222 protein-coding genes, 18 tRNA genes, 2 rRNA genes, 20 pseudogenes and 1 CRISPR repeat array (2 of these 263 only partly in view) are annotated in these 230,686 nt (G+C 43.9%); of the genes and pseudogenes, 70 read left to right on the top strand and 192 right to left on the bottom strand.

The genetic code is table 11. The annotated features are described in order from the left end of the window. The 4 genes from BXP28_RS02510 to BXP28_RS02495 all read right to left on the bottom strand — a co-directional run. Positions 1 to 117: the start of an Fpa/YlaN family protein gene (locus tag BXP28_RS02510; RefSeq protein ID WP_023483028.1), read on the bottom strand. It extends 168 nt beyond the left edge of the window; the window shows 117 of its 285 coding nt (coding positions 1-117); it begins with the start codon at positions 115 to 117; its stop codon lies off the left edge, out of view. A gap of 170 nt (positions 118 to 287) precedes the next feature. Next, the gene (locus tag BXP28_RS02505) at positions 288 to 536 is read right to left on the bottom strand and encodes an HPr family phosphocarrier protein (protein WP_036658780.1); all 249 of its coding nucleotides are present in this window, start codon (positions 534 to 536) and stop codon (positions 288 to 290) included. Between the two features lie 111 nt (positions 537 to 647). Further along, on the bottom strand, positions 648 to 1,343 hold the full coding sequence (locus tag BXP28_RS02500; RefSeq protein WP_023483029.1) for a TVP38/TMEM64 family protein: 696 nt from the start codon (positions 1,341 to 1,343) through the stop codon (positions 648 to 650). A 227-nt stretch (positions 1,344 to 1,570) separates the two neighbouring features. Continuing rightward, on the bottom strand, positions 1,571 to 3,577 hold the full coding sequence (locus tag BXP28_RS02495) for a sensor domain-containing diguanylate cyclase (RefSeq protein WP_051428117.1): 2,007 nt from the start codon (positions 3,575 to 3,577) through the stop codon (positions 1,571 to 1,573). Positions 3,578 to 3,923: 346 nt separating this feature from the next. Here BXP28_RS02495 and rpsD point away from each other — a divergent pair, with 346 nt between their 5' ends. Both rpsD and BXP28_RS02485 read left to right on the top strand, forming a co-directional pair. Next, the gene (gene rpsD, locus BXP28_RS02490) at positions 3,924 to 4,523 is read left to right on the top strand and encodes a 30S ribosomal protein S4 (RefSeq protein ID WP_023483031.1); all 600 of its coding nucleotides are present in this window, start codon (positions 3,924 to 3,926) and stop codon (positions 4,521 to 4,523) included. 350 nt (positions 4,524 to 4,873) lie between these two features. Continuing rightward, positions 4,874 to 7,678 carry a transglycosylase domain-containing protein gene (locus BXP28_RS02485; RefSeq protein ID WP_023483032.1) on the top strand — a complete coding sequence of 935 codons (2,805 nt, stop codon included), beginning with the start codon at positions 4,874 to 4,876 and terminating at the stop codon, positions 7,676 to 7,678. A 152-nt stretch (positions 7,679 to 7,830) separates the two neighbouring features. Here the strand turns inward: BXP28_RS02485 and acsA are convergent, their stop codons facing one another. After that, positions 7,831 to 9,555 carry an acetate--CoA ligase gene (acsA, locus tag BXP28_RS02480; RefSeq protein WP_036658783.1) on the bottom strand — a complete coding sequence of 575 codons (1,725 nt, stop codon included), beginning with the start codon at positions 9,553 to 9,555 and terminating at the stop codon, positions 7,831 to 7,833. Between the two features lie 215 nt (positions 9,556 to 9,770). On the opposite strand from acsA, the gene BXP28_RS02475 reads away from it, so the two are divergent. Further along, positions 9,771 to 10,409 (top strand): GNAT family N-acetyltransferase, encoded by a 639-nt coding sequence (locus tag BXP28_RS02475; RefSeq protein WP_023483034.1) that lies wholly within the window; start codon positions 9,771 to 9,773, stop codon positions 10,407 to 10,409. A gap of 31 nt (positions 10,410 to 10,440) precedes the next feature. Then, positions 10,441 to 11,618 (top strand): annotated as a pseudogene (locus tag BXP28_RS02470) (acetoin utilization protein AcuC). 107 nt (positions 11,619 to 11,725) lie between these two features. Here the strand turns inward: BXP28_RS02470 and BXP28_RS02465 are convergent. From BXP28_RS02465 to BXP28_RS02440, 6 genes and pseudogenes are all read right to left on the bottom strand, one after another. Next, on the bottom strand, positions 11,726 to 12,418 hold the full coding sequence (locus BXP28_RS02465; RefSeq protein WP_023483036.1) for a 5'-methylthioadenosine/adenosylhomocysteine nucleosidase: 693 nt from the start codon (positions 12,416 to 12,418) through the stop codon (positions 11,726 to 11,728). 52 nt (positions 12,419 to 12,470) lie between these two features. Further along, a complete protein-coding gene (ccpA, locus tag BXP28_RS02460; protein ID WP_023483037.1) occupies positions 12,471 to 13,478 on the bottom strand; it encodes a catabolite control protein A in 1,008 nt (335 codons plus the stop codon). 187 nt (positions 13,479 to 13,665) lie between these two features. After that, a complete protein-coding gene (locus tag BXP28_RS02455) occupies positions 13,666 to 14,076 on the bottom strand; it encodes a hypothetical protein (protein ID WP_023483038.1) in 411 nt (136 codons plus the stop codon). 138 nt (positions 14,077 to 14,214) lie between these two features. Next, positions 14,215 to 14,747: pseudogene (locus BXP28_RS02450) on the bottom strand (type 1 glutamine amidotransferase domain-containing protein). Positions 14,748 to 14,790: 43 nt separating this feature from the next. Beyond that, positions 14,791 to 16,494 (bottom strand): phosphoenolpyruvate--protein phosphotransferase, encoded by a 1,704-nt coding sequence (gene ptsP / locus BXP28_RS02445; protein ID WP_023483040.1) that lies wholly within the window; start codon positions 16,492 to 16,494, stop codon positions 14,791 to 14,793. Next, a pseudogene (locus BXP28_RS02440) lies at positions 16,487 to 18,378 on the bottom strand (glucose PTS transporter subunit IIA). The gene ptsP and the pseudogene BXP28_RS02440 overlap by 8 nt, the downstream one beginning before the upstream one ends. 138 nt (positions 18,379 to 18,516) lie before the next feature. Between BXP28_RS02440 and BXP28_RS22395 the strand changes: the two are divergent. Next, on the top strand, positions 18,517 to 19,425 hold the full coding sequence (locus tag BXP28_RS22395; RefSeq protein WP_155116359.1) for a hypothetical protein: 909 nt from the start codon (positions 18,517 to 18,519) through the stop codon (positions 19,423 to 19,425). 198 nt (positions 19,426 to 19,623) lie between these two features. Here the strand turns inward: BXP28_RS22395 and BXP28_RS02430 are convergent, their stop codons facing one another. The 13 genes and pseudogenes from BXP28_RS02430 to BXP28_RS24875 form a co-directional block, all read right to left on the bottom strand. Beyond that, complete coding sequence (locus BXP28_RS02430; RefSeq protein WP_023484131.1) at positions 19,624 to 20,049, bottom strand: CoA-binding protein; 426 nt, start codon at positions 20,047 to 20,049, stop codon at positions 19,624 to 19,626. An 18-nt stretch (positions 20,050 to 20,067) separates the two neighbouring features. Further along, complete coding sequence (locus tag BXP28_RS02425) at positions 20,068 to 20,823, bottom strand: C39 family peptidase (protein WP_257125662.1); 756 nt, start codon at positions 20,821 to 20,823, stop codon at positions 20,068 to 20,070. Between the two features lie 84 nt (positions 20,824 to 20,907). Then, the gene (gene aroA, locus BXP28_RS02420; protein ID WP_023484133.1) at positions 20,908 to 22,200 is read right to left on the bottom strand and encodes a 3-phosphoshikimate 1-carboxyvinyltransferase; all 1,293 of its coding nucleotides are present in this window, start codon (positions 22,198 to 22,200) and stop codon (positions 20,908 to 20,910) included. A gap of 126 nt (positions 22,201 to 22,326) precedes the next feature. Continuing rightward, positions 22,327 to 22,676 (bottom strand): annotated as a pseudogene (gene crcB, locus BXP28_RS02415) (fluoride efflux transporter CrcB). Between the two features lie 4 nt (positions 22,677 to 22,680). Next, a complete protein-coding gene (gene crcB, locus BXP28_RS02410; RefSeq protein WP_023484135.1) occupies positions 22,681 to 23,061 on the bottom strand; it encodes a fluoride efflux transporter CrcB in 381 nt (126 codons plus the stop codon). A 109-nt stretch (positions 23,062 to 23,170) separates the two neighbouring features. After that, positions 23,171 to 23,689 (bottom strand): shikimate kinase, encoded by a 519-nt coding sequence (locus BXP28_RS02405; protein WP_096761131.1) that lies wholly within the window; start codon positions 23,687 to 23,689, stop codon positions 23,171 to 23,173. A 130-nt stretch (positions 23,690 to 23,819) separates the two neighbouring features. Continuing rightward, positions 23,820 to 25,055, bottom strand: coding sequence for an ABC transporter permease (locus BXP28_RS02400; protein WP_042119048.1), 1,236 nt, complete (start codon positions 25,053 to 25,055; stop codon positions 23,820 to 23,822). Positions 25,056 to 25,060: 5 nt separating this feature from the next. Further along, positions 25,061 to 25,765, bottom strand: coding sequence for an ABC transporter ATP-binding protein (locus BXP28_RS02395; protein ID WP_036658354.1), 705 nt, complete (start codon positions 25,763 to 25,765; stop codon positions 25,061 to 25,063). Between the two features lie 337 nt (positions 25,766 to 26,102). Continuing rightward, complete coding sequence (locus tag BXP28_RS02390) at positions 26,103 to 27,746, bottom strand: lantibiotic dehydratase (RefSeq protein ID WP_023485373.1); 1,644 nt, start codon at positions 27,744 to 27,746, stop codon at positions 26,103 to 26,105. After that, positions 27,722 to 27,850 carry a hypothetical protein gene (locus tag BXP28_RS25490; RefSeq protein WP_374049703.1) on the bottom strand — a complete coding sequence of 43 codons (129 nt, stop codon included), beginning with the start codon at positions 27,848 to 27,850 and terminating at the stop codon, positions 27,722 to 27,724. The genes BXP28_RS02390 and BXP28_RS25490 overlap by 25 nt, the downstream gene beginning before the upstream one ends. Continuing rightward, the gene (locus tag BXP28_RS23780) at positions 27,840 to 27,968 is read right to left on the bottom strand and encodes a hypothetical protein (RefSeq protein WP_257125661.1); all 129 of its coding nucleotides are present in this window, start codon (positions 27,966 to 27,968) and stop codon (positions 27,840 to 27,842) included. The genes BXP28_RS25490 and BXP28_RS23780 overlap by 11 nt, the downstream gene beginning before the upstream one ends. A 223-nt stretch (positions 27,969 to 28,191) precedes the next feature. After that, positions 28,192 to 28,332, bottom strand: coding sequence for a hypothetical protein (locus BXP28_RS23155; RefSeq protein WP_162544272.1), 141 nt, complete (start codon positions 28,330 to 28,332; stop codon positions 28,192 to 28,194). Continuing rightward, positions 28,290 to 28,391, bottom strand: a complete 102-nt coding sequence (locus tag BXP28_RS24875) for a transposase family protein (protein WP_077584869.1) — start codon at positions 28,389 to 28,391, stop codon at positions 28,290 to 28,292. Before BXP28_RS24875 ends, BXP28_RS23155 begins: the two co-directional genes overlap by 43 nt. A gap of 432 nt (positions 28,392 to 28,823) precedes the next feature. Here BXP28_RS24875 and BXP28_RS02380 point away from each other — a divergent pair, with 432 nt between their 5' ends. Next, positions 28,824 to 29,132 carry a hypothetical protein gene (locus BXP28_RS02380; protein ID WP_024094400.1) on the top strand — a complete coding sequence of 103 codons (309 nt, stop codon included), beginning with the start codon at positions 28,824 to 28,826 and terminating at the stop codon, positions 29,130 to 29,132. A 1-nt stretch (position 29,133) separates the two neighbouring features. Here the strand turns inward: BXP28_RS02380 and gnd are convergent, their stop codons facing one another. The 3 genes from gnd to BXP28_RS02365 form a co-directional block, all read right to left on the bottom strand. Then, on the bottom strand, positions 29,134 to 30,546 hold the full coding sequence (gnd, locus tag BXP28_RS02375) for an NADP-dependent phosphogluconate dehydrogenase (RefSeq protein WP_023485372.1): 1,413 nt from the start codon (positions 30,544 to 30,546) through the stop codon (positions 29,134 to 29,136). 676 nt (positions 30,547 to 31,222) lie between these two features. Then, a complete protein-coding gene (locus tag BXP28_RS02370; RefSeq protein ID WP_036658350.1) occupies positions 31,223 to 31,570 on the bottom strand; it encodes a hypothetical protein in 348 nt (115 codons plus the stop codon). A 368-nt stretch (positions 31,571 to 31,938) separates the two neighbouring features. Next, positions 31,939 to 33,162, bottom strand: a complete 1,224-nt coding sequence (locus BXP28_RS02365) for an IS256 family transposase (RefSeq protein WP_023483236.1) — start codon at positions 33,160 to 33,162, stop codon at positions 31,939 to 31,941. 361 nt (positions 33,163 to 33,523) lie between these two features. On the opposite strand from BXP28_RS02365, the gene BXP28_RS02360 reads away from it, so the two are divergent. Beyond that, positions 33,524 to 34,783, top strand: a complete 1,260-nt coding sequence (locus BXP28_RS02360) for a glycosyltransferase family 2 protein (RefSeq protein WP_237087271.1) — start codon at positions 33,524 to 33,526, stop codon at positions 34,781 to 34,783. Positions 34,784 to 35,001: 218 nt separating this feature from the next. Here BXP28_RS02360 and BXP28_RS22390 read toward each other — a convergent pair whose 3' ends face one another. Both BXP28_RS22390 and BXP28_RS02355 read right to left on the bottom strand, forming a co-directional pair. Beyond that, positions 35,002 to 35,061, bottom strand: a complete 60-nt coding sequence (locus BXP28_RS22390) for a putative holin-like toxin (protein WP_230460812.1) — start codon at positions 35,059 to 35,061, stop codon at positions 35,002 to 35,004. Between the two features lie 314 nt (positions 35,062 to 35,375). Beyond that, the gene (locus tag BXP28_RS02355; protein ID WP_036658346.1) at positions 35,376 to 36,938 is read right to left on the bottom strand and encodes a M4 family metallopeptidase; all 1,563 of its coding nucleotides are present in this window, start codon (positions 36,936 to 36,938) and stop codon (positions 35,376 to 35,378) included. Positions 36,939 to 37,778: 840 nt separating this feature from the next. Here BXP28_RS02355 and BXP28_RS02350 point away from each other — a divergent pair. Together BXP28_RS02350 and BXP28_RS02345 are read left to right on the top strand one after the other, a co-directional pair. Then, positions 37,779 to 39,348 (top strand): annotated as a pseudogene (locus tag BXP28_RS02350) (spore germination protein). Between the two features lie 88 nt (positions 39,349 to 39,436). Continuing rightward, positions 39,437 to 40,587, top strand: a protein-coding gene (locus BXP28_RS02345; RefSeq protein WP_096761240.1) for an IS3 family transposase whose coding sequence is annotated in 2 segments (ribosomal slippage) — positions 39,437 to 39,698 and positions 39,698 to 40,587 — 1,152 coding nt in all. Because the reading frame shifts where the segments join, the coding sequence is not laid out codon by codon here. Between the two features lie 483 nt (positions 40,588 to 41,070). Here BXP28_RS02345 and BXP28_RS02340 read toward each other — a convergent pair. Both BXP28_RS02340 and BXP28_RS02335 read right to left on the bottom strand, forming a co-directional pair. Further along, a complete protein-coding gene (locus BXP28_RS02340; protein ID WP_104932584.1) occupies positions 41,071 to 41,418 on the bottom strand; it encodes a helix-turn-helix domain-containing protein in 348 nt (115 codons plus the stop codon). Between the two features lie 1,250 nt (positions 41,419 to 42,668). Further along, positions 42,669 to 43,016 (bottom strand): hypothetical protein, encoded by a 348-nt coding sequence (locus BXP28_RS02335; protein ID WP_023483967.1) that lies wholly within the window; start codon positions 43,014 to 43,016, stop codon positions 42,669 to 42,671. Positions 43,017 to 43,555: 539 nt separating this feature from the next. Here BXP28_RS02335 and BXP28_RS02330 point away from each other — a divergent pair. Continuing rightward, entirely contained in the window at positions 43,556 to 43,996 is a 441-nt protein-coding gene (locus BXP28_RS02330) for a hypothetical protein (RefSeq protein ID WP_051428102.1), read from the top strand. Between the two features lie 443 nt (positions 43,997 to 44,439). Here the strand turns inward: BXP28_RS02330 and BXP28_RS02325 are convergent. From BXP28_RS02325 to BXP28_RS02110, 45 genes and pseudogenes are all read right to left on the bottom strand, one after another. Next, positions 44,440 to 44,928: pseudogene (locus BXP28_RS02325) on the bottom strand (peptidoglycan recognition protein family protein); the annotation flags it as partial. Between the two features lie 101 nt (positions 44,929 to 45,029). Continuing rightward, the gene (locus tag BXP28_RS02320) at positions 45,030 to 45,341 is read right to left on the bottom strand and encodes a phage holin family protein (protein WP_313780425.1); all 312 of its coding nucleotides are present in this window, start codon (positions 45,339 to 45,341) and stop codon (positions 45,030 to 45,032) included. Between the two features lie 129 nt (positions 45,342 to 45,470). Further along, on the bottom strand, positions 45,471 to 45,638 hold the full coding sequence (locus BXP28_RS22385; RefSeq protein WP_155116252.1) for a hypothetical protein: 168 nt from the start codon (positions 45,636 to 45,638) through the stop codon (positions 45,471 to 45,473). 125 nt (positions 45,639 to 45,763) lie between these two features. After that, positions 45,764 to 45,964 (bottom strand): hypothetical protein, encoded by a 201-nt coding sequence (locus tag BXP28_RS02315; protein WP_036658339.1) that lies wholly within the window; start codon positions 45,962 to 45,964, stop codon positions 45,764 to 45,766. An 11-nt stretch (positions 45,965 to 45,975) separates the two neighbouring features. After that, complete coding sequence (locus BXP28_RS02310; RefSeq protein ID WP_023484981.1) at positions 45,976 to 46,740, bottom strand: hypothetical protein; 765 nt, start codon at positions 46,738 to 46,740, stop codon at positions 45,976 to 45,978. Then, a complete protein-coding gene (locus BXP28_RS02305; protein ID WP_158673688.1) occupies positions 46,740 to 48,161 on the bottom strand; it encodes a phage tail spike protein in 1,422 nt (473 codons plus the stop codon). Before BXP28_RS02305 ends, BXP28_RS02310 begins: the two co-directional genes overlap by 1 nt. Before the next feature lie 56 nt (positions 48,162 to 48,217). After that, complete coding sequence (locus BXP28_RS02300; protein WP_036658337.1) at positions 48,218 to 48,916, bottom strand: hypothetical protein; 699 nt, start codon at positions 48,914 to 48,916, stop codon at positions 48,218 to 48,220. Positions 48,917 to 48,918: 2 nt separating this feature from the next. Next, positions 48,919 to 52,119: a tape measure protein gene (locus BXP28_RS02295; RefSeq protein WP_023484978.1), complete on the bottom strand. Its 3,201-nt coding sequence runs from the start codon at positions 52,117 to 52,119 to the stop codon at positions 48,919 to 48,921. Further along, positions 52,076 to 52,439 (bottom strand): annotated as a pseudogene (locus BXP28_RS02290) (phenylalanine racemase). The gene BXP28_RS02295 and the pseudogene BXP28_RS02290 overlap by 44 nt, the downstream one beginning before the upstream one ends. Before the next feature lie 125 nt (positions 52,440 to 52,564). After that, complete coding sequence (locus BXP28_RS02285; RefSeq protein WP_036658588.1) at positions 52,565 to 52,867, bottom strand: hypothetical protein; 303 nt, start codon at positions 52,865 to 52,867, stop codon at positions 52,565 to 52,567. 2 nt (positions 52,868 to 52,869) lie between these two features. Further along, entirely contained in the window at positions 52,870 to 53,394 is a 525-nt protein-coding gene (locus BXP28_RS02280) for a phage major tail protein, TP901-1 family (protein ID WP_023484977.1), read from the bottom strand. A gap of 13 nt (positions 53,395 to 53,407) precedes the next feature. Beyond that, a complete protein-coding gene (locus tag BXP28_RS02275) occupies positions 53,408 to 53,818 on the bottom strand; it encodes a DUF5072 family protein (RefSeq protein ID WP_023484976.1) in 411 nt (136 codons plus the stop codon). Between the two features lie 4 nt (positions 53,819 to 53,822). Then, positions 53,823 to 54,158, bottom strand: coding sequence for a hypothetical protein (locus BXP28_RS02270; RefSeq protein ID WP_036658585.1), 336 nt, complete (start codon positions 54,156 to 54,158; stop codon positions 53,823 to 53,825). A 5-nt stretch (positions 54,159 to 54,163) separates the two neighbouring features. Next, the gene (locus BXP28_RS02265; protein WP_023484975.1) at positions 54,164 to 54,469 is read right to left on the bottom strand and encodes a hypothetical protein; all 306 of its coding nucleotides are present in this window, start codon (positions 54,467 to 54,469) and stop codon (positions 54,164 to 54,166) included. After that, positions 54,466 to 54,789: a phage head-tail connector protein gene (locus BXP28_RS02260; RefSeq protein ID WP_023484974.1), complete on the bottom strand. Its 324-nt coding sequence runs from the start codon at positions 54,787 to 54,789 to the stop codon at positions 54,466 to 54,468. The genes BXP28_RS02265 and BXP28_RS02260 overlap by 4 nt, the downstream gene beginning before the upstream one ends. Positions 54,790 to 54,791: 2 nt before the next feature. Next, a complete protein-coding gene (locus BXP28_RS02255) occupies positions 54,792 to 55,688 on the bottom strand; it encodes a hypothetical protein (protein WP_023484973.1) in 897 nt (298 codons plus the stop codon). A gap of 12 nt (positions 55,689 to 55,700) precedes the next feature. Further along, the gene (locus BXP28_RS02250) at positions 55,701 to 56,297 is read right to left on the bottom strand and encodes a DUF4355 domain-containing protein (RefSeq protein WP_023484972.1); all 597 of its coding nucleotides are present in this window, start codon (positions 56,295 to 56,297) and stop codon (positions 55,701 to 55,703) included. Positions 56,298 to 56,377: 80 nt separating this feature from the next. Next, positions 56,378 to 56,623, bottom strand: a complete 246-nt coding sequence (locus BXP28_RS24870; protein WP_313778954.1) for a minor capsid protein — start codon at positions 56,621 to 56,623, stop codon at positions 56,378 to 56,380. A gap of 32 nt (positions 56,624 to 56,655) precedes the next feature. Beyond that, positions 56,656 to 57,270: a hypothetical protein gene (locus BXP28_RS02240; protein ID WP_158529811.1), complete on the bottom strand. Its 615-nt coding sequence runs from the start codon at positions 57,268 to 57,270 to the stop codon at positions 56,656 to 56,658. Then, entirely contained in the window at positions 57,179 to 58,588 is a 1,410-nt protein-coding gene (locus tag BXP28_RS02235; protein ID WP_023484970.1) for a phage portal protein, read from the bottom strand. Before BXP28_RS02235 ends, BXP28_RS02240 begins: the two co-directional genes overlap by 92 nt. Further along, positions 58,589 to 59,884 carry a PBSX family phage terminase large subunit gene (locus BXP28_RS02230; RefSeq protein WP_023484969.1) on the bottom strand — a complete coding sequence of 432 codons (1,296 nt, stop codon included), beginning with the start codon at positions 59,882 to 59,884 and terminating at the stop codon, positions 58,589 to 58,591. Continuing rightward, positions 59,868 to 60,647 carry a phage terminase small subunit gene (terS, locus tag BXP28_RS02225; protein ID WP_023484968.1) on the bottom strand — a complete coding sequence of 260 codons (780 nt, stop codon included), beginning with the start codon at positions 60,645 to 60,647 and terminating at the stop codon, positions 59,868 to 59,870. Before terS ends, BXP28_RS02230 begins: the two co-directional genes overlap by 17 nt. 238 nt (positions 60,648 to 60,885) lie before the next feature. Next, positions 60,886 to 61,239: a hypothetical protein gene (locus BXP28_RS02220; protein ID WP_198963594.1), complete on the bottom strand. Its 354-nt coding sequence runs from the start codon at positions 61,237 to 61,239 to the stop codon at positions 60,886 to 60,888. Continuing rightward, the gene (locus BXP28_RS02215) at positions 61,223 to 61,465 is read right to left on the bottom strand and encodes a Thoeris anti-defense Tad2 family protein (RefSeq protein WP_046655181.1); all 243 of its coding nucleotides are present in this window, start codon (positions 61,463 to 61,465) and stop codon (positions 61,223 to 61,225) included. The genes BXP28_RS02220 and BXP28_RS02215 overlap by 17 nt, the downstream gene beginning before the upstream one ends. Positions 61,466 to 61,520: 55 nt before the next feature. Then, a complete protein-coding gene (locus BXP28_RS02210) occupies positions 61,521 to 61,727 on the bottom strand; it encodes an Acb2/Tad1 domain-containing protein (RefSeq protein WP_036658332.1) in 207 nt (68 codons plus the stop codon). 132 nt (positions 61,728 to 61,859) lie between these two features. Beyond that, positions 61,860 to 62,288, bottom strand: coding sequence for a DUF722 domain-containing protein (locus BXP28_RS02205; protein WP_036658330.1), 429 nt, complete (start codon positions 62,286 to 62,288; stop codon positions 61,860 to 61,862). Continuing rightward, positions 62,285 to 62,479: a DUF6877 family protein gene (locus BXP28_RS02200; protein WP_036658328.1), complete on the bottom strand. Its 195-nt coding sequence runs from the start codon at positions 62,477 to 62,479 to the stop codon at positions 62,285 to 62,287. Before BXP28_RS02200 ends, BXP28_RS02205 begins: the two co-directional genes overlap by 4 nt. 33 nt (positions 62,480 to 62,512) lie before the next feature. Further along, on the bottom strand, positions 62,513 to 63,598 hold the full coding sequence (locus BXP28_RS02195) for a sigma-70 family RNA polymerase sigma factor (protein ID WP_158673680.1): 1,086 nt from the start codon (positions 63,596 to 63,598) through the stop codon (positions 62,513 to 62,515). 16 nt (positions 63,599 to 63,614) lie between these two features. Further along, positions 63,615 to 63,836: a hypothetical protein gene (locus BXP28_RS02190; protein ID WP_036658324.1), complete on the bottom strand. Its 222-nt coding sequence runs from the start codon at positions 63,834 to 63,836 to the stop codon at positions 63,615 to 63,617. Between the two features lie 3 nt (positions 63,837 to 63,839). Beyond that, positions 63,840 to 64,235: a RusA family crossover junction endodeoxyribonuclease gene (locus BXP28_RS02185; protein ID WP_036658322.1), complete on the bottom strand. Its 396-nt coding sequence runs from the start codon at positions 64,233 to 64,235 to the stop codon at positions 63,840 to 63,842. Beyond that, a complete protein-coding gene (locus BXP28_RS02180) occupies positions 64,225 to 64,503 on the bottom strand; it encodes a hypothetical protein (RefSeq protein ID WP_036658320.1) in 279 nt (92 codons plus the stop codon). The genes BXP28_RS02185 and BXP28_RS02180 overlap by 11 nt, the downstream gene beginning before the upstream one ends. A gap of 286 nt (positions 64,504 to 64,789) precedes the next feature. Continuing rightward, entirely contained in the window at positions 64,790 to 67,096 is a 2,307-nt protein-coding gene (locus BXP28_RS02175) for an AAA family ATPase (RefSeq protein ID WP_235430714.1), read from the bottom strand. After that, complete coding sequence (locus BXP28_RS02170) at positions 67,050 to 67,220, bottom strand: DUF3797 domain-containing protein (RefSeq protein WP_077584865.1); 171 nt, start codon at positions 67,218 to 67,220, stop codon at positions 67,050 to 67,052. The genes BXP28_RS02175 and BXP28_RS02170 overlap by 47 nt, the downstream gene beginning before the upstream one ends. 35 nt (positions 67,221 to 67,255) lie before the next feature. Continuing rightward, positions 67,256 to 68,836 (bottom strand): DEAD/DEAH box helicase, encoded by a 1,581-nt coding sequence (locus tag BXP28_RS02165; protein ID WP_036658317.1) that lies wholly within the window; start codon positions 68,834 to 68,836, stop codon positions 67,256 to 67,258. A 9-nt stretch (positions 68,837 to 68,845) separates the two neighbouring features. Beyond that, positions 68,846 to 69,352 (bottom strand): hypothetical protein, encoded by a 507-nt coding sequence (locus BXP28_RS02160; protein WP_036658315.1) that lies wholly within the window; start codon positions 69,350 to 69,352, stop codon positions 68,846 to 68,848. A 24-nt stretch (positions 69,353 to 69,376) separates the two neighbouring features. After that, positions 69,377 to 70,453: an ATP-binding protein gene (locus BXP28_RS02155; protein ID WP_023483362.1), complete on the bottom strand. Its 1,077-nt coding sequence runs from the start codon at positions 70,451 to 70,453 to the stop codon at positions 69,377 to 69,379. Between the two features lie 2 nt (positions 70,454 to 70,455). Then, positions 70,456 to 71,766, bottom strand: coding sequence for an AAA family ATPase (locus BXP28_RS02150; RefSeq protein ID WP_036658314.1), 1,311 nt, complete (start codon positions 71,764 to 71,766; stop codon positions 70,456 to 70,458). A 65-nt stretch (positions 71,767 to 71,831) separates the two neighbouring features. Then, on the bottom strand, positions 71,832 to 72,542 hold the full coding sequence (locus tag BXP28_RS02145; RefSeq protein ID WP_036658312.1) for a hypothetical protein: 711 nt from the start codon (positions 72,540 to 72,542) through the stop codon (positions 71,832 to 71,834). Positions 72,543 to 72,578: 36 nt separating this feature from the next. Next, on the bottom strand, positions 72,579 to 72,950 hold the full coding sequence (locus BXP28_RS02140; RefSeq protein ID WP_036658310.1) for a hypothetical protein: 372 nt from the start codon (positions 72,948 to 72,950) through the stop codon (positions 72,579 to 72,581). 32 nt (positions 72,951 to 72,982) lie between these two features. Next, positions 72,983 to 73,267, bottom strand: coding sequence for an AbrB/MazE/SpoVT family DNA-binding domain-containing protein (locus BXP28_RS02135; RefSeq protein ID WP_036658308.1), 285 nt, complete (start codon positions 73,265 to 73,267; stop codon positions 72,983 to 72,985). Further along, complete coding sequence (locus BXP28_RS02130; protein WP_036658306.1) at positions 73,264 to 73,494, bottom strand: hypothetical protein; 231 nt, start codon at positions 73,492 to 73,494, stop codon at positions 73,264 to 73,266. The genes BXP28_RS02135 and BXP28_RS02130 overlap by 4 nt, the downstream gene beginning before the upstream one ends. Positions 73,495 to 73,509: 15 nt before the next feature. Next, entirely contained in the window at positions 73,510 to 73,761 is a 252-nt protein-coding gene (locus tag BXP28_RS02125; RefSeq protein ID WP_036658305.1) for a DUF7667 family protein, read from the bottom strand. Positions 73,762 to 73,777: 16 nt separating this feature from the next. Continuing rightward, positions 73,778 to 74,026 (bottom strand): hypothetical protein, encoded by a 249-nt coding sequence (locus BXP28_RS02120; RefSeq protein ID WP_046655182.1) that lies wholly within the window; start codon positions 74,024 to 74,026, stop codon positions 73,778 to 73,780. After that, complete coding sequence (locus BXP28_RS02115) at positions 73,996 to 74,142, bottom strand: helix-turn-helix domain-containing protein (RefSeq protein ID WP_235430716.1); 147 nt, start codon at positions 74,140 to 74,142, stop codon at positions 73,996 to 73,998. Before BXP28_RS02115 ends, BXP28_RS02120 begins: the two co-directional genes overlap by 31 nt. 121 nt (positions 74,143 to 74,263) lie before the next feature. Continuing rightward, on the bottom strand, positions 74,264 to 74,422 hold the full coding sequence (locus BXP28_RS02110) for a helix-turn-helix transcriptional regulator (protein ID WP_241466832.1): 159 nt from the start codon (positions 74,420 to 74,422) through the stop codon (positions 74,264 to 74,266). Positions 74,423 to 74,630: 208 nt separating this feature from the next. Between BXP28_RS02110 and BXP28_RS02105 the strand changes: the two genes are divergently transcribed. From BXP28_RS02105 to BXP28_RS02095, 3 genes are all read left to right on the top strand, one after another. Continuing rightward, the gene (locus BXP28_RS02105) at positions 74,631 to 74,963 is read left to right on the top strand and encodes a helix-turn-helix domain-containing protein (RefSeq protein WP_235430715.1); all 333 of its coding nucleotides are present in this window, start codon (positions 74,631 to 74,633) and stop codon (positions 74,961 to 74,963) included. 7 nt (positions 74,964 to 74,970) lie between these two features. Next, the gene (locus BXP28_RS02100) at positions 74,971 to 75,435 is read left to right on the top strand and encodes an ImmA/IrrE family metallo-endopeptidase (RefSeq protein ID WP_036658299.1); all 465 of its coding nucleotides are present in this window, start codon (positions 74,971 to 74,973) and stop codon (positions 75,433 to 75,435) included. Positions 75,436 to 75,514: 79 nt separating this feature from the next. Beyond that, positions 75,515 to 76,654, top strand: coding sequence for a site-specific integrase (locus BXP28_RS02095; protein WP_051428101.1), 1,140 nt, complete (start codon positions 75,515 to 75,517; stop codon positions 76,652 to 76,654). Positions 76,655 to 76,706: 52 nt separating this feature from the next. Here the strand turns inward: BXP28_RS02095 and BXP28_RS02090 are convergent, their stop codons facing one another. Then, the gene (locus BXP28_RS02090; RefSeq protein ID WP_023483248.1) at positions 76,707 to 77,072 is read right to left on the bottom strand and encodes a hypothetical protein; all 366 of its coding nucleotides are present in this window, start codon (positions 77,070 to 77,072) and stop codon (positions 76,707 to 76,709) included. A gap of 577 nt (positions 77,073 to 77,649) precedes the next feature. Next, positions 77,650 to 79,455: a M3 family oligoendopeptidase gene (locus BXP28_RS02085; RefSeq protein WP_036658297.1), complete on the bottom strand. Its 1,806-nt coding sequence runs from the start codon at positions 79,453 to 79,455 to the stop codon at positions 77,650 to 77,652. Positions 79,456 to 79,677: 222 nt separating this feature from the next. Here BXP28_RS02085 and BXP28_RS02080 point away from each other — a divergent pair, with 222 nt between their 5' ends. Together BXP28_RS02080 and BXP28_RS02075 are read left to right on the top strand one after the other, a co-directional pair. Next, positions 79,678 to 79,878 (top strand): YycC family protein, encoded by a 201-nt coding sequence (locus BXP28_RS02080; protein ID WP_077584864.1) that lies wholly within the window; start codon positions 79,678 to 79,680, stop codon positions 79,876 to 79,878. A 1-nt stretch (position 79,879) separates the two neighbouring features. Further along, entirely contained in the window at positions 79,880 to 80,116 is a 237-nt protein-coding gene (locus BXP28_RS02075) for a hypothetical protein (protein ID WP_036658295.1), read from the top strand. A gap of 127 nt (positions 80,117 to 80,243) precedes the next feature. Here BXP28_RS02075 and BXP28_RS02070 read toward each other — a convergent pair whose 3' ends face one another. Then, positions 80,244 to 80,945 carry a DUF2225 domain-containing protein gene (locus BXP28_RS02070; protein ID WP_077584863.1) on the bottom strand — a complete coding sequence of 234 codons (702 nt, stop codon included), beginning with the start codon at positions 80,943 to 80,945 and terminating at the stop codon, positions 80,244 to 80,246. 27 nt (positions 80,946 to 80,972) lie between these two features. Further along, entirely contained in the window at positions 80,973 to 81,356 is a 384-nt protein-coding gene (locus tag BXP28_RS02065) for a globin domain-containing protein (RefSeq protein ID WP_036658291.1), read from the bottom strand. A gap of 311 nt (positions 81,357 to 81,667) precedes the next feature. Here BXP28_RS02065 and ylbJ point away from each other — a divergent pair, with 311 nt between their 5' ends. The 3 genes and pseudogenes from ylbJ to BXP28_RS02050 all read left to right on the top strand — a co-directional run. Beyond that, on the top strand, positions 81,668 to 82,918 hold the full coding sequence (gene ylbJ / locus BXP28_RS02060) for a sporulation integral membrane protein YlbJ (RefSeq protein WP_023483244.1): 1,251 nt from the start codon (positions 81,668 to 81,670) through the stop codon (positions 82,916 to 82,918). 143 nt (positions 82,919 to 83,061) lie between these two features. Further along, positions 83,062 to 83,868, top strand: coding sequence for an NAD kinase (locus BXP28_RS02055; protein ID WP_023483243.1), 807 nt, complete (start codon positions 83,062 to 83,064; stop codon positions 83,866 to 83,868). Positions 83,869 to 84,066: 198 nt separating this feature from the next. Next, positions 84,067 to 85,404: pseudogene (locus tag BXP28_RS02050) on the top strand (IS1182 family transposase); the annotation flags it as partial. Positions 85,405 to 85,544: 140 nt separating this feature from the next. Here BXP28_RS02050 and BXP28_RS02045 read toward each other — a convergent pair. Together BXP28_RS02045 and lipA are read right to left on the bottom strand one after the other, a co-directional pair. Then, a complete protein-coding gene (locus BXP28_RS02045) occupies positions 85,545 to 85,964 on the bottom strand; it encodes a YutD family protein (RefSeq protein ID WP_023482946.1) in 420 nt (139 codons plus the stop codon). Between the two features lie 37 nt (positions 85,965 to 86,001). Further along, the gene (gene lipA / locus BXP28_RS02040) at positions 86,002 to 86,886 is read right to left on the bottom strand and encodes a lipoyl synthase (RefSeq protein ID WP_036658289.1); all 885 of its coding nucleotides are present in this window, start codon (positions 86,884 to 86,886) and stop codon (positions 86,002 to 86,004) included. Between the two features lie 197 nt (positions 86,887 to 87,083). Here lipA and BXP28_RS02035 point away from each other — a divergent pair, with 197 nt between their 5' ends. Then, on the top strand, positions 87,084 to 88,160 hold the full coding sequence (locus tag BXP28_RS02035) for a M23 family metallopeptidase (protein ID WP_042119748.1): 1,077 nt from the start codon (positions 87,084 to 87,086) through the stop codon (positions 88,158 to 88,160). Between the two features lie 54 nt (positions 88,161 to 88,214). On the opposite strand, the gene yunB is transcribed toward BXP28_RS02035, so the two are convergent. The 11 genes and pseudogenes from yunB to BXP28_RS01990 form a co-directional block, all read right to left on the bottom strand. Then, positions 88,215 to 89,033: a sporulation protein YunB gene (yunB, locus tag BXP28_RS02030; protein WP_046655359.1), complete on the bottom strand. Its 819-nt coding sequence runs from the start codon at positions 89,031 to 89,033 to the stop codon at positions 88,215 to 88,217. A gap of 113 nt (positions 89,034 to 89,146) precedes the next feature. After that, the gene (locus BXP28_RS02025; protein ID WP_036658287.1) at positions 89,147 to 89,422 is read right to left on the bottom strand and encodes a hypothetical protein; all 276 of its coding nucleotides are present in this window, start codon (positions 89,420 to 89,422) and stop codon (positions 89,147 to 89,149) included. A 261-nt stretch (positions 89,423 to 89,683) separates the two neighbouring features. Then, complete coding sequence (locus BXP28_RS24865; protein ID WP_250638165.1) at positions 89,684 to 89,926, bottom strand: ROK family protein; 243 nt, start codon at positions 89,924 to 89,926, stop codon at positions 89,684 to 89,686. Beyond that, complete coding sequence (locus BXP28_RS02020; protein WP_313778968.1) at positions 89,911 to 90,588, bottom strand: ROK family protein; 678 nt, start codon at positions 90,586 to 90,588, stop codon at positions 89,911 to 89,913. The genes BXP28_RS24865 and BXP28_RS02020 overlap by 16 nt, the downstream gene beginning before the upstream one ends. A gap of 25 nt (positions 90,589 to 90,613) precedes the next feature. Beyond that, positions 90,614 to 90,760: pseudogene (locus BXP28_RS23770) on the bottom strand (hypothetical protein); the annotation flags it as partial. A 406-nt stretch (positions 90,761 to 91,166) separates the two neighbouring features. Beyond that, positions 91,167 to 91,991 (bottom strand): IS3 family transposase, encoded by an 825-nt coding sequence (locus tag BXP28_RS02010; protein ID WP_237087291.1) that lies wholly within the window; start codon positions 91,989 to 91,991, stop codon positions 91,167 to 91,169. Between the two features lie 65 nt (positions 91,992 to 92,056). After that, positions 92,057 to 92,578, bottom strand: coding sequence for a helix-turn-helix domain-containing protein (locus tag BXP28_RS02005; RefSeq protein ID WP_202973273.1), 522 nt, complete (start codon positions 92,576 to 92,578; stop codon positions 92,057 to 92,059). A gap of 33 nt (positions 92,579 to 92,611) precedes the next feature. Continuing rightward, the gene (locus BXP28_RS23765) at positions 92,612 to 92,740 is read right to left on the bottom strand and encodes a hypothetical protein (RefSeq protein ID WP_257125652.1); all 129 of its coding nucleotides are present in this window, start codon (positions 92,738 to 92,740) and stop codon (positions 92,612 to 92,614) included. Positions 92,741 to 92,828: 88 nt separating this feature from the next. Continuing rightward, a complete protein-coding gene (cysK, locus tag BXP28_RS02000) occupies positions 92,829 to 93,767 on the bottom strand; it encodes a cysteine synthase A (protein ID WP_036658282.1) in 939 nt (312 codons plus the stop codon). Positions 93,768 to 93,790: 23 nt separating this feature from the next. Next, positions 93,791 to 94,608, bottom strand: a pseudogene (locus BXP28_RS01995) (TrmH family RNA methyltransferase). Positions 94,609 to 94,610: 2 nt separating this feature from the next. Next, positions 94,611 to 95,270, bottom strand: a complete 660-nt coding sequence (locus tag BXP28_RS01990) for a potassium channel family protein (RefSeq protein WP_036658557.1) — start codon at positions 95,268 to 95,270, stop codon at positions 94,611 to 94,613. A 156-nt stretch (positions 95,271 to 95,426) separates the two neighbouring features. Here BXP28_RS01990 and sspI point away from each other — a divergent pair, with 156 nt between their 5' ends. After that, positions 95,427 to 95,636, top strand: coding sequence for a small acid-soluble spore protein SspI (sspI, locus tag BXP28_RS01985; RefSeq protein ID WP_023484308.1), 210 nt, complete (start codon positions 95,427 to 95,429; stop codon positions 95,634 to 95,636). A 260-nt stretch (positions 95,637 to 95,896) separates the two neighbouring features. Here sspI and BXP28_RS01980 read toward each other — a convergent pair whose 3' ends face one another. The 13 genes from BXP28_RS01980 to BXP28_RS01915 form a co-directional block, all read right to left on the bottom strand. After that, positions 95,897 to 96,658, bottom strand: a complete 762-nt coding sequence (locus BXP28_RS01980) for a YheC/YheD family protein (RefSeq protein ID WP_023484309.1) — start codon at positions 96,656 to 96,658, stop codon at positions 95,897 to 95,899. Further along, a complete protein-coding gene (locus tag BXP28_RS01975) occupies positions 96,655 to 97,782 on the bottom strand; it encodes a glycosyltransferase family 4 protein (RefSeq protein WP_024094900.1) in 1,128 nt (375 codons plus the stop codon). Before BXP28_RS01975 ends, BXP28_RS01980 begins: the two co-directional genes overlap by 4 nt. A gap of 191 nt (positions 97,783 to 97,973) precedes the next feature. Next, positions 97,974 to 99,560 carry a peptide chain release factor 3 gene (locus BXP28_RS01970; RefSeq protein WP_023484311.1) on the bottom strand — a complete coding sequence of 529 codons (1,587 nt, stop codon included), beginning with the start codon at positions 99,558 to 99,560 and terminating at the stop codon, positions 97,974 to 97,976. Between the two features lie 117 nt (positions 99,561 to 99,677). Continuing rightward, a complete protein-coding gene (locus BXP28_RS01965) occupies positions 99,678 to 100,523 on the bottom strand; it encodes a metallophosphoesterase family protein (RefSeq protein WP_023484312.1) in 846 nt (281 codons plus the stop codon). Then, the gene (locus tag BXP28_RS01960; protein WP_036658279.1) at positions 100,523 to 100,711 is read right to left on the bottom strand and encodes a hypothetical protein; all 189 of its coding nucleotides are present in this window, start codon (positions 100,709 to 100,711) and stop codon (positions 100,523 to 100,525) included. The genes BXP28_RS01965 and BXP28_RS01960 overlap by 1 nt, the downstream gene beginning before the upstream one ends. 123 nt (positions 100,712 to 100,834) lie before the next feature. Then, positions 100,835 to 102,787, bottom strand: coding sequence for an FtsX-like permease family protein (locus BXP28_RS01955; RefSeq protein WP_036658277.1), 1,953 nt, complete (start codon positions 102,785 to 102,787; stop codon positions 100,835 to 100,837). After that, entirely contained in the window at positions 102,762 to 103,544 is a 783-nt protein-coding gene (locus BXP28_RS01950; RefSeq protein ID WP_036658274.1) for an ABC transporter ATP-binding protein, read from the bottom strand. Before BXP28_RS01950 ends, BXP28_RS01955 begins: the two co-directional genes overlap by 26 nt. A 181-nt stretch (positions 103,545 to 103,725) precedes the next feature. Continuing rightward, complete coding sequence (locus tag BXP28_RS01945; RefSeq protein WP_023484315.1) at positions 103,726 to 105,243, bottom strand: ABC transporter substrate-binding protein; 1,518 nt, start codon at positions 105,241 to 105,243, stop codon at positions 103,726 to 103,728. 115 nt (positions 105,244 to 105,358) lie between these two features. Next, on the bottom strand, positions 105,359 to 106,321 hold the full coding sequence (locus BXP28_RS01940; RefSeq protein WP_046655197.1) for a carbohydrate ABC transporter permease: 963 nt from the start codon (positions 106,319 to 106,321) through the stop codon (positions 105,359 to 105,361). Positions 106,322 to 106,338: 17 nt separating this feature from the next. Continuing rightward, complete coding sequence (locus tag BXP28_RS01935; protein WP_023484317.1) at positions 106,339 to 107,268, bottom strand: ABC transporter permease; 930 nt, start codon at positions 107,266 to 107,268, stop codon at positions 106,339 to 106,341. A gap of 337 nt (positions 107,269 to 107,605) precedes the next feature. Beyond that, complete coding sequence (locus BXP28_RS01925) at positions 107,606 to 109,168, bottom strand: response regulator transcription factor (RefSeq protein ID WP_036658268.1); 1,563 nt, start codon at positions 109,166 to 109,168, stop codon at positions 107,606 to 107,608. Beyond that, complete coding sequence (locus tag BXP28_RS01920; protein ID WP_237087297.1) at positions 109,161 to 109,379, bottom strand: sensor histidine kinase; 219 nt, start codon at positions 109,377 to 109,379, stop codon at positions 109,161 to 109,163. Before BXP28_RS01920 ends, BXP28_RS01925 begins: the two co-directional genes overlap by 8 nt. A gap of 23 nt (positions 109,380 to 109,402) precedes the next feature. Continuing rightward, entirely contained in the window at positions 109,403 to 111,022 is a 1,620-nt protein-coding gene (locus BXP28_RS01915; RefSeq protein WP_036658265.1) for a cache domain-containing sensor histidine kinase, read from the bottom strand. Positions 111,023 to 111,344: 322 nt separating this feature from the next. On the opposite strand from BXP28_RS01915, the gene BXP28_RS01910 reads away from it, so the two are divergent. From BXP28_RS01910 to BXP28_RS01900, 3 genes are all read left to right on the top strand, one after another. Further along, complete coding sequence (locus tag BXP28_RS01910; RefSeq protein ID WP_036658263.1) at positions 111,345 to 114,482, top strand: alpha-mannosidase; 3,138 nt, start codon at positions 111,345 to 111,347, stop codon at positions 114,480 to 114,482. A 96-nt stretch (positions 114,483 to 114,578) separates the two neighbouring features. Further along, entirely contained in the window at positions 114,579 to 115,859 is a 1,281-nt protein-coding gene (locus BXP28_RS01905; RefSeq protein WP_036658260.1) for a glycoside hydrolase family 125 protein, read from the top strand. A gap of 131 nt (positions 115,860 to 115,990) precedes the next feature. Beyond that, positions 115,991 to 118,717, top strand: coding sequence for an alpha-mannosidase (locus BXP28_RS01900; RefSeq protein ID WP_036658257.1), 2,727 nt, complete (start codon positions 115,991 to 115,993; stop codon positions 118,715 to 118,717). 176 nt (positions 118,718 to 118,893) lie between these two features. Here BXP28_RS01900 and BXP28_RS01895 read toward each other — a convergent pair whose 3' ends face one another. The 3 genes from BXP28_RS01895 to zwf all read right to left on the bottom strand — a co-directional run bounded on the left by BXP28_RS01895 (position 118,894) and on the right by zwf (position 122,356). After that, complete coding sequence (locus BXP28_RS01895; protein WP_023484324.1) at positions 118,894 to 119,964, bottom strand: sensor histidine kinase; 1,071 nt, start codon at positions 119,962 to 119,964, stop codon at positions 118,894 to 118,896. Between the two features lie 43 nt (positions 119,965 to 120,007). Continuing rightward, positions 120,008 to 120,706 carry a response regulator transcription factor gene (locus tag BXP28_RS01890; RefSeq protein ID WP_023484325.1) on the bottom strand — a complete coding sequence of 233 codons (699 nt, stop codon included), beginning with the start codon at positions 120,704 to 120,706 and terminating at the stop codon, positions 120,008 to 120,010. 114 nt (positions 120,707 to 120,820) lie between these two features. Further along, positions 120,821 to 122,356: a glucose-6-phosphate dehydrogenase gene (gene zwf, locus BXP28_RS01885; RefSeq protein ID WP_023484326.1), complete on the bottom strand. Its 1,536-nt coding sequence runs from the start codon at positions 122,354 to 122,356 to the stop codon at positions 120,821 to 120,823. Positions 122,357 to 122,509: 153 nt separating this feature from the next. Here zwf and BXP28_RS01880 point away from each other — a divergent pair, with 153 nt between their 5' ends. Further along, the gene (locus BXP28_RS01880; RefSeq protein ID WP_023484327.1) at positions 122,510 to 122,824 is read left to right on the top strand and encodes a hypothetical protein; all 315 of its coding nucleotides are present in this window, start codon (positions 122,510 to 122,512) and stop codon (positions 122,822 to 122,824) included. A gap of 298 nt (positions 122,825 to 123,122) precedes the next feature. Here BXP28_RS01880 and BXP28_RS01875 read toward each other — a convergent pair whose 3' ends face one another. The 4 genes and pseudogenes from BXP28_RS01875 to liaF form a co-directional block, all read right to left on the bottom strand. Further along, positions 123,123 to 123,620 carry a GNAT family N-acetyltransferase gene (locus tag BXP28_RS01875; protein ID WP_023484328.1) on the bottom strand — a complete coding sequence of 166 codons (498 nt, stop codon included), beginning with the start codon at positions 123,618 to 123,620 and terminating at the stop codon, positions 123,123 to 123,125. A 541-nt stretch (positions 123,621 to 124,161) separates the two neighbouring features. Beyond that, positions 124,162 to 124,764, bottom strand: a complete 603-nt coding sequence (locus tag BXP28_RS01870; RefSeq protein WP_042119754.1) for a response regulator — start codon at positions 124,762 to 124,764, stop codon at positions 124,162 to 124,164. A 34-nt stretch (positions 124,765 to 124,798) separates the two neighbouring features. Next, a pseudogene (locus BXP28_RS01865) lies at positions 124,799 to 125,860 on the bottom strand (sensor histidine kinase). 18 nt (positions 125,861 to 125,878) lie between these two features. Continuing rightward, positions 125,879 to 126,544, bottom strand: coding sequence for a cell wall-active antibiotics response protein LiaF (liaF, locus tag BXP28_RS01860; protein WP_023484332.1), 666 nt, complete (start codon positions 126,542 to 126,544; stop codon positions 125,879 to 125,881). A 280-nt stretch (positions 126,545 to 126,824) separates the two neighbouring features. Between liaF and BXP28_RS01855 the strand changes: the two genes are divergently transcribed. Further along, positions 126,825 to 127,280 carry a hypothetical protein gene (locus tag BXP28_RS01855; protein ID WP_023484333.1) on the top strand — a complete coding sequence of 152 codons (456 nt, stop codon included), beginning with the start codon at positions 126,825 to 126,827 and terminating at the stop codon, positions 127,278 to 127,280. Positions 127,281 to 127,389: 109 nt separating this feature from the next. Here the strand turns inward: BXP28_RS01855 and moaA are convergent, their stop codons facing one another. From moaA to BXP28_RS01840, 4 genes are all read right to left on the bottom strand, one after another. Further along, positions 127,390 to 128,394 (bottom strand): GTP 3',8-cyclase MoaA, encoded by a 1,005-nt coding sequence (moaA, locus tag BXP28_RS01850; RefSeq protein ID WP_024094917.1) that lies wholly within the window; start codon positions 128,392 to 128,394, stop codon positions 127,390 to 127,392. A gap of 41 nt (positions 128,395 to 128,435) precedes the next feature. Beyond that, positions 128,436 to 128,528, bottom strand: a complete 93-nt coding sequence (locus BXP28_RS23760; protein ID WP_226989755.1) for a 3-alpha domain-containing protein — start codon at positions 128,526 to 128,528, stop codon at positions 128,436 to 128,438. Further along, positions 128,522 to 129,043 (bottom strand): MOSC domain-containing protein, encoded by a 522-nt coding sequence (locus tag BXP28_RS01845; protein WP_023484335.1) that lies wholly within the window; start codon positions 129,041 to 129,043, stop codon positions 128,522 to 128,524. Before BXP28_RS01845 ends, BXP28_RS23760 begins: the two co-directional genes overlap by 7 nt. Positions 129,044 to 129,268: 225 nt before the next feature. Then, on the bottom strand, positions 129,269 to 129,652 hold the full coding sequence (locus BXP28_RS01840; protein WP_042119222.1) for a hypothetical protein: 384 nt from the start codon (positions 129,650 to 129,652) through the stop codon (positions 129,269 to 129,271). A 691-nt stretch (positions 129,653 to 130,343) separates the two neighbouring features. Here BXP28_RS01840 and BXP28_RS01835 point away from each other — a divergent pair. Next, positions 130,344 to 131,138: an alpha/beta fold hydrolase gene (locus BXP28_RS01835; RefSeq protein WP_036658250.1), complete on the top strand. Its 795-nt coding sequence runs from the start codon at positions 130,344 to 130,346 to the stop codon at positions 131,136 to 131,138. A gap of 148 nt (positions 131,139 to 131,286) precedes the next feature. Here the strand turns inward: BXP28_RS01835 and BXP28_RS01830 are convergent. From BXP28_RS01830 to BXP28_RS01730, 21 genes are all read right to left on the bottom strand, one after another. After that, a tRNA-Leu gene (locus tag BXP28_RS01830) sits at positions 131,287 to 131,369 on the bottom strand. 4 nt (positions 131,370 to 131,373) lie between these two features. Further along, positions 131,374 to 131,450 (bottom strand) — tRNA-Arg (locus BXP28_RS01825). A gap of 17 nt (positions 131,451 to 131,467) precedes the next feature. Continuing rightward, positions 131,468 to 131,556: transfer RNA gene (locus BXP28_RS01820), tRNA-Leu, on the bottom strand. 8 nt (positions 131,557 to 131,564) lie between these two features. Continuing rightward, positions 131,565 to 131,638, bottom strand: a tRNA-Cys gene (locus BXP28_RS01815). Positions 131,639 to 131,644: 6 nt separating this feature from the next. Continuing rightward, positions 131,645 to 131,719, bottom strand: a tRNA-Gly gene (locus BXP28_RS01810). 6 nt (positions 131,720 to 131,725) lie between these two features. Further along, positions 131,726 to 131,797, bottom strand: a tRNA-Gln gene (locus BXP28_RS01805). A gap of 11 nt (positions 131,798 to 131,808) precedes the next feature. Next, positions 131,809 to 131,884, bottom strand: a tRNA-His gene (locus tag BXP28_RS01800). 10 nt (positions 131,885 to 131,894) lie between these two features. Continuing rightward, positions 131,895 to 131,968 (bottom strand) — tRNA-Trp (locus BXP28_RS01795). Between the two features lie 6 nt (positions 131,969 to 131,974). After that, positions 131,975 to 132,060: transfer RNA gene (locus tag BXP28_RS01790), tRNA-Tyr, on the bottom strand. 19 nt (positions 132,061 to 132,079) lie between these two features. Beyond that, positions 132,080 to 132,155: transfer RNA gene (locus BXP28_RS01785), tRNA-Thr, on the bottom strand. A 9-nt stretch (positions 132,156 to 132,164) separates the two neighbouring features. Then, positions 132,165 to 132,240: transfer RNA gene (locus BXP28_RS01780), tRNA-Phe, on the bottom strand. 48 nt (positions 132,241 to 132,288) lie between these two features. Further along, positions 132,289 to 132,365, bottom strand: a tRNA-Asp gene (locus tag BXP28_RS01775). A 3-nt stretch (positions 132,366 to 132,368) separates the two neighbouring features. Continuing rightward, positions 132,369 to 132,442: transfer RNA gene (locus tag BXP28_RS01770), tRNA-Met, on the bottom strand. A 63-nt stretch (positions 132,443 to 132,505) separates the two neighbouring features. Continuing rightward, positions 132,506 to 132,581: transfer RNA gene (locus tag BXP28_RS01765), tRNA-Val, on the bottom strand. Positions 132,582 to 132,646: 65 nt separating this feature from the next. Beyond that, positions 132,647 to 132,721: transfer RNA gene (locus BXP28_RS01760), tRNA-Glu, on the bottom strand. A gap of 10 nt (positions 132,722 to 132,731) precedes the next feature. Further along, positions 132,732 to 132,823 (bottom strand) — tRNA-Ser (locus tag BXP28_RS01755). A 2-nt stretch (positions 132,824 to 132,825) separates the two neighbouring features. Then, a tRNA-Asn gene (locus tag BXP28_RS01750) sits at positions 132,826 to 132,901 on the bottom strand. Between the two features lie 140 nt (positions 132,902 to 133,041). After that, positions 133,042 to 136,022 (bottom strand): 23S ribosomal RNA (locus tag BXP28_RS01745). A gap of 198 nt (positions 136,023 to 136,220) precedes the next feature. Next, positions 136,221 to 136,296 (bottom strand) — tRNA-Ala (locus BXP28_RS01740). A gap of 62 nt (positions 136,297 to 136,358) precedes the next feature. Then, a 16S ribosomal RNA gene (locus BXP28_RS01735) occupies positions 136,359 to 137,913 on the bottom strand. The 16S and 23S rRNA genes sit together here with 18 tRNA genes alongside, the layout of an rRNA operon. A 323-nt stretch (positions 137,914 to 138,236) precedes the next feature. Beyond that, positions 138,237 to 139,136 (bottom strand): nucleotidyltransferase-like protein, encoded by a 900-nt coding sequence (locus BXP28_RS01730; protein WP_023484455.1) that lies wholly within the window; start codon positions 139,134 to 139,136, stop codon positions 138,237 to 138,239. Positions 139,137 to 139,254: 118 nt separating this feature from the next. Here BXP28_RS01730 and BXP28_RS01725 point away from each other — a divergent pair, with 118 nt between their 5' ends. Beyond that, a complete protein-coding gene (locus BXP28_RS01725; protein ID WP_023484454.1) occupies positions 139,255 to 139,656 on the top strand; it encodes a DUF2614 family zinc ribbon-containing protein in 402 nt (133 codons plus the stop codon). A 188-nt stretch (positions 139,657 to 139,844) separates the two neighbouring features. Here BXP28_RS01725 and BXP28_RS01720 read toward each other — a convergent pair whose 3' ends face one another. The 9 genes from BXP28_RS01720 to gatC form a co-directional block, all read right to left on the bottom strand. Further along, positions 139,845 to 141,545: a glycosyl hydrolase family 18 protein gene (locus tag BXP28_RS01720; RefSeq protein WP_023484453.1), complete on the bottom strand. Its 1,701-nt coding sequence runs from the start codon at positions 141,543 to 141,545 to the stop codon at positions 139,845 to 139,847. 153 nt (positions 141,546 to 141,698) lie between these two features. Then, entirely contained in the window at positions 141,699 to 142,133 is a 435-nt protein-coding gene (perR, locus tag BXP28_RS01715; RefSeq protein WP_023484452.1) for a peroxide-responsive transcriptional repressor PerR, read from the bottom strand. 124 nt (positions 142,134 to 142,257) lie between these two features. After that, positions 142,258 to 142,857, bottom strand: coding sequence for a hypothetical protein (locus BXP28_RS01710; protein ID WP_024094923.1), 600 nt, complete (start codon positions 142,855 to 142,857; stop codon positions 142,258 to 142,260). Positions 142,858 to 142,898: 41 nt separating this feature from the next. After that, positions 142,899 to 143,228 (bottom strand): hypothetical protein, encoded by a 330-nt coding sequence (locus BXP28_RS01705; protein ID WP_036658247.1) that lies wholly within the window; start codon positions 143,226 to 143,228, stop codon positions 142,899 to 142,901. Beyond that, complete coding sequence (locus tag BXP28_RS01700; protein WP_023484450.1) at positions 143,179 to 143,787, bottom strand: RNA polymerase sigma factor; 609 nt, start codon at positions 143,785 to 143,787, stop codon at positions 143,179 to 143,181. Before BXP28_RS01700 ends, BXP28_RS01705 begins: the two co-directional genes overlap by 50 nt. Before the next feature lie 324 nt (positions 143,788 to 144,111). Then, positions 144,112 to 144,435 (bottom strand): GNAT family N-acetyltransferase, encoded by a 324-nt coding sequence (locus BXP28_RS01695; RefSeq protein ID WP_077584858.1) that lies wholly within the window; start codon positions 144,433 to 144,435, stop codon positions 144,112 to 144,114. 281 nt (positions 144,436 to 144,716) lie between these two features. Next, positions 144,717 to 146,165, bottom strand: a complete 1,449-nt coding sequence (gatB, locus tag BXP28_RS01685) for an Asp-tRNA(Asn)/Glu-tRNA(Gln) amidotransferase subunit GatB (protein ID WP_023484448.1) — start codon at positions 146,163 to 146,165, stop codon at positions 144,717 to 144,719. A gap of 18 nt (positions 146,166 to 146,183) precedes the next feature. After that, positions 146,184 to 147,641 (bottom strand): Asp-tRNA(Asn)/Glu-tRNA(Gln) amidotransferase subunit GatA, encoded by a 1,458-nt coding sequence (gene gatA / locus BXP28_RS01680; RefSeq protein ID WP_040932424.1) that lies wholly within the window; start codon positions 147,639 to 147,641, stop codon positions 146,184 to 146,186. Positions 147,642 to 147,674: 33 nt separating this feature from the next. Further along, complete coding sequence (gene gatC, locus BXP28_RS01675; RefSeq protein WP_023484446.1) at positions 147,675 to 147,962, bottom strand: Asp-tRNA(Asn)/Glu-tRNA(Gln) amidotransferase subunit GatC; 288 nt, start codon at positions 147,960 to 147,962, stop codon at positions 147,675 to 147,677. A 215-nt stretch (positions 147,963 to 148,177) separates the two neighbouring features. On the opposite strand from gatC, the gene BXP28_RS01670 reads away from it, so the two are divergent. Beyond that, positions 148,178 to 149,242 carry an EAL domain-containing protein gene (locus BXP28_RS01670; RefSeq protein WP_023484445.1) on the top strand — a complete coding sequence of 355 codons (1,065 nt, stop codon included), beginning with the start codon at positions 148,178 to 148,180 and terminating at the stop codon, positions 149,240 to 149,242. Positions 149,243 to 149,336: 94 nt separating this feature from the next. On the opposite strand, the gene BXP28_RS01665 is transcribed toward BXP28_RS01670, so the two are convergent. From BXP28_RS01665 to uptA, 5 genes and pseudogenes are all read right to left on the bottom strand, one after another. Continuing rightward, entirely contained in the window at positions 149,337 to 149,717 is a 381-nt protein-coding gene (locus BXP28_RS01665) for a hypothetical protein (protein WP_023484444.1), read from the bottom strand. Between the two features lie 167 nt (positions 149,718 to 149,884). Then, positions 149,885 to 150,307, bottom strand: a pseudogene (locus BXP28_RS01655) (M24 family metallopeptidase); the annotation flags it as partial. Positions 150,308 to 150,367: 60 nt separating this feature from the next. Then, on the bottom strand, positions 150,368 to 150,991 hold the full coding sequence (locus tag BXP28_RS01650; RefSeq protein ID WP_036658239.1) for an MBL fold metallo-hydrolase: 624 nt from the start codon (positions 150,989 to 150,991) through the stop codon (positions 150,368 to 150,370). Positions 150,992 to 151,014: 23 nt separating this feature from the next. Then, the gene (locus tag BXP28_RS01645) at positions 151,015 to 151,581 is read right to left on the bottom strand and encodes a thioredoxin family protein (protein WP_023484441.1); all 567 of its coding nucleotides are present in this window, start codon (positions 151,579 to 151,581) and stop codon (positions 151,015 to 151,017) included. A gap of 115 nt (positions 151,582 to 151,696) precedes the next feature. Next, positions 151,697 to 152,302, bottom strand: a complete 606-nt coding sequence (gene uptA, locus BXP28_RS01640) for an undecaprenyl phosphate transporter UptA (RefSeq protein ID WP_036658236.1) — start codon at positions 152,300 to 152,302, stop codon at positions 151,697 to 151,699. A 193-nt stretch (positions 152,303 to 152,495) separates the two neighbouring features. On the opposite strand from uptA, the gene BXP28_RS01635 reads away from it, so the two are divergent. The 8 genes and pseudogenes from BXP28_RS01635 to BXP28_RS01605 all read left to right on the top strand — a co-directional run bounded on the left by BXP28_RS01635 (position 152,496) and on the right by BXP28_RS01605 (position 158,483). Beyond that, positions 152,496 to 152,948, top strand: a complete 453-nt coding sequence (locus BXP28_RS01635; RefSeq protein WP_024094930.1) for a cupredoxin domain-containing protein — start codon at positions 152,496 to 152,498, stop codon at positions 152,946 to 152,948. Between the two features lie 77 nt (positions 152,949 to 153,025). Further along, positions 153,026 to 153,337, top strand: a complete 312-nt coding sequence (locus BXP28_RS01630; protein WP_024094931.1) for a hypothetical protein — start codon at positions 153,026 to 153,028, stop codon at positions 153,335 to 153,337. 347 nt (positions 153,338 to 153,684) lie between these two features. Beyond that, positions 153,685 to 154,263 (top strand): TetR/AcrR family transcriptional regulator, encoded by a 579-nt coding sequence (locus BXP28_RS01625; RefSeq protein ID WP_036658234.1) that lies wholly within the window; start codon positions 153,685 to 153,687, stop codon positions 154,261 to 154,263. A gap of 137 nt (positions 154,264 to 154,400) precedes the next feature. Continuing rightward, positions 154,401 to 155,216 (top strand): YhgE/Pip domain-containing protein, encoded by an 816-nt coding sequence (locus BXP28_RS23755; RefSeq protein WP_023484437.1) that lies wholly within the window; start codon positions 154,401 to 154,403, stop codon positions 155,214 to 155,216. Positions 155,217 to 155,273: 57 nt separating this feature from the next. Then, positions 155,274 to 156,707: a YhgE/Pip domain-containing protein gene (locus BXP28_RS23750; RefSeq protein ID WP_023484436.1), complete on the top strand. Its 1,434-nt coding sequence runs from the start codon at positions 155,274 to 155,276 to the stop codon at positions 156,705 to 156,707. Between the two features lie 110 nt (positions 156,708 to 156,817). Further along, a pseudogene (locus tag BXP28_RS01615) lies at positions 156,818 to 156,886 on the top strand (QacE family quaternary ammonium compound efflux SMR transporter); the annotation flags it as partial. A gap of 91 nt (positions 156,887 to 156,977) precedes the next feature. Continuing rightward, on the top strand, positions 156,978 to 157,769 hold the full coding sequence (locus BXP28_RS01610) for a polysaccharide deacetylase family protein (protein WP_174567573.1): 792 nt from the start codon (positions 156,978 to 156,980) through the stop codon (positions 157,767 to 157,769). 150 nt (positions 157,770 to 157,919) lie between these two features. Next, positions 157,920 to 158,483 (top strand): L,D-transpeptidase family protein, encoded by a 564-nt coding sequence (locus tag BXP28_RS01605; RefSeq protein ID WP_226989756.1) that lies wholly within the window; start codon positions 157,920 to 157,922, stop codon positions 158,481 to 158,483. 352 nt (positions 158,484 to 158,835) lie between these two features. On the opposite strand, the gene yyaC is transcribed toward BXP28_RS01605, so the two are convergent. Continuing rightward, positions 158,836 to 159,381, bottom strand: a complete 546-nt coding sequence (gene yyaC / locus BXP28_RS01600; RefSeq protein WP_023484433.1) for a spore protease YyaC — start codon at positions 159,379 to 159,381, stop codon at positions 158,836 to 158,838. A gap of 433 nt (positions 159,382 to 159,814) precedes the next feature. Continuing rightward, the gene (locus BXP28_RS01595; protein WP_023484432.1) at positions 159,815 to 160,519 is read right to left on the bottom strand and encodes a copper homeostasis protein CutC; all 705 of its coding nucleotides are present in this window, start codon (positions 160,517 to 160,519) and stop codon (positions 159,815 to 159,817) included. Positions 160,520 to 160,833: 314 nt separating this feature from the next. Here BXP28_RS01595 and BXP28_RS23745 point away from each other — a divergent pair, with 314 nt between their 5' ends. The 4 genes and pseudogenes from BXP28_RS23745 to BXP28_RS01580 all read left to right on the top strand — a co-directional run bounded on the left by BXP28_RS23745 (position 160,834) and on the right by BXP28_RS01580 (position 165,640). After that, positions 160,834 to 160,959: a hypothetical protein gene (locus BXP28_RS23745; RefSeq protein WP_257125660.1), complete on the top strand. Its 126-nt coding sequence runs from the start codon at positions 160,834 to 160,836 to the stop codon at positions 160,957 to 160,959. Positions 160,960 to 161,156: 197 nt separating this feature from the next. Then, positions 161,157 to 163,157 (top strand): annotated as a pseudogene (locus BXP28_RS01590) (lantibiotic dehydratase family protein); the annotation flags it as partial. A 3-nt stretch (positions 163,158 to 163,160) separates the two neighbouring features. Next, on the top strand, positions 163,161 to 165,314 hold the full coding sequence (locus tag BXP28_RS01585) for a thiopeptide-type bacteriocin biosynthesis protein (RefSeq protein WP_367869705.1): 2,154 nt from the start codon (positions 163,161 to 163,163) through the stop codon (positions 165,312 to 165,314). Positions 165,315 to 165,385: 71 nt separating this feature from the next. Further along, positions 165,386 to 165,640, top strand: a complete 255-nt coding sequence (locus BXP28_RS01580; RefSeq protein WP_036658228.1) for a lanthionine synthetase LanC family protein — start codon at positions 165,386 to 165,388, stop codon at positions 165,638 to 165,640. 288 nt (positions 165,641 to 165,928) lie between these two features. On the opposite strand, the gene BXP28_RS01575 is transcribed toward BXP28_RS01580, so the two are convergent. From BXP28_RS01575 to BXP28_RS01555, 4 genes are all read right to left on the bottom strand, one after another. Continuing rightward, positions 165,929 to 167,245 (bottom strand): dicarboxylate/amino acid:cation symporter, encoded by a 1,317-nt coding sequence (locus tag BXP28_RS01575; protein WP_023484429.1) that lies wholly within the window; start codon positions 167,243 to 167,245, stop codon positions 165,929 to 165,931. A gap of 287 nt (positions 167,246 to 167,532) precedes the next feature. Then, positions 167,533 to 168,516 (bottom strand): hypothetical protein, encoded by a 984-nt coding sequence (locus BXP28_RS01570; RefSeq protein ID WP_023484428.1) that lies wholly within the window; start codon positions 168,514 to 168,516, stop codon positions 167,533 to 167,535. A 341-nt stretch (positions 168,517 to 168,857) separates the two neighbouring features. Beyond that, a complete protein-coding gene (locus BXP28_RS01560) occupies positions 168,858 to 170,801 on the bottom strand; it encodes a cation:proton antiporter (RefSeq protein WP_023484427.1) in 1,944 nt (647 codons plus the stop codon). Positions 170,802 to 170,925: 124 nt separating this feature from the next. Beyond that, the gene (locus BXP28_RS01555) at positions 170,926 to 171,204 is read right to left on the bottom strand and encodes a hypothetical protein (RefSeq protein WP_036658223.1); all 279 of its coding nucleotides are present in this window, start codon (positions 171,202 to 171,204) and stop codon (positions 170,926 to 170,928) included. Between the two features lie 87 nt (positions 171,205 to 171,291). Here BXP28_RS01555 and BXP28_RS01550 point away from each other — a divergent pair. Further along, positions 171,292 to 171,859: pseudogene (locus BXP28_RS01550) on the top strand (ATP-binding cassette domain-containing protein); the annotation flags it as partial. Between the two features lie 117 nt (positions 171,860 to 171,976). Here the strand turns inward: BXP28_RS01550 and BXP28_RS01545 are convergent. Continuing rightward, complete coding sequence (locus BXP28_RS01545) at positions 171,977 to 172,774, bottom strand: C39 family peptidase (RefSeq protein WP_051428099.1); 798 nt, start codon at positions 172,772 to 172,774, stop codon at positions 171,977 to 171,979. 217 nt (positions 172,775 to 172,991) lie between these two features. Between BXP28_RS01545 and cls the strand changes: the two genes are divergently transcribed. Beyond that, positions 172,992 to 174,449, top strand: coding sequence for a cardiolipin synthase (gene cls, locus BXP28_RS01540; protein ID WP_023484424.1), 1,458 nt, complete (start codon positions 172,992 to 172,994; stop codon positions 174,447 to 174,449). Between the two features lie 185 nt (positions 174,450 to 174,634). Here the strand turns inward: cls and BXP28_RS01535 are convergent, their stop codons facing one another. Then, positions 174,635 to 175,663, bottom strand: a complete 1,029-nt coding sequence (locus BXP28_RS01535) for a thermonuclease family protein (RefSeq protein WP_158225733.1) — start codon at positions 175,661 to 175,663, stop codon at positions 174,635 to 174,637. 416 nt (positions 175,664 to 176,079) lie between these two features. Between BXP28_RS01535 and BXP28_RS22380 the strand changes: the two genes are divergently transcribed. After that, complete coding sequence (locus BXP28_RS22380; protein ID WP_042119234.1) at positions 176,080 to 176,355, top strand: hypothetical protein; 276 nt, start codon at positions 176,080 to 176,082, stop codon at positions 176,353 to 176,355. Here the strand turns inward: BXP28_RS22380 and BXP28_RS01530 are convergent. The 3 genes from BXP28_RS01530 to malX form a co-directional block, all read right to left on the bottom strand. Beyond that, positions 176,331 to 177,104, bottom strand: coding sequence for a MurR/RpiR family transcriptional regulator (locus BXP28_RS01530; protein WP_036658213.1), 774 nt, complete (start codon positions 177,102 to 177,104; stop codon positions 176,331 to 176,333). The genes BXP28_RS22380 and BXP28_RS01530 overlap by 25 nt on opposite strands. Before the next feature lie 75 nt (positions 177,105 to 177,179). After that, the gene (locus tag BXP28_RS01525; RefSeq protein ID WP_023484421.1) at positions 177,180 to 178,373 is read right to left on the bottom strand and encodes a MalY/PatB family protein; all 1,194 of its coding nucleotides are present in this window, start codon (positions 178,371 to 178,373) and stop codon (positions 177,180 to 177,182) included. A 25-nt stretch (positions 178,374 to 178,398) separates the two neighbouring features. Continuing rightward, on the bottom strand, positions 178,399 to 179,958 hold the full coding sequence (malX, locus tag BXP28_RS01520) for a maltose/glucose-specific PTS transporter subunit IIBC (protein WP_036658210.1): 1,560 nt from the start codon (positions 179,956 to 179,958) through the stop codon (positions 178,399 to 178,401). Between the two features lie 765 nt (positions 179,959 to 180,723). On the opposite strand from malX, the gene BXP28_RS01515 reads away from it, so the two are divergent. Together BXP28_RS01515 and BXP28_RS01510 are read left to right on the top strand one after the other, a co-directional pair. Further along, the gene (locus tag BXP28_RS01515; RefSeq protein ID WP_024094951.1) at positions 180,724 to 180,972 is read left to right on the top strand and encodes a hypothetical protein; all 249 of its coding nucleotides are present in this window, start codon (positions 180,724 to 180,726) and stop codon (positions 180,970 to 180,972) included. A gap of 6 nt (positions 180,973 to 180,978) precedes the next feature. Beyond that, positions 180,979 to 181,242, top strand: a complete 264-nt coding sequence (locus BXP28_RS01510) for a hypothetical protein (protein ID WP_036658206.1) — start codon at positions 180,979 to 180,981, stop codon at positions 181,240 to 181,242. Between the two features lie 183 nt (positions 181,243 to 181,425). Here the strand turns inward: BXP28_RS01510 and BXP28_RS01505 are convergent, their stop codons facing one another. Then, positions 181,426 to 182,445, bottom strand: coding sequence for an alpha/beta hydrolase (locus BXP28_RS01505; RefSeq protein WP_309557451.1), 1,020 nt, complete (start codon positions 182,443 to 182,445; stop codon positions 181,426 to 181,428). A gap of 103 nt (positions 182,446 to 182,548) precedes the next feature. Here BXP28_RS01505 and BXP28_RS01500 point away from each other — a divergent pair, with 103 nt between their 5' ends. Then, on the top strand, positions 182,549 to 183,163 hold the full coding sequence (locus tag BXP28_RS01500) for a DUF3298 and DUF4163 domain-containing protein (protein ID WP_023484418.1): 615 nt from the start codon (positions 182,549 to 182,551) through the stop codon (positions 183,161 to 183,163). A 222-nt stretch (positions 183,164 to 183,385) separates the two neighbouring features. Here the strand turns inward: BXP28_RS01500 and BXP28_RS01495 are convergent, their stop codons facing one another. The 4 genes from BXP28_RS01495 to BXP28_RS22375 form a co-directional block, all read right to left on the bottom strand. Then, on the bottom strand, positions 183,386 to 184,576 hold the full coding sequence (locus tag BXP28_RS01495) for a CynX/NimT family MFS transporter (protein ID WP_036658526.1): 1,191 nt from the start codon (positions 184,574 to 184,576) through the stop codon (positions 183,386 to 183,388). Between the two features lie 35 nt (positions 184,577 to 184,611). Then, a complete protein-coding gene (locus BXP28_RS01490) occupies positions 184,612 to 185,301 on the bottom strand; it encodes a FadR/GntR family transcriptional regulator (protein ID WP_023484416.1) in 690 nt (229 codons plus the stop codon). Positions 185,302 to 185,500: 199 nt separating this feature from the next. Then, positions 185,501 to 185,791 (bottom strand): hypothetical protein, encoded by a 291-nt coding sequence (locus BXP28_RS01485; protein ID WP_024095072.1) that lies wholly within the window; start codon positions 185,789 to 185,791, stop codon positions 185,501 to 185,503. A 15-nt stretch (positions 185,792 to 185,806) separates the two neighbouring features. Then, a complete protein-coding gene (locus BXP28_RS22375) occupies positions 185,807 to 185,950 on the bottom strand; it encodes a hypothetical protein (RefSeq protein WP_155116244.1) in 144 nt (47 codons plus the stop codon). Positions 185,951 to 186,257: 307 nt separating this feature from the next. Between BXP28_RS22375 and BXP28_RS01480 the strand changes: the two genes are divergently transcribed. After that, positions 186,258 to 186,686 (top strand): lysoplasmalogenase family protein, encoded by a 429-nt coding sequence (locus BXP28_RS01480; RefSeq protein ID WP_023484415.1) that lies wholly within the window; start codon positions 186,258 to 186,260, stop codon positions 186,684 to 186,686. Here the strand turns inward: BXP28_RS01480 and BXP28_RS01475 are convergent. The 4 genes from BXP28_RS01475 to BXP28_RS01465 form a co-directional block, all read right to left on the bottom strand. Then, the gene (locus BXP28_RS01475; RefSeq protein ID WP_036658524.1) at positions 186,681 to 187,445 is read right to left on the bottom strand and encodes an HAD family hydrolase; all 765 of its coding nucleotides are present in this window, start codon (positions 187,443 to 187,445) and stop codon (positions 186,681 to 186,683) included. The two genes, BXP28_RS01480 and BXP28_RS01475, sit on opposite strands and share 6 nt — an antisense overlap. A gap of 251 nt (positions 187,446 to 187,696) precedes the next feature. Further along, positions 187,697 to 188,920, bottom strand: coding sequence for an IS256 family transposase (locus tag BXP28_RS01470; RefSeq protein WP_023483236.1), 1,224 nt, complete (start codon positions 188,918 to 188,920; stop codon positions 187,697 to 187,699). 337 nt (positions 188,921 to 189,257) lie between these two features. Further along, positions 189,258 to 189,524, bottom strand: a complete 267-nt coding sequence (locus BXP28_RS24860) for a hypothetical protein (RefSeq protein ID WP_367869689.1) — start codon at positions 189,522 to 189,524, stop codon at positions 189,258 to 189,260. After that, positions 189,425 to 189,997: a hypothetical protein gene (locus BXP28_RS01465; RefSeq protein ID WP_077584853.1), complete on the bottom strand. Its 573-nt coding sequence runs from the start codon at positions 189,995 to 189,997 to the stop codon at positions 189,425 to 189,427. Before BXP28_RS01465 ends, BXP28_RS24860 begins: the two co-directional genes overlap by 100 nt. A gap of 504 nt (positions 189,998 to 190,501) precedes the next feature. Between BXP28_RS01465 and BXP28_RS01455 the strand changes: the two genes are divergently transcribed. Further along, positions 190,502 to 191,116, top strand: a complete 615-nt coding sequence (locus tag BXP28_RS01455; protein ID WP_023484162.1) for a sigma-70 family RNA polymerase sigma factor — start codon at positions 190,502 to 190,504, stop codon at positions 191,114 to 191,116. Between the two features lie 489 nt (positions 191,117 to 191,605). Here BXP28_RS01455 and BXP28_RS01445 read toward each other — a convergent pair whose 3' ends face one another. Then, positions 191,606 to 191,890 carry a hypothetical protein gene (locus BXP28_RS01445; RefSeq protein WP_144029546.1) on the bottom strand — a complete coding sequence of 95 codons (285 nt, stop codon included), beginning with the start codon at positions 191,888 to 191,890 and terminating at the stop codon, positions 191,606 to 191,608. A 452-nt stretch (positions 191,891 to 192,342) separates the two neighbouring features. Beyond that, on the bottom strand, positions 192,343 to 192,678 hold the full coding sequence (locus BXP28_RS01440) for a hypothetical protein (protein ID WP_051428096.1): 336 nt from the start codon (positions 192,676 to 192,678) through the stop codon (positions 192,343 to 192,345). A gap of 636 nt (positions 192,679 to 193,314) precedes the next feature. Here BXP28_RS01440 and BXP28_RS01435 point away from each other — a divergent pair. The 4 genes from BXP28_RS01435 to BXP28_RS01420 all read left to right on the top strand — a co-directional run bounded on the left by BXP28_RS01435 (position 193,315) and on the right by BXP28_RS01420 (position 197,191). Continuing rightward, on the top strand, positions 193,315 to 194,685 hold the full coding sequence (locus BXP28_RS01435) for a radical SAM/SPASM domain-containing protein (RefSeq protein WP_036658199.1): 1,371 nt from the start codon (positions 193,315 to 193,317) through the stop codon (positions 194,683 to 194,685). Beyond that, a complete protein-coding gene (locus BXP28_RS01430) occupies positions 194,663 to 195,250 on the top strand; it encodes a flavoprotein (RefSeq protein WP_051428095.1) in 588 nt (195 codons plus the stop codon). The genes BXP28_RS01435 and BXP28_RS01430 overlap by 23 nt, the downstream gene beginning before the upstream one ends. After that, positions 195,222 to 196,508: an MFS transporter gene (locus BXP28_RS01425; RefSeq protein ID WP_036658196.1), complete on the top strand. Its 1,287-nt coding sequence runs from the start codon at positions 195,222 to 195,224 to the stop codon at positions 196,506 to 196,508. Before BXP28_RS01430 ends, BXP28_RS01425 begins: the two co-directional genes overlap by 29 nt. 233 nt (positions 196,509 to 196,741) lie before the next feature. Next, positions 196,742 to 197,191 (top strand): helix-turn-helix domain-containing protein, encoded by a 450-nt coding sequence (locus BXP28_RS01420; protein ID WP_152532860.1) that lies wholly within the window; start codon positions 196,742 to 196,744, stop codon positions 197,189 to 197,191. A 581-nt stretch (positions 197,192 to 197,772) separates the two neighbouring features. Here BXP28_RS01420 and BXP28_RS01415 read toward each other — a convergent pair. Both BXP28_RS01415 and BXP28_RS01410 read right to left on the bottom strand, forming a co-directional pair. After that, positions 197,773 to 198,891, bottom strand: a pseudogene (locus tag BXP28_RS01415) (IS3 family transposase). A gap of 187 nt (positions 198,892 to 199,078) precedes the next feature. After that, a complete protein-coding gene (locus tag BXP28_RS01410) occupies positions 199,079 to 199,411 on the bottom strand; it encodes a BLB8/JUQZ-1 family protein (protein ID WP_023483434.1) in 333 nt (110 codons plus the stop codon). Positions 199,412 to 199,750: 339 nt separating this feature from the next. Between BXP28_RS01410 and BXP28_RS01405 the strand changes: the two genes are divergently transcribed. The 6 genes from BXP28_RS01405 (at position 199,751) to BXP28_RS01380 (ending at position 205,442) form a co-directional block, all read left to right on the top strand. Next, complete coding sequence (locus BXP28_RS01405; protein ID WP_374049731.1) at positions 199,751 to 199,999, top strand: AbrB/MazE/SpoVT family DNA-binding domain-containing protein; 249 nt, start codon at positions 199,751 to 199,753, stop codon at positions 199,997 to 199,999. 32 nt (positions 200,000 to 200,031) lie between these two features. Beyond that, entirely contained in the window at positions 200,032 to 200,325 is a 294-nt protein-coding gene (locus tag BXP28_RS01400) for a type II toxin-antitoxin system PemK/MazF family toxin (RefSeq protein ID WP_023483433.1), read from the top strand. 251 nt (positions 200,326 to 200,576) lie between these two features. Next, a complete protein-coding gene (locus BXP28_RS01395; RefSeq protein WP_023483432.1) occupies positions 200,577 to 200,867 on the top strand; it encodes an ArsR/SmtB family transcription factor in 291 nt (96 codons plus the stop codon). Next, positions 200,864 to 203,374, top strand: coding sequence for a DsrE/DsrF/DrsH-like family protein (locus BXP28_RS01390; protein WP_023483431.1), 2,511 nt, complete (start codon positions 200,864 to 200,866; stop codon positions 203,372 to 203,374). The genes BXP28_RS01395 and BXP28_RS01390 overlap by 4 nt, the downstream gene beginning before the upstream one ends. 143 nt (positions 203,375 to 203,517) lie before the next feature. Then, on the top strand, positions 203,518 to 203,775 hold the full coding sequence (locus tag BXP28_RS01385) for a hypothetical protein (RefSeq protein WP_077584850.1): 258 nt from the start codon (positions 203,518 to 203,520) through the stop codon (positions 203,773 to 203,775). A 516-nt stretch (positions 203,776 to 204,291) separates the two neighbouring features. Next, a protein-coding gene (locus BXP28_RS01380) for an IS3 family transposase (protein ID WP_202973274.1) occupies positions 204,292 to 205,442 on the top strand; the annotation gives its coding sequence in 2 pieces (ribosomal slippage) (positions 204,292 to 204,547 and positions 204,547 to 205,442; 1,152 coding nt in all). Between the two features lie 71 nt (positions 205,443 to 205,513). After that, positions 205,514 to 205,806: direct repeats of the CRISPR family, unit length 31 nt; unit sequence AGTTTCAATACACCATGTGTTACTGTCAAAC. A 177-nt stretch (positions 205,807 to 205,983) separates the two neighbouring features. Here BXP28_RS01380 and cas2 read toward each other — a convergent pair. The 8 genes from cas2 to BXP28_RS01340 form a co-directional block, all read right to left on the bottom strand. After that, positions 205,984 to 206,265 carry a CRISPR-associated endonuclease Cas2 gene (cas2, locus tag BXP28_RS01375; RefSeq protein WP_023484751.1) on the bottom strand — a complete coding sequence of 94 codons (282 nt, stop codon included), beginning with the start codon at positions 206,263 to 206,265 and terminating at the stop codon, positions 205,984 to 205,986. Between the two features lie 7 nt (positions 206,266 to 206,272). After that, positions 206,273 to 207,283 (bottom strand): type I-B CRISPR-associated endonuclease Cas1b, encoded by a 1,011-nt coding sequence (gene cas1b, locus BXP28_RS01370; RefSeq protein ID WP_023484750.1) that lies wholly within the window; start codon positions 207,281 to 207,283, stop codon positions 206,273 to 206,275. A gap of 19 nt (positions 207,284 to 207,302) precedes the next feature. Then, positions 207,303 to 207,797, bottom strand: a complete 495-nt coding sequence (locus BXP28_RS01365) for a CRISPR-associated protein Cas4 (RefSeq protein WP_023484749.1) — start codon at positions 207,795 to 207,797, stop codon at positions 207,303 to 207,305. Next, complete coding sequence (locus BXP28_RS01360; RefSeq protein ID WP_036658181.1) at positions 207,794 to 210,472, bottom strand: CRISPR-associated helicase/endonuclease Cas3; 2,679 nt, start codon at positions 210,470 to 210,472, stop codon at positions 207,794 to 207,796. The genes BXP28_RS01365 and BXP28_RS01360 overlap by 4 nt, the downstream gene beginning before the upstream one ends. A 113-nt stretch (positions 210,473 to 210,585) precedes the next feature. Next, positions 210,586 to 211,386 carry a type I-B CRISPR-associated protein Cas5b gene (gene cas5b, locus BXP28_RS01355; protein WP_023484747.1) on the bottom strand — a complete coding sequence of 267 codons (801 nt, stop codon included), beginning with the start codon at positions 211,384 to 211,386 and terminating at the stop codon, positions 210,586 to 210,588. Positions 211,387 to 211,422: 36 nt separating this feature from the next. Further along, a complete protein-coding gene (locus BXP28_RS01350) occupies positions 211,423 to 212,385 on the bottom strand; it encodes a type I CRISPR-associated protein Cas7 (RefSeq protein WP_036658179.1) in 963 nt (320 codons plus the stop codon). Further along, positions 212,378 to 214,285: a hypothetical protein gene (locus BXP28_RS01345; RefSeq protein WP_036658176.1), complete on the bottom strand. Its 1,908-nt coding sequence runs from the start codon at positions 214,283 to 214,285 to the stop codon at positions 212,378 to 212,380. The genes BXP28_RS01350 and BXP28_RS01345 overlap by 8 nt, the downstream gene beginning before the upstream one ends. 20 nt (positions 214,286 to 214,305) lie before the next feature. Next, on the bottom strand, positions 214,306 to 215,010 hold the full coding sequence (locus BXP28_RS01340) for a hypothetical protein (protein ID WP_023484744.1): 705 nt from the start codon (positions 215,008 to 215,010) through the stop codon (positions 214,306 to 214,308). 942 nt (positions 215,011 to 215,952) lie between these two features. Between BXP28_RS01340 and BXP28_RS24855 the strand changes: the two genes are divergently transcribed. Next, the gene (locus BXP28_RS24855) at positions 215,953 to 216,075 is read left to right on the top strand and encodes a transposase (protein ID WP_096761161.1); all 123 of its coding nucleotides are present in this window, start codon (positions 215,953 to 215,955) and stop codon (positions 216,073 to 216,075) included. A gap of 110 nt (positions 216,076 to 216,185) precedes the next feature. On the opposite strand, the gene BXP28_RS24850 is transcribed toward BXP28_RS24855, so the two are convergent. The 3 genes from BXP28_RS24850 to BXP28_RS24840 form a co-directional block, all read right to left on the bottom strand. Beyond that, a complete protein-coding gene (locus BXP28_RS24850) occupies positions 216,186 to 216,332 on the bottom strand; it encodes an integrase core domain-containing protein (RefSeq protein WP_096761160.1) in 147 nt (48 codons plus the stop codon). Positions 216,333 to 216,576: 244 nt separating this feature from the next. After that, the gene (locus tag BXP28_RS24845; protein ID WP_144029533.1) at positions 216,577 to 216,777 is read right to left on the bottom strand and encodes a hypothetical protein; all 201 of its coding nucleotides are present in this window, start codon (positions 216,775 to 216,777) and stop codon (positions 216,577 to 216,579) included. 16 nt (positions 216,778 to 216,793) lie between these two features. Continuing rightward, on the bottom strand, positions 216,794 to 217,156 hold the full coding sequence (locus BXP28_RS24840; protein ID WP_023484743.1) for a hypothetical protein: 363 nt from the start codon (positions 217,154 to 217,156) through the stop codon (positions 216,794 to 216,796). A gap of 446 nt (positions 217,157 to 217,602) precedes the next feature. On the opposite strand from BXP28_RS24840, the gene BXP28_RS01315 reads away from it, so the two are divergent. The 3 genes from BXP28_RS01315 (at position 217,603) to BXP28_RS01310 (ending at position 219,179) form a co-directional block, all read left to right on the top strand. Next, positions 217,603 to 217,854, top strand: coding sequence for a hypothetical protein (locus BXP28_RS01315; protein WP_235430743.1), 252 nt, complete (start codon positions 217,603 to 217,605; stop codon positions 217,852 to 217,854). 14 nt (positions 217,855 to 217,868) lie between these two features. Further along, complete coding sequence (locus BXP28_RS24835; protein ID WP_357548401.1) at positions 217,869 to 217,967, top strand: hypothetical protein; 99 nt, start codon at positions 217,869 to 217,871, stop codon at positions 217,965 to 217,967. Positions 217,968 to 218,912: 945 nt separating this feature from the next. Further along, positions 218,913 to 219,179 carry a helix-turn-helix domain-containing protein gene (locus tag BXP28_RS01310; protein WP_051428093.1) on the top strand — a complete coding sequence of 89 codons (267 nt, stop codon included), beginning with the start codon at positions 218,913 to 218,915 and terminating at the stop codon, positions 219,177 to 219,179. A 62-nt stretch (positions 219,180 to 219,241) separates the two neighbouring features. On the opposite strand, the gene BXP28_RS01305 is transcribed toward BXP28_RS01310, so the two are convergent. Next, on the bottom strand, positions 219,242 to 219,493 hold the full coding sequence (locus tag BXP28_RS01305; protein ID WP_036658172.1) for a hypothetical protein: 252 nt from the start codon (positions 219,491 to 219,493) through the stop codon (positions 219,242 to 219,244). 357 nt (positions 219,494 to 219,850) lie between these two features. On the opposite strand from BXP28_RS01305, the gene BXP28_RS01300 reads away from it, so the two are divergent. After that, the gene (locus BXP28_RS01300; protein ID WP_023482939.1) at positions 219,851 to 220,864 is read left to right on the top strand and encodes an AraC family transcriptional regulator; all 1,014 of its coding nucleotides are present in this window, start codon (positions 219,851 to 219,853) and stop codon (positions 220,862 to 220,864) included. A gap of 3 nt (positions 220,865 to 220,867) precedes the next feature. Here BXP28_RS01300 and BXP28_RS01295 read toward each other — a convergent pair. Beyond that, positions 220,868 to 221,913 (bottom strand): IS630 family transposase gene (locus BXP28_RS01295; protein ID WP_104932612.1). Its coding sequence is split into 2 segments (ribosomal slippage): positions 220,868 to 221,407 and positions 221,410 to 221,913, totalling 1,044 coding nucleotides; the frame shifts between segments, so codons are not numbered across the junction. Between the two features lie 138 nt (positions 221,914 to 222,051). Here BXP28_RS01295 and BXP28_RS01290 point away from each other — a divergent pair. The 4 genes and pseudogenes from BXP28_RS01290 to BXP28_RS23145 form a co-directional block, all read left to right on the top strand. Then, positions 222,052 to 223,347: a GH39 family glycosyl hydrolase gene (locus BXP28_RS01290; protein ID WP_158225752.1), complete on the top strand. Its 1,296-nt coding sequence runs from the start codon at positions 222,052 to 222,054 to the stop codon at positions 223,345 to 223,347. A gap of 184 nt (positions 223,348 to 223,531) precedes the next feature. After that, positions 223,532 to 224,698, top strand: a complete 1,167-nt coding sequence (locus tag BXP28_RS01285) for a M20 metallopeptidase family protein (protein ID WP_036658167.1) — start codon at positions 223,532 to 223,534, stop codon at positions 224,696 to 224,698. A 71-nt stretch (positions 224,699 to 224,769) separates the two neighbouring features. Continuing rightward, positions 224,770 to 225,957 (top strand): MFS transporter, encoded by a 1,188-nt coding sequence (locus BXP28_RS01280; protein ID WP_023484372.1) that lies wholly within the window; start codon positions 224,770 to 224,772, stop codon positions 225,955 to 225,957. Positions 225,958 to 226,139: 182 nt separating this feature from the next. Then, a pseudogene (locus tag BXP28_RS23145) lies at positions 226,140 to 226,305 on the top strand (L-serine ammonia-lyase, iron-sulfur-dependent, subunit alpha); the annotation flags it as partial. Between the two features lie 199 nt (positions 226,306 to 226,504). Here the strand turns inward: BXP28_RS23145 and BXP28_RS01270 are convergent. Then, a pseudogene (locus BXP28_RS01270) lies at positions 226,505 to 227,257 on the bottom strand (IS5 family transposase). 147 nt (positions 227,258 to 227,404) lie between these two features. Here BXP28_RS01270 and BXP28_RS01265 point away from each other — a divergent pair. The 3 genes and pseudogenes from BXP28_RS01265 (at position 227,405) to BXP28_RS24825 (ending at position 228,553) form a co-directional block, all read left to right on the top strand. Continuing rightward, complete coding sequence (locus BXP28_RS01265) at positions 227,405 to 227,722, top strand: transposase (protein ID WP_036656001.1); 318 nt, start codon at positions 227,405 to 227,407, stop codon at positions 227,720 to 227,722. Between the two features lie 214 nt (positions 227,723 to 227,936). Beyond that, positions 227,937 to 228,344 (top strand): annotated as a pseudogene (locus BXP28_RS24830) (IS3 family transposase); the annotation flags it as partial. Positions 228,345 to 228,400: 56 nt separating this feature from the next. Further along, entirely contained in the window at positions 228,401 to 228,553 is a 153-nt protein-coding gene (locus BXP28_RS24825; RefSeq protein WP_104932588.1) for an IS3 family transposase, read from the top strand. Between the two features lie 61 nt (positions 228,554 to 228,614). Here BXP28_RS24825 and ltrA read toward each other — a convergent pair. Both ltrA and BXP28_RS01240 read right to left on the bottom strand, forming a co-directional pair. Then, positions 228,615 to 229,872, bottom strand: a pseudogene (gene ltrA, locus BXP28_RS01250) (group II intron reverse transcriptase/maturase). Positions 229,873 to 230,581: 709 nt separating this feature from the next. Continuing rightward, positions 230,582 to 230,686: the final stretch of an amino acid permease gene (locus BXP28_RS01240; protein WP_023483532.1), read on the bottom strand. It continues 1,266 nt past the right edge of the window; 105 of the gene's 1,371 nt are visible here — the last part of the coding sequence; the start codon falls outside the window, past its right edge — the gene reads right to left on this strand; it ends in the stop codon at positions 230,582 to 230,584.

The following is a 230,686-nucleotide window of genomic DNA, read 5'->3' as shown; positions in this document are numbered from 1 at the left end:
TCTCGTCGTTAAGTTTTCCATCTGCACTTCGATCAGTTTTTCGATTTTATCGGCATCTTCCTGAAGAAGTTGTAATGCTCTATGGTTCAAACTGATAATCAAATCAGGTGTTGACATCTTTCACATTCCCCCTGTACGTCTCAATATCTTGTTACCATTGAACAATATCTTCAATCCTCTAACAAATATATTAGACCATATTCCACTAAGATACAAGAGAGGCTGTTGATTCCACATAAAAGAAAAAGGTATTTCCCCAAAACAATGAGGAATACCTTAAAAATGCTTTATCCTTCCGCAATGGTAATGTTCATGCCATGCTTACTAAACACTTCCTGCATGGCTTTACCCTCTGCATCTGTATCGGGACCCATGATATGAAGTTCATAGGACCCTGAACTTAACAGGGTTGTAAAAAGACCCAGGATACTTTTCACATCAATATACTTATTATCATACTGAAGAACAATTGAAGATCTGAATTGATTAGCAGTTTGGGAAATCTCCATGATCGCAGCGTTGTTCGCGCTTGGCATGGATATCATCCTCCTCGGTATCAACATAAACTCATGGAATTGATTTCTACTCTATGATACCTTGGATTCTAAGCCCCTGCAACCCTTTTCATAAGACCACCTCACATACATTCAACTGATTTTGTTTTTCTGGTTCAAACGTTTTTTAAACAGGTTGCCCGCATAAATTAAGACTGCAAAGACAGCGAGCAGGACCAGGAATCTGCCTTTATATTTTTGAAAATGGATAAAATCGTGAGCGATCATTGATTCAAGGATGATAATCGGCAGCTTCCCGATTATCGTAGCCCAGAAAAAATAGCGAAAGCTGATTTGGGTAAGTCCGGCACCGAAGCTGATTGCCGAAGATGGAAGAATTGGGATTAATCTCCCCATAAAAATATAGAAAAAACCGTCTGTACTTAGCCTTTTATTAAAGGACTGGACAAAGGGGAAATGACTGATTTTGCGAACTACCCAATCATGGGCATAATACCGGGCGACATAAAAGGCCAGCACTGCACCAAGACAAGACATGGAATAATTGACAACAAATCCCCATTTCATACCAAATATAGCCACATTCGCACCTGCGACCAAAACAAAAGGTACAAAAGGGAAAAAGGTCTGTGCCACCACCAGTACAATTCCCAGCAACCTGCCGGCTAACCCCAGCGACTCCATATATTCCGTGAAACGTTCGGCATTTATTTGGGAAAACCGAAAGCCTGTACGGGCTGACACATATACGAACAGCAGCACGGTCAAAATTACAACCAGAAGCAGGTACCAAAACCGCTTTCTGCGAAAAAAAGCTAAGACTTTCAAGCTCAAGCCCCCCTGACCTTCCTATTGTACCATTTTCCGCGGGCTTATAAAAACTATCAGAAACGACTGGTTATCAATCCGGGACGGACTGTTTTTAACGCAGAAAGAGAAAAGAATCAATTTCATAGTTTAAATATCATGAAATTGATTCTTATGTGAGGGAACGATATAACATTCTGGTGTTTTGAAATATACTGGGGTCTTTTTCTTGAATAATCACTTTTTTCTTATAAAAGTGTACCATCCTGAACAACCCGGTTCTTCCCGCTTCGTTTAGCCTCATACAATGCCATATCCGCCTTATAGAATAAAGATTCTACACTGATCTTGTCATCCGTGCTTTTCCAGTCTGCCACCCCGCAGGAAACCGTAACGCTGGGGCTGGTTTTCTGCATGATAGCGGTGCGGATTTCATCCGCCATTTGCATGCCCTCATTTTTGCTGGTGACAGGCAAATAAATCGCAAGTTCTTCTCCACCCCATCTGGCCGTAATATCCTGTTCTCTGATCATAGAACGGACAATATCACTCACCTGAATTAAAATGCTGTCTCCTACTTGATGACCAAAGGTATCATTGATTTGTTTGAAACAGTCAATATCAACCAGGATAAGCGTACCTATAGCATCTTGCTTTTGCATTGTTTTGATCTGCCCATCCAGGTAGTGCCTTACATACAGCCCGGTCAAATTATCCGTAATTACCATTCGTTGTACCTCGGCGTGCAAAGTTGCGTTAGCCATCGCCAAACCAATATGGCCGCTTAAAGTTTGCAGCAGCTTGTAATTTTCGTAAGAAAAATAGTATGGATTTTGATGAACCACATGAATAATTCCGACCACGTTATCCGCTATCAATATCGGCGAAACCATCAGGGAACGGGAACCCGTCATCTCCATGATTTTCGATTTCACAGAATATTTTTCGTAATTAGATACGATAATTGGTTCTTTGCTCGAAAAAACTACACCTGAGAAACCGCTATTAATCGAAAGTTCCTCTTGAAACATCGCGGGAAAATTACTGGCCTGAACCACAAACTTACCGGGATCTTCCTCATCAATCCTGGAAATACAGCAGTAGCTGGCATCAAAAATCTCCAACAGCTCTTCGCAGGCGAAAGAAAAAATTTTTTTCAAACTGAGACTTTGCGTCAAGCTCTTGGTAATTTCGTTAATCAGACGGAGTTCGTTGATCAGTAAGTTGGATTGCTCATACAGCTTGGCATTCTCAAAAGCGGTTCCTGCGGCATCACCGAGCATGGACATCATCTGTAAATCATCGGGGTAGATTGTTTCTCCGCCCACCAGATAAATCACACCGTAAACCCCTTGCTTACCCAGCAAAGGGGCCGCTACTTCATAAATGTAACGGTCCCGTCCAAGATCACACCTTCTTTGTTTAAGTTCTCCATCCATGAAGGCCCTTGTCCGTAAATCGGATTCGTCTTGAAACTGAAGGGTTTTTACATGCGGGTTGGAATTTGCGTGATCCTGGGATAAAAAAAGCTGTACGGAATACTCCGGGAACATCGCCTTGACATCATTCAGAGTATGCGTAATAACAGCATCTACTTCAATCTGGGCATACATTTTCTGAGTCGTCTGAAAAAGCGCGTCCCATTTCCCGAGGGACCGGTCCAAAACCTCCACTGAATTGGCCAGCCTGCTGACAGCCTGCTGTTCGGCCTGGTACAAACAGAAAGTTTGAAACATCATAGCCCACTTCTCCAGCGTAACGATGGAAGTTGACTCGGTAATATCCTGATTTATGGTGCAGGTAAATATTCCGGCAAGTTCCATCTCATTATAGACAGGCAAGGCGCATAGAATCATACCTGAGCCTTCATTTGCTTGCTTTTGTATTTCCATACGAACAGTTACCGGAGCAAGCTGCTCCAGACAGGAGCGATAAAGGCGTGATTCAGCCATCTGAAGAGTGGCGGACAGCCCTTCGTCCGGGCGATCCTCTTTTACCCAAGGAGAATGCGGCCCTTCTAACCTTCCAAGTACCTCACCTTCTAGACTCACTAGGCCAATAGACTCATATATAGAAAAACGCTGCAGACACAAAAAATGAGCCCATTCTTGAAACCAGCGTTGTAATTGCAATTGCTGTTCTTTGATAGACCCTACCTTGTATGCAAGTCGCAAGCAGTAACCACCAGGTCTGTCCAGGATAGCACCCCGAAAAGCGCTCTGTCGAAGAGTTGTATCTTGAAGATGGTCGCCCATAGATATCTCCCTTGTACATTCCCTAGTTTGAGAGGTATATTATACCTACATCATACTAAAATTCTAGTTTTTATGCACTATTTTTATATACCTTCAAAAACCGTGGCAACTGTTTTCAACGGCTTCTTCTTGACACCTTACATTGTTTTTTATAGAATAAGAAGTCGAGAACAAAGATGAATCGGGGACTCATTGTGTTGACGCCCTCTCTAATTTTGTCCTGACGAGCCAGCGGCTGAAAAGCTTGTCAGAAGACCTCTTTCAACAAGGTCTGGCGAACAAAATTAGCAACCGGAATCACCCGTGCAAAATTCTAACTAATTTACAATAAAAGGAGTTTTTTTGCATGGCACGTTATACAGGCCCTAAATTTAAATTAAGCCGTCGTCTCGGAATTTCTCTGAGCGGAACCGGCAAAGAACTGAAGCGTCCGTTTCCTCCTGGGCAACACGGACCTACCCAACGCAGAAAAGTGAGCGGCTACGGCATGCAGCTTATGGAAAAACAAAAGCTGCGCCATATGTACGGTTTGAATGAAAAACAATTCCATAACCTGTACAACAAAGCAATCAAACTGCCAGGGATTTCCGGTGAAAACTTTATGATTCTGCTTGAATCCCGTTTGGACAACCTTGTTTTCCGCCTTGGTTTCGCCAATTCCCGTGCAGGTGCCCGTCAATTGGTTTCCCATGGTCACGTGACTGTAAATGGAAAAAAAGTTGACATTGCGTCCTACCAGGTTTCTGTTGGTGATGTAATCGGACTGCGTGAAAGAAGCAGAAATCTGAAAAGTATCAAGGAAGCCCTGGAAAACCGCAACTTCCTTCCAGCTTACCTGGAATTCAATGAACAAGCTTTGGAAGGTAAATTTATCCGTCTTCCTGAGCGTTCTGAGCTTGCTCAAGAAATTGATGAAAAACAAATCGTCGAGTTCTACAGCCGTTAATGGCTGTCTCGATCAACAGCCTTTCCCGAAGGGAAAGGCTGTTTTTGTATGGCTATGCTAAAAGGTATCAAACTCGCAACACGTTAATACCTGTCCCCTCAGAACTCCCTTTCCCAACATCTTCGGTTACCCTGATTCTATAAAATCCCCCGCTTCCAAAAAAAGCACCTTATCCTTTTTATAGCCCAAAGTTAGTGACTTGATGTGACAATGTCCTGCTTTTTACCTAAAATCCGTTTTCGGTTCAAAGTGCCTTTAGACGCATTTTCGGATGTTTTTCCCGTATATTCACAAAAGTACCCTTTGTGTTATAATGGTTTAGGTTCAGATAAGGAGGAATTATCGGACTTATGGAAGATAATCAACAAAAACATAAGCCATGGTTTAGAAAAGCGGGAAGAATCACGGTTATTTCTTTAAAATGGCTCTGTATCTGCGGCTTGTTCTTTTTTCTGCTTGCAGGCGGCGTTGCATTTGGTTATGTGAGCGCACTCGTCAAAGACGATCCGGTTCGCAGCAAGGACGAAATCATGAAACAAGTAGAGCAGAATGTGGTTACCGGATCCGCATTTTTCAATGATAATACACTAATAGGTCAGCTTAGAACTGAAGAAGACCGCAGCCTCGTTACAATGGAAGAAATTCCCCAGGTCATATTTGATGCTGTTTTCGCTGTGGAAGATAAAAACTTCTATGAGCATAACGGCATCGATTATAACGGCTTGTTCCGTGCTTTCTACCAGAAATTGACCAATAAAGAAGTTCAGACTGGAGGAAGTACCATAACCCAGCAGCTCGCCAGGCGGGTCTTCCTTTCCCTCGATAAGGAAGATTCGCGGAAGGCCAAAGAGATTCTGCTCTCGTTGCGTATGGAACGGCTGATGACCAAAGACCAAATCTTACTAGCCTATCTTATTAAAATCCCCTATGGAAACGGCAATACCGGAACGAATGTATACGGAATTAAAGCGGCAGCCAAAGGTATTTTTGGCATCACAGATTTAAAGGACGTCAATTTGGCGCAAGCTGCATATCTGGCCGGCATTCCCCAACTGCCAAGCAGTTACTCGGCATTTACCGGCACGGGTCAATTTAACGAGGAAGTCTTCAAACGGGCAGTAAACCGCCAGCAGCTGGTTCTTAAGCGCATGCTCCAGGAGAACAAAATTAATGAGCAGCAATATCAGGAAGCGCTAGCCTTCGATCTTAAATCTGCACTTGCGAAGCCTGATAAGAATACTGCATACCAAGATTACCCGTATCTGATGATGGAAGTGGAAAGAGAAACGGCTATCCAGCTCCTGAAGCAAAAATATCCGGACCTTGATCGAAATAAAGATAAAGACAAATATGATGAAGCTTTAAAGGAAATGCGCAAGCAAGTGCTTCAAGGCGGATACCAGATTTATACCACGATTGATAAAACCATTTATGATTCTATGCAGGCCATTGCCAAAAATGATAAGAACTTTTCCCAAAAAGACAAACGGGGGCTTGAACAGACCGCTGCTGTCATGATGGACAGTAAAACAAGTGCTGTTCTTGGCATGATTGAAGGAAGAAGCTTCGAAGTAAATCAGATCAATATGGCTACTCAGGATCCGCGCCAACCTGGTTCCACCATGAAGCCTATCGCGGCCTTTATTCCTGCCATGGAGAAGGGGCTTATGCAGCCGGCTGGCGTTCTGGACGATTCCCCTATTATTATGAAAAATGGAAACAGTCTTCACATTCCAGTGAATGCGGGGAGAGGATACCAGGGGCTCGTTACGGCCCGCAAAGCTTTGAACCAATCTTATAACATCCCTGCCCTGCGTCTGTACAATGATGTAATCGGCATTGAAGAGGCCTGGTCCTATGCCAAAAAAATGGGCATCTCAACCATTAAGGACCAGGATTACAATTCCCGGGTCGGTGTAATCGGCGGCATGTGGGCTGGTACGACGGTTAAGGATATGACCAACGCCTATGCTACCATGGCTAATAAAGGAAACTTTAATGAAGCTTTTATGATCTCCAAGATTACGGATTCCCAGGGAAATGTTGTGTATGAACATGAAACAAAGCCCGTCAGCGTTTTTTCCGAGGAAACGGCTTATTTAATCACGGATATGCTAAAGACGGTCCTTTCGAACGGAACGGGAACTCAAATCAAGTCATCCTTTAGTGGCTATGGCAAGATGGATGTTGTCGGAAAGACCGGTTCAACACAGGACGATACGGATGCTTGGTTTGTCGGTTACACACCTAGTGTTACTCTTGGTGTATGGGCAGGATACGAAGAGCGGAAATATACGCTGCAAACAAAGGCAGCAAGAAATAGGGCGATGTCCATCTGGTCCCTTGTCATGAATGACACACTGAAACAAAAGCCGGACTTATTCGCGGACAAAAAATTTACTAAACCGGACAATATCGTCACTGCTACCGTCTCTAACGTATCCGGACTACTTCCTAATGACTTGACCAGACAATCCAACCATTTAGTAACCGATATTTTCAACAAGAAGTTCTTACCTAAAAAGGTGGATGACCGTCTGACCCGGGTTAGAATAATTTCCTACAATAATATCAACTACATTGCGCAGTCTTCAACGCCAGAAGATTTTGTCCAGTCAAAGATTGTGGTAAAACGGGATAAATCTTTAAGTCAGCTAATGAAAGAGATTCAGAATGCCCTACCGAAAGTTCCGGCCAAGAAGAGACATGCGCTCAGCTTTTATAAACCAAAAGATTATAACGATGACGCCCCAACGGAAATAGATCCGCGCAAAGATGACGGTGTCGCACCGGCTGCTCCCGGTTCTCTGGTGGCCACCCGTTCTGGAGGTGTTTCTACCATTACCTTCGGACCAAGCAGCAGCCAAGATGTTATCGGGTACAGATTATACCGGTCTGTTAATAGGGGTCCTTTCCAGCGAGTTGGCGGCAAAGTAGTACTTGTCGGAAAGGAACTGAAATTTACAGACGAAGTCAGCATGGGCGCAAACTATGCTTATTATGTCACAGCCGTGGATGTGGCTGGTAATGAGTCAGTTCCGAGTAGTTCTTTTGCTAGTGGAGGAACCCCAACACCAACACCGGACCCACCTGTTCCGGGAGGTGAAGGCACTCCTTCTCAGATTCCTGTGCCGGATCCTGCTCCACAGGAATAAGCGTTACATGAATAACCGATGGGTAAAAGCCCAAACGGCAAACTTTCAAAAGCAGTATCACCGAGGCCCGATTCAGCTCCTAAAGTAAAAATCATCATACTTAAAACCCTCTGCTCCAAATGCAGAGGGTTTTTCTAATAAGATAACCAGAATTATTCCTCGATCGTGGATAAATCCCCTGTTGGCAGGTTTAACTCCCAGGCTTTCAGAACGCGGCGCATAATTTTACCGCTGCGTGTCTTAGGAAGCTTATCCTTGAACTCGATCTCTCTCGGTGCAGCATGTGCGGATAATCCTACTTTAACGAAATTGGAAATTTCCTCCTTCAGTTCATCGGAAGACGTATATCCTTCGCGGAGCGATATAAAGGCTTTGATAATTTCTCCCCGCATTGGATCAGGTTTACCGATTACACCCGCTTCAGCTACAGCAGGATGCTCTACAAGCTTGCTTTCAACTTCAAAAGGGCCTACCCGTTCCCCAGCCGTGTTGATGACATCATCAATTCTTCCCTGGAACCAGAAATATCCGTCTTCATCCATGAAAGCCGAGTCTCCCGAAATGTACCAGCCTGGAATACGGAAGTATTCCTCGTATTTGGACGGGTTGTTCCAAATTTTACGCATCATCGACGGCCACGGAGTCTTTACTGCCAGATTCCCCATCCGGTTCGGAGGCAGTACATTCCCCTGATCATCGATAATCGCTGCCTCGACTCCCGGAATCGGACGTCCCATCGACCCTGGTTTCATCGGCATACTTGGAAAGTTACAAATTACCTGGGCTCCAGTTTCCGTCATCCACCAAGTATCATGAATCCTATGGTTATATACTTTTAATCCCCATCTTACGACTTCAGGGTTGAGAGGTTCACCTACACTTAATATATGCCGGAGAGAAGACAAATCAAACTGCTTAACTACATCATCACCTGCACCCATCAGCATCCGGAAGGCAGTTGGTGCACTATACCAGACGGTCACCTGGTGCTTTTCAATCGTTTGATACCAGTCTTGCGGGCTGAAACGCCCCCCTCTGATAACGTTAGTGGCCCCATTGAGCCAAGGGGCAAAGATACCATAAGACGTACCTGTTACCCAACCAGGATCAGCCGTACACCAGTAAACATCATCTTCCTGCAGCTCCAGTACGACTTTCCCTGTATAATACTGCTGGATCATGGCGTTATGAACATGGTAGACGCCTTTGGGTTTTCCTGTCGAGCCGGATGTATAGTGCAGAATCATGCCATCTTCACGGTCTACCCATTCTATGTCCAGTTCTTCCGAAGCCTGGTTCATTTCTTTATAAAAATCAACTTGCCCTTTATCCAGTTTGAGGTCCTCGCCAACAACAATCACATGTTTCAAATTGGGTAAATCTTTTTCAGGTACCCTGGAAACAAGGGCAGGTGTCGTTACAATTGCCACGGCTTCGCTATCCTTCAGCCGGTCGCATACGGCCATTTCCATGAAGGCTTCGAATAACGGGCCTACCACCGCTCCTATTTTGATTGTTCCTAACAGTGCAAAATACAGTTCTGGTGTTCTTGGCATAAAAATAAATACCCGATCCCCTTTATGGACCCCCAATTTGCGGAGCAAGTTGCCAAATTGATTTGATTTTGCCTTCATTTGTTCAAAAGTATATTGTTCATCTCTACGATTATCGCTGTACAATAGAGCTATCTTATTCTTTCTATCTGATTCCGCATGTCGATCAATTGCTTCGTAAGCCATATTGACTTTGCCTGTCTGATGCCACGAAAAGTGTTGCTCGATACTGTCCCACGAGAAATTGGCCCTGGCCTGCTCATAATTGCCTAGATTGGACTTCTGAGTAACCTCTTTAATGACTTCTCCTTTCAATTGGTTCATAGGCACCCCCCCGAATTGATAAAACGCTTTCATTCGAATTTTCCATATGTAACTCCGCCTTACAAGTTAATAGATCTCTGGTTAAAAGTATACCATATTCAATTATACCATGGTCAGAATACTTTGCCTATTCCTTTTCAATTTGGAAGAACTTGTGTTATAAGTGAATTAGAGAGGAAAGAAAACTTTATGACAAATAAGGAGACTGGGCTCTCATGGAACATATAAAAATCTATCACAGCACATCATTTGTTCCTCCAGGTACAGATAAAGAAATTGTAGTGGAAGGGCCCGTCAGTCCCGGTCATTTGCTTAAACTGGAGATGCATTCTGATTTGGATGCATTCCGGCGTCCGGGAGATCAGCATAAAGCCCTGGTGGAAATTGCCGGGCTTCCGGAAGGAAGAATCATCATCTCCCGGACGAATGATACGATTGTAGGGTATGCAACCTTTCATTATCCGGATGAGATCGAACGTTGGTCCCAGGGAAATATGAAAGATCTGATTGAGCTCGGAGCCATAGAAGTCGCCGACGATTATCGTTCCATGGGATTAGGTAAAAAAATGATTCAGCTTGCTTACCTGGGTGGCCAAATGGAAAATGTAATAACATTTTCAACGGAATATTACTGGCATTGGGATTTAGAAAAGAGTGGCCTGACGGTTTGGGAATACCGCAACATGATGGAACATCTGATGAAAAGTGTAGATATGGTCTGGTTTGCCACGGATGATCCCGAAATTTGTTCTCACCCGGCCAATTGTTTAATGGTGCGCATTGGTAAAAAAGTTCCCCTTTCCTCCGTAGAACAGTTTGATCATATTCGGTTTCAGCAGCGGTTTATGTATTAGTCCATCAGGACTACAAGGGGGAAGAAGATTCATGAGCAACAAGCCTGTATTTATTTACAATGAGCATGAGACCCGCTACCATTTTCATGAACATCATCCGTTTAATCAAAAGAGACTCCTGCTTACAGTCGAATTATTGGATATGTTGAACGCCATTCCCTCGTCCTGCATTATCCCCCAAGAATGGCATCAGACGAGGAATTGCGCTATGTTCACTACCCGAGTTATATTGAAGCCGTTAAGGCTCTCAGCAAAGCCTGCCCTGCCCAATCATGGCTGGACGAGGCGGAAAAATACGGTCTGAATACGGAAGATACCCCGTTTTTTGAATTTATGCACGAAGTAACTTCGATGGTAGTTGGCGGCTCTCTAACCGCGGCAGAAGAGGTTATGTCAGGCAAAACGGATCATGCCCTGCATCTGGGCGGAGGCCTCCATCATGCGCTGGACAGCAAAGGTGCAGGATTTTGCGTGTATAACGATGCTTCTGCGGCCATTGCTTACATACGCAAGCATTACCAGGCCAGAGTTTTGTATCTGGATACAGATGTCCATCATGGAGACGGCGTACAGTGGAGCTTTTACAGCGACCCGAATGTATGTACCGTTTCCATTCATGAAACAGGCAAGTATCTGTTTCCCGGGAGCGGATCCGTAACGGAACGAGGTGAAGGGGAGGCTTTCGGCACTTGCATAAATATTCCGTTGGAACCCTATACGGAAGACAAGTCCTGGCTCTACTGCCTGGAAAAAGCAATGCCCCCTATCTTGAAGCAGTTCAAGCCGGATGTCATCGTTTCTTTGCACGGATGTGATGCGCATGCCTTCGACCCGCTTGCCCACATGTACTGTTCCATGAAAATTTATAAACGTATGCCTGAGCTGATACATCAATGGGCTCATGAATTTTGCGGAGGGCGCTGGGTCGCTTTCGGCGGAGGGGGGTACGATTATTATCGCGTTGTTCCCCGGGCCTGGAGCCTCCTATGGCTTGTCATGTCAGAACATCCTTTGATCGAAAAGCTATCCCGGAATCCTTATCTGCCCCTTCCTGAAAAATGGGTGCAGTTCCATCGCAAGGACAGTATGTTTCCCCTGGCCACCACTTGGTTGGATCCTGTGGAAAATTGGGAACCGATTCCCCGTAGAGATGCGATTGAGGTGAAAAACCGGCAGACGTTGGAGATTGCCCTTATGTATCATCAATAATAGATCCCGAATCATTCTTAGTACATCTTCCAACAGTTGTGAATCAATAAAGCCCTTGGAGCCGTATAATGCTCTAAGGGCTTATTTCCATAAAGTAAATAAACGTGTTACATATGCGTAAGCATTCGTTTTACGATTTGGTAGGAGTGTTCAGACGCTTTTACTGTAAATTCGGCGAAATTCACATGCGCCTTCCCATCCGCCTGATCCGACATGGAACGAATGATAACAAAAGGAATTCCGTTCATATGGCAAACTTGTGCCACCGCAGCCCCTTCCATTTCCGTGCATGTTCCCTGTAAAGATTTATGCAAATCCCCAACCATTTCCCGGATTGCTACGAATTGGTCTCCAGACAGGATCCTGCCTACTTTCGTCCGGCCTTCAAAATTTTTACTTGCAAACCTCGCCAGTTCTATCAAATTCGAATCGGCCTTAAATACCGATGTCTCCGCATAAGGGATTACTCCCCTTTCAAAGCCCAGGGCTGTCACATCCATGTCATGCTGAATACAGTCCGAAGAAATAACAATGTCACCAATAGTCAGTTCCGGATCTAATGCACCTGCTACACCTGTAAAAATCACCGTATCTGCCTGAAAACGATCAACTAAAATTTGCGTACAGACAGCCGCATTTACCTTCCCCACACCGGACATACACAGGACAACTGCTTTTCCATACAGAGACCCTTCCCTGTATTCAATGCCTGCAATTGTGGTGGAACCTTGAACTTCCATATCCGGTACGAGCAATTCAATTTCTTCTTTCATTGCTCCGATCACTGCGATTTTCTCCATCCCGCTTACCTCCCCTCTCAAATTAGTTTCTTTGGAAGAGAAAAAAAGCGGCTCAGGAATGCCGAGCCACTGAATTTCTGTAGATTACTTCATGTGGAAGAATAACTTGGGTCTGTTCCATCATTTCCTTGTTCATCAATTTGGTAAGCAAGCGCATAGAAACAGCACCAATGTCATACATAGGTTGGGCTACTGTTGTAAGCTGAGGCCTTACCATGGAAGCCATCCGGATATTATCAATACTTATGACCGAAATATCATCAGGCACCTTCAGGCCTGAATCCTGGATTTTATGTATGGCTCCAATCGCCATTTCATCCGTAGCGGAAAAGATCGCTGTTGGTCTTTTTTCTAGCTGCAAGAAATAGTCAGTAGCTTCAATACCGGACTCATAACGGTAATTTCCGATACGGACAAACTCTTCCCTAAGCAGAATTCCTGCTGATTCCATAGCCCGTTTGTACCCATGGTAACGGGCATAACCGTTGGCCGGATCTTGAAGTGATCCAGTAATCATGGCAATGTTACGATGTCCGTTTTCAATCAATACATTGACCGCATCAAAAGCCGCTTTCTCATGATCTATATCAACGGAAGGAACCAGTTTCTGTTCATCAGCGGTCCCGCATAAAACTACTGGTACCGATGATGTACGGAATGCTCCAATGTGGTCATCCGTCACTACTCCACCCATAAAAAGCAGCCCGTCTACCTGTTTTTCAAGTAGAGTGTTAATAACCCGGATTTCCTTTTCCTTCTTTTTATCGGCATTGCTTAAGATGATATTATAGTGATACATATTCGCAATATCCTCGATTCCCCGAGCCACTTCAGCAAAGATGGAGTTCGAGATATCAGGAATAACAACCCCAACGGTTGTTGTCTTTTTGCTAGCCAACCCTCTTGCTACGGCATTTGGCCGGTAGCCTAAACGTTCGATAGCTTCAAATACTTTTTTTCGGGTTTGAGGCTTCACGTTCGGATTGTTATTCACAACCCGAGAAACGGTAGCCATGGAAACACCAGCTTCTCTTGCTACGTCATAAATAGTTACTGTCACGTCACTCTCTCCAATTATCACAAAATAGGTTTCGGCACATTTATTGTTACACAATATAATACGACATTCTTTTACTTTTCGCAATGTAAAGGGTCTTTACCCTATTATAGTAACAAAAACCTGAAAGAAAACCAACCTTCTCCGTTGATTCTCCCTCAGGTTTACCAAATCTCCAAATTTCATACCCTTAGCTTGCTGTCATCATTTGTCGGCTGATTTGCAGCAGTTTTCCGCGGATTTCATTGACCCAGTTTACATCGTTTAAAGAACGGGCCAGCAAATAAATGTCCAAAAGTTCGTTAACCCTTTCTTCCATAATTTCCAAAGACGAATCAAGATCCCTTCTGGTTTTATGCAATTTTAAAAGGACATGGGCAATTTCTGAAACGTCCTCAAAACAGATGCGCTTCTTTTCAGAAGACTCCTTTAAATCTTGAAGAACATGCTTAAGCTCAGGCCTAACAGGACTATATACTTCACTGTTATCACAGCTTTCACATAAAAAGACAGGAACATTCTCGATATAGATATGGCTTTGGTAAACGACAGTACGCATATTGATGGTCATAATCCGACCGCAGGTGCATTCTTTCTCCATCAGGACCCTCTCCTTTGATTCGAACCCTGTAACATGTCTTTATACTAACAGATATTCGGCCGGGCAGACAGCTTTTCCTGCCGCACAAAGGGTAGTATTTATTGCCATAAGGTAATTTCAATGATCTTTTTCACATGATCAAGACTGTCTGAATACCTCCAATGCATCCACAAAGGCTTTTGTAAAAGCAGGTAAATCCGGTGGCCGGCGTCCAGATATAATATTCCGGTCGACAACAACTTCCTTGTCTACCCAAGTAGCTCCCGCATTTTCCAAGTCATCTTTTATTCCTGGAGTAGAGGTCATCGTGTACCCTTCAACAATTTTAGCGGAAATAAGTACCCAACCTGCATGACATATTTGGGCAATGGGTTTTCCTGACTCGTGAAACTCTCTGGTCAACCGGAGTACGTGCGGATCGCGCCTCAGTTTGTCCGGAGCCCACCCCCCGGTACATATAAACCTTCGTACTCATCCGCTTTTATCTGTTCAAATGAAAAATCTGATGTAATGGGAACTCCGTATTTCCCAACGTAGACGCTATGGGATTCCGGTCCTGCCAGATGAACTTCCGCTCCTGCTTCCCGCAGTCTCAATACCGGATACCAAAGTTCCAGGTCTTCAAAATCATGGTCAACAAAAGCTGCAATCTTGCTTCCTTCCAATACCATTTTGATTCCTCCTTTTTATAACCTCCGATTTTGGGGCCGGGTCCTACCTGAGCACTTCCTGAATCTCGGAACTTGTTCGGAGCTTGAGCACCTTGGCCAGCAATTCCTTGCACTCTTGATAGCTGCTGGACAACAAATGATTTTTCACATTTAACATATTCCTCACCGAAATGCTCATCTCATCTATTCCCATCCCGATCCAAAGCGGCAAATAGCGTATGTCTCCGGCAAGCTCGCCGCAAACCGCAATGGGAATACCCGCCGCTTTAGCTGTGTCAACTGTATATTTCAGGAGTCTGATCACTGCTGGGTGAAACGGATCATACAAGTGTGCCACATGCTCATTCATTCTGTCCACAGCCAAAATATACTGGGTCAAATCATTGGTACCGATACTGAGAAAATCAACTTCTTGAACAAGCAGGTCAGCAATTAGAGCTGCACCGGGTACCTCAATCGTTACTCCCACTTCAAGATCAGTACAAAAATCCAAACTCCTCTTCCGCAATTCCTCTTTAGCCTCTTCTAAAAGGGCATTGGCCTTTAAAACCTCATCAATGGATGAAATCATGGGGTACATTAATTTGATCTTTCCATAATTTCCCGCTCTTAAAATAGCTCTGAGTTGAGTTTTAAAGAGCTCTTTGCGATCAAGGGACACGCGAATAGCTCGATAGCCAAGAAAAGGATTATCTTCTACTGCAAGAGGCAAATAACTAAGCTGCTTATCTCCTCCAATATCCAGTGTACGTATTACAAGAGGCTTCTCTCCTAATTTTCCAGCTGCTTCTTTGTATACTTCAAACTGTTCTTCTTCAGTTGGCAGTGACTGGCGGTCCATATATAGGAACTCTGTCCGGAACAGCCCGACTCCATAGGCACCATTTTGAATGGCCTGGTCTATTTCGTTCACCGCATTGATATTAGCTTCTAACTTCACATACAAACCATCTCTCGTCACGGAAGAAACATGGGCAATTTCCTGAAGTTTTTCCTGGTAAGCCAGAAAGCGTGCCTTGCGTTCTCTGTACTGCTGTTTGATCGATTCATCTGGATCAATGTACAATTCTCCCTGTTCTCCGTCAATGATAAGAAAATCACCTTGTTGAATGGGCCGGAGCAGCTTACCTTCCAGCCCCATAACAAATGGAATGGACAAGGCCCTGCTTAAGATGGCCGAGTGAGAAGTTGCGCCTCCGAGCATAGTAACGATGCCGAGCACTTTGTCCGGGTCCAGATTGGTAAGCTGGGAAGGGGTCAATTCCTTGGCCACTAAAATATAAGGTTCCTCAGGGACATGATTTTTTTCTTCATAATCTCCCAATAAATGCTTAAGCAGCCGATTTCCTACATCCTTGATGTCCATTGCCCTTTCTTTCATATATTCGTCATCCAATTCGCTGAAAGAATCCACAAATTTATCAATGACTTCCTTGACAGCCACCTCTGCCGCTTTAGATTGCCTTGCAATTATAGTTTGAATCTCATTCATAAAGGCCGGGTCTTCCAAGATAGCCAGATGGGCGTCAAAGATAAAAGCTTCATCTTTGCCCAGAGCCTCCTTAATTTTCTGCTTGATCAGTTCCAGCTCGTTTTTGGATGAACGGATCCCTTCATATAAACGTTCAAATTCAAAGGCCAGATCATTTACATCCGCCATTTCATCAGGAAGTTCCCATTCCCAGGAAGGAATAACATAAGCCTCCCCCATCGCAATGCCTGCCGATACTCCCAATCCTTTAATCATTTGAACTCTCCTCCGCTGACTCATTGGGTTTTAAGATAACCGACATAACTGATGCCTGGCCCTTTTTTACAGATTTAAACGGTGCATAACTGAAGGATCTCACTTTCTTTGAGTTGGTTATGACCATGGGCGTTGCCAAAGACTTACTCATTTTCTTCACCTTGTTGTAGTTAAATTTGATGAGCAACTGTCCGGGTACGACCTGATCCCCCGCTTCCACACAAGCGGTAAACAAATGTTCGGATAAATGAGATGTATCAATTCCAATATGCAAAAGCACTTCCAAACCTTCTTTTGTTAAAATGCCCAGAGCGTGCATAGACGGATAAATATGCATCACCTGACCCTCTACAGGAGATACCAGTTCTCCGCGCTCCGGCAAAAAAGCTGCCCCGTTTCCTACTAATTTGCTCGAGAAAGTTTGATCCGGCACTTCCTCAAGTGGGATCATTCTGCCTTGAACCGGAGCACAGAAGGTAACCAGATGAATATCCCGTTTCAAAGTTTTCATAATTTCTTCCCGGATAAGTTCGGAGTATGTGCCAAACACAACCTGAACATTCCCGCCGCCCAGACGGATAACCCCGGCTGCACCCAAATGTCTGAGAGCCGCAATATCCATTAACCGGTCATTTTTAAGGGTTAACCTAAGGCGGGTAATGCAAGCCTCCAACTGTTTGATGTTTTCCTTACCCCGAGAGCCTGCAAAATTAGCGGGGCTCTTGACGGGATATCTCCAGCCCACTCCTCCAGTGAAGATCCTTCTTCCCTGCCGGGAGTCGGAATCTGGTATCTGCGGATGACCTGGCGGAACAGGATATAATAAAGGAGGCCATAGCAGAGCCCGATCGGAATAAGCATCCAACCATTATGAGACAAATGCAGGTTGATCAGAAAATCAATAGCTCCTGCTGAGAAAGAAAACCCGTGATGAATGTCCAGCGCATAGGCAAGCCACATAACTGTTCCGGAGAGAACAGCATGAATGACGAATAAATAAGGGGCCACGAACAGAAAAGCAAATTCAATGGGTTCGGTAACTCCTGTCAAAAGAGAGGCCAAAGCGGCAACCATAAATGTTTTTTGTATGTTGGGTTTTAAGTCTTCACGGGCTTCTTGAATAATAGCAAAAGCAATGGCCGGGAGAGCAAACATCATGACCGGATATAACCCCGCCATATAGATTCCCGCCGATGGATCCCCCGCAAAAAAACGGGGCAAATCCCCATAAACTATTGTTCCGTTTGACTGCTCATAGCCCCCAAGCTGAAACCAGAAAAAGTTGTTGAGAATATGATGGAGTCCGGAAGGCACTAGCAGTCGGTGAGCAATTCCGTAAAGAAATGTACCGAATCCGCCGAGATCAAGTAAAAATCCGGTGAGTTTATGCATACCCTGTACCAGAATGGGGCCTAAATAAATCATTACGTATGATAAAATCAGCGTTCCCATCCCTGTAAACAGTGGTACCATACGGGAACCACCAAAGAATTGTATGTATTCCGGGAGCTTGACATTCTTACACTTGTGAAAAGTAATTGCCGTCAAAATACCAATAAGGATCCCACCGGAAATACCTAATTGAAATCCGCTGCCTAAACTGTTTTGGGTAACCAGCATGAACATATAGTAGCTGAACAAAGCCGACATAGCGGAAATGCTTGAGTTTCCGGTAAGTCCCAGCGTTACCCCTACGGCAAAAATAAGCGGCAAAAAGGAAAAAATGGATTCTCCTGCTATCTGCAAAGTAATTCCAACGGATTCAGCATGCAGATAACCCCAGGGAAGATCAGCTAAACGCAGCAAAACAGCTGCAATAGGAAGAGTAATAGTTGGCAGCATTAAAGAACGCCCTAACTGCTGCAGACTCCGCATCCAGTTCATCTTCCATCCCCCTCTTTATATCAAATCGTATAGGCATAAGGGATATTTGTCAAAATCAAAAAACAAGCAGGCTGTAAAAACCCGCTTGTTTTTATTCTACGCTTATTAGAATTGGCTAGTATAGCTGCTGGAAAGGTTTTGGCCATAACTTCCAGCAGACAGTTGACTGCTTTGCGTAGGGGATTGGGAATCGGAGCGCAGAGAGTTGTCATGTCCGGGCTGGTTACCGCGGTAGTTCGCAGCATGGTAAGACTGCGGACTTTGGAAACTTTGGTAGCTTTGGCTTTGGCCATAGCCAGTGCCCATACCATAGCTTTGGCCTCCGAAGCTGCTGATACCTTGTGCACCATAGTTTTGGCTTCCTACGCTGCTGCTGATACCTTGGGTACCGTAGCTTTGGCTTCCCACGCTGCTGCTGATGCCTTGGGTACTGTAGCTTTGACTTCCCACGCTGCTGATGCCTTGTGCACCATAGCTTTGACCTCCCACGCTGCTGCTAATCCCTTGGGCACTATAGCTTTGAGCCGGGCTTTGCGAATCGGAACGCAGAGAGTTGTCATGTCCGGGCTGGTTACCGCGGTAGTTCGCAGCATGGTAAGACTGCGGACTTTGGAAACTTTGGTAGCTTTGACTTTGGCCATAGCCAGTGCCCATACCATAGCTTTGGCCTCCGAAGCTGCTGCTGATGCCTTGTGCACCATAGTTTTGGCTTCCTACGCTGCTGCTAATCCCTTGAGCACTATAGCTTTGAGCCGGGCTTTGCGAATCGGAGCGCAGAGAATTGTCATGTCCAGGCTGGTTTCCACGGTAATTAGCCGTGTGGTACGATTGTTGGCTTGGGAGATTCCCATATGCCGACTGAACATTACCAGTTGGTTGAAATTTAGCTTGGTAGCCTTGGCTTTGGTATCCAGACTGACCTACGTTGGCTTTGAACTGGTTGTGCATTCAGATAGCCTCCTTGTATGTTTAAAATTTCTCCTCTGGAAAAAACATTCCATTAGAGCCTCCTATAGTTTTTACCGGAAAGATGTATATTATTTATGAGACGAATAATTCATAATTTAACTGATGAGCACTAATGGAGAAGATGCGGATAGACCGGTTTAGGGGTTATCTCTATCTTGTTCCCGTTCGGATGGAAATTTAAGTTTGAAATTGTTGCGGAAGTTGGACAAACAAAAAAACCGCCCGAAAACTTACGGACGGTTTTAAATTCCGGGCTATGCAAATATTATGCTAAAATTACACACCACGGGGATTCAAAATAGCGTCTTCCACTTTGATACAACGGTCCATAATAACCTTAAGACCGCCTTCTTCCGCGATTTTAGCTGCTTCCTCATTGTAAATTCCCTGCTGGAGCCAAAACACTTTGGCTTTAATTTGAACTGCCTGTTCTGCTATAGGAACTACCTGATCACTTCGCCGAAATACATTCACTATATCTACCGGTTCGGGAATATCCTGAAGGGAAGCATAGCAAGTCTCCCCCAATATTTCGGAGGCGTTGGGATTAACCGGAATAATCCGGTATCCCCGGGACTGCATAGCTTCAGCCACCATATGTGAAACGCGGTCCGGTTTATCCGACAAACCTACTACAGCAATGTTTCTAGCAGTTGCCAAAATGTCTTTTATGCTGTCTCTGGAAGGATTTTCAAATGTCATTATGAGTTCCTCCTTAAACTAGGGCAGGTAAGACAAAGCTTGTTTACCCATTTTTTCCCACGTTGAAACAAATGTGGTTTTGTCTACCTGAACTGGAGTGTTCCCTTTTCTTGGATCATTCATGTAAACCGATTTTTCATCATATCCCACTAACAGGACAGCATGTTCTTTAAAGGTAGTCTTAATCGGTCCAATAGGAGTATCCCAGGTTACCCAATCCTCTTCCTGAATTTCGTAAGATATTGTAGTCCATGCTAAAACAGGTATCCCGGATGCAATTTGGCGCTCCAGCTCACTGAAATCCTGACCGGTCATATCAATTCCAGTAGGAATATAATGTTGAAGCAAAGGGAATAGACCTTCATGATAGATGGCAAACCCCTTAGATTTTCCAGTTGCATCCCCTACATAGCCAAGGTTAGGGTTCCCCCAGTACAAGATCGTTTTTTTATCCGGACTCCAGACAATTGGGGTGGAGTCCTTTTTTACTTCATTGTAAAGCTGCATTTTATCTGCATCTATGCCTTTGAATTGCAGCAGCATAGCCAGTGCGGTTACCTCACAGCCTGAAGGCAATTCGGGATATTGACTGACAAAAGGAGCCTCTATTCTTGCGCTTGCGGGAATTTGAGTCTCCTGGTTTGCTTTAGATTCGGCATCGTTAGAAGGTACACTATCATTTTCTTTGGCGAGTACCTCCTTGGTCTCTCCCCATACATTTTCAGAAACATATTGATAAAGCTCTGTAGATAAAAACCCGGTAACTCCTAGCAATATTAAAATAAGCAAATAAGCAAATAAGCAAAGAATACCCTGATTCCTCTCAAAATAATTCTCATACAGCTCCCACCCAAATGTTCAGTTCATCAGTTCGATGTGGGCTCCTAATGCTTGCAAGTGATTGAAAAAATGCGGGTAAGATTTCGCTACATGCTGGGCATCACGGATAGTCAGACCTTTACGTGATCTTAAGCCAACTACGGAAAGAGCCATGATCACACGGTGATCTATATGCGCATCTATTTCCACGCCGCCCTCCACCCCTTCAGGCTTCCCGTGCACAATAATTTCACTCTGTCTTTCCTCCACACTGGCCCCCGCTTTTCGAAGTTCTGTCAGAAAGTCCGTAATCCGGTCACATTCCTTATACCTAAGATTCTCTACATTGTAAAAACGGGTCGTTCCATCGGCGAAAACAGCAGTGGCTACCATAGCCAATACAGCATCTGTAAATTCGTCTCCGTCAAATTCTACAGGCTTAAGCCTTCCGTTACCCTTTACCTGCACCTGCCTATCCTTATGTGTAAGCAGAACTCCCATTTGGCGAAGAACATCTATACAAGCCCGCTCCCCTTGCAGACTGTTTTCTTCAAGGTTATTCACTGTAACATCGGACTCCGTAACTGCCGCCGCAGCCAAAATGGCCGCTGATCCCGGGTAATCCCCCTGCACGACATACTCTCTTGGCTGATAAGTCTGATTTCCCGGAATGCGGTAATGCATCAGGTCTTTACTTGCCTCTACCCGAATGCCGGCTTGTTTTAGTACATCCAGTGTCTGCCCGATGACAATTTTGGATTTTAAATCATGCAGCACTTCAATTTCACTATCTTCTTTTAATAAAGGAGCAATAAACAATATAGAGCTTAAAAATTGCGAACTGACGTTACCGGAAACCTGGATACGGCCTCCGCGAGGCTCTCCCCCTCTTATTGTTATCGGCAGACGGCCATCCTGATTTACTACTTCAACTCCCATTTGTTCCAAAGCGTGGATTAAATCATCGTGAGGCCGTTTTCCAAGTGATTCCGGATAAGCATTGACGAAGGTCACCTCCTGGCAGAAAGCTGCAACCGACATCAGAAACCTCAACACAGCCCCGGCATTCCCCACATTCAGTTCTTTCACCTGTTGCGGATACTTACCAAACCCCGTAATGATTATCTTCTGATCATCCTCTTCAATCCGGGCGCCCAAATCCCGGATACAACGGCGCATCGCTTCTCCATCCTCACTTTGAGCCGGATAATAGATTGTACTGGTTCCTTCTGAAAGTGCAGCAGCCAATAAAAAGCGGGTGGTATAATTCTTCGACGACAAGGCCTGTATGTCCCCTGACAAACGGGGAGTTGGATGAACAATAGCCTTCATGAGCTTCTCTCCTTATACAAAATTTTATATTTAATACAGATTTGATTCTATTGCATAATTCTAAATTCTATCTCCATCCGAACTATTGCTTTAAAAATTCAGGCAAAATGCCAAATCAGATTCAATTTATAATATAAACCCGGCATAGGCCAATGCGAGTCCAACCGAATAAGTAGCTCCCGTATAGAGCAGCCAAATCCCGATCCTCTTTTGATCAAGCAGTTTGACGCTTTCCATTTTCAAAGTGGAAAAGGTAGTAAAAGCCCCCATGAATCCCGTTCCGATCCATAACCGCAAAGAATCCGAAGCACTGTGTCCAAGTAAATATCCTAGTAAGAAAGCACCTGTGCTATTTATCAAAAAGGTAGCGGCAGGAAAAACGGAAGGAAAACAGACTGAACCCATTTCGAAAACAAATACCGGACCACTGCCCCGGGGAAAGCTCCAGCTGCAATCCATAGTAACGATATCCACATATTTTCAGGCATCCCGCTTCATTCCTTCCTTGCGCTTTGCCAAAGCAAACCCGGCCCAAGCCAATCCCAATCCACCCCAAAGGCTGAGCAGCACATAGGCAATAGCCATCCCTATTTCACCACCACGAAATAGCTCAACCGTTTCAACGCTAAAAGTGGAGAAGGTAGTAAACGATCCGATAAACCCCGTATTGATGGCAAGTTGAAGCCGCGGACTCCATTTCAAAAAAGCAGCTCTGCCCAAATAACCCAAAAACAGACAGCCGGCTAAATTACAGGCCAAGGTCCCCCAGGGAAATTCAGCAGCGCCAACCGGATTTGCGGCCAATGAAATCAGATATCGGCACCAGGCTCCAACTATTCCGGCAATCCCGACAGCCAGCACATCCAAATCGTTCTCACTCCTTGCTCCGTCTTGCCTGTGATCAAAATATGACAGGCGGTATGATGGACTGGGAAAACATATAGATGATCCCGGAAGGTCCGGATAAAAGTTATCTGGTTATCCATGCCCTCCATTGTTTAATAATCGTATCAATAGTTTCTGTGAGCAAACCAGAACTTGTATCCAAGGTAAGATCGGCAAACTGATAAGTATCTTCCCTCTCCTTCAATATCGAATGCACCCTTTCTGCCACATTGCCTTTCAAAAGAGGCCGGTCGGTATCCTGGCTGACTCTTTGAATAATCACCTCGGGGGATGCCGTCAGAGCTACGACAAACCCGTTCTGCTTCATACAAATACAATTAGCTTCACGAAGCACAGCACCTCCGCCTGTAGCCACAACCTGCCTGTCCTTCATTAGAACCCGGTGAAGAAGGGCTTCTTCAACATTGCGAAAATGGTCCTCTCCATACTTGGCAAATAAGTCCGGTATGGATTTGTTTTGATCATTTACAATTTCCTGATCTAGATCAATCCGGGTCAGATTTAGGCTTTTTGCCAATTCGGCTGCAACTGTAGTTTTTCCGGTACCCATGAAACCGATCAAAATGATATTATGTTTCCCCACATCTATCTCCTGCCTTATTTTCATGACTAAGCTTCACTCTATCATATCACAGCTCTCACGCTCTTGAATACAACAATACGGACAGGGGGAAATCACGAACCCATCGTCCGCTCCTGGATTAATCGCAAATTCAGAAGGTACTTTTAAACCATCTTAAGATAATAAATAAGGAAATATAGAAACTCAGAAAACCTGCACCGACACTCGCCAATAAAATAAGCGCCGACTGAGATTTTGCTAGCAATGTAATGACAACAAGAATATAGCTTGGCATCGCAAGCAAAATCATTGTAATCTTCATAGCTGATCTTTTTACATCATAAGGCCACAAATAAATTTTTATATAATCTGAATAAATAAATTGAATCCAAACCATCTTTCCTAGTGAAAGTAATGTAAGGGCAAGCATAAACAAAAAGATATAACTAACTAAAGGGGGCATCTGATATATACCGTAACATGAAACAATAGTCAACTGTATATAAAGCTTCGCACTAAATGAATCCCTAAAGAAAGCCTTAGTGCAGCATTCGGATAAAATATTGGCCCTGCTTCGCATTTTAAAAAATTTCGTTGAATTCCGGAACAAGAATGGTGCTGGCCTTCTTGAACGAGGGCTCTTATATTTAAAGCCGGTGTTATTCAGCAATAACGCTAGGTGTTTATACCGATCAAGAATATCATAATCAACATATTCCAAAAAGCGATTTTTGTATTCTATGTGTTTATTTAATAGTGCTATAATGAAGGTAAACGCTAAAGTTACACTCGAACAAATGATGATTAACGGTTGATTCTGTAAAATAATTACCAAATAAGACGCTGCTCCGGCGACGTAGAATAAAAAGAGTAACGTTAGCCGTTTAATTGTATTTAAAACCGCATTTATTCTGCGTTTTATTAAAGCAAATAGTGTCATGGAAAGAACCGTAAATAAATAGAAGTAAGTGATCTGGACCATATCCATTTGAAACCCCAAATACATAACGGGAAGCCAACAAATTATGAACAAAGCCGTTTTAATGCAATGCACCAAAAATGAGTAAATAATTCCATATCGTCTCAGTTTTATAATCCATGGTTTTCGTTGCAACAAAAACAGTTGGTCTTCGTATTCATAAAATGAACGAACCGTACTTAAGCCAATAAGTACAAAAAAGAAAAGCGCTACGGTTAGAAAAGGAACATTAAAAATCCAGTCTGGTTTTGTATTCCATAAGTAATAATAATAACTGACTAGGTAGAAAAAGCCCGGAACAACAAAATAAAGAGCTACACTCCAATCTACAACCGATTTGATAACCCGATATTGAAATATTGCATTAAGTTTCACTCTGCGTACGAATAGATGGTAAGCCGTATTCATAGAACTCATCCTTTAATCATTTTATGAAAACATTCATAAAGTGTACCGTTTGGCAATTTACATAGTTCTTGAATTTGTATCAGAGTGCCTGAAGCGGCAATTTGACCATTATTTAGTAATATAAATCGATTACAAATACGCTCCGCCGTATCCAATACGTGTGTTGACATAAGAATCCCAGCTCCTCGCGCCCTCTCCATCTGTATTAAATCTAATAAATCCTTAATGGCAATAGGATCAAGTCCTATAAAAGGCTCATCGACAATATATACATCGGGTTCCAATAAAAAACTTAAAATAAGCATTACTTTTTGCTGCATTCCTTTAGAAAAACTTGAGGGGTAAGAATGCATAAGTTTTTCTAATCGAAACTGACTTAACAATTCTTCACTCCTTTTTATTTTTTCAGTCGAATAGTATTCGTAGGACGACAATGCAATCTCTATATGTTCCCAGAGAGTAAGACCTTCATACAAAATCGGTTGCTCGGGTATATAGCTGTAAGAACCACTTCCATCCTTTATGGACGCGTAACCTTTTACATAAGGAAGCAACCCAATAATGGATTTAATAGTTGTTGATTTTCCTGCTCCGTTAGGGCCGATCAAGCCTACCAATTCACCATGTCCTACACTGAACTTAATATCATAGATAATCTTGTTCTCTTCAGAGTACCCCGCTTCATCTACATTAACGTCTAATAGCTTCATCTTGAGTCTCCTCCCAAGCAAATACACTTATAAAAACATTGGATACTTTAGAATATAATTAGAACAATCCTTATGTCCGATAAAAATAAGTGAGAGTGGTATAAACGGCTCAGGCAGTTTCATAACTGTCTTGAAAGCATCGGCAGAATAAGATAAAAACGGGTATTGTCCTAAACCCTGGATAACGGCAGAATGTATAATTCGTTCCATCATTATCCCGCAGACTATATTTGTTTTGCGATATAATCTGCTACATTCTTCCATAAAGGATGGCAACCCGGACAATATAAGAGTAGCCGCCGTTTTGTTAAAATCCAGATCAGGCTGAACGATTGTTTTATAGATGTTTAGAGAAATCTGTCTCCCCTTGAATGACCAAACTCTCTTCATCTGGCAGAAATTCTTCAACAATTAAATAACTGTTTAAACCTTTTGTTAAATCACAATATTTTTCAAAAGCTCTAATAAAAAAGATGCTATTAAAATCAATGTATTGTGGTTTTCGTAGTGCATCGTTTTTCAAAGCTATTTCATCCTCATTTCCCTTATTTTCTGAAGTCAGTTCCTTTTTTGTTAGAAGGTTTAAAATTTTAATAAACACTTCTCGAGGTAACCCTTGGGATTTCCTCCAATTCTCATAAACCATACACCTTTCCAGATCACCGTATGGAAGATGTCTGTACGGAAGTTCTTTTGATGGTATCCACCATTGTTTTCGAGTTATCACCAAATTATTGATTTTTATTCTTGGTATTTTTACGACAACTTGTTTTTTAGCCTTTTCTTGTTGAAAAAAATACAACTTTGCAATAGGTAATGACATATAATTCGACGGGACCATAAAAAATAACAAACGATAAATTGGCGGCAAGAGATACCAAGTTAAAAAACCTAAGTATAAAGGATGAATTGTTGCATCGTTTTTTTTAGTTTTAAATATCAGTTTATCTTCCTCGGCTAGATAGTGAATAGATAAATCCTCTATTTTCAAAGATTCTTCAAAATTCGAGTTAGGAACCATTCCAGGATAAATAATTTCGTAAGGTGCCATAGGCGAATGAATGTTGCCATTAAAGCCAAATACACCTGAAATTTCTGCAAACTCGTGACCTTCATACAAAATCCTATTATAGACTTCTCTAATCATATCTGTGTACTTTATACCTTCAGGAATATCACAAAGGTCAATAAACCGAGAAACATACTGTCCATAACCTGCAGCCATTTTGTTAATGACGAATTCTGGTTCTTCTGAATTTTGAATATTGTATGGTTGCAAAAAAAAGCTATAAGAATATGACCAATTTTTGATAGCTGAAGGGATATCGTCAATAATATGCAAAAAATCTTTGTCCTTTAAGCAGACTTCCTCTTCAATAGTAGTATCTATTTTTTCAAAAATAATATTTAATAATTCCCTCTTTATCGATTCTGCTTTTTGAATGACTTCTAATTGAAACGGATTGAACACTTCATCATTCACTTCATCTGTAGACTGAAGATTTTCTTGAAAGAAAAATCGATATTCATCCAACAAAGCGAGAATGTCATTACAAACTCCAGTTTCTCCATACTTTTCAATAAAAAAATGCTTAAGGGTCTGAACAAAAGGGAAGTTAATAGAAAACAGACTAATCAAGGGCTGCAGTATAGAAAGATGTCGAAGTGTATTATTCCAATCCGAACTGCGTAGCATAGTATTGATCTGGTAAGAAGTATCTTCATAAATAAGCGGATTAGGAATAACCGGATTATAATTTAATATCGCGAAGATTTCCAATAATAAGCTTCTCATTATATCTATCATTTGTTTTCGGCCGATTATGGAAGTATAACTATATTCCGATTTACATTTATCAACCGACCTCAATAATTCAGTGACTTTCTTCACTGTAGGATGATTAATACTTTCAAGCTTAAATATCAGATCGTTCAAAATATCCAAGGAATTTTCATTTAAGAGAACTCGGCAGTATAGCACTTCGGTTTGAGGCAGGCTAGGCCATCTTTATTAAAGGTATGGATGACATCACAAACATGATCCTCCGCACAATAGTAAAGTGTCGCGATGCCTTTAACTTTCATTTTTTGGGCTGAAGCGAGTAGTATGTAAGCTCCGTACAGCAAAACCGGATGTATTCCGGCGAGTAACCCGGAGCAGATGTTGACCTTCTTGGTTGGTTAATTCGCGAACAAATAACATGAAAATCCCTCCCGCGTTTTATTACGTCAGGACGACTTTAAAATCCTTTTCTTTATTCAGGTAAAGACAGCATCCAAAGTTGTGCGCTTGAGCTAAAGCAACGTTGAGGGAATTTACATACAAATATGGACACGTCGTAAGGCCTCGATTCTTCCCCGGTCTCACGCATTCCTTCCACAAAGAAGCCCTTCACTTCTTCAAGCAGCAGCAGATGATTGCCCTTTTACGCAAAAACGTAGTCCGCCTTGTTCTCCTTCACGATCTTCCGAGCGATCTCTTTTTGCGTATTGAGTGCGTCCACTATCACAATACAGCCCTTAATCATGGAACTCCGTTTTTCAACTCGATATACTGCCTTAGCCACTCCGTCCGCTCCTGTGCCCACAGCTCGATCGTTTCCCAATCCTTACAATTGCACAGCATGCCACATACCCCAATAAGAGATGTCCATTAATCTATGCACCACTTTGCCTTCTTGCCACTTATCGTGAATGAGCTGAAAATAGTTGAAAAATTTCCGTTGGTCAACGTTGGTACACTCCTGCTTCTTACCGTTTTTGATTAAGCATAGCAGGTTTTGTACAGCCTCTGCTGTTCCAACTTCCTATTATTTCCATCCTACAATAGATGGTTATATACTTCGTGATTTCGCCGTGGCATACTGGGTTTGAAACAAGCATATAAGTATGGTACCCCTCCTTAATTTTACTTGACACCAGAAAAGGGACTTCGCCGCTTATTCTCAAGCGATGATCATTTCGTGTCCCACGATAAACAAAATAAGGAAAAGGTATACGTTCAAACTTGCCCTTTTTGAGCAAAGTAGCCGCAGTACCCTAAAGGAGAGATGGCTCATTGAACCCCCATTATTTACAGGATCCTGATGATAAATTTTTGAGTATGCTCCAGCCTAACTACCCTCTATGCCGGGATGATTTAATCTGGATGATGGATTTTATAAAAAAAAGAGTGGCTGAAGGCGACCCCAGATTACTGGATTTGCCCACACCACGCCTTTTTCAGAATTTCCATGCTTTTTGTGAACTCGCTATGATGATCATCCACAACCGGGGGAAAGTTGATCAGGAAGCGGATCTATGGTTAAAATCCCGACTGGCTGAGGCTGCCTGCGGCCTGTTTCGTCTTCCTGAGCCCCCAGTTTAATTTAATCCTCCAACCAGTTGAAATGAAACGTGCCTTCTCTGTCAACGCGTTGGAACGTATGAGCACCAAAGTAATCACGCTGGGCTTGCAGCAGATTAGCCGGCAGTCTTTCCGTCCGGTAGCTGTCGTAATAAGCCAATGCAGAAGCAAAAGCCGGTACCGGTACACCGCGAGTAATAGCCGTAGCCACTACTTGTCTCCAAGCGTCCTGGTATTCTTCCACAATGTTTTTAAAGTACTCATCCAGAAGCAAGTTCTTGAGGCCAGGGTTGCGATCATATGCGTCTTTGATGTTCTGTAGGAATCTTGCACGGATGATGCAGCCTCCACGGAAAATCATGGAAATGCTTCCGAAGTCGAGGTCCCAGTTATACTCTTCTGACGCAGAGCGCATCTGCGCGAAGCCTTGGGCATAGGAACAGATTTTGCTTGCATACAGCGCTTTGCGTACAGCTTCGATAAAGGATTTGCGGTCTCCGTCAAACAGTTTTTGGGTAGGACCGCTTAGTACTTTACTTGCAGCAACACGCTCCTCTTTCATTGCAGAAATAAAGCGGGAAAACACGGACTCAGTAATAATGGATAACGGAACACCAAGGTCCAGGGCACTTTGGCTTGTCCATTTTCCTGTACCTTTTTGACCAGCGGAATCCAAAATGACATCTACCATTGGCTGTTTGGTTTCAAGGTCGTATTTGGTGAAAATGTCACGAGTAATCTCGATCAGATAGCTGTCAAGTTCCCCTTTATTCCACTCCCTGAAAATTTCATGAAGCTCTTCAGCATTAACGTTCAGCACGTCCTTCAGGAGGTGATAGGCTTCACAAATCAACTGCATGTCCCCATACTCAATTCCGTTATGGACCATTTTGACATAATGTCCGGCGCCGTCCGGTCCGATATACGTACAGCAAGGATCTCCATTCACTTTAGCAGAAATTGAGGTCAGGATATCTTCAACTAGGGCATAAGCCTCTTTTTGTCCGCCAGGCATAATGGCAGGGCCTTTAAGTGCCCCCTCTTCACCGCCGGATACACCTGTTCCAATAAAGCGGATGTTTTTCGCTTCCAGCTCTTTGCTGCGGCGTTGTGTATCAGGGAAGTGGGCATTACCTCCGTCAATCAGGATATCCCCTTCAGATAAAAGTGGAACCAACTGTTCAATGGTAGCATCAGTAGCAGCTCCAGCTTTTACCATAATCAGAATTTTACGGGGAGTTTCCAGGGAGTTAACGAACTCCTCCAGGCTATAGGTGCCTACTAGGTTGCGGCCTTTGGCTTCCTCCATCAGATCTTTGGTTTTCTCCGGAGAGCGGTTGAACACAGAGACAGTAAAACCTCTGCTTTCAATGTTTAAAGCAAGGTTTTTCCCCATGACAGCCAGTCCGATCACACCAATTTGCTGTTTCGACATATGTGCAGCACCCTTTCTATCTGTTGTCTATGTGTAAACATGAACCAAACGGCCACCGGCAATTTTCAAGGGTATGTACCCAGTCCTTCCTTCAGGTTATTAAAATCAACATCCGAAGGACGGAAATCTTAACCGAAGCGGACGGCAGATTGGTGGTTACCATATAGGATGAATCCGCCCAAAGCGAATACATCTGTATTTGATGATAAACGTCAGCTAAGGTCCTGTCAATTTTCCATAACAAATAAAACACCTGTAGTAAACCGGGCCTTTTGCATACCGGTATATTGGAATTTTGCATAATCGATTAAAGCTCACAAAATCTCAACTATATACGAATGATTTGGACCAATTTAAGCCATATATACTACCATCTCAAGGCGGTTAGGGATTTATGCAGATTACGGATACTAATGGGTGCCATACCGGTTAAAATCATCTTTTGCGGATTGATCTGCTTTGTAGAAAAGAACGTTTCTCCCCCTAATATAACTATGTACATCTTAAAAACCCTTGATTTATAAGGGTTTTTCTTGTTTGCATCTGTTCGTATCCGATTGAATTATGGTGAGTCCGAGTACATTTCGTCCCCAATTCGTCCCCGATGGGGAAATGTATATTTCCATACGTTAATACAATAGAAGCAACCCCATATAAGCAGGTTGCTTCTATTGTATTATCTGAGTATTAGAATGTCGTTGACTGCCGCTCTGTAAGCAAATTCAATCGCTTTAGACTTGACGTGAAACATCTCTTCAAGTTCAAAATAATTATCTATTTCATTGTCAGGGATATACTTCATAAGGTCTTTGAACCTTTTTTCAAATCTTAGAACAGACTGGTTATTCTTTTCATATTCATCACGCAACTGATAAATGCGAGATTGAATTGACGGTTCTAAAATTTCCTTTACCATAGTTGGACAACTCCCCTTATTGGCATCTTTACCGATCTCTAAATACAATTTTGATAAGTCAACTTGCTTTTTAATCTGAATCACCTCTTGTTTATATTTTAGTTTCATGATATTGCGAACTCGCTCTAGGAAGTTTTGAACGGATAACCTTTAAATAAATCGTTTTCAAAATACCCGCAATTGGTTCTAAGATAAGTAATATCCCTCCCTATTATTATAAGTATGATGCCACGTTCATTACTTCCCCAACTACTAAAAGATCGCTTTCAACTCCCTCATTTATGTACCTAGGTGAATGAATTCACGTGTCACCGCCCACCACTTCCTTTCTTTTCTATTTCATTATAAATTTAGTGTCTCTAATAATACAACGATCAATATATTCCATATTATTGCTTATATAGATAAATAAGTTAATTGACAAGGGCATTAGATCAAGTCCAAATTTGTGTGTAAATTCCCTCAGCTAGACTGTGCTACATAATGCGAGTCACTTTGGCATCGGACTTTGGCCGATCCTTCCGCCATTCCATGTACTCGGTCATGTCGAGATATTTCTTGCCGGCTGCCCATTTTTCATCCTGTTCCATCAATAGAGCACCAATAAGACGAATCACGGATTCACGGTTTGGGAAGATGCGAATGACACGTTCCCGGCGTCTAACCTCTTCGTTGAGACGCTCAACGCTATTTGTCGTGCGCAGCCGTTTTCGGTAACGCTCTGGCAGCATTAAGACGGCGGTAGCATCGTCAAATCCGCTTTCCAGCACGCCCATCGCCTTACCCGCCTTATCTTCATAAGCCGCTAAGGTCTGTTTTAATAAAAACCTTGCCGTTCCAGTATCAGGAGCATCTAGAATCGACCGTAGACGGCCATGGATCTCATCCTTCAAGGCTTTGGGTGAGGCTTCTAATACATTTCGCGTGAAGTGAGTCTGGCATCGCTGCCATGTTACCCCTTGCAGCTGCTGCCGTACCGCGCGTACAAGGCCGCCATGATCGTCGGAGGTAATGAGATCCACACCTCGTAATCCACGTCCTTTTAGAGAGCTGAAAAACTCACTCCAGCTTGCTTCAGATTCTGTGTCACCCAGCATCAGGCCAAGGACTTCACGATAGCCCTCGGTGTTTACACCAATGGCAATCATGATGCCTCGTGAGCGTACACGACCGTCTTCACGGACCTTGAGATACATCGCATCTACGAGAACAAACGGAAAGAGGCTGTCTGCCAGGCTTCGATTATTCCAAGCAGTTACGATGGGATCCAGCCGCTTACAAAGGTCTGAAACAGTGGATTTAGAAAACTCGGTTCCGCAGAGTTCTTCGGTTACTTGCGAGACTTTACGCGTAGAGACGCCGTTTACGACCATTTCCATCATCGCTAAGATTAACGCTTGTTCACTTCTCTGGTAACGACTAAAGAGCTCTGTCGTGAACTTCCCGCCACGGATGCGCGGAACACTTAGTGTAATGGTTCCCACCCGCGTATGCAGCCCATGTGGATACGATCCATTCCGGTACGCTTTTCGATTCTCTGTTCGTTCATAACGATCTGCTTCCACTTGTTCACTCACCTGTGCTTGTAAGACTTGGTTCAGTACAGACTCGAGCAGCTTGGCTACACCCGCATCCTGAGAATTTCCCAAAAATAGTTGATGCAAAAGCTGCGAATCTACGTTAATCTGGTATTGAGCCATTTCATAACACCTCGTATATTTAGAATTTTGTGTCCCAACATTATTCTAACTGAGGGCTATGAATATGGCTCCTTTCATTTTTTGGAACCTAGCTTTTTACACAATTATACGGACTCAACTAGGGCATTACCTATTTATTCCATATTCTTAAGATTATTTACTGTTTGCATTCATTCGTATATCTTAGTTGATATACTAAATCATACATTACATACAATGCTTATTTTTATATTGCTTGTCCCAAATTTAGGATGTAAACTGTTTCATGTGCCTTACTACATAAAATGGGAGTTGAATAAGAATAATGGGTTGACGCTGTTTTTCTAATTTTAGGTCAATTGAATTGATTGGGGGACATACCGTGCTATACAATGTATTCTTTTTTTTGATTTATGCAATTGAATTTATTGGCTTGTTTTTTATTGTTTATAATTCGACTATCAGCCTATTGGGAATGTTTAAACCGTCAAAAGAAAAGCATGAAGAAGAACATCCCTTAGAGACCAGATTTGCTATTCTGATTTGTGCACATAATGAAGAACAAGTTGTCGGTCAGTTGGTTCAAAATCTAGATTCATTGGACTATCCCCGGAATCTATATGATATTTACGTTATAGCCGATAACTGCACTGATAGCACTGCTCTTGTGGCTCGCCAAAACGGTACACTTGTACTAGAACGACATGACCCGACAAAGAAATCTAAAGGATATGGACTTGAATGGGCGTTTGAACAACTATGGAATATGGAAGCTCGTGGAACCACCTATGATGCAGTCCTGGTATTAGATGCAGATAATCTCGTCACGCCAAACACATTGAAGGTGCTTAATCAACGCATTGTTAGTGGAGCCGAAGTATTGCAACTTTATCTCGATTCCAAGAATCCTAAAGATAGCTGGATTTCAAAATCCTATGCCTATGCTTATTGGGCAACCAATCGTATATACCAATTGGCCCGTGAAAAGTTGGGGCTTTCCGCTCAGCTTGGTGGTACGGGTATGTGTTTTAAAACATCCGTATTGAAAAATATAGGATGGGGAACTGAATCGTTAACGGAGGATTTGGAATATGTGGCCCGTTATGCTCTGGCTACAGGAAAAACTGTTCGATGGGTTCATACGGCCAAAACGTTTGATGAAAAGCCGTTAAAAATGAAGGCTTCATTCGTCCAACGTTGTAGATGGGCGCGGGGTCATATCGATTGTAGTTTCAAGTACGGATGGCCACTTCTTAAAATGGTATTTAGTCGAAAAGGATTCATAGCATTTGATATTTTCCTATATCTCTTCAACCCATCACGTATTATATTAACATCCATAACGATGTTTTCATTTCTAATGGCATGGTTATTTGATTTCGGTCTTATACGGCACTCATGGGTATGGTTTACTGCCCTTATTATCTATTACATCATACCTTTAATAGGACTTATTATGGAAAAGAAGTCAAAAGCTATCTTGTGGACACCACAAGTATATCTATTCTCCATCTCATGGGTTCCTATTTGGTTTATCGGATTGCTCCAACGTAAAAAGAAAACGTGGAATAAAACAGTCCACACCAGAAGCCTGAACGACTCGGAATTACAACATCTCGTAGGTGAACGAGAAACTGCGTAATGTAGTTATTGTTTAAGTAAGCCCTTCGGGGCTTTTTTTGCACAAAACACATAAACTTGTTAAATAAAATAAACATGTGTTAAAATAATGGTATCAAGCATATATTAAAAATGACCGCAGACGCTGGAACGTCCACGGTCGGCAATAGCCGCGCTACTAGGCGGTCGGCTTAAAGGAATTACGAATAGATCGCACTTAACCTTTGGACGGTGGGCGATCTATTTCATTTTCTGGATAAACGTTAGAAGCGCTAAAATAAACATTCCAAATAAGAACATTAATTGAAGAGCCTGAAACGTCTCCATAGCATCACCTCCTTTCGAGGTGATGCCGACCTCCCACGTAAGCCACTATTGCTTGTACCATTGTACCACATATTACCTTTTATTTATAATGTAATTTTAAAATTGGTTGCAGCCCTTCGGGGCTTTTTATTTTGCGCAAAAATAACCTGCCGCTAAGACAGGTTATCCTCATTTCATAAAATCTCTTTTTACAACCATACAGAACGTGAGATAATGACCAATAAAATGAACTTTACACCTTCACTATCTTTTATTTTACTAATTTTCTCCAGTTAGACTTATTAAGTCTAATTAACCCCAACAGCATCATAGGCCTTATTTACTGAGTTAGCCTCATTTGAATCATCTCCAAATAAATCTTTTGCTGCTTGTATAGCTGCAACCCTCATAGTTGAGAAATTAGCATATGGTGTCAAATAATGAGTAAGTGCATGGTAATATATTTCGACTGCTTCATCCCTACCTATGCCAGACACTGTTACCCCTCTATGAGTTCCTCCTTCTGCAAGCAAATAGAAGGCTTTGTTATTAATTCCACTGTTGATATGGACTCCTCCATTATCAAATGGACCTGTGTACAGATCCTCGTACGAATCGGGTTGATCATAGCGTGTTGGGTCCTGCATGGAACGAAAAGCTTCTCCTTTTACCGACACATCTTCTCCTATTAGCCATCCTTTGTTTTTGATAGAGTTGCCCATAATATCGGATATAGATTCATTAAGCGCCCCAGGTTCATTTCGATATTCTAAATTTGCCGTATACTGGGTAACGCCATGAGTTAATTCATGACCAATTACACCTAAATCTGAAGAGAATGCCCGAAAGTTAACTCCATCACCATCTCCATAAGCAATTTGTTCCCCATTCCAAAAAGCATTATTGTAATTCAAGCCTAAATGAACTGTTGATTTAATCTGCATTCCTTCATCATCTAGGCTATCTCTATTAAATTTGCTTTTGTAGTAATCATAGACCTTTTCAGCATAGGCATGAGCGTCCACGGCAGCTGCATCTGTCCAATTATTATTGTCCCTGCTGATTACAAGAAATCCCGGAAGGAAGTACGAGTTAAGTGCTGTGTATGTTTTTATACCATTACCGCGAGTAGTATCGTAGAGTTGAAATTGAGCTCCAACTTGTTTGGTTTCAAATGTTTTTGTGTCACCCAAAACACCCGTTCCTGTTCCTGTAGCCTGTTCTAGTAGGCTATATTTGTTCACGATACGACCATCCTTTGCATTGATAAAATAACGTGTACGAAAAGGTTTGGGATCAATTGTATTCATTTCTGTCATATAGACTAACCATGCCTTGCCTTGATGCAAATATACATAGATATCAGCTTTGGGGTCCGTTGCAGGTTTGTCAATATGTCCGATTTGGTTTTCAGCGTCTTTTTTCGCGACTTGAATAGCATCTGTTGGACTTATTTGGGGATTAACCTCTTCTGGCAAAAAGCTTTGGTGTTGACTTGGGAGCAGATTACCAAGTAAACAGGTGATTTTCCCTTTTTTATTTATATGAATGGTTTGTTCAGCGCCATACACGGGAATGTCATGTATATATTGTTTCAGTTTGTAATGAACCGTTCCTGCTTTAGGATAAGTTTCCTTTTTGATAATACGGAGTTGATTCCGAAGTTCACCAGAACTAATATCCAGTTCCTTTTCTTTGTTAAGAAGAAACTCCCAAATTATTTCCTCTTCAGGCGTTCCAGGCGTAGGTTCCCAACTTTCAGCAGCAATAACTTTAGCAGGTAATTCATCGCCTGGCTCTGCTGCTCCAGCGCTTAAGGAAGTCCCTATAAGAAAGAACCCCGCTAAAAATGTCAGTAGTAGTTTTTTCACTTAATCCTCTCCCTAAAAGTTTTTTTAACCAAAATGAATCCCATTGAAATAATTAACAAGAAATTACATTATGCTATGTCAGAATGCCAAAAACTGTTCGGGCTTTTCACACAAAAATAAGATCACGAAGGCAACTTTACGTCTGCCTTCGTGATCTTTTTACTTTAAAGATCCCTACCACCATATAGAACGTGAAATAATGACCAATAGGATAAACAAGACTAAAATAGCTGATGTACTTGTGAATCCTCCGTATCCTCCACATGAAGCTCCATTTCCGTATACTTCGCCCACTCATTACACTCCCTTTCATTAGATTCAAAATATTTTATGATGGATGCTGAGCCATTGCTTGGACTGTTGTACCGTGTGTTTTGACCAATTAAGCCCGTTTTATTAAGGAGATAAATTTAATTCTTGATAGCTTGGTTTAGGTATCCTACTCCTATATTGGTGATGGTGCGCACTAGATATTTTTCAGTGTTTGGGACAAAAAAGGATCTCGTTGGTAAATTAATACCTTCGTGTTCCTTTTTATGTAAATTGGAAGATGTTCGAGATGGTGAGTCCAACACCGGTAGAAAGGATAACATAATTTATCTCTACTGATGGTTAGTGAACTGACGACATACTTTAAGCAGGCGGGTGTGATTTGGTAAAAATAAATTGGCCGTTTATAAAATTATCAATTTTGACAAAACTTTTTTTGCAACCAGATTCGGAAAAAGCATACGAGGTCACTTCTGTGAAATATGACTGAAGTCCAGCTCACATTTAAATTGCATACTCCCAGTCAAAATTCCTCATAATAAGATTATATTTTGTTGAAAAGGTGGTCTTATGGTATCTATTTTCGATTGGCTCAAGGGGAAGAGGACATACGTACCGCAAAAACAACCAGAGTACAAAATCACCTCATCATATCACGTTAAATACAAAACATTTGTCTGAAATTTTCAATGGTATCCCGGAATTTGTCTGTAAAGAACTTGTACTCAAAAACAAAAATAAAGCTGCAATTGCTTATATCGACGGATTGACTGATAAAGTTCTTATCAACCGGGACATTATACGCCCACTTTTATATGAAGAGTGGGACGAGCAGTATTTGTTTGAATCTTCCATTTCCATGGGGACTGTGAAAAAAAACGGAGACTGGAGGGAAATAGAACAGGCTATTCTTTCCGGGAAGACTGTGTTATTTGTAGATGGAATCTCCTATGTATTAGTACTGGAGACACAAGGCTGGCCTCAAAGATCGATACAGGAGTCAAAGGTTGAACCTGACGTTAAAAGTGCCCACCAAGGCTTTACGGAAACAGCCAGTCAAAACATTGCCATGATCCGCAGGTACATTCCCAGCACAGAATTAAAGGTAAAAACATGCACTGTAGGAAAGCGAGGGCAAGTAAATATCTCTATCCTTTACATAGCTGATGTGGTCAATATTTCCGTTCTTCAAAAAGTAGAAAAAAGAATTAAGAAAATTGATGTCGATACAATCCTAAATACAGGCGAGTTGGAACAATTTATAGAGGATGATCCATATTCGCAGTTTCCTCAGTTAACTATAACCGAACGACCTGATACAACTGCTTCCCATTTACTTCAGGGAAGAGTCACCATCGTTGTCGATCGCTCACCGGGGGTATTGATCGGCCCCATGACGCTTACCTCATTTTTCCAGACTACCGATGATTACAGCATACGCTGGCTTGTCTCTTCTTTCGTTCGTATGCTCCGGTTTGTAGGAGCTATCATTGCTATATTTGCCCCGGCTTTATATATCGCGCTGGTTTCTTTTCATTATGAAGTCATTCCTCTCCGGTTGCTTCTAACCATAGCAGAGTCCAGAGAACGAGTCCCCTTTCCTCCTTTGATTGAGGCTTTGATTATGGAGTTGGTTCTTGAAATGCTCCGTGAAGCCGCAATCCGGTTGCCTGCTCCAGTAGGGCAGACGATAGGCATTGTCGGAGGTATTGTCATTGGTCAGGCAGCAGTGCAAGCCGGACTAGTCAGCAACATTATGGTGATTGTTGTTGCGATTACGGCTATATCCTCTTTTATTTTGCCTAATTTAGAACTTGGCGCGGGAATCCGGCTTATCCGTTTTCCTATTATGCTGTTGGCTTCTGTTCTGGGTATGGTTGGCATTGTTGCAGGAGTCATGACCCTGGTAATCCATCTGTTGGCTTCTGTTCTGGGTATGGTTGGCATTGTTGCAGGAGTCATGACCCTGGTAATCCATCTGTTGGCTTTAGAGTCTCTGGGAACGCCCTACGGATCTCCTGTTTCACCGTTACGGCTACGTAACATGAAGGATACTTTTGTCCGGCTGCCTGTATGGTTGCAGAAAAATAGGCCGGAATCTGTTGGATCCCAACAAATAAAAAAAGAGGGTAGAAAATGAATATATGGTGTTATCCCCTCATGGTAGACAGTAAAAAAAGAGTTCACGATATCATGGACTCATTACTGTTGACCGGAGGGGATTTTTCATGCCACCAAAGATGGGACAAGCCTTTACTCAAAACAGCGAAGAAATCAAGAAAGAGGCTGTTCGGCTACGGACCGAGGAGCGGTGGAGCTATGCCATGATTCGGGGGAAACTTGGGATTAAAAGTGATGCCCAAATCGTCAATTGGGTCCGCAAATATCAAAACGGAGAATCATTTGAGGATTATCGGGGACGCCGGAATAAGAAGCATTTCAGTAGTGTAGAAGAAGAAAACGCCTATTTGAAAGCGCAAGTGGAATACCTAAAAAAGCTCAAACCGAATCTACACGGGGAGGGAAGTTGGATAAGCAAGCCAGGTTTAGGACCATCGGAAAAATGAGCCAGATATATTCCATTGTGATGTTATGTAAGATTGCCGAGGTATCACGAGCAGGTTACTACAAGTGGAAAGCTGCCTTGGAAGCACGGGAAACTCGCATGGAGAAGGATACCCTTCTCAAGCAGCATATTCTCGCCCTCCATCGGCTTCGGCCTTATTTCGGATATAAACGCATACGCACCGCCCTGCGTAAGGAAGGACTTCAAGTTAACCATAAAAAAGTACGAAGGCTCATGCGAGAACTGGGAATACGCTCGGTTATTCGCAAGAAACGCCCTTTCGCTGGACGGAAACCATCTGTTGTCTTTTCGAATGTTCTCAACCGTCAATTTACATCCGATACGATTCTGAAGAAGTTTGTAACCGACATTACCTATGTTCGGGTTGCTCATGATTTCATCTATCTGTCGGTCATTTTAGACCTTTGCAACAATGAGGTTGTAGCATGGGAAGTCTCATCCCGCAACGATCTACAACTCGTTGTAAACACTGTAGCGCATCTGAACATCAAAGGAGCTATTCTTCACTCCGATCAGGGATTTCAATATACAACAAAAACGTACAAGAACTTGCTTGAGGAAAAAGAGCTCATCGGGAGTCACTCCAGAAGAGGGAATTGCTTTGATAACGCCTGTATAGAATCGTTCTTTTCCCACCTGAAAACAGAGAAGCTTTACCTTGAGAAGCCCAATTCGGAAGCAGACGCACGAAAAATGATTGCAGACTATATCAATTACTACAACCATGAACGTTTCCAGAAAAAACTCGGCGACCTCTCCCCGGTTGAATACCGCGAAGCGATCGCCGCATAAGTTACTTTTCTTTTTTACTGTCTACTTGACGGGGCTATGACCAGGTTCACCCCTTTTTTTGATTTGGTTGTGATTTTTGCGTTTATTTAGTGAATTGCTTGTAGGCAAGAATTGTCAAGGGGGACAACTTTAAATACTGAGGAGAAAAATCTAAAAAAACCTTGACATAAGCTCTTTGCAACCGGGTAGTTGCCAAGGAGAATCCGTTGTTTTTTATGGCGGACTTTTCATGCATCAACGGTACATTGTCAGCATATTATGGTATCACCACCCTTAGACTTCCCTTTGAATGATGAACGGAATTCTCAGGTCGGGGGTGGAGCTTCTCTTCTGGCGGGAAGGAAATAGGCCCCACGGTTTTTCGCTTAGCATCCGGGTTGGACACAAAAGCGATGCAGTGATGGCCTATTTTCTATTCTACAGGCTATTTGCCGAACCATGCCCTAAAGGGTATGACTTCAAGAAAGACACCTTTTCTGCCCACTAAAAGCACCTCATCAACTTCTCATGACCATTATACTTCAGAATCCAATCGCGCAATTGGCAAGTTGACTTAATGCCATATCTTTTACAAATATCCATGTGAGAACCGCCGCCAGCCAAATAGTCCTCGACAGCTATTCTTTTTAACTCTGCGGAGTAAGATGCATTCTGTGATGTTTGAAGCAATCCGTTTGGGCCTAGCGACTGGTAAGTCTGAAGCCATTGCCTAACGGATGAATGGCGTACATCAAGAAGTGCTGCTAAATGATTAAGCGAATCTTCTCCACGTAAATACTTTTCAACAGCTGCAATCTTTTCTGATCCTGATACTTTTGCTTTATGGGACATGAAAAAATGCTCCTCCTTACAGTAAACAGTTTTATTATTTCAACTGTCTACCGCAAGGGGAGCATATCAGTGCTTCCTCAAAGGCTCTTTCTGTAATGGTGCTTTACCATCCGTATTGTACTTAAGTAAGGTGTCTACTGGTTGCAAAAACAAGGGTTTTTGGGTGAGATGGTGGCAAGAGTTTTTTCTAGACTTATGTAAAGTTTTTAGTGACAATTTTGTAAATGATCAATTTGTTTCTACCATTTACACCCATCTCCTTTAAGGAGATTTGTTCAATTCTTGTCATCAAGAATGAAGTATGATACTCTAATGCTGTACATTCCCTTGTCAAACACTCGTGCTACCAATTTCTTTACAAAAATATCACGTTGGCAACTTTATGCCTTCGTGATATTTTTATATTTGCCATGTCCTTAAAGGACATCAGTTCTTGTCTGTGGTTACAGAGTATGTTATCATTATATTGGTTTCTTCATAAAGCATTTCCAAATTTCAAAATAAAGAAAGCTAGGTTGGTGATATTATTTACCTTCTTGGCTTTCTTTATATAGAGAATGATCAACTTTATGTTACCCAGAACTGAAGAAAACACACCTACCGTCCTACCCCATTTCCTAAATTTTCCCTTCTCCTTTAAGGAGTTCAGTTCTTGTCAGATTGATTTAGGTATGATAATCTTATCTTATCTTGTTCTTGGTCCCACCTGAACAAGGTCCAGTGTTCATAAAAAGAAGATTATGTTGGTTTAATGCCTTCGTGATCTTCTTTTTTATGTGTGCAGGAAGAAAATCCCTGCCCATATATTACCTTGATCAATACAGCAACTTATGTTAATCTTACAGCATAACCTGGTTTCTTATTCTGGAAAATCTTCATGTTGGCTCCCTGTTCAGGAGCTTCTTTTTTTGTACAAATCTTACATTATATGTCTTGCTAGTAAGAATAATGTATGCTACTCTTATATCGTACGTCCCCTTTTTTTTTAAACACTTGTGATCCCACTGTCTAGGACACTAAAAGAAGATCGCGAAGGCGTTTAGTTCCCCAAACGTGATCTTCTTTTTGTGTATTAGGAGAGTAACACAAGCTTTATGATACCCCAGAATTGATAACAAAATACCCAAACTAATCTTTTAGTCCTTTAAGAAGGAGCGTTCAATATTGTTATTAAGCCGACGTTATTTGTTTTAATATCTGTACTTTTGTTACTGTACGATGGTGTTTTGTTACTGAGTGAGCATTTTCCGTTATTGTTCCTTCTTCACAGCACTCTTACCAGCACTATATAGCCCGCATGAAGTAAGACCGAAAACAATACCAAACATAACGCTTGTCTTCACATCACCCGGGAAGTAAACAACACCTGCTATGATGCCCAGGATAACGGAAAGAACGGGAGCCAGACGAACCGGTAGTCCCATCCCTTTCGCCATTTCAACAAAACCGACAATAACAGCAACAATCACAACATCTGAGATTTCTATATTCATATTGAATTGCTCCTTTTCAATTTTAATGGCATAACCATCATCGTAGGTATTTTCCCGTTTTCCAAGCAACAACAATGCAATGCTGGCATAGTATAATATCGCCACTCCTAAGCATCTCCTTTGACTCAAGAATGTGCACCTCACGGCCGTAGGAGTGGTTTTCCTTGTTTCTGGTACCTCACGGTTTTTCGCTTATGACCTTTAAGCTTACAATATGGACTGGTTATATATCATGCATTCGGTGCATAAGCGTTGCCGTGAGGGCCTTATTTTCAGTTCTACATGGGTCTTTAACATCTCGGGAACACGCCCTTTCGGTAGGCCAGTCGTCCCTCGAAGAAAAAACTAATTTCACAGTAACTCGTAATAAAGACGAAAAAATATGGGTATATTAGTCATGCCGCCCTTAATGTCTTTTGGTAACCAGAGTACCTCTTAGCACATGTTTAACAAAAACGACCATTGGGGCGGTACCACAGCGAATTGGGCCGCCACCTCGGCCCTCTTTTATTGGTCTTTAGTGCATTGCAATAACAAAAAATTGATTCCACGTTGAAATTTGGATGTTTAACATGGCATGTTTGTCCAAACGAAACTATGAAAGATTCATATAATGGAGTATCAAACTGTAAAGGAGGTGAAAGATGATGCCGACTTATTTAGACGCACAGATTTCTCAAAATTCGGGATCTTTTGGAGCCCCGCTGGCTTCTGTTACCACTACTCCGGCCTTATTCGGGACGTTGGGGTTAATCACAGCAGGTGCAGGAGCGAACTTACGTGTTCAGTTTGAGGCCACCGTTACAATAAGTGCGATTGTTGACGTTCTTTCATCTGTTATCATTCAAATTGTTAGAGGAGTAGGCGGACCGGGAGTAGGAACAACCGTATATACGGCAATTCATACTTTGCCAATACTCGGCGTCGGTGTTTTGAGCACAGACGTCATCACCATTGCCGGTGCCGACTTCCTGCCTCCAAACCCTGTCTTCTTGACTTATCAGGCTTTCGTCAGCGTAACTGGTATAGCTTTAGCAACTCGCGTAGGTCCCGAGAGCTTTAATGCACTCGCTGTTTCTGATTAGTTCCTGTTTAGTTATTAATGTTGATTGTTTCGTTGGCTAACCATCTAATTTCACTGCAAATTGCGTTTGCCTAGCAACAACGCTTTGGTGTTGAATATTATTATAGTGCCACCCCAATTTCATCTCTTTGACTTGGATGACCACCTTTTGCGTGCGGGTGGGTGGGGTGGCTCTCCTTTTCTCAGAAACTCCGCACGGGCTTTCGCTTATGCATCGCATCGGCAACCGGTGCATAAGCGTTGCCGTGACGGGCTATTTTTATTCTACAAGCTGCTCGTTAAGATGTGGTTATTGAGCCATACCAATTCGTCGATTGTGAGCGAGTGATTTTCAATCTTGACCATCCAATTCCAGTCTGTAAACTTCCCGGCATTCCAGGCTTTCCCCATGTTGTCATAGAGCTGTTTCCATTGCCAATCTTCCAGTTGTAAGGTTCTATTCATGTCTTCCTCTCCTTCGTAAGCTTGTTTAATTCGCTCTATAAAGCTTGGCACTCTTCCCTCATCTAACATTCTGTGCGGACAGTATTTACCACTCCAATGCTGGTGCGGAACCACATTTCCAATAGGAATACAAAACTGTTTCATAAGCTGAGCAATGATAATAGCAGCATTATCTTCTGCTTTATAATATCGGCTGCCACCGGACTTGGAATAGCAAATCTCTACGCCGATGGACTGACGATTTCCTGTTCTGTTCCCGTCTCCGCAATGCCAGGCATTTCGATCAAAAGGAATGCCCTGAACAGCTTCCTTATCGTCTACAGCAACATGGAAGCTAACTTCTCTGTTATTTCCAATCATATAGCGAATCTCATTATTTGCAGGTGCATCGTTCCATGTGTTGTGGAACGTAATGTATTTCGGTGTCATCTTGTTTGGGCATTTAATGCCATATTTACTTGGGTCTACTAACATTTCTCTGATTTCCATCATTGTAAAAATCAATCCTCCTTTCAATTACAATCAAAGTATAGATTTAAATATTTCTAAAAGAGCATATATATTTTTATCTATCAATGAAATTGTAATTGTCATTTTCGTTCTTCCTTCTGTTCCGATTTCTTTTTCAGCACTTGGATAGCTTCGCGAAGGGCAGGCGGGATAGGAACACCAACACGGCCGCAGTTTTCTAGTATGCTTAATAGCTCGTTTACTATATAAAAAATTACAGCCGTATCACGGAGGAAGTGGGACTGTCCAAGCAAGGCATCAACTTTGTGTGCAATAACAACAACCACAAAGATACCGACCTTCCGGGCAATCCCCACAAATCCCACTTTGCTTTTCAATCCTCCTTCAATAAAGCCGGCTACCATTCCCGTAAGGTAATCAATGATGACCACTAGCAGCAATATATCCAGCGCGGCCCCCACCCACCGAAAAAATACGAAACGCTTGCACCCCCTGCCGCCACAGCCCATTTTCCTAATTGCTCCATACGATCCTCCTGTTTTTGAGCATAAAAATAACGCCTACTTATCGGCGTCGATTGACATTTCTTTCTTCAGTTCTGTTTTGGTTATCTCTTCCTTTTCTTTTCCTGTGATAAATTCCTTTTCTACCGCCCTCCCCAACTGATCCAATGTGACTGTTTCATTTCGCCAACAATAGTAAAAATGATTATACAGCGGGCTCCTCAATCCTTCTCACCTCCTAGCAACAGATAGTTAAGAGCCTCTTGCAAGGCTTTTACCTCTTCCGCCATTATTTTAAGCGGGTCTGGGGGGATCTGGGCGATTCTTAATATCCTCTATTTCCTTAGGGCTTAATCCTTCTTCCCAAACCTTTTCCCAAAATTCCAAATAGGAGTATAGATACCTTTAGGCAAGGGGACAAATACGACAGTTTCGTCCATTGTAACCTCTTGCCCAAGTAGATTAAAAAACTTGTCCCCCCTCGGGTATAAAGCCAGTGCTTCTTTGTATTTTCCGTCTTTTGTGACTCTTGTAGCCTGTATAAGTTCCATGATTTCACCTCTCATCTCTGGCAATAGAATGTACTTGGGAATATGCAAAATGTTACCTTTCCAGGTAACCCATTACTTTCTATCAATACTTCCCCGCTGGGGTAAACCCCGAGAAATTGAATAGACCTTGCGTAACCCTCCCAATTTATCATCACGCAGCCTATGCGGACAATGCCAGACGGGCGAAACCCGGCAGGAAGGTTAAAAAGCACTGTCCCAAAGTCCGTTTTCCCACCCTCTGCGGCGCCGTAGATGTGCACGTAACCGAATTGGTCCTTGTAATAACAAACCCCTTTAACTTCGCCTGCTTGTACGTACCAGCCGTTTAGTAGATCAGGCGTGTATTGTCCCCCGGGCTCTCCCAGAAGCGCATACTTCCTTAGTTCTTCTCGCATCTCAAGGTATGTCACCGCTTCAACATCGGAAGCGGTAAGCACCACATTTCCCGTCTTTCCGTTTACGGACCGAACCTCCCCAAGAACCAGTTCGCTTATCTTCTCGTCTGTATACGTCCTGGATTCAATTTCCCCTGAATCAAGCCTTTTCCCCAATGTAACGTATTTATTCCCAGTAACCCCGGATGTTCTCGCGTCTACTACTTCCGCGAGAGATGGATTATTTGGGGGCGTCATATTTGCAATTTGATCATCAAACTTTTGATCCAAGGTTTCCTGTGCAGTGTTTACCGCCTCTATACCATCCGCGATACTGGAGCGTACTTCCCTTCCATATATAGCGGTCCGGATTTGCTTCAAATATTTACTTATATCCGCCATTATTTACCTCCCTCTAACTTAGTAAGCCTATTTTCAAAATCGGCATTTAACAAATCCTGATTCTTTTTAAAAGTTTTTAAGGTTGTTAGATTACTCTGGATTTGTTTCAGATTTGCCGCTAGGTCGGCCGGAATCTCCGCCCCAATGGCATTTATCTTTTCCGCCAGTTTTCCTAATTGTGTATTAATAGCGTCCAGCGTGGGTTGCAAATTGCCCAAATCAGCATTATTAACGGTTTGTTGTAACTCCTTAATGGTCTTCTGTGCCGCTGAAAGCGATTCGTTCAAGGCTATTACCTTTTCCGTTTGTGAAGCTATCGTATCCCGAAGATTAACAACGCTTTTCCTTGCCTTGTTTGTCTCCGCCTGGTACTGGCTCAATGTCCTATATTTTTGCCCAATAGTTAGAGCGGCATTTTGAGGACTATTGATATCAATTTGTTTTTCTATTATTTGTAGCGGTTCATCGATGATGCCCAATACAGGATTAACTACTGGATGCCAGTTACCCACTTCAAAACTATTTACATCTAACCCAATTAGGGATAGATCGTAGGCGCTAATAGTGTAGGTCACTCTGGCTGCCTTTTGATTCTTTAGGTAATCGCGTCCTTTGGAGAGCAGAACAGAAGGCTCAGTGACGTTATCCCAGGTCACCGAACCCTCTATAATTCCGAATTCTTTTTGCATTTCCGGATCGTCCAAATAATCAATACCACCGTTAACCTCAGCAATTGTTAAACGCGGCGGAGAAGCATCTGTTGCAGTTTCATCCTCGCTCTGGATGGTCTCACCCAGCGGCACCAGGCGGGTTATGACCTCTGTTGGGTTTACTTCTTTACTTATGCTTTTTAGATTTTTGGCAATTCGGATTTGAGTTGCTTTAACCTCTCCGATCTCAGCCAGGTAATCTATATAGGTCGTTCCGCCGTCTTCCCGTATGCGTAGGTATCCGCCTTCCCGGTCAATCAATTTATCTTTTATGGTTGGGAAAGTACGGTCATATGAGAGATACCGATATACGTTATCCGTGGTATTTATGACCGTTACCTCTCCTACCTGGAAACGCTTATAAGGCTCTACGCTCCGGTTATGATTATTTATCATAATCTGAAAGAAATCCCTTATGCTGGTGTCATGAATTTCCGCATGGCGTTGGGCTGAGTCCTGCAAATAACCCATTTTGGATTCACAAATATACGCACCTGAAAACATACCTGAATCTGACATGCTGGATTGAGGCTTGAGGACCCGACCATCAAAAATTATCTTGTTTCTTTTCGTATCCTTTACTTTTACCAGAGTCCTGAGCGGCTTAATTTTCCCATATCCAGGATTTCCCAAGTTAATAGAAAAAGTGAAGCTATCAATTTGGTTCAATCCAAGATTGATCATCCCACTAGAAAGCTTCAAATCATCCACATGTGGACTGTGTATGACTGTCTCTAGTCCATCGTTTATCAAGCTGACTTTATACATCAGACCAACTCCTTATAAAAATGGAATGAGACAGTTCCTTTACCCTCAATAGTCAGGCCATTTTCGCCGATCGTAAGAATAAAATCCGATGAACTTGACTCTCCTTCGGGCACATCATACGTGATCCCGTCTTTCATGATTTTCATTGGAGCAGAGGTCTTTATTTTTGGGTTTAAGTTATTTGCTCCGGGATTATACAAAATTGCCTTTACAGATCCATTCACATCAAATGAAGTTGTTTGGGCAACGTCCAGTTCAAAATTGAACGGGTCCCATAAATCGTTACCTTCCTCCATCTCCGCAATTTTGAAAGGATATGTGTCAAATGTAAGTTTGACTTCCATCCCGTGATATGTGTCTACAAATTCAAATTTCACGCATTCCGCCAAAAAATAATATCCTGGAACCGCATCATCAACCAGTTTTTGACGTTTTGCCCCCAGCGACCAGTTGGATAATGCAGTTTCCAGGACTTTTCTATCTTCGTATTTATAATTAACCAGCAGAAAGTTATACACCAGCGTCCGATTTTCAAAAGGAATATACCCAACCATCCAGGAAAAATCATATTCCCCTTGCATATATGGAACAGATTCAGTTACTCTCTTTTTTTCTGGTGGGTTACCCTCACGGCTAATCAACGATAGGTTGTATTCGGACGTGTGAATGTTGTTAAATTGTATACCTTCTTTTCTCATGATCACGTCCACCTTTCTGTTAGTTCAGTCTGACTGCCGGATACTTTGTCATAATGTTTATGAGTGATCTCGGCAAATTTTTGACCGTCGATACTTATGGATGGGTCTTTTTGGTATAACCGTCTCAACCACTCTTCAATAGATGATAGGTCTACAGTTGTTTGCCCCTCATAGTTTCCCTGATAAGCATTAGCTCGAGCGCTTTCTTTCGCATATTTCATACTTACATCATGCGGGATTACTTGGGTCCCGGAAGGAAGTAATGCCAGCTCACCTCGTCCACCTTCATTCATCCTTGCAAATCCGCCTCTAAATGAGGTTGTACCAGACTGCAGCTGCGGAATAGCTGATATGCTTACCCCAGGAATTAGGTTTATGACTCCGATCGCGGAGTTTATTCCCCCAATTACGCCATTTACAAACCCTCTCACTGATGCAACCAAAGATTGCACTGCGCTAGAAATTCCACCAAAAACTCCACTTACAAAGCCAGTCAGGCCAGACCAGGCTGCCTGTATTCCGCCAAAAACTCCAGTTATTACGCTACCTACTACACTCATAACTGAGCGCACAATACTACTGATACCGTTAAAAACGCCACTCACTACACTACTGAGTGTACTGATAACTGTACCAATCCCATTTATTGACACACCTATGAAAGAAGCTATATTTCTCCAAATTCCAGATACAATGCTGAACACAGTACTAAAAATTCCACTAACAAAAGCAACTATTGGCGAAATAACACTGAAAATGTTGGATATGACGCTAGCAATAAACGTAATGATCGGAGCAATAATAGCCATAATAGCATTTATGATCCCACCGACGATGGCAACGATCGGAGAAATCGCCGCTATCACAGAAGAGACCACCTCTATGACTACCGTAAGAATAGACATAATAACAGGAAGTAGTGCCTGAATGACGGTCATAATCACCTGGATAATCGCAATAATAGACGGCATAAGAACCGTCACCAGGTTCATCACAACCTGTATGATTGTCGTTATCACAGGTAGTAAGGCGCTAACTAAAGTCGCAACGAGTGGCATGATTTGTACGAGTAAACTGGCAAACATAGTAACAAGCTGCATAATCACTGGAACCAGTTGCATAATTAGCGAAATGAGTACCGGTAACACGCTGCTTATGATCGTTAAAAACGTACTCGCTACTTGCGCTATGACCGGAATGATTGTAGCAAACGCCTGGATTAAAATCGGAATTACCGCTGCAGCTAATTGACCTATTGCCGTTCCTATTGTTGTGACCAATGGGACAATAGAAGTTACCAGTTGCCCGAATATCGTAGATATCTGTGGTCCGAATTGAGAAAACATAGAAATAACAATTCGGAGTACTGGGTTTATGCCTAAAATAATTGACCCCAAGGTGGTTATCATGGCGCCACCACTCACACCAGCGGTTTTAAAACCATTTACCACGCTTGTTACAAAACTCGATATAACGGAAATAACACTGGCTATGACATCAATTAAAACGTTGAACATATTTGACATTGTAGGGATCGCATTACCTAGTGCAGACGACATTATTGGACCTAAGCTTGAAAAAGCTTTGCCGATCGCTGGACCAACTGTTTGTGCCACAGATACGGCTTTCTCCCTAACTGTTCCGAAAGCCTGCCCCATAGCTAGAATTCTGCGTACCCCAACATCCCCAAAAGCCCCGTCTAACGAATCATTTAGATCCTCAAATGTGTTTATGTTTCCTTTTGCAACAGCAGCCACACCTTGAAACCCGGCTTTTAAATCAGCGATAGGATGTAAAATCCTCATCAAACCGTTAAAAATCGCATCTGCCTGGCCTTGAGGGAGGATAGCATGAAGAACTCCATTGAGTTCCGCGACCCTTGAAAAATCAGTAAAGAAGGATTTTACGATACCTCCGGTTGTATTCATGACTTTCCCAAAATTATTTATGATAGGTTGGAATTCTTCAAATACGGCCTTTGCTCTTGTTACCACAGGTAGTAATAGAGAATTAACCGTATTTCTAAAGGTTTCACTTCTATCCATCAGCGTTTTAAAAGCCAACCCTAAGCCGACAATTGCCGCGATAACTAAACTCACCGGATTGAGTAAGAAACTGAAAGCCTTTATAGATGTGCCAACTATACCTATCAATTTCCCGAACACAATCAAGAGCGGGCCTGCTGCAACAGCCGCCGCCATAACAGATACGGCTATCTGTTGTGCCGATGGGGGCAGGTTTAGGAATGCATTTACTACGCCATCTACAACATCAACAACTTTTATAAACGCCGCCCCAACTTGGTCAGCAAGGGGTTTTACGATGGCTGGCAGTTTCCCGATCACCGCAGTTACCTTGTTCACACCTTCGGTCATCTTACCGAATGTGTCATCACTTACAACCTCATCTCCTAGACGCCTCCAGGCTCCTTTCATAGAATCCACAGCTCCGCCCCAAGTACCTTTCAGAGCATTCAACATTCCACCCATTTTGGCGGTCTGTCCAGCTATCCCGTTCGTACCGTTCATAATCCCGTCAACAAGGGAATCAATGGCTTCTTTAGATTTTACCCCACCATCACTGATTTTCTTCCGCATGTCATCCATGGAAATCCCGGCTTTGTTTGCCAAAATCGCCAGAGCATTAATACCTTTATCTGAGAGCCTGTTCAACTCTTCCCCGGTTATCTTCCCGTTTGATTGGATTTTTGCGAATACGTCCGCCAGTTCTTGTATTTGGACACCATTTCCACCCATAGCGGCAGTAGCATTTGCGATTGCTTCCATGACAGGTTGGGTTTTCTCAGCTTGCATACCAAACGCAACAAGTTTCCGGTTTGCAGTTACCAAATCCGGGAATGCAAAAGGAGTGGTTTTTGCAAAGGCCATGATCTTTTGCATGTGAGCTTGTGCAGCTTCTGCGCTTCCGAGCAATACGGAAAACGCCTGTAATGATTCTTGTTTAAAGGCTTTATACGCGACCCCGGTCTTGACCAGAGACCCCGTTAAAGCAGCAATAGGGGCCGTTGCTACAGTGGCAGTTTTCCCGATCCCGGAAATTTTGCTACCAATGTCTTTAGCAATGTCCCCTACAGATGACACTTTCTTTTTTACACTGTCTATAGCTTCCCCAGCACTCTGAAAAGATTTTGTAAAACCACTAGAATCCGCTGTTACTTTTGCAGATAACGTATAATCCGCCATATATGGCCTCCTTTCCCGCCCTATTCTTGGCGTCTAAGGCCGTTGGCTTTGTATATCTCGTCAACCCATCCTTTGCCCTCTCTTTCTTCCGTTTGTGTGATGACCACAATTGCTGCTGTGTTAAATTCCTTGTTTGCCCTTTCCCGTTTCTTCTTGTGAAGCTCTATGAAGCGGGAATTCTTCTTCCGGTTTGCATTTGCGATTGCGTTTAGGGCCGCGTTCCGGGTCATCGTGGATTCGAAGATGACCTTGTTTTCCCATTCTTTTCGAATGAAAAGTTTTTCCTTTTCCGTCAATTCGTCAAAGTCCCGTTTGCTCATGTGGAAATTGACAACAAAAAAAGCCAGTTCTCGCTCATACGAGTACAAACTGGCTTCTTCGTCTTCACTTTCTTCAGGATCTTCGTCGGTTTCGGTGTTGCTGAAATAGTCAAATTCGATGAGATTTACTGGAACATAAACCCCAAATCCTCTTGCAGTTTTTCAATTACTGCGTTGTTCAAAGTTAGCAATCCGTTTTCTTCCATCACTTTATCAAAGATCTCCACTGCTTTACTCTGTTTTACAGCAACGTTTGTTTTCTCTTCTACGAGGCCGATGGCAAATAAAGCTTCCAGTGTTTGCATAGATAGCACGCCATTGTTATTTGAGATTTCCGCCATTACGGACCTTTTAGTCATCAACTCTACTGTTTTGATTCTCTGCTTATTAAACTTTAATGTGTATCCTGTCCCTTGAATTTCAAACATCATTATTCACCAGCTCCTTTATTTTCTCCGGTAGGTGTTTCCCCGGGCATCTGATTAGCTTTGTCGTTGAGAGTTAGATCCACCAATGCGCCCATGCCATCCAGCTTGATGCTATATGTCATAGCATCGTCAAAAGGAGCCTCAAACGAATAATCTGTGACGATGGCTAGACCGCCGAACATGCCTTTTTGATCTCTTTGGTTCACTATTTTGATGCATACAGGATCATCCCCCTCGAAATACTCCCCTAATGCTTTATGGGATTCGTCATTCATCACGTAAAGCCCGTCATTGTCAACACTCCATTCTTTCATGCCACCGATTTTTGATTTCCATCCGCCTTTAGTATCTTTGGATGTGATCTCGATAGAGTCTTTAGACCTGTTGATTTTCAGACCTTTCTGTCCGGCAATCGCCAATAGTTTTGTTCCCGTTTTATCAAAAATGGCTAATAGGATATCTTTTCCTGCAATAGCTTTTGTTGCAGTACCGGAAAAATCGCAATATAGATTGTCTTCAAATGCCATCTTATAACCTCCTTTAAATCTTAACTTTAAAGCCGTAACAGATCACAATATCATAGCCCATTATGGCATGCTTTGTTCCATCTTCTTCTATTAAAATTCTTTGTACTCCGGTTGGAGTTTGCATGAGCAAATCAAACGGCTCTGGGATTCTGATTCTTTCTGTCAGGGCTTCTTCTAGTTTCTGTATCAAGTCAAATATAGGTACAGAGCCGTTTCGTCCATCCGCGAACGCATGGATGAATATCTGGTATTTTTCTTTCCACATTGTCTTTGATGGCTCCGGCGTTTGCCCAACTATTTCAACAAAGTAAAAAGGTACAGGTTCATTATTCGGAATAGAGTCGTAACACCGAAGCCCTGTATTTTCTTCTACTTTTTTTTGTACGGCGGATAATACCTCTACAAAACTGAGTTTCTGTAACACTCCATCACTCCCTTAGTTTGGATCTGAGGTCTTCCTTGTATATAGGGCGCTGGGTGTCTACGTTCCGCTTGAGGTAATATTGCCCTGGGACAAAACCGCCACTAACGGTTCGGTGACCATATTCCACATGGGGAGCGTATTCTTTCACATAACCCATTTCATCCCCGGTGTATCTGGCTGACATTCGTAGTTCGCTCGTATCCACAGGCGTACCTCCTGCTTGTTGAGACCGTGCGTAAATATCCCGAATGTTCTTCCTACCAACTGCCAAGAAATCTGTTTCACTTTTGCGGCGAAGAGCCGTTTCCAACGCTTCCACCCCTTGAAATTCAATGCGCATTTTTATCACGTCCCGTAAGCCTTCACTATCAAAAGTCTCCAACGCCCGTAATTTTTGGGTTCAACAATTTTATATTCGGTCCCTTCCAACGCCACTAGCTCCGACTTTTTACAATCCTCCAGCGGCGCCCTTGTGACTATCTTCCTGGTAGTCTTGGTCAAATTTCGCACATCTGCTGCTATGTCCTCTGCCGTCCAGTTGGATAGGCGTCCACTAGATTTACGGATCAGTTTTTTCTCCTTTATCGGGTTTCCCAACCTATCTTTTCCGGTTTCGACATAGGCATATAAAAAGAGTGGCGAGAATTTCATATCAATCTCACCACTCCCCTATTATTATTATTTTCTTTTTCTTTGTTCAGAAGATATTTTCGGAAGTCTTCGTCATATTCCGCTAAGATATCATCTACGAAGGACGAGCTAAACGTATCGACCGTTTCCGATTTTATCCCTTCGTGATATGAGCGGTTATACATGGCACAAATGACTTCGACCGTGATGGAATCAAGCTCTTCTGGATATTCATTCAGTCCCAATCTGAGCTTGATCCTGTCTTTTGCCGTTGTCTCTAACTCGCCTAACAGATCGTCCGTTATTTCCGGGATTCTGACCTTTACCCTGTCCTGTATCATGATTAACTCTTCGTTTCAGGTGTTTCAGGTTCTTCTGGTGTCGGCTCTGTGATTGTAGTCTCAACGACACCATTTGAAATTTCAGCGAACAGAGTCGATCCTTGGAAAGCAAGGGTTTCAATCGTCGCATTGCTTGTAATTACAGAGTGCGTTACACCGATCAAATTAGACTGATCTACAGTAAGGTTAAACGCTTTTGCCAGATCGTTACCACTCACCTGTTGATTTGCAAATACAATATTTTCGATCGCGGTAGAGTATACTTTGCCTTCTGGGATGTCGTCGAAAACAAAAACCTTTTGATTGAGAAACCCCGTGAGCAATGTAAACCCGTAATCTGTAGAAGCACCTGAAGAAATAGGAGCATCACCTAAGTATTTCGCTACATCCATGGCACTTACAAATGAGACGATTTGAGGGTTTCCAGGGAAAAATGTTTTTGTTTTCGCCCATCCGAGGGACAATGCCTTTTGAAACCCTTCTACCTGTTGTTTTGTTGGTGCAGTAGATAAAAAAGTAAAGAATGTCCTCTTGATATCTTCTTGAATGTCTTGCAACATTTTATCATCTGTTTCATTGACAGCCAGGTCATGTCCGTAGCGGCGAATGGCTTCAGCTGTCGTTACTTTACGGTATTTGTTAAAAGGAACGGTATATTCTTTGTCTTCCTTCTTTTCAACTTTAGTTAAGGGAATGGTTTCTCCCTCCTCTACTTGCTTAGCTGGTTTTGTAACCGACCATTTGTAGGTTTTAATTTTAACATCCTGCGAAAGTGGCAACCTCCTTGTAACTCCAAGTACGTCCAAAAGTCCTTGGATACTGTAACTGTATCGATTTACAAAATCAATTGATTTTATGTTACCTAAATCTGTAGATGTAATTAGTCCGTTTTCTGCCATTTGTCATACCTCCTATTGAAATAAATGGATATTTTCCGCCATTGCTTTTTGCCGTTTGGCCGCGTCCTTGATCTGCATAATTTCAGATTTCGTCATAGCGTTTGATGTACTTGTCTGAACCCGTGGAGCCGTCCCAGACAGCTTTTGTTTTGTGATTTCTTCGGCCTTTGCATTTACTAAATCGACAAAAGCTTTCACGGATTCCTGTGTAGCCTCTGCGGTATCTTTCACAACGAAACCAAGGACTTGATCATCTGCAACAATACCGCTTTCTTTTAGCATTTTGTTGGCTTCTTTACTCATCTCGTTGAAGCGGTCTTTTTTCAGTAATTCTTCAAGCTGTTTTTGCAATTGATCCCGTTCATATTCCGCTTTCTGCTGGGCGTTCATCTCAGCCAGTTTAGCGGCTTCCTCTTTCTCAGCTTCGGATTTCTTTTTCTCCCGAGCAAACCTGGCGGAAAACATCTCCTCAATTGCGGCCTGCTGCTCAGGTGTGAAAGTTACTTTCCCTTTTTCTTCTTTGACTTGTTCTTTATTTTGCTCCTTGTTTTCTTTTGTTGTTTCTGTACCTTGATCTATAATTTCCTGATTATCTTGGTTTTCCATCATATATCTAGCTCCTTTTTATAGACTTGTTTGTCTGCTCACCTTGCAGCTTTTAACGTCATCAGCATGTTTTGGACGAGTGTCTAATTTTCAATGGGTATAACCGTTGTACGGCAATAACTATGAAAAGGTGGGTAGGTGACCCCCACAATATCCTTTCCATACTCAAATGTCTCCCCATTCAACCCACGGCATGTTTTGGATGTTTTATTATCCAAAACAGCCGTTATCTGATACTTTTTAATACCGGCATCAATAAAGGCTTGCCTATTAGCCTGATTTAGAACAAATGCGCTCTCGGTGGTAATCAGCCTCTTTGCATCGGACATGGAAACTTGCAATCTACCCCGTAGCATTTTTATTATCTTTGCGTAACTATCCCCCTTATAAGAGCATCCCTCATGTAATTCCGAATAAAATTGATCAGTTTCCTTTTGTTAAACCATATTCGATCACTAAAATTCTCACCGTTTACCCATTTTTGATAAATTGTTTGCCTTAGTATCTCATCACTTATGCCAAACAACACCGGAACGTTTGGGAGATACTTTAGCGTTGACATATACCCGGTCTTATAGACTTGACTTAAAAGCTCTTCTATAAGTTGCTGCTCTATAACCCCTAGTTCAGCTTGTTTTAAATAGATTGCCAATTGCAAACCTTCCAGACGGTTTAGCTTGTATATGCTCTCCCTAATAGGTTGGAGATACGCATATTCTGGGTGGTTTACTGCGAACTTATCAAAATTCCGAAATAGCATCTCTCTCTCACTATTGGACAGACTTTGTACCATCTTCCGGTATTCCAACACATTATCCAGACCGTACCGCTGATAATAGTAAGCAATTTCTTTTTCCAACTGCTTGCCCATTCTGATATAGTCTTTAACCAACTTTTCCAGCGTTCGTTTCTCTTTCTTCTCCACTTGCTTCCACAGTGCTATCTGCCGTTTCTCCCAGTATTCCTTGTTCTCCATCTATGCCACCCCCAAACTCGTCTGGGTAGCTGCTTGATTCTTCTCTCTCTTTTTTGAGCCTTTCAATGGCTTCTTTAACATTGCTGATGCTTGACAGTAATTTTAATTGATCTTCTTTGGAGATGATTCCCTCCAGCAGGGAAACAGTCTCAGCTTCCTCTTTTGTGTTATGTGGGATATTCCGGGTAATGATATATTCTAAATTGCGCCACTCATCTTTATCAGCAGGACTGATATTTGTAGGTAGCGCAAAGATCATGGAGAAACGTTTGTTCATCGCACTTGTAAACTTTCGCTCCTTCATTAATGCGAGATTTTCCATAGATTGTAATTTGAATGCCAACGAGACCCCGGATGCATTGCCAAAGTCTTCATCATTAATATTTGATACCATGCTCATTTGATAGATAAGGCGCTCAAGCCGATCAATAAGATTTTCTTGGGTTTCATTTGCGGATGGTTTCTCCATAAATTCCACAATAATTTTTGTAGCGTCTACATCACGACCAAATAAGTTAATGATTCGGTTATCTCGTATCGACCGTAGCGACTCTTGCTTTATTTCTGCACCCAATATCTTCATATAAGCGTCAGCAAAATAGTCCACATCGTTCGCTTTCTCACTCACGGCCTTGTTGTAAGCATTAATCAGTGTTTCTACATTTTCAAATGCAGATTGCCTTTCCTCATTCTCGATGTATTCAATGATGGGGACATCCCCATAGACATTTGGTTTGCCATTTTGTAATGTAATACCATCATCCGATTGCACAATTACATATTCCTGTTCTGCCGTATAAACAGACCCTGAATAACCATCTTCTGTTTTTTTGTAGTAGACACCAAATAGTGGTTTTTGGGCTATCGTGTCGTCATACACCAGGAACATGTCAAGCGGTCCGTTATACGTTATACACGTTTCGGCCTGTTCGTCTTGGTACAAAAATTCATAGGCATGACCATATATGCTGCAAAGCTTCGACAGTTCACTGTTATTGTCGTCCTGGTCATTTCTTTTTAAAAGATCATTCACTCTATCAGAGATTTCCGTATTTTGATGAGTTATTCTAATTGGCTTCCCAATAAAATAACCGTTCAGCGTGTCAACAATGTATTTGGCAAAGTTGACTACCAAACGGTTATCTGGCTTGAATGCTTCTTTTTTCTTCTGGCTTAGTATCTCATGTAGACCCTTGTACATACCCATTAAACGTTTATATCGTGATAATTTACCTTGGTGTTTCGAGATAAAATCAGAAACAACTTCCCCGGTTATGTCTTTTTCTCTCGGAAAAATAAACACATTCGATGCATCCACCTATAGACCTCCTTTCATCAGGTTTACTTTCACTTCTGACTTGCCTAGGATGATCGTATTTACAAAGTACCTAATGGCATCCATACAGTGGTCATTTTCTTTAAGCGGAGCATCTTGGCCCCGTTGTGTTGCTTTGGGATCCCAGCTGTACGTATTAAATTCTTTAAAGCAATTTATACAACTGTCATCAAAAAGAATTAAATCATTAGACAGGCACGTAGCTGTATTCCTAATCCCCTCTAACACATCATTTTTCGCCTTCAAAACCCTGAATCTGTCATTTTCCTGTATCGTTGTTATGAAACTTGCAGCGGAAGGATCAATTATAATACTAGATATTTGCAGATCACCAATAAACTGCACCAAATCATCATAATACTGTCGATCTGTTTTTTGTTTTTCCGATTTTCGTCCATCGTAATAGTATTCTTTCAGACAATACCATTTATTTTGATATTGTCCCCACAATAAAAAAACAGTCGGGTTTTGTGTGCCGTAGTCGATTGACACATAGAAACGACTGCATTTTTTTATCGGAGGTGCCTTTACCCGATGGCGTTCGGAAAACATGTCATATATTATGCCCTCTGCCATAACCCACAAACCAAGGATATACCGCTTATAGAAAACACCTGTAAACATCCGACGGAATCTTTCTTTCACTTTCTCGGAAAGACTCAGGTTATCGTCCATTGTGAAATGAAGGATAAGGATATTCTTTTCTTTAGCCTTGTCTATATATTCCGTTTTGAACCAGTGATAAGGACCTGCAGGGTTACAATTGAAAAACATCTTTGCGCCGTTTCCATCTGTTTCCGCTGAACACCGTCCAATTGCTTGTTCTACAAAAGATTTCGGAAATAAAGCAACCTCATCCAAATATAACCCGGCTGCCGTTAAACCCTGCAATACATCCTGACTGGAGTCATTCGCAGCACCAAAAAGGTAATAGGTATTTGTGCCTATTATGATATGTGGGTTTTCTGATCTGTGGTAATGGTAGTCCATCCCTTTAGCAGCCAAAATCTTAAACATCGGTTCTAGGACGTTACGCTTAAGAGCCCCCATTGATTTCCCAGCGACAATAAAGTTCTGGTTTCGATGTTTACTGAGTGACCAGGTTAAAAAAGAATCAATCATTGCCACTGTCTTTCCTGAACGGATAGCACCTTCGGCAATGACAATATCTTTATTACGGTGGATACTGTTATCTGTCCACCACATGAGAAGCTTCTTCTGCTTTAGGCTAAATGGTTTGAACTTGAATGATGTGATGCGTTTACGCTTCTTCGCCATGTTCCACCTCATCAGCAAACACATCTACCGCCTGTGCATTTAAAGCTGCCTCATATCCACTATTTTGTTCATGGGCATTAGCTTCACTCTCACCCGATAGCTCTTTCATTTCCATTTTTAATTTCTGTATACGTAGCTGCTGTTCTTCGTCAGCCACCCCGGAGCGACAGAGGTCTTCATATTGCCTAATCATGCTTTGTAATGTTGACATAGCCCTAGATTGGGCTTGTAAGAACGTAGCTTGTTTATCCCAAGCTTGTTGTATCTCGTATTCTACTTCGGCCATGGTATCAGACGTTTTTTGCCTTTTGAGGACCTTTGTTTCGTCGTCCTTGTCCACTACGAACATGATCCGTTGTGCCCTTACAATAGCTGTATACTGTATGGCAATTTGATCCCAAAGCATGTCAAGTGGAGAGCGCTCGGAGATTTGCTCCATGATCTCCATCGTTTCCTCGGGAAAGTATTTGCGAAAGAAACCATGTGTTACGGCGTTACTGTTACCTCTAGGTGCTCCACCTTCATTGCCCACTGCATTCTTATTTCCTTTTGGTGCACCGGGTGTTTTTGCATTGGTAACGTTACTATTCGTAAAGGGAACGTTACCTTTTAAATCGTCCCATTTATCTAGACTTTTCCACTTCCGTACTTGAGACTCATTTAAACCAAGTTCTTCGGCAATGTCTTTCAGTTTCTTTGTTCCGCCACTATCTATCCATATTTTCTGTGCTTTTTCCCGGTTTGGGCTTCTTGCTCTTGCCATCTATTTCACCTCACCCCACCTCCCAATATTTTGATTGTGTTGTTTTGTAAAAACCTTACATCCTTAAGAACGCAATCATGAAGTATACAACTAGCCCAGCTACGCTAGAACCTAATGCATGCGTTAGCCTTGTTTCTACGCCCTCACTACAAATGACTCCTGCTGCATTTATGATGGCTTTAAGCGAAAATAACACTAATAAGATCCAAGCTAAGACAATCATGTGTCCACCTCCTTATCAAAATGTTGTGGTCGATTGTATCTCCACCTCTGAACTAGTTACTTCAGTTCCTTTAGGAAGCTGATTTTCCGATGTTTCTACAGATTCGTAAGTCTCAGTGAAAATATCCGGCTTGCATGGGTAATACTCTCCCTTAACGCCTTGGATGATGTAATCGCCGGGACAAACAATAAGCCAACCTTCAAGTGTTTTGCAGTGCCCATGTAAAGCTACTGAATTTCCACATACTTTACAAATATTCTTGCAAACCCCATCGGGGTCAAGTTCCCGTATTTGGGCATCTGGGACATCACCCACCTTCCACCACTGCTCGGCTGATACTACAACTGGCTTTTTACGATACTTTTTCAATTCCCTCAGCCCCAATCGTCACAACTTCCCAAGCTTCAGAGAACAACTCAATCATCGTTTCTTTCCAAGGGACTCTGCCAAATTGACTCTCAACGTACAAATACGGTGCCGTCATCTTGCTATGTTCATCAGGATATTGAGCCTTGATCACCACGTCAGGTCGCCATTGTGGTAGCCTCATACCTTTTCCTTTCTTTACTTCCTCAAGCGCTTGTCCGAAATTCATATTTCATCCACTCCTTCATAAAATAAAAAGCCACTCCATTGACTGACCGTATAATTTAATTCCTTGCGATGGCAGCGTTCGCCCACATCACTGCTTGCTCAAGGTTGGTAATAGCTAAAGATTTCTCTCTACTGTTCGGGCAAAGCTCATCTAGCAAATAGGCGAGGTCTTTAGCCTTTTCTCTAAGAGCAGTATATTTTTCCGGCTGCCCTTCTTTTGGCGCATGATATTTAAAATTATTTTCGATTTGTGGATTACTCATTTTTTATACCTCCGATAATTTAGATAGGCGCAACCGCGTACACCCTTAAGCATAGCCAGTTACGCCTTTACTACAAAATCATCACACTAACATAATAACACGATTTATGAGGCCAAAAGTGACATCATAGTGTCATCTCCATCCCAACCTAATGGCTACCATACGGACAATCTCATCCCTCCAGCGCATTGCTTGCCGTCGGCTAACATGTAGTTGGCTCGCTATACCTTCCCAGTTTAAAAGTTGGGGTCGAGCCCAGTACCTCAACCGTACAAGCTTTTGTTTCGCTGGGTCTAAGGCATTATAAGTTGTTTCTATTGCATCTGAAATTGCCTGCAACTGCTCCAGTTTTTTGTGACTGGTTAATAAGACTGCTGTTTTCCCCGTAGGATCACCCGGTAGATTACTTTTACTGCCACCCACATTTTCATCTGCCGGAGTAGACCCGTACAAAATTTCATTTTTCAATCTAATGATTTCTTTCCTCGTCTCATGATAGGAATAAAGCTCAGATTCTACATGTTGAAAAGTCCCACGTCTTAATTTCGTTTGATTGCTCATTCTGCCACCCTCTCTAGCGTTTGCCTTGCATAACGTAACTGCTGAACAATATAAGAATCCGTACTTCGTCCGCCCATCGCCAACCAGTCCCCTATCCTTTGGTTAATATCTCGAAGAACAACCGGCGGTAATTGACTAGAGATTTTGAGAATTTCACGTAATGGATCATTGCATTCACAACCGCTATTCATCGTCCGTTTCCCCTCCTAGAATAAGGATCTACCTCACGCATGGCGATCCAGCTCAATGTAATAAAATCCCGTATCAGTTTGAAGTGCGTAGCGTTTGGGGGTAACTTTTTTTCGACGCAACCAATCAGGCAAACGCTTGTTGATTATACGAAGGCCACTATCGCTTTTTTGAGCCCGAAGCTTCAGGCCATTGTCACCGACTTGAATGATCAACCTTGGGCCCTCTGGATCATAACCAATCTGGACACACTGGCCTGCTTTACACCCCATCTGATGGACTGCTCTTTGATTAAAATGCATCCCTTGGCTATTTAAGCCAATAGTGGGATTCGTTTGAACAACTTCGTCGACAAACCATTCAATGCCGGGGTTAGATACCATCTGATTTCCGCGTCCTTTACTCATGTTTATTGCCTCCCTTTTTAAAGTTCCAGCTTGAAACTGGGTATACTTATCTTTGATTTTCTTAAGAATCCGGGACACATACATCTGTGTTTTGCCAATGTGCATAGCAATTTCCTTTTGTGTTTGATCCTGCAGCCGTAATTCAAGCACGGCCCGTTCTAATGGTTTTAAAGCGCACAAGAAATCTTGAACATGAACGGATGTAAAATCTGTCATAGCAGGAAGTACATCCAGCATAGTTGCCTCTTCGTCAGTTTTATCAGAACTCAATGCTTGATCTAACGAAGCTACCGACCACCCGGCTAAATGGCGTTTGACTTCCCGGATTTCAGCAAGCTTCCATCCAGTCTTTTCAGCGATAGACTCGGCTGACTCTTGATCCCATCCTTGTTTCCAAATAACGGTTAATTTGTTTTGAATAGATCTGGGTACTCGAACCGAAAAACGTTTATCCGCCAAAAATCGCTGAATACTCCATTTGATCATGTTAAAGGCATAAGTCGAAAATGAAGACACTTTCCTGTTAAACCGGTCTGGATCATAGTTACGGAATGCTTGGATAAGTCCGATCATCCCGACTGACACTAGATCATCATAATCAAGTCCTGCACCAATACAGCTGCGGTATTTTCGAGCTACTGAATGCACCATTTTCTCATATGCCGGTATCATTTCATCTTCGTATCCCAGATGAGGGTTATATCTTATACTCAAGAGCGATCCCCCCATGTCAGTCCTTTTTCCTGCTTTCGTAAACTTCTTCAAGCCATTCAACCAGCATCATCATTTGTTTAATTACCAGCCGATTCTCTTGATACTTCTTGCTTAGAGCACCGGAAGAGTCAGCTACCCACACCCAAAACTGTTCATTCTCCATCCCGTATTTCATTGCCACTTGGTTAGCCTGATTGATCCAGTCAACGACATCTGCATACAAGGCTTTATAGTCCATAGGCTATACCTCTTCGATCTTGATATAGATGCCCGGCAGCTTGGCCCAGAACTTTTCAGCAACCAAGCTGACCACCAGGGCATCATCCTTCCAAAACTTCAAATCCGTCATGCAGTCAAAAAGCAGTTTCTGGCTGTTGTCGATATCTGGGCGTGTCATCTTATACTCCCCGTCCTGGCGCTTACCTGTGATTGGGAAACACCATTTCACAACCAACCTGACAGGCCGTGCATACGTCTTCTCCGGCACATGTTGCCCAAGGTGGGCCATCAATTTCACCCGAGCAGTTTTCAATTCGGGCGGCTCGTAAAATACCGGCTTGTTTTTCACGACGGTAACCTGTTTCTGCTGGGAAGTTGTTTTCGGCGGAATCATTGCCATGAAGAACTCAGTCGTCATTGTTCTGACCCTCAATCATTTCTTCCCACTCGTCTACTGTGCCTCGCAAATAGCTCGGGGCTTCTTCGCTCGAAAACAAGGCTTCCCGATCAAGAACGAATTTGACTTGAAACACATCTTCGCCGGTATTTTTGTTTTTGAACTTAGTTCCGAATTGCAATTTCCCGGCTTTATCATAGCACCGCATAAAATAGCAGCTGCCAAATTCAATCGTTTCCCCTTTTTCCATTTCCCAATATTTGTTATCGTATTTTTTTTCTTTTTTCATTTTCTCTTCCCCTCTCTCGCGGGAGTCAGTGATAGGCAGGGGTGGTACAGGGTGGTGGTGGCGTGAGCAAAACACCACCACCCCCTTACACACCACCACTGACTTACAGTCTTCATAAACATAAATTAATTATCTACGGGCGCGATATATATAAATAATAGGAGTCATTCCCCGCAACTTTTCGCGGAATTGCGGCAACCATGATGCTTGCAACTTGCGGCGACCATAAATTAATGATTGCCGCAACATATTGCAACCACCATAAAACTATGATTGCCGCCGCAATTTACTCATCTTCTTTGTCTTCCTTTTTGATAATTCGGAAGCCGATTGACCGATCAATTTCGTAGCCGTATTTCTTAATCCAATCTCTTACGGTACGTTCCGCAACCTCTTTTCCAGTTGAAGAGTACCATGATATGACATCCAGTACGGTAGGCGGCTCCCCAAAATTGCAGTTTTTCACGACCTCTTCAAACTCCTCTGCCTTGCTTCGGCGTTCCTTCTTGGCCGAATCCTTCCGCTTGTTCGTCGCCTTCTTCCAAGCCGGTGCTTCTCCTTCCGGCTCAATATCCTTCAAGCTGCCCACGTCATCCACTTTATGGATCGGGTACTGGAACCACATGTTTACCGGCTCAAATTTCGGATACTCCCGCAGCGTGCCCTCGACTCTCCAGGCTGAGCGTATACGGACGCTGCGGACGGCCTGCTTGGTTCTCTCTTGAGCGCTTGCCAACTGACTAGGAATCGCACGCTTTGCATGTTCTTCCATAGCCTTGGCGTTCAATGCGTCGTCCAGTGATACATGTTCCTCCAAATAGTCCGGATTAAATTTTTCAAAGAACTGCTGATAGACCGCACATATAGCCTTGTTTTCCTCTTGCTTCATTAGAGCTTCCGTCACTTCCAGCTCCACCAAGTCAATCAGCGCGTCCGGGTCGCGTGCAAATACGCCGCTGCCGGATGCCCGGTCCATCGATTTTTTACCGCCCTGTGATCCCTTAGAATGGTGGTGACAGTAGATGACGCTGGCTCCTAATTCCGTTGCGATCTTATCGAATTGGTTAGTAAAGTGCGCCATCTGGTCGGCGCTGTTCTCATCACCGGTTAACACTTTATAAATAGGATCAATAATGACCGCAATATAATTCTTCTTGGCTGCGCGCCGGATCAGCTTCGGCGCAAGCTTATCCATCGGAACTGACTTCCCACGAAGGTTCCAGATGTCAATATTTCCAAGGTTGTTAGGCTGCCAGTTAAGCGCGCTATATACGTCCTTAAAACGATGGAGACAAGAAGCGCTGTCAAGTTCCAAATTGACATACAGTACCTTGCCCTTTGTGCATGGCCATCCCATCCATTTACCGCCTTCAGCTATGGCAATGCTAAGCTCAATCAGTGCGAAAGACTTCCCGGCCTTAGACGGCCCGGCCATGAGCATCTTGTGCCCTTGCCGCAGCACGCCCTCAATCAACGGCGGTGCCAACTGCGGCATGTTGTCCCAATAATCCGTCAGGCTTTCCGGATCCGGCAGATCGTCATTGACGCCCTCAATCCATTCATGCCACTCTGCCCAGCCTGATTTGCCGATGTTGGTGTCCACAATGAATTGCTTTTTACCGTTACGCTCGACGCCCGGCATACGAGATAGCCTGGACGGGTTCCTGTTTTGATTGTCGATACTGAGACCGTTCTTTTTACAAACGTTATACAAGTAATCGACCCGTTTTCGATATTCGTCGTAACTAGCCGCATCAATCCGTACGATGGCGTGGAGACTCTTCCCACCACTGTAGACCAGTACAGCAATCGGCAGCTCCAGTTCCCGCATGATGGCATTTTGCTTTTCAATATCCATCGTGTCGGACTCGACCAAGGCATATCGAAAATCGGTCACATTCTCGTTTTTGACGCCCTTACCATCCAACGGATTAAACCGAATCCATGCGCCGGCTTCTGGGTTGTAATCCCCTAGGACAGACCCAATATCGCCATTACATTGGTTAAGTAGCTGAATCAATTCACCGGCTGACCGGTCCCATGCCCCTTTGGTTGGCAGGTATTTTCCTTCATCGTTTTGCCAAGTGTCCACTACATAGCCGACATTTTCAGATGCTTCAAACAATATTTCTAGGTATGTGGTCAACTGCTGCACTGGGTTCCAGACGGCCGGCTCGTGAATCTCTTTTCCTTCAATCCAGTTCTTATCGACAACCACATAATCACCTGCGATTTCGTCATTCCAGTCCAGCTCCCGGTCCTCGCGATCTGCGGAGCGCGGCATCCAGCCGTTATCCTTCGCCATCTGCGTGATCGTCGCTCCCGTGATCGGCGTTCCCGTACCTTCAAACGTGGTCCACTTCTTAAAGCATTCTCCGGGATGGTAACGAGTGCTGTCCCGTTTACTCCAATCATCCCAATTACTCGCCGTATAACCTTCATATTTGAGGGCCATGCCCACGTTGATCCATTCCTGATAATTTAGGTAGGATGGATCGATATACTCCAGTAAAGAAACAAGATCCAATTTATGTTCCATAGGCTTCTCAACCTTTCCCTGTTTCGACCCATGATTGAATTGCCTCATATTCATTCACTTCAATACTCCACCCGCATTTACAACTGCGTTTAAAAATATGATCTTCAATGATCAAAGTTCCTTCACCGTTACCTATTTGGTCACTACCGCATTCCTTACAATGGGAATACTTACGCATAATTGAACGGATTGAAGAGTGTTCATATTAACCTCCTATTCCCCGCGATACTCTTTAGGATTGATGCCGTCCGGAACTCTCCAGCCATTTCCGGCAATCCGGTCAATCAGCCTTTTGGCGGTTTCGAATGACCATGTGCCAACATGTTGAAATCCTCTTTGCTCAAGAAACCGGATTTGCTTCGGTGTGGTTAAGCCTTCGGATCGCCTTTTGTCCAAGCGTTCGAGCAGTTTCGTTGCCTTGCCGGCATTATCAATTTGGTCTGGTAGGATGCCCAGTTTCTCAAGCGTTTTGATTTGCTTCTCACTCGGTGGAGCCATTTCCCAGCCGAACGATGGCACATAGCTGGACAAGTCTTCCGCCTGAATGCTCATTTCAAATTGCAACGGATCGACCAGCTTCCGCTTGCGGCGTTTCATCTCTTCCAACTGTTTGGCTAACGCTTCTTCGCGTTGCGAGATTACGTCCTCTGCAGCTTGCTTCTCGACCGTCTCCAGATCAAGCGGAATACCGGCCTCTTCAATCTGCTTGGTCATAGCCTTGGCAATTTCCTCATTCTCCGCAATGAGGTGGGCCGGATGACAAAGTTCATGACGTTCTGTGTGCCAGAGGAAATCAAGAAGCAATAATTCAGTTTTACCGGGATAAAGCCGGGTACCGCGCCCGACCATTTGGCTGTATAAGCTACGTACTTTCGTCGGCCGTAAAACTACCACGCAATCCACACTCGGGCAGTCCCATCCTTCCGTCAGTAGCATGGAATTACATAATACGTTGTATTTGCCATTGTCGAAATTTTCTAATATCTCTGCTCGGTCTTGTGACTCTCCATTTACTTCTGCTGCCTGAAAGCCGCATTGATTCAATATTTCTGTAAACTTTTGACTTGTCTTCACTAGCGGGAGAAAGACAACGATTTTTCGATCTTTAGCGACTCGGCACATTTCAGCGGCAATAGAATCCAAATAAGGGTCCAACGCTGTGCCCAGGTCGCTATTTTTAAAGTCACCGGCTTGCTGCCCGACTGCAGATAGGTCTAACTTTAACGGAATCGTTATGGCTTTGATCGGGCTGAGATACCCTTCCTTGATCGCCTTGGGCAGCGTATACTCATAGGCCAGGCTTTCAAAATAGCTTCCCAAGTTGCGCATATCGCCACGATCAGGAGTGGCCGTAACACCCAGCACATTTGCGCCATCGAAATACTGCAGCACACGCTGGTAACTGTCCGATATGCAGTGGTGTGCCTCATCGATGATAACAGTGTCAAAATGGTCGTGATCAAACTGTTCCAGTCGCTTTTCGCGCATCATCGTTTGTATGCTTCCGACAACAACCCGATACCAGCTACCGACGGAAGTCTGTTCCGCCTTCTCTGTTGCACACTTCAGACCCGTTGACTTCTCCAGCTTGTCGGCAGCCTGCTCAAGCAATTCCCCGCGGTGGGCCAGGACAAGCACACGCTCGCCTAGCCTTACACGGTCTTCAATCACCTTCGAAAACACTATTGTCTTGCCGCAGCCTGTCGGGAGTACCAGAAGCGTTCTTTTGACGCCTTTTTCCCATTCGTCTTGGATGGATTCCCGCGCTGACTGCTGGTAATCTCTTAGCTCCATGATTACCTCCTAAAATTGGCCCGGTGTAAAGCTGTTTTGCTGATTTGTTGGGAAAGGCGCCTGATGTTGTGATTGTTGCTGCTGACCATATACCTCGTCATACGGATAAAAGGTCTTCACCTGATTGTTGGTCCGTTCCACGCCGTCCCGGCCGGTAAATTTATTAATTTCAAGTTTTAAACGCCCCTTAGAGCCGACAACCGTATTCCAGTTCATTTTAAGCTTCTCGCCCTTCTTCTTCTGGCCGATACCGGCAAAGAAGTTGGACAGCAGCCCTTCGGTTTTCGTATGCAGGAACAGATTGTGAAATACGACCACATCGCCATGTTCAGGCGAATGAACCGCCAATTCCAGCTTTGCTTGGTTGCAAGCCGGCATTTTTTCACTGCCAGCAAACCGTCCACGTTCAAATTTCTTGACCGTAAAATCGTAGTCGCCTGCAGGAAGAACGATAAACTCTCCACCGTCTTTTTCAATCTCATCATCCCAGCTTAATTCCCTTTCCATTTGACTCATGTATAATTCCTCCTGTGTTGTGTATTAAAATGGGACTTTATCCCTTATTTCTTGAATCATGTTAAAGACTTGAGGCCATGCCCCAACAAGTACACCTTCAACAAAATTTGAGTCATAATTGGTGATTGGCGTATCTTGCGGGTAATATCCCTTTTGGTTAACAACCATCTGAATCTCCCATTCCGCAACTTGATGCTGAATCATTAAATCTCGCAGAGATCGCGGGATGTTGGGATCGAGTTGCATTTCAGGAACACTTTCTGGAGCCGGTTGCTGTAAAGGCTCAGGATCAGTAGTTGCCGTCGGACTCGGTGCTGGCGTCGAGGCCTGATCAATCGGAGTTTCCGGCGTGAAAGGTGTGGCCGTAGTAGCTTTGTTAAAAATATGAGCAATATGGGAATAGTCCAGTGGAAACTCATCGGGCAGCCCATGACGGTTTTTCGCATCCCAAGCCGGATGATGGGTTGCGTAAACCATACGGGCACCGCCCTGCCCTTTGTGTTTTCGCCCTTTATCGTCAGTAGCAACGCTGAATGTTTTATAATTGATAAATAAGACCATGTCAGCCCATTCCTTGACCAGCGGTGCTGTCTGTGAGCTCGTTTTCTTTCCGAGCTTCAACTGATAGCGGTCATAGGCCCCCATTTCGTCTGGCTGCTCAAATTTCACAATCTGGGCATGGGCGACCAAGACAACATGAATGCCGGCTTCGATCACATCACTGAGCAGATTTAAAAAGCGGCCGAATTCCTCTTTCGTATAAACATAGCCATTGCCATACCCGAAATCCTCAATCCCCTTCTTTCCATGCCGCACGCAAATACTTTCCACGCAAAGCATTTCCGCCCAATCGATAGTATCGATGACGAGCGTTCCAAACCGGCCCGCCTGCTGCTTTACCCACTCCACTTGTTGCCGGAGCATTTCCCAGCTCGTCGGCTTTTTCAAGCGCTGAACATCCATCTCTGTGGTAGAACCTTCTGTGTCAATGAAGACAGGGTTAGGGAATTGGGCCGCCAGAGAGGATTTTCCAATCCCCTCAGGTCCGTATAGAACAACTTTCTTGGCCTTTTCAACTTTTCCACTGATAACCTCGAACATGATTAAAATTCACCTGCTTTCCATGCTTTTGTTTCTGGCTGTTGAACTGAGTCTTGTTTAGACTGTGTTAGCTCCTGGCCGGCTACATAACCGTCTTCGATGATAATGGAGCATTCATCTCCGGTACTGACGCGCGTCGCGATGGCCTGCAATCCTTCCTGCTCCAGCCATTGGCCGAATTCGCGAAGAGTATCGATATCCATCTGCTCCAATTTGTCTAATAGGATAAAACCGCAATCTGGTTTGAGCTTCCGCACGATCGCCATGGAAACTTTTAATTGATCCGCGCCGCTCATGTTGTCCCACTTCTGGCCGTTATAGACCAGTTCCCCGTCCTCAACGGACAGGCTAGGTAGTGGCAGATTCGCATTCTTAAGCAAGTCTGTTTTCTGTTGGCGAATCTCCGTGATTTCGGCTGAAAGTTTGTCATACTGCACCCGGTATTCACTGGCATCCGCCTCTGCCTTGTCTTTGTCCAAATTGGCTCTAACTTTGCGATTGATCTCGTCGATCTGCTGAATGTTGGCTTCAAGCTCTGCCGTCGATTCGTCGTGGAGATCGAGGGCATCCTTACGGGCAATCGCTAAATCTTCGCCGATTTTCATATACTCTTCCTTAAGCTTTATCAATTCGGCTTCCAATCGGGCGATTTCTTTTCCTTTGGCCTCGCGTTCAGCTTCAAAATAATTCAATCGTTGCCGCTTGCGCTGGTTCTCACCGTTTTTCGCAAGTATCTCTTGCTGTTGACGAATGAGCTCCGCCGCAGATACGGGTTCCTTCGGCGCGTCCGGATAATAAGGCTGCTCCTTGGCGTACTTGGCTTTCTGATCCGCAATCTTCCCAATGGCATGGCGCTGGTTATAGACTTCCTGTTCCTTGGTTTCCAGTTCATGCAGTTTGTCACCAACGCCGATAATGCGGAGCAGAATATTGGCCTTTTCCTTGTTGCTGGCATTCATGAACTTGGGCAGATCAATGGCCAATTCTTCCACGAAGCTGTCGAGCAGCTGCTGGCCTCCTTTCTGGCCGTTCGGATCAATTACCTTCAAATCCGAATTTTTACCTTTGCGCTCCACGACCAAGCCGTTCGACAGCACGATGTGGAGATGGGGAGGCACCGCTGATCCTTCCCGTTTTGCTTGTGAAGGCCGATACTTATTACCGCCTAACCCCCACGCAATGGCATCCAGCACGCTTGTTTTGCCTTGATTATTCTTCCCGCCGACAACCGTCAACCCGGAAGTCGTTGGCTCGATTTTAACGGCCTTTACTCGTTTGACATTTTCGATTTCCAGCTTATTAATTTTGATCACGCTCAATCCTCCTTGTTGCTTGGTTAAATGAAGGGCGGCATTACAACCGCCCCTTTAGGCTTGGCTTATGCAATGACAACAATCTGACCTGTTTCAATCAGTTCTGATAATTTTTCAACTAGGTAAGTAGCCACTGCATCAATAGCCGCATTACGCCAAGCGCCTCCATCGGCTTCAAACAGCGCAGCCAGCGGTCCGTTTTTCATCCGGAAGACGAAAGCAGATTCCGGCTGAATCACTTCGACAAAGGTACGATATGGAGCCAGCAGTACCGGATTAGGCACCTTAACATCCTCTACTGTTGCGACGCCAGTCTTGGCTGTCACAGACTGCGAAACGCCGTCATCTCCGATGCTTCGTACGTTTTCTTCCTTGACATTTCCAACGACTTTGAGCAACTTCGCACGGTCCTCGTTCGCCACGAACCCAGATTGCAGTTTGATGATAAAATCTTCAGCTTCATAGTAGGAGCCGAACCGATATTCTGGCAGCAATGCCTCAGCCTTGATGATTTCCTTCCGTGCATAATCATTGTTATACGAAGATACAACCGTTACTTGTGTAGGACTGACTACATGAACTAAGAGTGGAGCTTGCTTATCAAACTCAGATTTCAAGTAATCTATCAATCCAGAAAGATTACGTACTACCAGCGGTTCCGGCGTCGGTTCTACCACCTCGTACAGTTGGTGTGTAGCATACTGCTGTCCATTAACTTCAATAATTTCCGGCTGGCCTTGCTCCGAAAGATATTCCAATGCATCGCGATTAAACATATTTAATTCCTCCTATGATTTGGGTTTTGGATTTGATTAATAGATTCGTTTGATTTTGTCGCCGACATCGCTTCGCACTTCGCCATCATCCCCCAGGTAGGTCTGTCCCTGCATGTTGGACTTAAGTTCAGCACCGACAACCTTCCCGTCATTATCACGGTCCATGATGATCGTAGTCATCAGTTCCTTTGATGGGGCTAGTGTGGTCGTGGCCTGAATGGTGACTTCGGCTATTTCCCGTTTCTCATCAGGCTTGATTGACAAAGACAGATTGATCTTCCGCGCCGCTTTAGCACTGGTGTTGGGATCACCAATATTAGCAAATACCTTTGCCAACTCCTGTTCAAAACGTTCAACGACACCACCATTTGCTAGGGATTCCAATGAGATTCTTGCGCTCTTACTCATTTTCAAATTCCTCCTATAAGAAAAATTGGAAATTATTCAGCGGTATGTGATAGGCTTTCTTTGATCTTATCCGCGTGGTTACTGATCTCCTCGATGCATTTCTGACAGATGTTACGGCCGAAAAATGTCTGTAAATCGCCACTAATTCCACCACAGAGATAGCAGCCCGGGTTATATTTCTTCAGCATAATGCGCTCACCGTCTACATAGATTTCCAGAGCGTCTTTTTCACCAATGCCTAAAGTAGTACGGAGTTCTTTTGGGATTACTACCCGCCCTAATTCGTCAAGTTTCCTTACAATTCCGGTTACTTTCATTGATTAGCGCCTCCCCATTGTGTTATGATTGGGTATACCTTTTTTTTGGCAGAACGGTCGTCGTGCAGGACAGCCGTTCTATTTTTATGGATTTCTTTTTCTATTTCTTCTATTTGAGCCATCAACCACCAGTCCCAAGTGCCATCTTCTTGATGGTGCTTTTTGTTTTGGCGGTATATCAATTTCAATTCTTCGATCCTTTGCCGCGCGGCTTTAAAATTGTACATGTTGTTCACCTCCTTTCAAATTACTGGAAAATCGAGAGTGCGTTCTATTTCTTTAATTTGGGCACATATTTCATGTTGCCAATCGGTATCTTGCATTGCGTAAGCTGTGACGCTAAGCTCTTTAAGCCAATCTAATTTAAGTACCAATGTCGCATTTTGCTTTATGCAGTGCGTTAAATCTGCCCACTCTAATGGGGTTAGTTCGCGTTTTTTCGAAAGCATGTGCAACTCCGCAAGCCGCCTATGAATCGGGTGGATACCAATCATACTTTTCTCACCTCCTTTACTGTGGTTTAGTAGGACTAGCTTTCTTAAGTCTCCGTTCTTCTTTGAGCTTCTTGTACGCTTCTAATGTTTTTTCCGAAAGCATTATCGAAACTTTCTCAGGAACGTTTTCCGCTGTTGCTTGCTTAAGGGCAAGGTGTACAACAGAATCAAGGTTTTCTAAATTTTCACCTGCACATTCGCGGATTACTTGCTCCATAAGCTCCCACATCTTAGTTAGAATTTCTTCTCCATGCTTTCTATCCATTCCAAAAATGCCTCCTTTCTAATTCTGCGACTGTTACCACTTTTAAAACTGGGCAATACCCCACTTGTGCAACGAGCGTAAACTGTATTGATGTGCCATCCAAGATAATCGGCCACCTGCTTTGCGGTCAAGATATTTGGCAGTTGGTCCACGTTTTTGCCCCCCCTCTATAAATTTTTTGAAATATATGTAATTTTAACTTGCGTTATTTTAAATGATGGTTTATAATAATGACAATTAGTGCGAAACCGAACGACATATTTCTACATCAGCAAGGTCTGGAAAAAGATTTTCCGGAGTAGTCTCAAAATACTTAGCTAGTTTAAAAAGCAGTTTTGCATCCGGATTACCTCTTCCGCTTTCTATATTGCGGATATGACTCTCGCTGACGTTCATGTCTATTGATAATTGGCGTTAGGTGACGTTAAATTGACGACGATATTTTAGGAATATTTGTCTGCGAGATAAACTACTGTCCATATGGTTTACCTCCTTTCCGATGTGCTTTTTATTGACACTGACATCATATCACGTCATTTAAACAAACGTCAAGCCCGAAACGTCATTTTTATAAACCTTTTTTTCGAAGGGGGGGCGTTTATTAGTGAATGAAAAAGAGAAAAAACAAATGGGATTAAGGATTAAAAAATTACGTGAAGAAAAAGGCCTTACGCAAGATGAATTGGCGGAAATGCTTGGTATGAAGCGGACAAATATTGCGAACTACGAGGCTGGAAGGGTTATCCCGCCGGGCAATGTTTTACGTGATTTAGCGGACATTTTTGCAGTCTCAACGGATTACCTGCTTGGGAGAGAAACATCTGGAGAGGTTTATACTATAGCCGCTCACCATGACGGGGAGTGGACGGAGGAAGAATTAGAGGAAATTGAACGTTTTAAGGAGTTTGTGAAATCAAAAAGAAAAAATCAGGAGTAACGCAGCCATGACATACGAACAACTGCTCATAGAAGCGTCACAGCATGGTGTGGACATCTTCGAAGAAAATATAAGAGGTTCTATAAAAGGTTTGTACTGTAACAATACAATATGGATTAACAAATGTATAACTACCACCATAGAAAAGAAGTGTATCCTCTCTGAAGAACTAGGCCATTATCATACCTCCTCAGGTAATATACTTGACCAATCAGATATAAGAAACCGAAAACAAGAAATTAGAGCCAGAGACTGGGCCTGCCAAAGATTAGTTACACTTAATGACTTTGTCAGCGCTTACGAATCTGGCGTCTGTAATAAATTTGAGTTGGCAGAATTTCTGGGTATAACTGAAGATTTTTTGGAAATGACTCTTGATTATTATCGGAGAAAGTATGAACATTATGCTTTTTTCAAGAGCTATATAATTTTTTTTGACCCCCTTGTTTTAGTTAAAATGTTGGAATATTAATTCTTTGCGCTTTCCAGCCGCAAGGCTGTTTAACATACATATTAAACCGAACATATATTCGCAAGGAGGATTGAGCACGATGGCAGGAACATTTCGTAAACGTAATTGCAAGTGCCCACCTGAGCGGAGACGCTGTACATGTGGGGCAAAGTGGTACTATCGGTACGATATCACCGATCCAAAAACAGGAAAACGAAAGCAGAAAGAGGTAGGCGGATTTAGAACAAAGGAAGAGGCTCAAGAAGCTGCTGTAAGGATACAGTCAGAATTGTTAAACGGGACTTACGTTGAGCCAACAAAACTTACCGTAGGGGAATTCCTATTGGATTTCGTGGAAAATACACTTAAGTATGAGGTTGCCCCTAACACTTACGAGCAACGTATGACGTTTGTAAAGAATCATATACAACCGAACATTGGGAGTTTAAGACTTACTGATCTTACCCCTAATCATGTTCAGAAATTTTACAACAGTCTTCGTGAACATTACGGGGCCGGGTACGTCCAAAACATCGGGAATTTACTAAGTAAAGCTTTCACGCAAGCAGTCAAATGGAATATGATCAGTAGAAACCCAATTCCGCTCGTGAAAAAACCGTCGCTAAGTAGAAAAAATACTAAAATGAAAACTTGGACGGTTGAAGATCAGAGGAAATTTTTAGATTATGCTAAAGACGGACCTAAGCTTTATTATGTAATTTTTCTTTTAGCACTCACATCGGGGATGAGAAAGGGGGAATTACTCGGCCTTATTTGGGATGACGTAGATACAAAAAAGGGGATTGTAAGTATAAAAAGAACAATAGTTTATGCCCAAAGAAAGCTTTATTTGAAAGATATGCCGAAGACGGAGAGTGCGATCCGTACAATCCAACTGCCGGAACCTACTATCAAAGTAATGAAACAGTGGAAGTTAGAATGCCCGGCTAATGAGTTAAATCTACTATTTCCAAGCCCGAAAACTAAAGGGATATTATACCCTAATTCATTAGATAAACAACTTGCGAAGACAATTAAAGGAGCAGGTGTACCTGAAATTACAATGCATGGGCTTCGCCATACATTCGCAACAACTTTGCTGGGATCTAACGTAAATCCAAAAATCGTACAGGAAATGCTCGGACACGCTACAATAAAGACAACAATGGATACCTATTCACACGTATTACCAAACATGCAGAAAGACGCGGCAAGTCAGTTGGGTGCAGTTTTGTTTTGAATTAACTTGTGGGCAAAATGTGGGAAAATGAAATCTTCAAAATAAAAACCCCTTATGCTACAAGGGGTTTAAGTCGTAGAATATAGTTAGACTCAAACTGTACACTGGTGTACAAAGTTCCTTTTTTTACCATAAAATCAAATAAGATTTCCCCATGTGTCCAGTTCACCTTGTACTTGAGGGAATCTATCGCCATTTTTCTGAACTGTTCAAACTGGGAATTGGTTAACCCTCTCCCGGCTTTATTTACTTGGCCATCCATCGCTTCCAGGGGAAGATGTCTTATCCCAAATTTGCCGATCATGTTGTTGCGGATCTGAATGAGTACTGTTCCTGAAGATAATTCAATGAGTTCCTTTTTCATGGCACGAAATGCGATCTCCACTTGGCGGGCAAGCGGTATATGCTCCAATCTCATTACTTCTCTCCTTTCTTTATCCTTTACAAATATAGGTATATAGCCTTACTATACTACATTAATTTTACTAATTCAACAAATTTTTACAAATCCCTAAACCTAAAGAACTATTTATGTTAGAACATTGTAAAATTTCGCAGATTTTTGAATAGGTCTGAAGTATGAATAAACTATACGGATATTCGAGTTTCTACTTACCGGAATTATCCCTGCGGAACTGTCTCGGCGTTATTACCCGTTAACTTTTTAAATATCGTGTATAATAGCTTTGGCTGCAAAACTTGAACAAGAAAGCGATTTCTGAAATGGACTGATTCGTATATATCAGGAATAATCTTAATAAACTGCACCAGCATTTCATACTCAAAAAGGTTGAGCCGTTCTGAAAATATTGATAATATTCCAAATTTTATCTTTTTGCGAACTAAAATTCAAATCATAACATCACATATCAAACAAAAAGAAACCTTTCCTTGGTAAACATGTAGTTACTACATACATCACCAAAGGAGAGGTCTCTTCTTTCCATTCAATATATCGTTGGCCGGCTATGCCTGGAATGGATGTTTATTGTCTGCTAGCCGTTTACTTGAGATTGGGTCAGCTCCATAAATTTGTTTACATCGGCAATAGCCATATCGACTGCACTCTGCCAGAAATCCGGTTTAGTCAAATCTACTCCGAGATGTTTCTGAGCAAGATCTTCTACTGTCATACTGCCTGTATCCCTAAGCAGAGAAGCATATTTCTCTTCAAAGGTTGGACCTTCTTCGATTGCCCGCGCATAGATGCCGCTACTGAACAGATAACCAAAAGTATATGGGAAATTATAGAACGGCACATCGGTTGAGTAAAAGTGCAGTTTGGCCGCCCAAAAATGCGGATGATAAGAGCTTAGCGCATCGTGGAAAGCCTTTTTCTGTGCTTCCACCATAAGTTCGTTCAAGCGTTCGATGCTGACCAGTCCCTTACGGCGCTCTTCATAGAAATTGGTTTCGAAAATAAAGCGGGCGTGAATATTCATGAAGAAAGCAACAGAGCGCTGAATCTTATCTTCCAGCAAAATGATGCGTTCCTGATCCGTAACCGCATTCTTAACCGTGGCATCGGCCACGATCATTTCTGCAAAGGTGGACGCTGTCTCAGCTACGTTCATCGCGTATTGCTGAGCCAGATCCGGCATATCGTTCATCAGATGCTGGTGATAACCGTGTCCCAATTCGTGTGCCAATGTGGATACATTGTCGGCAGTTCCTCCATAGGTCATAAAAATACGGGTTTGTTCGGATAGTGGGAACGACGTACAAAAACCTCCCGGACGTTTGCCTGGACGGTCTTCCGCTTCTATCCAACGGTTCTCGAACGCCATCTCGGCAAATTCAGCCATTTTCGGGCTAAAGTTGCGGAATTGCTCCACAATCAGCTTGGCCCCTTCATCATAGCTGATCTTTTTCGTATCTCCACCGAGCGGGGCTTCCACATCGACCCAACCGAGCTTTTCCAATCCCATCAACTTAGCTTTGCGGTTCAGGTATTCTACAAATATCCCCTTGTTTCGTTCAATTACGTCCCACATTACATTCAGTGTCTGTTCGGACATCCGATTGATGGCAAGCGGTTCTTTATGTACAGACTTCCAGCCTCTATGTTTATAAACCTGAAGACGGAATCCGGCAAGTCGATTCAATTCGTCCGCACAATACTCCCCTTGCTCTTCCCACGCTTGCTCCCACAATTCCATATATTGATGGCGCTTTTCTTTATCGGAAGTATGGAGTTTATTAAAAGCCTGGCCTGCGGAGAGTTCCAGCTTATTACCGTCCTCCTCGACTTCCATACGGAACCGGCTCACGGTCACATCATACAAATCTCCCCAGCCATGATAACCGTCAACAGAGAGATCGCTGATTAAAGCCTCCATTTCTGGAGAAAGTTTTTCCTTGGCAAGGTCCCGGCGTTCATTTAGCGGGAATCTTATGCCCGAGAATTCAGCAGAATCCAGAAGCTGATTCCATACATTATCTTCTGTCTCACTCAGCAATTGATCAAAACGGGTTAAGGAAGCCTCATATTCTGCATAAAGGCTCTTCACTTGTCCGGACAGAAGTTGGGCTTTCTTATCTTTATGATTATCCGACGCCAGGCAGCCTGTGAAAGACATGGCTTCTCCCAGCCGCTGTGAAATGGATTGGGACTGGTTAACCAGTTCAAAAAGCTGTTCTCCTTCCTGTGCATTTTGAGGGGCTTTCGCCGCCGCCAAATTTTCTTTAAATTCAGCAATTCTCTGTTTAGTTTCCTCCAGGAACGAAGCGAATTCCGGGGAGGCACTTCCCCCTTTAAAAAAGGTATCCAAATCCCAGGTCTGGTTTAAGGGTGTTTTCAAAAAAATCACACCTTTCAGAATTTTAATACTGATATCCTTATTAAATCACAAATAAAAGGGAAACATCAATCTATATTGAAGATGTGAGAGGAGTATGCTTAAATAAGCTTATTGGATTTTCCCTTTTTACCCGGTTATTGATATTCATAAATTGCACGTATTGGAAAAATATGATATCAATGGAGTAAAAGAACTATTTTCCATAGAAAGGAAGTAGATCTTATAAAACCCCTTCAAATCTCAGCTGAAACAGCACAAAAGCTTTCCAAACAGCTCGGTATCCCTTTGGAGCACTTGATGCATATGCCTCAGCATATTCTCTTACAAAAATTATCTGAACTTGCAAAGTCAATTCCGGAAAATGAAAATGGATCTAAGGACCCAAATCATAACCTGGACTCTAAGGAAGGAAAAAACAGCTAATATGATTCCGTTCATAAACACGTGGCCCTACGATATTGTGATGAACGATCTTTATGTACCGGAATGTCCGTTTTGCAAACGGGACAATGTGCTTATTCCGATTAAGCCTGGTGAAATCCGGGATATACAAGCCGGCAAAAAAAAGCTTCTGGTTTTCCCCTGCTGCCATCACAGTGTTGTTGTAGTAGATATGGACCGGGACTATTTATTAACAAGCCAGCCTATTAGGAAGGTCTAGCTGCAAAATCATGGAGAAGCGGCTTCTCCATCCTTAACATAAAGGATATATCTTTTACCGGTCAAACAAAACGCTTATGGAATCAGACTAATCTTGTCCGGCTCCATAAGCGTTTCATTATGTCTGGTTAAGTTTGGGGAAGCTCTTCCCCGAGTTGCTCTTTCCATTCTTCGCAAACAAGATCCCACTGCTCACGGCTGGCCCGAATCATTGCGGAATCCATAATTTTCTTATCCTGAACAACCAGGCTAAACCAGCGGATTGCTTCGTTGTATTCTCCAAGTCTGCGGTTTAACTCCCCAATCATATACATCAATTTGACATTATGAGGATCAAAGGGTTCAATCTCGTACAGGCGCTTATAAGATTCCAGAGCGAACCTAAGGAACCTTCTTTCTTCTTCTTCCTTCCCCTGTCTTCTGTACTCCCAGGCTAAATGGTGAAGGATGCCTGAAATAACTTTATCGCTTTCCTGTTTGATTTGCGCACAAAGGAGAGCAAGCTTCAGACATTCAAGAGCATCCTCTCCTGTGCGCTTTCGGCCAAAATCCTTAGGTTGCCAGCGATCCGTTACCTTTCGTTTAAAATCTTCTTTTTCTTCAGGGGTAAACTTTTCCGAGAAATATTCTGTTCCTGCAAAACCGCAATTCGGGCATACCCTTACAATATAATGATCGGGATTAACCCCCTGGTAGTAACCGCAAAAGTCCGTATCCTTCTTGATCGTCCGTTTGAACTTCGAACGCACCCGCATAGTCGTGAAGGTCTCATTACAATTCAGGCAAGTAATCTCGATCTTATAAAGCGGTTCTATCTGTGTCGGTGTCATGGCAATATCCCCTATCGAATTAAGTTCTTAATCTGTGTTGATAAAATGGTATGCCGTACCTGTCAGCCTATCGATCAAAAAAACACACAGACTCTCTTCTATTCCGCTTTCCTCCAGGGCAGCCCTCATGCACGCAAGCCAGGCGTCCGCTCTGGCCTTATCAATGGGGAAAGGAAGATGCCTGCCCCGCATCATCGGGTGACCGTATTTCTCGGAATATAAGGCGGGACCACCAAAAAACTGGGTTAAGAACAAATATTGCTTCTCCATCACCGGAGTAATATCAGCAGGGAATAACGGAGACAACAACGGGTCGGCCTGGACTTTCGGATAAAAAGCCTCAACCAGCTTACGAATTGCCTCTTCTCCGCCCATTCTGTCGTAGAGTGTGAGTTTAGAGTGATCTTTCATCCTGTTACATCCTTTTTACTGTTAAAGAATCAAAGTATTCCCTTGAATAATTAGACTAATAGTTTTCCAAATCTTCTTCCGTCGTTCCGATCAGGTTTTCCTTAATCACATAAACGAAAGCACAAACAAACAATCCTGCAAAAATGCTGGCCATTTCCATCACTCCCATAGGTTTAGAATGAAAGTGGAACTAGTACTATATTACCATACCTGACTTTCATTTTCAGTACTAAATTCCCCAGACCCTTGTTTATAACGGAATGTCTGTCCACTCCGGCACATAGGATGAAGAATAGGAGGTGGTCTATTGCGTGCGAATTCAAAAGATCCAAGTTCATCTTTTTGGTCTGGCACTGTGTGTCATTTTGCTTGCCTTTCTTTTTCTTGTCTTCCCCTCCGAAAGCCTTCGGGCAGCTGTTAAAGGAGTTTCCATCTGGTGGGATGTCTTATTCCCTTCATTATTTCCTTTCTTTGTCATAGCGGAACTGATGCTTGGATTCGGACTGGTGCATTTCTTCGGGACCATTTTCGACCCAATGATGCGGCCGCTTTTTCGCGTTCCCGGCATCGGCGGTTTTGTTATGGCTATGGGTTTTGCTTCCGGTTACCCTGTCGGAGCCAAGTTAACGGCCGGTTTATGGAAGGAAAAAATGATTAACCGGGAAGAAGCGGAACGCCTTGTTTCTTTTACAACTAGTTCGGATCCCATCTTTTTGATCGGTGCTGTTTCTGTCGGCTTTTTTCATGATGTAAGTCTGGCTGTTATCCTGGCAGCAGCCCATTATGGTTCTTCCTTACTGCTAGGATTTCTTATGAGATTTCATGCAAGAAAAGCGGACGGCACACCTAAAAATAAGCAAGGTGACGATGACAAGCGGATAAGCTCACTTCTTTTCCGGGCCCTTAAAGTTATGCACGAGGCCCGAACTTCAGATGGCCGCTCTCTCGGCAAGCTGCTTACGGACGCTGTTGTAAATTCCCTGCAGCTAATGACAGTCGTAGGGGGGCTTGTAGTATTCTTTTCCGTTATCATGGAAGTTCTAATAAGCGGCAGGCTGTTAACCGTATTACAGCATGCCTTCGGATATATGCTCGCCCTGTTTCATATGCCAGGCTCTCTTTCCGATGCACTGATGAATGGCCTTTTTGAGGTTACACTGGGTGCGAAAGCTGCAGCCAATGATCCCTCCCCTTTACCTCTAAAAGTAGCTGTAGCCGCATTCGGATTATCCTGGGCCGGACTATCCGTTCATGCCCAAATTGTCAGCCTCCTTAGTGAAACCACTTTACGCTACAGACCTTTTCTTATAGCCCGCATTGTGCATGCCTTTCTCTCCTTCGGAGCCGTCCTGCTGCTTTGGAATCCCTTAAGTTCCCTTAGAGGCCAGATTCCCGCTTTTGCTGACGGAATGAGATCAGAAAGCCTGCTATCTTCATGGTTAAGTTATGCATTGCCAGCCAGTTTTGTCATATTTGCCGCCACGTTGTTTTGTATACCTTTGTTGTACTGCCTTTATCGGATAATAAAGAGCATTTTGTTATGGGCCCGGCATTCTTCCTGACCTCCTTCATGGGATTGAGTTCTTTTCGGTTATTGATTATTATGTAAAAAGAAGTCTCCGTATGTTGGCTAGTGAATCAATAGCCTAACGCTCAGTGATCATCGTAGCCTGCTCCGCCTGCAGGCGCTTAGGAGGGACAATCCATGAAATATGCATTAGTACAGCGTCACGATCAAGTATCAGCCGCCCTGGCCGACAAATTCCGGGTACTTGCCCGGCAATATGGCATGGAGAAGGATGAAAAAAATCCTGATGTTGTGCTTTCCATAGGTGGTGACGGGACGATGCTCCAGGCTTTTCATCAGTATACGAATCAACTCGACCACATTGCTTTTGTAGGTGTACATACCGGAAGACTCGGCTTTTTTGCCGACTGGAAGCCGGATCAGCTTGAACATCTGGCTCAATTAATCCATTCCGATTCCGTCCGGCAAGAACAGCGGGTAGTTAGCTATCCGCTCCTCGATATCGAGATCAAAACGGAAGAAGGTACAGAACGCCAGGTTGCATTAAACGAGTTTACCATCAAAGGAATTGAAAATACCCTGGTCGCCCAACTGAATATTAATGACGACATGTTTGAAATGTTCAGGGGGGACGGGATTTGTGTATCTACCCCATCGGGAAGTACAGCTTATAATAAAAGTCTCGGCGGAGCTATCGTACATCCTTCACTGGAGGCGATCCAGATTGCAGAAATTGCTTCTATTAATAATCGTGTCTACCGGACCCTGGGCTCTCCCATGCTCCTTCCCAATCATCATCATTGCGATATTTACCCAAAAGCCCGGCAGCCTTTGATTGTTACTCTGGACCATCTCAATTTCCAATTGAGCAATATTGTATCCATCCGTTGTAAAGTTTCTTCCACAAAAAAGGTAAAGTTCGCCCGCTACCGGCCGTTTCCTTTTTGGACACGTGTCCGGGAGGCTTTTGTCGGGCATGAGTAGGAAATCCAGAAAGAAACGACTCCATCATCTTAATCGGGGATTTCGTTTTGCTCCCAAATTTTAAAAAAGAGCGCCCGCGGGCGCTCCCAGACTGTCGACAAAGTCCTGTCGACAGTCTTTTTTACGAAAATACACCAACCATTCACCGCATTCATATAGTATCATATAGGTAAATAACTAGTGCGGGAGTGCTTGAATATGTTGCGAAAAACCGGTTACGAAGGACGTTCTCAAATTTCCATGGTCTCCTTGGACGAGCTTGTACCTATAGATCATTTGGTCCGCAAAATCGAATACGCCATCGATTTTAGTTTCATCTATGACATGGTTCGGGATGTTTACTGTGAGGATAACGGCCGCCCTAGCATTGATCCGGTTGTTCTTTTTAAAATTGCGCTTATTCAATGCCTTTTTGGTATTCGCTCCATGCGTCAGACCATCAAAGAGATTGAAACCAACGTCGCGTACCGTTGGTTTATTGGCTATGACTTCAGTCAGCCCATTCCTCATTTCTCCACGCTGGGTAAAAATTACGTGCGCCGTTTTCGGGATACTGGACTGTTTGAGGGAATCTTTCATCGCATCCTCGAAGAAGCTGCCCGGCATGGTTTCATTGAACCTGACGTACTCTTCATCGACGCGACACATGTTAAAGCAAGCGCGAACAAAAACAAATATGTAAAACAGATCGTTCAGGAGCAAAGTCGAAAGTACCAGGATCAGCTTGATGAAGAGATCAATCAAGATCGGGCTCTACATGGAAAGAAACCGTTCGAAAAAAAGCCCAATGTCACGCAGAAGGAGGTGAAGGTGAGCACGACTGACCCGGAGTGTGGTTTGTTCGTGAAGGGAGAGTAAGAACGTGTTTTCGCCTACAGCTTCCATACCGCGTGTGATCGGAACGGGTTTGTACTCGGCGTCAAAGTAACCCCTGGAAATATCCACGACAGCCAAGTATTTGAAGATGTTCTACACGAGGTTACTCGCGTAGTTCCGGCTCCACAAGCGGTTGCCGCGGATGCAGGTTATAAAACACCAGCCATCTGCAAAATGCTGCAAGAACAAGAGATTCGTCCCGTCCTGCCGTATACCCGTCCCAAGACGAAAGAAGAATTCTTTAAAAAGCATGATTACGTTTACGATGAGCACTACGACTGCTACCTGTGTCCGGCAAATGCCATACTGTCTTACGAAACAACGAACCGTGCTGGTTATAAAATGTATCGCTCGAATCCGGCAATCTGCCAAGCCTGTCCTTTCCGGACACAATGTACAGAGAGTAAAGAGGCAGTGAAGCGTATTAGTCGTCATGTTTGGGCTGAATGTGTGGAAGAGGCGGACCACCTTCGCCATACAGAAGAAAACAAACGGATTTACGCAGAGCGAAAAGAAACCATAGAGCGAGTTTTTGCTGATTTAAAGGAGAAGCATGGTATGCGGTGGACGACCTTACGAGGACTTAAAAGCGTCACCATGCAGGCAATGCTTGTTTTTTCTGCCATGAACCTCAAAAGAATGGCGACCTGGCTCTGGAAGAGAGGTCGCCCATCTGATAAATTCAATTTTGTATTTGAAATAGGGATAAAAAACATAAAGAACTCCCGCTACTGTAGTATTTCGCGGGACTTTGTCTTCAATCTGAGAGCGCCCGCGGGCGCTCCTTCTTTTATTTCTTTTTATGTTTCTTGTTCTTCCGGTACTAACGGGACTACCCGCCGGACGGCTTCAGGTTCCTTGCTCTCCTCTTGGGATTGCGTATGGTTTCTTGTTTTGTCCGCCTTCTCTATTTGGGCTGTGGCCTGCTGTTGGGCCTGAAGCTGCTTCTGCGTAATCTTATGCAGGACAAAGTAAGCACAGCCGAAATTACAGTATTCGTTCAAATAATCCTGAAAAAAGGCAATCGTTGAATCTTTATGAGCCTTTGGATGGTTCTCGCGGAAAAATCCTCTAAGCCTCAACTGATCATATCCCCAGTCGCCAACAATGTAATCGTAACGGTCAAGTACTTCGCTGTAACGGTTTTTGAACGCTTCCTGATTCCATCCGTTTTTGTGGTCCACTATCAGTACATAAGTCTTGTTGCCGATTTGAATCATCCAAACTCATCCTTTCCCATCCGGCGGCTGCCTAGAATCAGTTAGCTGGATTGCTGGCTGATTTCACCTGTTCATGAGCATGGTAGGAGCTTCGGACTAACGGCCCGGATTCAACATGTTTGAACCCGCGTTTCATTCCTTCTTCCTTCAGCTCTGCAAACTGCTCCGGAGTATAATATCGTTCTACTCGCAAATGTTTAACGGAGGGTTGTAAATATTGTCCGATTGTCATAATATCACAATTTATTGCACGTAAATCATCCATCGTTTCCAAAATCTCGTTCCATTCTTCCCCAACACCAATCATCAGACTTGATTTGGTCGGAATATCCGGCTGCATTTCCTTTGCCCTACGCAGGAGTTCCAGGGAACGTTCATACTTCGCTTTCGCCCTGACACGGTCAGAAAGACGCCTTACCGTTTCAATATTGTGGTTAAGAATGTCAGGCTTTGCATCCATCATAATGCGGAGGGAATCTTCATCTCCCATAAAATCAGGGATCAATACTTCCACGGAACAAAAAGGATTTTTCGATCTTACAGCTTTAATGCAGGCCGCAAAAATAGAAGCTCCCCCATCCTTCAGATCGTCCCTTGCTACGGATGTGATAACACAATGCTTAAGTCCCATTTGGACGGCAGCATCCGCAACACGGCCCGGTTCCTCCAGATCCAGTTCCGTAGGCATACCCGTATTAACAGCACAAAAGCGGCAGGCTCTGGTGCATATATCTCCAAGAATCATGAAAGTGGCTGTCCGATGCTGTGCCCAGCATTCGTGAATGTTGGGGCATTTAGCCTCCTCACAAACAGTATGTAGCGTTTTGGAACGCATCATATTTTTGATGTCTTTAAAGTTCTCGTTAGATGCCAGTTTGATTTTCAGCCACTCCGGCTTCCGTTCCAACGGTTTTGTCGCCATTTTATTCACCTTCTCAGTTTGTTTGCCTTCTCTCTTTGTTTAACCGGCGGTTACTTTGATTATTATAACACGAATAGGCAATCATGCCACTTGCATCCCCCGGACTCAGAATAAAGGATGGATAAAAGCTCCATCTTCGTGCATCTTATAGATACAAACTATATTTCTGTATAAAGGAAATGGTTGGAATGAACATGATGAAGCACCGGAAAAAAGCAACCGGTTTTATTGCCTTAAGATTTTTTCTGTGCAGCGTACTTCTTGTCTCCGTTCTTTGTTCCCCCGCCATTGCTGCACCATCCAGTGCCGAATCCCCCCCTGCCAAAACAAAATCAGTGAAGCCTAAGTTCAAGGACCGGAGAGCTTTACTGAAAGAGAGACGGGATATACTGGAGAAGGCATCATTAGCGACGGGAATACCTTGGACGTTACTTGCAGCTGTTGACCAATACGAGCGAACACTTCAGCTTTCCAGAAAGAAAAAGCCGCCGGAAAGCGTTATTGGCATAACTTTTCCGAAACTGGCTTGGGTAGGAATGATGAACCCCGATCATGAGGATACGAATCTGGTTTCCATCACTTTTTTTAATGGAGTTGGAAGGGACGGTTCAGGCGACGGGGTCGCGGACCTGAATAATGATGCAGACAGGCTTGCCGCTATGGCCCATCTTATAATCAAAAAAGGAAAAACCCCTGAAGATATGCGAATCGGACTCTGGGAGTACTATCAAAACACACGAAGTGTCGAACGAATCGAGCAATTTGCGAAGCTTTATGCTGCCTTTAATACTTTGGAACTCCATGAACATGCTTTTCCATTACCTATCACTGCGTCATACTCCTATCAAAGCACTTGGGGAGCTAGCCGCGGTTGGGGCGGATTCCGGATTCATGAAGGCACCGACATTTTTGCCGGTTATGGCGTACCTGTTCGTGCCACCTGCTTTGGCGTAATTGAAGTGATGGGGTGGAATAGATATGGAGGATGGAGGATTGGAATTCGTGATTTAAATAATGTGTATCACTATTACGCCCATTTGTCCCGTTATGAGAAAACATTAAAACCAGGGGACATTGTAAAACCGGGACAAAAAATAGGTCGTATTGGAAGTTCCGGATACGGGAAATCCGGAACATCCGGAAAATTTCCTCCTCATCTTCATTACGGGTTATACCGGGATAATGGTCTCGTAGACTGGTCGTTCGATCCGTACCCTTACCTGAAAAGATGGGAAAGAGAAGACTACAAGAAAGCTAAAACCAAAAACAAATAGGAAGAAGCATCTTTTTTACAGAAAGTAAATGGCGGGAAATGCTTCTTCCCTTCCTTATTTCGGCTTGCCTGTTTCAGGGAGAGTTATGGTCGTTCCTCCGAGTGAAGTGCCTTTTGTTTCCTGATCTGAACTGCTTTCCTTAGAACTACTGGGGTTATTCAAATTCGGAATGGAAATGTTCGGAGGTAAAATCTCCTTTGTATTCCCAACAGGATTTCCTTTGTTATCAAAATAGTACATGGGTACATCTCCAACGACCAGCGAATAGGATATCGGGAGTTCCGTTTCCACCATTTCCGCTTCGGAATCAAAAGGTATGATGATACTGAGTTCGGCTATAATGCGAATATATACTTCCACTAAAATCATATTGATGCCCGCATTCTGATAACGTGTGTTTACATCCACCTTAACGTTTCCCACAGGAAGAAGGCGTACCGGAATTTCGGGACCGAATGACGCTATGATAGGGCTCTCCATAGCCATTCCGAGAGGAATATGCTCCGGAATTTCCTTAAGCTGATTTAACTGGTGCTGAACAATATTAATAGCGTTCGAAGTTATTTTCATGTGCTCGGTATAATTCAGTGTAAATCCTTTTACTTTCCCTGTCGGGTCAGTTTTCCAATCAATCAGATTCTCAAAATTAGTTCCTCCTTTAGATATCTGGTCGGTAATAGCGGCGTTAATGGATTGGGTGGCCAGCTGTTTGATTCGGACCTTGGCCAGGTTCATCAGCGGGGGTTTCAGGTTGTGATCAATGAATATCATGGCTTGTATTGTAAAAAGTACAACAATGATCAATGCTATAAACCACCGCTTACGGCGGCTCTTCTTTGTCGGTGTACGGCTTTTCCACCTTCTCCTCTTCAAGTTGACACCCCCAGGCTCGTATCACGTTACTATCAGCCTATGCGGACGGGCGTAAAAAAAGAAGAAGTACCCTCAGTCGGGCAAACTTCTTCTTCAAACCGATCTCATTATATTTATTTAAGAAGATTATCAGCCAACGCAGCTTTTCCCTTCTTTTCGAAGCAATGCCTGATAATCAGCCAGGTGATCCGGACTTTCCCTAACCGGAGGAGATCTGCCATGTTTCCAGGTATAAGAAGCAAGGAGGCCCACGGATTCCCCAATATTCCACTCTGTTGGGTGAAGACGGTAACAGCCGTTTGATCGTTAGGAAACATCTCAAAGCGCTTGATTTTACTGGTGTCACTCGCATCCATGGCATACCAACTGAGGATAGGAAATTTAGACAACTTGGGAATATACCCTCTCCAGTACTCGTATATCTCCGGTTTAGGTATTACATAATGGCTATCCGGAATATAATCTACAACTCAAAATCACAGTTAACCCTTGCTTTGCGGCGGACAAGGCCGCCATAGTCCCTCCTATTCCGCCTCCGAACAACGATATTCGCATCATAATGCTGCATACGCTCCTCCCTTTTTCAGAATTTTGGGCATAACAGTTATGAGCTGGAATAATCACTCTTCCCTATTCTTATTCGGCCAGTTTTAACCATGATAACTAACTAGGTCCAAAGCAAGTTTAGCTGCTCCCAGTGCCCCCGCCCGGTTGCCAAGTTCCGCTGGTTTTACGGTTATATGAAGTCCGCGTTGTTCCATCTCCCTTTGCAAATCCGGCCACCAATAATCACTGGAATCCAGTACTCCCCCTCCTAAAATAACAGCCTCGGGATTAAGACCCATATGAATATTTTCCAAAACAAGCAGAAGATGAGTTATATACTGCTCCATCGCATACACTGCATCAGGATTCCCCCGCGTACATCCTGTATCCACTCGGCACCATCTAAATAGGGTTTACCTGTAAGGGCCCGTGCACTCCGGACAAGAGCTGTACCTGATAAATATTGTTCAATACAGCCCTTCTTTCCGCAATTGCAGGGCAGACCTTCAGGATAGAGTATTACATGCCCCCATTCCCCTCCGTTCCAATCGGTTCCGCGAACAAGACGCCCGTTCCACATATTTGCACCGCCTACGCCGGTTCCCAAAGTCAGCATAATGACATTTTCCATTTGTCTTCCTGCCCCCAGCCAAGTTTCCCCAATCAGGGCCGTATTGCCATCATTATCTACGGCAACAGGAAGAGAGTGCTCCCTGGTCACCCAAGCAACCAAATTAGTTCCCTGCCAACCCGGTAGATTATCAGTAGCAAACACCACTTCCCCGGTGTATAAATTGACTCTTCCGGCGGTTCCTATTCCGATTGCTTCCACCTGCTGCTCCGCATCTAGCAGCACCTGAATTAATTCACCCAGGTGCTGCAAAATCACGTCCCTGCCTTTTGCCGCATCGGTCGCCCGTTTATGTTCAGCTAAGATATGCCCTTCCGAATCCGTCACAACCCCTTTTAAAGAAGTTCCTCCGATATCTATACCTATCACTTTAGCCATGGTATATTCCCCTTCTTCCGACTTTTCAAAATGTTTGGCCTGAGATACAGGTCCAGACGCTTTGAACAAATCGTTGGGTTATAAGCTGCGGTCTGGTTATCGCTGATCCCACCACTACGGCAAAAGCCCCCAGTTTCAACATTTCAACTGCTTGTTCCGGATTAAGAATATGTTATGTCCCTCAGCTATAACCGGAGTGGTTTTCAACAGCTCCACTGCTTGTTTAGTTAGAACGGTTGCTGCTGCTATTTGGCTGCACTTAACGAAAGCGCTACCATTATCAAAAAGCAATCATCATAAAAAATTCCATTTTAAGTTAACCCTATCCTTATAGCATATTACAGAAATTTCTAAAAGATTTCTCTACTATTAATTTTATTTGTGGAGGTTTTTTTCTAATGATCAGATAACTAAGAAGCCATTTCATGGATGGACATCCAAGCGATCGATTCACATATCTTTTTCAAAACAAAAAGCCTTATGGCTTTTAGCTCTGAACTGACCCCTGTCAAGTAGACAGTGTAAAAAACAAAAAAAAGTTGTGGCACTAACCGTATCCCCGTGGTTGGTGCCATTTTCTATGCTGCTGAACTTAGAAGGTATTGCCTATATTCCAACGGCGTCATACAATTAAGTCTTTTCTGGTATCGACGAGTATTGTAGTAATCGATGTATTCTATCACGGTTGCTTCCAGTTCCTCATATGTATAGAACTTACGAAGATAATACATTTCGGATTTCATCATTCCCCAGAATGATTCCATTGGGCCATTATCTATACATCTTGATACCCTGGACATGCTTTGAGTCATACCTGCATCGTCTAGTTTTTTCTTGAAGATTTTACATGTATATTGGAAACCCCGGTCACTGTGAAAGAGGGGTATAGCGTCAGGATAAGTCATATGGGCGATATCAAAAGTTTTAAATACAAGTTCATTGTTGTTGGAATGCCCCACCACAAAAGAAACAATGCTTTTATCCGATAAATCAAGGATTGCACTAAGATAAGCCTTGTTTTGGTTGCCATACTTCATTTCAGTCACATCTGTGAGCCATTTTGTACCGAACTCAGAGGATTCAAAGTCTCTGTTCAAGATATTTTCCGCCGTAATTTCAGGCGTGGAATGGATGTAGTTTTTTCGCTTCCTGCGGCATACCGATTTAAGGCCTAGGATGCCCATAAGTCTGTATATTCGCTTATGATTGACAGTTAAATGGCGTTCTCGGTTTAGTTTAATGGTCATCTGGCGATATCCAAGGATGCCATCCTTTTCCTCGTAGGCATCTTTAATCATGGGAAGCAACGCTTTATTAAAGATCTCATTCATGCTTTCTTTCCGGTTGATCCATTTATAATACGATGAACGTTGGATCCCAATAAGATCACATAATTGACATATGGGATATGACTTCGTTTCATGGAGCCCGCGTATTGCAAGGTATATCGTTTCATACCTTACCTGGCTTAGAACCGCCTCCTTTCGATCTCGTCCAACTTTTTTAGCAAATCGATCTCCATCTGCTTCCTTCTGTTCTCAGCCTGTAACAGCTTATTCTGAGCCCTTAGTTTCTCCACTTCGGACATCTCATCCTCAGATTTTCTTTTCCCGCGTCTGTCCTGAAGTGCATCCACACCAGATGTTAAGTATTTATTTGTCCATGAATACACTTGCTGATAGGATACCTGGAATTTATCAGCTGTCTGGGCATAATTGTGTTGATGTTCAATGCAGAATCTGACGATTTCAACTCTCTCATCGTAAGTAGTTGTTCGTCCTTTTGTCATGATCGGCACTCCTCCCGTTCCGGAAGTGTTCAACTTCTCATGACCATTATACTTCAGAATCCAATCGCGCAATTGGCGGGTTGACTTAATGCCATATCTTTTACATATATCCATGTGAGAACCGCCGCCAGCCAAATAGTCCCCGACAGCTATTCTTTTTAACTCTGCGGAGTAAGATGCATTCTGTGATGTTTGAAGCAATCCGTTTTGGCCTAGTGACTGGTAAGTCTGAAGTCATTGCCTAACGGATGAATGGTGTACATCAAGAAGTGCTGCTAAATGATTAAGCGAATCTTCTCCACGTAAATACTTTTCAACAGCTGCAATCTTTTCTGATCCTGATACTTTTGCTTTATGGGACATGAAAAAATGCTCCTCCTTACAGTAAACAGTTTTATTATTTCAACTGTCTACCGCAAGGGGAGCATATCACTCCACAAGGCTTCTCCATTTATTCGATATCTTGAAAAAGAGGTGTGGACAAGTAACGTTCTCCTGTATCCGGAAGAATGGCAACGATGGTCTTCCCCTTATTCTCCGGACGTTCTGCCAGCTTACGAGCAGCATATACGGCTCCACCGGATGATATCCCCACCAGAAGGCCTTCTTTTCGGGCCAATTCCCGGGAGGTTTCAAACGCTTCCTCGTTGCGGATTTTCATAATTTCATCCACTACGGAAGGGTTATAAATTTCCGGTACAAACCCGGCCCCTATTCCCTGGATAGCATGCATGCCCGGTTTTCCCCCCGAAAGAACGGCGGAATCGTAAGGTTCAAAACCCACAATTTGAACAGACGATTTTTTCTCCTTCAAAAATTCCCCTACTCCTGTTATGGTGCCCCCAGTACCGACACCGGCAACAAAAATGTCAACTTTCCCGCCAGTATCGCGCCAGATCTCCTCTGCTGTAGTGTTCCGATGAACCTCCGGATTCGCGGGATTGCTGAATTGCTGGGGAATAAACGAATTTGAAATAGAATTGGCAAGCTCCTCTGCTTTGCGGATAGCCCCTCTCATCCCTTCAGATGCCGGAGTCAGCACTAGTTCTACCCCTAATGCCTGCAGCAGCTTGCGTCGTTCAATACTAAATGTTTCCGGAAGGGTAATCATAAGTTTATAACCGAGAGCAGCAGCAGCAAAAGCTAGTCCGATTCCGGTATTCCCACTGGTCGGTTCAATTATAACGGAATCTTTATTTAACTTTCCTTGTTGCTCCGCATCCTTAATTAGCGCGTAAGCGGTCCGGTCCTTTACACTTCCCGTAGGGTTAAAGTACTCCAGCTTAGCCACAATTGTGGCTTCAAGGTCGTAGAAGCTTGTATAGCCGGAAAGCTCGAGCAATGGTGTATTTCCAATAAGTTCAGTTAAGTTTTTTGCGATTTTAGACAAGGTGCATGCCTCCATTTGTTATGTTAGCATTTTACATAAGTTCCCGGTTTCATACGCTGCCGGGAAGCTTCAAACAACAATACAGTAGCTGCCATGGCTACGTTCAGGGATTCTGCATGACCCTTCATGGGTATGATCATGCTTTGCGTAGCCAATTCCCCGGCTTCCCGGGAAGTTCCCTTCCCTTCATTCCCTACGATTATCCAAGTTGGAATAGTGAAGTCGATTTCATAGCAGTTTTTCTCTGCCTTAAGATCCGTACACAGCACTTGGATTCCTGCTTTTACTGCCTTGGGCAGAAGATCTGCAAGATCCGCTTCTATAACAGGCAGATGGAATAAAGACCCCATGGTAGAACGGATTGCTTTGGGATTATAGATATCAACTGTTCCCCGCCCGAGTACAATTGCAGAAGCCCCTACTGCATCAGCACTGCGTATGATGGTCCCCAAATTTCCCGGGTCCTGAACACCGTCCACAACCACAACCAGATCCCATTCCTCTGCTGTAATTAACTCAAGGGACTGTTCACTCTTTCTGACTACAGCAAAGATTCCTTGGGGGTTTCCGTATCTGAACATTTTTGAAGAACGGCCCGGCTTACCCCGATCCAATCTGCATGACTGGAGAATTTTTTGTAAAGTTCATGGGGAAACTCCTTTTCCAGCGAGTACACTATCGTCTGTACAGGAGCATTTGAATGAAGGGCCTCCTCAACCAGATGGATGCCTTCTATCAGAAATTTTCCTTGCCTGTTACGGCCTTTTCTGTCTAACAGCCCGGCCCATTCTTTCACCTTGGGGTTACGAATGGAACGAATTTCATAAGTAGGATTCTGCATATTTACTCCGAATAAGATAATTCAAATTTCTTAAGGTCATCATTTTGCCCCAGCACAATTAAAATATCATTTTCTTGAAATGGTACCTCAACTGGTGGAGGGATAATCATGTTATGCCCGCGTTTAATAGCAATGACATTACAGCGGAAATGTTTACGCAAATCCAGATCCTTCAAATTTATACCGATCATTCTATGGTTCACTCGAAACTCCGCAATACTGTGGTTGGCTGATAATTCTACATAATCCAAAATGTTAGGAGATACAAGATGGTGTGCTACGCGGGCCCCCATATCCCGTTCCGGGTAAATGACCTTGTCCGCTCCGATTTTGCGAAGCACACTCCCGTGAAGGTCATTCACTGCTTTAACCACAATTGTGGGAATTCCCATTTCCTTTAGAATTAAAGTAGTCAATATACTGGCTTGAATATTTTCGCTAATGGCAACGACAACCACATCAAAGTTGCGGATACCCAAGGCACGGAGCGCTTCTTCATCTGTACAATCAGCCTGAATAGCGTGTGTCACCACCGATGACATCTCTTGTACAGGGCTTTCCTTTTGATCTATCGCGAGTACATCAAAACCGAATTTAGTCAAATTCTGGGCCACGCTGGAGCCGAATCTGCCCAGTCCAATGACGGCATATTGTTTTTTCATAAGCCACCCATCCTTATTTCTCATGTTCCCAAAACTCTTTGTATTATACCACAATTGCACTATAAAATTAGTATTTCCTATCCGGCATGAAATTGGGAATCCTGCGCATCCTAGAATTAGCAGGACAAGAAGAACACAACAAAGCGAGGGTTTCATATGCCGATTCAACTGACTTTAAGACAAGCAATTATGCAGCGTATGAAAGGTAAATCGGAAGAAGAACTAAAAGAAGTCATCAACGATTCCATAGGAGGACAAGAGCAGGTGCTTCCTGGACTTGGTGTTCTCTTTGAAGTGATTTGGGAAAATGGCAATCCGGAACTTCATGAGCAATTAGTGCATACATTGGAAGAACATTTGAAATAGACTCCTGCAGGCAGCCGGGGCTAGAAAATTTATGGCAAATATAAAATTAGCCCTCAGCCGGCTGCATCTTCAAACTGGCAAAAGGGGTTGCCCTCGGATTTTTCTATAATTCCCCCCGTCTTATTCAGCCGCATGTTTTCCCATTCTTGCTCCACAATGGCCAGAATATCTCCGTAGGTTTCAAAAGGATAGCAAGGAATCGTTAGAAAAGGAAGAATCCGGTCTCTTAAGGGATACCGGTCCTCCCAGGTATTATATGACTACCGGCGGAAAGCGCGTTTATATCGGATAATCTTGGAGAAAATCCGCTTGTCCTCAAAATGTCTGAATATATACGGATCCGGGCATGTATTAATCTCCAAGATCCACGGATAAAGCTCCTGATCCAGTGCAATATCGACCCCTATATCCCGGATACCCTTGTATTGGGAATGTAGTGCCCTGGCAGAGCAGACACCGATTTCCTTCAGCAGTTCCATCATCTCCAGAAGTCCGGCAGCATCCAGATAAGACGCAAGCAAACATTCCACCGTTTCCAGACGCCCCCCATTGTGTACATTAGTGACTACCTTGCCTTCCTCGGCTACTCGGCCGATTATTCCTGTAGTCTCCCATTTCTTCCCCGGATTCATTTGTACCATCACCCGGAAGTCGAAAGGGTGATCCTGGTACTTGAGAAGACGGATCCCTTTTTGGACTAGGTAACGCCGTTTTTCTGTCTGATTGAGCAGTTCTCCAAATAAAACCTCCACATCGAAACAGGAATTTGAATCTTTCCCCAAATGGTATATATAAGGCTGCTCAGGATGTCCTGGATTCCACTCCACTTTAATAACCCCGTTTCCGTAAGTTCCTATGTCCGGCTTAACATAGATCATGTGATGACGGTGAAGCATCCATTTCAGTGTTTCGTAACAGAACGGGTATGTTTCCGGTATATGAGATTTTACCCTGGCATCTTGCAGAACCGCCTGTGTTTTAACCCATTTGCTCAAAACATGACGGCGAACGGGGGTTTTCATACTTCTACCTCCCCTCTTTGAAGCCTTTCTTCGTAAAGACGGCTCAGTTTAAAAGAAACATTCTCCCAACCGTATTTCCGGTTTACCATCCGTTTGGCCTCATTTCGTATTCTCAGTGCTGCGGCAGGATGATGATAAAGCAACCTGATGTATTTGGCAAATACCTCCGGTTTATGATAATCGTGAACAAGGAAACCCGTCCTTTGATGGCGAATCACCTCTTGTATCCCTCCATTTGCTGAAGCGATCACCGGAAGCCCGGACGCCATAGCCTCAACATTGACCAGACCAAAAGCTTCGTGTTCCTGGGAAGGACAGATCAGACAGTCACCCAGCCAGTACAGCCGGTGCAGTTCCCTATGCGGTTTCACACCAAGGAATGTCGCGGGAACACAAAGCTGGGCTGCCAATTTCCTAAGGAAACTTTGATAACCCGATTTCAAGGCCCCGCCAATGATAACCGCATGTAAATCAGGGATAACCTGGCGGGCCAGCCGGATTGCCTGAAGAAACACAGGGATTCCTTTTCGGGGAATTAATCTGCCTACGAACAGTACATTGCAGGTTGATTCAAGTCCGTATACTTTTCGGATTTCTTGTTGTTCATGAAAGGAAGGCTGCCGGAAACGGGATAAGTCTGCTCCAAGAGCTACCTTTTCTATTTTAGGGTACAGAAGGGGGCAACGCTGCACCAGTTCTTGTTTAAGGGAAATGCTGTTCACTATAAGGATATCCGGTTTGGAAAGGATGCGGTTCCCTTCTTCCGGCCGGGCCGATGAAGGTACATAGGTTAGGGAGTGCAGATAAAGGGAAACGGGAATATGGGGAAGCTGGTCTTTAATGACAGCCGCAAATTTGGGTCTGTTATCCACTTGTATAAGATCGAACGGCCTTGTCCTGAGTTCCCTCAGCACAGCCTCCAGATAAGATTTGCCTTGAACTCTTCTTATGGTCAGGTTCCCCTCCTGGGAAACGGACTGATACTTGGGGTGTTTGCGGCTGATGACGGTAACGGCATGACGATCTGCTAATCGCTTGGCAATTGCGTAAATGCAGATTTCTACGGAACCTCCCAATAGAGGAGGGACGGGAATTTGTTCTGGAGCGACGATGGCTACCCTCATCTTCGAAACCACCTTCCGGCAGGGATATTTTAACATATTAGGATTTCCACTTAATTGTGTGGGCCCTAGTTCGCGCCAGTAATCTCTTCGAAAAAACGGCTTCGCTATTTGATCTCCCAAAAAAAGCGGAAAACCGCTTCTCCACAAGGAGAGGGTTTATCCGCTGTAAGGGTCAGTTTATAGTCTTAATCCTACGGCGCGCTGTTGAGAAATTGGGCTGTCGGATTTTTCTCCATAGAGGAACGGAGGGCATATTCGCTTTCAAACAGAGCGACATAGTTCCCTTTCTTATCCTTAACCAGTTGGGAGTTAATCCTGAATTTTCCGGGATCAATATTTTCATCCACAATCCAGCGTGCAAACTGGAAGGTAAGACAGTGAAGCTGAACATCTACCCCGTACTCATTACGCATCCGGTGCTCAAATACTTCGAATTGGAGCTGTCCTACAACGCCAAGAATTGTTTCGTCAAAAACTCCGGTAGAATGGAATACCTGGATAGTTCCTTCCTCTGTCAGCTGGTCAATGCCTTTTTGATATTGCTTGTGCTTCAGCGCATTCTTTACGGTAACCTTGCAGAACAGTTCCGGAGAGAATGTCGGAAGTTCGTCAAAGACGATCTCTTCCTTTTGGCTGAGGGAATCGCCAATCCGGAAAATCCCCGGGTCAAACAGCCCGATAATATCACCCGCATACGCTTCTTCTACAATATCCCGGTCCTGGGCAAGGAACTGCTGCGGTTGGGAAAGTTTTATTTCCTTCCCGTTACGCGCATGTTTCACGGACATTCCCCGCTGGAATTTCCCTGAACAAATCCGCAGGAAGGCAATGCGGTCCCGGTGTGCCGGATTCATATTAGCCTGAATTTTAAAGATATATCCGGAAAAATTCTCACGGGTAGGCTCAATAACACCTACGCTGCTTTTTCTCGGTTCCGGTTTAGGTGCCAGTTGGAGGAAATTTTCCAGGAAAGTCTGGACGCCGAAGTTATTGATAGCACTTCCGAAAAATACAGGTGTAAGCTCGCCTTTCATCACTTTATCAAAATCATAAGGGTCACCTGCGACATCCAGCAGTTCAAGCTCCTGACAAAGCTGTTCATGCAGATGCTCTCCGGCAATTTCTTTTACTAGCGGATCGGTGTAACTTTCCACTTCCCTAACTGCAATCTCATCGTGATTATCACCCTGAAATAGCTCGACACGGGACTTCTGGCGGTCATAGACTCCACAGAAGCGCTTGCCGGAGCCGATCGGCCAGTTCATTGGATAGGAACGAATCCCAAGAACCTGCTCCAATTCCTCCAGCAAATCGAACGGGTCTCTTCCTTCCCGGTCCAGCTTATTAATAAAGGTGAAGATAGGGATACCTCTCATGCGGCAAACCTGGAACAGCTTGATCGTCTGGGCCTCTACCCCTTTAGCGACGTCAATCAGCATCACTGCGCTGTCAGCTGCGGTTAATGTCCGGTAAGTATCTTCACTGAAATCCTGGTGGCCGGGGGTATCCAGAATATTAACCTTATGACCTTTATAATCAAACTGCATTACACTGGAAGTTACGGAAATTCCTCTTTGTTTTTCAATCTCCATCCAGTCTGAAGTGGCAAATTTATTCGCTTTTCTCCCCTTTACGGTACCCGCCAGCCGGATCGCACCTCCGAATAACAGCAGTTTTTCCGTCAGCGTAGTTTTCCCCGCATCGGGGTGGGAGATGATCGCAAAGGTGCGCCTTCTGACGACCTCAGCTTCAAGTTCTTTTGAAAGTGGTGTACTCATTGTTCCGTCCTTCCTTAATCCGTTTCACTTGTTTGGCATACTTCATTTTTTCTCATTGTCTTAGTATATCAGATCGGACCCATGAGTTAATACCACCTTTATTTACAGTTTCGTTACTTATTGGATAGGAATGGCCCATTCAGCTGATTCAATCCAGCTTTGCTTATCATGCGCACGCCCGCGGATGAGCACCTTATCTTTAAATACCTGTACATACAGGCTTTGGGCTTTCTCCTTGTCGGCCACCTCAAATTTGGTATTCATGACTTTCCCGAGAGAGGAATTATGGAAATAATGGAAAGTTTCTTTCACATAATGCTGGGCAGGCCCTTCCAGATCCTGATGCCTATGCCCGCAAAACACAAATACATGCTTGTAAGGCTTCAAAATTGCCCTGAATTCTTTGGCCATGATTAGCTGATGCGTCCCGCCGTCGCGGCCTTTGGGAGGTAGGGGCTGATGGGTCATTACGAATATGGGCCTGTCGTTTTTGTGCTGCTTCATTTGCCCTTTCAGCCAATTCATCTGCTCATCAGAGTACCAGGCGCCTTCGCCTACTTCCGGCTTTTCCTGTATGTAAACCTCCTGGGAAAGCATCAAAAAGGTAATGCCGTTCAGTTCCGCTTTATGATAAGGTTTGTCAGTCCGGAAATACTTCTGGAATCTTTCCCTCGACATCTTGTCCGTCTTGCCGTTTGGCATGTTTTCCCGGTTCCAGCTGCCTTCTTTGTCCAGCCATACATCATAAAAGTTATGGTTGCCCAAATTAGCGTGGATTGGAGGAAGTTTGTATTTGCCCAAAATACGCTGCAGTTCCTTGTAGTCCTCTTCACTACCGCCATCCGTATTATCTCCCGTTAGAATCAGGCCGTCAAAACGGGTTCCCAACGCCTTCACATCTTTCAATGAAAAATCAAGATGTCTCGCTGCCTCCGAGCCTTGGCTTACGTGCAGATCGCTCATCACAAATACACCCAGAACCGATCCGTCATCCCGGACAGGTATTTCGGGTTCCGTCCCCTCCGCTTCTCCTTCAGGACGTTAATATTCAATGTGGTACGAAGCCATTTTCCCAGTGGAATAAAAGCAAAGCTTGCGGCAAGTACAGCAAGAAAGGCAAGCATCCACTTCAAAAATGAACGTCTGTTCAAATTTCGCCCCCCTTTCATCCAGTCTTTTTCATATCTGTTCGGTTTGTCTTCCTATTATAGCTTGTTTTCCCGTTTCGTTCATCAAAAAAAGCCTCCGGCAAGTAGCAAGTACCGGGGCTCTCCTTATTTCACTTCTTCGCGTAGTATCCATTTCATATAAAAATTGCGGGCTACCAGGAAATACAAAGTCTGAAGCACCCAGTAACAGCCTATTACAATACCGGCGTATAGCCAGACATTTCCCATCAGATTGTTGAGTGTTTTCACAGCAAATAAGGTATGAACCGTTCCTACCAGGCAAGGGATAAAAAACATGATTCCCACATGGGTGCCAACCACCCTTCTAATCTCTTCTATCGTCATCCCGACCTTCATTAACGAACGGAACTTACTCCGGTCATCCTCAATTTCCGTAAACAGTTTAAAGTAAGTGATGCTGCCTGCCGCAAGAAAAAACAGAACACTGATAAAAAGACCAATGAACATAACTAGGGTACTGATTTGGGTTACTATCTTATATGTCTGCACCCTAAAATGAATGTCTCTATCATGCTTTTCGGGAACAATCTCACTGATTTTCCTAACAGTATCCTCTCTTTGTTTCCAATTTTCTAGCTCATAAGCATAATATATATATTGCCCATATTCCGGTGTTTGCCCTCTCCAGGCTTCATAATCCTCATTGCTCACGATGAGCAACCCGCTCACGAGTATCGGGGCGAATATATCCTGTTCTATTTCTTTTTCAATAGTAATTATAGATCTCCAATTGTCCGATGATATTTCTACCTTATCGCGAGGTATGTACTGGTTAGTTAACCCCATATCCGCAAAAACGGCATGTCCGGGAGTAATTTGGAGACCGGGTTTGCTCATCAAATCAGCCACCTGATTATACGAATCCTCCGAAATAACCATCGTACTGGTGCCTTTTGCTTTCCTCATCCGTTCGGTCTCAGACAATAAATTCCCATGAAGTAGGGGGATCTGCACTTTATACAGGACGTTTACTTTATCTTCGGCCAAAATCCGTTCCACTTGTTTCGGGTCAATGACATCATGAACGCCCCTGCCTTTTTCAAGAAAGGCAATGCTTTGCGGATTATGGGAAAGTGCTTGGGCCAACAGGATTTGAAGACCAATATATACGCTAGCCGTTGCTGTCAATACTACCGCGCTCAGCATCGTAACGGTGAACAGCATTCTGGCATTATCCTTGATCTTGTACAGCAGTTGGGATACCGCAATCATATTAATACGGCTGTAAAAAAAACTTTTCCTGTTTTGCAGCCCCTTCAAAATCAGTATACTGCTTTGAGTAAATAAAAAATACGTTCCTACAATAACAAGAGAAATGAAAGGAAAAAAGTAAATCCCCACTGTTTCAATATTAGCTGTGTAAGCCATGAAATAACCTGCGGTGATACAAATAACAGAGAGAGCAACCAAAACCCAGGAAAATTTAGGTATTGTTTTCGGTTTGGAAGCTCCCTGGATAAGATCGATAATTTCAGATTTTTTGATCCGAAACAGCGAATAAAAAGTCTGGAACAGAAACAGCCCCAAGAAAAGAAAGGCACTGAACCGCATAGCCTGATAAGGCCAGTAAAACGCAATCGGCTTATCCAGCTTTAAAAATTGGGACAGGATCATAAAGAAAAGTTTACTGAATAAAGTACCCAAACCCAGTCCCGTCCCTATAGCAGCAAGAGAGATTGCCATATTTTCCAGGAAAACCATTTTCCTGATTTGCCAGTTAGTCATGCCGAACAGAGTATATAGTCCGAACTCCTTTTTCCTTTTCTTTAAAAAAGCCGAGTTGGAATACAGGATGAAGAAGAAAGAAAAAATGAAAATAATCACGTTGCATATCGTCATTATTAGGGAAACCATATTCGTTATGGAAATGGAAATTAAATCCGTTGGCAAAGCCTCGGCAGATTTAATCTCAGGGTGCCAAATAAACGCCGTATACATATAAAAAACCATGACCGAAAAGACACTGCTCAGAAAATAAGCGCTGTACTGAACCCAATTCCCTTTGATATTCCTAATGGCGAACTGACGGAATGTCATCGAAATTCCCTCCGAGTACACTTAACGAGTCCAGGATCTGCTGATAAAATGCCTGCCGGTTTGCCCCCCGCCTCAATTCCGTAAAAAGCCTTCCGTCCTTGATAAAAATGACCCGCTTGCAATAACTGGCGGCAAAAGGGTCATGCGTTACCATCAAAATGGTGGCCCCCATCCGCTCGTTCAAGTCCCTAAGCTGCTCCATTACATCTTTAGCCGATTTGGAATCCAGGTTCCCGGTCAGCTCATCGGCAAACAAAAGGGCCGGACGATGGATCATGGCCCTGGCTATAGCCGTCCGTTGTTTTTGTCCCCCGGACACTTCATACGTACGTTTATGTAAGATGTGGGAGATTCCCAGCACATCGGCAAAATGATGCACCCTTGTTTCCATTTCTTTCACCGGAACCTTGTCAAGCACCAGTGGAAGAAGAATATTCTCCTTGATCGATAAAGTATCTATCAGATTAAAATCCTGAAAAATAAACCCGAGCTCTCTGCGCCGGAAAAGGGCAAGTTCCTTGTTCTTAAGCCCAACCGGATTTAATCCGTTAATCAGAACATGTCCCGAAGTAGGTTTATCAATTGTCGACAAAATGTTGAGAAGGGTCGTCTTCCCGCTGCCGGAAGGCCCCATGATGCCGAGAAATTCGCCTTGTTGAATTTCCAGGTGAATATCGTCCAGCGCTTTATAAGTCATTCTGCCCCTTGTGCTATAAATCTTGGAGATTCCTTCTGCTTTTAGAACAGACTGGCTCATGTCCATTCCTCCCGTACAAATAGTTATGTCCTAAGTATAGCCGATCGGGAGCTTCCTTACCCATCGATCCAGCTTTCATTCCCCGTTCAAATCTTACATTCTTGTCACCTTTTCGGCAAGCCTCCCCTTCTTTGAAAAAAAGCAGACTGCCGGGGCAGTCTGCCTTTTTGTAGACCAATGTTTATTTGGAATTGTTCTTTTTCCACTCGTCAAATTGTTTTTGCATTTCCGTAATGATTTTATCGAGACCGGCATCTTTATACTTTTGTATGGCTTTTGGCAGGTACTCGTTCGGATCAACAGAACCTGTATAAAGCATGGAGCTGAACTCTTTTTGTACGTTTTTCACGGCAGCCATTTCATTTTTCACCGGAGCTACGTCAAATGCAAATCCAAGAGTCGGAGCATCCTTGGAAGATTCATTGAATTTCTTGAATTGCTCCCATTTGTCTTTAGGCTCGTCCTGATGCAGGTAAGTGATCATCATATTACCCAAAGCAAATCCCGGCATTTGATAACGTTCTTTCATTGCAGGCAGATCTTCGATTGTAGTATCATCGACCTTTTTGTAGTGCGTACCTTCAATACCGTAGTTAATCAGGTTGCGGAGGTATGGATCTGTGTTCAGAAGTTCAATGAACATCATAGCGCGTTCAGGATCTCCGGATTTTACAGAGATCGCATGCATAGCACCTGCGGCAGATTGCGTAAAGATCGTTGGTTCGTGCATCGGAGAAGTTACGATCTCGTAACCTGCGCTGCGGGACCATCCTTTTTCGGCGTAAGGTTGAGTAATTTCACGGTCAACCAGCCATTTACCCGTTTTGATATTATCAATGGATTCCAGTGTCGCTACATCTTGACGGAGGTACCCGGCTTTGTAGTACTTATGCATAGTTTCCAAAGCCTGCTTCATTTCAGGTGTTTCGAGAGCATTGACGATTTTGTAATCTTTTGTATCCAAATACATTACAAACGGCAGGTCGTCACCCATGATGTAGTCAAATGGAAGATCCGGCTTAAATCCTTTATGAACGGCAAGCGGAGTCAATTCCGGCTCTTTTTCTTTGATCGTTTTCAGAAGAGGCTCAAGATCCTCCAGTTTATGCACATTTTTGTAATCCAGGTTGTATTTGTCCACATATTGCTTATTAAAACGCCATACCCACTGTTGCCCGAGTTCTTTGTTTACCGGAATGGCATATGTTTTACCGTTGATTTTGGTCCCTTGCAGGAAGCGGGGGTCCAAAGCGGCTACTGTGCCTTTTCCGTATTTGACAAGCAGGTCATCCAGTTCCATGAAGGCGCCTTTTGCTACGTTTTGGCGGAAATCGTTAGACCAGGAAGCAGTGAAAGCGATGTCATAAGGCTCACCGGAAGCCGTGATAACCTGCATTTTTTTATCATAGTCACCATAGTCGATCATTTTCATTTCAACTGTGGCATTCAGCTTTTCTTTCGTGTATTCGTTGACTTTCTCCATAACCAGTTTATGGTCTTTCTGTTCAGGACCAATCATGTAAATTTTTAGATTATAAGGCTTTAACTTGCTGGGATCAATCTTGCCGTCAGCGCCGATCGCATTGTCGGAACTGCCGCCTTCTGCCGCCTTTTCCTCTTTCTTTCCGCAGCCGGCGAGTACGATGGACATCACCAGGCTGAGTACTAAAGCAAGTAGAAGCGTCTTTCTTGCTTTCATGTTGGAAGTCCTCCCTTTTTCTATGTCATTTAATCTTATTTAAACCGGCGCTTTCCACTATACCGCAGAATAAAGCCAGCGAAAAGCGCGCGGAATAAAATACGGCTTTGGTAAGTTACCCTTTAACTGCTCCGACAGTAAGCCCCTGTACGAAATATTTCTGGAAGAACGGATAGGCACAGGCAATCGGCAGTGTAGCCAGAACTACCATCGCCATCCTTACACTTTCCTGAGGAAGTGTGGCTGCCATGTCCTCAGTACCAGGCAACATGTTCGAGTTAGCTGTAATAAACTCCATCGTGTTTTGAATTCTCATCAACATGGATTTCAGCGGTACCAGATTAGGCTCGTCAATGTACAGCAAGGCATTAAACCAGTCATTCCAGTAACCGAGGGTACTAAACAAACCAATTGTCGCAATACCCGGCAGGGAAACCGGAAGTACAACCTGAAGGAAAGTCCTGAATTCTCCTGCACCGTCAATCTTGGCAGATTCAATAATGGCATCCGGTACGGTTGTCTGAAAGAATGTCCTCATTACCAGAAGGAAAAAAGCGTTCATGGAAAGCGGGAGAATCAGGGCCCATATGGTATTTTGCAGGTGCAGGAATTGGGTTACCACAATGTAAGTCGGTACCATTCCCCCGTTAAACAACATCGTAAAGAAAGCAAAGAAGGTAAAGAAATTACGATATGGGAAACTTTTTCTTGAAATGGCATAGGCATACATTGTAATCATGGCCAAACTGATCAGCGTGCCGATAACTGTAATTAATACGGTCACCCCGAAAGACCTTAAAAGCTGATCTCCTGCTTCAAAAATATATTTATAAGCAGCGAGGCTGAATTTCTCCGGCCAAATGCTGTATCCTTTCACTGCGAGTACTTTCTCATCCGTAAGGGAGATCATGATTACGAAGATAAACGGAAATACGCAAATCAGTGCGAAAAATCCGATGGATAGATTCAAAAACAGATTGGATATAGGTGAAATTTGGTGCGGATCACGCCGTTTCTTTTTCTTACTTGGCTGAACCATGTCTTTAACTTGCAACGATGATGACTGAACTTCTGCCATCGTCCTCACTCCCTTCCCTAGAAGATGGCGTTATCTTTATCTATTTTGCGGATAACCCAGTTGGATGAGATAACCAGAATAAATCCGATTATGGATTGGTATAGACCTACGGCTGTCGACATTCCAAGCTCACCCATTGCAGTCATACCACGGTATACGTAAGTATCAATTACATTAGTAACGGAATACAGAGCACCCGAGTCACGTGGAATCTGGTAGAACAATCCGAAATCCGCATAGAAGATACGGGCAGCCGCCAGAATGGTGAGCATTATCATCAATGGCTTAATCGCAGGCAGCGTAATGTGCTTAATCTGCTGCCATTTTGAGGCACCGTCAATCATGGCTGCCTCATAATATGATTTATCAATTCCGACAATTGCAGCAAGATAAACCACGCTGCCGTAACCGGTTCCTTTCCATAAATTCATAAAAGTAAGAATGTACGGCCACCATTTGGATTCACTGTACCATTGGACAGGGTCCCCGCCGAACCAGATAATGATCTGATTGATAACTCCCTTATCTACACTCAGAAAACTGAACGTGAAGTAGCCGATAATAACCCACGAAAGGAAATAAGGCATAAACATTCCGGTTTGATATACTTTTGCCAGTTTTTTATTTATCAGCTCGCTTAAAGCAATAGCAAGCCCAACCGTACAAATCAGTCCTACTATAATGAAGATAAAGTTATATACCAAGGTATTTCTCGTAATAACCCAGGCATCGTCGGTGGCGAACAGGAATTTAAAATTATCCAGCCCTACCCATTCGCTGTTAAAAACGCTTGCAAAAAAACCATCTCTGTGAATTTTATAGTCTTTAAACGCAATCACCGTTCCCAGGATTGGGAGGTATGAAAAGATTAAAAACCACAAAGCCCCAGGCAAAATCATGAACAGAAGCACTTTATTTTTATTTAGCTTTTTTAGAAAAGTAGGCATTCTCCCGGTCCTCCTTCATCCCCTCTGCCTTTCCCCAAATGCGGCATAAAACCGCTTACAATAAGTCGCTTTAGCCCTGTACGGTAAACGCATACAGAAAGCGCCTTCAACCCCCATTAAGTCTTTTTTATCACTCGCCCCTTGTGATACTTCTATTGTGCACCCGGAACAGAGAATGGCGAAAGTTAAAAAAACCTCGCTTTGGATGGACAAATCAAAGAAAGCGGGACAAGGCAGAACATTTCCCGCAAAGCAAGGCAAATTTCCCAGATTTACATTAGCAGTGACAATAAAAAAACGGCATAAATCTTCCAGGATACTCTCCATACTATAAGTTTTAAGAAACACCATACATCTTTCTCAGTTCTGTCGGAGATACACCCACATATTTTTTGAAAATCCGGTAAAAGTAAGTCGGGTCGGTGTAGCCAACCCGTGCGGCGATTTCATTCGTCTTCAGCTCCGTTTGCAGCAGCAAGTGTTTGGCTTTTTCAATACGAAACGTATTTACATATTCCGAGAAGGTCATCTCCATTTCTTTTTGAAAGAGCTGTCCCAAATAATTCGGATGCATATCCATGCTGTAGCTCAAGGTTTTCAGGGAGATTTCCTCCGAGTAACTCTGCTGGACCCGGTCCAGCATTTGTCTAACAGCAGGACTGACTTCCTGCTCCTCCTCAGCCAGATGATCAATGACTTCCTGCAGTATGCTGTCCACAAAATCCCTCATTTGTTCGAAGGTATGGATACGGAACAGCACGCTGAACAGGTGGCTGTAGTCGGCATTCTTCTCAATATTCTTGGCGATCAGTATCAGTTTGATGGCAACATTATGAACATCAATCCGCATCCGTCCTTCCCAAGAAAGCAGCTTTTGGAAGGTCTCCTCGATGAATAAGGTAACCTCCTGTTTATGTCCGTCAATGATTAAGTTCGTAAACAAATCATAATCAATCGCGGGCATGGTCTGAACCGAATCCGAAGCCGGCAGGTGGTCGATGTCCAATACCGGATACCCTGGCTGCACAAGCCAATTGTGAAAAAGCCCTTTTGCCTCATCATAACTATTATGCACCTGAGTATAGGCGGTCTGCCTGGAACCAACCGTGATCCCCACATGGTGGCGCAGCCTGTTCCATATCTCCAGCTGGATATCCTTCAGGATTTCGTGAATCCGTTCTTTCTCCTTATCAGCTTCCTTTCTCCCCCCGAAGATCAGGACAAGATCATAGTCCGAGTCATAGAAGCAGATAACGGATTCCTGACTGTTCACTACTTCACGGCTAACCAGATAGGCCTTTACGACAATCCCGTAATACTCATGTCCTTCCTCAAGTTCCTCATCAGGATCGGATAACAGCCGTAAAACTGCAACAGTATAAGAATCATAGTCAAGCGGTATGCGGAGAATTTGCGAACGGTGGTTCAGTTCTTCCTGGCTGATATTGTTGGTAACCCATCTGCTTAAAATGTTCAGCCGCAAAATATCCCGGTCTTCCTGCCGGGAATAGGGAAGGCTCATCTCCTCTTCCCATTTTTCGTTGATTTTAAGTAAAGTGGATTCCAATTCTTCAATATTAATGGGCTTCAGAATGTAGTTTTCAATTCCTAACTTCATGCCCTGTTTTAAATAATTGAAATCATGGTGCCCGCTTAAAATGATAAACTTCATTTTTCCGTGAATCAGCTTCATTTGTTTAATCAGTTCAAGCCCGTCCATTTTGGGCATGCGGATATCTGTAATCAGCAGATCTACCGGATGATCTTTCAGAAAGGCAAATGCCTTCTCCCCGTTTGAATCATGTCCAACGACTTTAAGTCCAAGCTTCTCCCATTCCATAATCGTCTGCAAACCTTCCAAAATGAACGGTTCATCATCCACAAGAAAAACGCTACGCACGGTTATTCATCTCCCTTACTGCAGGTATGGTGATTGTCACACTGGTGCCTTCACCAATCATGCTGTCTATATCTACTCCATATTGAATACCGTAAAAAATCTGGATACGTTCATGGACATTTCGAAGCCCGATGGAAGCAGGCTCGTCATTTCTGCTATGATCTGCCTCCAGCAAGCTTTTGCGGAGCTGGCGAAGCCGGTTGGGCTCAATGCCGCTCCCGTTATCACGGACTTCTATCTGAATGGCATCATCATATAATCCCGCGAAATGCGAATCAGATTATCGTCCCGTTCCGGCAAAAACCCGTGAACTACATAATTTTCAATGGCCGGTTGAATGAGCAGCTTGATTAGTCTATATTGGAGCAGTTCATCCGGTATATCAATATCATAATCCAGGCGATTTTGATAACGGATGCGAAACAGGTCCAGGTAGATTTTACAGTGCTGAATTTCATCTTCCATAGTCACAATCGTTTTCTTCTTTACTGAGTTCCGGAATAGCGTGGCCAGAATGTAAATCATGTCTCCTACATCCCTTGCTCCCTGAGAAAGAGCCCTCATCCGGATCGCTTCCAGCGTATTGTACAGAAAATGGGGATTGATCTGCGATTGAAATGCAATCAGTTCCGTATCTTTCTGTTTCAGTTCAGAACGGTAAACCCGGTCAATATACAAATTCAGCTTTTCCACTATGTCATTAAAGCTGTGGGCAATAAGCTGAAGCTCATCCTCCCCTTTTAAAGGTATCCGTACGGAAAGATCCCCCCGGCGAACCTGAAAAATCCCCTCCATAATAATATTAACGCGTTTGGAAAAACGCCTCATGACAAAAAAGGTTGCGGCAAATGCAGTCATGATGCATAAGGCTGTGATCAGAATGACTACTTTCTTAATACTGCCCAATTCTCCGGATAATTCGGACTTCGGCATAATGCCCGCTACAATCAGTCCTTTGGCACCCGATAAACTAATCTCCACTTTGGAGGGTTCGTCCAGATTGACCCAGTCATTGGTACTTAGGAGTTCTTTCATATAGGGATATTTTCGGCCTGAGTACTTGCCGGAAGAATCAAAAATCACTTCGCCACCGTTATTTGCGATCAGAATGTACCCTTTATCATTGTCCGATTTACTGTAAGCTTGCATAATCTTTTCGGCATTAAATGAAAATACTAGCAAACCAAGATGCTTAAGGGAATTAGGATCATTTATATCTTTAATGATGGAATAAATATGTTCGCTTTTATTGATTTCGTGGCTGGCCGCAGGCACCGATAAATCATCCCATACCACTTCATTATAGCTGAAGCTGCTGCCCCGCAATTTTGATAGCGCTTCCTTTTTATCGCTTCCAATTTGGTCCTTTTTAAAGAGCTGCATGTTTCGTCCTTCGTAGAGATAAAAAAACTGCTGTTCCGTCGAATACAAAATCATATTCTGAATGTCCGGTTCACGCTCCTGCAGAGATTTCAAAAACAGCTCGGCAGTCTGCATCCGGAATGTCGGGGATCCCGCTTTCTCAATGTACCGGTCCAGCCTATTTTTGATATAGGAATCGTAATCCAAACGGAGAAACAGCATAAAATCCTGCATCAAGGACGGATCATTATACACTTCCTCCATGATGTTTTGTACCCGCTGATATTTTTCATTCATGTAGGAACTGACCATCTGGACTTTCTGCGAATTCGCATTCATCTCATTTTGCATAATCGTGGTCTCGTAGTGGCTATAAATAAAAAAGGACAGTACCATCAAGGAGCAGATAGTAATCAGCATGTAAATGACGAGAATTTTATTGAACAGACGCTGTTTCATGTAGTTGCGGTAAAAATGCCGAACAGTATGCATCGTTCCCATTTCTCCTTGGCGAGCCCGGTTATATATAATTTCCACTATCCATTTTCAGTCTGAAGAGGCATTCTGTCAAGGAAGGAAACTGGAACCGGTTTATTCCCGGTTATTTACAAGACCAGGTATTCAGGCTATAATTGAGCCATCCCCAACCCTTTTACCCCCACAAGCAGAAACAATATCGCCATTGTATTTGCAGGCGGAACAGTTTTATGCTTATCTTTTATAAACAAAAGGAAACAACCTTATTATTGTAGAGACAGAGGGTTTCCTGCCCGAACACATAAGTCCTCGCCCCTTGAATTATTTGGAGGTTCTTATGCTGCTCACTACAAACAAATTAGCTTCCAGATTATGGGAGCTTTCGGAATACCGGTACAGAGACCGGATTTCCATCCCTTCTTTTGATTCCCAAGTTGACACACAATGCGAAATTGCCGCCACTCCTCCTACAGAGGGACCTTGGTCCAGCATGGAAGTGGGAGATACGTGGAAAGGCCGGGACCTATATTTATGGTTAAAAGCTTCCGTAAACGTTCCGGCAGAATGGGCCGGAAAAAATATCGTAGGACGGTTTGACTTCGGTGAGACGGGTGCCGGTAACAACTCCGGCTTTGAATCCCTGTTTTACTATCAAGGCAAGCCTTATCAGGGTGTAGATTCCAACCACACCGAGGTATTCTTCCCCGCCGAAGTCGTGGGAACCGAGCTAGAATTGTCCTTCCGCCTTTGGTCAGGTTTAGAAGGAGGCGGTGTGAAGAAAGACCAGACCCACGGCATCCGTTTGGCCGAACTTTGCTGGCTGGACGAAGCTGCCGATGATCTGTACTATACGGCAACCGCTGTGCTGGAAACCGTGAAAATCCTGAATGAAAATGAGCCTGCTCATATGCTTCTGCTGAAGGCGTTTGACCACGCATTCCGCCTTATCGATTGGAGTATACCAGGGTCGGAAGCGTTTTATTCTTCCATTGAATCGGCCAGAGACCATTTGCATCGGGAAATTGAAAATATGGAAAAAACAACGCCGGTAAACGTTACCTGTATTGGTCATACCCACATCGACGTTGCCTGGTTATGGCGTTTGAAGCATACAAGAGAAAAATGTGCAGGTTCTTTCTCTACCGTACTGCGTCTGATGGAAATGTTCCCGGAATATGTCTTCCTGCAAACACAGCCGCAATTGTATGAATATGTGAAGCACGATTATCCCGAAATCTATGACAAAATCAAAGAGAAAGTCAAGGAAGGACGTTGGGAAGCAGGCGGAGGGATGTGGTTGGAAGCAGACTGCAACCTTACCTCAGGTGAATCCCTGGTACGCCAGCTTCTTATCGGCACCCGATTTTTACGTGAGGAATTTGGAACGGAATGCGACTATTTATGGCTTCCCGACGTGTTCGGCTACAGCTGGGCCCTTCCGCAAATTTTGAAAAAATCGGCAATCAGTACCTTCATGACGACCAAAATCAGCTGGAACCAATATAACCGCATGCCCCATGATACATTTTTCTGGAAAGGCATTGACGGGACCGAAATTCTGACTCACTTTATTACGACCCCGGAACCATGGTCCGAGCCGGGTTCCTGGTTCTATACCTATAACGGACGCATCATTCCTAAGACGGCAAAAGGAATCTGGGACGCTTACCGCGACAAGGAAGTGAACCAGGACTTGCTGCTTTCCTACGGCTATGGGGATGGCGGCGGCGGCGTTAACCGTGAAATGCTTGAAATGCGCAGACGCCTTGACAAGCTTCCGGGCCTGCCTAAATTGAAAACCGGAACAGCAGGGGATTTCTTCCGCAAGCTGCAGGAAACCGTTGCGGGTACGGACAGTTATATCCATCATTGGGACGGCGAATTGTATTTGGAGTATCACCGGGGCACTTATACCAGCCAGGCCTATAACAAACGGATGAACCGCAAGCTGGAACTGCTTTACAGGGAAGCAGAATGGCTTAGCGTATGGAAAAGCCTTCTTGGAAACAATTTCTCTTCTTACAGACAGCAAGAACTGACAGAAGGCTGGAAAATTATTCTCCGCAACCAATTCCATGACATCATTCCGGGATCTTCGATCCGGGAGGTGTATGAGGATTCTGCTGTTGAATATGCAGAAGCGGAGAAAATCGGATTATCCGTACGAAGCCAAGCCGTAAAAAGCATCGTTAACGGAACAGACGGCCATGTCTGCACCATATGGAACAATGCACCGTGGAAAGTCTTCCAATTGGTAGCGATCCCCGTTGAATCCGGCATGGAAAAAGGCAGATGGCTGAATCAAGATGGTGAAGAGCTGGTTTCCCAACTTGAAAACGGGACATGGATCGTGGAAGTCACTTCCCTGCCTTCGATGGGATACACTACTATCCGTTTTGAAGCGGAAGCGGTGAAAGCAGCAGCTCCCCTTCCGTTTACCATTCACGAAAAGGGTCTGACTACTCCTTTCTTTGAACTGGAATGGAACGAACACGGACAACTGACCCGCTTGTACGATCTGGAAGAAAAACGCGAGATCCTTGCCGCTGGAGCGAAAGGAAACGTTCTGCAGCTGTTTGAAGATAAGCCCCTGGCCCACGAAGCATGGGATATTGATATCTTCTATCAGGAAAAGATGTGCGAAATCACGGATTGCAGGAAAATCGAAGTAATAGAGGCTGGACCGCTCAGAGCAGTTGTCCGTCTGGAATGGAGCTATATGAACTCCTCCATCAGCCAGCTTATGATTGTCCATGCTCATATGCGCCGGATCGATTTTGTAACGGAAGCAGACTGGCATGAGCAGCAGCAGCTGCTCAAAGTAGCTTTCCCGGTCAACGTCCGGGCAACAGAAGCTACCTATGACATTCAATTCGGCAATGTGAAACGTCCTACACATTGGAATACAAGTTGGGATTATGCCCGCTTCGAAAGCGTAGGACACCAGTGGGCCGACCTGTCCGATCGCGGATACGGCGTCAGTCTGCTCAATGACTGCAAATACGGTTACGACATCAAAAATAATGTTATGCGCCTTACCTTGATCAAGTGTGCGAAGCATCCGGATCCGGAGGCTGACCAGGGGCAACATATATTTACGTATTCTCTTCTTCCTCACCAAGGAGACTGGCTGGCCGGCAATACGGTACAGGAAGCATGGGCGATCAACAATCCGCTTCACTTCACTGTGGGTCAAGCTAAACAAGAAACGGTCTCCCTGCTCAAATTGGCAGCGGAAGGCGCTATGATTTCTGCCGTGAAAAAAGCAGAAAACAGCGACCATATCATCGTTCGTGTATATGATTACTCCGGATGCCGGAAATACCATGAACTTTCCAGTGATCTGAATATCATTTCCTGGAGAGAATGTGACCTGATGGAAAGGCCTGACGGGGATTTACAGGAGGGATCCTCTATATCCTTTGTACTGGAACCTTATGAAATTAAAACATTTGAAATAAACATGAATGCGTAAGGTAACGCCAACACCCAGGTGTCCCCGGGCAAGAGCTATTCAATGTCCGGGGACGGATTTTTTCCATATTATTTTTGCAGAAAAGAGGTTAGTGACATGACTTTACCAAAAGCCGTGCAGGACTGGCTGACGCTGGCAGAGACCCGTCTGGTTTCAGAACCAAAGCTGCTTGCCATGTTTAGACAATGTTTCCCGAATACCCTGGAGACTACTACGAAGAAGCTCGATGACGGAACTTCTTTCGTTTTTACCGGGGATATTCCAGCTATGTGGCTGCGCGATTCCAGTGCCCAAGTGAAACACTATATCCCTCTTGCCGGACAAGATAAGGAGCTTCAGCAGATAATTGAAGGCTTGATCAAACGCCAGATGATGTACATCACAATGGATCCTTATGCCAATGCATTCAACGAAACATCTAATGACAAGCGTTGGGAGACGGACCTGACAGAGATCAATCCATGGGTTTGGGAACGCAAATATGAGCTGGATTCCCTCTGCTACCCCATTGAACTCAGCTATTTGTACTGGAAACAGACCGGAAGAACCGGAATGTTCGATTTTACCTATCAAAGCGCGTTAAGAGCTATTCTTCGTTTAATCGGTACGGAGCAGCGCCATGGGGAGAAATCCGACTACCGTTTCGAACGGACAACCGGTCTGAAAACAGATACACTCCGCAATCAGGGTAAGGGTATGCCGGTAAATTATACCGGAATGACCTGGTCCGGATTCCGTCCTAGTGATGATGTCTGTACTTTTGGTTACTTGATCCCGGCCAACATGTTTGCAGTAGTCGTTCTCGGCTATGTGGAAGAGATCGCCCGTGACGTTTTTGGTGATCCTTATTTGGCAGAGTTTGCAGCTGAATTAAAAGAAGAAATCGATTACGGCATCCAGACTTACGGAATCGTAAACCATCCGAAATACGGAAAGATATATGCTTACGAAACAGACGGATTTGGCAATTACAATCTAATGGATGATGCCAACGTTCCGAGTCTTCTTTCAATTCCTTATCTGGGATACGCGCCAAAAGACGACCCTATCTACTTAAATACAAGACGTTTTATTCTCAGTGAGGAAAATCCTTATTTCTATCGGGGAAAGGTAGCGGAAGGAATAGGCAGCCCGCACACGCCTCCGTGTTATATTTGGCATATCAGCCTAACGATGCAGGCACTTACCTCTACAAATGAGCAAGAAACGGACAGACTCATACAGATGCTGCAGGATACGGATGCGGGTACAGGCTTTATGCATGAAGGATTTCACGTGGACGACCCCTCTAAGTTTACACGTCCCTGGTTTGCCTGGGCCAACAGCTTGTTTGGAGACTTAATCAGCAGCCTGATCCGGCAAGGCAAATGGTCTTAAACATACGTGTTTATATTTCAACATTTTTGCATAAATAGAAACCAAAATGATCCATTCATCAAAATGTAGTTACAATATATGGTTTCAATCGAAGGATGTAAAATACTCATGCAAAAAAGGAGTTGGAGAAGATGACTAGAAAGAAAACCGCCCATCTGATCTCCCATACCCACTGGGACCGCGAGTGGTATATGCCGTATGAATATCATCATGTGCTGCTTGTTGAACTAATGGATAAATTGCTGGAAACATTGGACCATGATCCGGACTACCGTTATTTCCATCTGGACGGACAGACGATTATTCTGGAAGATTATCTGCAGGTACGTCCGGAGCAAAAAGAAAAGCTGGAGGCATACATCAAGGAAGGCCGCATTCACATCGGCCCGTGGTATGTGTTGCAGGACGAATTCCTAACAAGCAGCGAAGCCAATATTCGCAATCTGTTAATCGGTCATCGTGATGCGAAGCCATTTGGTGTTATTTCCAAATCCGGCTACTTCCCGGATTCCTTCGGAAATATGGGCCAGGCCCCGCAAATTCTGAAACAGGCGGGTATTCATGCCGCTATGTTCGGACGTGGAGTAAAGCCCACTGGCTTTAATAACATGGTGGGTGAAGCCGGCACTTATGAATCTCCTTATTCCGAAATGATTTGGAAATCTCCTGACGGCTCTGAAGTGCTGGGTATTCTCTTTGCCAACTGGTATAGTAACGGCATTGAGGTGCCAACGGACAAGGAACAGGCCAAACTTTACTGGGATAAGAAGTTTGCGGATGCCGAAGCGTTTGCTTCAACCCCGCATTTGCTCTTTATGAACGGCTGCGATCACCAACCGATTCAAACTGACCTGCCTCAAGCTTTGCGAACAGCCTCCGAGTTGTACCCTGAGGTTGAGTTCAAGCATTCTAATTTTGATGAATACGTGGCAGCACTGGAAGGTCAACTTCCTGATGATCTGGTAACGATTGAGGGGGAACTGCGGAGCCAGCACACGGATGGCTGGGGAACGCTGGTTAATACCGCATCCGCCCGGATCTACCTGAAGCAGATGAACCAGCAATGTCAGACTTTGTTGGAAAAGGTCGCAGAGCCTCTCGCTGCCTTCGCCCATTTGGACGGAGAACTGGATTACCCGCATCATCTTTTTACGTATGGATGGAAGCTGCTCATGAAGAATCATCCTCATGACAGCATCTGTGGATGCAGTGTAGATGAGGTGCATCGGGAGATGGTCACCCGCTTTGAGAAAAGCCGTCATGTGACGGAGCGAATCGTAGCCCAGAGTACCGAGGCTATTGCAAAAGCCATTCATACAAAATCTGTAGCAGCGTGGACAGACAAGGCCATTCCGTTTATTGTCTTTAACACAACAGGTTGGGATCGCACCGGCACCGTTACCGTGGATCTCATTACCGCTAAAAAATACTTCCCGGAAGGCCCTACGCCGCAATCGCTTGCTAAAGAACTGCAAAAACAGTCAGTAGAGGGATATGTAGTATTGGACGATCAGGGGGCCCGTATTCCGGCAATAATTGAGGATCTGGGTGTTCACTTTGGTTACGAACTGCCCAAGGGCCGATTCCGTCAGCCTTATATGGCTCGTAAGGTAAAAGTCATCTTCCAGGCAAAGCAAGTTCCTGCATTGGGATACCAAACATACGCCCTTTCAACTGACTCCGGCTCAGTTGAAGCCGTTCCAGATCAAGTTCAGGTGCATGGAAACACCATGGAAAATGGGCTTCTTCATGTAAACGTCGAAGACAACGGCAGCCTTACAATCCGGGATAAACGAACAGACCGCCTGTATAAAGGCCTGAACATCTTTGAGAACACAGGTGATATCGGGAATGAGTATGTGTATCGCCAGCCTGAAGGGGAAGCTGTTCTGACTACCAGCAATCTGAAGGCTGAGATTCATGTAATAGAACACTCCCCTTTCCGGGCCGTCATCCAAAGTGTACTGAAATGGGAGATTCCAGCCGGAGCCGATGAATTGTTCGAGCAGGAAAAAGGGGAGCTAGTACTGTTCACTGAACGTAAGGCACAGCGCGTACAGCAAACCGTTCCGCTTGTACTAACCACCCGCTATATCCTGGAAGCAGACAGCGGCCTTGTACAAGTTCAAACCAGTTTTAACAATAAAGCCAAAGATCACCGGTTACGGGCTATATTCCCGTCCGACATTAAAGCAGAGAAGCATTTCGTTGATTCTATCTTCGAGGTAGCCGAACGGGATACCAAACCTGCCGCTGAATGGACAAATCCGAGTAATTGCCAGCACCAGCATGCTTTCGTCAGTGTTTCAGACGGCTCCCACGGCCTCACAATTGCTAACAAAGGGCTGAATGAGTATGAGGTGCTGCAGGACGATAGGGGTACGATAGCCGTTACTTTGCTCCGTGCTGTATCCGAACTTGGGGACTGGGGAGTTTTCGAAACTCCCGATGCCCAGTGTCTTGGGGAACATATGGTTGAATATGCCATAATTCCGCATGCAGGAGACGGTATATCTTCCGGGGCCTTCCATGAAGCTTACCGGTACCAGATTCCATGGACTTCCGTTCAGACCGGCCTTCACGAAGGAACGCTTCCTTCCAGCCATCAGTGGCTGTCCTGGAAAGAATCTCATCCGGCTCTTGCTTTCTCTACATTAAAGATGTCCAAGGAAAGCGGAGATCTTATTGTTCGATGGTATAATATGGGGTCGGGCCAGGCTCAGCTCCGGTTAGTCCCATCCTTTGGCATTAAAACTATCTATAAAAGCGATGTATTAGAACGCCGTTATGAAAAACTAGCCGGTAACCAGCATCTTATTGAAGGGTATAAGATTGTAACGTACGCTTATCAATTCTAAAATTATCTGTACGAATAAGGCTGTCCTATGGTCATAGAAAATGACATGAAAATGCTCCCTCCCTCACAGCAGCAGGTTTTATTTTTTTACCTGTCTACCTAAAGGGGAACATATCAATACCGGGACAGCCTTATCTGTCATATTTTATTTTCCGCAGTATAAATAAAAAACTTATTTCAGGTTAGCTCCTGATATAAAGATCCTGAATGGAAGACTAGTGAAATCGTCGTTCCTTCACCCAACCGGGATTCGGCCTTGATCCCGTGTCCCAGTTTTTGGGCAACCTCCTTCGCCAAATACAGACCCATACCGGTTGATTCAGCCACAATGCGGCCATTTTCTCCGGTAAAGAAAGCATCAAACACTCTGGGCAGATCTTGTTCTGCAATCCCGATTCCTTCATCCGTCACGCTCAGTATACGGTCCTCTCCGTCTTTTTTCATTTCAATCGTTAACTGTTTTTTGCCCGGTTTGTTTTTCGAATACTTGATGGCATTAGTTATAAACTGATTCAGCATAAACGACATCCATTTCTCATCTGTCTCAACGCTAAACTTGTCTGTCTCACAAATCAGCTTGGGAAAAATGGAATAACGGATACAAGCCTTTTTATTCTGATTAATGACGGACCGGGCAAGGCCTACCAGATCGACCCTCCGCGGATGAAGATCCAGCTCAAACTTTTCCAGCCTGGCTGTATGCAGCATCATCTCAAGCCCATGGGCAAGCCGTTCGTTCTCCTCTTCAATACTTGAAAACAGGGCTTTACTGGCCGGCTCCTGTACATTTTCTTTGGATTGCTGAATCACCAGATTAATCACCGAGACAGGAGTCTTCATATAATGGACCCACTGATTGGTAAAATGAAGGTGCTGCATCTGTTGATTTCTATATCGTGTCAGTTCATCTACGAAAAGCCTGTATTGATTATTTATTAAATCCTGCATGAGCTGCTGTTCATATGTTACGCCCGAACGGACATTTATTACAGACTCAAGCTGCGGATCTTTGTCCTCATGAACGCGGTTAATTTCCTCCAGAAAGGGCCTTTGACGAAGGTAATCGTATACCAAAGCAATCCCAAGCAGTACCGTTGTCATCAAGAAAACATAGACCATGCTTCCAACAGTTACCGTCTGCTTCATGGAGAGTAAATCCAGCCACACAATGAGCAGTACAACGGCCACGGCAATGAAATACATCCAGACATAGACGAGCCGGTCCAGTAAAAACTGCTTGAATTTCATGTGGTTACTCCTTTATCACGTATTCTTTCATTCTTTTTCTTTATTACTCCGCCCAGCTGACTCTTAGGCGATATCCTTGACCTCTTACCGTTTCAATTGCTTTGGTTATTCCTATATCCTCCAGTTTTTTACGAACACGAGTTACATTAACCGTCAATGTATTGTCATCGACAAAGTCTACATCATCCCAAAGTGCCTCCAGCAAATCTTCCCGGGATACAATCTGGCCTACCTTCCTTGCGAGGCAATCAAGAAGCAGACATTCGTTTTTGGTCAGTTCGGTTTTCTGCTCCTTCCATTCCAGCACATTTTTGGAACGGTCCAAATGGAGCCCCTCCAGATCCCATTCATCTCTCGACTGTGATTGGACGGCATATTCTCCATATGTGCGCCTTAGTACACTTTTAATTTTGGCCAGGACGACATCCAAGTGAAACGGTTTTGTTATATAGTCGTCTCCCCCGTTTTCTATAGCCATCACCTGATCCATCTCTCCTACCCTTGCAGATATGAAAATAATAGGGACATTAGAGATGGAGCGGATCTGGCGGGTCCAGTAAAATCCGTCAAACCTGGGAAGGTTCACATCCATCAATACAAGCTGAGGGTCGGTCTCAATAAAATCAGATTTAATATCTTCGAATTTGGTGCTTCTTCTGACATCATATCCGTATTTTTCTAATGTCTCCTTTAATATTGAAGCAATTTTATTGTCATCCTCGACTATAAAAATCCGGTACATGCAAACACTCCCCTTATCCTTACTGATATTTCAAAAAAAGAACCGCACAGCCCGGAATAGAAATTCTTCCCCTGTGCGGTTCCTAAAAGCCGTACTCCAGTTGCTAGCCTGATATCAGGATTTAGAAGACTTAGAAGGTGTCATAACCCAGTTTACTTCACTCTCCTGCTGACCGTTTACCGGCCACCATTTAAACCCATCGTCAATCAGCAGCTTGTCCGCTTTTTCCGGACCCCAGGAGCCTGCAGGATAGAATTCCATATCTTCACTGCTTTCACCCCAAGCTTTAGCAATCTGGTCCACATACTGCCAGGCATGGGCAACTTCATCCCAACGGGTAAAGTAAGTGGAATCTCCACGGGCCGCATCGTATAACAAACGCTCGTAAGCTTCAGGAGTATTAATGCCTACCTGGCAGCTTTGGCAGAAGTCCATGGCAATCGGGACTATAACTCCCTCAGAACCCGGCCTTTTCGCGTTCATTTTGAGGTAAATCCCTTCCAGCGGATTCACCCGGAAGACAAGCAAATTCGGCTGCAGGTTATGCTTATTCGAAAGATATACATGGTCCGGAATATTTTTGAATTCCACAACCACTTCCGTTGTCTTAACCGGAAGCCTCTTGCCTGTGCGGATGTAGAAAGGAACACCTGCCCAACGGAAATTGTCTACGAAGACTTTCGCGGCAAAGTAGGTTTCGGTCATTGAATTAGGATCTACCTTCTCTTCTTCACGGTAACCATTCAGCGTTTTATCTCCATTTTGTCCACTTACATATTGCCCGCGAACAACATGTTTCCGTACTTCTTCCGAAGACTGATATAATCTTAAGGAACGGAGCACCTTTACCTTCTCATCCCTGATATCTTCCGGATGCAGGCGGCTTGGCGGTTCCATAGCCATCATGGCGAGCATTTGCAGCATATGGTTTTGTCCCATATCCTTAAGTGCTCCTGCGTGATCATAATAACCTCCGCGATCTTCCACACCAACAGTTTCACTCAGCGTGATTTGAATATTGGAGATATATTTATTGTTCCAAAGCGGTTCGAAAAAAGCATTCGCAAACCGCACGATCTCGATATTCTGTACCATTTCCTTACCAAGATAATGGTCAATGCGGTAAATATCATTCTCTTCAAATACATGCCTTAGTTCCTGATTTAATTGTCCGGCAGAAGCCAGATCGTGCCCGAACGGTTTCTCAATAACGAGACGATGCCAGCCATGTGATTCCAAAAGGCCCCCCTTTTTAATATTATGGGAGACGTCTCCGAACAGTTTAGGAGCCAACGCCAGATAAAAAAGACGATTGCCTCTAGTATCAAACTTCTCGTCCATTTTTTCCGTCAAAGTCTTTAGCTCACGGAAACCATCCACGTTATGGATGTCTAAGGATTGATACTCGAAATGATCCAAGAAATGGGCCCAATCGTCATCTTGACGGACCTTGTAACGAGAAAATTCGTTAATGGAATTCTTGACATCCTGACGAAACTGTTCATTTGTACGGGGCCGGCGTGCCAGACCAATCACTGCAAAATCATGCCCTAACTTGCCCTCCCGATACAAACTGTGAAACGCAGGGAATAATTTCCTTTTAGCCAAATCTCCGGTTGCACCAAAAATTAAAAATACAGCTCCACTCATTTGTCATCATTCTTTCTCTGAAGTTTGGTATCTCTAGCATACTCTAAATGAACACCAGGATTCAACTTTTTTCAAGTGACTATAGACATTCGTCCAGACGTTTCTAGCACATGTGGAATAAGTTAGTACAGAATCATATCGGAGGTGGGTTAAGTGCAGCGCATATATCCGGTTACTAAAGAAGCCTGCAGACCTCATTGCGGTAAAATGGTCATGCTCCTTATGAAAGACGGAAGCGAAATCCACGGTCATTTAAGCCGAGTGGAGGGTGGGTGTCTAATTTTAAATGAACCACCCGGGGTTGCCACGACAAAAGCATATAATGGAAAAAGGAAAGCTGCCAAGGGGGCTATGAAAACCAAAGCATTGGGAACCCCTCTGTCGGGTAGAGGGTTCCGTTTAGGTCGTGGTTTTGGTACCAGCCTTGCCCTGGATATTGCTTTTATAGCCGCTTTATTTGTAATCTAAACACGAACACAAGGCGCCGGGATATTCCGGTGTCTTATTATTTATAAGGGATTTTCCAATTTGATTTCTTCCTTTCATAATGTTCTCTTTTCCTGGTTTTTTTACACCTTGACTCTCCATCAAATTATTTAAGATTCTATTACCGGACCCATGGAAGGATTTTATCAGATCAGTAATCAGTCATGCTTTAATACAGGAGAGTTGACCGGTTTCTCATAAATTAGGCCGGATCCCAAGGTACGGAAATCCGGCTTAAACGGAGGAACCCATTTCTTGGAGTTTAGGGCAGGCTATCTTTTCAGTGCTTTCTTTTTAAAATTCTGGTAGGTAATGGCGGCTCATGATGACCCAACTCTTTATATAAAATGTAACATTCGATACCCGGAATAAAGCCTGAAACCGTGTACCCTTTATTTTCGTAAAACCGAATTGCCTTCGTATTTGACTTATCTACAAACAGGCCAATTCGTCTCATTTTTTTATCATGGGCGTACGCCTCAGTCACATTCATTAAACGGGAACCGATTCCACTTCCTTGATATTGTCTATCAACAGCCAGCATATCAACCAGAAGTTCCCTCTTGTTCTTTAAAGGGACAACATTGATAAATCCGCAGCAGGCCTTCCGACCCTCCTTTGCAATCCAGGTTATACCCCGGTTTAGTCTGGACCGGACCTCCTGAAACCCGGTTGTTAGGCTGGGATTCGTTTTCTGGGCAAAAGGCAGGAGTTCCTCTAGAATTAGACGATAAATCCATCTGTCATCCTGGTTAGCGTTCCTTTTTTGAATGTCCATTCCCGTTTTCTCCCCAAAAGCATTTTATATACTATATGAAGGAAGAAGAGAATGAACCTATGTATATGTCTTCATTATTTCTTGTGTTTTTTACTCATTTGCCACATAAAATAAATACAAACGAGGATAAAAAGAAGGCCTATAAGAACCTGGGTCATATTCATCCACTATGCTCCTTTAGTTAACTATTATTCTATTGTACGTTTTTTTTCTTTTCAACGTCAAATTGGTTCTACAATTAAGTTTCAAAAGCCATTCTAAGAGGGTGTAGATTATCATAGAACCAAATATATAGGGAGGAGGAAGCAGAATATGCGGGGATATGCCCCAAATCCGGTCTATAAAAACCAGTCTTTTTCCGGTAAAGTTTGGCCTGTTTCACCTGTAGAAAACCGAAATCCTTATAGAAAAGTTGCCGACCTTTATGAATATAAGGAAAGACCCGCAAGCCGAATATGCTGGCTAAGCTGACAGATTCTTGCCCTGTTGTTTTAGCATAAATAAAGCCCTGCTTTTCAAAAAAAGCAAGGGCTTTTCTGTATTAAGAAACGATTCCGTGTTTAAACGCATAAATGGCAGCTTGTGTCCGGTCCTCTACACCTAACTTTTGCAGTACATTGGTAACATGGAATTTTACCGTTTTAACACCAATGAATAATTCATCCGCCACTTCCTGGTTGGACTTTCCGGAAGCGATCAGCCGCAGCACTTCCATTTCCCGTTCAGTTAAGTCCTCGTGGGGAGCAGATTCCGGTTTAGGCTGGCGGAAACGATTCATGATCTTAGTGGCTACCTGGGATTCCAAAATCGGCTGACCTTTAACTGCGGCCCGGATTGCCTGTGCTATTTCCTGAGCCCTGGATGTTTTAAGCAGGTAGCTGAATGCACCGGCTTCAAGGACCGGATACATTTTCTCATCGTCCAGGAAACTGGTCAGCACAATCACTTTGCATTCCGGATATAGCTGAAGCAGCTTACGTGTCGTTTCAATGCCATCCATCCCTTCCATTACCAGATCCATCAGCACTACGTCGGGCTTATATTCTTGGGTAAGCCGTATCCCTTCCTCGCCGTTACTAGCTTCCCCCACGACCTCAATGCCATCCTCTGTTCCAAGTACAGCGGCAAGACCAATCCGGACCATTTCATGATCATCGACAAGCAGCACTTTAATATCTCTATCCAATGTTCATCCCACCTTCAACTAAAATTGGCACCCGAATCTCGATGCGTGTTCCTTTCCCAGGTGCAGTAATAATTTGAAGGGAACCGCCAATTTCGTTTACCCGTTCTCTCATCGTGTGAAGTCCATAAGAAGCTTGCTTCGTATTATCAATTTCAAAACCAATTCCATTATCACGGATAGATAATCTTAGCCCATCACCACGATGATGAAGTTTGACTTCCAGTTTTGAAGCTTTGGAGTGCCTCAAAGAATTGGACAGGGCTTCTTGTACGATTCGGAATAAGTGGTCTTCAATCCCTTTAGGAAGACGGATTTCCTCATCAAGGTCCTCAACAATTTCAATAGGAACCTTTGCTTTTAATTCCTGCAGCAATTTGTGTAAGCCAACGGCAAGAGGGTTTCCTTCCAAATGAACGGGCCTTAAATGAAGCAGCAAAGCCCTCATTTCAGACTGTGCCACCGCAGACATCTCCTCAATAAGGAAAATTTGCCGCTGTGCTTTATCAAAATCTTTATCTAGTGTCCGGAGGGCTGCTGTTGCCGTCATGGAAATAGCAAACAACTGCTGGCTAACCGCATCATGAAGTTCACGGGCCAGTCTTTGCCTTTCTTCAACAATGGCCGATACCCTGGCCTGTTCGGCAAGTTGGGCATTATGAGTAGACAAGCGTTGCAGTGAAGAAACCTGTTACTGCCATTTTTTGGTAATCCGTTCCAACTGCTCTCCTAGCCGTCCGATTTCGTCTTCACCAAGATGAAAGCTGGGGAGTACAAAATTCCCCTTTTCCATCAAAAGCATCGTTTCCGTCAGAGCTTCCAAACGCCGAGTAATCCTATTGCTGTACCAATACCCGTAAACAGCTCCTAGAAGAGTGGCAATACCCAGAAGGATCAAAGCCACCTGAATGACTTGGATCCATGAACTAAAAGGTTTCAGGAAGCCTGCCGTATAAAAGAAATACATAAAAATACCAAGCAGGATCATAGCAAGCAGGATCGATTCGGCCATGTTTCTCCAGATCATGTTGGTCAATCTTTTTTTGTTTTTTTCCACACAGCCGAACCTCCTCTTTTAGAAAACACGTACCTGAATATCTCCTACGAGATAAGAAAGTACAAGTTTCACCTGCTGATCACTCGTTTCATAATTGGGAGATGTCCAATTTACTTTATTCCATACACCCGTTTCCTTTTGGTTATAAACGGAAGCCTGCCCTATCATGACTGAAGCAGAAACCGAAGCCCCAACATCCTCCGGAATAATCAGATTAACATTACCGATTAATCCTTGAAGCACTAATGTCGTTTCTTTTTGCTCCAAAATAGCTGTTGATAAATCCATATTCAGTTCCCCGATCACAAACCAGATACTGCTGTCTCGAAGAACCCAAGGCTCAGAACCAAGGCGGATACTGTCAATGACTCTTTGTCTTTGTTCATAACGCTCGTGCCTGTGAAGCTGCTGCGACTTTAAATAGAAGTATCCAAGAGAAATAAAAATGACGGCAATGAGCAGAAAAATCCGATCTCCAAATATAAAGAAAACGCCGATTATTACCAGCAGATATCCTTTTTTATCTGCCTGAGACCAAATACGGTATATCCCAAACACTATGGAAGCAAAGGCAATGACAGAAAAAAAGCCAACCTGGCGTTCCAAAATTAAAAATATACCCGCTCCAATAAATAAAAAAGCGGTATTTCTTTTCCGTCTAGCGGCGGACTCTTCCTTTTCCATGTCCCTGCCTCCTTCCTGTTTGGGTCATCAGATAAACAAGCATACCATATTTGAAGGATGCCTCCAAGATTTTTTACATAGGTTACGGGAAGCGTTCACCGGTTAAAAAACGAAAAGATTATGTTTCCTCTTGAGTGTACACGAAAAACCAAAGTCTCCCTATAGACCAGCGGCGGTGCTTCCCCCCGACCAAAGTCGGGGTTCCCTTACAATCCCAGCCCTCTTCCTTCATATTCTTCTTCTATAGCGGGCATATTAGCCATGGAAAGGAGGGGAAGTTATGCCGCTGAATTATGCCCGCAAAATCGGGTTATGTATATTTATCTTCCTTATATGTATCGCTGTTTCACCTGCAAATGCTCAAGAACCAAAAGAGCCCCTTATTCAAATTTACAGCTCGGAAAAACAGCAAGTTATTCAAACGATTCCCATGAATGAAGAAGTCAGAGAACAAGTAGCCAGTTGGTTTAGTACAATAACAGGTATCTCCCCTAAACTGAAAATAGATACTCCCAAAGGATTGGCTATCCGGTTTCCTTTGGATCCCCCTCTGACTTTTTCAAACACATGGGTCCCATCTGCGCATGCTAAGGAAGTTTTCTTGCTTTTGGATCAGAGTCAAAAAGAGCCCCCTATGCTGCTTGTATTTACAACGGATCAAAGGTCTCATGTTTTTACTTTCAGTCATAATATTCAGCCTTTTTTGCATAAGAACCGAATAAGAATTCACAAATAAGGAATAAGGAATTCCGCTTGCTTAAAGCAGAAATAGGAGAAAAGCGGAATTCCTTATTCTTTCCGCCTACTGATTTGGCAGGAAAATAGGATGAGTCTGGTAAAAGAGGCTAACCGCCAATTTGTGACATACGACGCAAAGTCGGCTGATGGGATTGCTTTTCTCCTAGCAGCGCCTGGGCCATCTCATGGCTTTGGGGTTTAAGGTCCAGCGCCCGGAAAAACAAATCCATGATGGCCTTTTCATCACCAATATACGGTCTGACATTGAACTCATCGGACCAATATAAGCAGGGCTTAATATTCCCGTCTGCCGTTAACCTCAGCCGGTTACAGCTTTCACAAAAATGATCACTCACCGGGTGGATCAAACCAAAAGTTCCTGCAGCTCCATGAATTCTGAAGTTTTGCGAAGGCCCGTTCCCGACAATCCCCTTAACCTCCTGTACTTCCCATCCTTGTTTTGAGCATTCCTCCATCACTCTTGCAAGGGAGACATATCGGCCGCGCCATTCTTGGTCGTCATGACCAATCGGCATATATTCAATAAATCGAACTTGAATAGGATGGTCCCGGCTCAATTCGATAAAATCAACGATTTCATCGTCATTGATTCCTTTCATCAATACTACATTTAACTTTATCGGGTTAAACCCAACCTTGGCCGATGCGTTCAATCCCTCGAGAACTTTCTTTAGCTTGCCCCCTCTTGTAATAAATGCAAACCGGTCTTCTTTTAGAGAGTCAAGACTAATGTTGATTCTTGTAAGCCCTGCCGCTTTTAACTGCTCTGCCTTTGGTCCAAGGAACATGCCATTCGTTGTCAAGGCAATATCTTCAATTCCAGGAATAGAGGATAGTCGATTAACCAGATCTTCAATATGTTTACGAACAAGAGGCTCTCCTCCGGTTAATCTCAATTTTCTCACTCCCAGTCGGGCAAGTACCCTAACTACTGTTGTGATTTCATTAAAAGTTAACAAGTGATCATCCGGTTCAAACTCCATCCCTTCTTCAGGCATGCAGTAAACACAGCGTAAGTTACAGCGATCTGTGACCGAAATCCGTAAATAATCATGGACCCGGCCGTAGCGATCTATCAATACATTCTGCACACTTGTTCCTCCTGTTCCCGTAATTTTATGACCAAGACTATTTAAGGCTGTTTTCCTGCTGTTTTGGAGAGTTGAATCAGCTTATTCTCAAAACTGGTGCGCCAACTATCGGAAAGAGCCTCAACTTCTAACAATTTAAAATACCTTTTTTATTTTCACGTTCATGATATTTAAGCCTGTTTGCAAAGGAGACTGTTATTTCTTTGGCATCTCGCTTGAGGAGTTTAATTTCGGGACAGTCTGAAATAGTTCCCTCCTCCAGTATTCTTGCATAATAACCTGTATATCCCAAATTCGCTACTTCAGAAACAATCTCTGGTACTCCAAATTGAAAGATATCGCCAATATACACCTCATTTTCCGGCATTCCTTCTACTGTCAAGTTTTCTCCGAAAGCCCCGAAAGACAAATTCTGCTGAAGGTTGGATTCCCAAAAAGGATAATGCTCGTAGCAGTATATACACAAGGCTTTATCAGGTCCACCATGATATTTCAAGTCTGCCTGCCCATCACCTGTCAGGTTTGTCTTATTCAAGAAAACAGGGAACTTAACTGGTGTTTTAAAAATGCCTGTCTTCGTCAGTTTCCCGTGAAAACAGGCCTCAATAGGCATTCCAGCATTTACGGATTTGACTAAAGGCTCGGCCACTTCGTTGTCCTCCTGGTGAATAATCTACATGTTTCAAATTATACCAGCTGTAGGATTGAAGAGAAACATGCAATCTTAATAACGGATTGATACTATTAGAATAAGATAAGCTGGAAAACAATAAAAAACCTTGACGGTAGGTATTAAGCCGCCAAGGTTTTCTAATTGTCTTGGACCCGATATGTGTATACCTTCCAAAAACTATCTTGCTCTTGGTCCATACCATTAGCCTCCAGTACGGATTTTGCGATAAGTATCAATAAAGGAAAGAACATCCACACGTTTTCCTCTTTTTTTGGCCACTCTTGCCATTCGAAGGAGAGTCGTCCAAAATTCATCTAATACAGCGGATTCCGGATAAGTTTCTTCCTTTTTCCCTATTTTCGTGGTTGATGGTGAGACAGGTGCTTGGTCACTGGAGATGAGCATTTGAATTTGTTTTCTTTTCCACTCGTCACCTTTTACGTAAGTTACACCGATTTCCCGCATTTTTTTTCTAACTGAGGTCACAGGACGCTCCAATTCTTTAGCAATGACAGCAGGAGGGCAATCTTTCGACAGCACTATCAACCTATCCAATTCTTGGCTAGTCCATGATCTCTTTGACATGCTATTCACTCCATTCCTTCCTGTTCATATGATAATTTTCCCTATAAATAATTCTAACAAAATCATAGCAAGTAATTGTTACATAAGTTTTAGGATTATTTTAACATATAGCTACAAATTTGTGTCGAATTTCGGTACTTTTTATCTATCATATAGACCAAATGGTATGATACTATCGTCATGTTTTTCCTTTTATCGGAAAATTAAATGAGTGAGTTTAATTTCGGCCGGGACTTCAGCCTATAACTTAAGTCCATCTGATTTACCTTCATCCGGAAACTTATTTATATTTTCTGTATTCACTTGAATGGAGGATTCTTTTCTCCTTTTTACAAATTGGGTTTGAATTTTTTTTCTGATTTTTGACAATTTAAGGCAGTATTCACGCATTTATTTCCGAGGAAATATTATCCAACAATATTTGTCTTTCAAAGCATCTTTCCAAAAGGAACTTTGATTTGTGCTATGATATAACAAAAGAAACGAAAGTCCTCTATTTTATTTCGGCTGCTGATTTATTTTTTGTTAACTTGAGTTACTCAATTTCATAATACAACTGGTGAGCACTTAATAGAGAAGATATAGATAGATACGGTCCAGATTTATCTATATCTTGTACCCGTTCCGATGGATATCTAAGTTATGAAATGGATTCGACTATCAGTTTATGAACTTAAGGAGGTTATTTTTAATGAAATTAACAGTAAGAAATAAAGAAATGTACATAATTGATGAGGGAGAGGGTCCAGCATTGGTTTTCCTTCACGGTTCCCCTTTTGAGGGGAGCATGTGGATTAATCAACTGGATTATTTTAAATTGTCTTACAGGGTAATTGCACCTGACTTTAGAGGAATGGGACAATCTCAAGACTCCAAGCATCCATTTTCATTTGAAGAATTAGCCGAGGATATACTTGCTTTGCTGGATAATTTGGGTATTGTCCAATTTGTTTGCTGTGGTCTTTCCATGGGAGGATATGTTGCATTTTCCTTATGGCGTAAAGCGCCTGAGCGAATCCTGGCGTTTATTCTGACGAATACAAGACCGGATGCGGACACAGTCGAAGGCCAAACAAAACGATTGCATACAGCTGGGAACCTGCTTGAACATGGCTCCAACCAGTTAGTTGAGCAGATGTTACCAAACCTTGTTGCCGCGGATACTAAAAAAGATAATCAAAAACTGGTACAAGATATCCAAAACATGATTCTGTCCATGGACCCGGCCGGTTTGGCACACATCAGTCTGGCTATGGCATTTCGTGAGAGTTCGATTCAGGATTTATCTTCCATTTCTGTTCCTGTCTTAATCGTAGCCGGAACCGAAGACCCTATTACTCCTCCCGATGTGATGCAGCGAATGGCGGATAAAATTCCTGATTCCCAATATGTTCAGATAGATAAATCCGCACATCTGACACCTTTGGAGCAACCTGGCTGGTTCAATAAACAGGTAAAGTCCTTTCTAAAGCAAATGTTCCAATAATAAGGGTAATGAATGCTGCTAGTAAAAAAGAAATCAAAACAAATTGGAAACAAAAAATAACAGAATTATTCTTGAAAAGAAATGCAGTGGAATTGGGTATATAGAAAAAGCAAGTGCAGGGTAATAGCTGCACTTGCTTTTTGAATTATGCCGGTGAAGGGACTTGAACCCCCACTCTCTTGCGAGAAACGGATTTTGAGTCCGTCGCGTCTGCCATTCCGCCACACCGGCTTACTGGCGTGCCCTAAGAGATTCGAACTCCTGACCTTTTGATTCGTAGTCAAACGCTCTATCCAGCTGAGCTAAGGGCACTTACTATTCGATAGAACTGGTGCCGAAGACCAGACTTGAACTGGTACGGTAGTCACCTACCGCAGGATTTTAAGTCCTGTGCGTCTGCCGATTCCGCCACTCCGGCGTAAATAATGGAGGCGCCACCCAGATTCGAACTGGGGGTAAAGCTTTTGCAGAGCTCTGCCTTACCACTTGGCTATGGCGCCTTAGGATGGAGCGGAAGACGGGGTTCGAACCCGCGACCCTCGCCTTGGCAAGGCGATGCTCTACCACTGAGCCACTTCCGCATTAAACTGGGGGTATAGGATTCGAACCTATGCATGACGGAGTCAAAGTCCGTTGCCTTACCGCTTGGCTAACCCCCAACAGGACTATATGGGGCGATCGAAGGGAATCGAACCCTCGAGTGTCGGAGCCACAATCCGATGCGTTAACCACTTCGCCACGACCGCCATAAAACTTTGGCAGGGGCAGCAGGAATTGAACCCACACTAACGGTTTTGGAGACCGCTGTTCTACCTTTAAACTATGCCCCTATAATATGGTGGAGGCTGATGGATTCGAACCACCGAACTCGTAAGAGAACAGATTTACAGTCTGCTGCGTTTGGCCACTTCGCTAAGCCTCCACATTATAAAACTATGCGATGGTGCCGGCGAGAGGACTTGAACCCCCAACCTACTGATTACAAGTCAGTTGCTCTACCAATTGAGCTACACCGGCTGGTCGCTATGGTGGCTCGGGACGGAATCGAACCGCCGACACGAGGATTTTCAGTCCTCTGCTCTACCGACTGAGCTACCGAGCCTCAACTTATTTCCAGAACTTCCATGACATCATGATTCATGGAATAGAATGGCGGAGCTGACGGGATTCGAACCCGCGGTCTCCTGCGTGACAGGCAGGCATGTTAGGCCTCTACACCACAGCTCCATATTGCGGGGGCAGGATTTGAACCTACGACCTTCGGGTTATGAGCCCGACGAGCTACCGGACTGCTCCACCCCGCGGCAATTAACCTTAGAAGCAAGCGTATCTGCTAATCGCTTATGCCTATCTTCCGGGTTAAATTATGGTGGACGCTGACGGGATCGAACCGCCGACCCTCTGCTTGTAAGGCAGATGCTCTCCCAGCTGAGCTAAGCGTCCATATAAAGCAATGTGAGTTCAATTATATTAGGTTCTCACTGCTTTGTCAAAAGAAAAATTATACATGGTGACCCGTAGGGGATTCGAACCCCTGTTACCTCCGTGAAAGGGAGGTGTCTTAACCCCTTGACCAACGGGCCGGATATATAATGGCGGAGAGAGAGGGATTCGAACCCTCGAGACGCTTTTGGCGCCTACACGATTTCCAATCGTGCTCCTTCGGCCAACTCGGACACCTCTCCATTGGCTCCCCGAACAGGGCTCGAACCTGTGACAACTCGATTAACAGTCGAGTGCTCTACCAACTGAGCTATCGGGGAATAGGATTTTTCGAAGCATTACTGCCTCGGTCAGGCTGCGAGAAAATATCCTGCCTTAGAAAAGGCATGCAGCTTGAACCAGCCTCTTGCACCCTGAAAACTAGCAGCGAAGCAAAGTGTACTTAGAACAGTTGTTTCTTTAGGATAAGCCCTCGACCGATTAGTATTGGTCAGCTCCACGCATTGCTGCGCTTCCACCCCCAACCTATCTACCTCGTCGTCTTCAAGGGGTCTTACTACTTGGGAAATCTCATCTTGAGGCGGGCTTCACGCTTAGATGCTTTCAGCGCTTATCCCTTCCGTACATAGCTACCCAGCTGTGCTCCTGGCGGAACAACTGGTACACCAGCGGTACGTCCATCCCGGTCCTCTCGTACTAAGGACAGCTCCTCTCAAATTTCCTGCGCCCACGACAGATAGGGACCGAACTGTCTCACGACGTTCTGAACCCAGCTCGCGTACCGCTTTAATGGGCGAACAGCCCAACCCTTGGGACCTACTTCAGCCCCAGGATGCGATGAGCCGACATCGAGGTGCCAAACCTCCCCGTCGATGTGGACTCTTGGGGGAGATAAGCCTGTTATCCCCAGGGTAGCTTTTATCCGTTGAGCGATGGCCCTTCCATGCGGTACCACCGGATCACTAAGCCCGACTTTCGTCCCTGCTCGACTTGTAGGTCTCGCAGTCAAGCTCCCTTCTGCCTTTGCACTCTTCGAATGATTTCCAACCATTCTGAGGGAACCTTGGGGCGCCTCCGTTACTCTTTAGGAGGCGACCGCCCCAGTCAAACTGCCCACCTGACACTGTCCCCGAACCGGTTCACGGTCCCGGGTTAGAACTCCGATACGATCAGAGTGGTATCCCAACGCTGCCTCCACCGAAGCTGGCGCTCCGGCTTCTTAGGCTCCCACCTATCCTGTACAGATCGTACCAAAGTCCAATATCAAGCTGCAGTAAAGCTCCATGGGGTCTTTCCGTCTTGTCGCGGGTAACCTGCATCTTCACAGGTATTAAAATTTCACCGGATCTCTCGTTGAGACAGCGCCCAAGTCGTTACGCCATTCGTGCGGGTCAGAATTTACCTGACAAGGAATTTCGCTACCTTAGGACCGTTATAGTTACGGCCGCCGTTTACTGGGGCTTCGGTTCATAGCTTCGGGCCTTAAGCCCTAACCACTCCCCTTAACCTTCCAGCACCGGGCAGGCGTCAGCCCATATACTTCGCCTTGCGGCTTCGCATAGACCTGTGTTTTTGCTAAACAGTCGCTTGGGCCTATTCACTGCGGCCCCCTCGAGCTATTCACTCTACCGGGGCACCCCTTCTCCCTAAGTTACGGGGTCATTTTGCCGAGTTCCTTAACGAGAGTTCTTCCGCGCGCCTTAGAATTCTCTTCTCGCCTACCTGTGTCGGTTTGCGGTACGGGCACCTGCACCTGGCTAGAGGCTTTTCTTGACAGTGTGAGATCAAGACCTTCGCTACTGCTATTTTCACTCCCCGTCACAGCCCGGCTTTCATCGTGTGCGGATTTGCCTGCACACCAGCCTCACTGCTTGGACAAGCACTTCCATCAGCTTGCGTCCCTACCCTACTGTGTCACCCCATCGCTCATAGCGGTGTTTGGTGGTACAGGAATTTCTGCCTGTTGTCCTTCGACTACGCCTTTCGGCCTCGCCTTAGGTCCCGACTTACCCTGAGCGGACGAACCTTCCTCAGGAACCCTTAGGCTTTCGGCGGATCAGATTCTCACTGATCTTTTCGTTACTCATACCGGCATTCTCACTTCCAAGCGCTCCAGCTGTCCTCACGGTCAACCTTCTATGCTGCTTGGAACGCTCCCCTACTGCCCTTAATTAGGACCCATAGCTTCGGTGGTGTATTTAGCCCCGTTACATTTTCGGCGCAGAGTCACTCGACCAGTGAGCTATTACGCACTCTTTAAATGGTGGCTGCTTCTAAGCCAACATCCTGGTTGTCTGTGCAACTCCACATCCTTTCCCACTTAACACACACTTGGGGACCTTAGCTGATGATCTGGGCTGTTTCCCTCTTGACAATGGATCTTAGCACTCACTGTCTGACTCCCGGGCACCGAGTGGATGGCATTCAGAGTTTGACTAGACTTGGTAACCCTTGGCGGGCCCCGCACCCAATCAGTGCTTTACCTCCATCACTCTAACCCGAGGCTAGCCCTAAAGCTATTTCGAGGAGAACCAGCTATCTCCGAGTTCGATTGGAATTTCTCCGCTACCCCCACCTCATCCCCGAATTTTTCAACATTCGTGGGTTCGGGCCTCCAGTGAGTGTTACCTCACCTTCACCCTGGACAGGGGTAGATCACACGGTTTCGGGTCTACGCCTGCATACTTCCAAGCAATACAAAGTATTGCTACTTCGTAAGCTTATGCTTTGCCCTGTTCAGACTCGCTTTCGCTGCGGCTCCGGCTCTTCACCTTAACCTTGCATGCAAGCGTAACTCGCCGGTTCATTCTACAAAAGGCACGCCATCACCCTGATTTCCCGAAGAAAATCATAGGGTTCTGACTTCTTGTAAGCACACGGTTTCAGGTTCTCTTTCACTCCCCTCCCGGGGTGCTTTTCACCTTTCCCTCACGGTACTGCTTCACTATCGGTCGCTAGGGAGTATTTAGCCTTGGCAGATGGTCCTGCCGGATTCCGACGGGGTTTCCCGTGTCCCGCCGTACTCGGGATCCACCTTGGAGAGAGCAGACTTTCAGCTACAGGGCTGTTACCTTCTGTGGCAGGCCTTTCCAGACCTCTTCGCCTAATCTGCTCCTTTGTAACTCCGTATAAGGTGTCCCACAACCCCAGTGAGCAAGCTCTCTGGTTTGGGCTCCTCCGCTTTCGCTCGCCGCTACTGACGGAATCACGATTGTTTTCTTCTCCTCAGGGTACTTAGATGTTTCAGTTCCCCTGGTCTGCCTCTTCACTTCCTATGGATTCAGAAGTGAGTGACTGCGCATAACCGCAGCCGGGTTCCCCCATTCGGACATCCCCGGATCAAAGTCTGCTTACGACTCCCCGGGGCATATCGTTGTTCGCCACGTCCTTCTTCGGCTCCTAGCGCCTAGGCATCCTCCGTGTGCTCTTACCAGCTTAACCTATGCTTTGTATTTCTTTGAAGGGCTTTCGCTGCACCTGAATGTTTTCAATCACACGTAAGGTGAACATTCATCTGCAAAGTCGCTCACTTCAAACGAAACACTTCGCTTTATACTAAGGATGTTCTAAGTTCTCGCTTTGTTTCGCTATCTAGTTTTCAAGGTACAAGTGCGTTTTGTGTAAACAAAACACCGTAGATGGTGGAGCCAAGCGGGATCGAACCGCTGACCTCCTGCTTGCAAGGCAGGCGCTCTCCCAGCTGAGCTATGGCCCCAAACTCCATCAAAACTGACAACGAGTGAGTAAAGCCTTCTTGTACATTTCTGTACTCCATAGAAAGGAGGTGATCCAGCCGCACCTTCCGATACGGCTACCTTGTTACGACTTCACCCCAATCATCTACCCCACCTTCGGCGGCTGGCCCCTTGCGGTTACCTCACCGACTTCGGGTGTTGTAAACTCTCGTGGTGTGACGGGCGGTGTGTACAAGACCCGGGAACGTATTCACCGCGGCATGCTGATCCGCGATTACTAGCAATTCCGACTTCATGCAGGCGAGTTGCAGCCTGCAATCCGAACTGAGATCGGCTTTTGAGGATTGGCTCCGGATCGCTCCTTCGCTTCCCGTTGTACCGACCATTGTAGTACGTGTGTAGCCCAGGCCATAAGGGGCATGATGATTTGACGTCATCCCCACCTTCCTCCGGTTTGTCACCGGCAGTCATCTTAGAGTGCCCACCTCTGCGTGCTGGCAACTAAGATCAAGGGTTGCGCTCGTTGCGGGACTTAACCCAACATCTCACGACACGAGCTGACGACAACCATGCACCACCTGTCTCCTCTGTCCCCGAAGGAAAAGGTCTATCTCTAAACCGGTCAGAGGGATGTCAAGGCCTGGTAAGGTTCTTCGCGTTGCTTCGAATTAAACCACATACTCCACTGCTTGTGCGGGTCCCCGTCAATTCCTTTGAGTTTCAGTCTTGCGACCGTACTCCCCAGGCGGAATGCTTACTGTGTTAACTTCGGCACCAAGGGTATCGAAACCCCTAACACCTAGCATTCATCGTTTACGGCGTGGACTACCAGGGTATCTAATCCTGTTTGCTCCCCACGCTTTCGCGCCTCAGCGTCAGTTATAGGCCAGAAAGTCGCCTTCGCCACTGGTGTTCCTCCACATCTCTACGCATTTCACCGCTACACGTGGAATTCCACTTTCCTCTCCTACACTCAAGTCTCCCAGTTTCCAGTGCGAACCGGGGTTGAGCCCCGGGCTTAAACACCAGACTTAAAAGACCGCCTGCGCGCGCTTTACGCCCAATAATTCCGGACAACGCTTGCCCCCTACGTATTACCGCGGCTGCTGGCACGTAGTTAGCCGGGGCTTTCTTCTCAAGTACCGTCACTCCAGGGGCAGTTACTCCCCTGGCCGTTCTTCCTTGGCAACAGAGCTTTACGATCCGAAAACCTTCATCACTCACGCGGCGTTGCTCCGTCAGACTTTCGTCCATTGCGGAAGATTCCCTACTGCTGCCTCCCGTAGGAGTCTGGGCCGTGTCTCAGTCCCAGTGTGGCCGTTCACCCTCTCAGGTCGGCTACGCATCGTCGCCTTGGTAAGCCGTTACCCTACCAACTAGCTAATGCGCCGCAGGCCCATCTGTAAGTGACAGGTTGCCCCGTCTTTCATGACTTCTTCATGCGAAGAAACCAGCTATCCGGTATTAGCTCACGTTTCCGCAAGTTATCCCGGTCTTACAGGCAGGTTGCCTACGTGTTACTCACCCGTCCGCCGCTAACCTGGCGTCTCCCGAAAGAAACACAAGGTCCGCTCGACTTGCATGTATTAGGCACGCCGCCAGCGTTCGTCCTGAGCCAGGATCAAACTCTCCAATAAAGTTGTTTCTTTATCGAATGAGCTGATTGCTCAACTATACTTTGCTGACGAGAATTTCTTCTCTTAGTCACTTTGCGTGACCCGCTTTATCACTCGTTGTTCAGTTTTCAAAGGACAATCATGTGAGTTAATCTCACATTTCGTGTCAGCCACTCTCGCAGCGACTTCTTTAATATAACACATCTAATCATCTAATTGCAAGCTTTTTTTATTTCCATTTACTATGAAACAAAAAAACTAATAGAGTTTGATGATAGTGTTTGCTGCCGTTCCCGGCGGCGAAATATAATTTACCATAGACCCATCAGAGAGTCAACCCCCTATCAGATTCTTTTCCCTTTAGCGGAATCATCCAAATCCGCCGTTCTTACATATCTGATCAAAAGCTCTGTTAAATCCTCATCTCTTGGAACGAAGACCTCCTCAATCAGTCCCCGCTTAACCAGTTTATGAACAACTATTGGAATCAGGTTCCGAACTTCCTGTAAATCGGTTAATTGTTGTAATTCAGTCATACTCCAGGTCTCTTGACGTTCCTCCATTAAAGCGAGAAGCGGTTTGCAGCACTTTTCCATTTTGGACATGACAGAAAATTCACAAGCCAAAAGTACAAGTTCAACACGCTGTTTTATTGTTTCTTTACTCATAGTTAGTTCTTCATAGAGCTTATAGACACCGGGGTTCACCTGCTTAATTCGTCCCCAGATGCCCAGATCCGGATGCTCCCCCTCTTCAATCAATACGATTTGGGCCCAATGACGGAGAGCTTCAAGAATATGCTGATAGGAATCCATTTGCTGCCCTTGCAGGCTATACCGCTTTCCCTGTACATATTCATTTAAAAACTGGGCAAATTCGACAAATAGCTGCCACTCCCGGATTTGCTCCGGAAGGTCTAAAAGAGTTTGCCGCAATCCGCCCAGGTTTCCATAGCGGTCCAGAATAATCTCCCCCTTTAATAACGAATTCCTGATTTCAATATAAGAATTTGTAAAAAGAAACACTTTCATCTCCTCAATATTTATCCATCTTTCTTGTATACGCTTCCCGTCTTTTATATAATGGATAATAGATTTGCAATTCCTTAGATTGCCATTAGAGACAATAAACAGAAGTTTATCCGCACCGTCATACATAGGAGGATTTTCCTTGCCAGGTTGAACAACAAGAACCCCCTCAATTTGATTATTAAGCTTGTATTTGAGAGCCAACGGTTCGATCATTTTTCGTTCATTCCTCCCCGGCGGAATTCCTTAATGATAACTTCTACAATTTGTAGAAGTTTCCTGCTCTTTTCAGTGATAAATCTTATCCAAAATATAAGGAAAGAAGTGACTTCTTGTGAGATTCAAATCAAGCAAAGTGAATGAATTTCGCCTGTGGGGCCTGCTGCTGACAATGGGTGGGATGATGCTTATGATTCTTGGTCTTGCCGGCGTTGTATTTAATTGGGGCCCGATCGGCAAAATGATAGCTGTCGTATGCATGGTTATCGGTATGCTCAGCATGATGGGCAGCATGGCTATCTATTTCTGGGCGGGAATGCTCTCCACTTCGGCCGTTTCTCTAGATTGCCCTGAATGCGGAAAACGAACGAAACTTTTAGGTAAAACGGACCGTTGCATGTTTTGTAAAACAATCCTTACTTTTGATCCGCAATATATACCCGGAGAAAATGGTAATCCCGATCCGCTTCCGCAAAAGAACTCTCCGGATCAGACAGAAAAAAACCTTCAGAGCTAACTGCCCTATATTCAAAATTAAGAAGAGGCTGTCCCAAAAGTCGATTTGCGATGTTTTGACCCGCTTAAAGTTAAATTTCAGGTAAAACAGAACCTCCATTTCCACTTTGTTAGTGGATTTGGAGGTTCTACCGTTTGGAACTTGGGACTGGATCATTCATGCGGACATTTTTAGGACAGCTCCTTTACTTATGGATTCACGAAAGAAGAAATTGCAGGCCAGACATCGGGCTTTTCAAAACCTCTACGCCAAGATGCTAGACCCGCGAGATTATACCGGTTCATTACTTCCATTCTGGCTTTCATCGACGTTTCATCCTCCATCCATATCTTGTAAGTTTTTCCGTCCTCCTGATATTCCACATAATTTTGCTTCGTTTTCTCATCATAAATAGGGGTAAGATTTTTCTCCTGTACCAAGGTTTCCACTGCACTCATTGCCATAGCCTTACTGCTGACTTCCGTTTTCCCGTCTTTTTCTTCTTCAGTCCAAAGCCGGGTAAAGAAAGGTATTCCCAGTATCATTTTGGAAGGAGGGACTTCATCCTCCTTTAAAATCTTGGTGAGGACCTGTTCTACCCACGGCAGGGAGGCAACGGACCCCGCTTTAGGACTTGAAGCCCAATGTTCATCATAGGCCATTACGATCATATAATCCGTAATTTTGCCCAAGGCTTTACGGTCTAAAAATAAGGACCAGTTTTCCGTGTTTGATTTAGGAGTTACATCCACTGAAATAGTTAGTTCGTTACTGTGCGAATATGCGGTAAGTTCCCTTACGAATTGAGTAAAATTGTCTTTATCGGTCGTTTTTACATTCTCGAAGTCAACATTAATTCCCTGAATACCAAGCTGCCTGGCACTCTCTATCACCTGGGTGATAGCATTTTTTCTCCTGTCAAAGCTGGAAAGGGCTTCAGTGGTAAGACCCGGTTCAAAACTGTTGCTGAATAAAGCCCAGATCTGATATCCCCTCTGTCTGGCCCATGCCGCATAATCGGAACTGGCCAAGCTTACAATATTCCCTTGACCATCACTCAGACGGAACCAGGTAGGACTGATTACATTCAATCCAGGCATGTCCGGAATATTCTCTGTTTTGGGATGCTTTGTAACAATTTGTCCCCACGTTACATTGATTTTTCCTTTTTCAGGTTTCCACGCTTGAAAAGACGGTTCTTCCTTGGCAGGGATACTCTGGGCTTCAGTTTCCCCGAGATGGCCCTCCTTCATGTACCCGGAAACACCATTTTGTAATTGGACTTTAACCCATCCCGGCTTAGCTTCGCCCCATATATACATCGTTTCTTCGGAAGATACATCCGAATAAATGGGAGAACGGCTGGAAGGACCGGAACGAAGCGGTCTTGTTTCATCTTTTGCCCCGTTTATCCGGGCCGTTTGATATTCTTCTCCGGCATTCCAGACTAGCACGATTCCGTTTTGTTCTTCTTCCCGGACTTCCGTTCCGTAGATCGATTTTAGCAAAGAGGCAGGTACATAGGCTTCCCCATCCTGCACTGTTACAGCTTGTTCAAGTGAGATTGTCTTTCCTGTATCTTCAGCTGTCTTATTGTCGGCAATAGCTCTGATTACCCTATTGGAAGTCGTCAAAATTACGGATTTACTTTCCGCTTCATAATAAGCCCCGGAATCTATGTACTCCTGAATAAAAGACAAGGGAAACCTGAGGGTATTCCCTTGGCCCAAGGCCGTTTCTTTATAAAGCTCTCCCCGAAAAAACAGCGGTTTTTCTTTCCCTTCAAAAGAAAAGGATACGTGCTTATCATTAGGTGCTTCGGCAAACCATACATACCCTATGCAGCCCAAAAGCAGTAAAAAAAGAATGATCTTATATCGTGATTTTTTTCTTGGTTTGCGGTACGGCAACTATTCTCCACTCCCTTATCAAGCTTCCTTCATCCGTTTATAACTCTTATATTTCTAACAAAAAACGTGCCCAAAACCAGCAAAACGCTGGCGGGCACGTTTACGTATTATCCTGCAGATTATAATCTCAAACCTTGTAAGCTCTAAATAGAACTAATGTTTTGTTCGCTTAGCACAATCCGGACAAAGACCAACCACTTCGAGACGATGTCCATGAACGTCAAAACCCGTCTCTCTTGCGGCTATTTGCTCAATCTCCTGTACCGAAGGATATTCAAAATCGGAAATCCTGCCGCATACCTCGCATCGTGCGTGGTAATGGTCTGACATATCTGCATCAAACCGGCTAGAATCGTCTCCGTAAGTTAGCTCACGTACTAATCCAGCCTCAATAAAAACCTTGAGGTTATTGTAAACTGTAGCCACACTCATATTAGGAAACTTCGATTCCAATGCTCTGTAGATATCATCGGCTGTTGGATGAATTTTTGAATCAAGCAAATAAGATAAGATGGCATGTCTTTGCGGAGTCATGCGAACACCGGTATTCTTCAATTTGCTAAGTGCCTGTTCCAAATGTTCGGACATGAAACTCACCACCTATAACATAGTATGAACGATTAGAATTATTCTTATGTTTATTGTACGTTTGTAAAATTGTTCTTGTCAATGTTAATATGTGGCCTTCTTTTTGGAAAAAACACTTTTTTCATCAAGCTTCTTTGTTTTTTCGATTTTCCCAAAGCAGCAGCACGATCCCCGCTCCTATCAGGATTCCCCCGCCAAGGTATGAACCCAAAATATCAAAGAAAATATTCAGCCAAGACGGCTTGCTGCTCGCAAGGAAGAAAAACACTCCGACCATAATGAGGATAACCCCCAGATGGGACATCTTTGTTAAATGAAGAGTAGGATCGCTAATTTCCTCTCCTCCGAACATTCTGCTGTAATAGACCCAATCGGCCAGTTGAAGTGTTTCAAATACATTATAAAAGTAAATGATCGGCACAATCAAAGAAAATAACGTAGTTAAGGCCGGGTTGCCAAGTTTTACAGCGCTGAGCACGATTGCACAAATATCGAGGATGAGACAAAACATAATGAATAACCCCCGATTCATTTGGCCCAAATACATCTGGCCCGTGCCCGGCATCATGATCGAAAACAAACAGGCTAGCCATTTTTTCTTGGCCGGCAATCTGGGCGGAGCAGCATACGGATAGTTGGAATAAGGCGGTCTGGGCGGGTAATCAAAACCGAACGGTGAACCGCCTTGCGGCCTCTCATGCTCTGAAGGATGATCAAAATGCAAGAGCAGAAACCTCCTTTATTTTTGGAATAGTTTTTATCTGGTTACTGGATGTGTTCAATAAGATACTGAATATACGAAGCAAACGAATGGGCAGATCCTTCCATATGTGTCAGCCAGTCCATTCCACCGGCAAACAGGAACATATAAGTAGCAGCAACGGCTACCATCCCATGAACAAGCCTGCGCCTTTTAATCAAATCGTTCACTTGATTTCTTTTTTCAGCCAATAGGCTCTGCGTTTGATCGGAAGATGCCCGTATGGATTGCATAACCCGGTCAGTAAATGAAGAAGAAGGCTCCAGAAGGGGAAGTGTCAGTTCATTATGATTTAAACGAAGCCGTTTTTTTGAGTTCCGATGCTTGCTTGGCATCCGGATCCACCTCCAACCATTTTTGTTTAAGCATGGATTTGCCTCTATACAATCTCGTTTCAACGGTTTTCACAGGGACTTGCAAAATATCGGAGATTTCCTGATACGAAAATTGCTGAAAATGGTATAGAGATAGCACGATACGGTATTTCTCCGGAAGTTTTAATAAGGCCTCATGCAAAGCATCCCTTTGTTCATTTAGGATAACCTGCTCCTCAGGACCCTTGTCCGGATCCAGCGAGGCGAACCAGTTTTTCACTTTATCCGCCCAAACCTCCATTGGTCTTCTTTTTCTTTCCCTTAGATAATCAGTAACAAGATTCGTCGTTAAACGGTACAGCCAAGTGGTGAACTTGGCCTCACCGCGGTACTGGGCCAGGCTTCTGTAAGCCTTCAAAAACACTTCCTGCGACAAGTCTTCGGCAGTTTCCCGATGTCCAACCATGCGATAAATTAACGTATAGACATAATTTTTATGGCGTTCGACCAGATATCGGTATGCTTCTGCATGGCCTTGACGGATCTGTTCTACCCATTCCTCATCCGTCAATTGTTCCATCGTTCCACCTGCCTTTCATTCTGATTCCCGGGACTCATGGATATAAGACGACCTTTATTATAACACCCCTTCAAAATAAGCAAAAATTTTTGCCCTTTCAGAAAACAAAAAGCTTTCCTCTTTAGGGAAAGCACGAAACGATATTATTCCATTGTTAGCCCAAGTACTCCCGGCAATTGTCGGATATCTTCCAGCAAGGTTGGGACTGCCTTATAATTTCCGATATGAATGGTACAGGAAATAAGAATGGTGCGCTCGCCTTCATCGTCCTCTTCTTCTCCAAGTCCGATTTTGCGGATTTCCGCTTTTTTGTGTTCGATTTCTTCATCCCCCTTTGTCTTTGTTTTCTTCTGTTCGGATTGCAGACCCCCGCTTTCTAAGCAAAGTCAAGCTGACTCCAGCGGATATTGGCCTAACCCCGTCGGGCTGGAATCCCAGCTTTTGGTATAGATGCAAGGCGGGTTCATTTCCCGTTCCGGCAGCGACTTCAAACCAAAGCGCATCCGGATGCCGTTCCATCACATATAGGACAAGCCTGGATGCAATTCCTTTACGGAATACGTCCGGATGGACCATGAGACGACTGATTGTAACAACCCCTTCTTTTTGTCTATATGCTATTGCCCCATGCAACTTTCCGTCAATCATATAACCGAGAAATGTTTCATCTGAGTACTAAAGAGAAGAAATCGAGTCCATAAGAGGGGGGATGTCACTTAAACCGGAGAGTTCCGCTTCTCTTAGATAAGATATCATTTGCAGCGCCAAAAATTCAAGAGCCGAGTGCCTGTCTTCCACCCGGATAGGCTTTATCATGCTGTATACGTCCTTTCTTTTCAAAAAGGTGTATCCGTATTTTTTTAAAAAAAGCGGCATACCACAAAGGATACACCACTTTTCCTAAAATTTCCACGGGAAATCAGTAAATCTTACTGGCTTTTTAACGTGTTTACAATCAGTTTGTTCACAAGTCCGGGATTGGCCTTTCCTCTGGTTTCTTTCATAACTTGTCCAACCAGGAAGCCAACGGCTTTCTCTTTGCCCGCCTTGTAGTCTGCTACCGATTGAGGGTTGTTCTGGATAACCTGGTTTACAACAGCCTGAATGGCTCCTTCATCACTGATCTGTACAAGGCCTTTTTCCTCAACAATCTGTTGTGGAGCCTTGCCCGTTTCGATCATTTCTTTAAAGACGGTTTTCGCAATTTTGCTTGAAATCGTCCCTTTTTCAATCAGGCCAATCATCTCTCCCAGGCCCTTACCGGTTACTTTCACATCCGTTATCTCCAGATTATTTGCATTCAGATAACCGAGCAGTTCACCCATTACCCAGTTCGAAACCATTTTGGCATCTGCTGTGTACTCGAGGCTCTCCTCAAAAAATTCCGCCAGCTTAAGGCTGCTTGTAAGGATCTCCGCATCATAGCTCGGAAGACCGTAATCCCTTATATATCTGGCTTTACGGGCATCCGGAAGCTCTGGAATAGTATTCCTGATCCGTTCTTTCCATTCCTCGTCAATGTACACTTTCACCAGATCCGGGTCCGGGAAATAGCGGTAATCATGTGCTTCTTCCTTGCTGCGCATAGACAAGGTTTTACCCTGGGCTTCATCCCAACGGCGCGTTTCCTGAACTACCTTCTCACCGTCCTCAAGGAGCTCGGTTTGCCGAATAACCTCATATTCAAGTCCCCTCTGTACTCCGCGAAAAGAATTCATGTTTTTCAGTTCCGCTTTCGTGCCGAATTCTGCCTGTCCAACCGGACGCAGACTGATATTGGCATCGCAACGAAGCGATCCCTCTTCCATTTTGACGTCTGAAACATCGCAATACTGCATAATCGCCTTCAATTTTTCCAGATAGGCTCTCGCCTCTTCCGGACTGCGCAGGTCAGGCTCCGACACGATCTCAATTAGCGGTGTTCCCACCCGGTTAAAATCAACGAGAGACACCGATCCGCCCTCCACGTGGGTGAGCTTGCCTGCATCTTCCTCCAGATGAAGACGGGTAATTCCGATGCGCTTCGTATTGCCATTGACCTCAATCTCAATCCATCCGTGCTCTCCTATCGGTTTATCGTATTGGGAAATCTGGTAAGCTTTCGGAGAGTCCGGGTAGAAATAATTTTTTCGGTCAAATTTGGTTTCTTCAGCAATCTGACAGTTTAGGGCCATGGCTGCCTTTATAGCATAATCTACTGCCTGGCGGTTCAATACCGGCAGCACTCCCGGATGCCCGAGGCAGACTGGACAGGTATGCGTGTTCGGAGGAGCCCCGAAGGAAGTGGAGCAGCCGCAAAAGATCTTGGTTTTGGTATGCAGTTCAACATGGACTTCCAGTCCAATGACAGTTTCAAATTTGTTTCCCGTACCTGACATGCTATCCTCTCCTTTCTATCACAGCTGCGGACGCTGCTTATGATGTTCGGTGTGTTGTTCAAAGGCATGGGCCACACGTAAGACCGTGGATTCGTCCAGACCTTTGCCTATAATCTGCAATCCTACAGGGAGATCATCGGCAAATCCGCATGGAACGCTGATAGCAGGAATTCCGGCCAGGCTGACAGGAATAGTCAAAATATCATTGAGATACATCGTAAGCGGATCTCCCACCTGGGCACCAATTTTAAAAGCAGGAGTCGGTGCCGTAGGTCCCAAAATAACATCGTAATCCGCAAATACCTGATCAAAATCCTGTTTAATCAAGGTACGAACTTTTTGGGCTTTCAAATAATAAGCATCATAGTAACCCGAACTTAAGGCATAAGTACCCAGCATAATACGCCGCTTAACTTCAGAACCGAATCCTTCGCTGCGGGAATAAGTATACAGCTCCAGAAGGCCCGAAGCATTCTCCGTACGCTTCCCGTAGCGAATTCCGTCAAAGCGGGCCAGGTTGGATGAGGCTTCAGAAGATGCCAGCAGATAATAGGCGGCTACCGCATAGCGGGAATGGGGCAGAGAAACTTCCTCCCAGCTTGCGCCAAGCCCTTCCAGCACTTTCAAAGCTTCGAGTACCGCTTCCTTGACCTTAGGATCAATGCCCTCTCCAAGATATTCTTTCGGTACCGCAATGCGGAGTCCCTTGACATCTCCGGTCAATGCACTGAGGTAATCCGGAATCGGGGCTTGGGCCGAAGTCGAATCCATCTTGTCATGTCCGGCAATAGCTTGAAGCACATAGGCGCTGTCTTCCACATTTTTAGTAAGAGGTCCGATCTGGTCCAAAGAAGAAGCGAAGGCTACAAGGCCGAACCTGGAAACAAGTCCGTATGTAGGTTTAAGTCCGACAATACCGCAGTATGCTGCAGGCTGTCTGATCGACCCTCCCGTATCTGAACCCAAGGCAAAATACACTTCTCCAGCCGCTACCGCAGCGGCAGAACCGCCGCTGGAACCTCCCGGAACATGCTCCAGATTCCACGGATTATATGTCGGATGGAAGCTGGAGTTTTCATTGGAACCTCCCATGGCAAACTCATCCATGTTCAGCTTCCCGATCGGCACCGCCTGAGCTTCCTGCAGTCTGGTCACGACTGTGGCGTCATAGATCGGCTCAAAATCCGACAAAAACTGGCTTCCACAAGTTGTGGTCACACCTTTGGTCACGATATTGTCTTTAATCCCAACCGGAAGTCCGAAAAGTAAGCCGCGTTCACCGCCTTCCCTGCGCCGCTCGTCAAGCACGGTAGCGGTTCTCCTGGCATTCTCTTCATCCAGTTTGAGCAATGCCCGTACCTTGCCGTCCACTTCCTCAATACGACGGTACGACTCTTCCACTAAATCGGTAACGGATAAATCTCCCTCCGACAGCCGTTTATGTATATCTTGCAATCTAAGATCAAATAAAGACAACAGTTGTTCCTCCCTTCATCGGTCCACCGGCGTTCATTCAAGAACAGCCGGTACTTTAAACTGTCCTGCTTCTTCGTCAGGAGCGTTTTTCATAACTTCCTCAATAGACCAGGAAGAACGTCCCTCATCCTCACGCATCACATTAGCCAGCGGCATCGGGTGACTGGTCGGCTCAACCTGCTCTGTATCTAGCTCATTCAGCTGTTCAGCGAAAGTAAGAATTTTACTTAATTGTTCCGTAAATGTTTCCTTTTCCTGTTCATTCAGTTCCAAACGGGCCAGCTTGGCCACATGTTCTACATCCTGGATGCTAATATTCATTCCTTACACCTCTCTTTTCGTACGGACAATGAATTCTTCTTATTATAGCCTGTTTATTTTTTGAACTCAATTGCCCATCTTCTCCTATTTCCGGTTTGTTTTGACCAAATTCTACAAGATTCATAATCCCTGTGCAACCTACCGATATATAAAATACAAGGCCGGATCAACCACCCCGTTTTGAAAAAGAAATCGATCCTAGCGGAGGTCTACTCATGAGCTGTCTGAACTGCCTCAGCGTCAAACCTATCCAGGATACGGGAAAAATTGTCATAAAGAGTACCCGGGATTCCACCGGAAAAAGGCTTGAATATCTCTCTGTCTGTTTGAATCTTTTCCGGCAGGAAGGGATCTTTATATTTTGGTATACCCGCAAAAGAGAGCTTCTCAATGTCTTAAACCTGCTTGAAGCTTCCTTAAGTCCTGAAGACAAAGCCCATGTTCTGGTATCCTGGGACGGCCCCGAAGAGGAAGATTGTACGGAAACAACCACATCCATTTTACTTGAACAATACATACAGCGGATTCGAAGGTCCGATATTGTTGAAATCATAGAGCAAAAAAAATTCACGAACCACCTTCAGCCCATTGCCTTGATGTCAAACCGTCGGGTAATCGGATACGAATTTCTTCTCCGGGCCTCTCCTGATGGAAACCCTTTCTCCCCCGGACCTTTATTCGAGCAGGCCAGAGAGACGGGACTTCATTCGTTCCTGGACCGCTCGGCCCGGATAAGTGCTATCAAGACGAGCGGAAGGTTACTTCCAAAAGGGATTAAACGGTTTATCAATTTTTTGCCTTCTTCTATTTACAATCCTAAGTATTGTTTAAGTCATACTTTGGCAGCCATTGAAGAGTATCAACTCGATCCTGCCGATTTTGTATTCGAAATGGTGGAGAATGAAAAAATAGACGACTCGGGGCATCTTCTCTCTATTTTTGAGGTCCTTAAAAACAGCGGTATTCAGGTTGCTTTGGATGATGTAGGAGCAGGTTTTGCCACTCCTGATCTTATCCGGGACCTAAAACCTGATTATGTCAAAATGGACCGTTCCCTGATCAGCTACTGTGACATACACACGGATAAAAGAGAGCGGATCAAGGAAATCATAGGCCTCGCTCAAAGCTGCGGGGCGACTGTTCTTGCCGAAGGTATTGAACGGTGGGAAGAATGGCAATGCTGCAAAGAGCTGGGCGTTTCCCTGGCCCAGGGTTATCTGCTCGGCAAACCGGCACCAGAACCGCTTTCCGTCCCCTTTATCGACAAAGAAAATGTATGATCCTATCAATGAAGTACAACAGCCGCCTTCTTCCTGACAAAAGAGGGCGGCTGTTTTTCACTTATATAAGCTCACACTTCTTAATTTACGGCCTCTAGATCCATGCCCGCAAGTTAACCTGTTTGATGAAATCTTCAGCAGATTGGACTTCTTGACCAGCATCTTCCTGTATTTCCTCTATAGCATCACCGTTTAAAATGCGGTTGAACAGTTCTTCATTACGTGTAGCCAGTGCAAAATCAAGCAGGGATTCCTTCTCAATGCGTTCCGCTTCTTTCCGGATCAGCACTTCTTCAAGTTCTATATCCGAATCCGGAACGAATACATGCTTGTTTACTTTGGGCAGCCGGACAACATAATCAAATACGTTATCCGTATTGCGGTCATACGCTATAATAAAACCATATTCACCTATGGGAAGACTTTGCTCAAAGCGGTCTGCTACAATAATTACCTTTTCACCAAGAGGCAGCATCGTGTACTCCCCTCCTTTTTTTCTGACAAAGGAACTCTACCAGCTAATCTATTTATATGAAAGCCGGTCAGAGTATATCCCGTATTCTTTTATCCTACTAAAAAAAGAAGAGTGTGTCGAGATGCAGGCACAAACAGAAAAAGCTTGGCCCCCTATTCGAAGAAGACTTATAGATGAATAAGCCCTTCTCTGGGCAAAGTGAGTTTTTCAAATCCTTGTTCTGTAATCAAATAGCTGTTTTCAATACCTACAACCCCCCGGCCGGGAAATGTAAATTTAGGTTCTATGGCCAGCACCATACCTGGCATAAGTTCCATCCTAAACCCCCTGGCCAGTACCGGCCATTCGTCAATCTCCAGTCCGATGCCATGTCCGAGAAACTTTACCTGATCCTGCCCGTATCCCATAAAATGCCTGGAAAGCCCGGCTGCCTCGGCTTGTTCAAGGGCATTGAAATACAGGGATTCCGCTATTGTTCCCGGCTTTAGCATCGCTTCAGTGGAGCGCAGAATTTCTTCGGAAAGTGTATAGGCCTCCTTCAATTCTTCGGACAAATCCCCTATTACAGCTGTCCTTGTCTGGTCAATGACATCTTCATTTATGGAAAGAACAGAAAACCCCCGCTCTTTATCTTAAAGGCGGGGGCGGATTTACACGTAAGGATTATTCTGCCGTTCAAAACCTATTGTAGTCTTGGGACCATGCCCCGGGTACACCGTCACATCGTCATCCAGTTCAAACAACGTGCCGTGAATAGATTCAAGCAGGGCGTGTTCATCTCCTCCGTACAAATCTGTGCGCCCAACGGATAATCTGAACAGCACATCTCCACTGAAAAGATACTTGCCGTACAAAAAGCTGACACTGCCCGGGGAATGGCCGGGAGTATGGAACACCTTAAGCTGAATGCCCAGAAATTCCAACACTTGTCCTTCATCAAGCGCATATTCCGCAGGATCAGTAACGATAAGTTCTCCCAGTTCCGGCCACCTTGCGGACCCGTTCTTCTTCGGATTTCCGAGCCAATCCGCTTCGGCATCATGCAAATAAACCGGGCATCCCTTTAGCTTGCGGATCTCATCCACCCCTCCAATATGATCAAGGTGGGCATGAGTAAGCAAAATGGATTCAATATCCAGGTTCTCAATTCTTTTTAGCAATGGACCCGGATTCATCCCGGGATCGATGATAATCCCCTTGCCCGCATTTCGGTCCGAAATCAGGTAAGCATTCGTGCTGAGCGGACCTAGAGAAATCATTTCTATGTCTATCATAGTCTTCATGCTCCTTACTTAGATTAAAACGAAGAAAGCAAATCCCGAAGCTCCTTAACGATTACTTTCTGATAACCGGTCCCTTCCCCGTATTGCCGCATCATTTCCTGACGGGCAACCTCAATTTTATCCTGATAATCCGGCGCTTCCCTATCAGGGTTCTTCTGCTTAAAAGCCGTCATGACGGCCTGTACGTGTTTCGGACGCGGTCCCCACGTACCCAGCACATGTCCGCCTGTATCCGTGAAAATAGCCACGGGAATAGCTCTTCCTCCCATGGTAAGAAACTGATCGATGACATCCAGATGCTGCTCCAGGATAAGTACCTCTACCGGGATACCGCTATTCTCCAAAGACCTGAAGATAACGGGTACATTGCGTACCACATCTCCGCACCATTCGGCGGCTACCAGAAGACAGCGAAGATCATCCCGGTTTTGCAGGGATTCGAAAAATTCACGGTCCTCTTCATTATCCCAGGAAAAAGCGTCCATCCACTGCCTTAAGGCGTTCTGATTGGTTTTCATACTGTTTATGAACTGCTCGGGGGTCAATCCCTGTCCGAATTTATCCGACAGCTGCTTACTCATTGTTCACCCTCCTGTCATGACATGAATTACCTTTATATTAGCAAAAAAAGGAGAGGGCTCCAACTTCCTGACAGGAAGAAACCGGTCTCCTTGTATCTCTATCATTTCCATAACATTAAATTTTACGGGTTTTCTTCCTTTTAAACCAGAGTGCATAAATCAGGTAGGCCCCGGTTAACAGAATAGCCCCTGCAATGAAATAAGGCATGTAGGCACTTGCATAGTCATCGATTTTTTCCCAGTTTTCGCCCAGCTTCTGCCCAAAAAATACAAACAGCATGGACCAGGGAATCACAGCCAAAGTGGTATAAAGAATAAAACGGCTCACCTTCATTTTGGCCAGGCCGGCAGGAACCGAAATGGCATGACGTGCAACAGGTATGAAACGCGCGGTAAAAATTACGCCTGTTCCGTATTTGTTAAACCATTCCTCTGATTTATCAATGTGATGCTTTTTAATCAGAATATATTTTCCGAACTTCTCCAATATCGGACGGCCCCCATAACGGCTGATCCAATAAATGAATAATTGGGCCAGAACTCCCCCAACCGTTCCAAAAAAGACGGCTCCCAAGTAACCGATTTGTCCTTTGTACACTAAATATCCAGCGTAGGACAGAACGATTTCACTCGGAATAATTTCGATCATGAGGCCCAGCATAACACCCCAATATCCGAGTCCCTCTAAAAACACAAGAATCGAACTGATAATTTCGGCCATTTCCACCCTACTTTCCTAGTTTCTCTCTCCTTGCAAACCTGTTTGTCTATCTATACCAATCTACGAATTGCCGTTATTATTCTATCACAAAAGAACCTGCTTATTCCAATAAAAAGAGCACGGGGTATTTTTGTACATGCTTCCACCAACCCCCGCATATATTGTGTACAAACTGACCAAAGGGGTTGTTCTCATGTTTAAATCGTTAGTTATCCGGAAAGCCCATCTTGTTGCTACAGGGTTTATCTTGCTTGTAGTTCTTGCGGCCATCCTGTTTTTCACAAAAAAAGATAGCATTGTATCCACTATTACTCCTGCCGGGCAAGAAAGAACGTTTCAGATGGTGACGACAGAGTTCAAGACAACCACGAAAGACGGTAAACAAATAGAAGCTTATCGCTGGGACCCGGGAACTATTGTCGTAAAAAAAGGAGAGAAGGTTAAGCTGAACATATACGGGGTCAATGGCGAAACCCATCCTTTTCTCATTGAAGGACTGAATATCAAGGGAGAAGTAAAGAAAGGAAAAGAAACCGTAGTTTCTTTTACGGCTGATAAGCCGGGTACATACCGGATTATCTGTCTGACCCATCCCGACATCGCCCATGAGGGACCTATGGTTGGGTATATTGAGGTCTTGGATTAGAATTAAATCGCTAATAGTTCCCTCTCTCAGTCCCTCGGCATATTCTGTAAGGAAAAGATTAGGGCAGGTGAGAGACCATGCAGAAGCCCAGGGCAAAGCACAATCAGCCATTCCCGACTCATCGTACTATACGTAGAGCCTGCAGCCGTGAGCTGTACAGGACGGTAAAAAGACTTAAAAAAAGAATACCCAAGGCAAAAATGAAGGAAGCTGAAAATTTTTATATAAAAGAAGTTCTGCTCCATTTGCCTTTCATCGTAGAAAATGAACAAAACCGCAAGAAGCTTGTGGATTGGTGGGATGAGCACGTTTCTTCTTTTATTGCGGAGCTATGGGAAGTAGACCGTCATGATCTATCCCGGGCATTCAGGGATGCGTTCGGCGGCTGATGCGAAGAGGCTGTCCCAAAAGCAGAATTGTCTGCTTGAAGGACTGGCCTCTTCTTCATTCTGGTTACACGGAAGGATGGCACAATATGATTTTCTTATTCCTTAGGGTCATTCTCCCTTTCATTCAGAAACAACAGGAATAATGGAATTTAAAGGAACGGAACGGGAATATCAGCTTTTTAAACGGGCCCGCTCCTTTTTATATGGACGAATGAACAGCCTTCCGTTTACCGGATAATATAGGACAAGCCTGACTAAAATAGGTCTTGAAAAAAGAAAATACCCATGGTAGGATACAAATAACGAATTGACCAAAACTTTCATTTGGTCATTTGGAGGTGACACTGTTGTCTGTCGATCGTCGAAAGATGATTGTCGAAGCGGCGGCTAAATCGTTTGCCTTCTTCGGCTATAAAGCGACTACGATGGATCAGGTGGCCAAACTTGCAAATGTGGGGAAAGGGACAATCTATACGTTTTTCTCCAATAAGGAAGAGTTGTTCGGTGAAATTGTCAAGCAGCTTAACAAAGAGCTGATCTCCGTTGCTGAACGGGCTATTGACCCGAATAAATCATTCGTGGAAAACTTGCATATCTTCCTTTATGCTATGCTGGACTTCCGGCGTAAGCATGAGTTGACAATCCGGCTTTCGCATGAGATTAACGAAATGGGAACGATGGCAGCCAAAGAAGGCATGGAAAAGGTCGAGGAAGCGATGCTGTCCATTGTGGCCAAGAAAGTGAAAGAAGCCGTGGACAAGGGAGAATTAAAGCCTTGTGATCCGGAAAAAACTGCCTTTGCCATGATGAAAATGTATATCGCTTTTGTTCATGACTGGGCCGCCTATCATACTGAACCGCTTGAAAAGAAAGATCTTGCCGAATTATTTGAACTTTACTTCATGGAAGGATTGGCTGTTCGGTAGCCATCCTTTTTTACCGGTAAAAATTGACTACATGGACAAAACGGTCAGTAATTCAGAAAATGTGACATTCTTCTCTTTTCTTCCCGTTTGCTTGTTAGGCCCAATCAACACACAGATAAAAAAGGAGTGAAACCATCTTGAAAAACACAGGGTTTTTCACAAAAGAATGGGCGGCCATTTTCAAAAACAAGAAAGTGCTAATTTCCATCTGTGTCATAGCGCTGATCCCCCTGCTTTACTCGTCTATGTTTTTATGGGCATTCTGGGATCCCTACGGAAAATTGAATGAGCTGCCCGTTGCTGTAGTCAATATGGATAAGGGAGCTAATTTCGAAGGAAAAGAGCTTCATGTCGGCGATGAATTCGTCGATAAAATCAAAGAATCCAAGAATTTTAAATGGGATTTTGTTTCACAGGAAAAAGCTATCCAGGGAATGGACGACAATAAATATTACATGACCGTAGTCGTCCCTGAAAACTTTTCTGAGAAAGCAACAAAAATATTGGATGAGCATCCTACAGCGTCAGATCTTACTTACATCCCGAATGAGAGCTTGAACTTCCTGTCTTCGCAAATTGGCGCGACCGCAGTTGAAAAAATGAAGGCAGAACTTTCAAAAAACCTGACAAAAGCTTATGCGGAAGCCATGTTTAAAAGTATTGACAAGGTTTCAGACGGCTTGGCTCAAGCCGCAGACGGTTCCCTGCAGCTCAAGGACGGATCTATCAAGATTAAAGACGGGATCGTTCAAGTGGATGAAAATCTGTTGAAAATCAATGAAGGAACGCTGACTCTGAAAGATGGGGTTATACAAATATACAACGGATTGGGTGATCTAAATAATGGAGCCTCCCGCATACAAAATGAGGGAACATCTGTCGTGGCAAGCGGCGCAGGACAATTGGCCGATGCCCAAAAACAGCTTTCTTCAGAAGGGGCAAATAAAATCTAGAGCGGATTAAATGATCTGAAATCCGGTTCGGCTGATTTAAGCGATAATCTTGGTCTGATGGAACAATTGGCCGGCCAGAAAACAAATGAGTTGCTCCAATTACCCGCAGGAGTTAGCAAGATAAATGACACTACACAAAAGCTCCAAACTGGAGTTAATGAACTCGCAAAGAAAACCCCGGAACTTGAAACAGGTTCAAAAGCTGTTGCTGATGGATTAGCAAAGTTGGCGCAATTAAACCCCCAACTGGCCGAGCTTCCCCAGTTTAAACAATTGAAAAAGGCTGCCGAGGATGTAGCGAACGGGAATGAATTGCTGAATAAAGGAGTAAATGGCCAAAGTGAAAGCAGTCTAGTAAATGGCACTAATGGACTTGCTAACGGAATAAATCAATTAAATTCAACAGTTAGTGAAAAAATAAAAAAAGGGGAGATGAATGCTCTTGTTAAAAATATCCAAAAACTTCACCAGGGCTCTACTAAATTAAGTAATGGAATTGCCCAGGCAGCTGCGGGACAAAACGAATTCGTGAAGAACTTCAATACATTCGGCCAGAAGCTGAATGAACTAAGTGCCGGAGCCAAACAGGTTGACGGTAAAATGAATGAATTGATCTCAGGAAGCGCAAAACTGAAAGATGGTACTTCCCAAGTGAGCGGCGGTGTTGACCAGCTGACAGACGGAACAAACCAGCTCCGGACAGAGGGAACAGAAAAACTGGATAAAGGCGCGGATACCCTGGTTGAAGGCCAGACTGAACTGACCGATAAGCTCAAAGAGGCAGCGGATAAAACCGGGGATGTCAAAGGTGATGACAGCAACTATAACATGTTTGCGGAACCGGTAAAAGTGACGGAAGAAAAACGCGGACCTGTTCCAAACTACGGTACCGGATTCGCCCCTTACTTCGTTTCACTAGGACTGTTTGTCGGTGCACTGATGTTAACCATCGTATTCCCGATTAAAAATCCGGTAACACCACCAAAATCCGCTTTCGGCTGGTTCTTGAGCAAATTCAGTTCGATGCTGCTTGTCGGAACCGTTCAAGCCATATTGGTTGATGCCATTCTGCTGTACGGCTTGAAAATCGAAGTTCAAAACGTCGGATACTTCTTCTTGTTCAGTCTCATAACCAGTTGGGTGTTCATGGCGATCCTGCAATTCCTTGTTACGGCATTCAGTGATGCCGGAAGATTTATTGCCATTATTTTGTTAATTCTGCAATTAACAACTTCTGCCGGAACATTTCCGCTGGAACTGATTCCGACACCGCTGCAGAAATTTAACGCCCTCGTTCCGATGACTTACTCGGTAAGCGGATATAAGGCCGTAATCTCCAGCGGAAATTATAGTCAAATGTGGCATAGTGCTCTTGTACTCGGATGTACCATCGTCGCGTTCGGTCTCCTGACTTACGCAGTGCTTGCCATCAGTTTCAAAAAACATTATTCCAACCTTCCGGGAAACCGTGAAGAAAGCGTAACAGCTTAATACGTATAGGGATACCGAAAAGTACGGGGTTTTGATAACCCGTACTTTTGTATTTTATTAACATGTAAATGATTCATAAGCATAAAGACATAAAATCCTTTTTATTCATGATAATAGGTTTTAGCCTTAGTTTCCTGCTTCTGTCGCTGGCTATGAATACTATCCCTATGGGGACGGCTTAACTATTTGGTAATTCCGCCCAGGATTCATAATTGTTTCCGATAACGTTCATCCTACAAAGTAGTTATCATGAACAAAGGAGACCTGTATATGCGCCGCACTTTTGTTATAACTATACTGGCATTGGTCTTGTTTTCCACAGCTTCTTTCCCCGCTCATGCCGGCTTTTCTGATAAAGACAAAGAGGTGAATATGTTATACGGTCCGGTTAAAGGAAGAGATTATTTCGAACCCCGCGGAGATATCGTATGGGAAGTCCCGATGGGAAAAAAAATGATGGCACTTACCTTTGATGACGGGCCGGATCCCGATGAAACCGTGCAAATACTGGATTTGCTGAAACAATATGAGGCCAAGGCAACTTTTTTTCTGATTGGGAACCGGGTGATACGTTATCCTGATTTGGTTAAAAGAGAGGCTAGCGAAGGGCACGAACTTGCGAATCATACGTATAGTCACGCGTACTTTAACAGAGCTTCCAAAGAACGGATGATAAAAGAAATTAAAGATGCGGAAGAAGCCATTTTTCAGGCATCTGGAGTTCATACTTGCCTATTCCGGCCGCCAGGAGGATATTATAATCAAATTCTTGTTGACGTATGCAAGGCCAATAATTATACCCCTATTTTATGGTCCTGGCATCAGGATACCGTTGACTGGAAAACACCGGGTGTCAAAAAAATCGTGAATAAAGTACTGAATAATGCTCGTGGAGGCGACATTGTCCTTTTCCATGACCACGTGGAAGGAAGCACACAAACGATTGAAGCCCTCAAACAAATATTGCCCGAGTTGAAAAAACGGGGATTTCGTTTCGTGACTGTATCCGAACTGATGAGGCAGCGCAATTTGAACCAGGCCAAGCCTCTTAATAACCCTTAGGCAGATCAAGGGTTAACATATATGAAAAAATTCTTGATGTTATTCCTTTTTTTAGGCTGTTTTTTCTATTTCCATACCGGGGATATAAAGGCCGGGCAAAAAGAAATGTTACTTCCAAGTCCTCCCTCTCTCCCTCCGGGGGAGCTCTCTTTGGAAATCGATCCCCTTTACAATAGACTGTGGGTATTAGTTGACGGAAAGCGGATCAAACAATTCCCTGTAGGACTTGGCAAACAGAAGACTCCGACTCCAATTGGCGAATTCACTGTGATCAATAAATATAAAAATTGGGGTTCCGGGTTCGGCACCCGTTGGATCGGGCTCAATGTTCCTTGGGGGATATATGGCATTCACGGGACTAACAGACCGGATTCTATAGGAAGGCACCAAAGTCACGGATGTATACGTATGTACAACCGAAATGTAGAGATTTTGTATGAGTGGGTAAAAATCGGCACCAAAGTCACCATCTATGGCCATCCTCTGGGACCTCCCTACGAGGATCCCCGCCCTCTTGCTGCGGGAGATAGCGGGATCGATGTGCAGCTTATTCAATACCGCCTTAAAAGTGCCGGATATTTTAACGGTATCTGTAATGGCAAATTTGGCCCGCAGACAGAGCTGGCCCTTAAGCGGTTTGAAAAAGATCACGATCTGCCGATTGACGGAGTAATGGGAAGACAGGATTATGAAGCTTTAGGATTGTGGGAATGATCGTTTTGGGCCAGCAAGTTCTTATAATTTTCTCGGGAGAAAAGCAGAAAAATATAGATTAAGCTACAAATATCATTTTTCCACTTTGTTTCGCAAGCAGCAGTATACTTCTCCGTTTGTATTCTTTAAATTGATATGCCTTATTATATGAAATCACCTTCTTATCTTTTTCAAAAAAGCCCGCTTTAGCAGCGGGCCTTCGGCTGACAGGAAAAAATCTCAGGTAACCTGAGGATCCTTAGTTTCATTTTTCATCTTATTCATTTTTCAATTGCGTAATACCAAATAGCCAATATCACTTACCAGTTTGCTCTCAGCCGCTTTTAGCACTAAAACACTTATTTAAGAGTATTCAAGATTCCGCCAAGGATGGAAGAGGAAAAGATTGCAGAATCGCAGTCGTAATTTCTTTAGCCATAAGCATAACTTTGTGCAGAGAAGTTGTTTGCAAAACTGCATATTGCCGCGGGCCTTCGCTATTGACAATAGCTGCAATCGTAAAATCCCCAACACACGGCAAATCCTTTCCGAGTGATTTCCCCGGTAAAAGAGGCTGGTTGGAAACCTGATAAAGCCCCACTGAAGCCGTTCTTCCCAGGCAAGCATCTATAGCTATAACCTTAGAGGGATAAGGAACCTCATTAAGCCGGTGATGAATGTTACTGGCATCGCATGGATAAGCCAAAGTCCCGATTACGAAAGGATATCCGTGTTCCTCCAAATAAGTCCCTACAAGCGGTCCCAATGCATCCCCTGTGGAACGGTCTGTACCAATACATACAAAAACAGGAGGATTGTCCCCAAAGCTTGGTACGATTTCGGATAAATGGGACGCAAGTTCTTCCCCTTTTACTTTTTTCCAATATTCTTTAGAAGAAACAGGATGTTCCGCCTGCATGAGCTCGCTCCTTTGGTGTTTTTTCCTATTGTTCCATAAGCACTCCATTCTGTCTATAGACAAAAACGGATAGGACAATTCTTCCAGAGCAAAACAAAATTTATGCTAAAAACGAATCAGGAGGTCTGCTGTTTTACATGGAGTTTACAAAAAATTTGGCTAAAATTTAATTCATTGGGGTATAAAAACAATATAGGATATTAATTGGATGATTGGGGGTAGACTGATGACGAGGGAAAAGGCAAAACCGTTTATTTATGCACTTGGGGCGATGGTTCTCACTTTTTCTTTATTGTTTGTCTATAACTTCATGGCAGGTGCCTAAACTGAAAAGAAGAGATTATTGCCTCTAAAAACAGCAGGTTTCCGTTAAAATAGCAGCCAGCCGGCTTTTTCAGTTAAAGAAAAAGCCGGCTGTTTTATTATATTCAGGCTACGATTGGGCAGACAACTGGTCCAAAATACGCCGGACTTTGCTTATTTCTTCAGCGGAAACAGGAGCGGATGAACCTCCGGGGCCTCTCACGGCGGAACCGAAGTGTACCTGGGTCACCCCTGTTCCGGCAACAAAATCAGCCAGGCCTTCAGCTCTAAGTCCGCTTCCTGCCAGGATGGCAAGATGCGTCTTCCGGCTCGCCTGAACAAGTTCCTTTATCCGATCTGCAGCATCCATTACATTTGGCTTGCCTCCTGATGTCAGAATGCGTTTGATTTGGGGATATTGGGACAGAATCTGCAGTCCGGAGAACTGGTCGGACAATTCATCAAAAGCACGGTGGAAGGTCACTTCCAAATCCCCGGCTGCATCAAGCATTCTCTTCAAAGCTTCCTCATGAATATGCCCTTCGGGGGTCAAAACTCCCAGGACGATACCCGCTTTGGGTGCAAAGGGCTTAAGCTTCTGAATATCCCGGATCATTGTTCGAATCTCATCCTCCCCATACACGAAAGACTGGCTGTGGGGCCGGACCATAATTTGTACAGGAATGTCTACCGTTACCAAAACTCCCTCAATCAGACCAAGACTGGGTGTGAGTCCTCCTTCTTTGATGCCTGTTATTAATTCCAGACGGTCTGCTCCATGTTGGGCTGCAATTTTGGCATCAGTAACACTTATGGCAATAGCTTCAAAAATCACGAGTGTTCTCCTCCCGTTTGTTTGTCTTCATAATGATCATATACCCATTCAGCTCTCCGGGCAATTCCGGTACATTCCTTTACTAAATTATTCTTATTTGGAGGTTAAAAATGATCCATATTCAGGCAAATTCACAATTCTTTCAAAACTAATTAATATCCTTGGCAGCTCAAGGATTAAACGATTATATTTCATTTATACTAAAGCAATTATACTATACTTACAATTTACAAGTGTTGACAATTAATAGATTAATAGATACATTTGGTTCGAGGAATATAATTCCTACAATTCTAATAAACGGGGTGTTTACATTGGCAAATGATATCTTTGAACTGGATGTCCAAATTGAGATGATGAACGAGGAGGAGAACTCCAATCAAGAGGTTGGTTACACCGGGCACTCTAAAAACTGGTTATCTTTCTGTGTCTCCTGCTAAGCCGGAAGTAAATGAAATGTGAACCGAAACACCAAAGGAATGAATTCCTTTGGTGTTTCTCTGCTATTTATATAGATTGAATGATTAATGAGCCTGGACAGAAGGGATGATAAAATTTGACTTTGACCAGAGAAATTCCAGATCCACATGCAAAACCGGGTCAAGATAAAAATTTCTTCCAACCGCTTCCTTTTTTCATGGTACGGACTCCGCTATTATCTATAGAAAAATATAAACAACTAACTGAATCCGGGAAGCCGGGGATACTTGGACCCCTGATTGACCAGTCACACGATCCTGTTGTACGGGAAGCAATTGCCGTCACCAGCCTGTCTTTGCTTGATTCTTTGCCCAACTTAACAAATATGGATCAACCACGGAAACAGGATCAGGCTATTAAAGGGTTTTTACGGTATATGTTAAGGATGACGACGAGACCGACACCTTATGGTCTATGTTCTGCCGTAGGTTTTGGAAGGTTTGGGAATAAGGCAAATGTGGCCATGGGAGAAGTTTCTGGCCACCAGAAGCAATCCAGGCCGGATATGAGCTGGTTAATGCAAATGGTACGAAAATTGGAGGCCGATTTAGACCTGGTATTACAATTGCGGGTTCGTTCAAATTCAATGGTTTATTTCACTGGTTCACGGGCAAAGCTGCCGTATGTGACCCGATATGGACAACGGGAAATTGAAACGATGTCACAAATGGAAAGTGCCTCTATCCGATTAACCCCTGTAGTTCAATTCGTATTACAGGAGGCTGAACGTCCTGTTCTATTCTGTGAATTGGCCGACCGGGTTAAGCAGAAATATCCGGATACTCCTGATGAGAAAATTATCAGATTTCTATGGCAGATGTTTCAGCAGGAATTTTTAATAAGTGAACTGCGGCCGCCATTAATGATTGAGTCACCTTTTGATTATCTGCGGGAACGTCTTGCGAATATTAAAGGAATCGACGAAGAAAAACAAAGTCTGCAGGCTATTGCCGAGCAGCTGGATGCTTATGACAGGTTGGAAATTGGAGAGGGTGAGGCTGTTTACCGGAAACTGGCGGCACAAATGAGAAGCTTGGCAGATGCGAAAAATCCGATCCAGGTTGACCTCTCGCTTAACAAGCAGGCTGCCGAGCTTCCGCATGGGATCGGAGAAGAAGTCGCCAAGGCGGCTGAAGTCCTTTGGTTGCTGAGTGTAAAGACAGTAGACGAAGCGAACCTGGAGGCGTATCGGGAAGAATTTACAGAACGTTACGGCCTCCAGCGGGAAGTGCCTCTACTAGAATTACTTGACCCGGATCTTGGACTGGGTGCTCCAGCCGGATATGAGTATCCTCCAAGCAGACGCAGGCAGGAAATAATAGCAGCAAACAGCCAGCTTGATGCTCTTTTATTACTCTGGATGACACAGGCGCTGCATCGTGGCGAGATAGAAGTAGAACTGACTGAAGACCATATTCAGCAGCTTGTACATGTGACTCCGGATAATCCCAAAGAGGCACCAATGTCATTGGAGCTTTATTTTACAATAGCATCTCCTGACAAGTCGTCGCTAGAGCAAGGTAACTATCGCCTGATACTCGGTCCAAATCCGGGATCGCAAGGAGCGGGCAAAACCTTTGGAAGATTCGTCCGGTTTATGACCGAACAAGAGCATACGTCTCTGGCAGAAATTCAGAAATATGAACAGTCGCTGCATCCAGATGCGGTATTTGCGGAAGTGGTTTATCTTCCGAACGCCGGACTTGCCGCAAATGTTGCACTTTCAACGAATATAAGGCCTTATGAGGTAGTAATGGGCACCAATCCATCTGAAGGGGAAAAGATCTCTTTGCCTCTAACTGATTTAATGGTAGGCAGTACGATGGATCATTTTTATTTAAAATCCAAGTCATTGGGCCAAGAAGTCATTCCGGTGACTTTACATATGCTAAATTTTATGCACACTCCTAACGTCTACCGCTTTTTGCGAGAGTTGTCCATCATGCGTACATGCAATTAGAAACCCTTTACCTGGGGATCACTTGAGCATGCCCCGATGTGCCCGCGCTTACGTTATGGCCGGACGGTATTGTCACTGGCCCGCTGGAAACTTGACAGTCGCATTTTAGCCTGCGAACCCAAAGTTTCGGATGAAAGATTCCGTCAATTACTTGCAAAATGGCGTTCAGATTGGAATGTCCCACAGTATGTATACTTAACTATGGCGGATCACAGGATTTTTCTTGATCTTGATCATCCATTGCATGTCCGGGAATTACAACGTGATTTTGCAAAGCTCAATGAGGGACAGGCTTTAACTTTGACCGAAGCGGGAGCTGAACTGGATGAGCATTGGGCGGAGAGCCCGGATGGGCATCATTTGACTGAAGTTGTTTTCCCGCTTGTCCGGACGGTGCCAACTGCCAGGGAGACTTCGATTGAGCAGATAAAGCAATCCCGGTTGCCCTTCATACCTCAAGCGGAGCGTCAGTACATGCCCGGCAGCAATTGGATGTTTCTGAAATTGTACGGTCTGCACAGCCGAGAGGAAGAGTTTATAGGCTTTATGCTGAGAACCTTCTGTGAAGGAATATTAAAGCAAGGAAAGGCCGATCAATTTTTCTTTATGCGTTATGCAGATCCAGAACCTCATATTCGCCTGCGTTTTCACGGTAATTCGGAACGTCTGACTGCTGAACTTCTTCCGGAGGTATACCGATGGGCGCTTTACCTGCAGCAGGAAGGTCTCCTAACTCGTCTAGTGGTGGATACTTATGAACCGGAGATCGAACGCTATGGCGGTCCTGCGTTGATAGGGCTTGCCGAATCGGTTTTTGCAACCGATAGCCAGACGACTGCACTGTGGCTCGGGTTAAAAAGGACCGGACAAATCGGGCTGTCAATGGAGATGATTGGAACAATCAGCGTAATCGACATTATGGAACAATTCAACGTGCCGTTCGCCGATCAATTAAAGTTACTTGACAGCATGGCGTTTCGAAAAGAATACCTTGAGGAGTTCAGAAAAGAACGCCGCCTGTACCTGAGTCTCGGGGATTCGTTTCATGATTGGGAGAATCTCTTGAAACACCGTGACGGAAAAATACTTTATGAGGGGATGAAAGCCCGCCGCCATGCTCTGCGGCAATACCAGAAGGCGGTAAGGGACCAAGAGGAAGACGGATTGCTTTACAACAGCTTCTATAATATCCTGTCCAGTATGATCCACCTGCACTTGAACCGGATGCTTGGCATTGACCGCCGTCGTGAAAAAAGGTTCTTACGTTGGCACTTCATACACTATATAATCTGCAGTACATACGCGGGAACCGGAAAGCGAAGGAGAATGAAATACATGAATAATGCAAAGTCTTGGCAACCAATTCATTCACTCGAGTTACAGCATGCCATTGAAAGTTGTGCACGGGATGTTGCCGGAAGGTTGTCGGAACCTTCATTGGTACGTGAGTTGTCCAAGACTGCACAGGAAAGATTCGGTCGTCCTGGTCCTGTATGGTCCGATTTGGATCTTGCGACTGGTTATCCGGGTCTGTGCATATTATTCGGTGAGTTGGACCGGTTATTTCCGGGTGAAGATTGGGACGTGATCGGACACTCCCATTTGGTAGAGTTACAGTGTATAATACAAGCACAAAAATTGTCTTCGCTCTCACTATGGGGAGGTTTGTCAGGCATAGCCATAGCGGTTCGGGCATTATCCCGCGGCGGTATCCGCTATCAGGGTTTCATACAAACGTTGCAGGGAGTTTTCCTGCGTCATTATCAGCGGAATCTCAGTCAAGCTATGCTTCATTTAGAGAACGGTGTGCATATGGGCGATTATGATGTTTTTGAAGGGTTCACCGGAATTGGACGATACTTATTAGCCTTTGCTGAGCAACCGGAATTAAGGAAAGTACTGTGCGAGGTTTTAACATATTTGGTACGCTTAAGTGAAAATAAGACCGTAGACGGACAATCAGTTCCCGGTTGGCACATCCCGGCCTCGCATCTGGTTTTGCCGCAGGAGAAGATCGACTTTCCTTCCGGTAACTATAATTGTGGAGTTGCTCATGGCATTCCCGGACCACTGGCCTTACTTTCGCTATCTCTATCCGCGGGTGTGGAAGTTCCCGGACAGAGCCAAGCTATCCGAAGGATTGCCGAATGGTTATTGGAGTGGAAACAAGAAGACAGGTATGGCCCGTTTTGGCCGCAACGGGTTGCCTGGGAGGAGCAGCAGACGGGACTTGGCGGATCGGGTTGGCAGCGTGAAGCCTGGTGCTATGGGAGCCCGGGAGTTGCCCGTACACTTTGGCTGGCAGGTAAGGCACTTGATGAATCCGGCTCTCCCTTGAAACATTTATCGCATTAGCCCACCGTCCTGAAGAGGATTGGAACTTACATGCACCAACACTCTGCCACGGTTTTGGCGGTCTGCTCCAGATGACGCAGCGCATGTATGCAGAAAGCGGGGATGATCAACTAAATGTTGTTCGGGAACGTTTAGCGTGGCGTATTTTGGAATCGTTTGACCGGAATACTCCCTTTGGCTTTAGCGAAGTAATTAAGACAGAGCATGAAACATCTGTATTGCATAGTCCCGGGTTATTACAAGGGGCTGCAGGAACGGTTCTCGCACTTCTTGGACTTTGCAGTACACAAGAACCGGAGTGGGATCAAGTTTTACTGATCACGTAATTTTCTATCAAAGTGTTTATAGCCCGGACTCTTCAGATCAAGAAATTTTGACTGGTAAGCTTTTGTTTTAAATGAAGGATTTGGTATGGCGTATAAGACCAGTTATATAATCGGCGTCTATGGTTCAATCCTGCTTCTTCTTATTCTGGCTGAGACCGTCATCCGAACGATTTAAAAAAACCCGGAGATGAGTTCGGAAACCGGTAAACCCCCAACCCGAAACTCCGGCAAATTCTCCATGGAAAAAAACCAGAGCCGAATAGCTCTGGTTTTTAAATGCGGATTTGATCAGGAAGGGTTCAATTGAAGCGTATCATCTTCCCGGTTAAACGCCTCGCGGTCAAATTCTCCTTCGCTCTCCCCTACAATAAGGGCCGCAACGGTTGTACCGGTGACGTTGACGGCTGTCCGGGCCATATCCACGATTGCATCAATCCCCATAACAAGGGCAATTCCTGCAACCGGAAGACCAGCACTCGACAAGACAACAGTAGCCATAATGGAGGCTGTTCCCGGAACTCCTGCTGTACCTACCGAAGCCAGGACAGAGGTAAGAACAATAAGCAGGTAACTCGTAAACGTAAGATCAATACCATATACTTTAGCAATGAAAATACAGACAATTGCAGGGTACAAGCCACCGCATCCATTCATATTGATGGTGGCACCAAGCGGAGCCACGAAGCTGACAATCCTTTCGGAGATTTTAACCCTTTCCGTTAAAGTCTTCATCGTAACCGGCAGAGTGCTGTAGCTGCTTCTTGTTGTAAAACCGACCACCATAACCGGAAAAATCTTGCGGAAGAATCTCAGCGGGTTCACTTTAGCGGCCAGGCCGACAAAACCGGTATACGTAATGACCGTATGAAGAATGCAGGCCACGTAGACCGCCAAAATAAACTTCCCAAGCTCTAACAGGGTTCCAAGTCCGTATTTTGAGGCCATAGCCGTCAGAAGGCCGAAAACGCCGTAAGGTGTCAGCTTCAGTACCATTTTTGTCACACGGAACATGACTTGCGTAAAGGAATTAACTACGTCCTTTACAGGCTTCATAGTTTCCGGTTTACGTTCACTTTCAATGGTAATCGCTACCCCGATGATCATGGCAAAAATAATGACTGGAATAATCTTACCTGCGGACATCTCGGCCACAGGGTTTTTCGGTATCATATCCAAAAGGAACGCGGTGAAATTAACTTCACGCACTTTGTATCCGGAAGTATCCGCTATGCTGATGCCTGAACCCGGATCAAATACCAAACCGACCAGAATGCCGATTACACTGGCGATAGCCGTAAGAAGCAGGAATAAACCAATTGTTTTTACTCCTACGGTTTTTAGCTGTTTTATATCCGTCAGAGAAGTCATACTTGAAATAATAGAGGAAATAACTAAAGGAATAACCAGCATCATGATCAGATTAATATAAATGCTTCCGAGTACCCCAATGCTTTGTGCCTGGTTTCCGAAGATTATACCAACCGCAACCCCCAGTGCCATGGCAATAAGGACACGGATACCAAAGCTGATTTTTTTCTTTTTCAAAAAGTACAAGAATCCTATAAGAATGGCTGTTACAATCCAGCTTGTATAAGTCAAATTCATTGTACCTCCACCTCCCAAATCTAATTATATATTTTATTCTTTCTATAAACTCTTAATTCCCATTGGTTTAATCGGTATTTAGATTACTCCCTTTCACTACCGTTGTCAACAAAAGATTTTAGAAAATGATCTTCCTGTTTTCCCCATAAACTAACAAAAGCACTCCCCTGTCTTTATACAGAAGAGCGCTTAAGCTATAGACAAAGCTTTGTTTATTACCATTAGATTCCGAAGGCTGTATCCGTGCTTTCTTCATCTTCATAGTCGTAAGCTTCCTTATCAAAACCTTACAGTTCGTGTTTCATGCTGCCAAAATATTTATCCAGTTCATCGCTTTTGATGATATCGGCTTTGCTTGGATCGATCGTTATTTTGACTTCTTGATTCATCTTGGAATAAGCAGAATTTAAAGCCAGCTCAATACCGAAAGTTTCACCGTCTGCTTTAGCTTCAATACCAACGTTTAGATCCATTGTAACAAAATTATCGTCTTTATCCAGACCCGCTACCAGAGAAGTGTTTTTAAAAGTAGCTTCATTCATGGACTTTTTCAATTCATCCAGATCTTTTTGGGAAGCTTCCTGGCCAAGTCCCTTGGAGGTGCTGGTCAGAATGTTAGTGATCAGTTCTTTCAGGCCGGCATCATCAACTTCCGCCTTATATTTGTTCTTGATATTTTTGTCTTTGTCTTCTTTGGTTACTTCCTGTTCCGTCAATTTGATTTTTTTGTCTTTGACGGCTTTCAGCAGTTCCTCTTGGGCCGCTTTTTGGATTTTGGCGACTTCCTCCGGTTTCAAGTTCTGACTGCTCGAATCTTTTGTATCGATTTCAAGCAATTTGCCCTTGATTTGAGGAGGCAGGAACATGCTGAAGTTTTCGTACAGATTATCTGTCTGCACATACACTTTCTCATTTTGTTCATCTACCAGGACTGGCAGCTTGATATCGAAGCTGACAGGCGGAACTTTTATACTTGCACTGATTGTGGACTCGCTCTGTTTCTTTTTATTATCTACAACAGAAACCACTTGGATTTTAGCATCATTAAGTGCTTTAACAGCCGCTTCCGTCTGAGGATCTCCTTTAGCTTTGTCAGGAGCATTAATTTTCAGTTTTACGGTTGATTCAGATTCGTAACTGCTTGCTGCCTTCAGTTGATCGAACGCCTTTACCAGATGATCGTTCGGATCCTCTTTCCCCCCACATGCTGCCAACATCAGGACCCAAGCCCCACATACAAAGGAAAGGAATAACTTATTCCAGCCTTTCATGTTGTCACTCCTTTTTCTATATATTTAATAAAAATAAAAAACAGCAAAAATGAACTTAACATGGAAAAAAGAAACAGTCAATTGTTCCCAGATGTTTAGAAAATGCTTTCTTTCATTGTATGAAGGAACATTCACAAAATAGACACAAAATTCAAAGGAATGCAATAAGAAGGAAAAATCAATTAAAAGGGTGCCTTTACCATTTAAGTCATAAAGCAAACCGGCTAAAATTGCAATAAACAGAATATTACGTACCCAATCAAGTATCTGATTATGAGGGAAAATAATGGGCAGTACAAGGAAAACAATGGAGAAGATCAAAACAACGGCAACCTTGACCTTTATTTGATAATGATTTTATTTAACCATCTGTAAATTGTTATGTTTCTATTGGGATCCAGTGAATACCATTCGATGGTGTCCACATTTTGAATGAGTTCAGCATGCTCATAACTATTGATTAGGTGCTCCTCGTGGTAGGCTGAAATAACTTCTCGCTCTATAGCAAATCCTTCCAATAACTGGTTCATGTATTTTAGCTGAATCCCAACCAATTGTGAGCTGAGAAAACGACCTTTCATCAATTGTTTATTAATATCTATCCTCTCTTCCAGCAAATTACGAAAGACAAAATATTCGTTGGCACTTAATGAATCATTATCTTCCATTTTCTTTATTTTTTTTGTGTTGTAACTAAAAATAAACTTTATTTCTTTAAACAAATCCTCGCTGGTCTGAGTCAACTGTTCCCCCCTTCCCAACCATTTCTTTAATATAATAAAAATTAGTTTGCCTGAATACTTTATCTTAACCCGCTTGTCTTTGTATAAAAATGTGTTAATGATATTTAAGATCTTTTGATACCTAGAAAAAGCTGGGTAGCTGATTTTGTTTGCCTTATAGAGTTTCATTAGTCCTTCCATTTCAATTTTCATCATTTGTTTGCGGACTTTTCGGAGAATTTTGGGAAATTTCCCTAAAGCATATTCTTCTATAACTTCTTCTTTACGTTTTCTGTATTTACTAATTACCATATCGTACTCAGATTTTTTATCACTGTTTCTACGCAGCTTATACAGTTGTTTTATCACCTTATCATATATTTCGATAACTAAAGGAGTAAGGTCCTTTTGATTAATTTTAGGCGATATTATTGGAATCATGATACTTCCGATAACCATGGAAAGTAGAATTACACACATAGTAATAAAAATAATCAGATCTCTTTGTTCGAAGTAATTTCCAGAGTTTAAATAAACGGGTAATGATAAAATTGCTGCTAAACTCACGGTTCCTTTTACTCCAGCAAATGTAATGATTAAATGATTCTTGAGGGAATAGCTATTATTATCTTTTATTACTTTTGGCATCAGTACACCAATAAATACAAAACGAATCAAAAAAATTAAAATCGTAATGGAAATAACTACGATTGCCAACAAAGTCAACTGAGTCTCAAGGATTTCCCTTATATTTTTAATCGCTGAAGGAAGTTGTGCACCTAAAAAAAGAAATACAAATGCATTAAGTATTGTAAGTATTACTTCCCAAATTGATTGGGAGATGGTACTTCTTTCTGCCTCAGCTTGGGAAATTCGTTTAAATTCAAATGCAAACATAATCCCAGCAGATACTGCAGCGATAATCCCTGAAAAATGAAATAACTCAGCTACTATATAACTGATAATGGGAAGAATTAATTCAAATATGAGATGTATTTGAATATCTGCTCTTCGATGCAACTTAAAAACAGAAATAATACGATTTTTAACAAAAACGATACCGACGCCGACTATGATCCCCCCTAGAGTTGATATGATTAACTGTGAAATAAGTCCGGTAGCAGAGTAACTCCCGTAAAGCAATGCCATCACAGCTGTTTGAAGCAGAATAAGCCCTGAAGCATCATTAAAAAGCCCTTCATTTTCTAGTAAATGCAATGTTTTTCCAGGAATTTTCACTGTTTTGGAAATGGAAACGACAGAAACCGCATCTGTAGGACCAAGTGCTGCCGCCATAGCAAAACAAGCGGCAAGCGGTATAGCTGGGAGCAGCCAGTGTATATATGGACCTAATACAAGGACACTTAGAATAACTAAAATAAATGATAACAGGAGAATGTTAGTTTTGCTTTTCCATATGGATTCCAGATCTACATTTTTCCCTTCATTAAAAAGAAGTGGAGCAACAATAAGGATTAAAAATATTTCCGGCTCAAATTGGAATTTATCAAAGCTTGGAAAAAGGCCTATTAAAATGCCTAGACCAACTTGTAAGATGGGCATTGGAAATAAAGGAAAATATCTTTTACAAATAAGTGAGCAGATAGTTGCAAGAAAAAAAACAAAAAAAAAACGAAATCATTTCCATATAGTCCCAAACCTTTCTTTATAATAATTGTTAGACTAGTTACCTTACGATTCTGGGAACCGTTGTAATTCTGTTCACCCTGGATGTTCCCATGACTTTGGTTCTGCTGATTTCCGTTCCTATTATTCTCTTAATTATGGTCCCGATAGGAAGGAAACTATATAAAATTTCAGTAATCAGCCCTAACGGCATCAGCACGGATTCAATTTTCGCTTTTTGAATACCGAATGAGTACAGCGAATCAATTTCCTTTTTCCCGGTGGAGAATTCACTTTTCTCTGTTGTATAGGCTTTGAACAGCCGGATTTCCATGAGCATTTAGGATAAAAATGCGGTAAGCTGCGACATTTTTTTCTGCTGGTGGGCTCCATTGGCAGATTTATGACCAGCATCCCCCTTATGCAGATTCTGGACGAGCCTGAGGAGAAATATGAGAGCGGAAAACCAAAACCAGATGGAGATACTTTATCTTTTCATCAAGTCAGTTTTGGCTACGGTCAAGACAAACCCGTTTTGTCGGATATCTCGTTCACGGCACAACCGGGTACGGTTACCGCTTTTGTCGGGCCGAGCGGGGCCGGCAAAACAACCATCTTCTCCCTGATTGAGAGGTTTTATAAACCGGACTCCGGCACAATTTCGCCGGGGGGCAAACCAGCGGATTGCCATTGCCCGGGCCTTGCTGAGGAACCCGCAGTTCCTTCTGCTCGATGAGGCCACAGCCAGCCTGGACTCTGAGTCCGAGCGGATTGTACAGGAAGCTTTGGATACCCTTCTTGAAGGAAGGACTTCTTTCGTCATCGCCCACAGACTTTCAACGGTTGTACACGCCGACCAGATTCTGGTTGTACAGGATGGGCGGATAACAGGAACCGGGACCCATCAAGAATTGATGGATAGCCATCCTTTCTACCACAAACTCGTGGAACAGCAGTTCCAGAGCCAGAGCCTTCCCCTGTTAGAGAAATATTAAAAATGAAAAGGGAAGTCCGTCAAGATTGGGTCAGACTTTCCTTTTTCAGTTTCACTCATCCCTCAGACAAATAATCCGTCGTAGGCCCAGGTAGGTTTTCCGGTCACTTTCCTAGACTCAGGCATCTATATAAGTAATAGCCTGGCTGCCCATCTGTATCCATGAATCAATGAAATCTTTACGGTCTAATTTTTTGGAGGCCGTACCATCGAGAGGATCATTGACGTACACGTTATCCTCGTCATATCCAACCAGCAATACCGCGTGCTCGGAGAAGGTCGCTTTGACCGGGCTGTTTTTACTGTTCCAGGTTACCCAATTCCCAACGGAAGCAAAGGTTACATTGGTCCAGACCAATACAGGCTGCCCTTCGGATATAGACTGCAGAACACGATCAAACGATTCCCCCGTCAAATCTACTGTCCTTCCCGGAAGAATAGATTCTACCAGATCGTAAACCGGCCCGTGATAAACACTGAATCCTATACGTTCACCTGTAACATCTCCCACAAATCCCTCGTTTGGGTCCCCCCATGAGAGAATGTTTCCATTTTCATCCCTGCGGATTGGGGAGGAATCCTTGGCAACCTGCTTGGCCAGCGTCATTTTATCAACCGGGTGCCCGGCCGCCTTCAGCATCATCGCGACACTAGTAATCTCGCAACCGTTATAAAGCTCCGGATTTTGAGAAATAATAGGAACGGTCAGCAGTTTTTCGGCCGGAAGAGGTTCCGGCGTCTGCATAGGTTCCGGGGTAGAGGAAGGAATGGAAGTTTCCTCTACAGACAGGTTCTTTTCCATTGCTGCTTCCTTACGCGCCTTTATTGCTTTTCCCAGAGCGTCATTGAAACCAGGCCAAATCATAATGATCCCTATTAAGGCTATAAGGACATACATCCAACTCTTCTTTTTCATAGAGTGCTTCTTTATAAGGTAGGAATATTCCAAAAATACTTAAGTACTAAATAATATTTTAGCACAAAAATAAGTGCTTTTCGAGCATATTTCCCCTATTACCGGACTATGAAACCGTTTGATCTGCAAAGGTTCATTTCCTAATTTGGTGAAATCTGTTTTGAGATGCTCCGCCTTGTGGTAGACTGATGGTAGAACTTGAAAAGAGGATAAGGTTATGTACATCATCAACTTCTTTGTTTCTTCATTGCCTTTTGTCACCTTATTAAATATACTGCTTGCCATCACCATCATTTTCCTGGAACGGAGGAATGCGGCCACCACCTGGGCCTGGCTGCTCATTTTATTTTTCATTCCGGTTTTGGGATTTATTTTGTATATCTTTTTTGGACAAAATCTGAGCAGGCGCAGGATCTTTAACCTGAACACCGAACTGACGGCGCAATTGCGCAAAGAGATCAAGGGACAGAAGGAACTCCTGGATAGAAATTCATTTCAGTTTAACCATCCTACCCTTCAAGAGTACCGGTCCACCATCTATCTGAATTTGATTAACGGCTACGGTGTATTAACCCAGGATAACGGAGTAGAGATTTATACGGATGGAGCCGCTAAATTCAAAGCTCTCTTTGAGAAAATCCGGGAAGCGAAAGACCACATCCATATGCAGTATTTTATTTTTAAAAATGACGTTCTGGGGAAAAAGGTAGTTCAGGCGCTGGCCGCAAAAGCGCGGGAAGGTGTGGAAGTAAGGCTTCTCTACGACGCAATGGGCTCCTCCCGTGTACCCGGGCGGTTCTTCAAGCCATTGAGGGAAGCGGGCGGGAAAGTAGCAGCCTTCTTTCCTTCGCTTTTTTTTCCGTTTATCAATTACCGTATCAACTACCGTAACCACCGGAAGATTGTTGTCATCGATGGAGAATATGGTTTTGTAGGAGGATATAATGTCGGGAAAGAATATATCGGACTCAAGAAGAAGTTCGGTTTTTGGCGGGATACCCATCTGCTGATTCACGGAAGTGCAGTCGAATCATTACAGTCACGTTTTTTCCTTGATTGGAACAATGCTTCTTCCGATAAACTGGAGTTTGATCTCCGTTATTTCCCGGAAAAAACCTATACCGGAAATATACCGATACAGATTGTTTCCAGCGGTCCGGATTCCGAATGGGAGCAGATTAAGAACGGGATCATCAAGATGATTTATTCCGCAGAAAAAAGCGTCTACATCCAGACCCCCTACTTTGTCCCGGACGAAAGCCTGATGCACGCCCTGCGGATCGCCGCGTTATCCGGAATTGATGTGCGCATCATGATTCCCAATCAGCCTGATCACATCTTTGTCTACTGGGCTTCTTTCTCCTTTATTGGCGAACTATTGGATATCGGGGTCAAATGCTTTATTTACGAAAATGGCTTCATCCATGCCAAAATGCTGGTTGTGGACGGCAAAGTGGCTTCTGTCGGCACAACCAACTTCGACATCCGCAGTTTCAAGCTGAACTTTGAAGTCAATGCGTTCATTTATGATACCAATGTGGCAGGACAGCTTTACTCCATCTATGAGCGGGACCTTCTGAAAAGCAGGGAAATGACCTATGAAATGTACCGCAACCGTTCTCTCATTATTAAATTCAAGGAGTCGATTTCCCGTCTGCTGGCGCCAATACTATAAAAGGTGTAGCGAAACCGGTGATAAATTTGCACCGGAAGTGAACCGGTCCGTTATATGAAATCAAAAAAGACCTTCCTTTCATCTATGAACTGTGACCCGCAAGAGGGTCACTTTTTTCAAAGTGTCCTTTTTACGGGTCACAGTTCAGTGTATGGAAGGTTGGGTTCTATTATTACGCAGTATCCCTAATTTTTGGATTTGCGGTAACCAGCTGCCTGGGCTTCCTTCTCAGAACAGAACATGACCACGTTTTTCTTCGTTTTATTATAATGCGCTCCTCCAGGTACGTGGTAAATCATGGAGTTCCGGTTCCCTTTAATAGTAGGGTTGGAACAGGATGCACTCCCTTCGGAAGTAGAAGGAGAGGGTTTAGGCGCAGACTGTGATGCCTCCTTTTTGGGGGAAGTCTGCCCGGACGGTTTTGTTTCTGGCTTGGCCTGCTCTTTCTTCGCCGGTTGTTCCTTTACCGCCTGGGGTTCCGGTTCTTTTGCCGCAGTTAGAATTTCATAATTATACCCGCTTTCCGTCACAAAATTCGCAATTCCCCAGATTCCGTGTGAACTGCTTTTTGCTGTTTCCTCAGTCCTTTTTAAATCTTCTATATACTTGGCATCGGACGGATAATCCGTCATTCGGGCCAACCCTTGGTCGAGCAGCATTTGATTAAAGAGATTTTCGCCAAGATGTATAAAAGCGAGCCTACGTCCCTGACTATCCTTTTGATCGTTAACGAATTCAATCTGTACATCCTGATCCAGCAGCTTTTGTCTTGCAAAATCCAGTGCCTCAGTTGCCAGCGGAGTATCTGACAGCCCTTCCTTCTGCTCAGGTGTTTCCACAAGGTAAAGTCTTACTTTCTCCTCTTTTCCATCTATTTGAACCACCGGAGAGTTTACATCGGAAACATTTACTACTTTCGCAGCCAGCCGTTCGGGAATAGGCGTCGGCTGAACGGATACAGTCGGGGATGGACTCGGCTCTGGTGCCGAGGGAGTTGGAACGGGTGCAGCCTGTCTGGGCTGTTCAGGAGCGTTTATCATTCCTCCCCATATGATTAGAACAAATACAGCAAATCCTAAAGGAACATAATGCCTTTTTGTTTTATCCGCTTCCCCTTTATATTTCCGGTACAGACTAAAACTCCAATAGCCTAGCGCACAAGCAAGAACAAGCATAACATGATTCCCTATTAAAAGTCCCCCCAATATAAGCAATAAAATTCCTCCAAGAAAATATCCTGCATATTTCCTTTTTTTTGTTCCACACCGCATTTCATTCCCTTTCTTTTAAAATGATTTTAATAAGCCACTTGCTTATGTATATATTTTCCACATTTATGTCTTTTCTCCTTCTGTTTTTAGAAAACGGTTCCGGTTTTTATACTTGGTACCGTTTTCCCCACAAATGGGTTTCCCGGACATATTTACTTTCGTCCAATTCCCTATATAATATTTTTGCATATATGCGGGGCTTTTCTGCTCCGTTTTAGAACAGACAGAGCAGCTAGAGTGCAGAGAGTGGCAGAGAGTCATGGTGGTCATGAACATTTTTATCTTTATCGGTATAGCAGCGGCAGGCATTTCCGGCGCTTTAATCGAAATCAAAAAAAACTGGATATTTTCGGTGTGATTTGTCTGCCGATTTTGACTTCGCTCGGTGGGGGGATCATCCGGAAGTACTGCTTGGCCACTTTCCTCCTGTTTCCTTTGTGGAATCTTCCTATTTTCTGGCCAGTGCCCTAGCCGCTTTGTTTACCTGCTTGTTCTACAAGCAGACCGACAAATTAAAAACGATTATTATGCTGTTCGATGCGGTCGGACTCGGGGTGTTTACGGCTATCGAGCCAACAGCGCGATTGTTGCCGGGATGGAGGAGCCCTTTCTATTTTTTCACCTGTTCCAGGTAAGCCAGAATAATGGCATCCAGTATCATAATAAAAGGGAACCTGGAACACATATCCAATTCGCCATAATAACAATGTTCAATGCCCACACGAAAAGAAAGGTCCGCCATCTCCTGAAGCCTATTAGGTTCGTTTCCGGTAATGGCAATCGTTTTCACTTTCCTTACCAGCAATATATGGGCAAACTCTTTGATGTAAACCGTTTCCCCGCTAAATGACACCAGTATCGCCGTATCCTTGGGACCAAGGCTTGCCGCCGCACATCTCAGCTCATCCCAGTCTTCCCGGGCGCTGCACATCTTCCCTGCGAACATAAGCTTCTTGGCAGCATCCAGACAAGGGGCAAATGAGCTGCCTACACCGAAAAACTCTACATCAATGCTTTTATAAATCCACTCTGCTGCCTGCTTCATTTTATCCTGATCCGCCAGCGCAAGGGTATGTTCCATCTCACGGCGGAACCTGTCTAAATGAGCGGACAGGAAAGAACCCGGGGAACCGGACGGCACCACGGGTTTATCCTTCACTACATGCTGTTCCAAAGCAAATTTCATATCCTGAAATCCGCGGAAACCTAGCTGCCGGCAAGTTCTGCTTATGGTAGCCGTAGACACGTATAATCGCTTGGACAACTCGTCCAGTTTCAGTCCTGCCACGGTTTCCGGGTTGCGTATAATATAATCAAACACTTGTTTCTCAAGCTGACTCAGTTTGTCTCTTCTCTGGACCATTCGTTTCAATAATGTCTGCATGTTCTGCTTTCACTCCATGTTCATCGGCGCTTTTTACTTCACATTATAGTCATTATACGCCAAAAAGCCCAGCTATCACCGGGAACAACCTTTTAGCTCATCAACTGCCTTTTTCAGTCTCCTGAGTCCTTCCTGTACCTTCACTCTCGGACAACCAACATTCATTCGCAAAAATCCCCGGCCTGCCTCGCCATAGACTTCTCCCCGCATAATTGCCACCTTAGCCTTATGAACAAGCGCTTCCTGAAGTTCCTCACTGCTAAAGCCAAGGTCTGATACGTCTATCCAGGCCAGGTAGGTGGATTCCGGCAAAGTGAAAGACAGATCAGGCAGATGCTGGCGGAGAAACTGTTCTACCATCCGCAAATTATGATACAGATAAGCCCTCAGTTGATCAGCCCATTCCTCACAGGCCGAATAAGCCCGTATCGTCGCCAGCATTCCGAAAATACTGGCACTGGACAAGCCATCCTGATTCTTGAGCTGAAGCAGAAATTTCTCACGGACAGACGGGTTCGGAATGAACGCATAAGAACCTCCAAGCCCGGGAGTATTGAACGTTTTGCTTGCTGAAGTGCACAAACAAACATGATCCGTACTTTCCGCGGCTTTTACAACAGGAATATGAGACCCGGGTCCATGAACAATGTCCATGTGAATCTCATCTGAAACGACAAATACACGATGGGCCCGGCACAGGTCCAGCATCCGCGCAAGCTCTTCCTGGGACCATACCCTCCCAGTCGGATTGTGCGGGCTGCAGAGCAGAAACAGCTTGGCCTTCGGATCGGCCAGTTTCCGTTCCAAGTCGTCAAAATCAATGGTATAGCGGCCCTGCTCAATCTTCAGATCATTGCAGGACATATTCCTTCCGTTATCCTGGATCACCTTAAAGAACGCATCATAGGCCGGTGTTTGTATAACGATATGGTCCCCCGGATCCGTTAATTGATGGATCAGCCTGGACACAGTGTAAATAACCGACGGGCTGTAAACAATCCAATCAGCCTGGACGGTGCAGGCAAAACGCCGGCGGAACCAATATTGGATGGCTGATTTGAATTCCATATGGTTCCACCTTGTGTAACCGAAAACTCCATGATGCAAGCGTTCCTCAAGAGCCTGTATAATTTCCGGAGGAGAGCGAAAATCCATGTCCGAAATCGAAAAAGGCAGCAGGTCCTTTTCCCCGAAACGGTCTTCAATATAGTCCCATTGGGTACAAAACATGCCTTTCCGGTTTACCACTTTATCAAAAATTGTTTTCATTATCTATCCACTTCCCTAATCCGGCTTACATCAATTTATCGATTTGTGATTTCAATATATTTACCTGCGGGCCGATAATCACTTGAACGTTATGCTCATCCAGCACGACCACTCCCAGAGCACCGTATTCCTTCAGTTTTTCCTGGTTCACCTTGGACATATCATGAACCACAAGGCGCAGACGGGTAATACAGTTGTCCAGCGTATCGATATTTTCTTTGCCTCCTAAGGCATCCAGTACTCTTTGCGCATTATAATCTTTCAATTTCCCGCCTGGGGAATCCTCTTCTTCGGCTCCCTCTTTTTTCTCTTCACGTCCTGGTGTTTTTAGGTTAAAAGCCATTATGGCATAGCGGAAAACGAAATAATATACGATGAACCAGACAGCTCCTACAACCGGAACGAGATACCATTTCGTATTCAATCCCTGTAGTACTCCAAAAATAAGGAAATCCAGGAGACCGCCATCCGTGTTCCCTATAGTCACACCAAGCAGGGCCATCGTCATAAAGCCCAAACCGGTCAATACAACATGAACCAAATACAGGGCAGGAGCCACAAAGAGGAACAAGAACTCAATCGGCTCTGTGATACCGGTAATCAGGGTAGCAAATACGCCCGATAGAAGCAGCCCCTTGATTTTCTTGCGGTTTTCAGGACGGGCCGTGTGATAGATAGCCAAAGCTACAGCAGGCAGCCCGAACATAAACGTGGGCATTTTCCCTTGGGCAAGAAAGGCTGTCGCAGATGGGCTAATCGGAAGTCCCTGCTGTAATTGGGCATAGAATATATTCAAAGCCCCAGATACTGTCTCCCCGTTCACAAACTCAGTACCGCCAGCTTCTGTAAAGCGGATCATAGCCACCAAAATATGATGGAGCCCAAAAGGAAGCAGCAGCCGCTCTCCCGAACCAAACAGCATAGGTCCGAATGCTCCGGCTTTCTGAATCAGGTTGCCGATTCCGGCTATAGCCATTGCAAAGATCGGCCAAATCATCGGTAAGAGTATTCCGATAACGGATAAGACAAGCGTAGTGACAATAGGAACAAACCGGGCACCGCCAAAGAAGGCAAAAGCATCCGGAAGCTTGATGGCATAGAACCGGTTGTGCAGTAAGTAAACTACAATTCCGACCAGTATTCCTCCCAGCACACCCATCTCAATGGTCTGAATCCCCATAACCATACTCTGGCCGGATTGCTGCAAATTCCCGGCTTCGGCCAAAGTGCCGGTTTCCTGCAGATAGAAGTGAATCGACAGGTGCATAATGACATAGCCGACAAATCCAGAGAAAGCGGCTACCCCTTTTTCATACTTAACCAACCCGAGCGGAATAGCCATCGCAAACAGGATCGGCAAGTAGGTAAAAGCAAATCCTCCGATAGTTGACATAAAGCGGAAGATTATCTGTAAGACAGGATTGCCTAAAAAAGGGACCGTCTCAATCGTAGCAGGACTGGAAAACGAACTGCCAATCCCCAGTACAAGCCCCATAAAAGCCAGCAGGGCAACCGGAAGCATGAACGTTTTGCCTAACCCTTGAAAAAACTCCCACATTTTGGACTTCAAAGATTTATTTTGCATGGAGTACTCTCCCCTTTCTCTATCAGTTCTATCTTTACCATAACGGATTCCTTTCACTCATTTAAAGCGTTTTCAACTTCTTTGTATGTGCGTACAAATTCTGAAAGACAAGACAATAGCAAAGAAAAATACTTACTTATCTTCCCATTAAAAAAACCGGTCCAGACTAAAAGTCTTGAACCGGTTTACCCATTAAAAATAACATTGGTTAAATCAATTTCACAACTTGGATTTGCATCTGAGTGGTATTATGAAATTGATTCGATTAATAAACGGAATCCTTCATTATATATCCATTTCTAAAAACCGCTATGAAATGATTCCTGTCTGCTTCATTTAAGTCCATACCATAAAAATCAAACCCATGACGACAAACAGGTAGACAAAAATAAGGACGGCAATCCACTTTTCTCCTTCCATACTTTCAACCTCATCCCGTTTATCCCGGAGTAACTGTTGTATAAAAATCGTTTTCCGGTTAGACGGCCTTTCTGCATATTTCTAGTATTTATAATCATTATAAAGCTTAATACTTAAAAATACATTTTCAAAAATATGTAAAAAACAGAACTTGCACCTCACCACCTTATAGCGTAACCTTAATGATAGCCGACTGCTCTTGTTTCTGATTCTTTGATTCTGGTGAATAGGAAGTATATAACGTCCGTTGCCTTTTATTCATGTATAATGTATGCTAATAAATTCCAATATAGCAGGAATACTATATTGCAACCATTATATTAGCGTGAGAAAGGAGTTTATCTTATGTCTACCCGCGACGATATCGAAAAACGAATACAGGATGCACTGGAGGAAAGCGACATCCGGGAGAAAAAACCGGAAGAAACCGCTGTACGTAAGCTGCCCCCGAAATACGAAATCAGGCAGATGGTCACCTTGGATCCTATTGTGGAGGAAACCCGACGCGTACGGAAGATTGCGCAGGAAGTGGACGGCCGTTATGATAAATATATGGAAAGAGCCCAAAGAGCCGAGAAGTCAGATGAAGGGTGATGAAACATGATTCATATCTTGGACGCAATAATGAGACATAGTGAGGAAAACGGCTATGCAGGACAAACTCACTTTGAAGTCACCGGTCACAAAAAACCTTATGAGATTACACTGTTCAGCAAAAAGGGAGAGGACTGGGAGTACAGTCTGCATTTCCTCCATGAGCCCGGAAGCGAGGAAGAGATTCTCGCATTGGAAGATGAGCTGGAAGAAAATGATGAGCTTTTCGGACAGCTTGTAGAAGCAGCTATGAAGAAAGTTAAGGAATAACCGGCAGTTAGCGGTAACCGCGCCTGACTTATCCTGCTTGAACGCGTGAAAAGGGAACTGTCGCATAAGTATTCGCATGAATGGACAACCCCAAATTTTATATGAGAAAACCTCCAAATCCACTAACAAAGTGGAAATGGAGGTTCTTTTTTTTCCTGAAATTGAACTTCGGGCATGATCATACTAGTTTGCATACTTCTGTACAAATGCGGTAACCCGACCCAGGTATCCCTCAGGATCTTTTTGCAAACACTCCCCGTGTCCCGCACCAGGTACCAGGAACAGTTCCTTGTCATTCCTGCAGCCTTCATAGAGAGGATAGATCATGCTTGTAGGAACAAACTTGTCCTCATCCCCCTGGATAAAGAGTATCGGCAGCCTTGACTTTTTGACCTGATCGAGAGCGGATGCTTCACGGAAGAAATAGCCTGCTTTGATCCTGGTAACCAGACTGGTAGCCGGAATAAGAGGAAATGCGGGAAGTTTATACATCTCTTTAAGGTGATAGGTAAGAATGTCCGTCACTGAAGAATAAGGGCAATCCGCCACTACAGCCTTAACCTGATCCGGAAGTTTCTCCCCGCTTGTCATAAGGACAGTGGCGCCTCCCATGGATACCCCGTGAAGAACAATCTCTACATCCGAACCCATTCGCTGCAAAATCCAGTCGAGCCATGCAACATAATCCAGCCGGTCATGCCAGCCAAACCCGATATAATCTCCCTCGCTTTGACCGTGTCCCCGATTATCCGGCATCAATACATTCCAACCTAGTTTATCAAAATAGATACGGGCATAGGCGGTCATTTCTTTTCCCTGTCCTGTATATCCATGAGCCAGAAGAGCCACCTTATTCGTCGGATGAAACGCCGGAAACCAGTAGCCATAAAGGGTTAATCCGTCAAAAGAGGTAATCTTGACCTCTTCGCAAGGATGGTCCTCCAACCACTGCTGCCTCATCCGTTCTCTTGCCTGCCAGTTATCCGATTGCTTAAGATTGGGGTTATTTGCCAAAAACTCCTTCGGTGTCCGTTGTATCGCTACTCTATAAAAGTACAAACTGATTATTGTCAAAACCGCTAATGCAAGTACGACTAGGATTATCATCCCCACCAGGATCTTCATCTTTCTATAGTTCCTCTCTATTTTTTCTATCGTAAAGAATAGACCCGCCGCCCAGAAGTTGTCAATTATTTTGCTCACTTATTATTCCTTAAATCATAAGAAATCATAAGTCCGGCAATTTATCATTGGAAGAGCGCATAGGCTAAGAAGAGAACCTTCGCGATGCGAGGAGGATGATGACATGAAAGTTTCTTTTCCTTTACCTGTTCAGACCATACGTTTTCAGGCAGAGGGAGTCCGGGTCTATGCTCCTGCCGTTTCCGGTTTAACCGATTCCAATGTACAAAATAAAATAAATCAAACTATTGAAATGCAGACAAAAACATTGATGAATGAACAGGGCTATCCTAAACAGGCTTCCAACCTGGAAATGACGGGAAGCTATGAGATCAAAACAAATCAAAGGGCGGTACTAAGCCTATGTCTCAGAAATTACGCCTACATCCAAGGACATGCTCACGGACTCACGATTATTCGCTCCCTGACTGCTAATACGGCAACAGGCCGGTTTTATTTACTTCATGAACTGTTTAAACCGGGAAGCGAATATGTAACTAAAATATCCGAATTGATCAGGATACAGATCAAGGAAAGGGAATTGCCGCTGCTCGAACCTTTCGCCGGCATTTGGCCTGACCAGGAGTTTTATATCTCTGACAAAGCACTCGTCATTTATTTTCAGGCATACGAGATTACCCCTTATTATGTTGGTTTGCCCATGTTCCCTATCCCGGTCTATACCTTGCACAATTTGATTGAGGAAAAAAGCCCCCTTGGTGCCATGCTTGCTGAATAAAAATTGAGGGTGTCCAGAATAAACGGCACCGGGCTTTTCATCAGCCCGATGCCGTATTCCATCCTCCCTCTTCCTTTAAGGAAAGTCCATCCTTCCGCAATCTCGTAATATCTCTGGCTCGACGGACCTTCCAGTAACCAGGCAGCATTTTCTCCATCGCACCGGATAGTATCCACGAACAGCAGAAGTAAAATCTTTTCTGCTGATAAGTAGGGCTTAAGTTTACAGGCTGCTGTAAGTAACGCTGTCTTTCTTTTTGGCCCCAAGCACGTAACGGTTTCGTCCCGCACCGAGTCCGGCCGTTACCATAACGATAAGCACTCCGGTCAGGACCAGGATAGGCCAAAGCCAGGAATGCGTGTGATCAAATATAAATCCGATCAGGATTGGGCCTGCTGCTGCAAGCAAATAGCCGACCGACTGGGCCATTCCGGACAGAGCGGCCGCCTGTCTGGCATTTGCGGACCTAAGTCCAAGCAGAGTAAGGGACAGACTGATACTGGCTCCCTGGCCTATACCGATAAATACAATGCAAATAGACAAAATAACGAGGCTGCCTTCGGCCAGAAGACCGGCTATGCCGATGAAGTAAAGAATGCCGATTCCGGCTACAATTCCTCTTTGATCGCGAAAGCGTTCAGCCAGCACCGGGGCAAGGAAAGTGGCCGGCAGTCCGGCAAACTGTGTAACCGACAACATCCATCCTGCCGTGGAGCCGCTCATGCCGTAACTGTGGAGAATCTCCGGCATCCAGGCAATGAAGGAGTAAAACAGGAAGGATTGCAGTCCCATGAAGACAGTAACCTGCCAGGCTATTCCGGAAAACCAGAGCCGGATTTCAGCCTGCGGCAATTCTTTGGCGTGAGGCTGTTTCTCTCTGCTCCTGAGCTGCGGTAACCAGATAACAGCGGCAAGTAAAGCCGGGATGGTCCAGAATAATAGCGAGTTGTCCCATCCCAAATGAAGTCCGGTCGCCAGCGGGATACTAATGCCTGAAGCCAGTGCGGCAAAGACGTTCATGGCTGTCGAATACATGCTGGTCATAATTCCCATTTTTTTGGGGTACTTTTGCTTGACCAGACTCGGCAGAAGTACATTACCGATAGCAATGCCAACACCGACCATCGACGTTCCACCAAATAACGCAGCCGTCCAACCGGCTGAGCGGATCAGGATACCGGCCATTAGAATCAGCAATCCCGCAAACACCGTCCACTCATTCCCAAACCTGCTTCCAAGTTTCGGGGCAAGTAGGGAAAATATCGCGAAAGAGATCAGCGGCAGGGTCGTTATTAATCCCGCAGCGCCGTTGGATATCCCGAGATTGTTTCGGATGGAACCGACAAGGGGACCCACTGACGTAATGGCCGGGCGCAAATTAAACGCAATGAACATAATCCCAACTAAAAACATGGACTTTCTGGTAAATGAACGGCCTTCCAATCAGGTTACCCCCTCTTACTATTGAGCCCCCATTCTTGCTGAATGACTTCAATTATCTGCGAGGCAGCTATCTCTGCTTCAGTTTTGTTCTTATCGCGGATTGCCTCAAAGAGGCGGCGGTGGGTCTGAATATGTTCCTCCGCCACTTCGGCATTATCCACTACACTGCTAATGGTCATACGCAAATGATCGTACATGTATTTATACAGTTCGATCAGAATAGTATTATGAGCAGCTTCGGCAATGGCCATATGAAATTTCAGGTCGGCCTGAACGAAATTTTGTCTCGCTCTGGCCTGCTTATTTCTTTGTTCCAGCCAATTTCCAATCTTCTTAACATCCTCTTCTGTCCTTCTTAAAGCAGCCAACCGGGCTATTTCCCTTTCCAGCAAATAACGGACTTCCAGAATCTCACCCACGTCCGAACCTCTCAGCCTGCGAAACATCGCTGCCTCGAAGCTGTTGGAGGCTGTCACATATGTGCCGTCCCCTTGTCTTGCTTCAAGCATGCCATTATGAATCAATGCCTGTACCGCTTCACGGATTGTATTGCGGCTTACTCCCAGTAATTCCACTAACTCCGGCTCGGGAGGAATTTTCGTACCAACCTGCCATGTGCCTGTTTCAATCAAAGTTTCAAATTGGGCTGCTATCTGTTTCGATAAAGAAGTCCGGACCGCTTTTTTTATTTCCATGGAAATGTGAAACCTCCGAACATAGGATGATTGGATCAATAAAATGTTAGCATTTTAAGATAAAAATAACAACACATTAAACAAAAGTAATTATTTTTAAAATTCATCTGTTTTAAGTACGCCAATATAAGTTTGAAGCAGGACCTAAGAAAGGTGCCTGCTTCAATGTTTAGAAACCTGCCTCATTGAACGCTACTTGTCAATTACCTTTCTGCAAATGGATTCCCGGATATTTGTTGGATATGGTCTCGCAGCTGGAATTCAAATTTCCTTTCAAGTGTCTATCCAAAAAGCATAGGGATGCCTCGTTCACGATCCGGTTATTCTGCTTTACATCAGGACTAATCCGGGCAAGCAATGGCGAATACAGAGGGAAATCCGTAAAGTTCAAATGTCCTGCTCTCTCGATATCATATTCGCCATTTGGATTGAAATAGTACAACGCTTCGGGTAATCCAAGCAAATCCCGGACAATTTCCATCATCAGCATAAGTAGATTTGTCCACTATATCGATAGTGATAACTCCATTAACTCCGGACGAAATGGAAGGGTGATGCTGGGCCCGCTGAATACCCACTGCTCAGATGTATCGCTGATACGGCTTATTTCAAATTTGGGCCGAAGACATTCTTTTATTGATTTCTCCATGTCAGGCGGCGTCTCCTCCGGAAAGCGATCACTTCCTGGAAGAAATAGGAAATGGACCGTGCAGTTGACAATCTGTACATGAAATATCATGAAACAGACCGGTTTCACGCATATATTTGGGATAAAAACCCATAATAGGCCTTGCCATCTATAAAGCCGTACAAGACAGTCCGGGTAGTAAGCGCTTCCCCAAACTGAATTGTATGGGCTTCAGCGCTCTGCTTGCCGCCGGTATGACCTTCTCGTTCATAGGGGATTTATCGATGGCCGGATTTTTGCCATGGCGCCATAATCTCATCGGAGGGGCATGCTGTCGTTCGGCATTGCCCACGTCTGTTATCTGGCCTCGTTTGCCGGAATTGCAGGCACAAAAGGCATCGCTATTATGAACACCGATTTGATCGCCGGCGCCGTCCTGCTTGTTGTTACCCAGACATGGATTTGGCGCACGATCCTGCGCGTTCCCACCCACCCCCGGGCCGTTGTGAACGGTGCTTTCGCCTACGGGCTGCTCGTAGGTTCGACAGCCGTAGCCGCAGCCGGTTTATGGCAAGCAACAGCGGGCCATTGGTGGCTTCCTCTTGCGGGCGGTCTCCTGTTCGTTCTGTCCGACTTCTTCATCGGGTGGTCGGATATCGGCGGACGGCGAATGAACAATCCCCATCTATGGATATGGGTTACCTACGGGCTGGCCCAGGCTTGCATTGTGTATTCGCCTCTCATTCACGATTTATAATTCGGCTGATAGAGAAAGTTCATGATAATGGCCTGCAATAATATCGGCATCACGAAGTGCATCCCGTGCTTCCGGGCCGGAGGCGATTCCGACAGTAAGTGCCACGCCTCCCCGTTTCCCCATTTGCATGTCCCCGTTGGCGTCTCCAATCATAACCGTCTGTGACGGAACAAGACCCAGGCGGGCACAGGCCTCCCCGACCATTTCAGGATGGGGCTTGCCGTGTTTTACTTGATCGTCTCCGATTATATGCTCAAAATAATCGCGAATATTCATCCATTCCAAATGTTTGACAGCCGATGCAGTATGATCCGAAGTAACGACAGCAAGCTTAAGCCCCTGTGCACGGCATTGCCCCAGAAATTCGGGCAACCCATGTATCGGCTTCGCTCCCCTCTGTTCTTCCACATGCGCATCAGCCGCTTGGAAAAAACGGCGGGCCAGCATCAGAGAATCATTCCAGGAATGACCTTCATAATATAACCGCCAGGCGATAATCGCCCCCATTTCTTCCGGGGAGGCCATCATAAGCGGCCCTTTGGGGTTATGGGAGACAATATTTCCCTTGTCATCACTCACCGTTCCCAGCAAATCATCCAGCGAAATCGAACTCTCTGAAGATACATATCCGGCCAGTGAATCGCACACGGATTGGGCCCATTCGCCCCACAAGCTCATAAAATCCAAAAGTGTCCCGTCCTTATCGAACAAAATACCTTCAATCCTGACCTTCCGGTCACCTGCCAACAAGTATGCCATGCCTGCCTCCTTTAAATCGGTTTCTTTTTTCCTGCTGATTTTCTTCTCTATACTACGGGCCTTTCCCTTCCTTGCTATCCAGCCTTTCAACGAAAAATCCGAAAGCCATGATGGATGAAATCCATTTTTTTCCTTAAAACTACTAAGCCGCACTTTGATCACTTTTTATTTTTTTATACACTAACATACATATAGATACTAATAACGGATCAAGTCCAAATTTGTGTGTAAATTCCCTCAGCTAGACTGTGCTACATAATGCGAGTCACTTTGGCATCGGACTTTGGCCGATCCTTCCGCCATTCCATGTACTCGGTCATGTCGAGATATTTCTTGCCGGCTGCCCATTTTTCATCCTGTTCCATCAATAGAGCACCAATAAGACGAATCACGGATTCACGGTTTGGGAAGATGCGAATGACACGTTCCCGGCGTCTAACCTCTTCGTTGAGACGCTCAACGCTATTTGTCGTGCGCAGCCGTTTTCGGTAACGCTCTGGCAGCATTAAGACGGCGGTAGCATCGTCAAATCCGCTTTCCAGCACGCCCATCGCCTTACCCGCCTTATCTTCATAAGCCGCTAAGGTCTGTTTTAATAAAAACCTTGCCGTTCCAGTATCAGGAGCATCTAGAATCGACCGTAGACGGCCATGGATCTCATCCTTCAAGGCTTTGGGTGAGGCTTCTAATACATTTCGCGTGAAGTGAGTCTGGCATCGCTGCCATGTTACCCCTTGCAGCTGCTGCCGTACCGCGCGTACAAGGCCGCCATGATCGTCGGAGGTAATGAGATCCACACCTCGTAATCCACGTCCTTTTAGAGAGCTGAAAAACTCACTCCAGCTTGCTTCAGATTCTGTGTCACCCAGCATCAGGCCAAGGACTTCACGATAGCCCTCGGTGTTTACACCAATGGCAATCATGATGCCTCGTGAGCGTACACGACCGTCTTCACGGACCTTGAGATACATCGCATCTACGAGAACAAACGGAAAGAGGCTGTCTGCCAGGCTTCGATTATTCCAAGCAGTTACGATGGGATCCAGCCGCTTACAAAGGTCTGAAACAGTGGATTTAGAAAACTCGGTTCCGCAGAGTTCTTCGGTTACTTGCGAGACTTTACGCGTAGAGACGCCGTTTACGACCATTTCCATCATCGCTAAGATTAACGCTTGTTCACTTCTCTGGTAACGACTAAAGAGCTCTGTCGTGAACTTCCCACCACGGATGCGCGGAACACTTAGTGTAATGGTTCCCACCCGCGTATGCAGCCCATGTGGATACGATCCATTCCGGTACGCTTTTCGATTCTCTGTTCGTTCATAACGATCTGCTTCCACTTGTTCACTCACCTGTGCTTGTAAGACTTGGTTCAGTACAGACTCGAGCAGCTTGGCTACACCCGCATCCTGAGAATTTCCCAAAAATAGTTGATGCAAAAGCTGCGAATCTACGTTAATCTGGTATTGAGCCATTTCATAACACCTCGTATATTTAGAATTTTGTGTCCCAACATTATTCTAACTGAGGGCTATGAATATGGCTCCTTTCATTTTTTGGAACCTAGCTTTTTACACAATTATACGGACTCAACTCCCGTGTACGCCATTAGACAACCAACAAATAATATAATCTTTTTAATAGAGGCATCTTCTTGAAAAAAGGCCATATTTCCAATGAAGATTGTTTGTATAAAAAATATAAAAGTGAAAAATAATAAAAATTTATTCTGCCTCATTTCATCAACCACCCTTTTTTAATATTAAGAAATTAAAATTATTATAATTTAAGGTGATTCGAATGAACATGGCTTCAGCATGCTTTCAAAGCAAAATAGAGCCTGATCCCGATGGCTGCCCAGGAACCGTCATCATTCTCATTTACGCAGTCAATCAGCATAGCATCACACTTACACTTCCGGATTTTTCCCTCAGCCGCATCATCATAGCAAGAATCATGCAATACACAGCATTGGTCTGTCAGATTAATCGGAGTACCCCCGCCATGCTTGCGTCCGTATCCGCAGTTTCCGCCACAGTGCTGATACCCCCGGGCAAGCAGCCGTCCCCTAACCACCATACTTGTGTCTGAACAGCATCTTTCATTTCTCCGGGCGTATAAGACGGGTCATGATGCAAATCCTGCTGCGGAATAGCAACTTCCGTTTCGGTATAGTTTTGGTCCACGATCATACTGGAGACGGTGAAATCCGTTACCTCAAATTTATGAAGCTGATGTTTTCCATCTACCCGAATGACTGCTTGTGCATGTAGTTCCTCTTTCAGAATTTCTTCATCTGTAGTCGCATAACGGATTAGTACTTTTTCTTCCTTATCTGCCAAAAGTACATAATATAGCGTGACAATTTGTGTTTCGAGTTCCATATCCCCGTGATACGCTTTCCTTACAACCAGATCATCCGCGTTTAAGGAAACCTTCTCCTTCAGTTCCCCAACCAGCAGTTGAAATTCCTCCTTGGCATGAAGCTGCCGCAAAAGATCCTCCAACCGCTCTCCTGTTATGTCTGCACCCTTCAACAACTGAAACATCATTCTCGCTCCTTCTCAATTTATTTTTGTTTCTAAATCCGTCTCATAACTGAAACCGGATTTAACCTATAAAGAGAAACAGGAGAATAAATCACAACCCATTTTTGAAAAAATTTTGAAAAGGTTGTGTCCCTCGATATTTCTTCCACTTTTTTTATAAAACCAAAATTGTAGGGGAAAACGCATGGAAGAACTGCTTGCCTCGAGAACCAGATATCGGACCTTGAAAATAGAGCTTTTGAAATTAAGTAAGCGAATTGAGGGGGCTGATCCAGAGGATATCCTGTTTTACCAGGAGATCTGTGAAAAGTATGCATCCCATTTAAAAGCGATTGAAACAGCCTGCTACGAAAGAATCGGCGCAAGCATTTGCAATTGCCAGTTTCATTCTGGACAACAGTGTAACTAAAAATGGCCGGGAAACAATGATTATAATCAAATTTTATTGAATTCCCCATTACTTTCCACACCTTTGATACGTATGAAGTGGTAAAGGGGTGATAAAGTATGGATGCCATGACGAAAACAGTCCAGCCGTCAGAGGAAAGCATAAAGGAATTGTTAAATACTATGTCGAAAAACCCTGTCATTCACCAGTTTCTTAAACGGGATGAACATTACCAGTTGCTGCTGGAAAATTTATCAAATCCGACGCCAGAGAACTCCAGGCAATTGGATGAATCGTTCCGCTCGTTTTTCTTTGAACTCAGGTTCACCACTTATATCTCATCCTTAATCCGCAATGCAGCCATTGATTTTGACAAGAAAATCAGAAGAAATCAAAGAAGACTTGTTTTTTTCCCTAGTAATGATCCTTCACATCTCCATTTTGTTCATCCGTCTCTTCAAGTGCAGCCGGATCTGAACCCCGACAGTTTACAGCTTGAGGATATGGTAACCAATGAGGTCTTGCACGAAGCCATTCAGCAGCTAACAGGAAAAGAGAAATCGGTTCTGCTTGCGTCCTATGTATGGGACTACTCAGATACAGAAATTGCCCGTCTAAACAAAGTCTCTCAACAATCCGTATCCAAAACCAGACTCAAAGCCCTGAGTAAACTGAGGAAGTATTTAGTTGATAGCGGATATGGGAAAAGTGAAGAAGAAAAAGCGGGTGATTGACCCCGGTGGAAAACCGAGTTCCTTTTTTTCAATGTAAAGTTTAATACTCGTTTAAATAAGTTTCAAAGCGAAACCATGGACGACCTTTAAGCCAGTTACGCTACTGGAGCAGTGAAATTCAATCATCACAAAAAGAAAACAAAAAAAGTTTGGCCGGGAGTCTACGACCGCAGTAAGTGCGAACAGGTTTCCAAGGCCAAACTTTTTTTCGGGACTAGTGCCCCTCTAAATCCTGTTTTTCCCCTCTTTGCTCACGGCTAATTCTTCGGCCATATTATCCAAAAAATGTTGGACCGCTTTATCTGATAGAGCCGTGTATGAAAGCCGGCTGTTAGTGTCAGGACACCATTATAGAAACTGGCCCCGATACAAAAAAAGGAGAAAACATAATGGGTGAGGTCATGTAGGCATCTTCCGCTTCGTTTCCTCCAAAACAGATGGGACGTTTGGACATCTTCCCAAAGTTGGTCAACAGTGGTAAGGCCATCTTCATTTGAACCGCTTTTTCATGCTGCTGTTTAACTTCTCACGTAAAGCAGAGAGCCCCGTCTTCGCCATTAACTCCATCCTTGCTGCTGAGGAGATACCTTGAAGATTATTCTTGAGTGAATCCATCTCTCTTTTCACCCGGTTAAAGGTTACTTCAAACGACTCCACATCGTACAATTCAACAATCGGCATTTCCATGCCGGATAGATTGCAAATAGAACTTGTCGTTTTTTTAGGGAGATAACGCCGTAAATCGACCGTAATCCCGACCATTCTTAGTGACAAACTCGGCTCCATACAGATTGTACTGTACAAAAGTGACCGAAAAAAAGCTATAACAAGCACACCATTTATTGTTGCCCGACGGTCTTTCGTCCATCGAATAAGCTTTTCTATCATCCTGGTTCAGACGGCGCAACGCTATATTCGGCTTATCGTTGGCATTCGGGTTGGATGGAAAGCCCCACAAAGGTGTTGAAGTATGATTTAACGAATGGCGGAGCTTATATCTGAAACTCCTACGGAAGGGAAGGACCCTGATCGCGAAAACCACGATCCCTCCCGGAAATTTCCGCTTCTATCTGACCTGCCATCTTACTCTCAACAAGCTCAGTGTATACAGAAGCCAGTAATTGGACATATTCCTTGACCCCTGTTCCATCTGAACATGGGTGTGACATTTTGATGCATATCACATCTGTTTTTCCGAAACAATTTCGCCTGAACCCTAGGGCTACTCATACAGTCGCGTTCTTTTTGAATAAGAGAATCCTATTTTCAAGTTCGGAATCATCACATTCGGTAATGGAACACACTGAAAGGTTATCACCCTCGAGTCCTTCAGGTTGTCTTTTCCAATAAGGAATTTCCTCTTTGACAAAACTGCAGCCAAGAATGGGTTCAATCTTCAATGTTAGTTGAAGAGCCTGCTCCAAAAGTTCAAAGACTATCCTTCCTTGAGAATAAAGTGCAGCATTAATTTGTTGATCTGCGGAAAAAAGGCCAAGCAAATAGTTCATCTGACCCTGCGGTGTTACAACATAACGGAAGGGTAACTTTTCTTCAGTATTCATATGTAAAGCCTCCCAACTCATCATTTTCCTTTTGATCCATACAGAAAAATAGATTCCTTTTTTCTAAAGTTTATTTATAGATATTCTAAATTTTTGTTTGTTTAAATTCAATCATTTTATATATACGTTTGTATATATGATTGAAATTTATCAAATTGAATAACCGGGTACATATGTATGAAAACCATTAAGACCGGGTTTAGCTATCTTGTATATATTCCTTATTATAGTTTTAGCTTACTACTCTCGGATTCGTTCAACTGCTTATCCTATCTATATCCACCCCTGCTGATTAGTTTTTTATTAGCAAATGAACACTTCTATTTAGCTGATTCAAGCCAATACCCATAACGGTCAATCACTAAATAATCTAGGTTTACTTATTATATGAAATTATTAACTTAAAAGGGAATACTTGACAAATAAACCACTTGCATATTATGCTTTTTATTGGGATTAATCGGTATAGAGGAGGTGTTAGTATGGCAAAAAAAGATCCAGTAAGAGTAGTTAATGTGTTCTGTTAAAATTTATCATTTTTCAAAATGCATACAAGAAGGAAAGTCGTTCCTTCTTGTATGCACTTAAATAGTCGGCCAAGTGATGAGCAAACTTTCATTCTGGAGGATTAATTATATGGTCGTAAGAGGTAAGATTTCGTTAAAGAACAAAAATAAGTTGAAACCATCACGTTTCAATTTTCACGTAGAGGATAACAATTTATTAAAGGTTTATAATTCCTATCGCGGGGATATCGTTGCTTTTACCGGAAAAGAAGTACCGTTAGTTAAAGCTATATTGAGAAGAAAAGAGATAGATTTATCGGATAACAAAGAAAAAGAGTTGAGACTTATTGATTTTTTATTCAAAAAAGGTTATCTCGTTAACCTAGAGATTAATGAATTCCAATTGGGAACTTCTCAAAAATACAACATGCTATCCAGTGAACGTACATTACAATTGATATTATTGACAAACGAAGATTGTAATTTCAGGTGCACATACTGTTATGAAGATTTTACAAAATCTGAGATGAAAACTGATGTACAACTAGGAATTATTCAATTCTTGGAAAAGAATATTTCAAGATATAGGCAGCTGTTTATTAATTGGTTTGGAGGAGAACCTTTAAAATCATTTGATATCATTAAAAATCTTTCTTACAAAATAATGGGAATTTGTGAGAGATACAATGTTCACTACTACGCTGGAATTACGACAAATGGCTATTTGCTCGACAAAGATACGTTTGAGCAATTATTGGATTTGAATGTAGTCTCCTACCAAATTACTTTGGACGGAACTGCGGAGACGCACAATACTTATCGGGCTGGAAGATTTGGAGAAAAAACATTCGATAAAATTTTATCTAATCTGATTGCTATGAAACAGTTTTCCAGTAACTTCACAGTTGTCCTCAGGTCAAATATCAACAATGAAGTGTCAGCCGTCATGAATGATTACATTTCATTGGTAAGTAACATTTTCGTCGAAGATCCGCGTTTTATTCTTCATTTTATTCCGATCCAGAATTTAAAAGGAGAACAAAAAGCTGATATTCATTTATGTGATACCAAAGATCTGTTTCCCCTATACAATAAAGCTAAAAAAGAGGGTTTCGAGTTTAATTTCTATAAGCAATACCTGAGGCCGGGCGGTTCGCAATGCTATGCCTCTAATCCGTCCTCTTACGTTATTGGATCGGATGGCATGATTTATAAATGTACAGTTGCTTTTAACAATCCTTATAATCATGTTGGAGATTTATTGGAGAATGGCCAAATGATATTGGATCAGGAGAGATGGAGCTTGTGGATTACCGGTGGAGTCAATGAAGACCCAATGTGTACCAAATGCTTCTTCAGGCCATCTTGCCAGGGAAATGCCTGCCCCCTTGAACGGATTGAATCTAATAAAACTCCATGTCCTCCCATCAAGAAAAGTTTAAAAAATTATGTCAAACTTGTCGATGGAGATTATGATTATGATGACCAAAACATACAATAAAATATTAATAGGTATAACGGGAGCAATTGGTGCCATTAATGTGTATAACTATTTTTTTGTACTCAAAAACGAATTTCAATGTCAAATAGAAACTGTAATAACGGACAATGCAAAACAATTTATTTCCAAAATGGCATTGACTAATGTTTTTGATTATGTCTATGACGAATTATTTACTTCGAGTATGAAATCACCCCACGTCAATATTGTACAGAATGTCGATCTTTTTCTCATTCTCCCGGCATCCGCTAACTTCTTGTCTAAGATGGCTCATGGGGTTGGAGATGATCTGCTCAGTTGTTGTGTATTAAATTATGCAAAGCCTATCTATATAGCCCCTAATATGAACGAAATTATGTGGAATAATCCAAGGATTCAACAGAATATAATTACTTTAAAGGAAGATGGTCATATATTTGTGAACGTAGAAAGTTTTGGTTACAAAACAGCTCAGGGTTCCTATATAAAATCTGATGCCTCTCTTCCACAACCCCAAGAATTAGTCCAATATATTTTGAATCGGGGTGCTAAAGCTGATGAATCCAGAGCCGAAATCCGCAACTGAAACCACACTTTTCCGTAATCGCAACTATCGGTTCCTTCTTGTTGCGGATATCTTATCAAGTCCAGGGTATTACATCTATATTATAGCCGTTGAGTGGCTCATGTTGACCTTATATGATTCCCGGAGCTATTTGGGATTAATGCTGTTTTCCTCTTCCTTTGCCAGACTATTATTCACCATTTATGGAGGCATCATTGCGGACCGGCTGAACCGGAAACTGATTATTCTTGTAACGCAGTGGGGAGAAGCATTTATTATTGCAGCCATCCTGCTTTGCTATATCGCAGATGTGATTAGTCCTGTTTTTCTTATTGTAGCTTCCTTTCTATTTGGCATTTTAAGTGCCTTTGCCTCTCCGGCCTACGAATCCATCATCACGTCTATCGTAGAAAAAAGCAGCTTGCAAAGAGGCAATGCTCTACTGCGACTGGCTAATCAATACAGTCTCATCATCGGACCGCTGATCAGCAGTACACTCATTGTCACCATCGGCTTTGTAGGTGTATTCTCATTCAGTCTCCTTACGATTCTTGCATCCTCTCTCCTTGTATCTTTTATTCAAGTCCCCGATCAACAATTTTCTGAGCATTCAACATCACAATGGGACGACTTCAAAGCATCCGTAACTCATATCCGTAAACACCAGGTGCTGCCCATTTTAATGGTGCTTGGTTTTGTCATGAATTTTTTTGTTGCAGGGCCTATAGGAGTCGTAATTCCTATATTGGCAAAAGATATATTAGAAGGCAATGCCTTCGTATTGGGCATGTTGGAGGTATCTTTGGGATTGGGATTTATTTTAGGTTCCATTACGGTTTCAATACGAAAACCATTTAACAGGCCTGGTTTAGCCATCTTATATTCACTCCTAGTGATGGTTCTCGCTTACTCCGCTCTCGGGTTCGTTCAACAACTTATCCTATCCATGTTCGCGCTTCTGCTGGTCAGTTTCTTCATCCAACTGATGAACATCCCGTTATTTACCTACATTCAAACCAATACCGAGGCTAATATGGTTGGAAAAGTCATGAGCCTGTTTATATCTGTAGCATCCGGATTAACTCCGCTTTCATTCGCCATGATTTCTTATCTGCTGCACCTCCACATTGATATACAGTTGATTATCCGCATTTTCGGTGCTTTCTTAATCGTTATTACAGCAGGAACATTTCTGATTTCCCCCATTAGGAATCTTACATATGAAAACTCGCCCCAGGGAGCAAAACAGCCGGAAAAAGACCAAGGAGTGTCGTCTTAAAAACTAAAAAAAAGTATGGGGTCTGACACACGGCGTACAGTGCCGTATAAAAACGCTCCGCTTCAGGAGATTCAGACGTTGAGAAACACACGTTTTTTCTATTCTTTCAATCATAGGTCCCATGGGTAAACAAAAGGAAACAGACCGTTCTGAAATGATATGCTCCCCTCATAGTAGACAGGCGAAGGAGAAATTCGCCATGATCGAAAAAATCGAAAGTGGTGAGCTTGGGCGTGGCGTATAAGTATGGGATATCGAAATCAACCCTGGTGAAATGGCCACGCCGATATAACGTCTATGGTTTGGAAGGACTAGAAGTTCGGACAAAGAACCGCAGCTATTCTGCAGAACTTAAGCTTCAGGCAGTGTTGGATTACCTTAAGGGGGAATTATCCCAATACGACATCATTGATAAATACAAGATTGCGAGCAGAACACAGCTATCGAACTGGGTGAAGAAGTATAATAGTCATAGCAGCTTAAAGGCCTATCAAGGGGGAGTAAAAGATATGACGAAGGGACGTAAGACAACCTGGCAGGAACGGTTGGAGATTGTTCAATATTGTCTGACACATAACCAGGACTATAGGAAGACAGCGGAGCAGTATCAGGCTTCCTACCAACAGGTATACCAGGTGAAGAAATATCAGGACGGTGGGCAAGAACGATGGCCGAGGACGTAAGAAAGCAGAAGAAGAATTAACCGACGCCGACCGCCAGAAGCTTGCGATGAAGAAGATGGAGACAGAAATTGAACGTCTACGAGCGGAGAATGCACTCTTAAAAAAGTTAGAGGAACTCGAAAGAAGGGGACGCTAAGTCAAGTACGTCAAGAAAATATCTATCTCGCCATACAAACGGTTCTGCAAGACGGGAAATTCAGCATAAAAACGCTGTGTGAAATTGTAGAGATTCCGCGATCAAGCTATTACAAATGGCTAAAACGTAAGCCCAGTGTACGTGAACAGGAGAAACACAGCAGCGGATTAACCACAAACGCATCCAGCGCCTCATGAAGCTAAAGAGGCATTCAGTCGGTGATTCGCAGAAGACGAAAGAAATATGCATCGTCAACTCCTCAACACGTGGCTGAGAACCTGTTGAACCGTGAATTCGCTGCGACAAAGCCGAATGAGAATGGGTAACGGATGTAACGGAATTCAAATATGGTCACGGTCAAAAGGCGTATTTAAGCGCCGTTTTAGACCTCTATGACAATACGATTGTGTCTTACGTTTTCGGGCACTGGATTGTCAACATAAAATTAGACAGCTTTTTTAAGGGATAATCTTCTGTAATTTATCGGGCTCATATAGCCCAGGGTTCCATGAATGCGATGCCTGTTATACCAATTTATGTAATCATTGAGCTCCAATATTAGATGCTGTAAACTTTGAAAGTTCATCTGACTAATGAATTCGGTCTTCATAACTTTAAACGCAGCTTCAGCAACGGCGTTATCATAATGACAACCTTTCATACTTAAAGATCGACCAATCTGGAACGTAGCAAGCGTCTCATCAATCAATTTATTTTTGAATTCACTGCCACGATCTGTATGAAACAATTGAATTTGTCGTAAGTCTCCTTGTACAGAGGAAAAGGCACGCGCGACTAGAGCTGCGTTCTTTTTCGGGCCTGCGCTGGAGCCAATGATCTCTCGATTGAAAAGATCGACAAATATACAGATGTAGTGCCATCTATTTTTAACTTTGACATACGTTAGATCGCTTACAACAACACGCTTAGCTTCAGACTGCTCGAACTTACGGTTCAGTTCATTAGGCTGTTGCGATTCCGTTACATGCGGCTTTGTGTGGTTTGTATTGAGCCACCGTGTACGTGGAAACAAGGCCCTGTTCCTTCATAATACGGCCAATTCGGCGTCTGGATACGATGACTCCACGTTCATGAAGTTTTGCTTTAATCTTTCTTGTACCGTATGCTTTCCGATTTTTTTCAAAGATTTCAACGATATGATGGGTTACATGGTCTTCATTCTGACGCTCTTTGGCTTCATAATAGTACGTACTTCTAGAGATTTGTAGGACGTCGCACATTGCTGATACCGAGTATTTGTCACGATTACGCTTCATGACATTTACTTTCGTCCCATGATCAGCGCTGCTTGCTTTAAAATATCGACTTCCATCTTAAGACGTTGATTTTCTTTTCGCAATGCAATAAGTTCATTCTCTTCTAGAGAACGGTTATCCTTCTCAGAGAAGGATCCTGACTGATTTGCTTGCTTGATCCAGCGATTCAATGCAGATGCACTCAGTTCATACTCATTTATAATGGCTGCTCTTGATTTTCCATTCTCGTGAAGTTGGACCATTTGTCTCTTGAAATCATCTGTGAATGTACGTCTTTGTCTTGGCATAGTAGATCCGCTCCCTATAATAATATGTTTATTCTACTAGCCCTTAATTTTTCTGTCCAACTTAGTGTAGCCCATCCAATTTGTACTGTCTACTTGACGGGGTGCAGTTCATTCCGGGAACGGTCTGTCTTATCAAAAAAGAAACTCAGCTACAGCTTCTTCTTATTTACATCTTTTTAAACCAGACTTAATAAGTTACTTGAATATGGTTGATGTAGAGGTTTCCGTCTGCAGCATAATTATATACGGTAGCATTACCGGGGCTCAAACCCACCACTTTTCCGTATTGGTCCAGACTAACTACACCTTCACCGCTGACAAGGACTACTTTTGAGCCTGGCATGCCTATCCAAGTAGACCAGCCTACTTTTAGCTTAATAAGCGGATTAACTATGGTAGACTTAACTCCGGCCTGTTGAGACGTGATAGCTTGCTGGCCCGGAGTTTGGGTGGAAACAGAACCGGCCAGCAGTCCGAATGCTGCAATGGATGATAGCAAAGCTTTACTTAGAATTTTCATAGGATAACCTCCAGATAAAATATATTTTACAATACAACCATAATAGTCAATTATTGGTAAATCAAGATAAAGAATAGTACAAATAGTGAACAAAAGGAAAATTCCCAGTAGGGTTCCGAGTCGTTTTGTAAGTATGCTAGAGATAGATTTTATTTTTCATAACGAATCGTTCACTAGAAAAGATCAATTCTTAATTCATATAAAAACTCAGAATTTGTTCCGTAGTTTAAAAGATTTTATGCACAACATTTTGATGTATGACATACCTTGGTTATGTATACACTAAGTATATACACTTGGATGGAAGGATGTTATAATATGGGTAAAGACAGGGAAAGGATGAGTGTAATGAGCACAATTGTGAGCAAATGGGGAAATAGTCTCGCAATCCGCATTCCAAGTAACCTGGCAGAAAGCCTAAACATAAAAGAGGGTTCTGAAGTTGAATTAAGCATCATGGATAGTACACTAACTATAAAACCTAAAAAACGTAAGCCAACTCTTGAAGAATTACTGGCAAAAATAACAGACGGTAACCATCATGAGGAAATTGACTTTGGAAAACCGGAGGGGAACGAGGTTTGGTAAAGAGAGCCCCAGACCAAGGCGACATTGTCTATATGGATTTTAACCCGCAGATTGGACATGAACAAGCCGGAAGAAGACCAGGCCTTGTTGTCTCTCCTACATCATTCAATAGGGTAACAGGCTTTATAGTTGTATGCCCTATTACAAGAACCGTTAGGAATTATCCATATGAAGTTCCCCTCCCTTCCGATCTTATGACCGAAGGTGTTGTTTTGGCTCATCAAGTAAAAAGCTTGGATTGGAAGGCAAGAAAGGCAGAAGTTCGGGAAAAAGTACCACAAGAAATTATTGACGATGTACTGGATTTAATTCACACTTTCCTATAGATACCATTATGTAGGATATAGGGAAGTGAACATTGTTAGCCTAAATATTAGCTTAGCCCAAATCTTGCTTTAGGTGTAGCTGGGAACTCCCCGGAAATAGTGAAAAACGCAACATAAAAATTATCGAAAGAGCCGATATCCAGGCTCTTTTTTATTGCCTAACCTATCCACGCTCTAAACGCTCTATTGATTTCTAAATCATTATATCGTAATATATTAATATATTGATTTTCCAGTACAGGAGGTTATCCATGAATAACGATTTCGAAAGGTATAACGAAGCTGCCGAACTATTGAAGGCTTTAGCCCATCCGGTTCGCCTGTGTATCGTCAAAGGGCTGATGGAAAAGGGGAGCTGCAACGTTTCTTTCATGCAAAATTGCCTGGGGCTTCCGCAGTCCACCGTCTCACAGCATCTTCAGAAGCTGCGCGCCTTGGGCATTGTAGCAGCACACCGTACCGGACTGGAGATAAACTACAGCGTCGAAAATGAAAAGGTTAAACAACTGGTGCAAATTTTCTTCAGGGAGGAGTCATCATGAATAAAAAAGTGCTTATCGTCGGCGGTGTGGCAGGAGGCGCATCTGCGGCCGCAAGGCTGCGCAGGCTGGATGAAGATACTGAAATTGTCATGTTTGAAAAAGGAGAATATGTTTCGTTTGCTAACTGCGGACTTCCTTATTATATCGGAGATACGATTCAAGACAGGGAAAAACTGTTCGTCCAAACGCCGGAGGCAATGCGGCGGCGTTTCAATATTGACGTGCGTGTAAACAGTGAAGTGACTGGTATCGATCCTCATACTAAAACCATACGTGTACAAAGCAAAGAACGGGGAGTTTACGAAGAAACCTACGATTATCTTATTCTTTCGCCAGGGGCAAAGCCAGTCCGTCCCCCACTGCCGGGAATCGACAGTGTTCGTATTCATACACTTCGCAATATCCCGGATACCGACCGGATCAAAGCTTCAGTGACGGAAGAAGGTACCCGTTCAGCCGTTGTTATCGGCGGCGGTTTTATCGGTGTGGAAATGGCTGAAAACTTGCGTGAAATCGGTCTGGATGTCACCCTTGTGGAGGCGGGACTGCAAATTCTTGCGCCGTTTGATCCGGAAATGGCCGGGGTATTATCAAAAGAACTTGAAGAACAGGGTGTACGCCTGATTATAGAAAATAGTGTCCAGTCGTTTCACGACAAAGACAATTACATCGAAACCGTCTTGGCAAACGGATCGGTACTGCAAAGCGACATCGTCATACTCGCTATCGGGGTTTCACCAGATACTGCATTTCTCCGGGACAGCGGGCTTGAACTCGGACCAAAAGGCCATATTATAGTAAATAATAAGCTTGAAACCAATCTTGACGGCGTCTATGCAGTTGGTGACGCGGTCGAAATCACCGATTTTGTAACCAAGCAGAAAACGGCGATTCCGCTGGCAGGACCCGCGAATAAACAGGGCAGGATCGCAGCAGATAACATTTGTGGTCTTGATACCATTTATGAGGGATCGCAGGGTACTTCTATCCTTAAAGTATTCGGGCTAACCGGCGCCGCAACAGGCAGCAATGAGAAAACACTGCAAAAACTGGGGCTTCCTTACAAAGTAAACTATGTTCACCCGAATTCACATGCATCGTATTATCCGGGTGCTGCCCCCCTTACGATCAAGCTGATCTTTAATGACAAAGGAACCGTCCTGGGCAGCCAAATCGTCGGCTATGATGGTGTGGACAAACGGATCGATGATATCGCAACCGTAATTCGTCTGCGGGGAACCGTAACAGACTTGACAGAGCTGGAGCTTGCGTACGCTCCCCCCTATTCTTCGGCCAAAGATCCGGTAAATATGGCAGGGTATACAGCTGAGAACATCCTTGCCGGCAGGACAGAAGTGTTTACACCGGGTGATCTGCTAAAGCGAAACAAGGAAACGACTATATTGGTCGATGTGCGGACGGAAATGGAACACCGAAACGGCCACATTGAAGGATCGCTATCGATTTCTATAGATGATCTTCGCAGCCGTATGCATGAGTTGGACCCGAACAAGGAAATTTGGGTGTACTGCCAGGTGGGATTAAGAGGATATACGGCTTCGCGGATTTTGATCCAGCACGGATTCAAAGTGAAAAATTTAACAGGTGGATACAAGATCTATCAGATGGCACAATTTAAGCCCGGGAAAGTAAAGCCTCCTGTCACTCCGTCCAGATTGCAATCAGAAACGGAATCAGAAACAGTTTATCTCTCGCATCGCTGGGAACAGCAGGACCATACATCTTCTGCCAAACAACCGCTCTCCTTCGACGAAAGTCTGGACGCTTGCGGACTATGCTGCCCGGGGCCATTAATCCAGGTGAAGCAGCAGATGGACCGGCTTCAAGACGGACAGGTTTTGAAAGTAACAGCATCCGATCCGGGATTTTACGAAGATATCCAGGCATGGGCCGGTATGTGCGGCAACCCGCTGCTGCAAATCTCCAAACTTAATGACGGCACGGTCGAGGCTTATATACAAAAAGAATCTACTTCTGCAGCGCCCGTTGAGAAGACAACAAGTCAGACTCCAATACCGGAAAACAGTACCATGGTTGTGTTCAGCGGCGACCTGGATAAAGCCATTGCCTCGTTTATTATCGCTAACGGTGCAGCTTCTTCCGGTAAAAAGGTAACGATATTTTTCACCTTTTGGGGCCTGAATATCATTCGGAAAAGCGAAAAGATTCCCGTTTCGAAGAGCTTGATCGGTAAAATGTTCGGGGCCATGATGCCGCGTGGAAGCCGCAAACTTGCCCTATCAAAAATGAATATGATGGGAATGGGAGCCAAAATGATCCGTTCTGTCATGAAAAAGAACAACGTATCTTCCCTGGAGGAGTTAATGGAAACAGCCTTACAGCAAGGTGTTGAAATCGTAGCCTGCCAAATGTCCATGGACGTAATGGGCATCAAGAAAGAAGAGCTGATCGATGGTGTACGCGTCGGAGGAGTCGGTTATTATTTAGGCAAAGCAGATAAATCCGGCATTAATCTTTTTATTTAAGTTAGAAAATGGATACGGTCCATTAAGCTATTAGTGTTTTTTTGGGGTTTTTATGATTGCGGGTTTCACGAAGTCTTAAAGTGACTGCGAAAGGAGGTGAATCAAATGAAATCTAGTTTTCTGGGATAATTGGAGTGGCGATATTGGCACTAGGAATCGGTACAGCAGTATATGCTTCGGAGGCAAAGCCTTACTCTTCAAAGGAAATGATCCCTGATATGGAACAAAGGTATCCTTATATGGATATGGAGCGAATGCCTACTCGCATGGAACAAAGACATCCTCATATGGATATGAAGCAAATGTGTACTCACATGGAACAAAGGCATCCTCATATGGATATGGAACAAAGGCGTACTCACATGGAACAAAGGCATCCTCAATTGAATTATTCTGAATAATAATTGCTATTATCCAATATAGGGAATTCATACACCAAAGTATGATGAGAAATGGTTTTATAATGCAAAAATAAGCTTATAGATATGCAATCCAAAAACGAGGTAAATTGATAACTCTTTGTACGAGTCACTTTTTACCTCGTTTTATTTCATCAACACACTCAAGAAATGGAACGTTAGAATATAACAAACACAGAATTCATTCCAGTATTAGGGATATGGTCCCTGAGATATTTTACAGTCAGAACCAAGTGGAAGCGATTCCGATCAAAGTAGTTCGAGTCTAAATGAAATTTAATGAAACCGCAAGATTAAGTGAGTGCGTGTCCAACTTTAAGGGTTTATCCGCCTTGTGTTACTGCCAACATTCAACGTAAACCGACAGAACTCTTGCTGCCGACAATTTCAATACACCTTGTGTTACTGTCAAACGCTAAAAAGTGATGCTAGACTTTAAATTGGACACAGAGAACTGAGAGTGCGACAATAAAAACATTCATAATCGAGGTGTCCGACATGACGAAAAAGTATGACAAGGAATTCAAACTTCAATCCGTAAGACTTATCCAGGAAGAGGGAAAATCGGTGGCGCAGGTAGCCCGGGAAATGGGCTTGCATGAGAACACGCTTTACCGCTGGATCGCGGAATTTAAGAACGCTGGCAATCAGGCATTCCCTGGTAGTGGACAACTAAAGCCGGAGGACAAAGCTTTACGCGACCTCCAGAAGCGAATTCGCAATCTGGAAGAGGAGAACGACATCCTAAAAAAGACGATGCACTACTTCGCAAAAGACCGGCGCTGATTTATCCATTCATCCATGATCACCGCTTCCAGTTCCGTGTCACGAAGATGTGCGCTCTGCTCAGCGTTTCCAAAAGCGGTTATTACGAATGGACGAAACGCAAGGAAAGCGAACGCCTCAAACGTCGCAAAAAACTCGAACGATGGATTCGCAGAACTTTCTTTGATTCCAGGCAGTTGTACGGCAGTCCGAAAGTGTGGTATGCATTGAAAAAACAAGGTATTCACGTCTCTCAGAAGACCGTTGCTCGTATCATGAAGGAACTTGGGTTGAGATCCCGTACCGTTAAGAAGTACAAGGCGACGACGAATTCGAAACACAACCTGCCCGTAGCGGAAAATGTCTTGAATCAATCGTTTGCTGCGGAAAAGCCCAATCAGGTCTGGATGGCGGACATCACGTATATTCCGACTGACGAAGGATGGCTCTATCTCGCCAGTCTGGAAGACCTGTGCACACGTAAGATCGTCGGGTTTCACATGGGCGAGCGAATGACCAGGGAGCTCTGCCTGAGGGCGTTGGATCAGGCGTACCGCCATCAACGGCCGAAAGGAACCGTGTTGCATCATTCGGATCGCGGTAGCCAGTATGCGTCCTCGGACTATCAAACGCAGCTACGACAATACGGCATGACGGGCAACATGAGCCGTAAGGGCAATTGCTACGATAACGCCTGTATTGAATCGTTCCACAACGTGCTGAAAAAAGAACTCGTTTACCTGCACAAATTCAAAACCAGGAAAGAAGCCAAGGAGAAGATTTTTGAGTACATTACGTGCTTTTACAATGGAAAAAGAATCCATTCCTCTATCGGGTATCTTACGCCCAATCAATGCGAACATATGATCTGTTTAGCTGCATAATTCTCTCGGTTTTAGGTGTCCAATCTATTAACAGAAGTCCAAAGTATGTGATTGACAGGCTCACCCACAGCCGTTTCAATACACCTTGTGTTACTGTCAAACCCAATTCTTTTTGTTCACAAAGTGCTTTCATCTCCAGTTTCAATACACCATGTGTTACTGTCAAACGCCAAAGGGCGGATAATTTGAGGAGGGCTGTGTGAAGTTTCAATACACCATGTGTTACTGTCAAACCTACTTATAACTGCTGAATACACTGTCGCTACTGCAGTTTCAATACACCATGTGTTACTGTCAAACAAGGGCAGGTACGACGCCCACGCGGCGGGCAATAGTTTCAATACACCATGTGTTACTGTCAAACCCTAATAAAATCAAGCTTTTCCAAAAGCCATATGTGCATATTTTACTACAGTACCAAGGGTTTCGCAAAATTTTCCCAACCGAAATGGATTTAAAAAGGAAACGAACCTAAATGAGTGAAAGTCCCTTATGGTTCTAAGACTGAAGCCAAGTAATAGTGCAAAAGAGGTTGGGAAAATTAGAGGAGTAAAGACTCCTGATTGTTCGATCTTACACCGATAACTTCTTCATCAAATACATAGTCACCCGTCATTTTAAAAATAGCGATAAAGTCGCTATCCTTATCTATAACCTTCTTCAAATCGTTTCTCAATTTCAGTAAATTGGAGGGCGTAATTTCGCCCCGAAATACGGATTTCTGAAAGTGAACAAGGTATCTCTTACATATTTTGAATACTTTGCCCACCCGTTTTTCACCAATATCGTACACAAGGATGACGTAATGATAATTTTTAGCCATATTCCTTCTACCTCCGGTCTTTCTCCAAAAATGGCATAAATGGCGTCCCCTCTACAATATGTTTTTTCAATTTATATGCATCATACTTAATCGCCGTCAGGTAACTCAACTTACGCTTTAGTGTTTTATGTTCAAATACTTGCTGCATTCTTTCTTCTAATGCAGAAATAAATACATCTCGTCCCGCTTCATTTAATATGCAATAATTATACTTCTTCTCAAAGTGTTTCCCTACCTGAATCCTTCGGTTATTCACAACTTCAAAGATCGTCCTGTATACAATCAGCGGCTTAAAAGGCTCCGACAGATCCAAGCTTAACGAGAAACGACGATCACTTGGTTCATGCAGAAAACTGATCGTTTGATCCAAATGAGTATGATAAATCTGAGAGATGGTCTTTGTGTACAAAATAGTGTTGCCAAAGCTGATCAAAGCATTCAGTGGATTATCAGGTGGCCGCTTCACTCGTTTACTCATTCTGAAATCATCCGGAAGAAATGTCTTAAATGTTTCAAAAAAGCGCCTCCAAATCTCCCCTTCCAGACTGAGCAGCCTGGGAATATCTTGAATCTTCTCAAGTAAATGAGGGACGTCTTTTTTCAACCAATCCAGATAGGGCTTGATCTCTTTATTCCCATGTTTGTAATAGTGATACAGTACTTCATGAATGTTGGACGCAATCGCATAAACTAACGAAATAGCAATCGGCATCCGCCTCTCCAAACATGCTTTGGCCTGAAGAAGCTTTACCTTACCGCTAACCCTTGCTTCCTTAGGGTAAAATGTGCCCCTGAAATGGCCGTAGTAGTCAAAAAAATGAACTGTAATTCCCGCCATTGATAAAAAAGAAAACAGTTTGCTATTTAACGATATTTCATTTAATAAATACAGTTCTTTAAGTCCATGAATCGGCAGATGAACGATCCCTTTCTCACTGCGGAACGTTAATGAATTGTCCTCTCTTCCTAACGTTCCTGGTGTACGTATATATCTTGTTGATGGTACGGACTTTGACATAACCCCACTCTCCCATCTTTTAAACAAAACAATAAGCATAATAAGCGCAACGTTTGCATTTCTTTTCCAGAACTGGCGGATCCGGTTGCTCCTGTTGCAAGTATTGTTCAATTTTTTCCAACAATACTAGTAACTCCTGTTCCGTTTCAATATCCAATTCTAATGCCATCTTCTTACTTGCCTGCTTGTTACGTTCGATAAATTCTAGTCTGCCTTGACGTTCCATCCCTTTTTGCCTGAGAACATACAAGTAATAAAGTGTCTGCCATTTCGTTGCTTCTACATCGGCATCCGACTTTTTCACCTCTACCACGTATTGATCAGTAAGCTTGTCCACTTTAATACCTTCAATAGCGATTTCGGTATTCTTCTTCCCTTCACTTCGAATTTCGTGCTGCACTCTGCCAATCCGGACATCCTCACTATCATCTTCAAAATTCATCCCATGAGCAACCAACCAGCACTGCCTACGGCAATGAACATAATAGTTCACAACCGTACCGGTTATCTTCATAACAGAATACTCCTCTCAGACTCCATATACAGGGCCCTATTGAATTTTTTCGTTTGAGTAAGCGGATCCGTTTCCATATAGCTTGTTCCGTCTGAAACATAATACAGGGAACCGAGTTGTCTATCATAAATGCCCGGCTTATCTCCGTGGCTCAGAGAATACGTATACGTAAAATAACTGATCGTCTGACGGATCTGGGATAGTTTCACTTGACGTTCTGCATAATCCATATCTCTGTTCTCCATAAGATCCACATATTGATTCCAGACCTCTTCCCCCACTAATATCGAACCATCCTCAGTCTGATGAGCATAATTTAGAAAAAGGGAAACTTGTTTCTCTTTGATTAATGTCATCCACTCTTCTACTTGCCGATAATCTAGGTCCTGTATCATTCGTTTAAACTTTTCCCAGTTGTTTTCATCTGATTTATTCCTGGAATCATTAATTCTTTTCATGCTTAAATGGTAAAATCCGCTGAAATCTTTAGTCGCTAACATGTGTTGGTAGGGTTCCGCTCGTAAATCATATTCAGTTCGCCAGTCGTTTCGGTAAATATTCCTTACCGTATCCATATGAAAAAAGTAAGCATGGCAATCGTCACGCAAGCAGGATCGATTTATGCGGCCAAGGAATTGCTCCTCACTATCAAGCAGAGAAATATCTTTAAACCCAACATCCATATCAATATCTACACCCGCTTCAATAACCTGCGTGGCCACAACAATGACATCCAGTAAATAAAATTTCCCTTCAGAGTTTTTTCCCAGCTTCTCCAGCAAACGCTTGCGATAAAAATGGCTGTCATCTCCGGTCAGCTCAAAGACAGGAATCTCACCAACATGCTGTCGGATTTCTTTATAGAATAAGCGTGCTGATTTTTTACTGATAAATTCAATTAGCAGCCGCGTTGTTTTGCCGTTTGCTTTCTGCTCCTCCAGAACCTCCAATACCTGTTTGATCAGGACATCTTGGTCGATCTTTCCCTTTTTCAATAAATCAAAATGCAAATGGACTCTGTTACAAAATAAAGGATCCCGAAAATACAAATTCCGATCCTTAACAAGTAAGCAAGTGCTAATCTCCGGTTCTGCTTCTTTATGTTCCATTAGTAAATCAAGTTCAGGTAGTGTAGCCGACATAATGATGAATTTTATATGTAAAATATCTGCATAGGCTCGCATGAAATGAATGATTTCCTTCCATAAATCGTTACGGTAACTCTGAATCTCATCCAGGATAATAACGCTATTGCATAGATGAGCAAAGGCCAGATTAGATTCACGACCGGTTCCGAACAAATAATGGAAGAAATTTACATGTGAAGTGAGGGTGACCGGATATTGCAGCAATTGCCTCTGCAAAAGTACTGCTCTGTAATCAATATCCGGCTCTTTCTGCTCTCCCTCTGCTTCCGCTTTCGTTACCATAGGTGTAATGGAATTAATAACCTCCACCCGATAATTCCCAAGTTCCGGCTTGTCGAAAATACGATCTAACGTCTCTTTGGTCTGCTCAATCAGTGAGTTAAAAGGAAAGATATAAATCAGCTTATTTAAGCCTTGATTACTGTTTAATAGTTGCAAGGCTAAATGGATAGACATATTGGTCTTCCCGGAGCCAGTCGGAGCTTCTAAATAAAATACATTCTCCTGAATTTGCTCCAGCAATCTGTTCTCTGTCTCATCAAATAGTGCTGATCGCAGACGGTTTATCGGGCTTATCTTTGTACTCTCTGGATTTTTTCGAAACTGCTCTATACCTTGATAGACGGGTGTATTTCGATACGCTTTTATCATAGGATGAATAGGAAGATCCTCTCCAAAGTAATGAAAACGTGGAGATTTACCTTCCAAATAAGCATAAGCAGCACGAAAATCGGATGCTACCAGCGTGGAATATAGCAGTTTTACAAGAATATAAAACGGAAAAGCACTATGCAGGTGGTTTAACCGCCCTCTTTTATCGGCAATGATATCATTGAACAGGGACGTTTCCTCTATCAATTCCTTTTTATATTTGTAGAAATGGACATACTCCGGGTTTTGAATAATTCTTTCATGCAAAGCAGAGAGTTTGGATTCAAACTCAGTAAACTGACCTCCCAGCCGTTCTTCCACATAGGTTAAGCAGGTATGATGACGTGAGATCACATAAGCAAATGTATATAAAACATGGCGAAGAAATTTATACATTCTTCGATTAAGTTTTCTGTTGGGTGAAAATGCATAAGGATCAAGTGAAAGCTCGCTTCTAAGCTCACGCAGATGAATATGGAGATACAGAAGCGCAGACAGCAAGGAGTGATGACTATCCCCAAACTTCCCCATTTCGCCCATTTGCTCATTTCGTAATCTTACCCGCTGATAAGCAGGATTCACTTTCCCCAAATCATGCAAATAAATGGCCTGAATGAAATAGTTGCGAATCCGTTCCCGAATGGATGTATCCAGGCTTTCACTGTCGATTTTTAAACGGTCAAGCGCTCTTTCTATTGCACTGTTCACGCCATTGCACCCCATAAGCTGCTGCGCAAACTGCATCACTAATTCACTATGTTGGATCAAAGTCTCGGGCGCAGCATTTTGTCCTTTTTGCGGGGTATGTGCCCATAATAGATCCGCTGTCTCGCTTACCATCCAGGTCCGTATCGATACAGAATATGTAACCGTCATGAAATGCCTCCTACAAAAGGCCGCCGAGCTGAACTTAGAAGCTAGTCCAACTTGGCGGTTATGAATAATATAAAGCTTCAGTCAAAAAATCATTTATATAAAATATAAAAAATTCAGATGAAATACAGGGTACGCTCTCCATCCAGATACAGCCTCTCCCAATCTGTTTCCTGCAAAGTGTCCGCATCAATCTCATGGTTCGTGAACACAAGCGGTTCCAACATGTAGCCGTTGTTTGCATCATTTAATCCAACAGGCATGAATTCTTTAAAAAAGCTTTGTAATCCACCTTTTACTCCACCTTCCTGATCGTAACGGATAGACTCGCTCCGATGAAGGGAATCGATATATAAAGGCGGATTCGTTGGTTTTTCTAGTTCAACAAGGGCCGGTTGGGTCAGTGAAGCAGGATGATCATTTTTACCTAAATAAGGGCAGTACTCTGCTTTAGAATGAAGGATATAATCGGCCAATCGATCAAAGACAGGTTGGGGAATTCCTTCATCTTCAGCTACATAAATCGTCCAATGCGGATGCTCCAGCCACTGCTCTCTTACATTGAGTACACCACCCACTTCCTGACTTGCATAACCAACCGTATTGTTAAATATCTGAATCTTTTTCGCGAAATAACCTCGATCGCCGTGGGGCACAATGCAGACGGAAGTATCTCGGAAAACTTCATAAAATTCCGGAAAAACAGCCTTGATTTCACTGTTCTTACGACGATTTGATGTCAAAGGATGATTGCGTTCATATTGTTGTGAATATCCACCAAGGCCGATAATCGCACCAAATAGGCCGTATAAGGCAACTTTATGGATATGACTGTAGGTAAAATAGGCGTATACGTTCACATCCGGCTTTTTGAAAAAAGCCGTCTCCCCTTTCAATTCAAAACGAAGTGCTCTCAATCGTTATCCCTCCCTTGCCTTGAATTTACGGCTACTTTATACTAATGCAACTTCCTGACGTGTAAAAATATTTAACGTTTCAATTCCCGGATAATCAAGTTGGACTTTAGTCGCGTAAGGATTCACATATAATTCAATTTTCTCGATATAAGCCTGAACATCCCTTAAAATTGGAATGATAGCTGAAAGATCGTATACAGTCATTCCTTCTTGCTTATATACTTTCACATAGGGGTCCAAGTTAGGAAGATAAGCCGGTAAGCCGTCTTTAAAGGAAATAAACAAACTGAAAGCATTTTCCGCACCGGATTTGCTGTTGGTATTCAGTATCGTCGCTCCGATTAAAGCTCCTTCCTTAAAGGCTTCATAAGCTTCCTCACTGTACCCTTCAAAACCTTCCATTCCGGGAAGTCCCACAAAATTGTCATAGCAATTCGGATTAACAGAAAAAGGATAAATATAATGGCATTCGTCAGCCGTTATTTTCTTCCCGATTGAAGTAGCATCCTTGTCCTCACTTTTTTCATTGGAATTCCGAAAAGGAGATAAAATATCTTGAACTTCAATATTAGATTCCTCATATTTATTAAAGCCTTGTCCAATTTGAACCGGACCCGTCAAACCAATGTTTTGCTCCTTAACCGCAAAAGTAGCGCCGAAGTTCATGACATCCACACATTGGAATAACCGGTTCAACACCTCAGGTGAACTTTTGGATACAGCCTCCCCAAATAGATATTCATATCTCTCTGCCAAATCTCTCGGCTGAATCTTTTCCAATTCCCCTTTGCCACCACCAAGTTTATAGGAACGAATATAGAGAACTTTCTTGCCCTGTTCCTCCCACAACCGCTTGATGCTGTATTTGAGTGCTTTATCACTGCCAAAAAGTTGTCCGTTGCTTGTTGTTTTCGGATTGCCGCTAAAGTCTGCATTCCAGTTAGCCATTCTGCTTACGATCCCAATTAAGCCGACTACTCGATTCTTTTTTTTAGTCACTATAATCCGCTCCTTTATCGTCATTTTTTTTCTTCTCGGGCTTTTCATAGAACCAATTATCCGCGAATAATCCGGCCAAAAACATTTCCCTCGCATCTCCTGTAAGCTCATGACCATCCGGTTTATAACCAAAGATATTGGAAAAAGCTTTGTTGAACTTGGCATGATTCAGTTTTATTTTATGCTTATGTAAAATGTAGGCGTCTTCCAGTTTCTTTTTTAATTGCTCACTGCGTTTAGCTACTAAAAAGGGGCTTAGCAAATCACCGGTTTTGTTTTGGGTTTCCGATTGACTTTTCAAGTAAAAAGCTAGTTGCCCGGTAAGAAAATAAAATTCATCATCATTTCCGCATACGCTCATCCCATCTTGGGAAAATTTTTGCTTTAGCGAGGTCATCACTTCCGTAATCCGGTTTGTCATCGTTCTACTCCCTTCTTTATTTAAATAGTCAGCAATACATAATCTTAAGTTAAAAGCGTCTGCTAACCACCTTAAATCAAGTACTTTCTTATTCTGACTCTGCTGTGCCGGTTCAACATACAGAAGCTGTTCTTCTAACAAACGGAGCGTAAGCCGTGAGAATAACGGACGCAGAGATATTGCAGTGCCTTTAAACAACCAATCATGGAAAGCCTGTTTGCTCTGCATAAACAAAGCGACCATAACCGAGGTGAAATCTTTGCTTCTCGCTTTGGGTTCGTCATACAGAAACTGCCCGCTCATTCTACCTCTGAAGAAACTGCTGCTGATGGCCTTCTGGACTTCTTCTGTACTCTTTAGCTCCTTATCGGGTTTCAAGTTCCCCTCATGATCTCTAAGATGCAGTATATTTTTTTGGTATATGAATAGATTAAATTCGGAAGGAAAAGGGACATTTTCAAAACTGACTACTTCATTGTCTTTACCATCCACAAATATGTGAAATGTACCTTCAGGTTCTATCGATTGTTCAAACGTGAAATCAGACGTATAAGCAAATTTATTGGTGGTATATTTAGGTTTGCTCATTAACCACTCTGCTGTCTGTTTTATCAGCATGGCTTGTTCCAAAGATACGCGAATGGGAACTTGAACTCGCATGGTCCGATGTTCCAGAAACGGCTTCTTGCTATTCATACTGATATTAAAACTGGGAAGGCCAACAATGGTACCTTCGATCATCTGATTGTAATCATTACTGTTGAAAATTTTAGGTATAGTATAGAGGGTATATTCGTATGCATATACTTGCTCACAAGGAAGTTGATCTGAGGATGTAGGAAAATCGGTAGTAAAGTATAGTTTCACATATTTTTTGAATGGAATCTGTCGCAAAAAATCGGTTAGAGCGTTTAGATTATTGGCATACCAATGGGTTATTCGTTCCATCCACTTCTGCCTGAAGTCACTTGCTAAGTAGTGCAAAGCGTCTGTATATTCTGTTTGCATGAAGAATGTTTCGATAACCTGAGTATTCTTGACTTTCCCGGCCGGAAGCAGTACCTTCCATTTGCGTTCCACTTCGTCAGGATATGTCATATTCAAAAAGCGAGTAACATTCTCTTGCATGGAGAATTTTCCTGGCTTTTCACCCAAAAATACTTCCCGCTTAACATAGAATGTGAATGGGTTATTACTGTGAATTTGCTTCTTGCTATCCACAGGTTTGTTCATGGCAACAAGGGAACTATAGTAGTCCCGCCTTGTAAACCAGTCATAAAGGTCCACGTTCTCAGGATGCTGCTCCTCTTTTGGTTGAATAATCAAGTGGTTATCTTCAAATGCTTCAGATTGTTCTTCCCAACTTTTGTCCACTCTAAGCCGGAGATACAATCCTTCCTTAAGCATATGTTGGTCGAAGATAAGGTTGGGAAATTTTCGTGCTGCCAATCGATAGCTTTCCGCCATATCTTTTAACACACTATCGCCTCCTTCCCACATTAATCCAACTCTTTAGCAAGACAAAATCCGGCTCCCAGAACGGAGTTTTTCTCCAGAATACCCGATCCAAGTGCTGTATGAGCTAACTGTTGGGACACGGGATCTTCCTGAATAAATAACCGGATCTTGTTACCAAGCAGTTTACGTCCTTTGTATGCAAGCGCAATCGGTTTTGAGTTCTCCACCTGTACACCATGGGCAAAATAGTGATCAAGCCGAACCTTTTGATCGGGGTTCAGGGAATGGAATTTCTTCTCAGTATTCGCATGGATACGACTTAGCAATAATTCAATATTCCCACCAGGCACCCACGGTTTACCATCCACTGTCACAATAGCCGGAGTCACCGTAACCAACTCCAGAATATGCCTAGGATTCTTCGTTTGAATACCGGAAAGCGCCAACAGTTGAAAATAGTTATCTTCCTGCAAAATATGTAAAGACCTGTCTATTCGTTGCAACGTCTCGTTAAGAGAACTTCGTATCGTAATGACGTAAACCCTGTCTTTCTTGTAAATACCGTCCTTCTCCCTGGGGTAAGGATTCCCATAAACAATGTGCTTATACCCTGTCGAGTAATGCTCCTGCTTTAATACCGGATCATTTAGAGCCGCCCGGCTAATCCAGGAACCAATTCGCTCCGGTACATGCAAGTAATGGACCTCTTGTTTTAATAGCACGGTTGCTTTAAGTTCGTAAAACATCTCTTTCACCTCCTTTGTTGAGAAATTTTTAGTATTGAAAGGGATTCCAATAAATAGTACACTAGTACAGTAAACATCAAAAAATAAGAGGACCCTAGCGCAAGGCGCATTTAAATTTATTCATTTGCTTAAACTCTAACCGTAACGTAGGACGTTCTTCTAATTATCAACCCCCTAAATTATACCAAACAAAATTGATTTGTAAATAAAATTTTCATTATTTATTTGTTTAAAGAGATTTACTCTATTAATGTAAGTAAAATAGGCCAGTCCCAATGGGAATGGCCTATTTATTTTTATGGCACTATCAAGCCGTGCTCTCCAAGTGGAGATAGACAGCTTGCGAAGTTCAATATACCTTGTGTTACTTTCAAACATACGGAAACGGAAGAGTATTGGGAAATGGAAGAACTGTTTCAATACACCTCGTGTTACTATCAAACGGAATGATTCGGTATTCGTCTGCCTGATACTTTTCCGTTTCAATACACCTCGTGTTACTATCAAACGGCAAATGGTGGACGGACACGGAATCACCCACACCAGTTTCAATACACCTCGTGTTACTATCAAACCCCTAGTAAAATCAAGCTTTTCCAAAAGCCGTATGTCCACATTTTACTACAGTACCAGGGGTTTCGCAAAATTTTCCCAACCGAAATATACCTTAAAATAAAATGAACTTAAATGAGCAAAAATCCTTATGGTTCTAAGGCTGAAGACGAATACCACTGTAAAAGAGGTTGGGAAAATTAGAGATAAAGCTTTTTATTCTTCTACTTATTTTTGAATATATGTAATGAGTTCTTAAAAGGAATTAATAAAAATCTATACATCTCTTAGCATTTACCATGTTTAGAAGCTAGTTCTAAAGCCCCCTAATGAACTTGGACAATAAAAGTGTGTTTTGTTTATACTACAAGTAATAGGGTAGGATGATAAATGAGACGGACGAAATATTCCAACGAGTTTAAGGTACAGGTTGTAAAGGAAGCTCTGGAAACCAGAAACAAAGCAGCCGTGGCAAGACGTTACGAGCTAACATCCAATATGCTACATCGATGAGTAAAAGAGTATGAGTCAGGTAAATGGGGAGTGATTGTAATGCTCCCCGTTGTCAAGACACAATTTTTTGAGGAATAAGTTATATCCTCCTCTCGTGTGTTCTCGTAATTTTAGGATGCGATTGGCTGAACATTATGATTGTAAAATTGGTTTGGTTTTGCTCCATTAAGAGATTGATGGGGGCGTTCGTTGTTATAAAATTGGACATAGCGAGCTATCCCTTTACGGAGTGCGCGAGGGTCTTCAAATTCATTCAATTAAATACATTCGTACTTCAGTGACCGGAAATAACGCTCTGTTGGGCTATTGTCCCTTGCTCGGCCTTTTCCTCTATTGATACCTTAATGCCTTCTACCTCTAGCAATCAAGATAATTAGCATTGGTAAAATGGGAGCCTTGATCGCTATTATAATTTCCGGCTTATAACGGCTGAATGCACGTTTGAGACATCTAAGAACAAAGCCTTTTTCCAGTGTGCTAGAAAGCTCATAGTCAATCACTTTACGGATGTACCAGCCGGGTGATGTTGAATACGTACATAAATCCCTTGCCATCCGAAGATACGTGATGTCGATTCCCCAGACCTGATTCGGCCTGGTCAATGGTTAAACCGCGCAGCAGATAAAGGTGGGTATACTTAGCGTGAAGGCGTTTGCTTAAGTTCGGCTTCGGATAGATCGCCTCAATGCCCATGGTCTGCATGAGACGGCGTACGCGCTTAAAATTGATTTTGGATCTTGATCTCGAAGAATTGGATCATACGTCGATAGCCAAAGTAGGGATGCTTCATATAGATCTCATCGATGTGATGCATGATTTGCACATTTTCTTCGCTTTCACGGTGCCCCTTACGATGGCGAGAAACGCTTGTTCTATTTGCCTGGCGCTTAACGGTGATCTTAGTGTTGTCACGCTCTACCATTACTTTTCGATCTTCCAGGGATTTATTTAAGACCAGATTTTTTTTGAGCCAGTCGACCTCTACTGTAAGTTGGCCAACCAGCTTCTCTAGATGCTCCTGCTTGTTCTCATACTCCTTTTTCAGTTTGTCGACTTCATTAGTTTTCTTTTCGAACACCATTGAGACGCAAGAAATTCCGATTTTCACCGGCTAATCATGACTGGGCTTAGTTCATATTTAGTGGCGATCTCGTTAACGGTCTGCTCCTCACGGAGGGTCTCCAGCACTTTGTTTTAAACTCTGAGGTATACCGGTTTCGTTTTTCCATAGTTTCATTATAACTTATTTATCACCCTCCCGTGTCTCAACCTAATGGGAGCATTATAGTTACTCCGGATACTTTTATCGGTCAAAAGGGAATTGGTCTTGGTCTTAAAGAATTGCATGTCCCTCTGTTAGAGCTATCGGAATTAGTGTGCCAGCGGTCCGGTCCAAAGGATACATGGGGCAGGTCGTATCTGTCGGCTGCCAAGGAGCTAACTTTGATCATCCTACCGGGTTTCACCGGCAGATGAAGCCTAGAGGATCCAACCAACCTTAGTGATGATGTGCACCAGGCCAGCCTTGTGTTATTCAAGAAACATTGGGACGGTCTTCCCGTCCGAAAGATATCCGTCTCGTTGGAAGAGCTTGTCCGTGATGATACGATGCAGCTCACCTTTTTTGAAGATGCTTTGGAAAAGGCCCTTGACGACATTAAAGACCGATTCGGCAATGCTTCGGTCATGTGCACAGTATCCATTACAGGATCGGACCAGGCTAAAGAGCTTCACATTTTAAAAAACATGAAAAAACCTCACTTGATGAGCAGAGGCTAGACGAACTCTCTTTAATTCTTAACTACGCTCTGGCCACGAAAAATAAGGTAAAAAATACCGTTTATGATGTTTACGAAGATTCGGAAACGAAATCGATCAAGAGCACCGACTAAAAAAATTCATGCTCCTTATCGGAACCATGAACTCTTCTTACGAATCCCTCTCTAAAACTGCTTGCGCATCCACCTCCTTCCGGAAGTAGTCACTTAACCGGTCAAATAGAACAAACTCTCAATTCGACCAGCTCATCTTAGCCAGCCGGCCAATGTAAAAACCTGCGGCAGATCGTAATACCTGTCGCCCCGTAATTTCCAGTACATCCTCGTATTCGATTCCGTCAATGATCATCCTTAATCATCCTCCTTTGTTATGTGAACATCTTCTATGTTCAAAGAGACTTCAAATTTTTCCGCAAAGGCCGTCAAGGGGCTTGAAGAATGAAAAATTTTTTGAGTGAAGTTCTCAAAAAAATTTTCATTGTTGGCGACTTGTCGCCCCCTTGATGGCCTAATAAGGAAAAATTTATTCTAAAGAGAACAGAGAAGGTGCCCCCACCCAAAAGGAGCAGCTGGGAAGTATATTCGCAAAGCGAAGATATTTTCCACTGCGCACTGTCCGATAGGACAGGCGTTTAAATAAGGGCTCGATTCCCTTTTTAAACGCCCTGAACAGGAAGACTTTCCGCAAGGAAGCAACCTTTCTATTGAAATAAAAAACGGCATACTGCCGGGTAACCTTTCATGAAAAAATCCCTCTACCTAAAGGGGATAATATTGAAATGTACCCCTTATAGTGGGATATAGGAAAAACACCCTGGTGTTAAATGAACTGCACCCCGATTGTTAGACACAATCTAACAATTATATAGCTAGGGCGTCTGTTGCAGACCGTAGACGTTACCGTGTCTGCGGTCATTTTTAATATATACTTTTTAATCTTCGATATTTAATTTGGCTTGCTTATTCCATATTTAGGCATTATAATATAAATCATTAACTTTTCTTAATCGAAATTTTATAATTTATATTAAACTTAATATGGCGAAAGTAGTTGATGATATGCTGAAGACATTGGAAAAATCACTGGACTTGCTAGAACATTTCACTGAAGAAACACCATCTTGGGGAGTTCGAGAATTAGCTAAAAAAATGGGTCTCAGCCATTCCATTGTTTATCGTATTTTGGTGACATATAAGAAAAAAGGCTTTTTAAGACAGAACCCGGAGACAAAGAAATATGAGCTCGACCTCAAGTTTTGGGGATTTGGGTGCCTTGTCCAAGATCAGATGAAAATTACGGAAGCAATATACCCTGTGATAGAGTAGACCAACCTCTTTCGAGGTCGGCCCCTCAATGAACGGCTCGTGCGGTTGAAAACCGCTCTACGTTACTTACTCTCGAATTTGCGCACTCTTTCCTCCACCCGTTGGTAAGCGGCGGCCCGTTTTACCCAGTACTCGGTGTCATCGGCTTTGCGTTGCCGTTTAGCTATGGCTGCCTTCTTCCTACGCTGACGAATAATCGCTAAATATTCGTTATCTGACATCGGCAGACCTGCGGCTGCATCCCGAATAATTCTCTCGGCATATCGAAGTCCTGCTCCTACAAGGCGCTCGTGTGTGTAGATCGACTTCAACATATCGGCTCTTCTGTATGTTTTGCTGCCACCTCTTTGTGAAAGGCGACAGCGGCGAATCCGTTGACGGACATATGCATCCAATTGTGTCGTTTGTTGACCTAGAAATGCCGTTGCGTAGCGGCATTTTCCCTTACGGTCAGCCATGTAACCACAGTGATCACAAGATGGATTCGAACAGATAGTGTTTTCTTAACAGTCGAACCACAGTTCGAACAAAACTGGGACGTATGACGTGGATTGGACGAATACAGGCAGGCATACAGATATATAGGAATATGTAAAGCGAGAATGTTTTCGATAACTCAAGGAGTGGCTTTGCCATTCCTTTCAACATGATAAAAAAAGGACAATGAACATATGAGCAATGAATGGCCATCTTCTATACAACTCTCGTTAGTACAGCTTAAGACAATGAATAAGCAAGCCCTAGATGAATTAATCATTCTGCTGATTCTTAGAGGACGTGTCCATATCCAAATCTCCGGGAAGACTTATCAGCTTAAAGCTGATGATGTGGTTATGATTCACCCTTACGAGAACTTTACGCTTCGTAGTGATAACGGTACCTTTATTCTAAAGCTGATGATCACGCGAGCTGGGGTGGAGCAGTATTTGAAGTGCCCGTGGAATCCACGATTTTCCTGTAATTCAGCGATTGCGAATGAGGGAGAGCAGGACACGTACCGCATGCTCCGAGAGACATTAACGTACCTCATGCTAGCCTATTATCGACAGCATGAAGGATTTCCTTTTGAGATGGGAAAATATTTGTTCAAACTACTTTCCATCCTTACGACCCATTTTCAAGGGGAGGACCAGGGTGAGTCGATGATCCAAGCGAATGGGGTTCATAACAAACGGATATTAAGAATCCTTCACGTCATCGATCAGGACTATCGATCACCACTATCGCTGGAGCAATTTGCACGTCAGGAGTATATTTCCTTGTACCACTTATCCCGACAGTTCAAAAAAAACGTCGGGATGACCTTTACGCAGTATGTGAACGAGGTTCGGTTAAAGAAGGCTGTTCCAGAACTATTGCATACCGAGCATCCGATATTAAAGATTGCAATGAACAATGGCTTTGCCAATGTGAAAACATTCAATAAGTGCTTCAAGGACCACTATGGCATGACGCCAAGCGAATTCCGAAGCGAGCGGGGAAAAGAAGTATCCGCTCAAGAATCGCTTCAAGCGGCGCATTCCTCCTATGAGGTCATTAATCCTTCCGCTGCACTCGAAGAGCTGTCGAAGTATATGGTAAAAAAAGACTTGAATGACCATAGCAATGTGATTCGTAAGAAGGTTGAGCTTATGGTAGAAACTGAACACTCTACGGTACTATATAAGTTGAACGAAAGAAAATAGCAATCAAAGTCGCACGCACAGCCGGTCAATAATGGCATGAGGATGCTTCATGATTTCATCCATAAATTGCCCGACACGCAGACGGATTTCGGAAACGGCCGAATAGAATACGTTATTGATCACACTGGACTTGAGCCATTTCCAGAGTCCTTCTACGATATTTAACTGAGGGCTGTATGGAGGCAAGTACACAAGCTCAAGCCGATTTTTTTGCGCTTCCAGAAACGGCCGAAGCAGCTTTGCATGATGAATCCGGGCATTGTCCAAAACCAGAGCCAGTTTCCCTGTTGGATAAGTCGCCATGACCTTTTGAAGAAAGGAAAGAAACGTTTCAGCGGTGTACTGTTCATCTTCTTGCCAAACGATGTGTCCCGTTTCATAGTCAACCGTGGCCAGCAGTTTGACCCCACGATGCTTGCCCGTGGTTGGAATGATGCGTTGCTTCCCGCGAAGGAACCAGGTCTTCTGAATCGCCTGGTAGTCCCGGATCATCGACTCATCCTCGAACAGCAAGTGATCAATCTCCTCGTTCAGTAGCTTTTTTTCAGTTCAGGAAAGGTCGTTTCGGTGAAATGGCGTTGTTTCTTGGGATCTGCTGCTGCGAGCGTGTAGGTCGGTTTCGTATAGCTGAGCCCTAGCCGCTCCATGACCTTGGAAATGCCTCGGAGCGAATAGCAATGGCCCCATTCGCGTTCCACGTACGTGGCAATCAGTTCAAGCGTCCAGTTGTGCTTTGCCGTAAAGCCGACCTCATGGGGAACCGAATAGGCGACGGTTTGTTTCAAGCGATCCTGCTGCTGCTTCGTCAACCGAGTAGGAGCACCTGAGGAATGCTTGATTTGCAAGGCTCCCAGTCCACCGTTCTCGTACGTATGAATGTAACTGCTCACCGTCATTCGGTTTCGATTCAAAATGTCAGCGATCGCCTTCATGGATGTGCCTTTCAAATGCAAATAAATCGCTTGGTAGCGTTCATACATTCGGCGCTCTTTGGTTTGTTGCATGGCTGCCGTTACTTTTGCCAGTTCGGTATGTTTATCCATTGTCATCCCCACTTGTCTATTCTTGATCTGTTTCTTATTCGACAAATGGTTCCTTTTTCCTTGCCAAGGTTTGCTAAGAATATTGATTCAACTTATATAGCTACACCTCGAAAGATTATAAACATTGGACAAGCCTCGGAAGTATTGGATCAAGAGGTTCAAAGCCAGCTTCAATGCGTGTATCAAGAGCTTGAATTTCACTATATTCGAATGATTGGGTTCGGAATCGAGCATGAGCTGAAAGAAAAAAGCAATATGCTGATAGAGTGGCCTAATAATAACCGAATCTTTGATTTCATCGTTGCGAACAAGATGATGCCGATGATTCAATTAAAAGTAGAGGAAGTAATGGCTTCCCAATCCAGCAAGTTGAAGAAAGACCCTATTCTGGATATGGTCTGTTACCTGATAGATCGGTATGGCAGAGCCGAGCTCGAGACATGGTGTTTTGAGCTTGTATCTGAATCGGTCAAGGATAGCAAGTCCATACAACTGGCTTATGAAAGGCTCTATAACCAACTCAAAATGGTTCATCCTAGACTTCAAGTGGGGTTACAGATCCTATCTTCATTAGATCCAGAGGAGACAGAACGCTTCCAAAGCTTTGTAGACTATGCCAAGAGTAGTCAAAGAGAACCGGACTTCGTCACGCTGACGGCGGACCCATCGGAAGAAAAAGATTCCCGGGATGGGGAGAATTTATTCCAGTATTATCGGAAATATCAGAAGAACCTGCTTCAGCACGTGAAACAGGGGTTCGAGAAAGCAGGCCTTGAGCAGCCACGATGCTTCATTACGGAATGGAACACTTTGGTGGGACAAGGCGATGTACTAAGTGGCTCCTTCTTCCGCGCTGCGCTTATTATTGAGATCTTGACAGACCTGTCTAGCGAGATCCAGGGCATTGGCTTCTGGCTAAACATCAAGCTGAAGGAGAAGCTGACCAGGGTTAGACAAGATAGCTGCTTGTCCGTCTTTTTGTATGAGAAGCTGAAGCGTCCGTTATTCTTCGTTCTGCAAATGTTCGATCGCCTAGGCAGCAAGGTTCTTCATATCGAGGAAGGCTGCGTTCTTACCCTTGAGGGAGAGGAATGGCACCTTCTAGTTTACAATGCGTGCTATATGGACCCGCTGTATTCCATTGATGATTTCTTGACCCAAGTGCGCAATAAGCGAATTGATATTTATTTGTCGGGGCTGCCTGCAAGAAACTATCAGCTGAAGCAGTATTTGCTTGATAAGGATCATGGAGGAATCTATCATGAGTGGATTAGACTTGGTGCTCCAAAGGAGCTTGATGCTGAAATGTTAAGGTACCTTGAAAGTAAAATTCTCCCGGAGGTTCAAATGGAGCGTAGCTTCCTTCTAGATGAACTGAATCTCCATGCAAGTCTGACGATGAATGCCTGCAAGCTGTATGTGATCCAACCATTGCTATAGGAATATGTTCAATAATGTACAGGACCGCAAAAATAACAGATTGTTTTTTGCTCCAAATCTAAGATGTCCTCTACAAAGTTATAAATTGCCCTTTTTTTCAGCAAATTCCGGCAAGTCAAAAGGGGCAATTTTTTTTACAATATTTTTGTAAGCGTTTTTAATATATCCTGACGGGGGGAACAACATGACAAACTGGAGAGAGCAATTGCCGACTGAAGAAGTCATTCAATGGCGGAGACATTTCCATCAATATCCAGAGCTATCCTTTGAAGAAGAAGAGACGTCTAATTATATTTATGACGTACTAAGTACGTTTCCGAATCTCGAACTATCACGACCAACGACAAACAGCCTAATTGCCAAGCTAACAGGAAGTACGCCAGGCAAGACGATTGCACTGCGAGCAGATATCGATGCCCTTCCTATCGAAGAAGAAGCAGATGTGGAGTTCAAATCCACCAAGCCTGGCATTATGCATGCTTGTGGACATGACACGCACGCTGCTATGCTGCTTGGCGCTGCCAAAGTGCTTTCTGGCATGAAGGATCAGCTGTCAGGCGTGATTAAGTTCATCTTCCAACCAGCAGAAGAGGTGCCGCCAGGTGGAGCAAAGGAAATCGTGGATACTGGGGTGCTTAATGATGTCGACTACGTATTTGGTATTCACATTTTCCCTAAGCTGCCAGCAGGAATGATAGGTACCAATCCTGGAGCGATGTCCGCGGCTCAGGATATCTTCGAACTTAAAATTCAAGGCAAGGGCTCACACGGTTCTACACCTGAGCTGTCCATTGATCCAATCACAATCGGGGCAGAAATCGTGACGAACCTGAACAACATTGTATCCAGACACGTATCTGCATTAGACAATGCCGTACTTTCTATCGGACAATTCACGGCAGGCGAGGTATTCAACGTTATTCCCGATGCGGCGACAATTAAAGGAACGGTTCGCACAACGAATGCAGATATTCGTAAATTAATGAAGAAACGCATTCATGAAGTGATTGATCATATCGTGAAGGCTTATAACGGCACATATGAGCTTCATTATCAAAATGGCTACAGTGCAGTTGTGAACAATGAGGAATCTACAGATATCGTTCGCAAAGCAGCAGACAAGATCGTAGGGGAGCAGCAATTTATTTGTCCGAAAATGATGGGTAGTGAAGACTTCTCAGCCTATACCGATGTAACAAAGGGATCATTCTTCGTCTTGGGAGGCGGAACGGAAGAGGAGGGCTGCGGCTATATGAACCATCATCCGAAGTTCAAGATCAATGAGGATGCACTTGCTATCGGTATGCAAATGCATGTTCAGATCGCGCTCGATGTACTCGGCAAGAAATAGCTTTACTGGAGCCGTCAATAGAAGGCTTGATCAATCTTTTATTGTCGTTCCACATTAACAGGAGGTCAGCAATGGACAAATCCAAAAACAAAAATCCTTATCTGTTAATCTTTGCGCTAATGGCCGGCTATTCTATGGTTTATATGGATAAAAACTTGGTCTCCACGGCGATTATTCCATTGGCAGATGAATTCAACCTTACGAATTCACAAACGGGACTCATTATGAGTTTGTTCTTCCTTGGTTACTCGATTATGCAGATTCCAAGCGGATGGCTGGCGGATAAGTTCGGAGCAAAGAAGGTTTTGATGACGTCACTTTCTCTTATTTCCTTATTCTCCTTCTTCTTCGGAATGGGCGTTAGCTTGATCGCCTTCGTCATGATTCGATTCTTTGCTGGTGTAGGACATGCGGGTTATCCGCCAAGTTGCTCGAAGACGATTGCGGATCATTTCCCGAAGGAAAAAAGAACATTCGTACAATCCCTAATCTTGTCTACATCCGGTATTGGGGGAATCCTAGCGTACACCCTTGGAGCTCAACTAATCGCAAGCAACTGGAAGGTTGGTTATTTTGTGCTTGGTATGTTATTTGCCGTAGCGATGCTCTGCGTATTCCTCTTCGTCCCTAATGACTATAAGGTGCCTGTACAATTGAACAATAGTGCTCCAAAGCTCAAGTTTACCGAAATTATTATGAATCGCAATGTGCTTGTTCTGTTTGTAGCATTGCTGTTGCTTAACTTCTTGTTATACGGCAACATCTCATGGTTACCAACTTATCTTAAGAGCCAATTTGGCATTGGAATTGGTCAAGTAGGCACTATTCTCGCAATCAATGCAGTGTGCACTACGGTTGCGACGATGATTTTCGGTGGGTTGCTATCTAAATGGTTCCTTGGCAAAGAGAAAGCCTTCGTCATTTCTACTGCCATCTTAGTGTCTTTACTGCTCGTCGGCTTTATCTTCTCCATGAACCTGATCGTATCGACGATTCTTTTAATTTTGATCAGCATGGTATCCGTGGGTACGTTTACAGCTATCTTTACGTGGCCACACAAATTATTTGATCGAGCGATTATTGGTTCCTCAATCGGAATCATTAATACGGGCGGTACGATCGGTGGTTTTTTGGCACCAATGATTATGGGTGCTTTGATTGACAAGAACGGCGGATCGTTCAGTTCCGCCTTTACCTTTATGGCCATTGCCGTACTGCTTTGCGGACTAACCACCTTGCTACTTCAGGCCCGCAAGTAAGAGGCATAACTCGAACGATTGTTAGACTTATTATAAAGTGAGCAAATTACTTCTGATAAGTGGTAAATTCCGGCTTGACTGGAGGAGATACAGTTAAGCTTCATGCGTACATCTCCGCAGATCACGGACTAATCGGATTTACGATCCTGGACACAGTCAGCAATGTTGTAGCCACCAATGAAGTGAACGCCGATATAGCCTTGGCTGGAGTCACGAGCACGATCCCTTGCGATGAGATGATTGAAGCGATGTTTAAGATCGGACAATCGATGCCTTCCGCGCTTCGTGAGACAGCACTTGGTGGCTGCAGATACGCCAACGAGAAGAAGATTGAGGCAGGAGGTTTTTGATACTGTTCAAGTTGGGAAAAAGAGCAGTAAGCTTAAGCTTTGCAACTCAACACATCGCATCCTGGTCTTCATAGCGCATTGCTTTTGCTGGAAGCCTGTCCGGAATACTTTGGAATTAACGAGGAAGCTCTTGATTAAGTGGTTAAGCCCCCATTTTGTGGACAACAGAAAAAGACCCTAGGGTATGTTTTCAAACCTTAAGCCAGCCAGATCATAGCAGAAGCCAGCTTTAAAAAAGCAACAAACGTGCACGATAATTTATCGTAACGAGTAGCTAATCGACGATTGTGCTTCAGTTTATTGAAAAGACATTCGACCAGGTGCCGTTCTTTAAAGAGCCACCAGTCGGTTCCGCGTTGAACGGTTCGATGTTTACGGCTGGGAATGACGGAACAGGCCTGCTTGTCTTCCAGCAGCGCAATAATTTTATCGGTGTCGTACCCACGATCAGCCAAGACGTTTTTACCTTCGATATCAAGGTTCGTATCCGACTACGCAATCGTTTATGTTTCCTGCCGTCACTTCGAATTTTAAAGGATTGCCGAGGGCGTCCACTACCGCGTGGATTTTGGAGGTTAAGCCTCCTCGCGACCGGCCGAGGGCTTGAAATTGCTGCCCCCTTTTGCCCCCGCCCCGTGCTGGTGAACACGGATAATGGAGGCATCGAGCATGACGCTTTCGTCATCGGGATCGGCAGAAAGGATATCCACCATGCGATCGAATACGCCTGCTTTTTCCCATCGGCGGAATCGGGTGTATACCGATTGCCAAGGTCCGTAGTATTCGGGCAAATCGCGCCAAGGCGCTCCCGAACGGATCACCCAAAGCATCGCATTGAGCATTTGACGATTATCCTTGGCAGGGCGGCCACCCTGCGTTTTTCGTTCAGGCGGCAACACATCTTTGATTTCGTTCCATTGATCATCTCGTAATTCGTATCGTCTCTTCATATGCAAAGTTTACCAGACTTTTAGACTTCATGATAGTTTGAAAACGCACCCTAGGCAGCAAGCTGGCATCGGTACTCTGATATTATCCCCTTTAGGTAGACAGTTAAGAGAATGACTCTTACTGTTAACTTGGAGGGGATTTTTTTAATGAAAAGAATACAACGCACTCACTCAGCTGAATCGAAATATAAAGCAGTTCAGATGTATCTTGAATGTGGTTTAGGGTATAAACGCGTTGCTAAAGAGTTAAATATTCCAGAGGCTTCAATAAGACGCTGGGTTAAATATTATGAAAATGAAGGTATGGCTGGGCTAGAAGAGAAACGTGGGAAATCAAAAGGTTTGAACAAAGGCAGGCCGAGAAAGAACCCTCTGAGCCCTGAGGAGGAATTAATTAGATTGCGCGCGGAGAATGAATATTTAAAAAAGCTTTGGGCGCTACAAAGGAGGGGAAGAAAAACGTAAGCAAAATCGCTCAATATGCCGTGGTGGATCAACTCTCATTCAAGGGTTATAGTATCTCAATGCTTTGTGAAATCGCTCATGTATCCAGAAGTGGGTTTTACAAATGGCAGCGAAGACGTGGTACGTCTTCTTGTAAACAACTGGAGGATCAATTCTTAAAGGAAAAGATAGTAGAAGACATCAACGCCTACGTGGCATCTTAGGATATCCACGGATGCGAATTTGGTTGAAGAAGACGTATGGTATACACGTAAACCACAAAAGGGTTTATCGTTTAATGAAACAAATGGGGATACAAGCTCAGATTCGCAAAAAGAAAAGGTATTATGACAAAAAGGAAGTATGTGTGGTTTCCGATAATGTATTAAACCGAGATTTCCATGCAACCCGGCCAAATGAAAAATGGGTCACCGATATTACTTACATTCCATATAAACAGAAAAACCTATACCTGTCCGCTATATGCGATCTATTCAACAACGAAATCATTGCTTTCCACCTAAGTACCAGAAATGACTTACAACTAGTGATTGATACATTGGAGAAAGCCCGAAAAGTACGTAAAACAAAAGGTGTCCTCCTCCATAGTGACCAGGGGTATCAGTATACTTCCAGGCATTTTAGCAAACTTCTGAAACAATACAAGATGAAAACAAGTATGTCTCGAAAGGGAACTGTTTGGATAACGCCTGTACGGAGAGTTTTTTTGGGCATTTCAAATCAGAGTGTCTATACATACAATCTTTTGAATCTGAAGAGGCACTCAAAACCGCTATAGATAAATACATACGGTTTTATAATTACGACAGGTTCCAGGCAAAAATCGAGTAGGAGGGGGCGGCAAACCCCCGACCTCTCACACCACCGTACGTACCGTTCGGTATACGGCGGTTCATGAAATATTCCGTAATGAGTTGTATCTGTCCGATAGTCTTTTCAGACCATTGGATTTCCAATATTGGTTGTCTAATGCTCGTTGTAGAATCGGACTAGCTGCAATTCGCCAATACCCTTTTCGGGTATTTCCCCATTCAAAAGCTTTATCCTTAGGAATCCCTAGAGATAGCAGCCTTTTTATTTTGGTTTTTGGTTTCTTCCATTGTTTCCAAAGACACATGCGTAGTCTTCTTCTTATCCATGAGTCCATGCTTTGAAAGATACTCGGGCGTGTCCGCTAGCGAGAAGTAACCGTACCAACCTACAAGATATTGGTTCAGCTCTTTAATTCACTCTTCCATCTTTATTGGCTTCTTCCGAAGTAATTTCTCGGATTTTAGCTTTCGCCTTCTGTAAGGATTGCTTGGCAATCCTTACTTTCGGCTCTTTGTTCGCGCTGAAACTAAATCCAAGAAACTTTCGTCTCCATGGGCGGTCTACCGCACTTTTTGCTTGGTTTACCTTTAGTTTAAGTCGACTTTCAATGAATTGGGTTACGCTTGCCTTGACTCGTTCGCCTGCTCTTTGGGTTTTCACGTAGATGTTACAGTCGTCCGCATAGCGGACGAATCGATGTCCACGCTTCTCTAGTTCTTGGTCTAGTTCATCCAGTACGATATTGGATAACAACGGGCTTAATGGACCCCCTGTGGCATTCCTTCCGCTGTTGGCTTAACCAAACCGTCTTCCATTACACCTGCTTGTAAATACCTGCGTATGAGCAGAAGAACTTTCTTGTCCTTCACTCTGGTCGCAAGTTTCCTCATAAGCCGGTCATGATGGACACGGTCAAAGAACTTCTCCAGATCAAGATCGACGACAAATCGGTATCCTTCTGTCATGTACGCTTTAGCCTTCCGCACTGCGTCATGCCCTCGCCGCTTCGGCCGGAAGCCATAGCTATGTTCGGAAAACCGTGGATCAAACAATGGCGTTAGTGCCTGAGCGATTGCCTGTTGAATCAGTCGGTCTGTCGCGGTAGGAATGCCTAACATCCTTGTCCCGCCGTTCGGTTTCGGGATTTCGACTCGGCGAACGGGACTCGGTTGATAGGTTCCTTCTTCTATCGCTTGCCGTATTGTCTGCCAGTTTTGTTTGATGTGCTCTCGTAAGGATTTTACGGACATGCCATCTACGCCGTGGCTTCCCTTATTGGCTTCAACACGCTTCAATGCTTCAAGAAGATTTCCCCGTGACAGCAACTGTTCCAACATTTCTACATCTCCTTACGTGATTTGTACCTTCCTCTTGTGCCAGGAGTAAGTTCTGCCCTGCCGAAGCCCCACACGGGATTCACCGTTTCCTTCTTCAGTCAGGTCCTTTCGGATTTTCTGCTTTCATCACTCATCCTGAACGCCTGGATATACAAATTCCTATTTCATGTTCTGCCCTTCCGCAAGGCGTTGCAACTTCTTGCGTACTATGGCGTCTGCTGACTTCTGTACGCTCAGTCTGCTTTCACAAGCAAATTTACGGAGATACTCCGCGTTCCGTACAGATCTCCCCAGGTAAGAACGCTATCTTCCTCTCCACCTACCCGTCTCATTTACTCCCATCCGCCTTCGGCAGTAAGGACTTCGACTTGTTAAGCAGCCTCATCCAACGAACGTTAGCCTTCTATGAGATTCGTGTTCCTCGGGCCGGAGATTTGCCGCCGACTTCCTTCAGATTCGACCTCGCGATCGACACCCTTGTCTTAAGCTAGTGGCTACTACTGCCTTCGCCATTCGGGACTTGAACCCTAAAGATAGCGCCCATGCTGGGTGCACTTAAACAACCTTAGTCCGGTGGAATACCGTACTAAGGTTGCTTAGGACCTATCAGTTTTAATGCTGTCTACCTAAAGGGGATAATATCAGAGTACCGACGCCAGCTTGCCGCCTAGGGTCTTTTTTTAATGTCTACAAAATGGGGTCTTGACCACTATTTTAAAATTGTGTGTTTTCTTGAATAAAAGAAATAAACACCGGTTCCTATACAGAGCCAAATGCCAAAATACAACCAGGTGAAAATCGGTAGATTTATGAG

Origin of the sequence: Paenibacillus larvae subsp. larvae (genome assembly GCF_002003265.1) — a bacterium.
GTDB classification, from domain to species: Bacteria; Bacillota; Bacilli; order Paenibacillales; family NBRC-103111; genus Paenibacillus_H; species Paenibacillus_H larvae.
The sequence above is the reverse complement of the archived record's forward strand: the minus strand, read 5'-3'. Positions and strand labels throughout refer to the sequence as shown.

Coding starts and splice junctions, on each gene's coding strand:
- BXP28_RS02505 (WP_036658780.1), bottom strand. CDS start 536: ATGCCAAGCGCGAACAACGCTGCGATCATGGAGATTTCCCAAACTGCT.
- BXP28_RS02495 (WP_051428117.1), bottom strand. CDS start 3,577: ATGGGCGACCATCTTCAAGATACAACTCTTCGACAGAGCGCTTTTCGG.
- rpsD (WP_023483031.1), top strand. CDS start 3,924: ATGGCACGTTATACAGGCCCTAAATTTAAATTAAGCCGTCGTCTCGGA.
- BXP28_RS02485 (WP_023483032.1), top strand. CDS start 4,874: ATGGAAGATAATCAACAAAAACATAAGCCATGGTTTAGAAAAGCGGGA.
- acsA (WP_036658783.1), bottom strand. CDS start 9,555: ATGAACCAATTGAAAGGAGAAGTCATTAAAGAGGTTACTCAGAAGTCC.
- BXP28_RS02475 (WP_023483034.1), top strand. CDS start 9,771: ATGGAACATATAAAAATCTATCACAGCACATCATTTGTTCCTCCAGGT.
- BXP28_RS02465 (WP_023483036.1), bottom strand. CDS start 12,418: ATGGAGAAAATCGCAGTGATCGGAGCAATGAAAGAAGAAATTGAATTG.
- BXP28_RS02455 (WP_023483038.1), bottom strand. CDS start 14,076: ATGGAGAAAGAATGCACCTGCGGTCGGATTATGACCATCAATATGCGT.
- ptsP (WP_023483040.1), bottom strand. CDS start 16,494: ATGATTAAAGGATTGGGAGTATCGGCAGGCATTGCGATGGGGGAGGCT.
- BXP28_RS02430 (WP_023484131.1), bottom strand. CDS start 20,049: ATGACATTTGAAAATCCTTCCAGAGACAGCATAAAAGACATTTTGGCA.
- aroA (WP_023484133.1), bottom strand. CDS start 22,200: ATGAAGGCTATTGTTCATCCAACTCCCCGTTTGTCAGGGGACATACAG.
- BXP28_RS02400 (WP_042119048.1), bottom strand. CDS start 25,055: ATGAATACGGCTTACCATCTATTCGTACGCAGAGTGAAACTTAATGCA.
- BXP28_RS02395 (WP_036658354.1), bottom strand. CDS start 25,765: ATGAAGCTATTAGACGTTAATGTAGATGAAGCGGGGTACTCTGAAGAG.
- BXP28_RS25490 (WP_374049703.1), bottom strand. CDS start 27,850: ATGAAAGTTAAAGGCATCGCGACACTTTACTATTGTGCGGAGGATCAT.
- BXP28_RS23780 (WP_257125661.1), bottom strand. CDS start 27,968: ATGTTATTTGTTCGCGAATTAACCAACCAAGAAGGTCAACATCTGCTC.
- BXP28_RS24875 (WP_077584869.1), bottom strand. CDS start 28,391: ATGCTGTGCAATTGTAAGGATTGGGAAACGATCGAGCTGTGGGCACAG.
- gnd (WP_023485372.1), bottom strand. CDS start 30,546: ATGTCGAAACAGCAAATTGGTGTGATCGGACTGGCTGTCATGGGGAAA.
- BXP28_RS02370 (WP_036658350.1), bottom strand. CDS start 31,570: ATGAAACTAAAATATAAACAAGAGGTGATTCAGATTAAAAAGCAAGTT.
- BXP28_RS02365 (WP_023483236.1), bottom strand. CDS start 33,162: ATGGCTCAATACCAGATTAACGTAGATTCGCAGCTTTTGCATCAACTA.
- BXP28_RS02340 (WP_104932584.1), bottom strand. CDS start 41,418: ATGTCCCATAAAGCAAAAGTATCAGGATCAGAAAAGATTGCAGCTGTT.
- BXP28_RS02330 (WP_051428102.1), top strand. CDS start 43,556: ATGATGCCGACTTATTTAGACGCACAGATTTCTCAAAATTCGGGATCT.
- BXP28_RS02315 (WP_036658339.1), bottom strand. CDS start 45,964: ATGGAACTTATACAGGCTACAAGAGTCACAAAAGACGGAAAATACAAA.
- BXP28_RS02310 (WP_023484981.1), bottom strand. CDS start 46,740: ATGGCGGATATAAGTAAATATTTGAAGCAAATCCGGACCGCTATATAT.
- BXP28_RS02300 (WP_036658337.1), bottom strand. CDS start 48,916: ATGAGAAAAGAAGGTATACAATTTAACAACATTCACACGTCCGAATAC.
- BXP28_RS02295 (WP_023484978.1), bottom strand. CDS start 52,119: ATGGCGGATTATACGTTATCTGCAAAAGTAACAGCGGATTCTAGTGGT.
- BXP28_RS02285 (WP_036658588.1), bottom strand. CDS start 52,867: ATGTTTGAAATTCAAGGGACAGGATACACATTAAAGTTTAATAAGCAG.
- BXP28_RS02280 (WP_023484977.1), bottom strand. CDS start 53,394: ATGGCATTTGAAGACAATCTATATTGCGATTTTTCCGGTACTGCAACA.
- BXP28_RS02270 (WP_036658585.1), bottom strand. CDS start 54,158: ATGCGCATTGAATTTCAAGGGGTGGAAGCGTTGGAAACGGCTCTTCGC.
- BXP28_RS02265 (WP_023484975.1), bottom strand. CDS start 54,469: ATGAAATTCTCGCCACTCTTTTTATATGCCTATGTCGAAACCGGAAAA.
- BXP28_RS02260 (WP_023484974.1), bottom strand. CDS start 54,789: ATGATACAGGACAGGGTAAAGGTCAGAATCCCGGAAATAACGGACGAT.
- BXP28_RS02255 (WP_023484973.1), bottom strand. CDS start 55,688: ATGGCAGAAAACGGACTAATTACATCTACAGATTTAGGTAACATAAAA.
- BXP28_RS02250 (WP_023484972.1), bottom strand. CDS start 56,297: ATGATGGAAAACCAAGATAATCAGGAAATTATAGATCAAGGTACAGAA.
- BXP28_RS24870 (WP_313778954.1), bottom strand. CDS start 56,623: ATGTCCGATGCAAAGAGGCTGATTACCACCGAGAGCGCATTTGTTCTA.
- BXP28_RS02240 (WP_158529811.1), bottom strand. CDS start 57,270: ATGGAGAACAAGGAATACTGGGAGAAACGGCAGATAGCACTGTGGAAG.
- BXP28_RS02230 (WP_023484969.1), bottom strand. CDS start 59,884: ATGGCGAAGAAGCGTAAACGCATCACATCATTCAAGTTCAAACCATTT.
- terS (WP_023484968.1), bottom strand. CDS start 60,647: ATGGCAAGAGCAAGAAGCCCAAACCGGGAAAAAGCACAGAAAATATGG.
- BXP28_RS02215 (WP_046655181.1), bottom strand. CDS start 61,465: ATGAATTTCGGACAAGCGCTTGAGGAAGTAAAGAAAGGAAAAGGTATG.
- BXP28_RS02210 (WP_036658332.1), bottom strand. CDS start 61,727: ATGAGTAATCCACAAATCGAAAATAATTTTAAATATCATGCGCCAAAA.
- BXP28_RS02205 (WP_036658330.1), bottom strand. CDS start 62,288: ATGAGCAATCAAACGAAATTAAGACGTGGGACTTTTCAACATGTAGAA.
- BXP28_RS02200 (WP_036658328.1), bottom strand. CDS start 62,479: ATGAATAGCGGTTGTGAATGCAATGATCCATTACGTGAAATTCTCAAA.
- BXP28_RS02190 (WP_036658324.1), bottom strand. CDS start 63,836: ATGGACTATAAAGCCTTGTATGCAGATGTCGTTGACTGGATCAATCAG.
- BXP28_RS02185 (WP_036658322.1), bottom strand. CDS start 64,235: ATGACGACTGAGTTCTTCATGGCAATGATTCCGCCGAAAACAACTTCC.
- BXP28_RS02180 (WP_036658320.1), bottom strand. CDS start 64,503: ATGAAAAAAGAAAAAAAATACGATAACAAATATTGGGAAATGGAAAAA.
- BXP28_RS02175 (WP_235430714.1), bottom strand. CDS start 67,096: ATGAATATGAGGCAATTCAATCATGGGTCGAAACAGGGAAAGGTTGAG.
- BXP28_RS02170 (WP_077584865.1), bottom strand. CDS start 67,220: ATGCGTAAGTATTCCCATTGTAAGGAATGCGGTAGTGACCAAATAGGT.
- BXP28_RS02165 (WP_036658317.1), bottom strand. CDS start 68,836: ATGGAGCTAAGAGATTACCAGCAGTCAGCGCGGGAATCCATCCAAGAC.
- BXP28_RS02160 (WP_036658315.1), bottom strand. CDS start 69,352: ATGAGTCAAATGGAAAGGGAATTAAGCTGGGATGATGAGATTGAAAAA.
- BXP28_RS02155 (WP_023483362.1), bottom strand. CDS start 70,453: ATGTTCGAGGTTATCAGTGGAAAAGTTGAAAAGGCCAAGAAAGTTGTT.
- BXP28_RS02145 (WP_036658312.1), bottom strand. CDS start 72,542: ATGTTTAATCGCGATGCATTGGAATATCTTTCGGAGCAAGGCCAGCCG.
- BXP28_RS02140 (WP_036658310.1), bottom strand. CDS start 72,950: ATGAGTAAGAGCGCAAGAATCTCATTGGAATCCCTAGCAAATGGTGGT.
- BXP28_RS02135 (WP_036658308.1), bottom strand. CDS start 73,267: ATGAAAGTAACCGGAATTGTAAGGAAACTTGACGAATTAGGGCGGGTA.
- BXP28_RS02130 (WP_036658306.1), bottom strand. CDS start 73,494: ATGTACAATTTTAAAGCCGCGCGGCAAAGGATCGAAGAATTGAAATTG.
- BXP28_RS02125 (WP_036658305.1), bottom strand. CDS start 73,761: ATGATTGGTATCCACCCGATTCATAGGCGGCTTGCGGAGTTGCACATG.
- BXP28_RS02120 (WP_046655182.1), bottom strand. CDS start 74,026: ATGGATAGAAAGCATGGAGAAGAAATTCTAACTAAGATGTGGGAGCTT.
- BXP28_RS02110 (WP_241466832.1), bottom strand. CDS start 74,422: ATGAACGTCAGCGAGAGTCATATCCGCAATATAGAAAGCGGAAGAGGT.
- BXP28_RS02100 (WP_036658299.1), top strand. CDS start 74,971: ATGACATACGAACAACTGCTCATAGAAGCGTCACAGCATGGTGTGGAC.
- BXP28_RS02095 (WP_051428101.1), top strand. CDS start 75,515: ATGGCAGGAACATTTCGTAAACGTAATTGCAAGTGCCCACCTGAGCGG.
- BXP28_RS02090 (WP_023483248.1), bottom strand. CDS start 77,072: ATGAGATTGGAGCATATACCGCTTGCCCGCCAAGTGGAGATCGCATTT.
- BXP28_RS02075 (WP_036658295.1), top strand. CDS start 79,880: ATGATTCCGTTCATAAACACGTGGCCCTACGATATTGTGATGAACGAT.
- BXP28_RS02070 (WP_077584863.1), bottom strand. CDS start 80,945: ATGACACCGACACAGATAGAACCGCTTTATAAGATCGAGATTACTTGC.
- BXP28_RS02065 (WP_036658291.1), bottom strand. CDS start 81,356: ATGAAAGATCACTCTAAACTCACACTCTACGACAGAATGGGCGGAGAA.
- BXP28_RS02055 (WP_023483243.1), top strand. CDS start 83,062: ATGAAATATGCATTAGTACAGCGTCACGATCAAGTATCAGCCGCCCTG.
- BXP28_RS02045 (WP_023482946.1), bottom strand. CDS start 85,964: ATGATTCAAATCGGCAACAAGACTTATGTACTGATAGTGGACCACAAA.
- lipA (WP_036658289.1), bottom strand. CDS start 86,886: ATGGCGACAAAACCGTTGGAACGGAAGCCGGAGTGGCTGAAAATCAAA.
- BXP28_RS02035 (WP_042119748.1), top strand. CDS start 87,084: ATGAAGCACCGGAAAAAAGCAACCGGTTTTATTGCCTTAAGATTTTTT.
- BXP28_RS24865 (WP_250638165.1), bottom strand. CDS start 89,926: ATGGAGCAGTATATAACTCATCTTCTGCTTGTTTTGGAAAATATTCAT.
- BXP28_RS02020 (WP_313778968.1), bottom strand. CDS start 90,588: ATGGCTAAAGTGATAGGTATAGATATCGGAGGAACTTCTTTAAAAGGG.
- BXP28_RS23765 (WP_257125652.1), bottom strand. CDS start 92,740: ATGTCCCATAAAGCAAAAGTATCAGGATCAGAAAAGATTGCAGCTGTT.
- BXP28_RS01990 (WP_036658557.1), bottom strand. CDS start 95,270: ATGAAAAAACAATATGCCGTCATTGGACTGGGCAGATTCGGCTCCAGC.
- sspI (WP_023484308.1), top strand. CDS start 95,427: ATGCCGATTCAACTGACTTTAAGACAAGCAATTATGCAGCGTATGAAA.
- BXP28_RS01980 (WP_023484309.1), bottom strand. CDS start 96,658: ATGAAAACCCCCGTTCGCCGTCATGTTTTGAGCAAATGGGTTAAAACA.
- BXP28_RS01975 (WP_024094900.1), bottom strand. CDS start 97,782: ATGAGGGTAGCCATCGTCGCTCCAGAACAAATTCCCGTCCCTCCTCTA.
- BXP28_RS01970 (WP_023484311.1), bottom strand. CDS start 99,560: ATGAGTACACCACTTTCAAAAGAACTTGAAGCTGAGGTCGTCAGAAGG.
- BXP28_RS01965 (WP_023484312.1), bottom strand. CDS start 100,523: ATGAGCGATCTGCACGTAAGCCAAGGCTCGGAGGCAGCGAGACATCTT.
- BXP28_RS01955 (WP_036658277.1), bottom strand. CDS start 102,787: ATGACATTCCGTCAGTTCGCCATTAGGAATATCAAAGGGAATTGGGTT.
- BXP28_RS01950 (WP_036658274.1), bottom strand. CDS start 103,544: ATGAGCCAGTCTGTTCTAAAAGCAGAAGGAATCTCCAAGATTTATAGC.
- BXP28_RS01945 (WP_023484315.1), bottom strand. CDS start 105,243: ATGAAAGCAAGAAAGACGCTTCTACTTGCTTTAGTACTCAGCCTGGTG.
- BXP28_RS01940 (WP_046655197.1), bottom strand. CDS start 106,321: ATGGCAGAAGTTCAGTCATCATCGTTGCAAGTTAAAGACATGGTTCAG.
- BXP28_RS01935 (WP_023484317.1), bottom strand. CDS start 107,268: ATGCCTACTTTTCTAAAAAAGCTAAATAAAAATAAAGTGCTTCTGTTC.
- BXP28_RS01915 (WP_036658265.1), bottom strand. CDS start 111,022: ATGCATACTGTTCGGCATTTTTACCGCAACTACATGAAACAGCGTCTG.
- BXP28_RS01910 (WP_036658263.1), top strand. CDS start 111,345: ATGCTGCTCACTACAAACAAATTAGCTTCCAGATTATGGGAGCTTTCG.
- BXP28_RS01905 (WP_036658260.1), top strand. CDS start 114,579: ATGACTTTACCAAAAGCCGTGCAGGACTGGCTGACGCTGGCAGAGACC.
- BXP28_RS01900 (WP_036658257.1), top strand. CDS start 115,991: ATGACTAGAAAGAAAACCGCCCATCTGATCTCCCATACCCACTGGGAC.
- BXP28_RS01895 (WP_023484324.1), bottom strand. CDS start 119,964: ATGAAATTCAAGCAGTTTTTACTGGACCGGCTCGTCTATGTCTGGATG.
- BXP28_RS01890 (WP_023484325.1), bottom strand. CDS start 120,706: ATGTACCGGATTTTTATAGTCGAGGATGACAATAAAATTGCTTCAATA.
- zwf (WP_023484326.1), bottom strand. CDS start 122,356: ATGAGTGGAGCTGTATTTTTAATTTTTGGTGCAACCGGAGATTTGGCT.
- BXP28_RS01875 (WP_023484328.1), bottom strand. CDS start 123,620: ATGGACATTCAAAAAAGGAACGCTAACCAGGATGACAGATGGATTTAT.
- BXP28_RS01870 (WP_042119754.1), bottom strand. CDS start 124,764: ATGGTCCGGATTGGTCTTGCCGCTGTACTTGGAACAGAGGATGGCATT.
- liaF (WP_023484332.1), bottom strand. CDS start 126,544: ATGGAAAAGGAAGAGTCCGCCGCTAGACGGAAAAGAAATACCGCTTTT.
- BXP28_RS01855 (WP_023484333.1), top strand. CDS start 126,825: ATGCCGCTGAATTATGCCCGCAAAATCGGGTTATGTATATTTATCTTC.
- BXP28_RS01840 (WP_042119222.1), bottom strand. CDS start 129,652: ATGTCAAAGAGATCATGGACTAGCCAAGAATTGGATAGGTTGATAGTG.
- BXP28_RS01835 (WP_036658250.1), top strand. CDS start 130,344: ATGAAATTAACAGTAAGAAATAAAGAAATGTACATAATTGATGAGGGA.
- BXP28_RS01730 (WP_023484455.1), bottom strand. CDS start 139,136: ATGATCGAACCGTTGGCTCTCAAATACAAGCTTAATAATCAAATTGAG.
- perR (WP_023484452.1), bottom strand. CDS start 142,133: ATGTCCGAACATTTGGAACAGGCACTTAGCAAATTGAAGAATACCGGT.
- BXP28_RS01705 (WP_036658247.1), bottom strand. CDS start 143,228: ATGCCAAGCAAGCATCGGAACTCAAAAAAACGGCTTCGTTTAAATCAT.
- BXP28_RS01700 (WP_023484450.1), bottom strand. CDS start 143,787: ATGGAACAATTGACGGATGAGGAATGGGTAGAACAGATCCGTCAAGGC.
- BXP28_RS01695 (WP_077584858.1), bottom strand. CDS start 144,435: ATGATTGACGGAAAGTTGCATGGGGCAATAGCATATAGACAAAAAGAA.
- gatB (WP_023484448.1), bottom strand. CDS start 146,165: ATGTCAGGTACGGGAAACAAATTTGAAACTGTCATTGGACTGGAAGTC.
- gatC (WP_023484446.1), bottom strand. CDS start 147,962: ATGAATATTAGCATCCAGGATGTAGAACATGTGGCCAAGCTGGCCCGT.
- BXP28_RS01670 (WP_023484445.1), top strand. CDS start 148,178: ATGAGCTGTCTGAACTGCCTCAGCGTCAAACCTATCCAGGATACGGGA.
- BXP28_RS01665 (WP_023484444.1), bottom strand. CDS start 149,717: ATGCTGCCTCTTGGTGAAAAGGTAATTATTGTAGCAGACCGCTTTGAG.
- BXP28_RS01650 (WP_036658239.1), bottom strand. CDS start 150,991: ATGATAGACATAGAAATGATTTCTCTAGGTCCGCTCAGCACGAATGCT.
- BXP28_RS01645 (WP_023484441.1), bottom strand. CDS start 151,581: ATGAGTAAGCAGCTGTCGGATAAATTCGGACAGGGATTGACCCCCGAG.
- uptA (WP_036658236.1), bottom strand. CDS start 152,302: ATGGCCGAAATTATCAGTTCGATTCTTGTGTTTTTAGAGGGACTCGGA.
- BXP28_RS01635 (WP_024094930.1), top strand. CDS start 152,496: ATGTTTAAATCGTTAGTTATCCGGAAAGCCCATCTTGTTGCTACAGGG.
- BXP28_RS01630 (WP_024094931.1), top strand. CDS start 153,026: ATGCAGAAGCCCAGGGCAAAGCACAATCAGCCATTCCCGACTCATCGT.
- BXP28_RS23750 (WP_023484436.1), top strand. CDS start 155,274: ATGGAACAATTGGCCGGCCAGAAAACAAATGAGTTGCTCCAATTACCC.
- BXP28_RS01610 (WP_174567573.1), top strand. CDS start 156,978: ATGCGCCGCACTTTTGTTATAACTATACTGGCATTGGTCTTGTTTTCC.
- yyaC (WP_023484433.1), bottom strand. CDS start 159,381: ATGCAGGCGGAACATCCTGTTTCTTCTAAAGAATATTGGAAAAAAGTA.
- BXP28_RS01585 (WP_367869705.1), top strand. CDS start 163,161: ATGGCGGATCACAGGATTTTTCTTGATCTTGATCATCCATTGCATGTC.
- BXP28_RS01580 (WP_036658228.1), top strand. CDS start 165,386: ATGACGCAGCGCATGTATGCAGAAAGCGGGGATGATCAACTAAATGTT.
- BXP28_RS01575 (WP_023484429.1), bottom strand. CDS start 167,245: ATGAATTTGACTTATACAAGCTGGATTGTAACAGCCATTCTTATAGGA.
- BXP28_RS01570 (WP_023484428.1), bottom strand. CDS start 168,516: ATGAAAGGCTGGAATAAGTTATTCCTTTCCTTTGTATGTGGGGCTTGG.
- BXP28_RS01560 (WP_023484427.1), bottom strand. CDS start 170,801: ATGCCCATCTTACAAGTTGGTCTAGGCATTTTAATAGGCCTTTTTCCA.
- BXP28_RS01555 (WP_036658223.1), bottom strand. CDS start 171,204: ATGCTCATGGAAATCCGGCTGTTCAAAGCCTATACAACAGAGAAAAGT.
- BXP28_RS01545 (WP_051428099.1), bottom strand. CDS start 172,774: ATGAAAAAGAAGAGTTGGATGTATGTCCTTATAGCCTTAATAGGGATC.
- cls (WP_023484424.1), top strand. CDS start 172,992: ATGTACATCATCAACTTCTTTGTTTCTTCATTGCCTTTTGTCACCTTA.
- BXP28_RS01530 (WP_036658213.1), bottom strand. CDS start 177,104: ATGCAGACATTATTGAAACGAATGGTCCAGAGAAGAGACAAACTGAGT.
- BXP28_RS01525 (WP_023484421.1), bottom strand. CDS start 178,373: ATGAAAACAATTTTTGATAAAGTGGTAAACCGGAAAGGCATGTTTTGT.
- malX (WP_036658210.1), bottom strand. CDS start 179,958: ATGCAAAATAAATCTTTGAAGTCCAAAATGTGGGAGTTTTTTCAAGGG.
- BXP28_RS01515 (WP_024094951.1), top strand. CDS start 180,724: ATGTCTACCCGCGACGATATCGAAAAACGAATACAGGATGCACTGGAG.
- BXP28_RS01510 (WP_036658206.1), top strand. CDS start 180,979: ATGATTCATATCTTGGACGCAATAATGAGACATAGTGAGGAAAACGGC.
- BXP28_RS01500 (WP_023484418.1), top strand. CDS start 182,549: ATGAAAGTTTCTTTTCCTTTACCTGTTCAGACCATACGTTTTCAGGCA.
- BXP28_RS01495 (WP_036658526.1), bottom strand. CDS start 184,576: ATGTTTTTAGTTGGGATTATGTTCATTGCGTTTAATTTGCGCCCGGCC.
- BXP28_RS01490 (WP_023484416.1), bottom strand. CDS start 185,301: ATGGAAATAAAAAAAGCGGTCCGGACTTCTTTATCGAAACAGATAGCA.
- BXP28_RS01485 (WP_024095072.1), bottom strand. CDS start 185,791: ATGCTGATGATGGAAATTGTCCGGGATTTGCTTGGATTACCCGAAGCG.
- BXP28_RS22375 (WP_155116244.1), bottom strand. CDS start 185,950: ATGGAGAAATCAATAAAAGAATGTCTTCGGCCCAAATTTGAAATAAGC.
- BXP28_RS01480 (WP_023484415.1), top strand. CDS start 186,258: ATGCTGTCGTTCGGCATTGCCCACGTCTGTTATCTGGCCTCGTTTGCC.
- BXP28_RS01475 (WP_036658524.1), bottom strand. CDS start 187,445: ATGGCATACTTGTTGGCAGGTGACCGGAAGGTCAGGATTGAAGGTATT.
- BXP28_RS01470 (WP_023483236.1), bottom strand. CDS start 188,920: ATGGCTCAATACCAGATTAACGTAGATTCGCAGCTTTTGCATCAACTA.
- BXP28_RS24860 (WP_367869689.1), bottom strand. CDS start 189,524: ATGGTGGTTAGGGGACGGCTGCTTGCCCGGGGGTATCAGCACTGTGGC.
- BXP28_RS01465 (WP_077584853.1), bottom strand. CDS start 189,997: ATGATGTTTCAGTTGTTGAAGGGTGCAGACATAACAGGAGAGCGGTTG.
- BXP28_RS01455 (WP_023484162.1), top strand. CDS start 190,502: ATGGATGCCATGACGAAAACAGTCCAGCCGTCAGAGGAAAGCATAAAG.
- BXP28_RS01440 (WP_051428096.1), bottom strand. CDS start 192,678: ATGAATACTGAAGAAAAGTTACCCTTCCGTTATGTTGTAACACCGCAG.
- BXP28_RS01435 (WP_036658199.1), top strand. CDS start 193,315: ATGGTCGTAAGAGGTAAGATTTCGTTAAAGAACAAAAATAAGTTGAAA.
- BXP28_RS01430 (WP_051428095.1), top strand. CDS start 194,663: ATGATGACCAAAACATACAATAAAATATTAATAGGTATAACGGGAGCA.
- BXP28_RS01425 (WP_036658196.1), top strand. CDS start 195,222: ATGAATCCAGAGCCGAAATCCGCAACTGAAACCACACTTTTCCGTAAT.
- BXP28_RS01410 (WP_023483434.1), bottom strand. CDS start 199,411: ATGAAAATTCTAAGTAAAGCTTTGCTATCATCCATTGCAGCATTCGGA.
- BXP28_RS01405 (WP_374049731.1), top strand. CDS start 199,751: ATGAGTGTAATGAGCACAATTGTGAGCAAATGGGGAAATAGTCTCGCA.
- BXP28_RS01400 (WP_023483433.1), top strand. CDS start 200,032: ATGGATTTTAACCCGCAGATTGGACATGAACAAGCCGGAAGAAGACCA.
- BXP28_RS01395 (WP_023483432.1), top strand. CDS start 200,577: ATGAATAACGATTTCGAAAGGTATAACGAAGCTGCCGAACTATTGAAG.
- BXP28_RS01390 (WP_023483431.1), top strand. CDS start 200,864: ATGAATAAAAAAGTGCTTATCGTCGGCGGTGTGGCAGGAGGCGCATCT.
- cas2 (WP_023484751.1), bottom strand. CDS start 206,265: ATGGCTAAAAATTATCATTACGTCATCCTTGTGTACGATATTGGTGAA.
- cas1b (WP_023484750.1), bottom strand. CDS start 207,283: ATGTCAAAGTCCGTACCATCAACAAGATATATACGTACACCAGGAACG.
- BXP28_RS01365 (WP_023484749.1), bottom strand. CDS start 207,797: ATGAAGATAACCGGTACGGTTGTGAACTATTATGTTCATTGCCGTAGG.
- BXP28_RS01360 (WP_036658181.1), bottom strand. CDS start 210,472: ATGACGGTTACATATTCTGTATCGATACGGACCTGGATGGTAAGCGAG.
- BXP28_RS01340 (WP_023484744.1), bottom strand. CDS start 215,010: ATGTTTTACGAACTTAAAGCAACCGTGCTATTAAAACAAGAGGTCCAT.
- BXP28_RS24855 (WP_096761161.1), top strand. CDS start 215,953: ATGAGACGGACGAAATATTCCAACGAGTTTAAGGTACAGGTTGTAAAG.
- BXP28_RS24845 (WP_144029533.1), bottom strand. CDS start 216,777: ATGCAGACCATGGGCATTGAGGCGATCTATCCGAAGCCGAACTTAAGC.
- BXP28_RS24840 (WP_023484743.1), bottom strand. CDS start 217,156: ATGGTGTTCGAAAAGAAAACTAATGAAGTCGACAAACTGAAAAAGGAG.
- BXP28_RS01310 (WP_051428093.1), top strand. CDS start 218,913: ATGCTGAAGACATTGGAAAAATCACTGGACTTGCTAGAACATTTCACT.
- BXP28_RS01305 (WP_036658172.1), bottom strand. CDS start 219,493: ATGTTGAAGTCGATCTACACACACGAGCGCCTTGTAGGAGCAGGACTT.
- BXP28_RS01300 (WP_023482939.1), top strand. CDS start 219,851: ATGAGCAATGAATGGCCATCTTCTATACAACTCTCGTTAGTACAGCTT.
- BXP28_RS01285 (WP_036658167.1), top strand. CDS start 223,532: ATGACAAACTGGAGAGAGCAATTGCCGACTGAAGAAGTCATTCAATGG.
- BXP28_RS01280 (WP_023484372.1), top strand. CDS start 224,770: ATGGACAAATCCAAAAACAAAAATCCTTATCTGTTAATCTTTGCGCTA.
- BXP28_RS01265 (WP_036656001.1), top strand. CDS start 227,405: ATGAAAAGAATACAACGCACTCACTCAGCTGAATCGAAATATAAAGCA.